Origin of the sequence: Pseudomonas sp. A0308 (genome assembly GCF_044218815.1) — a bacterium.
GTDB classification, from domain to species: Bacteria; Pseudomonadota; Gammaproteobacteria; order Pseudomonadales; family Pseudomonadaceae; genus Aquipseudomonas; species Aquipseudomonas iridis.
In genome coordinates, this window is sequence record NZ_CP162581.1 from 4915670 (window position 1) to 5141912 (window position 226243).

General features: G+C 58.6%; 204 protein-coding genes, 6 tRNA genes, 5 pseudogenes and 1 riboswitch (2 of these 216 cut by a window edge). Of the genes and pseudogenes, 124 read left to right on the forward strand and 91 right to left on the reverse strand.

Features of this window, described 5'->3' with window-relative positions:
* Positions 1–448 carry the 3' portion of a formyltetrahydrofolate deformylase gene (gene purU / locus AB4P92_RS22750; RefSeq protein ID WP_042560661.1) on the forward strand. It extends 401 nt beyond the left edge of the window, so only the last 448 of its 849 coding nucleotides appear in the window; its start codon lies beyond the left edge, outside the window; its stop codon occupies positions 446–448.
* A 102-nt stretch (positions 449–550) separates the two neighbouring features.
* Complete coding sequence (locus tag AB4P92_RS22755) at positions 551–727, forward strand: hypothetical protein (protein ID WP_395598200.1); 177 nt, start codon at positions 551–553, stop codon at positions 725–727.
* Here AB4P92_RS22755 and AB4P92_RS22760 read toward each other — a convergent pair.
* From AB4P92_RS22760 to AB4P92_RS22780, 5 genes and pseudogenes are all read right to left on the reverse strand, one after another.
* Positions 711–1709 carry a lysylphosphatidylglycerol synthase transmembrane domain-containing protein gene (locus AB4P92_RS22760; protein ID WP_042560660.1) on the reverse strand — a complete coding sequence of 333 codons (999 nt, stop codon included), beginning with the start codon at positions 1707–1709 and terminating at the stop codon, positions 711–713. The two genes, AB4P92_RS22755 and AB4P92_RS22760, sit on opposite strands and share 17 nt — an antisense overlap.
* Positions 1706–2482, reverse strand: coding sequence for a polysaccharide deacetylase family protein (locus AB4P92_RS22765; protein ID WP_261735899.1), 777 nt, complete (start codon positions 2480–2482; stop codon positions 1706–1708). The genes AB4P92_RS22760 and AB4P92_RS22765 overlap by 4 nt, the downstream gene beginning before the upstream one ends.
* A complete protein-coding gene (locus AB4P92_RS22770) occupies positions 2475–3596 on the reverse strand; it encodes a glycosyltransferase family 1 protein (RefSeq protein ID WP_261735898.1) in 1122 nt (373 codons plus the stop codon). Before AB4P92_RS22770 ends, AB4P92_RS22765 begins: the two co-directional genes overlap by 8 nt.
* 228 nt (positions 3597–3824) lie before the next feature.
* Entirely contained in the window at positions 3825–4589 is a 765-nt protein-coding gene (locus AB4P92_RS22775) for a methyl-accepting chemotaxis protein (RefSeq protein WP_390896373.1), read from the reverse strand.
* Between the two features lie 93 nt (positions 4590–4682).
* Positions 4683–5714, reverse strand: a pseudogene (locus tag AB4P92_RS22780) (cache domain-containing protein); the annotation flags it as partial.
* A 188-nt stretch (positions 5715–5902) separates the two neighbouring features.
* Between AB4P92_RS22780 and AB4P92_RS22785 the strand changes: the two are divergent.
* The gene (locus AB4P92_RS22785) at positions 5903–7390 is read left to right on the forward strand and encodes a helicase HerA-like domain-containing protein (RefSeq protein WP_395598201.1); all 1488 of its coding nucleotides are present in this window, start codon (positions 5903–5905) and stop codon (positions 7388–7390) included.
* Positions 7391–7496: 106 nt separating this feature from the next.
* On the opposite strand, the gene AB4P92_RS22790 is transcribed toward AB4P92_RS22785, so the two are convergent.
* Complete coding sequence (locus AB4P92_RS22790; protein ID WP_042560657.1) at positions 7497–7952, reverse strand: DUF721 domain-containing protein; 456 nt, start codon at positions 7950–7952, stop codon at positions 7497–7499.
* 307 nt (positions 7953–8259) lie between these two features.
* On the opposite strand from AB4P92_RS22790, the gene secA reads away from it, so the two are divergent.
* The 4 genes from secA to AB4P92_RS22810 all read left to right on the forward strand — a co-directional run bounded on the left by secA (position 8260) and on the right by AB4P92_RS22810 (position 14085).
* Positions 8260–10995, forward strand: coding sequence for a preprotein translocase subunit SecA (secA, locus tag AB4P92_RS22795; RefSeq protein WP_042560656.1), 2736 nt, complete (start codon positions 8260–8262; stop codon positions 10993–10995).
* Between the two features lie 122 nt (positions 10996–11117).
* Positions 11118–12335 carry a bifunctional glutamate N-acetyltransferase/amino-acid acetyltransferase ArgJ gene (argJ, locus tag AB4P92_RS22800; protein WP_395598202.1) on the forward strand — a complete coding sequence of 406 codons (1218 nt, stop codon included), beginning with the start codon at positions 11118–11120 and terminating at the stop codon, positions 12333–12335.
* A 176-nt stretch (positions 12336–12511) separates the two neighbouring features.
* Entirely contained in the window at positions 12512–13144 is a 633-nt protein-coding gene (locus tag AB4P92_RS22805) for a glutathione S-transferase family protein (RefSeq protein ID WP_261735895.1), read from the forward strand.
* A complete protein-coding gene (locus tag AB4P92_RS22810) occupies positions 13141–14085 on the forward strand; it encodes a Nudix family hydrolase (protein WP_261735894.1) in 945 nt (314 codons plus the stop codon). Before AB4P92_RS22805 ends, AB4P92_RS22810 begins: the two co-directional genes overlap by 4 nt.
* 131 nt (positions 14086–14216) lie before the next feature.
* Here AB4P92_RS22810 and AB4P92_RS22815 read toward each other — a convergent pair whose 3' ends face one another.
* Genes AB4P92_RS22815 through AB4P92_RS22825 form a run of 3 tightly spaced genes read right to left on the reverse strand, consistent with a single transcriptional unit; the run spans position 14217 to position 17803 of the window.
* A complete protein-coding gene (locus tag AB4P92_RS22815; RefSeq protein ID WP_042560652.1) occupies positions 14217–14801 on the reverse strand; it encodes a cob(I)yrinic acid a,c-diamide adenosyltransferase in 585 nt (194 codons plus the stop codon).
* Positions 14802–14812: 11 nt separating this feature from the next.
* Complete coding sequence (locus AB4P92_RS22820) at positions 14813–16840, reverse strand: HAMP domain-containing sensor histidine kinase (RefSeq protein WP_042560651.1); 2028 nt, start codon at positions 16838–16840, stop codon at positions 14813–14815.
* Between the two features lie 45 nt (positions 16841–16885).
* Complete coding sequence (locus AB4P92_RS22825; RefSeq protein WP_395598203.1) at positions 16886–17803, reverse strand: putative 2-dehydropantoate 2-reductase; 918 nt, start codon at positions 17801–17803, stop codon at positions 16886–16888.
* A 139-nt stretch (positions 17804–17942) separates the two neighbouring features.
* Between AB4P92_RS22825 and AB4P92_RS22830 the strand changes: the two genes are divergently transcribed.
* Entirely contained in the window at positions 17943–18428 is a 486-nt protein-coding gene (locus AB4P92_RS22830) for a YajQ family cyclic di-GMP-binding protein (RefSeq protein ID WP_042560649.1), read from the forward strand.
* A 184-nt stretch (positions 18429–18612) separates the two neighbouring features.
* Complete coding sequence (locus AB4P92_RS22835) at positions 18613–19455, forward strand: mechanosensitive ion channel family protein (protein ID WP_261735892.1); 843 nt, start codon at positions 18613–18615, stop codon at positions 19453–19455.
* Positions 19456–19623: 168 nt separating this feature from the next.
* On the opposite strand, the gene AB4P92_RS22840 is transcribed toward AB4P92_RS22835, so the two are convergent.
* Positions 19624–20898, reverse strand: a complete 1275-nt coding sequence (locus tag AB4P92_RS22840) for an OprD family porin (RefSeq protein WP_395598204.1) — start codon at positions 20896–20898, stop codon at positions 19624–19626.
* 896 nt (positions 20899–21794) lie between these two features.
* Here AB4P92_RS22840 and AB4P92_RS22845 point away from each other — a divergent pair.
* Both AB4P92_RS22845 and AB4P92_RS22850 read left to right on the forward strand, forming a co-directional pair.
* Positions 21795–22220: an HIT domain-containing protein gene (locus tag AB4P92_RS22845; RefSeq protein ID WP_042562185.1), complete on the forward strand. Its 426-nt coding sequence runs from the start codon at positions 21795–21797 to the stop codon at positions 22218–22220.
* A 3-nt stretch (positions 22221–22223) separates the two neighbouring features.
* On the forward strand, positions 22224–22430 hold the full coding sequence (locus tag AB4P92_RS22850; RefSeq protein ID WP_042560646.1) for a SlyX family protein: 207 nt from the start codon (positions 22224–22226) through the stop codon (positions 22428–22430).
* A gap of 71 nt (positions 22431–22501) precedes the next feature.
* Here the strand turns inward: AB4P92_RS22850 and AB4P92_RS22855 are convergent, their stop codons facing one another.
* Entirely contained in the window at positions 22502–23104 is a 603-nt protein-coding gene (locus tag AB4P92_RS22855; RefSeq protein WP_042560645.1) for a cold-shock protein, read from the reverse strand.
* 311 nt (positions 23105–23415) lie between these two features.
* On the opposite strand from AB4P92_RS22855, the gene AB4P92_RS22860 reads away from it, so the two are divergent.
* The 19 genes from AB4P92_RS22860 (at position 23416) to nadA (ending at position 38510) form a co-directional block, all read left to right on the forward strand.
* Positions 23416–23886 carry a Dps family protein gene (locus tag AB4P92_RS22860; protein WP_042560644.1) on the forward strand — a complete coding sequence of 157 codons (471 nt, stop codon included), beginning with the start codon at positions 23416–23418 and terminating at the stop codon, positions 23884–23886.
* Positions 23887–24067: 181 nt separating this feature from the next.
* Positions 24068–24406 (forward strand): ribbon-helix-helix domain-containing protein, encoded by a 339-nt coding sequence (locus tag AB4P92_RS22865; RefSeq protein ID WP_210622690.1) that lies wholly within the window; start codon positions 24068–24070, stop codon positions 24404–24406.
* Positions 24407–24537: 131 nt separating this feature from the next.
* The gene (locus AB4P92_RS22870) at positions 24538–24759 is read left to right on the forward strand and encodes an FmdB family zinc ribbon protein (RefSeq protein WP_042560642.1); all 222 of its coding nucleotides are present in this window, start codon (positions 24538–24540) and stop codon (positions 24757–24759) included.
* 108 nt (positions 24760–24867) lie between these two features.
* Positions 24868–26643, forward strand: a complete 1776-nt coding sequence (aspS, locus tag AB4P92_RS22875) for an aspartate--tRNA ligase (protein ID WP_042560641.1) — start codon at positions 24868–24870, stop codon at positions 26641–26643.
* Positions 26644–26776: 133 nt separating this feature from the next.
* A complete protein-coding gene (locus AB4P92_RS22880; RefSeq protein ID WP_115146136.1) occupies positions 26777–27523 on the forward strand; it encodes a YebC/PmpR family DNA-binding transcriptional regulator in 747 nt (248 codons plus the stop codon).
* A 158-nt stretch (positions 27524–27681) separates the two neighbouring features.
* Entirely contained in the window at positions 27682–28209 is a 528-nt protein-coding gene (gene ruvC, locus AB4P92_RS22885) for a crossover junction endodeoxyribonuclease RuvC (RefSeq protein WP_007912737.1), read from the forward strand.
* 115 nt (positions 28210–28324) lie between these two features.
* Complete coding sequence (ruvA, locus tag AB4P92_RS22890; protein ID WP_042560639.1) at positions 28325–28933, forward strand: Holliday junction branch migration protein RuvA; 609 nt, start codon at positions 28325–28327, stop codon at positions 28931–28933.
* Positions 28934–29995, forward strand: a complete 1062-nt coding sequence (gene ruvB, locus AB4P92_RS22895; RefSeq protein ID WP_115146137.1) for a Holliday junction branch migration DNA helicase RuvB — start codon at positions 28934–28936, stop codon at positions 29993–29995.
* A gap of 127 nt (positions 29996–30122) precedes the next feature.
* Positions 30123–30590, forward strand: coding sequence for a tol-pal system-associated acyl-CoA thioesterase (ybgC, locus tag AB4P92_RS22900; protein ID WP_064119107.1), 468 nt, complete (start codon positions 30123–30125; stop codon positions 30588–30590).
* The gene (gene tolQ / locus AB4P92_RS22905; RefSeq protein ID WP_008080223.1) at positions 30580–31275 is read left to right on the forward strand and encodes a protein TolQ; all 696 of its coding nucleotides are present in this window, start codon (positions 30580–30582) and stop codon (positions 31273–31275) included. Before ybgC ends, tolQ begins: the two co-directional genes overlap by 11 nt.
* Before the next feature lie 23 nt (positions 31276–31298).
* Positions 31299–31751, forward strand: coding sequence for a protein TolR (gene tolR / locus AB4P92_RS22910; RefSeq protein WP_161806672.1), 453 nt, complete (start codon positions 31299–31301; stop codon positions 31749–31751).
* The gene (gene tolA / locus AB4P92_RS22915) at positions 31751–32830 is read left to right on the forward strand and encodes a cell envelope integrity protein TolA (protein ID WP_395598205.1); all 1080 of its coding nucleotides are present in this window, start codon (positions 31751–31753) and stop codon (positions 32828–32830) included. Before tolR ends, tolA begins: the two co-directional genes overlap by 1 nt.
* 17 nt (positions 32831–32847) lie before the next feature.
* Positions 32848–34128 (forward strand): Tol-Pal system beta propeller repeat protein TolB, encoded by a 1281-nt coding sequence (tolB, locus tag AB4P92_RS22920; protein ID WP_080896057.1) that lies wholly within the window; start codon positions 32848–32850, stop codon positions 34126–34128.
* A 52-nt stretch (positions 34129–34180) separates the two neighbouring features.
* Positions 34181–34678 carry a peptidoglycan-associated lipoprotein Pal gene (pal, locus tag AB4P92_RS22925; RefSeq protein ID WP_003178634.1) on the forward strand — a complete coding sequence of 166 codons (498 nt, stop codon included), beginning with the start codon at positions 34181–34183 and terminating at the stop codon, positions 34676–34678.
* Between the two features lie 6 nt (positions 34679–34684).
* A complete protein-coding gene (gene ybgF / locus AB4P92_RS22930; protein WP_047302758.1) occupies positions 34685–35521 on the forward strand; it encodes a tol-pal system protein YbgF in 837 nt (278 codons plus the stop codon).
* Positions 35522–35700: 179 nt separating this feature from the next.
* A complete protein-coding gene (gene queE, locus AB4P92_RS22935) occupies positions 35701–36348 on the forward strand; it encodes a 7-carboxy-7-deazaguanine synthase QueE (RefSeq protein WP_047302757.1) in 648 nt (215 codons plus the stop codon).
* 1 nt (position 36349) lies between these two features.
* A complete protein-coding gene (gene queC, locus AB4P92_RS22940; RefSeq protein WP_042560633.1) occupies positions 36350–37042 on the forward strand; it encodes a 7-cyano-7-deazaguanine synthase QueC in 693 nt (230 codons plus the stop codon).
* A gap of 62 nt (positions 37043–37104) precedes the next feature.
* Positions 37105–37180 (forward strand) — tRNA-Lys (locus AB4P92_RS22945).
* 271 nt (positions 37181–37451) lie between these two features.
* Positions 37452–38510: a quinolinate synthase NadA gene (gene nadA / locus AB4P92_RS22950; protein ID WP_261735889.1), complete on the forward strand. Its 1059-nt coding sequence runs from the start codon at positions 37452–37454 to the stop codon at positions 38508–38510.
* A 134-nt stretch (positions 38511–38644) separates the two neighbouring features.
* On the opposite strand, the gene AB4P92_RS22955 is transcribed toward nadA, so the two are convergent.
* The 12 genes from AB4P92_RS22955 to arcD (AB4P92_RS23010) all read right to left on the reverse strand — a co-directional run bounded on the left by AB4P92_RS22955 (position 38645) and on the right by arcD (AB4P92_RS23010) (position 53404).
* Positions 38645–39133, reverse strand: coding sequence for an RDD family protein (locus AB4P92_RS22955; protein WP_042560631.1), 489 nt, complete (start codon positions 39131–39133; stop codon positions 38645–38647).
* Between the two features lie 97 nt (positions 39134–39230).
* Positions 39231–39443, reverse strand: coding sequence for a cold-shock protein (locus AB4P92_RS22960; RefSeq protein WP_003227496.1), 213 nt, complete (start codon positions 39441–39443; stop codon positions 39231–39233).
* Positions 39444–39847: 404 nt separating this feature from the next.
* On the reverse strand, positions 39848–40972 hold the full coding sequence (gene gcvT, locus AB4P92_RS22965) for a glycine cleavage system aminomethyltransferase GcvT (protein WP_395598206.1): 1125 nt from the start codon (positions 40970–40972) through the stop codon (positions 39848–39850).
* 139 nt (positions 40973–41111) lie between these two features.
* Entirely contained in the window at positions 41112–42488 is a 1377-nt protein-coding gene (locus AB4P92_RS22970) for an L-serine ammonia-lyase (protein WP_047302751.1), read from the reverse strand.
* Between the two features lie 177 nt (positions 42489–42665).
* The gene (gene gcvP, locus AB4P92_RS22975) at positions 42666–45518 is read right to left on the reverse strand and encodes an aminomethyl-transferring glycine dehydrogenase (protein ID WP_395598207.1); all 2853 of its coding nucleotides are present in this window, start codon (positions 45516–45518) and stop codon (positions 42666–42668) included.
* An 11-nt stretch (positions 45519–45529) separates the two neighbouring features.
* On the reverse strand, positions 45530–45913 hold the full coding sequence (gene gcvH, locus AB4P92_RS22980) for a glycine cleavage system protein GcvH (RefSeq protein WP_042560627.1): 384 nt from the start codon (positions 45911–45913) through the stop codon (positions 45530–45532).
* Positions 45914–46342: 429 nt separating this feature from the next.
* Positions 46343–47851 (reverse strand): sigma-54-dependent transcriptional regulator, encoded by a 1509-nt coding sequence (locus tag AB4P92_RS22985; RefSeq protein ID WP_115146142.1) that lies wholly within the window; start codon positions 47849–47851, stop codon positions 46343–46345.
* A 211-nt stretch (positions 47852–48062) separates the two neighbouring features.
* Positions 48063–48425, reverse strand: coding sequence for a DUF5064 family protein (locus tag AB4P92_RS22990; RefSeq protein WP_042560624.1), 363 nt, complete (start codon positions 48423–48425; stop codon positions 48063–48065).
* A gap of 62 nt (positions 48426–48487) precedes the next feature.
* Positions 48488–49417, reverse strand: a complete 930-nt coding sequence (gene arcC, locus AB4P92_RS22995; RefSeq protein WP_395598208.1) for a carbamate kinase — start codon at positions 49415–49417, stop codon at positions 48488–48490.
* Positions 49418–49605: 188 nt separating this feature from the next.
* Positions 49606–50616 (reverse strand): ornithine carbamoyltransferase, encoded by a 1011-nt coding sequence (locus tag AB4P92_RS23000; protein WP_042560622.1) that lies wholly within the window; start codon positions 50614–50616, stop codon positions 49606–49608.
* Between the two features lie 69 nt (positions 50617–50685).
* Positions 50686–51942, reverse strand: coding sequence for an arginine deiminase (arcA, locus tag AB4P92_RS23005; RefSeq protein ID WP_200612292.1), 1257 nt, complete (start codon positions 51940–51942; stop codon positions 50686–50688).
* A gap of 34 nt (positions 51943–51976) precedes the next feature.
* Positions 51977–53404: an arginine-ornithine antiporter gene (gene arcD / locus AB4P92_RS23010; protein WP_042560620.1), complete on the reverse strand. Its 1428-nt coding sequence runs from the start codon at positions 53402–53404 to the stop codon at positions 51977–51979.
* Between the two features lie 421 nt (positions 53405–53825).
* Between arcD (AB4P92_RS23010) and arcD (AB4P92_RS23015) the strand changes: the two genes are divergently transcribed.
* The gene (gene arcD / locus AB4P92_RS23015) at positions 53826–55253 is read left to right on the forward strand and encodes an arginine-ornithine antiporter (RefSeq protein WP_042560619.1); all 1428 of its coding nucleotides are present in this window, start codon (positions 53826–53828) and stop codon (positions 55251–55253) included.
* Between the two features lie 161 nt (positions 55254–55414).
* On the opposite strand, the gene AB4P92_RS23020 is transcribed toward arcD (AB4P92_RS23015), so the two are convergent.
* From AB4P92_RS23020 to gap, 8 genes and pseudogenes are all read right to left on the reverse strand, one after another.
* The gene (locus AB4P92_RS23020) at positions 55415–56170 is read right to left on the reverse strand and encodes a methyl-accepting chemotaxis protein (RefSeq protein WP_395599692.1); all 756 of its coding nucleotides are present in this window, start codon (positions 56168–56170) and stop codon (positions 55415–55417) included.
* Between the two features lie 150 nt (positions 56171–56320).
* Positions 56321–57619, reverse strand: a pseudogene (locus AB4P92_RS23025) (cache domain-containing protein); the annotation flags it as partial.
* A gap of 149 nt (positions 57620–57768) precedes the next feature.
* Entirely contained in the window at positions 57769–58164 is a 396-nt protein-coding gene (locus tag AB4P92_RS23030) for a YbaN family protein (RefSeq protein ID WP_042560617.1), read from the reverse strand.
* 167 nt (positions 58165–58331) lie between these two features.
* Positions 58332–58928, reverse strand: coding sequence for a biliverdin-producing heme oxygenase (locus tag AB4P92_RS23035; RefSeq protein WP_042560616.1), 597 nt, complete (start codon positions 58926–58928; stop codon positions 58332–58334).
* A 112-nt stretch (positions 58929–59040) separates the two neighbouring features.
* Positions 59041–61626 (reverse strand): TonB-dependent receptor, encoded by a 2586-nt coding sequence (locus AB4P92_RS23040; protein WP_395598209.1) that lies wholly within the window; start codon positions 61624–61626, stop codon positions 59041–59043.
* 122 nt (positions 61627–61748) lie between these two features.
* Positions 61749–62714 carry a FecR family protein gene (locus tag AB4P92_RS23045; protein WP_395598210.1) on the reverse strand — a complete coding sequence of 322 codons (966 nt, stop codon included), beginning with the start codon at positions 62712–62714 and terminating at the stop codon, positions 61749–61751.
* Between the two features lie 101 nt (positions 62715–62815).
* Positions 62816–63343, reverse strand: a complete 528-nt coding sequence (locus tag AB4P92_RS23050) for an RNA polymerase sigma factor (protein WP_042560613.1) — start codon at positions 63341–63343, stop codon at positions 62816–62818.
* Positions 63344–63545: 202 nt separating this feature from the next.
* Positions 63546–64547: a type I glyceraldehyde-3-phosphate dehydrogenase gene (gene gap, locus AB4P92_RS23055; RefSeq protein ID WP_047300149.1), complete on the reverse strand. Its 1002-nt coding sequence runs from the start codon at positions 64545–64547 to the stop codon at positions 63546–63548.
* A gap of 220 nt (positions 64548–64767) precedes the next feature.
* Between gap and edd the strand changes: the two genes are divergently transcribed.
* The 11 genes from edd (at position 64768) to AB4P92_RS23110 (ending at position 78346) form a co-directional block, all read left to right on the forward strand.
* On the forward strand, positions 64768–66594 hold the full coding sequence (gene edd, locus AB4P92_RS23060; protein WP_042560612.1) for a phosphogluconate dehydratase: 1827 nt from the start codon (positions 64768–64770) through the stop codon (positions 66592–66594).
* The gene (locus AB4P92_RS23065) at positions 66591–67541 is read left to right on the forward strand and encodes a glucokinase (RefSeq protein ID WP_395598211.1); all 951 of its coding nucleotides are present in this window, start codon (positions 66591–66593) and stop codon (positions 67539–67541) included. Before edd ends, AB4P92_RS23065 begins: the two co-directional genes overlap by 4 nt.
* Positions 67542–67707: 166 nt before the next feature.
* Positions 67708–68439, forward strand: a complete 732-nt coding sequence (locus tag AB4P92_RS23070; protein WP_042560610.1) for a response regulator — start codon at positions 67708–67710, stop codon at positions 68437–68439.
* Positions 68429–69898 (forward strand): ATP-binding protein, encoded by a 1470-nt coding sequence (locus AB4P92_RS23075; RefSeq protein WP_395598212.1) that lies wholly within the window; start codon positions 68429–68431, stop codon positions 69896–69898. The genes AB4P92_RS23070 and AB4P92_RS23075 overlap by 11 nt, the downstream gene beginning before the upstream one ends.
* Positions 69899–70071: 173 nt before the next feature.
* Positions 70072–71331, forward strand: a complete 1260-nt coding sequence (locus AB4P92_RS23080; RefSeq protein WP_395598213.1) for an AGE family epimerase/isomerase — start codon at positions 70072–70074, stop codon at positions 71329–71331.
* A gap of 119 nt (positions 71332–71450) precedes the next feature.
* Entirely contained in the window at positions 71451–72752 is a 1302-nt protein-coding gene (locus AB4P92_RS23085) for an ABC transporter substrate-binding protein (RefSeq protein ID WP_042560607.1), read from the forward strand.
* Positions 72753–72865: 113 nt separating this feature from the next.
* Positions 72866–73774: a carbohydrate ABC transporter permease gene (locus tag AB4P92_RS23090; protein ID WP_042560606.1), complete on the forward strand. Its 909-nt coding sequence runs from the start codon at positions 72866–72868 to the stop codon at positions 73772–73774.
* Positions 73767–74612 (forward strand): carbohydrate ABC transporter permease, encoded by an 846-nt coding sequence (locus AB4P92_RS23095; RefSeq protein ID WP_042560605.1) that lies wholly within the window; start codon positions 73767–73769, stop codon positions 74610–74612. Before AB4P92_RS23090 ends, AB4P92_RS23095 begins: the two co-directional genes overlap by 8 nt.
* A gap of 2 nt (positions 74613–74614) precedes the next feature.
* The gene (locus AB4P92_RS23100; RefSeq protein WP_042560604.1) at positions 74615–75775 is read left to right on the forward strand and encodes an ABC transporter ATP-binding protein; all 1161 of its coding nucleotides are present in this window, start codon (positions 74615–74617) and stop codon (positions 75773–75775) included.
* A 193-nt stretch (positions 75776–75968) separates the two neighbouring features.
* Complete coding sequence (locus AB4P92_RS23105; RefSeq protein WP_395598214.1) at positions 75969–77318, forward strand: carbohydrate porin; 1350 nt, start codon at positions 75969–75971, stop codon at positions 77316–77318.
* Between the two features lie 173 nt (positions 77319–77491).
* The gene (locus AB4P92_RS23110; RefSeq protein WP_395598215.1) at positions 77492–78346 is read left to right on the forward strand and encodes a D-hexose-6-phosphate mutarotase; all 855 of its coding nucleotides are present in this window, start codon (positions 77492–77494) and stop codon (positions 78344–78346) included.
* Between the two features lie 126 nt (positions 78347–78472).
* Here AB4P92_RS23110 and AB4P92_RS23115 read toward each other — a convergent pair whose 3' ends face one another.
* Entirely contained in the window at positions 78473–79333 is an 861-nt protein-coding gene (locus AB4P92_RS23115) for a MurR/RpiR family transcriptional regulator (protein WP_171057240.1), read from the reverse strand.
* Positions 79334–79559: 226 nt separating this feature from the next.
* Here AB4P92_RS23115 and zwf point away from each other — a divergent pair, with 226 nt between their 5' ends.
* From zwf to AB4P92_RS23135, 4 genes are all read left to right on the forward strand, one after another.
* Entirely contained in the window at positions 79560–81026 is a 1467-nt protein-coding gene (gene zwf / locus AB4P92_RS23120) for a glucose-6-phosphate dehydrogenase (protein WP_042560601.1), read from the forward strand.
* Positions 81013–81726: a 6-phosphogluconolactonase gene (pgl, locus tag AB4P92_RS23125; protein ID WP_115146149.1), complete on the forward strand. Its 714-nt coding sequence runs from the start codon at positions 81013–81015 to the stop codon at positions 81724–81726. Before zwf ends, pgl begins: the two co-directional genes overlap by 14 nt.
* A 17-nt stretch (positions 81727–81743) precedes the next feature.
* On the forward strand, positions 81744–82409 hold the full coding sequence (locus tag AB4P92_RS23130) for a bifunctional 4-hydroxy-2-oxoglutarate aldolase/2-dehydro-3-deoxy-phosphogluconate aldolase (protein ID WP_042560599.1): 666 nt from the start codon (positions 81744–81746) through the stop codon (positions 82407–82409).
* Between the two features lie 312 nt (positions 82410–82721).
* Positions 82722–83447: an intradiol ring-cleavage dioxygenase gene (locus tag AB4P92_RS23135; protein ID WP_395598216.1), complete on the forward strand. Its 726-nt coding sequence runs from the start codon at positions 82722–82724 to the stop codon at positions 83445–83447.
* A gap of 5 nt (positions 83448–83452) precedes the next feature.
* Here AB4P92_RS23135 and AB4P92_RS23140 read toward each other — a convergent pair whose 3' ends face one another.
* Both AB4P92_RS23140 and AB4P92_RS23145 read right to left on the reverse strand, forming a co-directional pair.
* Positions 83453–84634 carry an aminotransferase class V-fold PLP-dependent enzyme gene (locus tag AB4P92_RS23140; RefSeq protein ID WP_395598217.1) on the reverse strand — a complete coding sequence of 394 codons (1182 nt, stop codon included), beginning with the start codon at positions 84632–84634 and terminating at the stop codon, positions 83453–83455.
* A 31-nt stretch (positions 84635–84665) separates the two neighbouring features.
* A complete protein-coding gene (locus AB4P92_RS23145; RefSeq protein ID WP_003227425.1) occupies positions 84666–84902 on the reverse strand; it encodes a DUF3820 family protein in 237 nt (78 codons plus the stop codon).
* 204 nt (positions 84903–85106) lie between these two features.
* On the opposite strand from AB4P92_RS23145, the gene AB4P92_RS23150 reads away from it, so the two are divergent.
* Positions 85107–85574 carry a PA2169 family four-helix-bundle protein gene (locus tag AB4P92_RS23150; RefSeq protein WP_047300134.1) on the forward strand — a complete coding sequence of 156 codons (468 nt, stop codon included), beginning with the start codon at positions 85107–85109 and terminating at the stop codon, positions 85572–85574.
* Between the two features lie 87 nt (positions 85575–85661).
* On the opposite strand, the gene AB4P92_RS23155 is transcribed toward AB4P92_RS23150, so the two are convergent.
* Together AB4P92_RS23155 and AB4P92_RS23160 are read right to left on the reverse strand one after the other, a co-directional pair.
* Complete coding sequence (locus tag AB4P92_RS23155; protein WP_003227420.1) at positions 85662–86132, reverse strand: MaoC family dehydratase; 471 nt, start codon at positions 86130–86132, stop codon at positions 85662–85664.
* Positions 86133–86174: 42 nt separating this feature from the next.
* Positions 86175–87119, reverse strand: coding sequence for a lysophospholipase (locus AB4P92_RS23160; RefSeq protein ID WP_395598218.1), 945 nt, complete (start codon positions 87117–87119; stop codon positions 86175–86177).
* A gap of 199 nt (positions 87120–87318) precedes the next feature.
* On the opposite strand from AB4P92_RS23160, the gene fadD2 reads away from it, so the two are divergent.
* Positions 87319–89007 (forward strand): long-chain-fatty-acid--CoA ligase FadD2, encoded by a 1689-nt coding sequence (fadD2, locus tag AB4P92_RS23165; RefSeq protein WP_395598219.1) that lies wholly within the window; start codon positions 87319–87321, stop codon positions 89005–89007.
* A gap of 348 nt (positions 89008–89355) precedes the next feature.
* Complete coding sequence (fadD1, locus tag AB4P92_RS23170; protein ID WP_042560593.1) at positions 89356–91053, forward strand: long-chain-fatty-acid--CoA ligase FadD1; 1698 nt, start codon at positions 89356–89358, stop codon at positions 91051–91053.
* A gap of 170 nt (positions 91054–91223) precedes the next feature.
* Here the strand turns inward: fadD1 and AB4P92_RS23175 are convergent, their stop codons facing one another.
* Entirely contained in the window at positions 91224–91601 is a 378-nt protein-coding gene (locus AB4P92_RS23175; RefSeq protein ID WP_042560592.1) for a hypothetical protein, read from the reverse strand.
* 195 nt (positions 91602–91796) lie between these two features.
* Here AB4P92_RS23175 and AB4P92_RS23180 point away from each other — a divergent pair, with 195 nt between their 5' ends.
* The 3 genes from AB4P92_RS23180 to def all read left to right on the forward strand — a co-directional run bounded on the left by AB4P92_RS23180 (position 91797) and on the right by def (position 93645).
* Complete coding sequence (locus AB4P92_RS23180; protein WP_042560591.1) at positions 91797–91988, forward strand: CsbD family protein; 192 nt, start codon at positions 91797–91799, stop codon at positions 91986–91988.
* A gap of 164 nt (positions 91989–92152) precedes the next feature.
* Entirely contained in the window at positions 92153–93109 is a 957-nt protein-coding gene (locus AB4P92_RS23185; RefSeq protein WP_047300128.1) for a YihY/virulence factor BrkB family protein, read from the forward strand.
* The gene (gene def, locus AB4P92_RS23190) at positions 93106–93645 is read left to right on the forward strand and encodes a peptide deformylase (protein WP_395598220.1); all 540 of its coding nucleotides are present in this window, start codon (positions 93106–93108) and stop codon (positions 93643–93645) included. The genes AB4P92_RS23185 and def overlap by 4 nt, the downstream gene beginning before the upstream one ends.
* 126 nt (positions 93646–93771) lie before the next feature.
* On the opposite strand, the gene AB4P92_RS23195 is transcribed toward def, so the two are convergent.
* Positions 93772–94182: a GNAT family N-acetyltransferase gene (locus AB4P92_RS23195; protein ID WP_042560588.1), complete on the reverse strand. Its 411-nt coding sequence runs from the start codon at positions 94180–94182 to the stop codon at positions 93772–93774.
* A 754-nt stretch (positions 94183–94936) separates the two neighbouring features.
* On the opposite strand from AB4P92_RS23195, the pseudogene AB4P92_RS23200 reads away from it, so the two are divergent.
* Both AB4P92_RS23200 and AB4P92_RS23205 read left to right on the forward strand, forming a co-directional pair.
* Positions 94937–95713 (forward strand): annotated as a pseudogene (locus tag AB4P92_RS23200) (PAS domain-containing protein); the annotation flags it as partial.
* Between the two features lie 114 nt (positions 95714–95827).
* Positions 95828–96256 (forward strand): annotated as a pseudogene (locus AB4P92_RS23205) (methyl-accepting chemotaxis protein); the annotation flags it as partial.
* Between the two features lie 174 nt (positions 96257–96430).
* Here AB4P92_RS23205 and AB4P92_RS23210 read toward each other — a convergent pair.
* Positions 96431–96871: a PACE efflux transporter gene (locus AB4P92_RS23210; RefSeq protein ID WP_042560586.1), complete on the reverse strand. Its 441-nt coding sequence runs from the start codon at positions 96869–96871 to the stop codon at positions 96431–96433.
* A 121-nt stretch (positions 96872–96992) separates the two neighbouring features.
* Here AB4P92_RS23210 and AB4P92_RS23215 point away from each other — a divergent pair, with 121 nt between their 5' ends.
* Entirely contained in the window at positions 96993–97865 is an 873-nt protein-coding gene (locus AB4P92_RS23215) for a LysR family transcriptional regulator (protein WP_273876186.1), read from the forward strand.
* Positions 97866–98116: 251 nt separating this feature from the next.
* Here the strand turns inward: AB4P92_RS23215 and AB4P92_RS23220 are convergent, their stop codons facing one another.
* Positions 98117–99148: a LacI family DNA-binding transcriptional regulator gene (locus tag AB4P92_RS23220; RefSeq protein WP_042560584.1), complete on the reverse strand. Its 1032-nt coding sequence runs from the start codon at positions 99146–99148 to the stop codon at positions 98117–98119.
* Between the two features lie 216 nt (positions 99149–99364).
* Here AB4P92_RS23220 and AB4P92_RS23225 point away from each other — a divergent pair, with 216 nt between their 5' ends.
* Both AB4P92_RS23225 and AB4P92_RS23230 read left to right on the forward strand, forming a co-directional pair.
* Positions 99365–99898 (forward strand): gluconokinase, encoded by a 534-nt coding sequence (locus AB4P92_RS23225; RefSeq protein ID WP_042560583.1) that lies wholly within the window; start codon positions 99365–99367, stop codon positions 99896–99898.
* An 82-nt stretch (positions 99899–99980) separates the two neighbouring features.
* A complete protein-coding gene (locus AB4P92_RS23230) occupies positions 99981–101333 on the forward strand; it encodes a gluconate:H+ symporter (RefSeq protein ID WP_042560582.1) in 1353 nt (450 codons plus the stop codon).
* A 176-nt stretch (positions 101334–101509) separates the two neighbouring features.
* Here the strand turns inward: AB4P92_RS23230 and alaC are convergent, their stop codons facing one another.
* Positions 101510–102727 (reverse strand): alanine transaminase, encoded by a 1218-nt coding sequence (gene alaC, locus AB4P92_RS23235; RefSeq protein WP_042560581.1) that lies wholly within the window; start codon positions 102725–102727, stop codon positions 101510–101512.
* Between the two features lie 138 nt (positions 102728–102865).
* On the opposite strand from alaC, the gene AB4P92_RS23240 reads away from it, so the two are divergent.
* The 3 genes from AB4P92_RS23240 to AB4P92_RS23250 all read left to right on the forward strand — a co-directional run bounded on the left by AB4P92_RS23240 (position 102866) and on the right by AB4P92_RS23250 (position 104896).
* Positions 102866–103528, forward strand: a complete 663-nt coding sequence (locus AB4P92_RS23240; RefSeq protein ID WP_395598221.1) for a LysE family translocator — start codon at positions 102866–102868, stop codon at positions 103526–103528.
* Between the two features lie 68 nt (positions 103529–103596).
* Positions 103597–104082 (forward strand): GyrI-like domain-containing protein, encoded by a 486-nt coding sequence (locus AB4P92_RS23245; RefSeq protein WP_047299591.1) that lies wholly within the window; start codon positions 103597–103599, stop codon positions 104080–104082.
* Positions 104083–104407: 325 nt separating this feature from the next.
* The gene (locus tag AB4P92_RS23250; RefSeq protein WP_047299589.1) at positions 104408–104896 is read left to right on the forward strand and encodes a GNAT family N-acetyltransferase; all 489 of its coding nucleotides are present in this window, start codon (positions 104408–104410) and stop codon (positions 104894–104896) included.
* A gap of 112 nt (positions 104897–105008) precedes the next feature.
* On the opposite strand, the gene AB4P92_RS23255 is transcribed toward AB4P92_RS23250, so the two are convergent.
* Both AB4P92_RS23255 and AB4P92_RS23260 read right to left on the reverse strand, forming a co-directional pair.
* The gene (locus AB4P92_RS23255; RefSeq protein WP_115146158.1) at positions 105009–105614 is read right to left on the reverse strand and encodes a pyridoxamine 5'-phosphate oxidase family protein; all 606 of its coding nucleotides are present in this window, start codon (positions 105612–105614) and stop codon (positions 105009–105011) included.
* A gap of 19 nt (positions 105615–105633) precedes the next feature.
* Positions 105634–106119 (reverse strand): N-acetyltransferase, encoded by a 486-nt coding sequence (locus AB4P92_RS23260; protein ID WP_042560576.1) that lies wholly within the window; start codon positions 106117–106119, stop codon positions 105634–105636.
* A 141-nt stretch (positions 106120–106260) separates the two neighbouring features.
* On the opposite strand from AB4P92_RS23260, the gene AB4P92_RS23265 reads away from it, so the two are divergent.
* From AB4P92_RS23265 to AB4P92_RS23275, 3 genes are read left to right on the forward strand one after another with little or no spacing between them, the layout of a single operon-like run.
* Positions 106261–106686, forward strand: coding sequence for a YybH family protein (locus AB4P92_RS23265; protein ID WP_395598222.1), 426 nt, complete (start codon positions 106261–106263; stop codon positions 106684–106686).
* 40 nt (positions 106687–106726) lie between these two features.
* Entirely contained in the window at positions 106727–107071 is a 345-nt protein-coding gene (locus AB4P92_RS23270) for a YciI family protein (protein ID WP_008081988.1), read from the forward strand.
* Complete coding sequence (locus AB4P92_RS23275; protein WP_395598223.1) at positions 107064–108308, forward strand: RNA polymerase sigma factor; 1245 nt, start codon at positions 107064–107066, stop codon at positions 108306–108308. Before AB4P92_RS23270 ends, AB4P92_RS23275 begins: the two co-directional genes overlap by 8 nt.
* Before the next feature lie 131 nt (positions 108309–108439).
* On the opposite strand, the gene AB4P92_RS23280 is transcribed toward AB4P92_RS23275, so the two are convergent.
* The gene (locus tag AB4P92_RS23280; RefSeq protein WP_042560573.1) at positions 108440–109294 is read right to left on the reverse strand and encodes a LysR family transcriptional regulator; all 855 of its coding nucleotides are present in this window, start codon (positions 109292–109294) and stop codon (positions 108440–108442) included.
* Positions 109295–109383: 89 nt separating this feature from the next.
* Here AB4P92_RS23280 and AB4P92_RS23285 point away from each other — a divergent pair, with 89 nt between their 5' ends.
* The gene (locus AB4P92_RS23285; RefSeq protein ID WP_395598224.1) at positions 109384–109821 is read left to right on the forward strand and encodes a multidrug/biocide efflux PACE transporter; all 438 of its coding nucleotides are present in this window, start codon (positions 109384–109386) and stop codon (positions 109819–109821) included.
* Positions 109822–109929: 108 nt separating this feature from the next.
* Here AB4P92_RS23285 and AB4P92_RS23290 read toward each other — a convergent pair whose 3' ends face one another.
* Both AB4P92_RS23290 and AB4P92_RS23295 read right to left on the reverse strand, forming a co-directional pair.
* Entirely contained in the window at positions 109930–111432 is a 1503-nt protein-coding gene (locus tag AB4P92_RS23290) for an inorganic phosphate transporter (RefSeq protein WP_390896397.1), read from the reverse strand.
* 290 nt (positions 111433–111722) lie between these two features.
* A complete protein-coding gene (locus AB4P92_RS23295) occupies positions 111723–112745 on the reverse strand; it encodes a transporter (protein ID WP_042560570.1) in 1023 nt (340 codons plus the stop codon).
* A 274-nt stretch (positions 112746–113019) separates the two neighbouring features.
* Here AB4P92_RS23295 and AB4P92_RS23300 point away from each other — a divergent pair, with 274 nt between their 5' ends.
* Positions 113020–114642 carry a methyl-accepting chemotaxis protein gene (locus AB4P92_RS23300; RefSeq protein WP_047299576.1) on the forward strand — a complete coding sequence of 541 codons (1623 nt, stop codon included), beginning with the start codon at positions 113020–113022 and terminating at the stop codon, positions 114640–114642.
* Positions 114643–114779: 137 nt separating this feature from the next.
* Here AB4P92_RS23300 and AB4P92_RS23305 read toward each other — a convergent pair whose 3' ends face one another.
* Positions 114780–115085, reverse strand: a complete 306-nt coding sequence (locus AB4P92_RS23305) for a PepSY domain-containing protein (RefSeq protein WP_042560568.1) — start codon at positions 115083–115085, stop codon at positions 114780–114782.
* 139 nt (positions 115086–115224) lie between these two features.
* A complete protein-coding gene (locus AB4P92_RS23310; protein ID WP_047299575.1) occupies positions 115225–116352 on the reverse strand; it encodes a glycerophosphodiester phosphodiesterase in 1128 nt (375 codons plus the stop codon).
* 222 nt (positions 116353–116574) lie between these two features.
* Here AB4P92_RS23310 and AB4P92_RS23315 point away from each other — a divergent pair, with 222 nt between their 5' ends.
* Positions 116575–116901: a DUF2025 family protein gene (locus AB4P92_RS23315; protein ID WP_115146165.1), complete on the forward strand. Its 327-nt coding sequence runs from the start codon at positions 116575–116577 to the stop codon at positions 116899–116901.
* Between the two features lie 192 nt (positions 116902–117093).
* Here the strand turns inward: AB4P92_RS23315 and AB4P92_RS23320 are convergent, their stop codons facing one another.
* From AB4P92_RS23320 to AB4P92_RS23340, 5 genes are all read right to left on the reverse strand, one after another.
* A complete protein-coding gene (locus AB4P92_RS23320; RefSeq protein WP_261736706.1) occupies positions 117094–117792 on the reverse strand; it encodes a CTP synthase in 699 nt (232 codons plus the stop codon).
* Positions 117793–117904: 112 nt separating this feature from the next.
* Positions 117905–118435 (reverse strand): DUF1003 domain-containing protein, encoded by a 531-nt coding sequence (locus AB4P92_RS23325; protein WP_042560565.1) that lies wholly within the window; start codon positions 118433–118435, stop codon positions 117905–117907.
* A gap of 183 nt (positions 118436–118618) precedes the next feature.
* Positions 118619–119938, reverse strand: a complete 1320-nt coding sequence (locus AB4P92_RS23330) for a PAS domain-containing methyl-accepting chemotaxis protein (RefSeq protein WP_047299573.1) — start codon at positions 119936–119938, stop codon at positions 118619–118621.
* A 177-nt stretch (positions 119939–120115) separates the two neighbouring features.
* Complete coding sequence (locus AB4P92_RS23335; RefSeq protein WP_395598225.1) at positions 120116–121192, reverse strand: diguanylate cyclase; 1077 nt, start codon at positions 121190–121192, stop codon at positions 120116–120118.
* A 155-nt stretch (positions 121193–121347) separates the two neighbouring features.
* Complete coding sequence (locus AB4P92_RS23340; protein WP_395598226.1) at positions 121348–121956, reverse strand: TetR/AcrR family transcriptional regulator; 609 nt, start codon at positions 121954–121956, stop codon at positions 121348–121350.
* A gap of 215 nt (positions 121957–122171) precedes the next feature.
* On the opposite strand from AB4P92_RS23340, the gene AB4P92_RS23345 reads away from it, so the two are divergent.
* A complete protein-coding gene (locus AB4P92_RS23345) occupies positions 122172–123227 on the forward strand; it encodes an MBL fold metallo-hydrolase (protein ID WP_395598227.1) in 1056 nt (351 codons plus the stop codon).
* Positions 123228–123294: 67 nt separating this feature from the next.
* Here AB4P92_RS23345 and AB4P92_RS23350 read toward each other — a convergent pair whose 3' ends face one another.
* Both AB4P92_RS23350 and AB4P92_RS23355 read right to left on the reverse strand, forming a co-directional pair.
* Positions 123295–123612, reverse strand: a complete 318-nt coding sequence (locus AB4P92_RS23350) for an XRE family transcriptional regulator (RefSeq protein ID WP_395598228.1) — start codon at positions 123610–123612, stop codon at positions 123295–123297.
* 93 nt (positions 123613–123705) lie between these two features.
* Positions 123706–124473, reverse strand: a complete 768-nt coding sequence (locus tag AB4P92_RS23355; protein WP_395598229.1) for an AraC family transcriptional regulator — start codon at positions 124471–124473, stop codon at positions 123706–123708.
* 113 nt (positions 124474–124586) lie between these two features.
* Here AB4P92_RS23355 and AB4P92_RS23360 point away from each other — a divergent pair.
* The 3 genes and pseudogenes from AB4P92_RS23360 to AB4P92_RS23370 all read left to right on the forward strand — a co-directional run bounded on the left by AB4P92_RS23360 (position 124587) and on the right by AB4P92_RS23370 (position 127572).
* A pseudogene (locus AB4P92_RS23360) lies at positions 124587–125391 on the forward strand (sulfite exporter TauE/SafE family protein).
* Positions 125392–125569: 178 nt separating this feature from the next.
* Positions 125570–126244 carry a DUF6933 domain-containing protein gene (locus AB4P92_RS23365; protein ID WP_115146171.1) on the forward strand — a complete coding sequence of 225 codons (675 nt, stop codon included), beginning with the start codon at positions 125570–125572 and terminating at the stop codon, positions 126242–126244.
* A 131-nt stretch (positions 126245–126375) separates the two neighbouring features.
* Positions 126376–127572 carry a hypothetical protein gene (locus AB4P92_RS23370; protein ID WP_395598230.1) on the forward strand — a complete coding sequence of 399 codons (1197 nt, stop codon included), beginning with the start codon at positions 126376–126378 and terminating at the stop codon, positions 127570–127572.
* A 3-nt stretch (positions 127573–127575) separates the two neighbouring features.
* Here AB4P92_RS23370 and AB4P92_RS23375 read toward each other — a convergent pair whose 3' ends face one another.
* From AB4P92_RS23375 to AB4P92_RS23400, 6 genes are all read right to left on the reverse strand, one after another.
* A complete protein-coding gene (locus AB4P92_RS23375; RefSeq protein WP_395598231.1) occupies positions 127576–128565 on the reverse strand; it encodes a hypothetical protein in 990 nt (329 codons plus the stop codon).
* Between the two features lie 250 nt (positions 128566–128815).
* Positions 128816–129529, reverse strand: a complete 714-nt coding sequence (locus AB4P92_RS23380) for an HNH endonuclease (protein WP_042560554.1) — start codon at positions 129527–129529, stop codon at positions 128816–128818.
* Positions 129530–129645: 116 nt separating this feature from the next.
* Positions 129646–130179: a Bro-N domain-containing protein gene (locus AB4P92_RS23385; RefSeq protein ID WP_395599693.1), complete on the reverse strand. Its 534-nt coding sequence runs from the start codon at positions 130177–130179 to the stop codon at positions 129646–129648.
* Positions 130180–130527: 348 nt separating this feature from the next.
* On the reverse strand, positions 130528–132135 hold the full coding sequence (locus tag AB4P92_RS23390) for a hypothetical protein (RefSeq protein ID WP_395598232.1): 1608 nt from the start codon (positions 132133–132135) through the stop codon (positions 130528–130530).
* Positions 132136–132220: 85 nt separating this feature from the next.
* Complete coding sequence (locus AB4P92_RS23395) at positions 132221–133471, reverse strand: ribonucleotide-diphosphate reductase subunit beta (protein ID WP_395598233.1); 1251 nt, start codon at positions 133469–133471, stop codon at positions 132221–132223.
* A 550-nt stretch (positions 133472–134021) separates the two neighbouring features.
* Entirely contained in the window at positions 134022–134282 is a 261-nt protein-coding gene (locus AB4P92_RS23400; RefSeq protein WP_042560551.1) for a DUF2790 domain-containing protein, read from the reverse strand.
* A gap of 487 nt (positions 134283–134769) precedes the next feature.
* Here AB4P92_RS23400 and acs point away from each other — a divergent pair, with 487 nt between their 5' ends.
* The 7 genes from acs (at position 134770) to argR (ending at position 142836) form a co-directional block, all read left to right on the forward strand.
* Positions 134770–136725, forward strand: a complete 1956-nt coding sequence (acs, locus tag AB4P92_RS23405; RefSeq protein WP_115146176.1) for an acetate--CoA ligase — start codon at positions 134770–134772, stop codon at positions 136723–136725.
* 728 nt (positions 136726–137453) lie between these two features.
* Positions 137454–138227, forward strand: coding sequence for an ABC transporter substrate-binding protein (locus AB4P92_RS23410; RefSeq protein ID WP_042560549.1), 774 nt, complete (start codon positions 137454–137456; stop codon positions 138225–138227).
* 91 nt (positions 138228–138318) lie between these two features.
* Positions 138319–139008 carry an ABC transporter permease gene (locus AB4P92_RS23415; RefSeq protein WP_007912702.1) on the forward strand — a complete coding sequence of 230 codons (690 nt, stop codon included), beginning with the start codon at positions 138319–138321 and terminating at the stop codon, positions 139006–139008.
* A complete protein-coding gene (locus tag AB4P92_RS23420) occupies positions 139005–139703 on the forward strand; it encodes an ABC transporter permease (protein WP_042560548.1) in 699 nt (232 codons plus the stop codon). The genes AB4P92_RS23415 and AB4P92_RS23420 overlap by 4 nt, the downstream gene beginning before the upstream one ends.
* A 1-nt stretch (position 139704) precedes the next feature.
* A complete protein-coding gene (locus tag AB4P92_RS23425) occupies positions 139705–140817 on the forward strand; it encodes a M14 family metallopeptidase (RefSeq protein ID WP_115146177.1) in 1113 nt (370 codons plus the stop codon).
* Positions 140818–140844: 27 nt separating this feature from the next.
* Entirely contained in the window at positions 140845–141609 is a 765-nt protein-coding gene (locus AB4P92_RS23430) for an ABC transporter ATP-binding protein (protein ID WP_003227281.1), read from the forward strand.
* Between the two features lie 246 nt (positions 141610–141855).
* Positions 141856–142836, forward strand: a complete 981-nt coding sequence (gene argR / locus AB4P92_RS23435) for a transcriptional regulator ArgR (RefSeq protein WP_042560546.1) — start codon at positions 141856–141858, stop codon at positions 142834–142836.
* A gap of 10 nt (positions 142837–142846) precedes the next feature.
* Here argR and AB4P92_RS23440 read toward each other — a convergent pair whose 3' ends face one another.
* Positions 142847–150634 (reverse strand): dermonecrotic toxin domain-containing protein, encoded by a 7788-nt coding sequence (locus AB4P92_RS23440; protein WP_395598234.1) that lies wholly within the window; start codon positions 150632–150634, stop codon positions 142847–142849.
* Between the two features lie 304 nt (positions 150635–150938).
* Here AB4P92_RS23440 and AB4P92_RS23445 point away from each other — a divergent pair, with 304 nt between their 5' ends.
* The 7 genes from AB4P92_RS23445 (at position 150939) to astE (ending at position 158809) form a co-directional block, all read left to right on the forward strand.
* Complete coding sequence (locus AB4P92_RS23445) at positions 150939–152159, forward strand: aspartate aminotransferase family protein (protein WP_115146181.1); 1221 nt, start codon at positions 150939–150941, stop codon at positions 152157–152159.
* A 202-nt stretch (positions 152160–152361) separates the two neighbouring features.
* Positions 152362–153381, forward strand: coding sequence for an arginine/ornithine succinyltransferase subunit alpha (aruF, locus tag AB4P92_RS23450; RefSeq protein ID WP_042560545.1), 1020 nt, complete (start codon positions 152362–152364; stop codon positions 153379–153381).
* A 52-nt stretch (positions 153382–153433) separates the two neighbouring features.
* Positions 153434–154459, forward strand: a complete 1026-nt coding sequence (gene astA, locus AB4P92_RS23455; RefSeq protein ID WP_042560544.1) for an arginine N-succinyltransferase — start codon at positions 153434–153436, stop codon at positions 154457–154459.
* Complete coding sequence (astD, locus tag AB4P92_RS23460; protein ID WP_261736727.1) at positions 154456–155925, forward strand: succinylglutamate-semialdehyde dehydrogenase; 1470 nt, start codon at positions 154456–154458, stop codon at positions 155923–155925. Before astA ends, astD begins: the two co-directional genes overlap by 4 nt.
* A gap of 166 nt (positions 155926–156091) precedes the next feature.
* Positions 156092–157438 carry an N-succinylarginine dihydrolase gene (astB, locus tag AB4P92_RS23465; protein ID WP_395598235.1) on the forward strand — a complete coding sequence of 449 codons (1347 nt, stop codon included), beginning with the start codon at positions 156092–156094 and terminating at the stop codon, positions 157436–157438.
* 57 nt (positions 157439–157495) lie between these two features.
* Complete coding sequence (locus tag AB4P92_RS23470; RefSeq protein ID WP_200612112.1) at positions 157496–157786, forward strand: topoisomerase II; 291 nt, start codon at positions 157496–157498, stop codon at positions 157784–157786.
* 12 nt (positions 157787–157798) lie between these two features.
* Complete coding sequence (gene astE, locus AB4P92_RS23475) at positions 157799–158809, forward strand: succinylglutamate desuccinylase (protein ID WP_395598236.1); 1011 nt, start codon at positions 157799–157801, stop codon at positions 158807–158809.
* A 153-nt stretch (positions 158810–158962) separates the two neighbouring features.
* On the opposite strand, the gene AB4P92_RS23480 is transcribed toward astE, so the two are convergent.
* Positions 158963–159472, reverse strand: coding sequence for a 6,7-dimethyl-8-ribityllumazine synthase (locus tag AB4P92_RS23480; protein WP_115146184.1), 510 nt, complete (start codon positions 159470–159472; stop codon positions 158963–158965).
* Between the two features lie 103 nt (positions 159473–159575).
* A riboswitch (FMN riboswitch) is annotated at positions 159576–159748 on the reverse strand.
* A gap of 198 nt (positions 159749–159946) precedes the next feature.
* Here AB4P92_RS23480 and ltaE point away from each other — a divergent pair.
* The 8 genes from ltaE to AB4P92_RS23520 all read left to right on the forward strand — a co-directional run bounded on the left by ltaE (position 159947) and on the right by AB4P92_RS23520 (position 166058).
* Positions 159947–160951: a low-specificity L-threonine aldolase gene (gene ltaE / locus AB4P92_RS23485; protein ID WP_042560538.1), complete on the forward strand. Its 1005-nt coding sequence runs from the start codon at positions 159947–159949 to the stop codon at positions 160949–160951.
* A gap of 146 nt (positions 160952–161097) precedes the next feature.
* Entirely contained in the window at positions 161098–163716 is a 2619-nt protein-coding gene (gene alaS / locus AB4P92_RS23490; protein WP_273878589.1) for an alanine--tRNA ligase, read from the forward strand.
* Positions 163717–163806: 90 nt separating this feature from the next.
* A complete protein-coding gene (locus AB4P92_RS23495; protein WP_042560536.1) occupies positions 163807–165048 on the forward strand; it encodes an aspartate kinase in 1242 nt (413 codons plus the stop codon).
* 187 nt (positions 165049–165235) lie between these two features.
* On the forward strand, positions 165236–165424 hold the full coding sequence (csrA, locus tag AB4P92_RS23500) for a carbon storage regulator CsrA (protein WP_002554426.1): 189 nt from the start codon (positions 165236–165238) through the stop codon (positions 165422–165424).
* A gap of 62 nt (positions 165425–165486) precedes the next feature.
* Positions 165487–165577: transfer RNA gene (locus AB4P92_RS23505), tRNA-Ser, on the forward strand.
* Positions 165578–165684: 107 nt separating this feature from the next.
* Positions 165685–165761: transfer RNA gene (locus AB4P92_RS23510), tRNA-Arg, on the forward strand.
* Between the two features lie 71 nt (positions 165762–165832).
* A tRNA-Arg gene (locus AB4P92_RS23515) sits at positions 165833–165909 on the forward strand.
* A gap of 72 nt (positions 165910–165981) precedes the next feature.
* Positions 165982–166058, forward strand: a tRNA-Arg gene (locus AB4P92_RS23520).
* A 19-nt stretch (positions 166059–166077) separates the two neighbouring features.
* Here the strand turns inward: AB4P92_RS23520 and AB4P92_RS23525 are convergent.
* A complete protein-coding gene (locus AB4P92_RS23525; protein ID WP_261736690.1) occupies positions 166078–166596 on the reverse strand; it encodes a UPF0183 family protein in 519 nt (172 codons plus the stop codon).
* Between the two features lie 321 nt (positions 166597–166917).
* Between AB4P92_RS23525 and mgtE the strand changes: the two genes are divergently transcribed.
* Positions 166918–168360, forward strand: a complete 1443-nt coding sequence (gene mgtE / locus AB4P92_RS23530) for a magnesium transporter (protein ID WP_042560534.1) — start codon at positions 166918–166920, stop codon at positions 168358–168360.
* A gap of 121 nt (positions 168361–168481) precedes the next feature.
* On the opposite strand, the gene AB4P92_RS23535 is transcribed toward mgtE, so the two are convergent.
* Positions 168482–168808, reverse strand: a complete 327-nt coding sequence (locus AB4P92_RS23535) for an Arc family DNA-binding protein (RefSeq protein WP_003178899.1) — start codon at positions 168806–168808, stop codon at positions 168482–168484.
* A 388-nt stretch (positions 168809–169196) separates the two neighbouring features.
* On the opposite strand from AB4P92_RS23535, the gene phnN reads away from it, so the two are divergent.
* Entirely contained in the window at positions 169197–169766 is a 570-nt protein-coding gene (gene phnN / locus AB4P92_RS23540) for a phosphonate metabolism protein/1,5-bisphosphokinase (PRPP-forming) PhnN (protein WP_395599694.1), read from the forward strand.
* On the opposite strand, the gene AB4P92_RS23545 is transcribed toward phnN, so the two are convergent.
* Positions 169741–169920 carry a PA3371 family protein gene (locus AB4P92_RS23545; RefSeq protein WP_395598237.1) on the reverse strand — a complete coding sequence of 60 codons (180 nt, stop codon included), beginning with the start codon at positions 169918–169920 and terminating at the stop codon, positions 169741–169743. The genes phnN and AB4P92_RS23545 overlap by 26 nt on opposite strands.
* Positions 169921–169940: 20 nt before the next feature.
* On the reverse strand, positions 169941–170177 hold the full coding sequence (locus AB4P92_RS23550; RefSeq protein ID WP_395598238.1) for a hypothetical protein: 237 nt from the start codon (positions 170175–170177) through the stop codon (positions 169941–169943).
* 293 nt (positions 170178–170470) lie between these two features.
* Between AB4P92_RS23550 and AB4P92_RS23555 the strand changes: the two genes are divergently transcribed.
* The 6 genes from AB4P92_RS23555 to AB4P92_RS23580 all read left to right on the forward strand — a co-directional run bounded on the left by AB4P92_RS23555 (position 170471) and on the right by AB4P92_RS23580 (position 177264).
* Positions 170471–170547, forward strand: a tRNA-Arg gene (locus AB4P92_RS23555).
* A gap of 227 nt (positions 170548–170774) precedes the next feature.
* Positions 170775–171779: a glycosyltransferase gene (locus AB4P92_RS23560; RefSeq protein ID WP_261736689.1), complete on the forward strand. Its 1005-nt coding sequence runs from the start codon at positions 170775–170777 to the stop codon at positions 171777–171779.
* Positions 171780–172064: 285 nt separating this feature from the next.
* The gene (locus AB4P92_RS23565; RefSeq protein ID WP_042560529.1) at positions 172065–173669 is read left to right on the forward strand and encodes a tetratricopeptide repeat-containing response regulator; all 1605 of its coding nucleotides are present in this window, start codon (positions 172065–172067) and stop codon (positions 173667–173669) included.
* The gene (locus AB4P92_RS23570; protein ID WP_042560528.1) at positions 173666–174358 is read left to right on the forward strand and encodes a sensor histidine kinase KdpD; all 693 of its coding nucleotides are present in this window, start codon (positions 173666–173668) and stop codon (positions 174356–174358) included. Before AB4P92_RS23565 ends, AB4P92_RS23570 begins: the two co-directional genes overlap by 4 nt.
* Before the next feature lie 200 nt (positions 174359–174558).
* Positions 174559–175800, forward strand: a complete 1242-nt coding sequence (locus tag AB4P92_RS23575) for a glutamine synthetase family protein (RefSeq protein ID WP_210622962.1) — start codon at positions 174559–174561, stop codon at positions 175798–175800.
* A 69-nt stretch (positions 175801–175869) separates the two neighbouring features.
* The gene (locus AB4P92_RS23580) at positions 175870–177264 is read left to right on the forward strand and encodes an MFS transporter (RefSeq protein WP_042560526.1); all 1395 of its coding nucleotides are present in this window, start codon (positions 175870–175872) and stop codon (positions 177262–177264) included.
* Positions 177265–177329: 65 nt separating this feature from the next.
* On the opposite strand, the gene AB4P92_RS23585 is transcribed toward AB4P92_RS23580, so the two are convergent.
* From AB4P92_RS23585 to flgA, 4 genes are all read right to left on the reverse strand, one after another.
* Entirely contained in the window at positions 177330–178076 is a 747-nt protein-coding gene (locus tag AB4P92_RS23585) for a flagellar brake protein (RefSeq protein ID WP_115146191.1), read from the reverse strand.
* Between the two features lie 92 nt (positions 178077–178168).
* A complete protein-coding gene (locus tag AB4P92_RS23590; protein WP_042560524.1) occupies positions 178169–178636 on the reverse strand; it encodes a flagella synthesis protein FlgN in 468 nt (155 codons plus the stop codon).
* A 48-nt stretch (positions 178637–178684) separates the two neighbouring features.
* Positions 178685–179011 (reverse strand): flagellar biosynthesis anti-sigma factor FlgM, encoded by a 327-nt coding sequence (gene flgM / locus AB4P92_RS23595; protein ID WP_042560523.1) that lies wholly within the window; start codon positions 179009–179011, stop codon positions 178685–178687.
* Positions 179012–179172: 161 nt separating this feature from the next.
* Positions 179173–179934: a flagellar basal body P-ring formation chaperone FlgA gene (gene flgA, locus AB4P92_RS23600; protein ID WP_395598239.1), complete on the reverse strand. Its 762-nt coding sequence runs from the start codon at positions 179932–179934 to the stop codon at positions 179173–179175.
* An 81-nt stretch (positions 179935–180015) separates the two neighbouring features.
* On the opposite strand from flgA, the gene AB4P92_RS23605 reads away from it, so the two are divergent.
* The 6 genes from AB4P92_RS23605 (at position 180016) to flgE (ending at position 185158) form a co-directional block, all read left to right on the forward strand.
* Positions 180016–180948 (forward strand): chemotaxis protein CheV, encoded by a 933-nt coding sequence (locus AB4P92_RS23605; RefSeq protein ID WP_042560522.1) that lies wholly within the window; start codon positions 180016–180018, stop codon positions 180946–180948.
* 46 nt (positions 180949–180994) lie between these two features.
* On the forward strand, positions 180995–181822 hold the full coding sequence (gene cheR / locus AB4P92_RS23610; protein ID WP_042560521.1) for a protein-glutamate O-methyltransferase CheR: 828 nt from the start codon (positions 180995–180997) through the stop codon (positions 181820–181822).
* Between the two features lie 369 nt (positions 181823–182191).
* Positions 182192–182602 (forward strand): flagellar basal body rod protein FlgB, encoded by a 411-nt coding sequence (flgB, locus tag AB4P92_RS23615; RefSeq protein WP_042560520.1) that lies wholly within the window; start codon positions 182192–182194, stop codon positions 182600–182602.
* Between the two features lie 3 nt (positions 182603–182605).
* The gene (flgC, locus tag AB4P92_RS23620) at positions 182606–183049 is read left to right on the forward strand and encodes a flagellar basal body rod protein FlgC (protein ID WP_042560519.1); all 444 of its coding nucleotides are present in this window, start codon (positions 182606–182608) and stop codon (positions 183047–183049) included.
* Positions 183050–183064: 15 nt separating this feature from the next.
* A complete protein-coding gene (gene flgD / locus AB4P92_RS23625; protein WP_042560518.1) occupies positions 183065–183793 on the forward strand; it encodes a flagellar hook assembly protein FlgD in 729 nt (242 codons plus the stop codon).
* A 30-nt stretch (positions 183794–183823) separates the two neighbouring features.
* A complete protein-coding gene (gene flgE / locus AB4P92_RS23630) occupies positions 183824–185158 on the forward strand; it encodes a flagellar hook protein FlgE (RefSeq protein ID WP_042560517.1) in 1335 nt (444 codons plus the stop codon).
* A gap of 477 nt (positions 185159–185635) precedes the next feature.
* On the opposite strand, the gene AB4P92_RS23635 is transcribed toward flgE, so the two are convergent.
* Positions 185636–188530 (reverse strand): ribonucleoside-diphosphate reductase subunit alpha, encoded by a 2895-nt coding sequence (locus tag AB4P92_RS23635; protein ID WP_047302681.1) that lies wholly within the window; start codon positions 188528–188530, stop codon positions 185636–185638.
* Positions 188531–189301: 771 nt separating this feature from the next.
* Between AB4P92_RS23635 and AB4P92_RS23640 the strand changes: the two genes are divergently transcribed.
* Together AB4P92_RS23640 and AB4P92_RS23645 are read left to right on the forward strand one after the other, a co-directional pair.
* Positions 189302–190024 (forward strand): response regulator, encoded by a 723-nt coding sequence (locus AB4P92_RS23640; RefSeq protein ID WP_042560515.1) that lies wholly within the window; start codon positions 189302–189304, stop codon positions 190022–190024.
* Complete coding sequence (locus AB4P92_RS23645) at positions 190021–191631, forward strand: ATP-binding protein (RefSeq protein ID WP_042560514.1); 1611 nt, start codon at positions 190021–190023, stop codon at positions 191629–191631. The genes AB4P92_RS23640 and AB4P92_RS23645 overlap by 4 nt, the downstream gene beginning before the upstream one ends.
* Positions 191632–191957: 326 nt before the next feature.
* Here the strand turns inward: AB4P92_RS23645 and AB4P92_RS23650 are convergent, their stop codons facing one another.
* Positions 191958–192683, reverse strand: coding sequence for a 4'-phosphopantetheinyl transferase (locus AB4P92_RS23650; protein WP_395598240.1), 726 nt, complete (start codon positions 192681–192683; stop codon positions 191958–191960).
* A gap of 149 nt (positions 192684–192832) precedes the next feature.
* Positions 192833–193624 (reverse strand): dienelactone hydrolase family protein, encoded by a 792-nt coding sequence (locus tag AB4P92_RS23655; RefSeq protein WP_395598241.1) that lies wholly within the window; start codon positions 193622–193624, stop codon positions 192833–192835.
* Positions 193625–193766: 142 nt separating this feature from the next.
* On the opposite strand from AB4P92_RS23655, the gene AB4P92_RS23660 reads away from it, so the two are divergent.
* The 3 genes from AB4P92_RS23660 to AB4P92_RS23670 all read left to right on the forward strand — a co-directional run bounded on the left by AB4P92_RS23660 (position 193767) and on the right by AB4P92_RS23670 (position 196544).
* Entirely contained in the window at positions 193767–194372 is a 606-nt protein-coding gene (locus tag AB4P92_RS23660; RefSeq protein WP_042560511.1) for a membrane protein, read from the forward strand.
* Positions 194373–194523: 151 nt separating this feature from the next.
* Entirely contained in the window at positions 194524–195201 is a 678-nt protein-coding gene (locus tag AB4P92_RS23665; protein ID WP_042560510.1) for a response regulator transcription factor, read from the forward strand.
* Positions 195198–196544 carry an ATP-binding protein gene (locus AB4P92_RS23670; protein WP_395598242.1) on the forward strand — a complete coding sequence of 449 codons (1347 nt, stop codon included), beginning with the start codon at positions 195198–195200 and terminating at the stop codon, positions 196542–196544. The genes AB4P92_RS23665 and AB4P92_RS23670 overlap by 4 nt, the downstream gene beginning before the upstream one ends.
* A gap of 582 nt (positions 196545–197126) precedes the next feature.
* On the opposite strand, the gene AB4P92_RS23675 is transcribed toward AB4P92_RS23670, so the two are convergent.
* Together AB4P92_RS23675 and AB4P92_RS23680 are read right to left on the reverse strand one after the other, a co-directional pair.
* The gene (locus tag AB4P92_RS23675; RefSeq protein WP_395598243.1) at positions 197127–198191 is read right to left on the reverse strand and encodes a S8 family peptidase; all 1065 of its coding nucleotides are present in this window, start codon (positions 198189–198191) and stop codon (positions 197127–197129) included.
* Positions 198192–198490: 299 nt separating this feature from the next.
* Positions 198491–199489, reverse strand: coding sequence for an AraC family transcriptional regulator (locus AB4P92_RS23680; protein WP_395598244.1), 999 nt, complete (start codon positions 199487–199489; stop codon positions 198491–198493).
* A gap of 349 nt (positions 199490–199838) precedes the next feature.
* On the opposite strand from AB4P92_RS23680, the gene AB4P92_RS23685 reads away from it, so the two are divergent.
* Both AB4P92_RS23685 and AB4P92_RS23690 read left to right on the forward strand, forming a co-directional pair.
* On the forward strand, positions 199839–201173 hold the full coding sequence (locus AB4P92_RS23685; RefSeq protein WP_042560505.1) for a dicarboxylate/amino acid:cation symporter: 1335 nt from the start codon (positions 199839–199841) through the stop codon (positions 201171–201173).
* 144 nt (positions 201174–201317) lie between these two features.
* Entirely contained in the window at positions 201318–202499 is a 1182-nt protein-coding gene (locus AB4P92_RS23690) for a CaiB/BaiF CoA transferase family protein (protein WP_395598245.1), read from the forward strand.
* Positions 202500–202633: 134 nt separating this feature from the next.
* On the opposite strand, the gene AB4P92_RS23695 is transcribed toward AB4P92_RS23690, so the two are convergent.
* Both AB4P92_RS23695 and AB4P92_RS23700 read right to left on the reverse strand, forming a co-directional pair.
* Entirely contained in the window at positions 202634–203128 is a 495-nt protein-coding gene (locus tag AB4P92_RS23695; RefSeq protein WP_047302662.1) for a SprT family zinc-dependent metalloprotease, read from the reverse strand.
* Between the two features lie 148 nt (positions 203129–203276).
* Positions 203277–203879, reverse strand: a complete 603-nt coding sequence (locus tag AB4P92_RS23700) for a Yip1 family protein (protein WP_042560502.1) — start codon at positions 203877–203879, stop codon at positions 203277–203279.
* Positions 203880–204151: 272 nt separating this feature from the next.
* Between AB4P92_RS23700 and ttcA the strand changes: the two genes are divergently transcribed.
* A complete protein-coding gene (gene ttcA, locus AB4P92_RS23705; RefSeq protein ID WP_042560501.1) occupies positions 204152–204976 on the forward strand; it encodes a tRNA 2-thiocytidine(32) synthetase TtcA in 825 nt (274 codons plus the stop codon).
* Positions 204977–205110: 134 nt separating this feature from the next.
* Positions 205111–205785 (forward strand): DNA-3-methyladenine glycosylase I, encoded by a 675-nt coding sequence (locus AB4P92_RS23710; RefSeq protein WP_042560500.1) that lies wholly within the window; start codon positions 205111–205113, stop codon positions 205783–205785.
* 113 nt (positions 205786–205898) lie between these two features.
* Here AB4P92_RS23710 and AB4P92_RS23715 read toward each other — a convergent pair whose 3' ends face one another.
* The 3 genes from AB4P92_RS23715 to arsC are packed head-to-tail and all read right to left on the reverse strand — an operon-like array spanning position 205899 to position 207272.
* A complete protein-coding gene (locus AB4P92_RS23715; protein WP_042560499.1) occupies positions 205899–206324 on the reverse strand; it encodes a DUF2069 domain-containing protein in 426 nt (141 codons plus the stop codon).
* A gap of 1 nt (position 206325) precedes the next feature.
* A complete protein-coding gene (wrbA, locus tag AB4P92_RS23720) occupies positions 206326–206922 on the reverse strand; it encodes an NAD(P)H:quinone oxidoreductase (protein ID WP_115146200.1) in 597 nt (198 codons plus the stop codon).
* Positions 206919–207272 carry an arsenate reductase (glutaredoxin) gene (arsC, locus tag AB4P92_RS23725; RefSeq protein WP_042560497.1) on the reverse strand — a complete coding sequence of 118 codons (354 nt, stop codon included), beginning with the start codon at positions 207270–207272 and terminating at the stop codon, positions 206919–206921. The genes wrbA and arsC overlap by 4 nt, the downstream gene beginning before the upstream one ends.
* Before the next feature lie 113 nt (positions 207273–207385).
* Between arsC and AB4P92_RS23730 the strand changes: the two genes are divergently transcribed.
* A complete protein-coding gene (locus tag AB4P92_RS23730) occupies positions 207386–207853 on the forward strand; it encodes a TlpA disulfide reductase family protein (RefSeq protein WP_261736523.1) in 468 nt (155 codons plus the stop codon).
* Positions 207854–207924: 71 nt separating this feature from the next.
* Here the strand turns inward: AB4P92_RS23730 and AB4P92_RS23735 are convergent, their stop codons facing one another.
* From AB4P92_RS23735 to AB4P92_RS23745, 3 genes are all read right to left on the reverse strand, one after another.
* Complete coding sequence (locus tag AB4P92_RS23735) at positions 207925–209070, reverse strand: integrase core domain-containing protein (protein ID WP_261736165.1); 1146 nt, start codon at positions 209068–209070, stop codon at positions 207925–207927.
* A gap of 140 nt (positions 209071–209210) precedes the next feature.
* Positions 209211–209615, reverse strand: coding sequence for an META domain-containing protein (locus AB4P92_RS23740; RefSeq protein ID WP_047302660.1), 405 nt, complete (start codon positions 209613–209615; stop codon positions 209211–209213).
* Positions 209615–210049, reverse strand: a complete 435-nt coding sequence (locus tag AB4P92_RS23745) for a hypothetical protein (protein WP_042560494.1) — start codon at positions 210047–210049, stop codon at positions 209615–209617. The genes AB4P92_RS23740 and AB4P92_RS23745 overlap by 1 nt, the downstream gene beginning before the upstream one ends.
* Before the next feature lie 133 nt (positions 210050–210182).
* On the opposite strand from AB4P92_RS23745, the gene AB4P92_RS23750 reads away from it, so the two are divergent.
* Entirely contained in the window at positions 210183–210629 is a 447-nt protein-coding gene (locus AB4P92_RS23750; protein ID WP_395598246.1) for a hypothetical protein, read from the forward strand.
* Between the two features lie 12 nt (positions 210630–210641).
* Here AB4P92_RS23750 and AB4P92_RS23755 read toward each other — a convergent pair whose 3' ends face one another.
* Together AB4P92_RS23755 and AB4P92_RS23760 are read right to left on the reverse strand one after the other, a co-directional pair.
* On the reverse strand, positions 210642–211631 hold the full coding sequence (locus AB4P92_RS23755) for a 2-hydroxyacid dehydrogenase (RefSeq protein WP_042562177.1): 990 nt from the start codon (positions 211629–211631) through the stop codon (positions 210642–210644).
* A gap of 81 nt (positions 211632–211712) precedes the next feature.
* On the reverse strand, positions 211713–214466 hold the full coding sequence (locus tag AB4P92_RS23760; protein WP_042562176.1) for a response regulator: 2754 nt from the start codon (positions 214464–214466) through the stop codon (positions 211713–211715).
* A gap of 219 nt (positions 214467–214685) precedes the next feature.
* On the opposite strand from AB4P92_RS23760, the gene AB4P92_RS23765 reads away from it, so the two are divergent.
* The 7 genes from AB4P92_RS23765 to AB4P92_RS23795 all read left to right on the forward strand — a co-directional run bounded on the left by AB4P92_RS23765 (position 214686) and on the right by AB4P92_RS23795 (position 223274).
* The gene (locus tag AB4P92_RS23765; protein ID WP_261736520.1) at positions 214686–215408 is read left to right on the forward strand and encodes a response regulator transcription factor; all 723 of its coding nucleotides are present in this window, start codon (positions 214686–214688) and stop codon (positions 215406–215408) included.
* Positions 215395–216837: a histidine kinase sensor domain-containing protein gene (locus AB4P92_RS23770; protein WP_395599695.1), complete on the forward strand. Its 1443-nt coding sequence runs from the start codon at positions 215395–215397 to the stop codon at positions 216835–216837. The genes AB4P92_RS23765 and AB4P92_RS23770 overlap by 14 nt, the downstream gene beginning before the upstream one ends.
* Positions 216838–217115: 278 nt before the next feature.
* The gene (gene cysM / locus AB4P92_RS23775; protein WP_042560490.1) at positions 217116–218018 is read left to right on the forward strand and encodes a cysteine synthase CysM; all 903 of its coding nucleotides are present in this window, start codon (positions 217116–217118) and stop codon (positions 218016–218018) included.
* A complete protein-coding gene (gene rlmD / locus AB4P92_RS23780; RefSeq protein ID WP_042560489.1) occupies positions 218018–219418 on the forward strand; it encodes a 23S rRNA (uracil(1939)-C(5))-methyltransferase RlmD in 1401 nt (466 codons plus the stop codon). Before cysM ends, rlmD begins: the two co-directional genes overlap by 1 nt.
* Before the next feature lie 76 nt (positions 219419–219494).
* Complete coding sequence (gene relA, locus AB4P92_RS23785) at positions 219495–221738, forward strand: GTP diphosphokinase (protein ID WP_042560488.1); 2244 nt, start codon at positions 219495–219497, stop codon at positions 221736–221738.
* A 134-nt stretch (positions 221739–221872) separates the two neighbouring features.
* Positions 221873–222706 carry a nucleoside triphosphate pyrophosphohydrolase gene (gene mazG, locus AB4P92_RS23790; RefSeq protein ID WP_261736536.1) on the forward strand — a complete coding sequence of 278 codons (834 nt, stop codon included), beginning with the start codon at positions 221873–221875 and terminating at the stop codon, positions 222704–222706.
* Between the two features lie 25 nt (positions 222707–222731).
* Entirely contained in the window at positions 222732–223274 is a 543-nt protein-coding gene (locus tag AB4P92_RS23795) for a DUF2058 domain-containing protein (RefSeq protein WP_042560486.1), read from the forward strand.
* Positions 223275–223343: 69 nt separating this feature from the next.
* Here AB4P92_RS23795 and AB4P92_RS23800 read toward each other — a convergent pair whose 3' ends face one another.
* The 5 genes from AB4P92_RS23800 to AB4P92_RS23820 all read right to left on the reverse strand — a co-directional run.
* Positions 223344–223532, reverse strand: coding sequence for a hypothetical protein (locus AB4P92_RS23800; RefSeq protein WP_008079144.1), 189 nt, complete (start codon positions 223530–223532; stop codon positions 223344–223346).
* A 72-nt stretch (positions 223533–223604) separates the two neighbouring features.
* Positions 223605–223904: a hypothetical protein gene (locus AB4P92_RS23805; protein ID WP_261736519.1), complete on the reverse strand. Its 300-nt coding sequence runs from the start codon at positions 223902–223904 to the stop codon at positions 223605–223607.
* A gap of 21 nt (positions 223905–223925) precedes the next feature.
* Positions 223926–225146: a beta-ketoacyl-ACP synthase I gene (fabB, locus tag AB4P92_RS23810; protein ID WP_042560485.1), complete on the reverse strand. Its 1221-nt coding sequence runs from the start codon at positions 225144–225146 to the stop codon at positions 223926–223928.
* A gap of 11 nt (positions 225147–225157) precedes the next feature.
* Positions 225158–225673 (reverse strand): 3-hydroxyacyl-[acyl-carrier-protein] dehydratase FabA, encoded by a 516-nt coding sequence (gene fabA / locus AB4P92_RS23815; protein WP_042560484.1) that lies wholly within the window; start codon positions 225671–225673, stop codon positions 225158–225160.
* A gap of 247 nt (positions 225674–225920) precedes the next feature.
* Positions 225921–226243, reverse strand: partial view of a response regulator gene (locus AB4P92_RS23820; protein WP_395598247.1) — the 3' portion only. Its footprint extends 1579 nt past the window's final position; the window shows 323 of its 1902 coding nt (coding positions 1580–1902); the start codon falls outside the window, past its right edge; the stop codon is at positions 225921–225923.

Here is a 226243-nt window from a genome sequence, read left to right on the forward strand (position 1 = left end):
CATTCCTTATTACCATGTTCCGGTCAATCCGCAGGACAAGGAACCGGCCTTCGCCGAAGTGTCGCGTCTGGTCAAACAGCACGACGCCGAAGTTGTAGTGCTGGCGCGCTACATGCAAATCCTGCCGCCGGCGCTGTGCCGCGAATATGCGCACCAGGTCATCAACATTCACCACAGCTTCCTGCCGTCGTTCGTCGGCGCCAAGCCTTATCATCAGGCGTCCCTGCGGGGCGTGAAGCTGATCGGCGCGACCTGCCATTACGTGACCGAAGAGCTGGACGCGGGGCCGATCATCGAGCAGGACGTTGTGCGCGTCAGCCACAGCGACAGCATCGAAGACATGGTGCGTTTCGGTCGTGACGTCGAGAAGATGGTTCTGGCCCGCGGTCTGCGTTATCACCTCGAAGATCGAGTGCTGGTGCACGGCAACAAGACTGTGGTGTTCTGATCGAACTCACGCATGCTTGAAAAAGGAAGGGCCTGGGCGTTCAATCGTCCAGGCCCTTTTTTGTATAAATCCCTTTGCCGTTTTTTGATCCGAGGAAAAGCCATGAGCGATCCACTGGACAAAGCCACTTCCAAAGCACCCGCCACTGTGGGCGAGGGTTGTTTGAGTCGCTATGACCCGGATGACATGAGCCCGGAGGATGGCACCGAGTTTCCCGGTGCGGCCGAGTTGTGGGAACAACTCATGGATGAACAGGATGAGGCTAAGAAGCCTGCCTGACTTTCATCAGTTTCCTCAGCAACGGTCGCCCAAGCATCAGCAGAAACACCGGCCCACCCACCACCAGATAGAAATAAAACGTCACCACCCGCCAGATAAGAATCGCCGCCGCTGCTGTCGATTTGCCGACCATGGGTGCCAGCAGCGCCGCCGAGGTCAACTCCGCAGCGCCCGCGCCACCGGGCAACAGACTGAACTGCCCGGCGCCCAGCGAAAGCATCTGCACCAGAAAACTCCAGGCCCACTGCAAATCCGCTCCCAGGCCGCGCAATGCCAGATACAGCACGCTGTAGCGCAGCAGCCAATGCACACAGGTCAGGGCGAAGACTTTGCTCAAGGTTTGCCATGGCAATTTCAGCGTATCGATAAATGCCGCGAGAAAATGCAGCAGCTTGCGTGCCCAGCGGCGCCGGGTGTTGGGTTGCACGTTCATGCGTGCCAGCACCCGGCCGCTCAGGCGGATCAGTCGGCGATGGTAGCGCGCCAGTAGTACGCAACTGCACAACCCGCCGAACAGCGACACGGCGCTGATGATCAGCAGCCACTCCATACGGTCGCTGAGATGTTGAAACAGGGCGTAAATCAGAATTCCGCTCAGGGCGCAGAGAAAAAACAGCAGATCACTGAGTTGATCCATGGCAAACACCGCACTGCCACGGGCCGGCCGTACGCCGCAGCGGGCCAACAGCGCCATGATTGTCAGCGGTCCGCCGCTGCCGCCGGGTGTCGCGCAATAGGCGAACTCTGCCGCCATGACCACGCCCAGACTTTTCAGCGGCGTGACGCGGTCGCGTTGATCGCCCAGCAACAACCGCAGGCGCAAGGTGTTGATGCCCCAGCACAGCAGAATCATGCCGAACATGATCAGCAGCCACTTCAGGGGAAAACTTTGCAGGCGCGCCCAGATTTCACTGCCGCCGAGCAGCAGCGGAATCAGCACCGCAGCGAGCAGTCCGATCAGCAACACAATGCCGCGGTTCATGCGGCGTGCTCCAGTTGATCGCGCTGTTGGGCCAGCCAGTTGATTTTGGTCATCGGTACTCGTCCATCCGTCAGCAACCGTTCGAGGGTATTGCGCCAATATTCGCGGGAGAACCCGTGGCGCATGTCCACCGGGTGCAATCCTAGCCGAATCACCGGCGCTTGGCGCCAGCGCTGTTCACGTTGCTCGCTGAGAATTTTTGACAGGCCACGACGCCAGGCGCTGCGGGCACTCCAGACCAGGCCCGGTGCGTCGATCGGGGTGAAATCCGGCAGACGATACAGATGCTGCGGATCACTGGTGTAGCGCAACGGCAACTCGCGCAGCGCCAGGCGTGTGCCTTCGCTCATCAACCAGGCCGGGGCGACGAAACCGTGCAGTGGCCAGTCGTAGCGCTGGAACATCTCTATGCCGGCGCGAAGACGGGCGAGGGCGGCCTCGTGGGACAATCGATAGAACTCGCCCTCATGGGTATAGACGCGGCGCATGAACCAGTCTATTGGTGTGCGCGGTCGAGGCTCCTGGTCATCATGGAAAAAACCGTGAAGGGCCAATTCATCGCCACGGGCAACGCGCTCGCTCAGAAGTCGACGAAAGTCCGGGTGCGCATCAAGATTGTCGTGGCGATGAAAGTCCGGCACCACCAGCCAGGTCATCGGCACGTTGCCCAGTGCGTCGACCGCCTCGACAAACGGTTGGTAATCCGCCCAGGTCGATGGCGCCACATCGTGCAACACCAGCAGCACAGCGGGTCGGTTCATGAGATCAGCCATTCGCCACCCGAGGCATCGCGTGGCCGAGGACTGCGTGGTAGTGACTCAGCAGGCTATCGACGACCGTGTCCCAGGCGTAATGGTGTTCGACATGTTGGCGCGCCTGAGCACCGAGTTTGCTAACGCCGCGACTGAACAATTCGCGCACGGCATTGGCCATCGCCTGCGGGTTATTCGGTGCGCAGAGCAGGCCGCAGGAATCGGGGACGATTTCTTCAAACGCCCCGGCCGCCACCGCCACGACCGGAATGCCGCAAGCCATGGCCTCAAGGATCACCAGACCGAAAGTTTCCTGATCACCGGCGTGCAGCAGCGCATCGGCACTGGCCATCAGTCGTGCAATGGTTGGTGCCGTGCAGAATTCATTGATGACACTGACGTTATCCGGCACCACAGCAGGCATCGACGAACCGACCAATAACAAGTGATAGCGCGGGCCGAGGCGTTGCATGCATTTGAGCAGCACTGGCAGGTTTTTCTCTTTCGAACCACGCCCGGCGAAGATCAGCAGGCGTGTGTCTTCGTCGATCCCCAGTTCGGCGCGCAGGCCTGAATCACGGGCGGCAGGGTTGAAGGTTTGCAGATCGACACCCAGCGGTTGCACAAAGACGTTGCGCACGCCGAGGCCGATGAGTTTGTCTGCCATGACCTGACTGGGCGCGAGAACCCGGTCAAAGTTGCCGTAAAGCTTGGTGACGTAAGCCTCGATGTTCGGCGTGACCCAATGGCCCATGCGGTTACTGACCAATAGCGGCAGGTCGGAATGATAAAAGCCGATCACCGGCACATCCAGTTGTCGCCGGGCATCCAGAGCGGCCCACGCCGTGAGGTACGGATCGCCGACTTCGATCAGATCCGGCTGCAAATCCTGAAGGACATTTCGCCACGGGGCCAGGCGTACCGGAAAGCGATAACCCTTGCCGAAGGGCAGGGCGGGGGCGGGAACCGTGTACACACCATCGTGTTCGCCGAATTTTGCGCCGGGAATCAGCAAGCTGTGGCGAATCCCGGATTTGATGCCCAGCCGACGGTGCTTGGCATCCAGATAAGTGCGTACGCCGCCGCTGGCCGGGGCGTAGAACATGGTGATGTCGGCAATGTGCACGGTGATCATCCCTCCGCTGTTGTTCTCCCTTGGTTGACCTTTATGAAGAATAGATGTTCTGTCGGGATTTTTGCGTTGGAACGAAGAGTCCCCTCTCCCGGGGGGAGAGGGGACTGATCGGGGTGTTTGGGCTTGCTGTGTCGACCTGATCTTCTGAGCCGAACTCAGATTTGAAAAGCTTGAAGATCGGCTCCCTTTCCCCTCGCCCCCTTTGGGGGAGGGGGTAAGCTCTTGATCTTAAATGCGGAAACTCCCCACCAATTGCGTCAACCGCGAAGCCTGCTGCTCCAGATCCGAACACGCGCGCAGCGTTGCGTGCAGGTTCTCCACGCCTTCCTGGTTCAGCGTGTTGATCTCGGTGATGTCGACATTGATCGACTCGACCACCGCCGTCTGCTCCTCGGTCGCGGTCGCCACCGACTGGTTCATCCCGTCGATCTCGCCAATCCGCTGAGTCACGCTGTTCAGACGCTCACCGGCAAGGTTGGCGATCTCGACGCTGTCCTGGCTGTGACGCTGGCTCTCACTCATGGTGCTCACCGATTCCCGCGCGCCGACTTGCAGCTCTTCGATCATGGTCTGCACTTGCTGCGCCGATTCCTGCGTGCGGTGCGCCAGATTACGCACTTCGTCCGCCACCACGGCAAAACCACGACCGGCCTCACCGGCACGCGCCGCTTCAATGGCCGCGTTGAGCGCCAGCAGGTTGGTTTGCTGGGAAATGCTGGTGATCACTTCGAGAATTTGCCCGATGTTCACGGTTTTGCTGTTGAGCGACTCGATGTTGCTGCTCGACGCACTAAGCATGCTCGACAGTTGATTCATCGCCTTGATGCTGCGATCCACCACTTGCTGGCCGTCTTCGGCGAGGCCGCGGGCGTCGCTGGCCTGATTCGAGGCCTGGGCGGCATTGCGGGCGATCTCCTGCGCGGCGGCGCCAAGCTGATTGATCGCGGCGGCGACACTGCTGGTGCGCGAAGCCTGCTGGTCGGAATTGTACATCGACGAATTAGACGCAGCGACCACGCGCAGGGCGACTTCGTTGACTTGGCCGGTGGCCGACGACACTTCGCGAATCGAGCCGTGGATCCGCTCGACGAAGCGGTTGAACGCCGTACCCAGTACGCCAAATTCATCGTTATTGACGATGGTCAGGCGCTTGGTCAGGTCACCTTCGCCATCGGCGATGTCTTCCATGGCGCGGGTCATGACGTGCAAAGGCTGAATCAGGATGCGGATCAACATGCCGAGCAGGGCGAGGATGATGCCGACGGCGATGATGGTCGCAATGACGGCAGAGGCGCGGAATTCGCTGAGCATCGCGAAGGCCTGGTCCTTGTCCACCGACAGGCCGATGTACCAGTTCACCGACGGCAAGCCTTTGATCGGCGCGAAGGTAACGATGCGGGTTTTACCATCGACGGTGACTTCACTGAAATCGCTGCTGATGCGCGGGGTGTCCTGTGGATACGCTTCCTTGAGTGATTTCATCACCAGGGCTTTGTCCGGGTGCACCAAAATCTTGCCGTCGGCGCTGACCAGGAACACATAACCCATGCCGTCAAAATCCCGGGCGGCGAGGGTGTCGACCAGTGATTGCAGGCTCAGGTCGCCGCCGACCACGCCGACGCTCTGGCCGGATTTTTTCGAGGCGGTGGCGACGGAGATGATCAACTGACCGGTGGCTGCGTCGATGTACGGTTCGGTCAAGGTCGAGGTGCTGCTGCTCTCGGCACCTTTATACCAAGGGCGAACCCGCGGATCGAAACCGTCGGGCATCTTCACGTCCGGGCGGATGGTGAAGTGGCCAGTGGCATCGCCCAGGTAGGTGGCCATAAACGTCGACGTCAGGGTTTTCTGTTCCAGCAGACTGGCGACGTTGGCGGGTTCGGGGTTGATGGCGATGTTCTGGGCGGCGTTCTCGACCAGCATAATGCGGCCGCTGAGCCAGGTCTGGATGCTGCCGGCAGTGACTTCGCCCATCTCGTTTAGATAGTTGTCCAGATCTTCACGAATCGCGTTGCGCTGTAGCCAGTCGTTGTAAAGCGTAAACGAGGCAAAAGCGGCAATGACGATGAGGGCGGCGGCAAGCAAAATTTTATGGCTGAAGCGCAGATTTTTGTTCATGGCTTGGGGTTCCGCTAAGGTCTTAATGTCCTGGGCGTGCTTTTATAAAGACGCGCAATATGGGCAAAGGTGAATAAAAGCTGATATTTCCGTCTCTCCTTAGGGAAATGTCCTACCGACTTTTCAGTCAGGTCTACGCCTTTATCTATCGGCCATCGCGAATTAAAGATTAACCATTGGGTGACAAAATGCCTGACTCATCGCAACTCGTAATCGGCGCCGATCTCGCGGGGCAACCGATCGCACAGGCCATGCGCCTGGCAAACCGTCACGGTCTCATCGCCGGCGCCACCGGTACCGGTAAAACCGTGACCTTGCAGCGCCTGGCCGAAGCCTTCAGCGACGCCGGCGTCGCTGTATTTGCTGCCGACATCAAGGGCGACCTGTGCGGCCTCGGTGCTGCCGACAACCCTCAGGGCAAGGTCGCCGAACGCATCGCCGGCATGCCTTGGCTCAATCACCAGCCGCAGGCTTATCCGGTGACGTTGTGGGATATTCACGGCGAGTCCGGTCATCCATTGCGCACCACGTTGAGCGAAATGGGCCCGCTGTTGATCGGCAGTCTCTTGGAACTCACCGACAGTCAGCAGTCGGCGTTGTATGCCGCATTCAAGGTCGCGGATCGCGAAGGGCTGTTGCTGCTGGATCTGAAGGATCTGAAAGCGCTGCTCAACCACCTCAAGGACAACCCGCAGTTGTTGGGCGAAGACGCGGCGCTGATGACCACCGGTTCCAGTCAGGCGCTGTTGCGCCGCCTGGCAACCCTGGAACAGCAGGGCGCCGAAGCCTTGTTCGGCGAGCCGGCGCTGCAGCTCGAAGACATCCTGCAACCGGCCGCCGATGGCCGTGGGCGCATTCATCTGCTGGATGCAAGTCGTCTGGTGCACGAGGCGCCGAAGGTGTACGCCACGTTCCTGTTGTGGCTGCTGGCCGAATTGTTCGAGCAGTTGCCGGAGCGCGGCGATGCCGACAAACCGCTGCTGGCGCTGTTTTTCGATGAGGCGCATTTGCTGTTCGGCGACACTCCCAAGGCGTTGCAGGAACGGCTGGAGCAAGTGGTACGGTTGATCCGTTCCAAAGGCGTGGGTGTGTATTTCGTCACTCAATCGCCAGCCGACTTGCCGGACGACGTGCTGGCGCAGTTGGGCCTGCGCGTTCAGCACGGCTTGCGCGCGTTCACCGCCAAAGAGCAGAAATCCCTGCGCGCGGTGGCGGACGGCTTCCGGCCCAATCCGGCATTCGACAGTCTGTCGGTGCTGACTGAGCTGGGGATCGGCGAGGCGCTGGTCGGCACACTGACGGAAAAAGGCACGCCGGAAATGGTTCAGCGCGTGCTGGTGGCGCCACCGCAGTCGCGGATCGGGCCGCTGACGGAAACCGAGCGCACGGTGCTGATTGCCGGGTCACCGTTCAAAGGGCGCTATGACAAACCGATCGATCGCGAGTCGGCGTATGAAATCCTGATGGGGCGTAAAGGCCTGGCGCCGGAAGCAGAGGCGCCGGTGGGCAAACCTGCCGCCGAGGAACCCAGCCTGGCTGATCGTGCCGGGGAATTTCTCGGCACGGCGGCGGGCCAGGCCTTGAAGTCAGCCATGCGCCAGGCAGCCAACAACCTGGGCAAACAACTGGTGCGCGGCCTGATGGGCTCCCTGCTCGGCGGCAGCAAGCGCCGCTAAAAAGCAAAGATCGTCCGATCGCGGCCCGAGCCTGCGGCAGCTCCTAGAGAGGAATGCATTTCCAACTGTAGGAGCTGCCGCAGGCTGCGATCTTTTGATCTTGCTTTCAGGTTTTGTCTTTGGCGTGTGCCGCCAACCGCTCCAGTGCCGCGCGCAACCCCGGGTCACTGATCCCGTCTGCCGTGGCCTGAATGGTTGCCGCCGCGTTCGTCGACAGATCCATCGTGTGCCCGGTCGCCCCGCGCTGAACCGTCGGCGGCTGCACCTTGAACAGAATCCGCGTCAGGCTGGCGAACTCATCGAACATCTGCAATTGCCGTTGCAGGCGTTTTTGCTGATAACGCAGGCGCGTGGCCCAGTGGCCATCTGTCACGATCAACAGCAGATTGCCTTCACGCCACGACGCTACATGGCAATGTTCGCGGGCAGCGGGTTGCAGTTGGCTTTCGAGCAGGCGTTGCAGATGACCCAGTCGATGGGCATGGCCGAGGATGGCTTTGAGCGGCTTGGCTTCGCGTAGCAAAACGGCGGGTGCTTTGGCCGTAAGAGGGCGAAATGCCATGATCGAACACCTGAAGTAACAGAAGCGCCATGGTAGCAGAAAGCATCGAAATCACTCGCCCATTGCTTTTTACCCTGCTTTACTCATTAAATCAACGACTAACTTCTTTCCCGTGTGGGTTGAAGTTGAGCAAAACGCCCCTATTTTAAGTGAGCCCCGTCAAAGCGCAGTGCCAGCATCGTGGAACATCGCCACTTTCCTCACCACCGTTTCCGGGTAGAATGCTCGTTCGCATGCGGCCATGAGGGCTGCTCGGGCGACTCACGGGGCCGCCCTCCATCCCTTTAGTGTGGAAGATCCTGCCGATATGTTTGCGCCTTTGTTAAAGAAACTTTTTGGAAGCAAGAACGAGCGTGAAGTCAAACGCATGCTCAAGACGGTACAGAACGTCAATGCCTTCGAAGAGCAAATGGTAGCCCTTTCGGACGATCAATTGCGCGCCAAGACTGAAGAGTTCAAGGCCCGCATCGCCAAAGGGGAAACCCTCGACAAGCTGTTGCCAGAAGCCTTTGCGGTTGCCCGTGAAGCCGGCAAGCGCGTCATGGGTATGCGCCACTTCGACGTGCAACTCGTCGGTGGCATGACCTTGCACGAAGGCAAGATTGCCGAAATGCGTACCGGTGAGGGTAAAACCCTCGTGGCGACCCTGGGTGTTTACCTCAACGCACTGTCCGGCAAGGGCGTGCACGTTGTGACGGTGAACGACTACCTGGCGCGTCGTGACGCCAACTGGATGCGCCCGCTGTATGAATTCCTCGGCCTGACTGTCGGCGTCGTGACGCCGTTCCAGCCGCCGGAAGAGAAGCGACAGGCTTACGCTGCGGACATCACCTACGGCACCAACAACGAATTCGGTTTCGACTACCTGCGCGACAACATGGCGTTCAGCATGGAAGAAAAATTCCAGCGCGAACTCAATTTTGCCGTGATCGACGAAGTCGACTCCATCCTCATCGACGAAGCACGTACTCCGCTGATCATTTCCGGTCAGGCCGAGGACAGCTCCAAGCTGTACACCGAGATCAACAAACTGATCCCGCAGCTGGAACTGCACGTTGAAGAAGTCGAAGGGGAAGTCACCAAGGCTGGCCACTACACCGTTGACGAGAAGACCCGTCAGGTCGAACTCAACGAAGCCGGTCACCAGTTCATCGAAGACATGCTCACCCGCGTCGGCCTGCTGGCTGAAGGCGAGAGCCTGTACTCGGCACATAACCTGGGCCTGTTGACCCACGTTTATGCCGGTCTGCGTGCGCACAAGCTGTTCAATCGCAACATTGAATACATCGTGCAGGACGGTCAGGTCGTACTGGTCGACGAACACACTGGTCGTACCATGCCGGGCCGTCGTTTGTCCGAAGGTCTGCACCAGGCCATCGAAGCCAAAGAAGGCTTGAACATTCAGGCCGAGAGCCAGACCCTGGCATCGACCACGTTCCAGAACTACTTCCGTCTTTACACCAAGCTGTCCGGCATGACCGGTACCGCTGACACCGAAGCGTTCGAATTCCACCAGATCTATGGTCTGGAAGTGATGGTGATTCCGCCGAACAAGCCGTTGGCGCGTAAGGACTTCAACGACCTGGTGTTCCTGACTGCCGAAGAGAAGTACGCGGCAATCGTTACCGACATCAAGGAAAGCATGGCTGCCGGTCGTCCGGTGCTGGTGGGTACTGCCACCATCGAAACTTCGGAGCACATGTCCGCATTGCTCGTGAAGGAAGGCATCGAACACAAGGTTCTGAACGCCAAGTTCCACGAAAAAGAAGCCGAGATCATCGCGCAGGCCGGTCGTCCGGGCGCACTGACCATCGCGACCAACATGGCCGGTCGTGGTACCGACATCCTGTTGGGCGGCAACTGGGAAGTTGAAGTGGCGTCGCTGGAAGATCCGACGCCTGAGCAGATCGCCCAGATCAAGGCCGACTGGCAGAAGCGTCACCAACAAGTGCTGGAATCCGGCGGCTTGCAGGTGATCGCGTCCGAGCGTCACGAATCCCGTCGTATCGACAACCAGCTGCGTGGCCGTGCCGGTCGTCAGGGTGATGCCGGTTCCAGCCGCTTCTACCTGTCGCTGGAAGACAGCCTGATGCGCATCTTCGCCTCTGATCGGGTGAAGAACTTCATGAAAGCCCTGGGCATGCAGCCGGGCGAAGCGATCGAGCACCGCATGGTGACCAACGCGATCGAGAAGGCGCAGCGCAAGGTTGAAGGCCGTAACTTCGACATTCGCAAGCAACTGCTCGAGTTCGATGACGTCAACAACGAACAGCGTAAAGTGATCTATCACATGCGTAACACGTTGCTGGCCGCTGACAACATTGGCGAGACCATCGCTGACTTCCGTCAGGACGTACTCAACGCCACCGTCAGCGCGCACATTCCGCCGCAATCGCTGCCAGAGCAGTGGGACGTCGCCGGTCTGGAAGCTTCGCTGCAGAGCGATTTCGGTGTGGCGCTGCCGATCCAGCAGTGGCTCGACGAAGACGATCACCTGTACGAAGAAACCCTGCGCGAGAAGCTCATGACCGAGCTGATGGCCGCGTACAACGAGAAAGAAGATCAGGCCGGTGCCGAGGCACTGCGCTCCTTCGAGAAGCAAATCGTTCTGCGCGTGCTGGATGATCTGTGGAAAGACCACCTGTCGACCATGGATCACCTGCGTCACGGCATTCACCTGCGTGGCTACGCCCAGAAAAACCCGAAGCAGGAATACAAGCGCGAGTCGTTCACGCTGTTCTCCGAGCTGCTCGATTCGATCAAGCGCGACTCGATCCGTGTGCTGTCGCACGTTCAGGTCCGCCGCGAAGATCCGGAAGCCGAAGAGCAACGTCTGCGTCAGGAAGCCGAAGCACTGGCCGCCCGCATGCAGTTCGAACACGCCGAAGCGCCAGGTCTGGAGCAACCGGAATTGCTCGGTGAAGAGGTCGATGTGGCCCTCGCCACCGCCCCGGTTCGCAACGAGCAGAAGCTGGGCCGCAACGAACTGTGCTACTGCGGTTCGGGCAAGAAATTCAAGCATTGCCACGGGCAGATCCAGTAAAACCCGTTTCAACCGCTGAAATACCCCGCGCCGCGACCGGCTCCTGCCGTCGCGGCGTTTTGCCATTCAAACCACTGCCTGCAAATGGGCGGTGCAGACATCATTGAGTAAGGAGCGCATTCATGGCTGTTGGTCTTGGTCCTTTGCCAACGTTGCACCCGGTTGCCGGTTTTGAACTCGGTATTGCCTCGGCCGGCATCAAGCGCCCCGGGCGCAAAGATGTCGTGGTGATGCGCTGTGCCGAAGGTTCGACGGTGGCGGGCGTGTTCACGTTGAACGCCTTTTGTGCAGCGCCGGTGATCCTGGCGAAGAAGCGCGTTCAAAACGATGTGCGCTACTTGCTGACCAACACCGGTAACGCCAACGCCGGTACCGGTGAACCGGCCCTGGCCGCCGCCGAGCGCACCTGCGCGAAGCTCGCTGAGCTGACCGGCGTCGATGCAAACCAGATTCTGCCGTACTCCACCGGTGTCATCGGCGAGCCACTGCCGGTCGAGAAGATCGAAGGTGCACTGCAAGCCGCACTGGACGATCTGTCGGAAAACAACTGGGAAGCTGCTGCCACCGGGATCATGACCACCGATACGTTGCCCAAGGGCGCCAGCCGCCAGTTCCAGCATGACGGCGTGACCATCACCGTCACTGGCATCAGCAAAGGCGCGGGCATGATCCGCCCGAACATGGCAACCATGCTGGGCTACATCGCTACCGACGCCAAAGTCTCCCGTGATGTCTTGCAGAACCTGATGCTCGACGGTGCCAACAAGTCGTTCAACCGCATCACCATCGACGGCGATACCTCGACCAACGACTGCTGCATGCTGATTGCCACCGGCAAGGCTGCACTGCCGCAAATCACCCGTGCCGAAGGCGAACTGTTCGCCAAGTTGAAGCAGGCAGTCTTTGAAGTGTGCATGGACGTGGCCCAGGCCATCGTGCGTGATGGCGAAGGCGCGACCAAGTTCGTGACCGTTGAAGTGAACGGCGGCGGCAATCACCAGGAATGCCTGGACGTTGGCTACACTGTGGCGCACTCGCCGCTGATCAAGACCGCGCTGTTCGCCTCCGACCCGAACTGGGGCCGTATTCTGGCGGCTGTCGGTCGTGCCGGCGTCCCGGATCTGGACGTGAGCAAGATCGACGTGTTCCTCGGCGAAGTGTGCATCGCCAGCCGTGGCGCCCGCGCCGCGACCTACACTGAAGCGCAGGGTTCGGCAGTGATGCAGCAGGAAGAGATCACCATCCGCATCGAACTGGGTCGCGGCGATTGCAGTGAAACCATCTGGACCACCGACCTGTCGCACGAATATGTGAAGATCAACGCCGAGTACCGGACCTGATCCAGGCTGAGACCGAGTCGCTCCATTCTCGAGCAGGCGTGCTCCGACACTGATCTCGGGTGCTCACAAAAGTTGTGTGCACCGGTGAACTCTGTGGGAGCGCGCCGGCTCGCGAAGGTGGCGGTCCAGACGCAACAGATCCCAAGGTTTTTCCACTGACGAAAAGGCGCCACACCATGTCCCTGCACCTGATCATCGGCGACAAACTGCTTTCCTCGTGGTCGTTACGCGCCGCGCTGGCGCTTGAGCTGACCGGCGCCCCATACACCGAAGAGTTGATCAAACTCGGCAAGCCTGACACCCGCGCGCTTTTGCTCAAGCATTCGCCGACCGCCAAGGTACCGCTGCTGAAAACCGCCCTCGGCACTGTTGCCGATTCGCTGGCGATTGCCGAATACCTGGCCGAGCAGTTTTCTTCCGAGCAACTCTGGCCAACCGATATCGCCGCCCGGGCCCAAGCCCGATCAGCCTGTGCGCAGATGCACAGCGGCTTTTTCGCCATGCGCAACCACATGCCGTTCAACCTGAGCCACGACGCGCCGCTGAATCCGGTGCCGCCCGAGGTTAAGGTCGATATCGAGCGCATGCTCGCGCTGTGGGCAGAATGCCGTGCCGTCGCCACCGAGTCCGGGCCGTACCTGTTTGGCCGGGTGAGCCTGGCCGATGCGTTTTTTGCGCCGATCGCCGTGCGCCTGCGTACCTATCAGGTGAAACTGCCGGACGCCGACGAAGCCTATGTTGAAACCGTCTACCAATGGCCCGCCTTCAAGGCGTGGCAAAAGGCTGGACTGGAGGAATTGAATCCGTGAAACGCGTACACGTCGCCGCCGCCGTCATTCGTGACAGCAGTGGCAAAATCCTTATCGCCCGCCGTGCCGACACCCAGCATCAGGGTGGTTTGTGGGAGTTTCCCGGCGGCAAGGTCGAGGCCGACGAATCGGTCGAAACCGCGCTGGCTCGAGAGCTGCAAGAAGAATTGGGCATCACCGTGGGTGCCGCTCGGCCGTTGATCAAGGTGCGTCACGATTACCCGGACAAGCAGGTGTTGCTGGATGTCTGGGAAGTGTCGAGTTTCAGCGGCGAGCCGCACGGCGCCGAAGGCCAGCCATTGGCCTGGGTGACGGCGAAGGAGCTGGTGAACTACGAGTTCCCTGCCGCCAACCAGCCGATCGTCGCAGCGGCACGCTTGCCTGCCGAATACCTGATCACACCGGAAGATCTGGAACCCCCGGCTTTGCTGCGCGGGATTCAGAAAGCGATTGCCGGCGGGATCAAATTGATCCAGCTGCGCGCCCCCAATGGCTATGACCCGAAGTACCGCGATCTGGCGGTGGACGCCGCGGGGCTGTGTGCAGGCAAGGCGCAGTTGATGATCAAGGGGCCCTTCGAATGGCTCGGTGATTTTCCGTCTGCCGGGTGGCACATCACGTCCGCGCAGTTGCGTAAATACGCGGCAGCGGGGCGTCCATTACCGGCGCAGCGCTGGCTCGCGGCGTCTTGCCATAACGCCGAAGAACTGGCGCTGGCCGAGCAGATGGGTGTGGATTTTGTGACCTTGTCGCCGGTACAGCCGACCCTGACGCATCCTGATGCTCAGCCCTTGGGCTGGGAGCAGGCTTCGACGTTGATCGAGGGCTTCAGCAAACCCGTGTTTTTGTTGGGGGGAGTTGGCCCGGCGGAGCGCGAAAAGGCCTGGGGTGTTGGCGCGCAGGGTGTAGCAGGGATTCGGGCGTTCTGGCCTGAGGCTTGATTATGTAGAGCGGCCACCGGCCTCATCGCTGGCAAGCCAGCTCCCTCAGAGATTTGTGTCGTTCACTGATGATGTGCACACCAATGGAACTTGTGGGAGATGGCTTGCCAGCGATGGCGTACCGACAGGCTCTAATCCTTTGTCGGTTTAGCTGCCGGCTGCCACAAAATCTCCGCAATCCCCTGTCGCCGCGCAATCACCCGTGCCGCGACAAACAACAAATCCGACAATCGATTGATATAAGCCAACCCAACCCCGGCCAAGGGTTCTTCGGCATTCAAATGCTGACACCGCCGCTCGGCACTCCTTGCCAGACTCCGGCACACATGCGCCTGAGCGATCAGCATCGAACCGCCCGGCAAGATGAAGTTCTCCAGCGGCCCCAACTCTTCATTCCAGACATCAATCGCCGCTTCCAGCCGTTCGATTTCCGCCTCGTTCAGTGCCTGATACTGCGGCATCGCCAACTCGCCCCCGAGGTCGAATAGCCGATGCTGACAAGGTGCCAACACCTCGACCAGCTCGTTCAAGCCTGGATACGTCTCACGCTCGGCAATCAAACCGGCCAGTAACACGCCGACCTGACTGTTCAGCGTATCGACCTCGCCAATGGCCTCGATGCGTGGGTGATCCTTGGGCACGCGGCGGCCATCGCCCAGGCCGGTTTCGCCTTTGTCGCCGGTGCGGGTGTAGATTTTCGACAGGCGAAAGCCCATGGGTTACCTCGTTAATTGATTGGTTGAGCCGCGATAGGCAGCGGTTGGGCCAGCGGCAGACGCAAAGTGAAACACGTTCCTTGCCCCGGCGCCGACTGCACCTCCATCTGCCCTTTGTGGTTATTGGTGATGATGAAATACGACACCGACAAGCCGAGCCCTGTGCCCTGGCCGATTTCCTTGGTGGTGAAAAACGGCTCGAAGGTGCGTTTGCGCACGTTCTCGCTCATGCCGATGCCGTTGTCCTCGACCTGAATCTCGGCCCACGGCGGATTGAGCCGCGTGCGCAGGATGATCCGTCCTGGCTCGCTGTCCTCTTCGCGCTGGTGAATGGCTTGCGCGGCGTTTTTCAACAGGTTGAGCAGCACTTGCTCCAGCTCGTTGGCGGTGCCCGGCACCGGGCCTAGCGCCGGATCGAACTGGCGGATGATCGCCTGACCCTTGAAGTCAAAACCGATCGCCAGGTCGAAGTCGTTACCGGCGATTTCCACCGCTTGATCAATCAGCGCTGGCAGATCGCACGGTGCCATCTGACGAGTGCTGCGGCGACTGAAGCTGAGCATGTGGGTGACGATTTTCGCTGCCCGCGCCCCCGCCTGTTGAATACCATCGAGCAGTTTCGGGACTTCCCGGCCTTGCAGGTAGCGGTTGACTGTGTCCAGCTCAATGCCCAGTTGCTCGGCGGTTTCGAGGTTCTTTGGCAGGTCTGTCGACAGGCGTCGACGGATGTTTTGCACGTTGTGCAGGATCGCACCGAGCGGGTTGTTGATTTCATGGGCCATGCCCGCCGCGAGGCCGCCGACCGAGAGCATTTTTTCTGACTGCACCATCATTTCTTCCAGCGACAGGCGCTGGGTGATGTCGTCGATACGGATCACCACGCCACGCCCGGTACCGCCCATCAGCGGGTAGAAGGTCAGCGCGTAATGTTTGGGCTCATCGTCCTTGAACCATGTCACCCGTTCGATCTTCGCCACGGTGTGCTGCTCGACCGTCTGCTTGAGCTGCGGCAAAAACGGTTTCAGCGGTTCGAACGCGAGGAAGATCGGCTGGTTCAGCGCTTCGTCCAGGCGTGTGCCGGAGAGGGCGCTGGCTTCCTGGTTCCATTGGGTGACGTAGAGCTGCTCATCGAGCGCGATCAGCGCCGAAGGCATCGAGTCGATGATGCTGTTGAGGTAATTCTGGAAACCGGTGAGTTTCTTTTCGATTTTGCTGCGCACCTGAACTTCCAGCTCAAGCTTGCGGTTGGTGTGGCGGGTTTCCTCGGCCAGCCCCTGCGCCTGATCGTAAGCGGCTTGCGAGTCATCGCGGGCGCGTTTGAGCTGCTGTTCGCGGGCTTCGATACGCGACAGCATGGTGTTGAACGCCTCGGCGAGACTGCCGATTTCGTCATGGTTGCCGCGTGAGGCGCGCAACGCGTAGTTCTCTTCGCGGGTGACCTGACGCGACAGCTCTTCGAGCTGATGGATAGGGCGGGTGATCAGCCGTTTGATCTGCCGGGCAATCACTAGCCACAACAGCACGCTGAAAATCAGGATGCCGAGGCTGGCCGTGAGCGTGCCGGTGTAGAACGCCATCGGCAGTTCGCTGCTGGCTACCAGCAGCAGATGACCCGGCTCGGTGCCGGGGCGGGGCAGGGTGATCACCTGGTTGGTGCGAAATTCGGTGAGTTGCCAGGCTTCGATGTGTCGGTAACGTTCCGGCAGGTGGAGTTTGTCGCCGTGTTGCAATTGCGCCAGCCGTTCGCCTTTGCCGTCATACAGGGCGGCGGCGCGCAGTGGTGAATAACTGTCGAGTTCCTTGAGCAGGCGTTCGGCGCTTTGCGGTGATTGCAGGGCTTCACTCACCAGGCTCGGGTTGGCGATCAGACGGCCGATGGTCTGCAAGGCCTGCGGGGCCATGCTCTCTTGGGAAATGTAATAGGCGGCGCTGATAAAAGTCAGGTTGGCGACCAGCAACACAGTGGTCAACAGCACCAGCAGGGCGGCCAGGAGTTTCTGGCCGACCGGCAGGTTTTCGAGGCGCTGGCGCAATGGCATCGGGTTTTTCGCAGCAAAGGAACAAGTCGCCAGCGTAGCCGCTGCTCAGTCGCTGGGCAATCCGAGGCTGCGCAGATGAGCGATCAGGCGTTGCTGCAGTTGATTGAGGTGCGGCAGGGTCAACTGGTGGCGTGCGGCGACTTTGCAGGCGTGGCCCAATAGATAGCTGATCTCCGTGCGGCGCTGATTGGCGACATCTTGATACATCGATGAGTAATTGGCCGCGGTGGCCTGGATCACCCGTTCGACTTCCTGTTGCAGGTTTTCCGCCGCCGCAGGTTGGCCACAGCGCTGCAGCAGTTCGGCGAGCTCGGCGCAGAGCGTAGCGACTTCGCAATGATGCGCCTGTAAGCCACCGTTGCGGCAGTTGTGCAACACCGTCAGCGGATTGATCGCACAGTTGAGCGCCAGTTTGCGCCACAGCCGTGTGAGGATGTCGGTGCTCCATTCGTGGGGGATTTTCGCCGCCTCAAGATCATCCAGCCAGATCGGCGCCACCGGATGAGCGGCATCACCGAGCCAAGTATAACCGTGGCCGGCGAACACCACACGCCAGTCGCCATCGCGGAACGCGCCTTCGGTACTTGAAGCGCTGATGCAGCGTGCATGCGGTACTCGCGCGGCGACAGCGTCCTGACTGCCGAGGCCGTTTTGCAGCAGAATAATTTCCGCATCGGGCGTCAAGCGTGGGGCGAGGCGGGCCACTGCGTTTTCGGCGTCGTAGGCCTTGCAGGCCACCAGCAGGCGACGGATCGGTTCGGGATTGTCCGGAGTTTCGCCGGGAACTGCATAAGTGTTGGCTTGTCCGTTTTCTACGAGGGTCAACCCGTCGGCTGCGTTATAGCTGCGCAAACGCGTCACGTCGCGCACGATCAGCCTCACCGGCAGGCCGGCCCGAGCCAGCCGCGTAGCCCAGAGTGTGCCGAGACTGCCGGCGCCAAGAATGTGCCAAGGGGTAGACATCAGTTTTTTGCTCGATTGGGGACAGGCATGCGCGGCTCGCGTGTCGACAGGAAAAGACCCGTTATAATGAGCCCGATTTTAACCGCAAGCCAAGCGCGCTCCATCCACATAGAGCGCGCCTTTTTATTGGAGAAATTACATGCCGTCGTTCGACGTGGTATCCGAACTGGACAAACACGAACTCACCAACGCGGTCGAGAACGCCGTGAAGGAACTCGATCGTCGTTATGACCTGAAAGGTAAAGGCAGTTTCGAGTTCAAGGAAAAGGACCTGACTGTCAGTCTGACCGCTGAAGCCGGATTCCAGCTGGAAGCGATGATCGAAATCCTCAAGTTGGCCCTGGTCAAGCGCAAGATCGACGTGCAGTGCCTTGAAGTCAAGGATGAGTACGCCTCGGGCAAGCTGATGAAGCAGGACGCCGTGCTCAAGGAAGGCATCGACAAGGAACTGGCGAAGAAGATCGTCGGCCACATCAAGGACGCCAAACTCAAGGTGCAGGCTGCCATTCAGGGCGAGCAGGTGCGTGTGACCGGCAAGAAGCGCGACGACCTGCAAGAAGCCATCGCGGCCTTGCGTGCCAAGGAATTCGGCATGCCGCTGCAGTTCAACAACTTCCGCGATTAAGCTTTATCGGCGGACCTGTGGGAGCGAGCCTGCTCGCGAAGGCGGCGTGTCAGTCAACCTCATTGCTGAATGACACACCGCCTTCGCGAGCAGGCTCGCTCCCACATTTGATTTATGTACACCCCGGCGGTTTTCTGCCGCTTATCTTTCGCGTGCCGAATGGCCGGAAATCAGGAGATAGAACATGGATTTGAATGCTGAAGTAGACCACCTGGTCAAGGCATCCCAGGCGTGGATCCCGATGATCATGGAATACGGCAGCCGCGTGCTGCTGGCAGTGATTACTCTGGGGATCGGCTGGTGGCTGATCAACAAGGTCACGCAAAAACTCGGTGGTTTGCTGGCCCTGCGTAACGCTGACCTGGCACTGCAAGGCTTTATCAGCAGCCTGGCCAACATCATTCTCAAGGTGCTGCTGATCGTCAGCGTGGCTTCGATGATCGGTGTCGAAACCACCTCGTTCGTTGCCGCGATCGGTGCTGCGGGTCTGGCCATCGGTCTGGCGTTGCAGGGCAGCCTGGCGAACTTCGCCGGCGGCGTGCTGATCCTGCTGTTCCGTCCGTTCCGCATTGGCGACTGGATCGAAGCGCAAGGCGTGGCGGGTACCGTCGACAGCATCCAGATTTTCCATACCGTCCTGCGTACCGGCGACAACAAGACCGTCATCATGCCAAACGGCAACCTGTCGAACGGCATCATCACCAATACCAACCGTCAGCCAACCCGCAAGGTTGTGTTCGATGTGGGCGTGGATTACGAAGCCGATCTGCAAACGGCCCGTCAGGTACTGCTGGATCTGGCCAAGGATGAACGTGTTATGCAGGACCCGGCGCCGCAGGCAGTGGTCTCGACACTGGGCGACAGTTCGATCACGGTGTCCCTGCGTGTTTGGGTTAAAACTGCAGACTATTGGGATGTGATGTTCATGTTAAATGAACTGTCCCGCGATCGTTTAAAAGCTGCAGGCATTGATATTCCGTTTCCGCAGCGCGTTATTCGTGTGGTTCAGGAGACTGTGCCGCAGTAAACATCTGAGTTATGGCCTGAAGGTTTCATCAGTTCCGCTTTGTTAGGTTGCTATCTAACTAGCAACAATCAAAGACTGTATGAAACCAGACACAAAAAAAACGCTCATCTGGATCAGATGAGCGTTTTTTTGTTGCCTTGTTATGTGGCTAGACGAACTAGCGCTGAATTACAAGATGTTCAGCGGGTATTCGACGATCAGGCGGGTATCAACTTTGTCGCTATCGTACGCGGAGTTTGCACGATAGACCGCGTTACGTACGCGGAAAGACAGGTCCTTGGCTGGACCGCTTTGCAGAACATATTTGGTCTCGAAGTCCCATTCGTGTTCTTTGGACCCGCTGTCATCGGCGGTTTTGATGTTGTCGCCACGGACGTAACGAGTCATGAAGCTCAGGCCAGGAACGCCGTAGGTCTTCATGTTCAGGTCGTAGCGAGCCTGCCAGGAGCGTTCGTCTTCGCCGTTGAAGTCGGAGTATTGCACGGAGTTGGCGAGGAAAATGGTGCCGCCGCCGTCCACTGCGCCATACGAGTAACCGCTGTCACCGCTGGAGCGCTGGTGAGCCACGGTAAACTTGTGCGCGCCGATGCTATAAGCGGCTGCGAGGGACCAAATGCGGTTATCGATGTCACCGGACAGCTCGTCGCCTTGGCTCTTGCTCTTGTACCCGTTGAAGTCGAAATTCAGCGATTGTTCGTCGTTGATCGGCAGGGTGTAGTTGGCGTTGATGTACTGCTTCTTGAAGTGGTCTTCAACGTCGGAAGCAGCCACACCGGCTACGAAGTTATCGGTGAACTGATAGGTCGCACCGCCAATGTTGGCGGACTTCAGACCTAGGCTGTCGCGGCCTGTTTGGTCCTGATCTCTCAGCGCAGTGAAACGGCCAGCGCTCAACTCAAGACCTTTGATTTCCTTGCTGGTAATCAAAGTACCTGTGGCGACTTCTGGCAGCAAACGGCTGTCGTCTGTAGAGAAGACAGGGCTGGCAACGTATTGGTTACCGTACTTCAGAACAGTGTCGGAAAAACGGAATTTGACCGCACCACCAGCGCTCGATTGGGTGTCTTCTGGTGTGCCGTCGCTGTCCTTGCCGAACAGGCCGTTACCGGTACGACCAGGGCCGCTGTCCAGTTTGATCATGCCATTGGCCAAGGCGTCCAGACCGAACCCTATTGTGCCTTGGGTAAAGCCCGACTCATAAACTGCCTGCATGCCCAGGCCGGCGTCTTCGCGGTAGCCTTTCTTACGCGTTTTGTTAGGGGTGCTCTGGTCGTTGAAGGCACCGTTCTTGAAGTCGCGGTTCATGTACAGCATGCGACTTTTGACACTCAGGCTCTGATCTTCAAAAAAGCCCTTGGATTCTTCTTGAGAAGACGCAACTGCGAACTGCGAGGTGCCTGCTGCAACAGCCAGGGCGATCATGCTCCACTTCATCACGCGCATCGTGATTTGCTCCTTTGGTTTTTAGAAGAGTACTGCCGTCCCACCTGTTTTATTATCTGGGCGGCTCTTTCTTTTTGTGTCGGCGCAAACTTATATCACGCCGACATTGTTGGCGATACTTGCTAATCGAACCTTTCGCCTTCTTTACGACGCTGTCGCAGACGGCTTGGTAGATGTCGCAAATTCACAGTACCGATGCAAGCGGACCGACAACTTTCTCGCTGTTTTTCTAGCCTTTTGCATCGCTAAAAAAGAGTCCCTGGCAAAACACTTGAATCTCCATCGGGCAACCCTGCCACTGTTTTTATCGGGCTTAAGGCTCCCACATCCCGTGGTGCGCTTATAGTCCATATGAGTACGCTTGCAACAAGCGTGCACAAACTGCAATTTCGGTGCGGTTATTTTTCAACACGCTTGTCTTTACCTGTAAAAGCCTCATAAATACGGGGCGCCAAGCCGCTTTTTGTAAGGGCTTGACGCGATTGTTCGTATGGTGTTGCCACGCCGTAATTGGCGCGCGACAACCAAAAACGTTACCGGTTCACCCCGCCAGTGAGTATTCGGCGGATGCCCGACGCACTGAGCGTAGACCCACTGTGCGGTTTTGGTGCAAAAAATTTACGCGCTGTACCGTATTCATACAGACCTGTCTGCGAGCGATCGTGAGCACCTCACGGTTTTTCGGCCATTTCAGCGCACTGGTCATCTGGTCGGGTTCCGTGCTGGTGCATCAAATCAAAAAATGTCACATGTCGGGGCGTCCGGAGAAATGGCCAGGGCACAGTCCTCGTGAAGGCGAGCGCATTCGCAGGTATGCTGCAGTTCTGTCGCTTGGTGCGCTGCCTGTCGGGTGGCCCGCCAAGCTGAATTATGTAGATCAGCCGGGAGTGCGCGCAGTGTTTGCTTTAGATTCACGACTACAACAGGACACACTGGCCATCGGCGACTTTCCGCTCTGCCGTCTGTTGCTGTCCAACGACGCCAACTACCCGTGGTTCATCCTGGTGCCACGCCGCAACGATATCAGCGAGTTGTTTCAGTTGGATGTCGCCGATCAGCAACAGCTCTGGCTGGAAACCACCGCGCTGGCCGAGTTGCTCAAAGACTTGTTCGATGCCGACAAAATGAACGTCGCTACGCTGGGTAACGTGGTCAGCCAGATGCACATGCATGTGATCGTGCGCAAACGCGACGACGCGGCGTGGCCTGCGCCGGTCTGGGGCAAGCATCCGGCAAAGCCTTATGAAAGCGAGCAGGTGGCCGCCATTCGCGCGCAGTTGCGTGTGGTGCTGACCGAAGATTTCACCTTTTTGGAGGGCTGAGTCATGACCCTGGAAGAACGCGTTAACGATCTGGAAAGCCGTCTGGCGTTTCAGGACGACACTATCCAGACGTTGAACGACATCCTGGTGGCGCAGCAGCGGGTGGTCGAGCGCCTGCAATTGCAAATGGCTGCGTTGCTCAAGCGTCAGGAAGAAATGGTCGGGCAGTTCGAATCCTTCGAGGAAGAAGCACCTCCGCCACACTACTAAGGCGCGGTCTTTTCATCAGGCGTAAAAAAACCGCGAACAGCACGCTGCTCGCGGTTTTTTTATACCTTGGATCAGCGGCGCGGCAGCGCGGCGATCACGTCCTCGGCTTGCAGGCCTTTGTCCCGGTTCATCACCGAGAACTCCACGCGCTGGCCTTCGACCAGAACGCGGTGGCCTTCGCCACGGATCGCGCGAAAGTGCACGAAAATGTCATCACCGGAATCCCGGGAGATAAAGCCGAAGCCTTTGGAAGTGTTGAACCACTTGACGGTGCCGGTATCGCGGTTGGTCATGTCGTAGGTGGTTGGCGTGGCTGCCGGTGAAGATCGATAAAAGCTGACGGCCAGGTGCAGGACCACGGCAACCAGGGCAATCACCAGGCTGAACAACACGGCTGGCTGGCCGGCGATGACAGGCATCGGCGCGATCAGGGTCAAGGTTTGGAGGACGACAGTCAGCACCAGAAGAGCGCTGACCAGATTTTGCAGATGCTGGCGCGGGCCTTTGTTCCAGTAAGGAATCACCGGGGCAATGACCAGGTTCAGCAGGCCGAAAAAGGCCAGGTAAAGTGCATCGGGTTGTTGCAGGTAGGGAACGGCTTCGGATTTCAAGCTAGGTATGAACGACAGCAGCAGTGCCGCTGCGCCCATTAGCAGGTGGACGATTTTCAACATTTTGATTGGCTCACGTTATTAACGGCTCACAAGGAAGAGCTGGAGGCGCACGGTTCGCTTCGGGACAAAATAAGAGGCGGTGGACACGGACGCAGCATCAGCCTATGCGCAAATCCCCGGAAAATGGGGCATAGCGACACACTGCCTATTTAACAGCAAAGCCTGCAGCTACTCAAATCAGGCCGGCCAGCGGCAGCAAAGTGGTCGATTTGTCGCAGTGCGAGTGTCGATTCGGGGCTGCGAGGGATCGACAGCCTTGCTAGAGTGGGGCGGTACCTTGGATGAATTCAAATCGCCGTTAGGGGGTAAACATGGCAATCGATATCGGTATCAGTGAAGAAGACCGCAAGTCCATCGTCGAGGGGCTGTCGCGTCTGCTGTCGGACACCTACGTGCTGTATCTGAAAACCCATAACTTCCACTGGAACGTCACAGGCCCGATGTTCCGTACGCTGCACTTGATGTTTGAAGAGCAATACAACGAGCTGGCACTGGCCGTCGATTCAATCGCCGAGCGCATTCGCGCCCTTGGTTTCCCGGCCCCAGGCGCTTATGCCACGTATGCGCGGCTTTCTTCTATCAAGGAGGAGGAGGGGGTGCCCAGCGCCGAGGACATGATCAAACAACTGGTCGCCGGTCAGGAAGCCGTGACCCGCACCGCGCGCGGCATTTTCCCGCTGCTCGACAAAGTCAGTGACGAGCCGACGGCCGACCTGCTGACCCAGCGCATGCAGGTTCATGAAAAAACCGCGTGGATGTTGCGCGCATTGCTCGAAGCCTGACCCAAGTGCGCGGGCAGGCCTTGGGGATGCCCGCGCTGTCCACAGTCTTACTTCTATCGTTGGCTTATCCTACGGGGATGGTCAATTAGTCATCTGGATATAACTTTGCGTCTGCGCTTTTATGAAGTCACAGGATGTGACTTTGAAAAACCCGCAGAGATGGCAAAGGAGTGTCACCGATATGATAGAGGGAGACAGGCGAGGCGACAGGAATGTCGGCTTGCAACATGAATTGAAGTTCGATCCGTTCGTCAACGAATTCGACATGTCATTGGTACAGCCGCTGTCCCGATCCGTGCGTTTGAACGGATACGCGACGTGCCTGCGGCTGGAGCAGGTGTACTGGAACATCCTCGGCGCCATGGCCAAAGACAACTGCTGTTCGATCAGCTCACTGTTATCCCACGTTGACCGTGAGGTACATCTGCGTCACGGCGGGGTGAAAAATTTCAGTGCGCTGGTACGAGTGGTGTGTGTCATGAGCGGGATCAAAGTCGCTGAGTCAGCGAAATCGCTCTGAAACAGCGGTTGCAAAGGAGGTTGCGGCCTGTGCAGTCTTACGGCTGCACAGGCCGCATTTAATGGATATAATCCCGCTCTTTCGCCGCAAAGCCCTGCGCGCGGTGGCAATCTGATCGCCGAGACACCTCCATGCCGATGTACGATTATCAATGTGCTTCCTGTGGTCATCAGTTGGAAGCCATTCAAAAGATTAGCGATGCACCGCTGGTCGACTGCCCTGCCTGCCAGGCGCCAGAGCTCAAGAAACAGCTGTCGATGCCCGGCTTTCGCCTCAGCGGCAGCGGTTGGTACGAAACCGATTTCAAGACCGGAACCAAGAAGAACCTGGCCGGTAGCGACAAATCTGACTAGGGTTCAGGCCCAGGTCGAACGACACGCGTGAGTTTCCCCACGTCGCACAATGCTTGAGTGCGACGGGATCTCCACCGAATTTCGAATTACGAGAAGCGAACCACTACCATGATGCGCAGCCACTATTGCGGCCAACTGAACGAAAGCCTGGAAGGTCAGGAAATTACCCTTTGCGGATGGGTTCACCGTCGCCGCGACCACGGCGGGGTGATTTTCCTCGATATCCGTGATCGTGACGGTCTGGCCCAGGTGGTGTTCGATCCGGATCGTGCCGAGAGCTTCGCCGCCGCCGATCGCGTGCGCAGCGAGTACGTCGTGAAGATCACCGGTAAGGTGCGTCTGCGTCCGGCCGGTGCAACCAACGCCAACATGGCGTCGGGCATGATCGAAGTGCTGGGTTACGAACTGGAAGTGCTGAACGAGTCGGAAACCCCGCCGTTCCCGCTCAACGAATACTCCGACGTTGGCGAAGAAACCCGCCTGCGCTATCGCTTCCTCGACCTGCGTCGTCCGGAAATGGCCGAGAAGCTGCGTCTGCGTTCGCGCATGACCACCAGCATCCGTCGCTTCCTTGACGAAAACGGCTTCCTCGACGTTGAAACGCCGATCCTGACCCGTGCAACTCCGGAAGGCGCACGCGACTACCTCGTGCCAAGCCGTACTCACGCCGGTTCGTTCTTCGCGCTGCCGCAATCGCCGCAGCTGTTCAAGCAACTGTTGATGGTGGCCGGCTTCGACCGTTACTACCAGATCGCCAAGTGCTTCCGCGACGAAGACCTGCGTGCCGACCGTCAGCCGGAATTCACCCAGATCGACATCGAGACCAGTTTCCTCGATGAAAAAGAGATCATGGGCCTCACCGAGCAAATGATCCGCAACCTGTTCAAGGAAGTGCTGGGTCTGGAATTCGGCGAATTCCCGCACATGACTTTCGAAGAAGCCATGCGCCGCTACGGTTCCGACAAGCCAGACCTGCGTAACCCGCTGGAGCTGGTCGACGTTGCCGATCAACTCAAAGAAGTCGATTTCAAGGTCTTCAGCGGCCCGGCCAACGATCCGAAATGCCGTATTGCCGCACTGCGCGTTCCAGGCGGGGCGAGCATGCCGCGCAAGCAGATCGACGACTACACCAAGTTCGTCGGCATCTACGGTGCCAAGGGCCTGGCGTACATCAAGGTCAACGAGCGCGCTGCCGGTGTTGAAGGTCTGCAATCGCCGATCGTGAAAAACATCCCGGAAGACAAGCTGAACGTGATCCTTGATCGCGTTGGCGCAGTCGATGGCGACATCGTGTTCTTCGGCGCCGACAAGGCCAAGATCGTCAGCGAAGCACTGGGTGCACTGCGCATCAAGCTCGGTCACGACTTGAAGCTGCTGACCTGCGAGTGGGCGCCAATGTGGGTCGTCGACTTCCCGATGTTCGAAGAAAACGACGACGGCAGCTTCTCTGCGCTGCACCACCCGTTCACCGCGCCGAAATGCACGCCGCAAGAGCTCGAAGCCAACCCGGCCGGCGCTCTGTCCCGCGCGTACGACATGGTGCTGAACGGTACTGAGCTGGGTGGCGGTTCGATCCGTATCCACCGCAAGGAAATGCAGCAGTCGGTGTTCCGTCTGTTGGGCATCAACGAAGCGGAACAGGAAGAGAAATTCGGCTTCCTGCTCGACGCCCTGAAGTACGGTGCGCCGCCGCACGGTGGCCTGGCCTTCGGTCTGGACCGTCTGGTGATGCTGATGACCGGCGCCCAGTCGATCCGTGAAGTGATCGCCTTCCCGAAAACCCAGAGCGCTGCCGACGTCATGACGCAAGCACCGGGTGTGGTGGATGCCAAGGCATTGCGCGAATTGCACATTCGTTTGCGCGAAACGCCAAAGGCTGAGTAAGACGGGCCTGAAGGCGCATCTTCGGATGCGCCTTTTTTCTTTCTTATAGATTGAAAGCTGTTCAAGATTTTTTGTTTGCCGGCCGCTGCAAGAGCAGGGCGGGCAACGTTTCAAAGAGAATTCGGAGCGAGTTATGGCGGGTCATTCCAAGTGGGCGAACATCAAGCACCGCAAAGAACGTCAGGATGCCAAGAAAGGCAAAATCTTTACCAAGTGGATTCGTGAGCTGACCGTTGCTGCCCGTCAGGGTGGCGGTGATCCAGGTTCCAACCCGCGTTTGCGCCTGGCTCTGGACAAGGCCCTAGGTGCGAACATGAGCCGCGATATCATTGATCGCGCGGTTGCTCGTGGTGCCGGTGCCGCCGACACCGACGACATGGTCGAGCTGAGTTACGAAGGTTACGGTCCGGGCGGAGTGGCGGTGATGGTCGAGTGCATGACCGACAACCGCAATCGCACCGCAGCGGCTGTGCGCCATGCGTTCAGCAAGTGCGGCGGTAACCTGGGCACCGACGGTTCGGTAGCGTACCTGTTCGAGCGCAAGGGCCAGATCTCCTTCGCTCCGGGCGTTGATGAGGACGCACTGATCGAAGCGGCGATGGAAGCAGACGCCGATGATGTGGTTACGAACGAAGATGGTTCGATTGACGTGTTCACTTCGTTCGCCGGTTTCTATTCCGTGCGTAACGCGTTGGAAGCCGCCGGTTTCAAAGGTGATGACGCAGAAATCGTCATGCTGCCGACTACCAGCGCCGAACTGGACCTGGACGGCGCGGAGAAGGTGCTCAAGCTGATCGACATGCTTGAAGACCTGGACGATGTGCAGAACGTTTATTCCAACGCGGATATTCCAGAAGACGTCGCTGCTCAGCTCGCTTAAGAGCGACTAGGCTTTCATGTGGGAGCTGGCTTGCCAGCGATGGCGTCGGCACATCAGAAAATGATGTGGTCTGACACTCCGTCATCGCTGGCAAGCCAGCTCCCACATTTGTTATTTGTTGTACCGAATTTCGTGCTTTTTCCGAACCCGCAGGCGTTATGACTTTAATTCTTGGTATCGACCCCGGTTCGCGCATCACCGGTTACGGCATTGTTCGCGATACCGGACGTGGCGGCTGCATCTACGTCGCCTCTGGTTGCATCCGCACCGGCGCTGGCGAGCTGCATGAACGACTGCAAATCGTCTATCGCGGAGTGCGTGAAATCATTCAGACCTACGGCCCGGTTACCATGGGCATCGAAAAAGTGTTCATGGCGAAAAACGCCGACTCCGCGCTCAAGCTCGGGCAGGCCCGTGGCGCGGCGATTGTTGCCGGTGCCGAAGAAAGTCTGGAAATCGCCGAGTACACGGCCACCCAGGTCAAACAAGCAGTGGTCGGCACGGGCGCGGCGAATAAAGAGCAGGTGCAAATGATGGTCATGCACATGCTGAAGTTGACCAGCAAACCGCAAATCGATGCTTCGGACGCCCTGGCCATTGCCATTTGCCACGCTCACACTCGTTCCAGTCTGCTGCCGCATGGCCTGGGAGCGGCACGCAGTCGTGGCGGGCGCCTGCGTCTCTGATAGCATCAGCAATCAAATTTTCCGGAATGCGGGTTTCGCGCCTGGGTCGTCGGCCTGAAGCACGCTTTCCGTCAGTCGCCAGCCCACGGCTGGCCAACGCTCAAGGATCTGAAACGTGATTGGACGCTTGCGCGGCACCCTGGCTGAGAAACAGCCGCCGCACCTGATTCTCGATGTAAATGGCCTCGGGTATGAGCTGGAAGTGCCCATGACCACCCTCTATCGCCTGCCGCCGGTCGGTGAACCGCTGACCCTGCACACGCACTTGGTCGTACGCGAAGACGCGCAGTTACTCTATGGTTTCGCCGGCAAGCGTGAGCGAGACTTTTTTCGCGAGTTGATCCGTCTCAATGGTGTCGGGCCGAAATTGGCCCTGGCATTGATGTCGAGTCTGGAAGTCGATGAGCTGGTCCGCTGTGTGCAGTCCCAGGACACGTCGGCGCTGACCAAGGTGCCGGGCGTCGGCAAGAAAACCGCCGAGCGTTTGCTCGTCGAGCTGAAGGATCGCTTCAAGGCCTGGGAAACCTCGCCGGCCATGTTCGCCCTGGTGCCAAACCAGCCGGACGGCCCGGCGCCGGTCAATACCGCCGAGAACGATGCGGTCAGCGCGTTGATTTCCCTGGGTTACAAGCCGCAGGAAGCGAGCAAGGCAATTTCGGCCATCAAGGACAAGAATTTGAGCAGTGAAGACATGATCCGCCGCGCCCTGAAGGGAATGATTTAAGTGATTGAAGCTGATCGTCTGATCGCCGCTGCGCACATTCCGCGCGAGCGCGAAGAAGTCCAGGACCGCGCCATTCGCCCGGTCAGTCTGGCTGACTACATTGGCCAGCCGACCGTGCGCGAGCAGATGGAACTGTTCATCCAGGCTGCTCGTGGCCGTAGCGAATCGCTTGATCACACGTTGATCTTCGGCCCGCCGGGGCTGGGTAAAACCACGCTGGCCAACATCATCGCCCAGGAAATGGGCGTGTCGATCAAGAGCACCTCGGGGCCGGTTCTGGAGCGTCCGGGTGATCTGGCGGCATTGCTGACCAATCTTGAGCCGCATGACGTGCTGTTCATCGATGAAATCCATCGTCTGTCGCCGATCGTCGAAGAAGTCTTGTACCCGGCGATGGAAGATTTCCAGCTCGACATCATGATCGGTGAAGGGCCGGCAGCACGCTCGATCAAACTCGACCTGCCGCCGTTCACCCTGGTCGGTGCGACGACTCGTGCAGGCATGCTGACCAACCCGTTGCGTGACCGCTTCGGTATCGTCCAGCGTCTTGAGTTCTACAGCACCGCGGATCTGTCGACGATTGTCAGTCGTTCGGCGAATATTCTTGGTTTGCCCCTGGACCCGGAGGGCGCCTTCGAAATCGCTCGACGTGCCCGTGGCACACCGCGAATTGCCAATCGATTGCTGCGCCGTGTGCGCGATTTCGCTGAAGTGCGCGCCAAGGGCCACATCACCAAAGCGGTGGCGGATCTGGCGTTGAACCTGCTGGATGTCGACGAGCATGGTTTCGATCATCAGGATCGGCGCCTGCTGTTGACCATGATCGAGAAGTTCGATGGTGGGCCCGTCGGTATCGACAGCCTTGCAGCGGCCATCAGTGAAGAACGCCACACGATTGAAGACGTGCTGGAACCGTATCTGATCCAGCAGGGCTACATCATGCGCACGCCACGGGGCAGGGTGGTGACGCGGCATGCGTATCTGCATTTCGGTTTAAACATTCCGTCACGAATGGGTGAGACGCCCGTGGTAGACGAGTTTCTCGATGCCGTGGACGATTAATACACATTTGTTGTCGATTTATTCAGGGTTTGTACTGTCAGAGGACGGTACTTTTGCGATAAAGCCCTGAAACAACGAAAAACAGTTGTCTGGCCGGATTGGCAACATGAGGAGTAAGCACTAGAGTATGCGCGCGCAAAACGGGCTTGAGCCGTTCGCACATCGTTGTCGCGTTTATTACGAGGACACCGATGCGGGCGGCATCGTGTATTACGTTAATTACCTCAAGTTTATGGAACGGGCTCGAACCGAGCGGCTCCGCGAACTGGGCTTTGCCCAATCGCAGCTTGCCGGGGAGGACCTGTTGTTTGTCGTGCACTCCAGCGAAGCGCGTTACCACGCGCCGGCGCGACTGGACGACGAGCTTCTGGTAAGTGCTGAAGTAATCGAATTGAACCGTGCCAGCCTGCGTTTCAAACAGCAGGTCAGGCGGGCAACGGATAATGTGCTGCTCTGTGAAGGGCAGTTTTTGGTGGCCTGTGTGCGCACTAACAGTTTGAAACCCCGGGCCCTTCCCGAAGACTTGCGTGCGGCTTTCGCCGACGCGGTCGGCCCGGGTACACACTCAAAGCAGGAGATAAAGCGTGGAAGCTAACGTCGTCGACCATTCCTCCATGTGGAGCCTGGTCAGCAATGCCAGCATCGTGGTGCAGTTGGTAATGTTGACTCTGGTGGCCGCATCGGTGACCTCATGGATCATGATCTTTCAGCGCAGCAACCTGCTGCGTGCCGGTCGACGCGCCCTGGAGAGCTTCGAAGAGCGCTTCTGGTCGGGTATCGATTTGTCCAAACTGTACCGTCAGGCCGGCAGCAACCCTGATCCGGATTCGGGCGTCGAGCAAATCTTCCGCGCCGGTTTCAAAGAGTTCTCCCGTCTGCGCCAGCAGCCAGGTGTCGATCCTGAAGCGGTAATGGAAGGCGTGGCCCGAGCCATGCGTGTGGCCATCTCTCGCGAAGAAGAGAAACTGGAGCAAAGCTTGCCGTTCCTCGCCACTGTGGGTTCGGTCAGCCCGTACATTGGTTTGTTCGGTACCGTATGGGGCATCATGAACTCCTTCCGCGGTCTGGCCAGCGCCCAGCAAGCGACCCTGGCCACCGTGGCTCCGGGTATCGCCGAAGCACTGATCGCCACGGCGATCGGCCTGTTTGCGGCAATCCCTGCAGTAATCGCTTACAACCGTTTTGCTGCTCGCAGCGAAACCCTGCTGGGCCGTTACTACACCTTCGCCGATGAATTCCAGGCGATCCTGCACCGCAAAGTGCACACCAGCGAAGAATAAGCAGGTAATTTCCAATGGCTTTAATCGCTCGAGCTCGCAAAAAGCGCAAGCCGGTCGCCGAGATGAACGTGGTGCCTTACATCGACGTGATGCTGGTACTGCTGGTCATTTTCATGGTGACCGCGCCGATGCTCAATCAGGGCGTGAAAGTTGATCTGCCCAAGGTTTCCAGCGAAGCCTTGCCGCAGGACAACAACACCCAGGTCCTGACCATTTCGATCAAGGCTGACAAGACCTATTACTGGAACCTTGGCAGCGAAGTCGACACCGAGAAGCAACAGGACAGGGCCATGACCCTGCCGCAGATGACCGACGCGGTGACCAAGATCATTCGCGCCGGTACCGAAGGCGGCAAGCGTACCCAGGTCTTCATCCGCGGCGACAAAACCGTCGACTATGGTTCCGTCATGGGCGCCATGGGCGGATTGCAGAAAGCCGGGGTCGGTAACGTTGGTTTGATTACCGAGGCCCCCTGATGCAGCCACTGCGAGAGCCGTCTGCCTCGGAAAGCTACTTCTGGCCTAGTGTTCTGGCGATTGTCCTGCACGTGCTGGTGTTCGGCATGCTGTTCGTCAGTTTCGCCTTTACACCAGAACTGCCGCCGGCCAAGCCGATTGTCCAGGCGACCCTGTACCAGCTGAAATCGAAAAGTCAGGCAACCACCCAGACCAATCAGAAGATTGCGGGTGAGGCGAAGAAATCCGCCGCGCGCCAGACTGAAGTCGAGCAGATGGAACAGAAAAAGGTCGAGCAGGAAGCGGTGAAAGCTGCGGAACAAAAGAAAGAAGAAGCGGCTCAAAAGGCCGAGGAAGCCAAGAAGGCCGACGAGTCGAAAAAAGCGGACGAGGCGAAAAAGGCTGATGAAGCCAAAAAAGCCGATGACGCGAAGAAGACCGCCGAAGCCAAGAAGGCAGAAGAGAAACAATTGGCTGATATAGCCAAGAAGAAATCTGAAGAAGAAGCCAAAAAGGCTGCTGAAGAAGAGGCCAAGAAAGCGGCCGCTGAAGAAGCGAAGAAAAAGATCGTCGAAGACGCGAAGAAGAAAGCCGCCGAAGACGCCAAGAAGAAGTCTGAAACTGAAGAGGCGAAGAAGAAAATCGCCGACGAAGCGAAGAAGAAAGCTGCTGCCGATGCTGCGAAGAAGAAAGCGCAGGAAGCGGCACGTAAATCTGCCGAAGACAAAAAGGCTCAGGCCTTGGCAGATTTGCTTTCCGACACGCCGCAGCGTCAGCAGGCCTTGGCCGATGAACAGGGTGACGAAGTCGCGGGCAGTTTCGATGACCTGATTCGTGCGCGGGCAGCGGAAGGCTGGGCTCGTCCACCTTCGGCACGCAAAGGCATGACGGTCGTGTTGCAAATCGGCATGTTGCCGGACGGTACGGTGACTTCGGTCAGCGTGTCCAAATCCAGTGGCGATGGTCCGTTCGATGCTTCGGCAGTAGCGGCGGTCAAGAATATTGGACGTTTGACAGAAATGCAGGGAATGAAGCCGAGCGATTTCGCTCCGTATCGTTCATTCAAGATGACATTCACACCTGAGGATCTAGCCTTGTGAGAAACCTTCTTCGAGGAATGCTGGTCGTGATCTGCTGCATGGCAGGGATCGCGATGGCTGATGAAAAGAACATTCTGGTCACCAGCGGCAGCGATCGGGCTACTCCGATCGCCGTTGTACCGTTCGGTTTGCAGGGCGGCGCCGTCCTGCCGGACGACATGGCTGAAATCATTGGTAACGATTTGCGTAACTCGGGCTACTACTCGCCGATTCCAAAGCAAAACATGATCAGCCAGCCAAGCCAGGCGAGCGAAATCATCTTCCGTGACTGGAAGGCGGTAGGTGCTCAATACATGATGGTCGGCAGCATCGCACCAGCGGGCGGTCGTCTGCAGGTGCAATGGGCACTGTTCAACGTAGCCACCGAGCAGAAAGTGGCTGACGGCAGTGTTTCCGGTACCACGGAGCAGTTGCGCGATATGGCGCACTACATCTCTGACCAGTCGTTCGAGAAACTCACCGGTATCCAGGGCGCGTTTTCGACCCGCCTGCTTTACGTGACGGCTGAACGCTTCTCCGAGAAGAACACCCGTTACACCTTGCAGCGTTCGGACTATGACGGTGCTCGCGCCGTGACTCTGTTGCAATCGCGCGAGCCGATCCTGTCGCCGCGTTTCGCACCGGATGGCAAGCGCATCGCTTACGTGTCGTTCGAGCAGAAGCGTCCACGTATCTTCATGCAGAACATCGACACGGGTCGTCGTGAGCAGATCACCAACTTCGAAGGCCTGAACGGCGCACCGGCCTGGTCGCCGAATGGTGATCGTCTGGCGTTCGTGTTGTCTAAAGACGGTAACCCGGATATCTACGTGATGAACCTGGCTACGCGTCAGATCAATCGTGTAACAGCGGGCCCAGGCATCAACACCGAACCGTACTGGGGCAAGGATGGTTCGACCATCTACTTCACCTCGGACCGCGGCGGTAAGCCACAAATCTACAAAACCAGCGCCAGTGGCGGTGGTGCCGAGCGTGTGACGTTCGTAGGTAACTACAACGCCAACCCGAAACTTTCGGCAGATGAAAAGACGCTGGTGATGATCCATCGCCAGGATGGTTTCACCAATTTCAAGGTGGCAGCCCAGGATTTGCAGCGAGGTAGTGTAAAGATCCTCACTGATAGCACTCTGGACGAGTCACCCACTGTTGCACCCAACGGCACCATGGTAATCTACGCCACCCGCCAGCAGGGCCGGGGAGTCTTGATGCTCGTGTCCATTAATGGACGCGTTAGGCTCCCGCTTCCTACCGCTCAAGGCGAAGTCAGAGAACCGTCCTGGTCCCCTTACCTGAAGTGAGCGGGCGCTACACGTTTTACTTAACACACTGGGGTTCATTAGGAGTTTCACGATGGAAATGCTGAAGTTTGGTAAATTTGCTGCGCTGGCTCTGGCCATGGCTGTAGCTGTAGGTTGCTCGTCCAAAGGCGGCGACAACGCCGGTGAAGGCGCTGTTGATCCAAACGCTGGTTACGGCGCAAACACTGGTGCCGTTGACGGTTCCCTGAGCGAAGAAGCTGCTCTGCGCGCAATCACCACCTTCTACTTCGAATACGACAGCTCGGACCTGAAGCCAGAAGCCATGCGCGCTCTGGACGTTCACGCCAAAGACCTGAAAGCAAACGGCGCTCGCGTTGTTCTGGAAGGCAACACCGACGAACGTGGTACTCGTGAGTACAACATGGCGCTGGGCGAGCGTCGTGCGAAAGCCGTTCAACGCTACCTGGTACTGCAAGGTGTTTCCCCAGCTCAGCTGGAACTGGTTTCCTACGGCGAAGAGCGTCCAGTTGCTACCGGCAACGACGAGCAGTCCTGGGCTCAAAACCGTCGCGTCGAACTGCGTAAGTAATTCGATATGCGAACGTGCCGTCGTGCTGTAACTGTTCTGGCTCTCAGTCTCGCACCGCTTGCGGTGTGGGCTGCGGTTCCTGTGGTCGATGACAACTCCGGTTATAACAATAGCGGGAGCAGTTATCCGCCTGCGGGTTACGGTACGAACGGCGCCTATGCCGGGGGAGCGGCTTCGGCCCCTGCCTCGGCACAAGGCATGCTGTTTAACCAACTGCAACAGATGCAGGATCAGATATCCCGCCAGCAAGGTGTGATTGAAGAACTGCAGAACCAGGTTGCGCGTATGAAGCAAGAATCCCTGGAGCGATACCAGGATCTTGATCGACGCATAGGATCCGGTGTTGCACCTGCCGCGACTCCTGAGAATTCTTCTGCCGGTGGCGATGCAAGTGCTGCTGCCGGTGCTGCCGCTGGCGCCGGGGCTGCTGCCGCCCAGGCACCTGCTGCGGGTAGCGAACCGGCTGATCCGGCCAAGGAAAAGCTGTATTACGATGCCGCTTTCGACCTGATCAAAGCCAAGGATTTCGACAAGGCCAGCCAGGCTTTCTCGGCATTCCTGCGCAAATACCCGAACAGCCAGTACGCGGGCAACGCCCAGTACTGGTTGGGCGAAGTGAACCTGGCCAAGGGTGATCTGCAAGGTGCAGGTCAGGCTTTCGCCAAGGTTTCGCAGCTGTATCCAAAGCACAACAAGGTGCCGGATTCGCTGTACAAGCTGGCTGATGTAGAGCGCCGCCTCGGTCACACCGACAAGGTGAAAGGCATTCTGCAACAGGTGGTGGCCCAATATCCGGGTACATCCGCCGCTCAGTTGGCGCAACGCGATTTGCAGCGCATGTAAGCCTGAGCTTTTCAGGTGCTGCACCCGTTTAGAAGAAACCCGCGCCTGTCGCGGGTTTTTTCGTTAGAATTCACGCCCTTTTTCTGAAACACGCTTCTTGTGGTCCGCGCGTTGGCGCGATTGCCTGAAGTGCCTGACGGAGGCGGACAGCCTGTTTAGCTGTTACGCCCGTGGCGACTATGCAAGACACATTGAGAATTACCGAAGTTTTCTACTCTTTGCAGGGGGAAACGCGGACTGCCGGGCTGCCCACTGTTTTTGTGCGCCTGACCGGTTGCCCATTGCGTTGCCAATACTGCGACAGTGCCTACGCGTTCAGTGGCGGCACCGTCCGCACGCTCGACGATATACTCGAGCAAGTGGCCGGGTTTCGTCCGCGTTACGTCTGTGTCACCGGCGGTGAGCCGTTGGCGCAGCCGAACGCCATTCCCTTGCTCAAACAGCTGTGTGATGCCGGTTATGAGGTCTCGCTGGAAACCAGCGGTGCTCTCGATATTTCGGCGGTCGATCCGCGCGTCAGTCGCGTGCTTGATCTGAAGACACCGGGCTCGAAAGAAGCCCATCGCAACCTTTACGAAAATATCGAACTGCTGACGCCCAACGATCAGGTGAAGTTTGTCATCTGCTCGCGGGAAGACTACGACTGGGCGGTGTCCAAACTGATCCAGTACGGGCTCGACCGGCGTGCCGGCGAAGTTCTGTTTTCTCCAAGTCACCATGACCTCAACGCAAGGGATCTGGCGGATTGGGTGGTGGCGGACAACCTGCCAGTGCGGTTGCAACTGCAGCTGCATAAATATCTATGGAATGATGAGCCGGGGCGCTGAAATGACTGAACAACTGAACACAACCGAAAAACGTGCGGTGATCCTGCTGTCCGGTGGTCTGGACTCGGCAACGGTCGTGGCCATGGCCCGCGCTGAAGGCTACGCCTGCTACACCATGAGTTTCGATTACGGCCAGCGCTCCCATGCTGAATTGCATGCTGCTGCGCGCGTCGCTCGCGACCTGGGTGTGGTCGAGCACAAGGTGATCGGCATCAACCTCAATGGCATGGGCGGCTCGGCACTGACCGACACCAGCATTGATATCCCTGAAGAGCTGGGTGAAGGCATCCCGGTCACTTACGTGCCGGCACGCAACACGGTGTTCCTGTCTCTGGCGTTGGGTTGGGCAGAGGTGCTTGGCGCTCGCGACATCTTCATCGGTGTGAACGCGGTGGACTACTCCGGCTATCCGGATTGCCGTCCCGAGTTCATCGAGTCGTTCGAGCGCATGGCCAATCTGGCGACCAAGGCCGGCGTCGAGGGTGATGGTTTCCGCATTCAGGCGCCGCTGCAGAACCTGAGCAAGGCGCAGATCGTCCAGGCGGGCGTGAAGCTGGGCGTTGATTACGGGCTGACTGTTTCCTGCTATCAGGCCGATGATGAAGGCCGTGCCTGCGGTAAATGCGATAGCTGCCGCCTGCGCGCAGAAGGCTTCGCAGCGGCCGGCGTGAGCGATCCAACACCTTATTTTTGATTATTTTCAAAAAGGTGTTGAATAGTCCTTAAAAATCAGTATTATACGCGCCACCACACAGCGGGTCGTTAGCTCAGTTGGTAGAGCAGTTGGCTTTTAACCAATTGGTCGTAGGTTCGAATCCCACACGACCCACCATTTTTGGCGGTTTAGAAAATCCGGAAGGCCCACGCAAGTGAGGATTTCCGGGTTTTTTTTTGCCTGCGATTTGGACGTGCGTTGTTCCAGTGCAAGTTGCGCTGACGCAGGTCAGAATCATCTTTTGTATCCCCGGGATATTCTGTAGCCTTGCGCAGCTTCAACGCTGTCCGTGCCTGATAAAACTCACTCTCCCGGCGGTACCCTCAAGCGGTCCGGAGCCGGGTGTATACTCGACTTTCGCGCGAAAGCGCCTGCAGGTCTTGCGAACATGACGCTGATTTCCGAACGCCTTCTGGTTCAAGCCCACCTCGACGCCAAACAGCCCAAACCGCTGACTGCCGAGGAAGAGGCTTATTACCGTTCTGCCATCGCCGCCGAGCTCAAGGCTCAGGACGCGGTGCTGGTTGCCCACTTCTATTGCGATCCGGTGATTCAGGCCTTGGCCGAAGAAACCGGTGGCTGTGTATCCGACTCTCTGGAAATGGCCCGCTTCGGCAATGCCCATCCGGCCAAGACCGTGGTAGTCGCCGGCGTAAAGTTCATGGGTGAGACCGCCAAAATTCTCAACCCGGAAAAACGCGTGCTGATGCCAACCCTGGAAGCGACGTGCTCGCTGGACCTGGGTTGCCCGGTTGACGAATTCTCGGCGTTCTGCGATCAGCACCCGGAGCGCACGGTGGTGGTCTACGCCAACACCTCCGCTGCCGTCAAAGCCCGGGCCGACTGGGTGGTGACGTCGAGTTGTGCACTGGAAATCGTCGAAAGCCTGATGGACAACGGCGAGACCATCATCTGGGGGCCTGACAAGCATCTGGGCACCTACATTCAGCGCAAGACCGGCGCGGATATGTTGCTGTGGGACGGAGCCTGCATCGTCCACGAGGAGTTCAAGTCCAAGCAGCTTGAAGACATGAAGGCCTTGTACCCTGACGCCGCCATTCTGGTGCACCCCGAATCGCCGACTGCCGTGATCGAACTGGCAGATGCCGTGGGCTCCACCAGTCAATTGATCGCCGCGGCGCAGTCCCTGCCGAACAAGACCCTGATCGTTGCCACCGACCGCGGCATCTTCTACAAGATGCAGCAGCTGTGCCCGGACAAGGTCTTCATCGAGGCGCCAACCGCCGGTAACGGCGCCGCGTGCCGCAGTTGCGCACATTGTCCGTGGATGGCCATGAATACCCTTGAGCGTACGCTCAAGAGCTTGAAGGAAGGGACGAACGAGATCTTTGTTGATCCGGCGTTGATTCCGCAGGCGATTCGACCTTTGAAGCGGATGCTGGATTTCACCCAGGCGGCGCGGATGAAGCTGGCCGGTAACGCCTGAGATCTACAAGCAAAACACAAAACTTGTGGGAGCGAGCCTGCTCGCGAAAGCGGTGTATCAGTCGACTTGAACATTGACTGATACACCGCTTTCGCGAGCAGGCTCGCTCCCACATTGGTTTCTGGTGTGAAGAGTTACTTGGTCTTCTTCGGAACCCGCACCACGCAGGTGTCCGAGTAGATGTCATGCCACGTGCGTTTCTGCTTGTCGTACAGCGACCAGAAGAAACCCAGCCCCACGCACAACCACGACGCAATCGACACCATAAACCGCAGCAACGCCTGCCACAGGCTGATTGCGGTGCCATTGGCGTTCTGCACGCGAATGCCCCACACCTGCATGCCCAGCGTCTGCCCACCATGGGTCCAGAACTTGGCGAAGAATCCAAACAACACCAACAGCAGCACGGTCGAGTACAACGGATCACCGTCGAGCTGTCCGGCGTCGGTCATCACCCGCAGGCGTTCTTCACCGATGATCAAACCCTGGATGAGCTTGTAAACGAAGCCGGTCACGATCAGCAGGGCGGTGCACAACAGAAAGTCGTAGAACATCGCGGCCAGACGACGGCCGAGGCCAACGGCAGGAAAATCGCCCTGGGGAGTGAGCAGGTTTTTCGACATGGCAGCCTCTGGACGCTTTAAGGAATTGCCATTTTACGGATTCGCGCGCACAAAAAAGCCCCTGATATCAATATCAGGGGCTTTTTCGTTACACAGATCAGGCTTCTGCTTGTACTTCGTCAGCCTGCATGCCTTTTTGGCCTTGCACCGCAACGAAGGTCACTTTCTGGCCTTCTTTCAGGCTCTTGAAGCCGTTGCCCTGAATGGCGCGGAAATGCACGAACAGATCCGGACCGCTTTCTGGAGTGATAAAACCAAAACCTTTCTCGTCGTTAAACCACTTGACGGTACCGCTCTGACGTGTGGACATTTCTTATTTCCTTTGACGCAATAAATTAATGACAGCCTCTTTCTCATGAAAGAGTACTGGGGCTGGTTGCAGGAGAGTAAGAAGACGTCGAACGGGATGTAGCTAACTTGTAGGCTACTGCCCAGGTCACGATTCCAAGCTGACCCATGCAAACACAGTGGGGAAACTCTACGCCAACTACCGGAGAAAAAACAAGCCCCTTGCAGGCCCGGTTTTGCTGCGCTTGATGGCACTTAGTCAATCCACTAGTGCGGGCTTAGACGATTAGCTTGTTCAAATGTTTTCGAAGGTTATAAGTAAAGTTCATATTCGAATCGGTTGTTAGGAACTGCACTGTTTTATGGCGATTGCGTTACACATTAGTGCACGCATAACGCAATCGCGTTACTTATAGAAACAGTCAATCAACCACGGTAGTAGCGTTGTGGAACAAATGGCATTTTGCTTACAAGCATTTGCACCTTTTTCCCACGAACGATTGCCCACACTGGCGTATCTAGCGAGACATAAGCACTGTCGAGGTAACCCATTGCCAATGGCCCGCCCAGCGTCGGACCGAAGCCGCCACTGCACACGCTACCGATGATGTCGCCGGCTTCGTTGACGATTTCCGCGCCTTCGCGCACTGGCGTGCGTTCCTGCGGCAGCAGGCCGACGCGTTTGTGTGCGACGCCATTTTGTTGTTGGGCGAAGATAGGTTCTGCCCCCGGGAAACCGCCGGCCCGTGCGCCATCGGCGCGGCGTGGCTTGGACATCGCCCACAGCAGGCTGGCTTCGATGGGCGTGGTTTCGGTGTTCATGTCGTGGCCGTACAGGCACAGACCGGCCTCCAGGCGCAACGAATCGCGAGCGCCGAGGCCGATGGCCGCTACTTCAGGTTCGGCGAGCAGGGCACGGGCGAGTTTTTCTGCGTCGGCGGCCGGCACCGAGATTTCGAAACCGTCTTCACCGGTGTAACCGGAACGGCTGACGAAGCAATCCACGCCGAGTAGCTGCACGCGGTTGAATTGCATGAAGGTCATCTTCGCCACTTCCGGAGCAAGACGCGCCAGTGCTGTTACCGCCGCAGGACCTTGCAGTGCGAGCAGTGCGCGCTCCTCGAACAGCGCCGTAATGGTGCACTGATCGCCAATGTGTTTTTGCAGATGCGCCAGGTCCTGATCCTTGCACGCGGCGTTAACCACCAGGAACAGTTCATCATTGCCAAGGTTGGCAACCATCAGGTCATCAAGAATGCCGCCGTGCTCATTGGTGAACATCGCGTAACGCTGCATGCCCACCGGCAAGTCGATGATGTCTACCGGCACCAGGGTTTCCAGGGCTTTGGCGGCATTCGCGCCGGTCAGGTGGATCTGGCCCATGTGCGAGACATCGAACAGCCCGGCCTGCTCGCGGGTGTGCTGGTGCTCTTTCATCACGCCGAGAGGGTATTGCACCGGCATGTCGTAGCCGGCGAACGGCACCATACGGGCGCCGAGTTCGATGTGCAGGGCGTGCAGCGGGGTTTTCGACAGTTGTTCGGTGGACATGCGTGGCTCCTTGAATAACGGGTCAGGATCAAAAGCCCCTCACCCCAGCCCTCTCCCGGAGGGAGAGGGGGCTAAGTACGATCCTCTCCCAAAGGAAGAGGACATCAAATTCACTTTCTCCTGACGGAGACGACGTCAATCAGCATTCGATAATGTTGACCGCCAGACCGCCGCGGGCGGTCTCTTTGTATTTGCTTTTCATGTCAGCGCCGGTCTGGCGCATGGTGCGGATGACCTTGTCGAGAGAGACGAAGTGTTGCCCGTCACCCCGCAGTGCCATGCGCACCGCATTGATCGCTTTCACCGAGCCCATGGCGTTGCGCTCGATGCACGGCACTTGAACCAGCCCGCCAATCGGGTCACAGGTCAGGCCGAGGTTGTGTTCCATGCCGATTTCCGCCGCGTTTTCGACTTGCTGCACGCTGCCGCCGAGGACTTCACACAACGCACCCGCCGCCATCGAACAAGCCACGCCGACCTCGCCCTGACAACCGACTTCGGCGCCGGAGATCGAGGCGTTTTCCTTGTACAGAATGCCGATCGCTGCCGCCGTGAGCAGAAAACGTACAACACCGTCGTCATTTGCACCGGGAATAAAGCGAATGTAGTAATGCAGCACCGCTGGGATGATCCCCGCTGCGCCGTTGGTAGGTGCGGTTACGACGCGCCCGCCATTGGCGTTTTCTTCGTTGACGGCCAGCGCGTAGAGGTTGACCCAGTCGAGTACCGACAGCGGATCACGCAGCGCGGATTCCGGGTTTTTGCACAGTTGCCGATGCAGCGCCGCCGCACGGCGTTTGACCTTCAACCCTCCCGGCAAAATGCCCTCGTTACGGCAGCCGGCGTCCACGCAATCCTGCATTACTTGCCAGATTTTCAGCAGACCGGCGCGGGTTTCCGCCTCCGGACGCCAGGCGCTTTCGTTGGTCAGCATCACCTGGCTGATCGACAGGCCATACGTGCTGCAATGAGCGAGCAAGTCCTTGGCGCTTTTGAAGGGGAACGTCAGTGGGGTGACATCTTCGACAATGCGGTCAGCGCCGGCCGCGTCCTCGTCGACAACAAAACCTCCGCCGACCGAGTAGTACTCGCGGCTGCGGATCTGAATCCCCGCCGCGTCGAACGCACGGAAGATCATGCCGTTGGGGTGATAAGCCAGCGGCTTGCGGATCATCGCCAGATGTTCTTTCTCGTTGAACGCAATGCTGTGTTCGCCGAGCAGATTCAGGCGTGCGTTGCTGCGAATTTCCTGTAAACGCGCGGCGACGGTTTCGGTATCAACGGTGTCGGGGTGTTCACCTTCGAGGCCTAGCAACACGGCTTTGTCGCTGCCGTGCCCTTTACCGGTGGCGCCGAGAGAACCGTACAACTCGACACGAACGCTGGCGGTAGCAGTCAGCAGGTTTTCACGACGCAAACCCTCGGCGAAACGCGCAGCTGCGCGCATCGGGCCGACGGTGTGGGAGCTGGAGGGGCCGATGCCAATCTTGAACAGGTCGAATACGCTTAATGACATAGGGGCTCCTGCGGAGCAGTTGCTAGCTGCGAGCTGCAAGCTGCAAGTAACAGCGGATCGGATTTTCCTTGCAGCTCATGTTCAAGGCGCGGTGCAAGCAACTAGACACAAGCCGCAAGTAAAAAGCAGATCAGCCCTTACTTGCAGCTTGTAGCCCAAAGCTCGCAGCTGCTTTCCTTAAGCGTAGCTTTCGATCGACGGGCAGGCGCAGACCAGGTTGCGGTCGCCGAACACGTTGTCGACGCGACCGACCGGTGGCCAGTATTTGCCTTCGATCAACGAGGCCACCGGGTAAACGGCTTGCTCGCGGCTGTACGGGTGAGTCCACTCGCCGACCAGTTCCGCTGCGGTGTGCGGAGCGTTTTTCAGCGGGTTGTCTTCCTTGTCCAGCGTGCCGTTTTCCACTGCGCGGATTTCTTCGCGGATGCGGATCATGGCGTCGCAGAAGCGGTCGAGTTCTTCTCTGGATTCGCTTTCGGTCGGTTCGATCATCAGCGTGCCGGCCACCGGGAACGACATGGTCGGGGCGTGGAAGCCGAAGTCGATCAGACGCTTGGCGACGTCATCAACGCTGATGCCGCTGCTGTCTTTCAGCGGACGCAGGTCGAGGATGCATTCGTGCGCCACCAGACCGTTGCTGCCGGTGTACAGCACTGGGTAGTGCTCTTCGAGGCGACGGGAGATGTAGTTGGCATTGAGGATCGCCAGTTGCGAAGCGCGCTTCAGACCGGCGCCGCCCATCATGCGGATGTACATCCAGGTGATCGGCAAAATGCTTGCGCTGCCGAACGGTGCCGCGCAGACCGCGCCTTCCTTGCGTTCCATCTGGCCGTGGCCTGGCAGGAATGGCGTCAGGTGCGATTTGACGCCGATCGGGCCGACGCCCGGGCCGCCACCGCCGTGGGGAATGCAGAAGGTTTTGTGCAGGTTCAGGTGCGACACGTCGCCGCCGAATTTGCCTGGCGCGCAGAGGCCGACCATCGCGTTCATGTTGGCGCCGTCGATGTACACCTGGCCGCCGTTGTCATGAATGATCCCGCAGATTTCGCGGATGCCTTCTTCGAACACGCCGTGGGTCGACGGGTAAGTGATCATCAACGCGGCGAGGTGATCGCGGTGCTCGATGGCTTTGGCGCGCAGGTCTTCGATGTCGACGTTGCCACGAGCATCGCACGCGGTCACGACCACGCGCATGCCGGCCATGTTGGCAGTAGCCGGGTTGGTGCCGTGGGCGGATGACGGGATCAGGCAGATGTCGCGACGGTCATCGCCACGGCTCTGGTGATAGGCGCGGATCGCCAGCAGACCTGCGTATTCACCTTGCGAACCGGCGTTCGGTTGCAGCGAGATCGAGTCATAACCGGTGGCGGCGCAAAGCATTGCTTCCAGTTCATCGGTCAGTTGCTGATAACCGGCACTTTGTGCGGCTGGTGCGAACGGGTGCAGGGCGCCGAACTCGGCCCAGGTCACCGGGATCATTTCGCTGGCGGCGTTGAGTTTCATGGTGCACGAGCCCAGCGGGATCATGGTGCGATCCAGTGCCAGGTCCTTGTCCGCCAGTTTGCGCAGGTAGCGCATCAGCTCGGTTTCGGAGTGATAACGGTTGAACACCGGGTGGCTGAGGATCGGCGACTGGCGCACCAGCGCAGCAGGAATGGTGCTCTGCACGGTGGCGGCGAGGGCGGCGAAGTCCGGCAGGGTTTTGCCGTCGGCGAAGACGCTCCACAGGGTTTCGATATCAGCCTGAGCGGTGGTTTCGTCAACCGACAGACCCAGACGCTGGGCGTCAATGACGCGCAGGTTGATCTGCTGGGCGTGAGCCTTGTCGTGCAGCGCAGCGGTTTGCGCGCCGGTAGCCACTGTCAGGGTGTCGAAGAAGCTTTCCTGCTCGACATTCAGACCCAGCGCAGTCAGGCCCTTGGCCAGAATCGCGGTCAGGTGATGGATGCGGTTGGCGATCTGCGTCAGGCCTTTCGGGCCGTTATACACGGCGTACATGCTGGCGATGTTGGCCAGCAGCACTTGCGCGGTGCAGATGTTCGACGTGGCTTTCTCGCGGCGGATGTGTTGCTCGCGGGTCTGCATCGCCAGGCGCAGGGCAGGCTTGCCGAAACGGTCAACCGAGACACCGACCAGACGGCCCGGCATGTCGCGCTTGAACGCATCTTTAGTCGAGAAGTAAGCCGCGTGCGGGCCACCGAAGCCCAGCGGCACGCCGAAGCGTTGTGCCGAACCGATAGCGACGTCCGCGCCGAATTCGCCCGGGGCGGTCAGCAGGGTCAGGGCCAGCAGGTCTGCGGCCACTGCAACCAACGCGTTGGCGGCGTGGAAGCGCTCGGTCAGTTCGCGGTAGTCGAACACATCACCGTTGCTGGCCGGGTATTGCAGCAATGCGCCGAAGAATGGCGTTACATCGGTCAATGCGTGCTCATCGCCCACGACCACTTCAATGCCCAGCGGCTCTGCACGGGTGCGCAGCACGTCGAGGGTTTGCGGGTGGCTATGGATTGAGGCGAAGAATTGGTGGCTGCCCTTGTTCTTGCTCAGGCGTTTGCAGAAGGTCATCGCTTCGGCAGCGGCCGTCGCTTCGTCGAGCAGGGAGGCGTTGGCGATCGGCAGGCCGGTGAGGTCGCTGATCAGGGTCTGGAAGTTCAGCAGCGCTTCGAGACGGCCCTGGGAAATTTCTGGCTGGTACGGGGTGTAAGCGGTGTACCAGGCCGGGTTTTCCAGAAGGTTGCGCAGGATCGGCGACGGCGTGTGGCAGTTGTAATAGCCCTGGCCGATGTAGGTCTTGAACAGCTGGTTCTTGCCGGCGATGCCCTTGATCATGGCCAGTGCATCGGCCTCGCTCAGGCCATCGTCCATGCCGAGCACGCTGGTGCCCTTGATGCTTTCCGGGATGACGCTGGCGCTCAGGGCTTCGAGCGAGTCGAAGCCGAGGCTGTTGAGCATGGCTTGCTCGTCACCGGCGCGCGGGCCGATGTGACGGGCGATGAATTCGTTGGCGGTGCCCAGGTTTACTTGTGTCATGTCGGCTCTCCTCAGGCTTCGGCTTGGGCTTTGATCAGACGGTCGTAAGCGTCTTGATCAAGCAGTTTGCCGACAGCGGCGGCGTCGCTTGGTTTGAAGCGGAAGAACCAGCCTTGGCCCAGTGGATCTTCGTTGACCAGTTCAGGGCTGTCTTCCAGCGCCGGGTTCACTTCCAGCACGTCGCCGTCGAGGGGCATGTACACGCCGCTGGCAGCTTTCACCGATTCGACGGTGGCGGCTTCGGCGCCTTTTTCGTAAGCCTGCAGTTCAGGCAGTTGCACGAATACCACGTCGCCCAAGGCGTTCTGCGCGAAAGCGGTGATGCCGACAGTAACGCTACCGTCAGCTTCGGCGCGCAGCCATTCGTGATCTTCAGTAAAACGCAACTCGCTCATGGAAACTCCTCAGGGACCAGACTCGTCTGGTGGACGCGGTGGAAGGCTTGGGCCGGGAAGCCCTTATTTATGAGGAATTAATTAGCAAGATCGCGGCCAATGTAAATTTATCTATATAAAACAATGGCTTATTGATTTTTGGCGGCAGAGCTGAAGATGCGCGTGTAGCGAAATCGCTACAGCATGAGGCGAGGAAAAAAGCTGAACGGGATCAAAGCCTTGCACAGCGGTGACGGGAGGAGGGTGTAGCGATATCGTTCCGCTGTAGCGCTTTCAGTACAGATGGAGGTCGTTTTTGAACGGATTTCGAATCCGTCACATTCCCTGTGGGAGCTGGCTTGCCAGCGATTGCGGTGGATCAGTCACCCTCAATCGTGGCCATGCCGACGTCATCGCTGGCAAGCCAGCTCCCACAGGTATGCGGTGTTTTCAGGGTTTGTTGGGGATGCCGTACTTGCGCAAACGATGGGCGATGGCCGTATGCGACGTTTGCAGGCGGCTGGCCAGTTGGCGGGTCGAGGGGTAGCTGGCGTAGAGTTTTTCCAACAGCGATTTCTCGAAGCCTTCGACCGCTTGTTCAAGGCTGTCGACGTCACTGTCGGCCTGGCGCGCAACGGACGTGCCGGCGATGTCGAGGTCGCCGATGTCGACCAGGCTGCTCTCGCAGATCGCGGCAGCGCGGAAGATCACGTTCTGCAGCTGCCGCACGTTGCCCGGCCAGCGATTGCCGAGCAGTGCCGGGTAAGTGCCGGGTGCGAGGCGGCAGACCGGGCGCTGAATCTGCGCACACGCCTGCTGCATGAAATAACGCGCCAGCAACAGAATGTCCTGACCGCGTTCGCGCAGCGGCGGCACCTCAACATTGAGCACGTTGAGTCGGTAGAACAGGTCTTCGCGAAACGAACCTTCGCTGACCATTTTTTCCAGGTCGCGGTGGGTCGCGCTGAGAATTCGCACGTTGACCTTCACCTCACGATCACCGCCGACCCGACGGAAGCTGCCATCGTTGAGAAAACGCAGCAATTTGGCCTGCAAGTACGGTGACATCTCGCCGATCTCGTCGAGAAATACCGTGCCTTGGTTGGCCAGTTCCATCAGCCCCGGTTTGCCGCCACGCGCCGCGCCAGTGAAGGCGCCGGGGGCGTAGCCGAACAGCTCGCTCTCGGCGAGGTTCTCTGGCAGCGCTGCGCAGTTCAGTGCCAGGAATGGCGCACTGTGCCGCGCACTGATCGCGTGGCAGGCACGGGCGACCAGTTCTTTACCGGTACCGGTTTCGCCTTGAATCAGCAACGGCGCATCAAGGGCGGCAACGCGCTGCGCACGAGCCTTGAGGGTGCGGATTGCCGGGGATTCGCCGAGCAGCGCGTCGAAACCTTCAGCGTGGTCGTGGTGCAACGCCGAGAGCTGCTCGCCGATGCGGTTCGGTTGATACAGCGTGAGCAGGGCGCCAGCGTCGGTGATCGGCGTAGCGTCGAGCAACAGCGTCTGGCCGTTGACGGTGATCTCGCGCAGCGGCAGGCGAAAACCTTGTTCGAGCAGGGTCTCCAGCAGACCGGGATCGTTGAACAGCTCAGAGACGCCTTCGCCCGCCGGCTCACGCCCGTACAACGCGATCAATGCCGGGTTGGCCAGCAGCACTTTGCCCGCACTGTCGAGGGCCAGCACCGGGTCGGTCATCGCCGCGAGCAAAGCATCGAGTTGCAAGTGCCGACGCTGGCCGGGGAGGATGTCGACCACCGTTACCGCTTCCACGCCGAGCACGCGAAACAGCGCATCTTTGAGTTCTTCGAGCACTTGCGGGCTCAGGGTCGGGGCGTCGATGTAGACGTTCGGCGGGATCATCTCCACGGCATCCAGATTAAGGTTGCGCCCACCGAGAATGGCCAGTACTTCCTGGGTGATGCCGACGCGGTCGATGAAACTGACGTGGATACGCATGGGGGCGGTTCAGTGTTCTGCAGTGCGGAGGGTGGCAAGTATGCCTTGAGGCGGGCTAATGGTGAAATTTACGGCGATTTTCAGAGCTACGTAGTTCCCTTGTGGGAGCGAGCCTGCTCGCGAATGCGGTGTGTCAGAAATGAAGAAGTTGACTGACAGATGGCGTTCGCGAGCAGGCTCGCTCCCACAGGGGGAATGTGGCGGGTGCGGGTTATTCGAAGTGCTCGAGATTCACCGGATCGCCGGATTTCATATCCAGCTGCTTGCGGATGTCTTCAAACATCATGTCGTAATGCTTGTGAACCGAGCCGATCTGGCTGTGAGTCTTGGGAATGCCGTACTTCTCGGCGATTTTCGTCACATTGTTGGCAAAGTTGTAGGCCTCCTCTTTGGGCAGGAAGAAGGTCTCTTTCATGTCCTTGCCCTGAAGGTTGCCATGCATCGTGAACTGGATGCCTCTGCCTTTTTGAGGATCGGTGAACACCTCGTAGTCGAGGTGCACGTTGTAACTGACGTCGTCCGGGGTCAACGCGTGCCGCTCAATGTGCAAGTGACCAGGTTCAAACTGGGCCATGGATTTCTCCTTTCAAGGCATGGGAGAAGGGCAGACCCTGGGCCTGCCCCCGGCGTTTCTGATTATCGATAGGTGATACCGGGTTTCGCCGTGGTGATCCGCGTACCGGCGGTGCCCTGGACAATCGCTTCGATGTCCGCCAGCGAACCGATCACCGCGACCTTGCCAGTATGGCGCGCGAATTCGCAGGCTGCCTGAACCTTTGGTCCCATGGAGCCCGCGGCGAAGCCCAGGCGTTCGAGTTCATCCGGGTGGGCCTCGGCGATGGCTTTCTGCGTTGGCTTGCCGTAATCGATGAACGCGGCGTTGACGTCAGTGGCAATCACCAGCAAATCCGCCTCAAGCTGTTCTGCCAGCAGCGACGAGCACAAGTCCTTGTCGATCACCGCTTCGATGCCCTTGAGGTTGCGGTTTTCGTCGTACATGGTCGGAATCCCGCCGCCACCGGCGCAGATGACGATGCTGCCCTTGTCCAGCAGCCACTTGATCGGACGGATTTCGAAGATGCGTTTTGGTCGTGGACTGGCGACCACACGGCGGAACTTTTCGCCGTCCGCAGCGATGGCCCAGCCTTTTTCGGCGGCAAGTTTTTCTGCCTCGGCTTTCTCGTAGACCGGGCCGATCGGTTTGGTCGGGTTCTTGAAGGCCGGGTCATTGGCGTCGACTTCGACCTGGGTGAGCAGGGTGGCGAACGGTACTTCGAAGTCCAGCAGGTTGCCCAGTTCCTGTTCGATGATGTAGCCGATCATGCCTTCGGTTTCGGCACCGAGCACGTCCAGCGGGTAAGGGGTGACGGAGGTATAGGCCGCTGCTTGCAGCGATAGCAGGCCGACTTGCGGGCCATTGCCGTGGGCGATGACCAGTTGGTTGCCGGGATGGATCTTGGCGATTTGCTCGGTGGCGATGCGGATGTTGGCGCGCTGGTTGTCAGCGGTCATCGGCTCACCACGGCGGAGCAGGGCGTTACCGCCCAACGCTACGACGATACGCATGGTGCATGTCCTTTTGAGCAGAGAAGTTTCGAGCGACGCAATCTTTCTATGTGTACTCGATTCATGTGGGAGCTGGCTTGCCAGCGATGGCGTCACCACGGGTTGTCTGAAAGCCCGGGTTGATCCCATCGCTGGCAAGCCAGCTCCCACAGGATCGGTGATCCTGCAGGAAAGATTGCGTCAGGCTTTTAGATATCCGCCAACGCCGACACGATAATCGCCTTGATCGTGTGCATGCGGTTTTCCGCTTGCTCGAAGGCGATGTTGGCCGGGGATTCGAAGACTTCTTCCGTTACTTCGACGCCATTGGCCAGGTGCGGATAGCGCGCGGCGATGTCTTTGCCCACCTTGGTTTCGCTGTTGTGGAACGCCGGCAGGCAGTGCATGAATTTCACCCGTGGATTACCGGAGGCTTTCATCATCTGCGTGTTGACCTGGTACGGCAGCAGTTGCTCGATGCGCTCGTCCCACGCTTCTACCGGTTCACCCATCGACACCCAGATGTCGGTGTGGATGAAGTCGACACCCTTGACCGCTTCTTTCGGGTCTTCGGTGATGGTGATGCGCGCGCCGCTTTCTTCGGCGAACTCTTTGCATTGAGCGATGAAGTCAGCGTGTGGCCACAGGGCTTTCGGCGCAGCGATACGCACGTCCATGCCCAGTTTGGCGCCGATCATCAACAGCGAGTTGCCCATGTTGTAGCGGGCGTCGCCGAGGTAGGCGTAGCTGATGTCATGCATCGGCTTGTCGCTGTGTTCGCGCATGGTCAGCACGTCAGCGATCATTTGCGTCGGGTGGAATTCAGCGGTCAGGCCGTTGAACACCGGGACGCCGGCGTACTTGGCCAGCTCTTCGACGATTTCCTGTTCAAAGCCACGGTACTCGATGGCGTCGAACATCCGGCCGAGGACGCGGGCGGTGTCTTTCATGCTTTCTTTGTGGCCGATCTGGGACGACACCGGGTCGATGTAGGTGACGTGAGCACCCTGATCGTGGGCCGCGACTTCGAACGCGCAACGGGTGCGGGTCGAGGTTTTTTCGAAGATCAGCGCGATGTTCTTGCCTTGCAGGTGTGGACGCTCGGTGCCGGTGTACTTGGCGCGTTTGAGGTCGCGGGACAGGTCGATCAGGTAATTCAGTTCGCGAGTGGTGTGGTGCATCAAGCTCAGCAAACTGCGGTTACGCATATTAAAAGCCATGATGGATCTCCTTCGGTATCGGTTATCCCCCTGGCCGCACGTTGTAAGTGCCGGCCAGGGCTCAGAGGTTTAGTAATCGATTGGATCGCGGATGATCGGGCAGGTCATGCAGTGGCCGCCGCCACGGCCACGGCCCAATTCACCGGCGCTGATGGTGATGACCTCCACGCCTGCCTTGCGCAGCAGGGTGTTGGTGTAGGTGTTGCGGTCGTAGCCGATGACCACGCCCGGTTCCACGGCCACCACGTTGTTGCCGTCGTCCCATTGCTCGCGTTCGGCGGCGAAGCTGTTGCCGCCGGTTTCCACCACGCGCAGCGCTTTGAGATTGAGCGCGGCCGCGACGGTGTCGAGGAAGCTGGTTTCTTCGCGACGAATGTCGATGCCGCCCTGTTTGCTTTCATCAGGTCGCAGGGTGAACGCGACGATCTGGTTGACCACTTCCGGGAAAATCGTCACGAGGTCGCGGTCGCAGAAGCTGAACACGGTGTCCAGGTGCATCGCGGCGCGAGACTTCGGCAGGCCGGCAACGATGACTTTCTCCACGGCTTTGTTCTTGAACAGATTCAGCGCCAATTGACCGATGGCCTGACGGGATGAGCGCTCGCCCATGCCGATCAACACCACGCCGTTGCCGATCGGCATGACGTCGCCGCCCTCAAGGGTGGAGTTGCCGTGGTCCTTGTCCGGGTCGCCGTACCAGATCTCGAATTCGGCGCTGGTGAACTGCGGATGGAATTTGTAGATGGCGGTGGTCAGCAGGGTTTCCTGGCGACGCGCCGGCCAGTACATCGGGTTCAGCGTCACGCCGCCGTAGATCCAGCACGTGGTGTCGCGGGTGAACTGAGTGTTCGGCAGCGGCGGCAAAATGAAGCTGGAGTGGCCGAGGAAATCGCGATACATCTGAATGATCTTGCCGCCGAAGCTGTCCGGCAGATCATCGGCGGACACGCCGCCAATCAGGAATTCGGCGATGTGCCGTGGCTCAAGGCTTTTCAGCCAGGACTTCACTTCGCTGATCAGGCCCAGGCCGACCGAATCGGCGGTGACCTTGCGATCGAGAATCCAGTCCAGCGCTTCGGGAATGGCGACGATGTCGGTCAGCAGGTTGTGCATTTCCAGCACGTCGATCCCGCGCTCACGCATCTTGGTGACGAAGTCGAAGTGGTCGCGCTTGGCCTGGGCAACCCACAGCACATCGTCGAACAGTAATTCATCGCAGTTGTTCGGGGTCAGCCGCTGATGGGCCAGACCTGGGGAGCAAACCATGACTTTGCGCAGTTTGCCGGCTTCGGAATGGACGCCGTACTTAACTTTTTCCGTGGTCATTGCAGTGATCCTCCAGAGATAAAACGTTTGGCAATTACAGAGTCAGGAAGCCGTCATACAGTCCGTAGGCAGCCACCAGGGCGCCTACGACCACTGCGGCGAAAATCAGCTTCTCGACGTTGGTGAAAACCGGTTGTTTGAGTTCGAGCTTGGCCTTGGCGAACAGGATCGCGCCGGGCGCATAGAGCAGGGCCGAGAGCAGCAGGTACTTCACGCCACCGGCGTACAGCAGCCACACCGCATAGATCAGGGCAATGCCGCCGATGATCAGATCCTTGCGCCGCTCGGCCGCGAAACCTTCATAGCTTTCGCCGCGCACTGCCAGCAGCAGGGCGTAGGCGGCCGACCACAGATAGGGCACCAGAATCATCGACGTGGCGAGGTAGATCAGCGACAGGTAAGTGCTGGCCGAGAACAGGGTGATGATCAGGAAAATCTGCACCATCGCGTTGGTCAGCCACAGGGCGTTGACCGGTACGTGGTTGGCGTTTTCCTTGCGCAGAAACTCCGGCATGGTGTGGTCTTTGGCGGCGGCGAACATGATCTCTGCACACAGCAGCACCCACGACAGCAGCGCCCCCAGCAGCGAGATGATCAGACCGACGCTGATCAGCGCTGCGCCCCACGGACCGACCACGTGCTCAAGCACGGCAGCCATCGACGGGTTCTGCAATTTGGCCAGTTCTGGCTGAGTCATGATGCCCAGCGACAGCACGTTCACCAGCATCAAAAACAGCAGCACGGTGATGAAGCCGATCACGGTGGCTTTACCCACGTCGGAGCGTTTTTCAGCGCGGGCCGAGAAAATGCTCGCGCCCTCGATGCCGATGAACACCCACACAGTGACCAGCATCATGTTGCGTACCTGGTTCATCACGCTGCCCAGATCCGGGTTTTTCAGGCCCCAGATGTCGGCGGTGAAGATGTCCAGTTTGAAGGCGAAGACGGCGATCAATACAAACAGCACCAGCGGCACGACTTTGGCGACGGTGGTCACGAGGTTGATGAACGCCGCTTCCTTGATCCCGCGAAGTACCAGGAAATGCACCGCCCACAACAGAATCGAAGCACCAATGACCGCAGCAACCGTGTTGCCTTCACCGAAAATCGGGAAGAAATACCCCAGGGTGCTGAACAGCAGAACGAAGTAACCGACGTTGCCCAGCCATGCACTGATCCAGTAGCCCCAGGCGGAAGAGAAACCCATGTAATCGCCGAATCCGGCCTTGGCGTAGGCGTAGACACCGCCGTCCAGGTCAGGCTTGCGATTGGCGAGGGTTTGGAAGACAAAAGCGAGGGTGAGCATGCCGACAGCGGTGATCGCCCAACCGATCAATACCGCGCCGACGTCGGCACTGGCGGCCATGTTTTGTGGCAAGGAGAATATCCCGCCACCGATCATTGAGCCGACGACTAATGCAACCAGTGCGCCGAGTCTTAGTTTTCCGGGAGCTTCAGACATTGCATGACTCCATTGCAGGAAGAGATCACAGCGTAGTTCTGTTGTCTGTTCAAATAGCTGACATAGATCAGTTCATGGTCACATTCCATTGTTAATGAATGACTTAGGGAATCGCTTCAGGCATAAAGCGACCGTCTGCAAGGCCCGTTCTAGAGGGGTTTTCGCAATGTGGTTGGGAATGGCTATTATTACTTTGGAGTTATGACGCTAGTTCTTTTTCCGGGTTTGGCAAATTTTCCCCTTCTGTTTTCAGTACAGAATTGATTTATCAGGATCAGCGCACAAAACTGTCTTAACGTGGTAGGCATTAGCTTTATCCGCTATATATTTATTGGCTTTAACTGATAGGCGTCATCCTGTTTTATTCATCTAATTAATTGTTCTTATAAATAATCGCTCACCACATCAGAGGGAGACTGGAATGTCGCAACCGACGCAAAAGCTGCGCCTTGGTGCGTTGATCGCCCTGGTGGTGGGGTCGATGATTGGCGGCGGAATTTTCTCGCTGCCGCAGAACATGGCGGCACGCGCCGATGCGGGGGCGATCCTGATCGGTTGGGGGATTACTGCCATCGGTATGCTGACCCTGGCCTTCGTGTTTCAAACCCTGGCCAATCGCAAGCCCGAGCTGGATTCCGGCGTCTATGCCTACGCCAAGGCAGGGTTTGGCGACTACATGGGCTTCTCGTCGGCCTGGGGTTACTGGATCAGCGCATGGCTGGGCAACGTCGGTTACTTCGTTCTGCTGTTCAGCACCCTCGGTTATTTCTTTCCGGTATTCGGCCAAGGCAATACGCCGATCGCCATTGGCTGCGCGTCGGTGCTGCTGTGGGCTGTGCACTTTCTGGTGATGCGCGGGATCAAGGAGGCGGCGTTCATCAACCAGGTGACCACCGTGGCCAAGATCGTGCCGCTGATCATGTTTATCGTCATCGCCGCGCTGGCGTTCAAGGCTGACATCTTTACCCGCGACATCTGGGGCCGCAGCAACCCGAGTTTCGGCGGGGTGATGGATCAGGTGCGCAACATGATGCTGGTGACGGTGTTCGTCTTTATCGGCATCGAGGGCGCCAGCGTGTACTCGGCACGAGCGGAAAAACGCAGCGATGTCGGGCGTGCCACGGTGATTGGATTCATCGGCGTACTGGCGCTACTGGTGCTGGTCAACGTGTTGTCACTGGGGATCATGAGCCAGCCGGAACTGGCCAACCTGCAGAACCCGTCGCTGGCGGCGGTGCTTGAGCACATCGTCGGGCCGTGGGGGGCGCTGGCGATCAGCATCGGTTTGGCGATCTCGCTGCTCGGGGCGTTGCTGTCGTGGGCGTTGCTCTGTGCCGAAATCCTTTTCGCCACGGCCCGTGACAAAACCATGCCGGCGTTCCTGAAAAAGGAAAACGCCAACCATGTGCCGGTCAACGCGTTGTGGCTGACCAACGTGATGATCCAGATATTCCTGCTGATCACGCTGTATTCCGCCGGCACTTACACCAGCCTGATTTATCTGGCGTCATCAATGATTCTGGTGCCGTACCTGTGGTCGGCGGCCTACGCGGTGTTATTGAGCGGACGCGGCGAAACCTATGAACATGCCTCGGCCGAGCGCACCAAAGATCTGCTGATCGGCGGCATCGCCCTGAGTTATGCGGTGTGGTTGTTGTATGCCGGCGGGATGAAATATCTGCTGCTGTCGGCGTTGCTGTATGCGCCGGGAGTGATCCTGTTTGCCAAAGCCAAACATGAGCAGGGCGAGCCGCTGTTCACCACGGTCGAGAAAGGTATTTTTACCTGCGTGATCATTGGCGCGGGGTTGGCGGCTTATGGGTTGTACAGCGGTGTGTTGTCGCTGTGAGAACGCTCCCCTCACCCCAGCTCTCTCCCGGAGGGAGAGGGAGCCTTTGACCCTTTGGGAGCTGGCTTGCCAGCGATAGCGGTGCGTCAGTCGCCCCCTGTATCAACTGACCCGCCGTCATCGCTGGCAAGCCAGCTCTCACAGGGACTTGAGGTGATCCACTAGACGCGGAACTGATCCATCAACTTCATCTGCTGACTGGCCAGCGCATTGAGCTGGCTGCTGATCGCCGCCGACTCCGTCGCTTGCCCGGTCAAGGTTTCAGTCACCGTACGAATCGCCGAGACGTTGCGGTTAACCTCTTCAGCCACTGCGCTCTGCTGTTCGGCGGCGCTGGCGATTTGCAGGTTCATGTCACTGATCACGGTTACCGCATCACTGATCTTGCCCAGCGCATCCACGGCCTGGCGGATCTGCCCGGCGTTGTTGTGCGCCTGGGTCTGGCTCGAATGCATGGTCGCAACCACGCCGCGAGTGCCGGTCTGAATCTTCTCGATGACGATGCGAATTTCTTCCACCGAATCCTGCGTACGCTTGGCCAGGTTGCGCACTTCATCTGCGACCACAGCAAAACCGCGACCGCTTTCACCGGCGCGAGCGGCTTCGATGGCGGCGTTGAGCGCCAGCAGATTGGTCTGTTCGGCGATGCTGCGGATCACTTCCAGTACCGAGCCAATCTGCTCGCTATTGACCGCCAGTGCTTCGACTTCGGTCACCGCTTTGCTGACTTCATCGGCCAGTTGATTGATGTCGCGGGTGCTGCGTTCGATGATCGACATGCCGTCCTTGGCCGACTGGTCGGCACCTTTCGCGGCGTTGGCCGCGTTCGATGCGCTGTTGGCGACATCGTGGGCGGTGGCGCTCATTTCGTTGGACGCGGTGGCGACCTGGTCGATTTCGCGGAACTGCACCTGCATGCCTTCGCTGGTCTGACGGGCGATTTCCGAAGACTGGTCGGCAGTGCCGCGAGCCTCGGTGATGCTCTGTTTGATCTGGGCGATGGTCGGTTGCAGCTTGTCGAGGAAGCGGTTGAACCAGTTCACCAGTTCGCCCAGTTCATCCTTCTTGCTGTAGTTCAGGCGTTGGGTCAGATCACCTTCACCGCTGGCGATGTTTTTCAGCATCTCGGCGACGCTGTTGATGGGACGAGTGACGCCGGAAGCGGTGAGCCATATCAGCAGCAGGCCAATCAGACCCGCGACCACAGCCACTGCCAGCGCAGTGATTACACCGGTTTGCTGTGCTTCGTGGAGCACCGCTTGCAGCTTGACCGAGTCGGCCAGCAGCACTTGTTTGGGCAGGTCGATGACCACGCCCCAAGCGCGCGAGTTGCCAATCGGATCGACCGGATACACCGCCCGGATCAGGTCGCTCTGTTCAAGGATTTTCGGCGTTGCGCTGCCGAGCAGTTGCAGCACTTCATTGCCATCGGCACCGAGGGTGTCGCTGATCTTTTTGCCGACCTTGGCCGCGTCGGAACTGTCGGCAGCCAACACGCCGCTGCCTGAAACAATCAGCATGTGTCCGGCGTGGTTGAACAGGTAGCGCTGCGACTCGACGGCCGCTCCTTGCAAGGCATCGAGGGCGATATCGATGCCAGCGACACCGATGGTTTTACCGTCGACGATCAATGGCACGGAAATGGTCGTCATGAGCATTTCCTTGGTGCCCACGGTGTCGGAATAGGGGTCGAGCAAACAGGTGCGCTTGTTGTCGCGAGGGCAGGTATACCAGCTGTTATAGGGCGTACCGCTGAGGCTTAGGGTAGTTTTGGTCAGGTCCTCTTCGACCATGATCGTGTTGAGTGATGCGCCACCGGAGCGGCTCCAGTAGGTGGCGAAACGCCCGGCTTCGTTGGACTGACGCGCGGCGTCGTTGACGAACTCGCTGTCCTTGCCATCGAGGCCATCGGGTTCGAAAGCGAGCCAGATGCCGAGCACTTTGTCGTTGCGCTCGAAGGCGGTTTTCAGGCTCTGGTTCAACTCTTCACGCAGGGCCCCGGCGTCCAGCGAACGCTTGGCAGCCATCACGCGCATGTCCTTGATCTGGTCAGCGAGAGCGGTGATCACCAACAGGCTTTCGCCGAAGGTTTTCTGCACCCGCACTGCCTGTTCGGCGGCTTTGGCCTGCAGCAAGTCTTGCACACTGGCCGTGAGCATCTTGCTGCTGGAATGGCTGACCAGTTCGTCGTTCTGGTTGGTCTGGTAAATGTTCATGCCGACGATCAGCGCAACCACGCCGATCAGGCACAGGCCGGAGAGCAGAACGATTTTCAGGCGAATGGAAAGAGAGTCGAACATAGGGCGATCTCGCGAATGAATAAACGGGGGGCTGTGGGTACGAGGTACCCGAATCGCCAAATCCATTCAGCGCCATTCAATGCTCATCGGCGTGGAACGAGAGCGCATGAGGTGTTTGCCGACGGACGGTCAGCGCTAAACGTTTGCGCAGGGGAATGTGCTGAAAAGGGGATTAATTACAGGGATGTTTCAGCTGTGAGACGCAGTGCGTTGTATCAGGAAGGATTTGTGCGGGACTCGGGCCGCGACCAGATCCACAGATTGCCCAACCCCATCCCGGCCATTGCCAGATAGATCGGCCAGCCGTGATCGAGCATCACCAGCATCAACGTCGCACACAGCAACATGCTCACCGTGGCGCTGACTTTGGCCTTGCGCGCGATGATCTTGCCGTTGCGCCAGTTACTCAGGATTGGCCCGAACAGCCGATGATTTTCCAGCCAGGCACTCAGGCGCGGCGAACTGCGGGTGGCCGCCCAGGCGGCGAGGAGGATGAACTCGGTGGTCGGCAATCCGGGTACGACAATAGCGATCAGGCCGATGCCGAGGCTGACATAGGCCAACAGACCGAACAGCAGGCGGGCGAGTTTGGAGGAGGCTGGTTGCGGCATGGGCTCGGGATTGCTGTGAGGCGAGATGGGGATCTTACAGACTTGCGTTGTTCCCTGTGGTAGCTGGCTTGCCAGCGATAGCAGTGGGTCAGGCAACATAAATGGAGACTGACCAGCCCTCATCGCTGGCAAGCCAGCTCCCACAGGGTTTTGTGGCGTGTCGGGTATCAGGCCATTTCGGCTTCTGTGGCGTAAGCCTGTTCCAGCAGCACCGTGAAGCGGTTGAACGCATCGAGCGCGCCTTGCTCGACTTCAGCCTCTTCTTCAGCGCTGAACTGCAGCGAGTCGAGAGTACGCACAAAGCGCTTCCAGCCTTCTGCACGGCCACCTTCAGGCTCGCCCAGATGACGGGCGCCAAAGGTTTCACTCAGCTCCAGCGCCACGGCGCGTTTGATCAGGAACGCAGCACCGAGCTTCGAACCTTCAGAAACAAAGATCCAACCCAGTGCACGCGCCTTGCTCGGATTCTTCACCGCACCGGCGACCGGGCCCGGCACTTCGGTGTCGAGATCTGCCAGGTCGGCCTTCGCCGCGTCGGCGCGGCAACGGGCGGGCAGGTCGGGGACGATCCTGATCAGTTCGGCATCGTTGTAGAGCTCAACCAGTTCCGACTGGAACAGGTATTGCGCGACCACGAAACGGGCAAAGTTGGCGCGGGTTTCAAACGGCGCATGGGCTTTGACCAAGGTGTCGAGTTTGCTGTGCGGCTCGTGGGTGATCTGGTTCAGGCGTTGTGAACGCAGGGCTTTTTCCGAAGAGGTCATGACGTGTCCTTGATAAATGAGGCGCTTGATAACAAGACGAACGGGCAAGCGCCGGACAGTAAAAAAAGCCTCACGGCGCGGTGCTTGAACACGCGCAGTGAGGTGGGTGGGGTCAGATGTCCCAGATCAGATTGATCGCGAAGTTGCGACCCGGTTGGGTCAGGCGATCAAGGTTGGCCGGTTGCGTCACCGAAGCTTCGCCGACGCTGTCGTAACCGCGCACGTCATCCCACAGCCAGTATTTCTTGTCGGTCAGGTTGTAAATGCCGCCGCTGACGGTGACGTCGTTGGTGACTTTGTAGAACCCGGTCATATCAAGAATGCCGAAACCCGGCGACTTGAACTGGCTGCTGACGCCGTCCGGCGACTTGAAGTTGCTGTCGTCGACGCGATCTTTCTTCTTCACCACGGTCCAGCTCAGCAGGCCGCCGTAGTTGTCCTGGTCGTAGCCCAAACCGAACACACCGGTCAGCGGGTTAACGCTGTTGAGCGGCTCGCCGCTGTCGTTGTTGCGACCGTAGGCATAGGCAATCGAGCCTTGGGTGTAGAGGCCCTGCGGTGCGCCGAACGTGTCAAGGTTCAGACGACCTTTGACTTCTGCACCCTTGATGGTCGCGTGCTTGATGTTGCTCGACTGGAAAGTCAGCTCGTTGTAACCCGGTGACACCGCGTCTTCGTTGATGAAGTCGCGGTACTTGTTATAGAACACCGCCACATCGAATGAGCCATGCTCGAAGTTACCGCGCAGGCCGGTTTCGTAGCTTTTGCTTTTTTCCGGTTCCAGGTCCGGGTTCGGCGCCACGTGGTAACCGGTGGTGCCGTTCTCGAAGCGGCCGTACAGGGCTTTCGCGGTGGGCGTGCGGAAACCTTCGGCGTATTGACCGTACCAGGTGTAGTTTTCGCTCAGGGCGTAGGTCAGGCCGAATTTTGGCGAGACTTTATGCCAGGTCTTGTTCTTGTCGCTGACCGTGCCTTGGCCATCGGCCGCCACGGTATTGAGGAACTCCTGAGTGATCTTCGGCTTGAGCTGGGTGTAGTCGTAGCGCAGGCCTGGCAGGAAGGTCCAGTCATTCCAGCTGATCTGATCCTGGGCGAACAGGCTGTAGGTGTTGATGGTCGGATCCGGGAAATCGGTGGCCTTCACCAACACGTCAGCGGTACTGGTCGCGCCGATCGCGGTGCAGCCACGGCCAACCGCCAGGCACTTGCCGTCGCCGCTGCGCGAACCGGTGACTTTCTGTTGCTTGATGGTGGTGCCGTAGGTCAAGACGTGATCGGTGTCACCGATGGCAAAAGCCTTGTCCAGTTGCGCGTCGAATACCCACTGTTTTTCTTCGTAAACGGTATCGCGGGTGCGCAGTACTTTTCGGGTGATGGGGTAGTAATACTCTTCGGTGCTCTGGTCTGTCTTGGCGATCTGGTGGTTGAGGCTCCACTTGACGTTATCCACCAGCAAGCTGTCGAGCGCGAAGCGGTGTTCAAGGCCGAAACGCTCACGGGTAATGGTGTCGTTGCCGGTGCGCCACTGGTACATGCCGCCGGGCAATACGCTGTTGGGGATGGTTGGCGCGCCATTGAAGTACGGGCCGCCGTATGCGCTTTTCTGATCGGTGTCGCGATCATCCTTGTACTTTTCGTAAGTCAGGCCCAGGCGCGAATCTTCGTTGTAGTTCCAGCCGATCTTGGCCAGCACGTTGCTCGCCTTGACGTCTTCCGGGTTAGCGGCGGTGCGCTCAAGGCCGGTGCCGTTGTGGCTGCCGTAGGAGTCGGTTTCGTGACCGTCGCGCTGGCTGTAGTGCAGCAAACCGTCGAATTGATCGGCACGGCCGGCGACGGTGGCGGATTTCAGCCAGCTCTCATCGGCGGAGCTGTAACCGGTTTTCAGGCGCGCGCCAACATCGTTGCCAGGCTTGATGATGTCGTCCGGATCGAGCGTGTAATAGCTGACGGCGCCGCCAATGGCGTTGCTGCCGTACAGCACCGACGCCGGGCCACGGAGAATCTCGACGCGTTTGACGATTTCCGGGTCGACGTAATTGCGCTGAGTCTTGGCGTACGGACCGTTGAAGAAACCGTCCGGGACTTCGACGCCGTCAACCTGAGTCAGGATTCGGTCGCCATCGATGCCGCGGATGTTGTAGCCGCTGATGCCGCCACGCTGACCGGCGCCGCCGACAGACACGCCCGGCTCATAGCGCACAAGATCCTTGATGGAGTTGACGTTGTTGCGATCGAGTTCTTCACGGGTGTGCACGGTGACAGTGCTTGGCACGCTGTTCACCGACTGTTCCTGGCGGGTGGCGCTGATGGTCACCTGATCCAGATTCAGTGCGCCGCTGCTGCTGCGCTTCTCCAGCACGACGTTGTTGTTGCTCAGCTTGCGGAAGCTCAGGTTGGTCCCCACCAACAGACGCTCCAGAGCTTTTTCCGGTGGCAGTGACCCGCGCACACCCGGCGACGATATGCCCTGACCCAGTTCTGCCGGCAAGCCGATCTGCCAACCCGTCACGGTGGTGAAAGCGTTGAGCGCCGACACCAACGGCTGCTGACTGATGGAGAAAGAGTAATCACCCATGTTGCGCGCCGGTTGCTCGGTCGCAGCCATCAGTGGCGCGGTGCCGGCCATGAGGATGGCCGCGGTCAGCAGCGACAATACGCGGGAAGGGGAAGAAGTCTGGCGGGTAAGGCGAAGGGACATCGATAGCGCTCCGTGTCGCACGAATCTTTATAGTTGCTGATTCTCATCCGAGGATGCGAATCAATTGCATTGGCTATAACTAGACGAACGCGCTCACGCTATCGAGTAAAAATAATTCTCATTTAGTTCAAGATGACCAGCGCCGGGAATTCCTGCAAACGCGCCGAGGTGATGTGCGCGAGAGAACGCACCACGTCGAGCGGCTGATCGAGGCGGTAATTGCCGGTCACGGCAACGTCGGCCAACTGCTCGTTGTTGTTGATGATCCAGCCTGGATAGTAACGGCGCAATTCGGCCAGCACCTGATTCAGCGGGCAGTTCTCGAACACCAGTCGACCTTGCACCCACGCCAGTTCGGTGGCCGCGTCGAGTTTGGCCGGGCGATCGAAACCGTTGGGGCCGATGCGGATACTTTCTCCGGCAGACAGGCGCATCCGCGCATCGTTGTGGGTGGCGCGCAAATCGACATCGCCACGCTGCACATTGACCTGCGCGATCCCGTCCAGATAGCGCACGGCGAACGCGGTGTCGCGCACGCTGGCCTTGACCGGGCCGGCATCAATTTCCAGCGGTTGAGTGCGATTGGCTGCGACCTCGAAAAACGCTTCGCCCTGATACAACCGCGCGACGCGCTGCTGATCATCGATGGTGCTGGAGAACGCCGAGTTGGTGTTGAGCAGGACCTGCGAACCGTCCTCCAGTTGCAAGCGCTGACGTTCGCCGACCACGGTCAGGTGATCGGCCTGCAACCGCATCGGCAGGTTGCTGAAACTGAACAGACCAAGCACCAGAACGGCGGCGGTGGCCAGCGGTTTCCAGTGTGGACGCAGGCGCCGGAGGAAGGTGACTTTCGCGGGTTTCAACGCCAGGTTTTGCGCGCACTGGGCGATTTGCGGACCGTCCCAGATCGCCTGAGCCTTGGCGAACGCCTCGGCATTCAACGGATCCGCCGCCAGCCAGGCATGGAACTGCCGGGTCTGCTCCTCATCCGGGCTGCCGAGCACGATGAGCCAGTCCAGAGCCTGGTCCATTGCCAGTGCGGCATCCTGCGCCGATGAGGGCGAAGGCGAGCGATGGGTGTCCGTCACGGTGTTTCCTCGGGCTTCTGGCGAAGCAGTTTCAAGTTTCAAGCTGCAAGCTGCAAGCCAGACGCGTGAACTGCTTTTCGTTTTTACTTGGGGCGTGAAGCTTACAGCTTGCCGCTGCTGTCGTGTCGTTCGGCGACGCCGATGCAAATGCTCATGATCAGTTTGAGTTCTTTCTGCACGGTGCTGAGGGACACGCTCAGTTCTTGCGCGATTTCCTGATAACTGTGCCCGTGCAGGCGGCTGAGGATGAAGATCTGCTGCTGGCGCGGGCTGAGTTGACTGAGACTCACGTTCAAGCGCTCCAGCATTTGTTCGGCGTGGGCGGCGTCTTCGGCGCTACTGGCCGGGGCGGCGATGCTGTGCACAATTTCTTGCGGCACGTCATCGACCATGGTTCGCGAATGGATCTTGCGCGCACGCAGATGATCGAGCGCAAGATTGCGCGCGGTCTGGAAGACAAAGGGTTCGAGGTGATCGATGGCCCGCTCGTTCAGCGCCCGTGCCACGCGCAGATAGGTCTCCTGCAACAGGTCTTCAGCGGTGCTGTGATTGTTGACCATCCGTTCCAGCGTACGCAGCAAAGAAATGCGCTGGGTGAGGAAGACGTGGTTGAAGCGCGATTGACTCACGGGAGGACCTGATCCATTTCAAGCGAATGATAATGCTTATCATCTAGCTGAATGGTCAAGTATTGATTTTGAATTGGAATAACCGACCTTGTGGGAGCTGGCTTGCCAGCGATGGCGATGGGCCAGGCAATATCCATGTTGGATGTGCCTGCCTCATCGCTGGCAAGCCAGCTCCCACAGGGATCAGGGGCGGGGCGGGTAATTACTCGGCGTTACACAGCGCCAGGCAGTTATCCAGCATGCGGTTGGAGAAGCCCCACTCGTTGTCGTACCAGGCCAGCACTTTCAGCAGTTTGCCGCTGGATTTTGTGTGGTTGGCGTCGAAGATCGACGACAGCGGGTTGTGGTTGAAGTCGCTGGAAACCAGCGGCAACGTGTTGTAACCAAGAATTTTCGAGTGCTGACTCGCCGCTTTCAGCAAAGCGTTGACTTCTTCGGCAGTGGCCTCTTTCTTCAGCTGCACGGTTAAATCCACCAGCGACACATTGATCACCGGCACCCGCACGGCCATGCCGGTCAGTTTGCCCGCCAGTTCCGGCAGCACCAGGCCCACTGCTTCAGCGGCGCCGGTCTTGCTCGGGATCATGTTCTGCGTGGCCGAACGCGCGCGGTACGGGTCGGTGTGGTAGACGTCGGTCAGGTTCTGATCGTTGGTGTAAGCGTGGATCGTGGTCATCAGACCGCTTTCGATACCCAGTTCGCGGTGCAGCACTTGCGCCACCGGTGCCAGGCAGTTGGTGGTGCACGAGGCGTTGGAGATGATCTGGTGCGACTGGCGCAGAATATCGTGGTTCACACCGTAAACGACGGTGGCATCGGCACCTTTGGCCGGGGCCGAGATGATCACTTTGCGCGCGCCGGCAGTAATATGCGCAGCGGCTTTGGCACGGTCGGTAAACAGACCGGTGCATTCGAACACTACATCGATTTTTTCCGCAGCCCATGGCAGCTCGGCCGGGTTGCGAATGGCGCTCACCGCAATGCGGTCGCCGTTGACGGTCAGGCTTTCGTTGTCATGCGCCACTTCGGCGTCGAACGTGCCATGAACGGTGTCGTATTTGAGCAGATGCGCATTGATCGAGCTGTCGCCCAGATCGTTGATGGCGACAATCTGCAGATCCTGTCGATAGCCTTGGGTATACAGTGCGCGCAGGACATTACGGCCGATGCGGCCAAAACCATTGATTGCAATTCGAAGAGTCATGGAACAGCGCCGCCGTCGTTTTGTTGTTGGAATTACAAGATTATTCGCATAAAAATAGAAAACAAGCCTTTTTAGTGGCAATATTTTGTTTTATCTACAACGAGTGACCTGAATCAACTGGTCCGAATGATCAAGAAAACCGTCCGTCATCCCGAATGTGCGGGCCCTTGATCAGCATAGACAATCAGGTCGCCATTTCCGTTAGCCTGGAGTTCTACACATGCATCCCCGCGTCCTTGAGGTCACCGAACGGCTTATCGCCCGCAGCCGCGCCACGCGTCAGGCTTACCTTGCGCTGATTCGCGGCGCTGCAACTGACGGCCCGATGCGCGGCAAGCTGCAATGCGCCAACTTCGCCCATGGTGTGGCCGGGTGTGGCACTGAAGACAAGCACAGCTTGCGGATGATGAACTCGGCGAACATCGCCATTGTTTCTTCGTATAACGACATGCTTTCGGCGCACCAGCCGTACGAGGTCTTCCCTGAGCAGATCAAAAACGCCTTGCGTGAGATCGGTTCGGTCGGCCAGTTCGCTGGCGGCACTCCGGCGATGTGTGATGGCGTGACCCAGGGCGAGCCCGGCATGGAGCTGAGTCTGCCGAGCCGTGAAGTGATCGCAATGTCCACGGCGGTGGCGTTGTCCCACAACATGTTCGACGGCGCGCTGATGCTCGGCATCTGCGACAAGATCGTGCCGGGGCTGATGATGGGCTCGCTGCGTTTCGGCCATCTGCCGACAATCTTTGTGCCGGGCGGGCCGATGGTTTCTGGCATATCCAACAAGGAAAAAGCCGACGTTCGGCAGAAGTACGCCGAAGGCAAGGCGACCCGCGAAGAGCTGCTGGAATCGGAGATGAAGTCCTACCACAGCCCGGGCACCTGCACGTTCTACGGCACCGCCAACACCAACCAGTTGCTGATGGAAGTCATGGGCCTGCACTTGCCGGGCGCCTCTTTCGTCAACCCGAACACGCCATTGCGTGATGCGCTGACCCGCGAAGCGGCGCATCAAGTCACGCGTCTGACCAAGCAGAACGGCAACTTCATGCCGATCGGCGAAATCGTCGACGAGAAGTCGCTGGTCAACTCGATCGTCGCGCTGCACGCCACTGGCGGCTCGACCAACCACACCCTGCACATGCCGGCCATCGCCATGGCAGCGGGCATTCAACTGACCTGGCAAGACATGGCCGACCTCTCCGAAGTCGTGCCGACCCTGAGCCACGTTTATCCGAACGGCAAAGCCGACATCAACCACTTCCAGGCAGCGGGCGGCATGTCGTTCCTGATCCGTGAACTGCTGGGTGCCGGCCTGCTCCACGAAGACGTCAACACCGTGCTTGGCCACGGCTTGAGCAAGTACACCAAAGAGCCGTTCCTCGATAACGGCGAACTGGTATGGCGTGAAGGCCCGGTCGACAGTCTCGACGAAAACATTTTGCGCCCTGTGGCACGCGCGTTCTCGCCGGAGGGGGGGCTGCGGGTAATGGAGGGCAACCTCGGTCGCGGTGTGATGAAGGTATCTGCCGTGGCCCTGGAAAACCAGATTGTCGAAGCGCCGGCCATGGTGTTCCAGGATCAACAGGATCTGGCCGATGCGTTCAAGGCCGGTTTGCTGGAGAAAGATTTCGTCGCCGTGATGCGCTTCCAGGGCCCGCGTTCCAACGGCATGCCCGAGTTGCACAAGATGACGCCGTTCCTTGGCGTGCTGCAGGATCGCGGCTTCAAAGTGGCACTGGTGACTGACGGGCGCATGTCGGGCGCCTCGGGGAAAATCCCGGCGGCGATCCACGTCAGTCCGGAAGCTTATGTCGGTGGTGCTTTGGCTCGCGTGCAAGAGGGCGATATCATCCGCGTCGATGGCGTCAAAGGCACTTTGGAAATTAAAGTGGACGCCGACGAATTTGCAGCGCGCGAACCCGCCAAAGGCCTGTTGGGCAACAACATCGGCAGCGGTCGCGAACTGTTCGGTTTCATGCGCGTGGCCTTCAGCTCGGCGGAGCAGGGCGCCAGCGCCTTCACTTCTGCCCTGGAGACGCTTAATTGAAACTGGCTTTGGTCGGTGACATCGGAGGCACCAACGCACGGTTCGCGTTGTGGAAAAACCAGCAACTGGAATCGATTCAGGTGCTGGCCACGGCCGACCATGCCAGCCCGGAAGAGGCCATCAGCCTCTACCTGAGCGGGCTCGGTCTGGCGCCGGGCGCTATCGGTTCGGTATGCCTGTCGGTGGCCGGCCCGGTCAGTGGCGATGAATTCAAGTTCACCAACAACCACTGGCGGCTGAGCCGTGAAGCGTTCTGCAAAATTTTGCAGGTCGAGCAGTTGTTGCTGGTCAACGACTTCTCGGCGATGGCGCTGGGCATGACTCGTTTGCAGCCGGGTGAATTCCGTGTGGTTTGCGAAGGCACCCCAGAACCGTTGCGTCCTTCGGTAGTGATTGGTCCGGGCACTGGCCTTGGCGTGGGTACTTTGCTCGATCTGGGCGAGGGTCGATTTGCGGCGCTGCCGGGCGAGGGTGGTCACGTTGATCTGCCGTTGAGCAGCCCGCGTGAAACACAGCTCTGGCAGCACATCCACAACGAGATCGGCCATGTCAGCGCGGAGACTGCGTTGAGTGGTGCTGGTTTGCCGCGTGTCTATCGGGCGATTTGTGCGGTGGATGGCCATGAACCGACGCTCGAAACGCCAGAAGCCATTACGGCCGCAGGCCTTGCAGGCGATCCGATTGCCCTGGAAGTGCTGGAGCAGTTCTGCTGCTGGCTCGGCCGCGTGGCCGGTAACAACGTGCTGACCACGGGCGCACGGGGTGGGGTGTTTATCGTCGGTGGGGTGATTCCGCGCTTTGCCGACTTCTTCCTCGAAAGTGGTTTTGCCCGCAGTTTTGCCGATAAGGGCTGCATGAGCGATTACTTCAAAGGCATTCCGGTGTGGCTGGTGACGGCACCGTATTCCGGGCTGGTTGGCGCCGGCGTGGCCCTCGAACAGGCTTGATACCGAGTTGCTCTCATCGCTGGCAAGCCAGCTCCCACAGGTTGTGTGAACGACAAAGATCTTTGTGGGAGCTGGCTTGCCAGCGATGGGGCCAGAACAGACAACAAATTTCCAAGGTTCATCAGGCATAATCCGCCCCAATTCCAACAACAAGGATGCCTTCGAAGTGAGCTCAGTCAACAAGTCGATATTGTTGGTCGATGACGACCAGGAAATACGCGAGTTGCTGGAAACCTATCTGACCCGCGCCGGGTTTCAGGTACGGGCCACAGCCGATGGCGCCAGTTTCCGTCAGGCCCTCAACGAGGCGCCGAGCGATCTGGTGATCCTCGATGTCATGCTGCCCGACGAGGACGGTTTCAGTCTGTGCCGCTGGGTGCGTCAGCATCCGCGTCAGGCGCAGGTGCCGATCATCATGCTCACCGCCAGTTCCGACGAGGCCGACCGGGTCATCGGTCTGGAGCTTGGCGCCGACGATTACCTCGGCAAACCCTTCAGCCCCCGCGAACTGCAGGCGCGCATCAAAGCGCTGCTGCGCCGTGCACAATTCGGGCAGGAACGCAGCGGCAGTGAAGTGCTGGCGTTTGACGATTGGCGGCTGGACATGGTCAGTCATCGGCTGTTTCACACCGACGGCGAGGAAGTGATTCTGTCCGGTGCCGATTTCGCTCTGCTGAAACTGTTCCTCGATCACCCACAGGAAATTCTTGACCGCGACACCATCGGCAATGCCACTCGCGGCCGCGACCTGATGCCGCTCGATCGCATTGTCGACATGGCCGTCAGCCGCTTGCGCCAACGTCTGCGTGACACGGAAAAGCCGCCACGGCTGATTCGCACGGTACGCGGCAGCGGCTATCAACTGGCAGCCAACGTGGTTGCCGGCAATGGTCACTGAGTCGCTGCGCCGGCTCGCCAGCAAAGTGCCGGTGCCGCGTTCGCTGCTGGGGCGGATGTTGCTGCTGACCTTGCTCGCGGTGCTGTTTGCGCAGACCTTGTCGAGTGTGATCTGGGTTTCGCAATTGCGCGCCACCCAGCTCGAAGGCCTGGTCACCAGCGCCCGCAGCCTTGCTCATTCGATGACCGCCAGCGTCAGTTATTTTCGTTCGTTGCCGGTGGCCTATCGGCCGCTTGTGCTCGATCAGTTGCGCAGCATGGGCGGCACGCGATTTGTCGTAACGCTCAACGACAAGCCGCTAGGCATGGACGCGCTGCCGGTCACTGCGCGTAAAGCCGCGGTGATGAAAGCGGTCGACGAAGTGCTGCGTCAGTCTCTCGGGCAAGACACCGACATCTCGGTGTCTTTCGTCAGTCCCGAGGATCTGCGCATCTTCAACGCCGGGCTGAAACTCGATGAATTGCCGCGCTCCTGGGCGCACTACGCCCTGACCCTTGAGCCGGTGAATCCGCCAGTGCTGGTCACGCAGATTCAGATGGCACCGGGCGAATGGCTGTACATCGCCTCGCTGTTGCCCGAGCCCTACACCAGCCTTGAAGAGCAAGGCCTGCCGTCGCAGCAAGTGTGGTTCATCGTCCTCACCAGCGGCTTTCTGCTGCTGTTCATCGGTGTGCTGGTGCACTGGCAGAGCCGGCCGCTCAAGCGCCTGGCCCGCGCCGCGCGGGATCTGTCGCTGGGCGCCGACGTCGAACCGGTTGCCGAGGGCGGCGGCAGTGAAGTGGTCGAGGTCGGCCGTGCGTTCAACACCATGCGCGAGCGCATCAGCCGTTACCTGACCGAACGCAGCCAATTGTTCAGCGCGATTTCCCATGACTTGCGCACGCCGATCACCCGTCTGCGTCTGCGCGTCGAACTGCTCGAAGACGAACAGCTGCAAATCAAGTTTGGTCGTGATCTGGACGAGTTGGAGTTGCTGGTCAAAGGCGCGTTGCAATGCGTGAAAGACACTGACATCCACGAAAACATCGAACCGGTCGATCTCAACCATGTGCTCGATTGTCTGGTGGAGCCGTATCTGGCGCCTAACGGCAATGGTCGCGTGACCCAGCATGGGCGGGCGCTGGCGGCGTATTCGGGCAAACCTTTGGCGTTGAAGCGCTGCATCGGCAACCTGATCGACAATGCGTTGAAGTACGGACAGAACGCGCATCTGCACATTGATGACGATGAAAGTGCATTCGTCCTGCACGTCGATGATGAAGGGCCGGGCGTGCCGGAGCAGCGGCTGGAGCAGGTGTTTGAGCCGCACTTCAGGTTGGCGGGGCAGCAGCAGGGGTATGGCCTCGGCCTCGGGATTGCGCGCAATATCGCTCATAGCCATGGCGGTGAGGTGACGTTGCAGAACCTGCGTGAGGGCGGGTTGCGGGTGACGTTGCAGTTGCCGCGGTCGATGGATTGAAGATCAAAAGATCGCAGTCTTCGGCAGCTCCTACACCGATCCCTTTAGGAGCTGCCGAAGGCTGCGATCTTTTCATGTCACGAATCAGTGACAAAACCCGTCCCCTTCGTTACAAGCCCACCCCGGCCCGTTGTTTAGACTCCCCGCAGTCATAACAACAAAAAAGGCCCCCCATGGACCACTTCGAACCCGGCTTCAGCAGCTGGCTCAATGCCCCCGCGCACCAGCAATGGCTTGCCGCCGAAGGCCTGCGCCTGCTGGATTTCGCCAGGGCGTCACGCCTGCCCGAAGGCTTCGGTAACCTCGACGAACGCGGCCGTTTGCCTGCGAACGCACGAGCCGAAACCATGAACACCGCGCGCATGACCCACAGCTTCGCCATGGCCCACATTCAGGGTTTGCCGGGATTTGCCGAACTGGTCGATCACGGCATTGCCGCCCTGCGCGGGCCGCTGCGTGATGCGCTGCACGGTGGCTGGTTTGCGGTGGCCGAGCATCGCGATGACAACACGGGCAAGAACGCCTACCTGCACGCCTTCGTGGCACTGGCGGCGAGCTCGGCGGTGGTCGCACGACGTCCCGGTGCGCAGGCGCTGCTGGATGATGCGATCGACATCATCGACACCTATTTCTGGAGCGAAGAAGAGGGCGCCATGCGCGAATTCTTCAATCGCGACTGGAGCGAAGAGGAAGCCTATCGCGGCGCCAACAGCAACATGCACGCGACCGAAGCGTTCCTCGCCCTGGCCGATGTCACTGAAGACCCACGCTGGCTGGTGCGCGCCCAACGCATCGTCGAGCGAGTGATCCATGGTCACGCTGCTGCCAACGATTACATGGTCATTGAGCACTTCGACCGCGACTGGCAACCGCTGCGCGAATACAACCATGACAATCCCGCCGACGGTTTCCGCCCTTACGGCACCACGCCGGGACACGGTTTCGAGTGGGCGCGACTGTTGCTGCACCTCGAAGCGGCGCGAGTGCAGGCCGGCATGCTTACCCCCGGCTGGCTCGCCACCGACGCGCGGAAACTCTTCGAGCAAAACTGCCGTTACGGTTGGGATGTCGATGGCGCGCCGGGCATCGTCTACACCCTCGACTGGAACAACAAAGCTGTGGTCCGCCATCGCTTGCACTGGACGCATGCCGAGGCCAGTGCTGCGGCCAGCGCTTTGCTCAAGCGCACCGGCGATGAGCAATATGAAACCTGGTACCGCCTGTTCTGGGATTTTTGCGATGTGAATTTCATCGACCGCTGCGACGGCAGTTGGCACCACGAACTCAATCCGCAAAACATTCCAAGTGCCGATATCTGGCCGGGCAAACCCGATCTGTACCACGCCTGGCAGGCGGTGCTGATCCCGCGTCTGCCCTTGGCGCCGAGCATGGCCACTGCGCTGGCGCGCTTGTCCCAGAGCATTCCTGTGTAACCATGTGGTGACATTCGCGCGTCCCTTCGTTACCTGCGAGGGGAATCGCCCTGTTTAAACTCCTGTGCAGCGCAAGCACCAGACTTGCAACGCATAACAACAAGAAAGGTACATCTCAGATGAATGCGATTTCTCGCCTCGCTACTGTCATTTCTGTCGCCTCCCTGTTCCCGCTCGCAATTCTGCCTCTCAGTGTTTCCGCTGCCGAATCCAAAGGTTCGGTGGAAGTCGTGCACTGGTGGACCTCAGGTGGCGAAAAAGCTGCCGTTGATGTGCTCAAGGCCCAAGTCGAAAAAGACGGTTTCACCTGGAAAGACGGCGCTGTCGCCGGTGGTGGCGGTGCGACTGCCATGACTGTGCTGAAGAGCCGTGCAGTGGCCGGCAACCCGCCAGGCGTTGCCCAGATCAAAGGCCCGGACATCCAGGAATGGGCGTCGACCGGCCTGCTCGACACCGACGTTCTGAAGGACGTTGCCAAGTCGGAAAAGTGGGACAGCCTGCTCGACAAGAAAGTCTCCGATACCGTGAAGTACGACGGTGATTACGTGGCCGTGCCGGTGAACATTCACCGTGTGAACTGGCTGTGGATCAATCCGGAAGTCTTCAAGAAAGCCGGCATCGAAAAAGCCCCGACCACCCTCGAAGAATTCTACGCCGCTGGCGACAAGCTCAAGGCTGCGGGCTTCATCCCGCTGGCGCACGGCGGTCAGCCTTGGCAGGACAGCACCGTGTTCGAAGCCGTCGTGCTTTCGGTCATGGGCGTTGATGGCTACAAGAAAGCCCTGGTCGACCTCGACAACGCTGCGCTGACTGGCCCGGAAATGGTCAAGGCGCTGACCGAGCTGAAGAAAGTCGCGACTTACATGGACGCCGACGGCAAAGGTCAGGACTGGAACCTGGAAGCGGCCAAGGTCATCAACGGCAAGGCCGGCATGCAGATCATGGGTGACTGGGCCAAGTCCGAATGGACCGCCGCGAAGAAAATTGCCGGCAAGGACTACCAGTGCGTAGCGTTCCCGGGCACCGATAAGGCGTTCACCTACAACATCGACTCGCTGGCCGTGTTCAAGCAGAAAGACGCGGGCACCGCGGCTGGTCAGCAGGACATCGCCAAAGTCGTGCTGGGTGAAAACTTCCAGAAAGTCTTCAGCATCAACAAAGGCTCGATCCCGGTACGAATCGACATGTTGAACGACATGGAGAAACTCGGTTTCGACTCCTGCGCACAAACTGCTGCCAAGGACTTCCTGGCGGACTCCAAGTCCGGCGGCCTGCAGCCGAGCATGGCGCACAACATGGCGACCACGCTGGCCGTACAAGGCGCGTTTTTTGACGTAGTCACCAACTACATCAACGACCCGAAAGCCGATCCGGCCGACACCGCCAAGAAACTCGGCGCGGCGATCAAGTCGGCCAAATAAGCCTTAGTGGCAAGCGGCAAGTTGAAAGCTGCAAGTAAGAGCACTGCCCTGCTTATCTTGCAGCTTGAAACTTGCAGCTTGTAGCTGCTCTTCTCTTTTTTATGGATTTCCCCATGAGTTCTGTTGCTGTGTTCAGCAAAGCCTCGCCGTTCGATGCATTGCAGCGCTGGCTACCTAAACTGGTGCTGGCGCCGAGCATGTTCATCGTGCTGGTGGGCTTCTATGGCTACATCCTGTGGACGTTCGTGCTGTCGTTCACCACCTCGACATTCCTGCCCAACTACAAGTGGGCCGGTCTGGCGCAATACGCGCGGTTGTTCGACAACGATCGCTGGTGGGTCGCGAGCAAGAATCTCGCGATGTTCGGCGGCATGTTCATCGGCATCACCTTGGTGATCGGCGTATTGCTGGCGGTGTTCCTCGACCAGCGTATCCGTCGTGAAGGCTTTATCCGCACCATTTACCTGTACCCGATGGCGCTCTCGATGATCGTCACTGGTACCGCGTGGAAGTGGCTGCTCAACCCGGGCATGGGCCTGGACAAATTGTTGCGTGACTGGGGCTGGGAAGGCTTCCGTCTCGACTGGCTGATCGACCCGGATCGCGTGGTGTACTGCCTGGTGATCGCGGCTGTATGGCAAGCCTCGGGCTTCATCATGGCGATGTTCCTCGCCGGCCTGCGCGGGGTTGACCAATCGATCATCCGTGCCGCGCAGATCGATGGCGCGAGCATGCCGCGCATCTACTGGAAAGTCGTGCTGCCAAGCCTGCGTCCGGTGTTCTTCAGTGCCGTGATGATTCTGGCGCACATCGCGATCAAGAGCTTTGACCTGGTCGCGGCGATGACCGCCGGTGGTCCGGGTTACTCCTCCGACCTGCCAGCGATGTTCATGTACTCCTTCACCTTCAGTCGCGGCCAGATGGGCATGGGCTCGGCCAGTGCGATTCTGATGCTCGGTGCGATTCTCGCGATCATCGTGCCTTACCTGTACTCCGAGCTGAGGACCAAGCGTAATGACTAGTCTCGCTGCCAAATCCCCCATCAGCCTGAGTCGCATCGCGATCTACGCGGTGCTGATCCTCGCGGTGCTCCTGTATCTGGTGCCGCTGGTGGTCATGCTGCTGACCAGCTTCAAGACCCCGGAAGACATCGGCACCGGCAACCTGCTGAGCTGGCCGACCGTGGTCACCGGCATCGGCTGGGTGAAAGCCTGGGCGACCGTCGACGGCTACTTCTGGAACTCGATCAAGATCACCGTCCCGGCCGTGATCATCTCCACCGCCATCGGTGCGTTGAACGGCTATGTGCTGTCGTTCTGGCGCTTCCGTGGTTCGCAACTGTTCTTCGGCCTGCTGCTGTTCGGCTGCTTCCTGCCGTTCCAGACCGTGCTGCTGCCGGCCTCGTTCACCCTCGGCAAGATGGGCCTGGCGAGCACCACCACCGGACTGGTGTTCATCCACGTGGTTTACGGCCTGGCGTTTACCACGCTGTTTTTCCGTAACTACTACGTGAGCATTCCCGATGCATTGGTGAAAGCCGCACGCCTTGATGGCGCAGGGTTCTTCACCATTTTTCGGCGGATCATTCTGCCGATGTCGACGCCGATCATCATGGTTTGCCTGATCTGGCAGTTCACCCAGATCTGGAACGACTTCCTGTTCGGTGTGGTGTTCTCCAGCGGTGATTCGCAACCGATCACGGTGGCGCTGAACAACCTGGTCAATACCAGCACCGGCGCCAAGGAATACAACGTTGATATGGCAGCGGCGATGATCGCCGGCCTGCCGACCCTGCTGGTCTATGTGGTCGCAGGCAAGTATTTCGTGCGCGGGCTGACGGCCGGCGCGGTCAAGGGGTAATCATGGCAACGCTCGAACTTCGCAACGTAAACAAGACTTATGGCCCCGGCCTGCCGGACACCCTGAAAAACATCGAACTGTCGATCAAGGAAGGTGAGTTCCTGATCCTCGTCGGCCCGTCGGGCTGCGGCAAGTCGACCCTGATGAACTGCATCGCCGGGCTGGAAACCATCACCGGCGGCGCGATCATGATTGGCGATCAAGACGTCAGCGGCATGAGCCCCAAGGATCGCGACATCGCCATGGTGTTCCAGTCCTACGCCTTGTACCCGACCATGAGCGTGCGCGAGAACATCGAGTTCGGTCTCAAGATTCGCAAGATGCCGCAGTCGGCGATCGACGAAGAAGTCGCTCGCGTGGCCAAGCTGTTGCAGATCGAACACTTGCTCAACCGCAAGCCGGGCCAGCTCTCCGGTGGTCAGCAACAGCGTGTGGCGATGGGCCGTGCGTTGGCGCGTCGGCCGAAGATTTATCTGTTCGACGAACCGCTGTCCAACCTCGACGCCAAGCTGCGCGTCGAGATGCGCACCGAAATGAAACTGATGCACCAGCGCCTGAAAACCACCACGGTGTACGTGACCCACGACCAGATCGAAGCGATGACCCTGGGCGATAAAGTGGCGGTGATGAAGGACGGCATCATTCAGCAGTTCGGCACGCCAAAAGAGATCTACAACGACCCTGCCAACCTGTTCGTGGCGAGCTTCATCGGTTCGCCGCCGATGAACTTCATCCCGCTGCGTCTGCAACGCAAGGACGGTCGTCTGTTGGCGCTGCTCGACAGCGGCCAGGCCCGTTGCGAACTGCCGATGGGCATGCAGGACGCCGGTCTTGAAGACCGCGAAGTGATCCTCGGCCTGCGTCCGGAACAGATCGTTCTGGCGAACGGCGAGGGCAACGGCCTGCCGAGCATTCGCGCTGAAGTGCAGGTTACCGAGCCGACCGGTCCGGACACGCTGGTGTTCGTCAATCTGAACGACACCAAGGTCTGCTGCCGTCTGGCGCCAGACGTGGCGCCGCAAGTGGGCGAGAGCCTGACGCTGCAATTCGATCCGTCGAAAGTGTTGTTGTTTGATGCCAAGACTGGCGAGCGGTTGGGCGTTGCCGGTCAAGCCCAGACCGATGCGCGGTCTGCGAACGTGGCCCAATTCAAAGGCCGGTGAAGAACAAATGTGGGAGCGAGCCTGCTCGCGAAAGCGGTCTGACATCCAGCACTGATGTCGCCTGATACACCGCATTCGCGAGCAGGCTCGCTCCCACAAAGGAGCACGCGGTGGATTGCCTGTAATCCGTCGCACTTTATGTAAACCGCGTTAGATAAAAACAGTTAATAACAATAAAGACGAGGATGTAGGGATGAAAATGAAACACGTCAATGCCCGGTTGATCTGCCAAGTGTCAGCTGCGGCAGCACTGGTGCTGGCCGGCAATGCGATGGCGGCGGATGCTTTCAGCTCCGACTCCAAATGGATGACCGGTGACTGGGGTGGCGAGCGGACCAAGCTGATCGAGCAGGGTATCGACATCAAGGCCGACTACGTTGGGGAAGTCGGTGGCAACCTGAACGGTGGCTTCAACGACGACAAGACTGCGCGTTACGCTGACCAGTTCGGTCTGGGCGTGGCACTCGATCTGCAAAAGCTGTGGGGCTGGGACAACACTCAGGCCAAGATCCAGCTGACCAACCGTAACGGCTACAACATCTCCAACGACCGTGTTGGTGATCCGCGTGCCGGCACCTTGAGTTCGTCGCAGGAAGTCTACGGCCGTGGCCACATGGTGCGTCTGACCCAGTTGTGGATTCAGCACCAGTTCTTCGACAACAAACTCGACGTCAAGGCCGGTTACTTCGGTGAAGGCGAAGACTTCAACACCTTCCCGTGCGACTTCCAGAACCTGGCGTTCTGCGGTTCGCAAGTGGGTAACTGGGCGACCAACATCTGGTACAACTGGCCCGTCAGCCAGGCCGCGATCCGTGTGAAGTACAACATCAATGATGAGCTCTACGCTCAGATCGGTGCGTACAACCAGAACCCGTCGCAACTTGAGCACGGCAACGGCTTCAAACTCAGCGGCAGCGGCACCAAAGGCACCGTTTTGCCGGTCGAACTGGTCTGGTCGCCGAAGGTTAACAGCCTGCCGGGCGAATACCGCGTCGGTTACTACAAGAGCACGGCGGACGCTGATGATGTTCGTGAAGACATCAATGGTTTCGACGCTGCCACTACTGGCGACGCCTACAAGACCCACAGCAGCAAAAGCGGTTACTGGTTCGTGGCGCAACAGCAACTCACCAGCCATAACGGTGATGCGACCCGCGGCCTGACCATCGCGGCCAACGCCACGTTCCACGACAAGGACACCAACTTCATCGACAACTATCAGTCGGTGATGTTTGTCTACAAAGGCCCGTTCGACGCACGTCCCAAGGATGACGTCGGTATCGGCGCGGCGCGTATCCACGTCAACAAGGACGTGAAGCGCAACGCTGAACTGCTGAACGCTTCCAACGGTGTGTCCGACTACGACAATGCCGCGTTCTCGCCAATTCGTGAAACCGAATACAACTACGAGATCAACTACGGCTTCCACGTCACCAACTGGCTGACTGTGCGTCCTAACCTGCAATACATCACACACCCGGGCGGTGTTGATGAAGTGGATAACGCTCTGGTCGCCGGCCTGAAAATTCAGTCGGTGTTCTAACGCGTCTGCGATAAGCTCCTCTCTATGTGCGCATATTTGCGGACAGCGAGGGGCGTTCTCAATTGTTTGTACCCGCCGCGGTGGGAAAAACAATTGAGAACGCCCCTTAGGCTGTCCGCTTTTTTTTGGGGCAGGCGCCGCCCTGTGAAAGACGATTTCAGGACTGTGGTCCCATGCATGAGCATCCGCTGCAACGCTTCTTCAAATCCCTGCGCGAGCAACCTGTTTTCGCTTGGGAGCGCTATCAGATGCGCGACGTATTGGTGATCGATCATCCGCTGTGTCAGGCGGTGTTCAGTCGTCAGGGCGCGCAGTTGCTGCACTTTCAGCCGCGCGGGCAAAAGCCGTGGTTGTGGTGTGCGGCGAAGTGGCCGCATGTGGGGGCGATTCGTGGTGGCGTGCCGGTGTGCTGGCCGTGGTATGGCCGCCATCCAAGCGAAAACGCGTGGCCGTCCCATGGTTGGGCGCGCCTGCTCGACTGGAAGTTGCTAGACAGCAGCAGCGCTGAAGATGGCGTGCGCCTGCACTGGCAATTGCAATTGTGCGACTGGCAGGTTGACCTCCACGCTCACCTTGGCGAACGCATGGAGTTGCGCTTGAGCACCGAGCACCAGGACGACATGCCATGCCAGTTGAGCCAGGCTTTGCACGCTTACTGGCGTATTGGCGATGTCGGTGAGATAGCGCTGTCTGGACTCGAAGGCGCGCAAGGTTATGACCAGTTGAACCGCCAGGCTTGTCAGCAGGAAGGCGAGTTGCGGGTCGATGGCGGCTGTCAGCGGGTGTTCCAGCACGACGGCGAACTACAGCTCAAGGATCACGCCTGGCAGCGCGAGTTGTGCATCGATACCGGTGACAGTGCAGACACGGTGGTGTGGCATCCGGGCTCGCGGCCGTTGCTGGGCGTTAGCTGGGATGAGGTGTTGGAGTTTGTGTGTGTTGAAGCCGCGACGGGGGGCACCGACAGTCTGCATCTGGCGCCGGGGGAGAAGGCGCATTTGAGTTTGCAGGCGTGGGCGGCTGCCTGATTCAAAGCCATGCAGTGAATCGGCTGGCCTCTTCGCGAGCAGGCTCGCTCCCACAGGGAAATCCATTTCAAATGTGGGAGCGAGCCTGCTCGCGAAGAGGGCGTATCTGTTAGCCGAGATTTCGGATCAATTGAACTCGTCGCCAACCGGATACCGGCTCGCATTCAAGCTCTCTTTGATCTTGCGCAGATGCGGCTGGAAATCCACCCCGCGACGCAGCGTCATCCCGGTCGCCAACACATCCAGTACGGTCAACTGAATGATCCGCGAAGTCATCGGCATATAGATGTCGGTGTCTTCAGGCAATGGGATGTTCAGGCTCAAGGTACTGGCCTTGGCCAGCGGCGAATTCTCGGCGGTCAAACCCAGCACCGAAGCACCGTTCTCGCGAGCAATGCGCGCCACTTCCACCAGTTCACGGGTGCGGCCGGTGTAGGAGATGATCACGAACAACTCGCCGGTGTGCGCCACCGAAGCAATCATCCGCTGCATCAACACATCGGCATGCGCTGTCACCGCCAGGTTGAAACGGAAAAACTTGTGCTGCGCATCCAGGGCCACCGGCGCCGAAGCCCCCAGGCCGAAGAAGTGAATCTGCCGCGCCTGAATCAACAGGTCGACGGCACGGCTGATCAGGTTCGGATCAAGCGCCTGACAAGCGCTGTCCAGTGAGGCAATGGCGCTGCCGAAAATCTTCTGCGTGTACGCTTCGGGATTGTCATCGGCCTCGACCGCCCGGCTGACATACGCCGCGCCGCTGGCCAGGCTCTGCGCCAGTTGCAGCTTGAGCTCGGGGTAGCCGCTGACGCCGAACGAGCGGCAAAAACGGTTGACCGTCGGCTCACTCACCGACGCAGCCTGGGCGAGGGCGGCGATGCTGAAGCGGGTGGCCTGCTGCGGGTTGAGCAGGATCACTTCGGCGACTTTGCGTTCGGCCTTGTTCAGGTCTTCAAGGCGACTCTGGATCTGTTCCAGTAAATTTCGCACGCGATCCATATGGAATTCCTAATTCACCTGCGCAAAGGTGCGCCGGGCTATGCAAATTGGGCCTTTGATATCGCCCGTAACGGTGGCCTATCCTACTGATGGCTCCGACCGACCACCACTCGGAATCTATATTTTGCGAAAATGTTGTGTTTATTACTACATTTTCCCTTGAGTGATGCCTTGAAAAAAGGTATTTGTAGCTTAACTTGATAAAAGAACAAACATCATGCCTTCGATTACGGTTGAACCGTGCACCTTTGCCTTGTTCGGCGCTCTTGGCGATCTGGCCCTGCGCAAGTTGTTTCCTGCCCTTTATCACCTCGATGGCGCTGACTTGTTGCACGAGGACACGCGCATCATCGCGCTGGCCCGTGAAGACGGCACCGAGCAGCAGCACCTGGCATTCATCTCCGCCGAATTGCGCCGCTACGTCGGCAACGAGTTGAACGAGGCCGTCGCCGAACGTTTTCTGGCGCGCCTGACCTACCTGCACGTCGACTTCCTCAAGGCTGAAGATTACGTCGCGCTGGCCGAAATGGCCGGCAGCACGCAACGCATGATTGCCTACTTCGCCACTCCGGCGGCGGTGTATGGCGCGATCTGCGAGAACCTGGCGAATGTCGGGCTCGCAGAAAACACCCGCGTGGTCCTGGAAAAACCGATCGGCTCCGATCTGGAATCCTCGCGCAAGGTCAACGACGCCGTGGCGCAGTTCTTCCCGGAGAACCGCACCTACCGCATCGACCACTATCTGGGTAAAGAAACCGTTCAAAACCTGATCGCCCTGCGTTTCGCCAACAGCCTGTTCGAAACCCAGTGGAACCAGAATTACATCTCCCACGTGGAAATCACCGTGGCCGAGAAGGTCGGTATCGAAGGCCGCTGGGGCTATTTCGACAAGGCCGGCCAGCTGCGCGACATGATCCAGAATCACCTGTTGCAGCTGCTCTGCCTGATCGCCATGGACCCGCCGGCCGACCTGTCCGCCGACAGCATCCGTGACGAGAAAGTCAAAGTGCTCAAGGCGCTGGCGCCGATCAGCCCGGAAGGCCTGACCACTCAGGTCGTGCGCGGCCAGTACATCGCCGGACACAGCGAAGGCAAATCCGTACCGGGCTACCTCGAAGAACCGAATTCCAACACCCAGAGCGACACCGAAACCTTCGTCGCCCTGCGTGCCGACATCCGCAACTGGCGCTGGGCCGGCGTGCCGTTTTACCTGCGTACCGGTAAACGCATGCCGCAGAAACTCTCGCAGATCGTCATCCACTTCAAGGAACCGTCGCACTACATCTTCGCCCCCGAGCAGCGCCTGCAGATCAGCAACAAACTGATCATCCGCCTGCAACCGGACGAAGGTATTTCCTTGCGCGTGATGACCAAAGAGCAGGGCCTGGACAAAGGCATGCAATTGCGCAGCGGTCCGCTGCAACTGAATTTCTCCGACACCTGGCGTAGCGCGCGGATCCCCGATGCCTACGAGCGGTTGTTGCTGGAAGTGATGAACGGCAATCAGAACCTGTTTGTCCGTAAAGATGAAATCGAAGCCGCGTGGAAGTGGTGTGACCAGTTGATCGCCGGGTGGAAAAAATCCGGTGACGCGCCCAAGCCGTACGCGGCCGGGTCGTGGGGGCCGATGAGCTCCATTGCATTGATCACGCGGGACGGGAGGTCGTGGTATGGCGATATCTGATGTGAAACTGCCTGCGGGCGTGAATGCCCACGCATTCAAGAGCCCGGTGCTGTTGGCCGAAGGTCTGGCGCTGAATGTGGCCAAGCAACTGAGCGATGCCATCGCCGCACGCGGCAACGCGGTGCTGGTGGTGTCCGGCGGGCGCAGCCCGGTGGCGTTTTTCCAGCATCTGGCCAAGCAGGAGCTGGACTGGTCGAAGGTCGTCGTGACCCTCGCCGACGAGCGCTGGGTGCCGGTTGAACACGCCGACAGCAACGCCGGTCTGCTCAAGCAATATTTGCTCAAGGGTCCGGCCGCCAAGGCGCAATTCCTCAGCCTCTACAGCGCTGCGGCGAATGTCGAGCAGGCTGCCGAACAGGCTGACCGTTTGCTCGCCGAATTGCCGCCGATTGATGTGCTGGTGCTGGGCATGGGCGATGACGGCCACACCGCGTCGCTGTTCCCCGACAGCCCGAACCTGGCCCAGGCGCTGCAAACCGACGGCACGCGTCGTTGCTGGCCGATGCTGGCGCCAAGTGTGCCGCGTCAGCGCCTGACCATGAGCCGTGCGCTGCTGGCTTCGGCCAAACACAAGATTCTGTCGATTTCCGGTCAGTCGAAACTGACCACCCTGAATGCCGCGCTGGCATCCGATGACGTCGCGGCCATGCCGGTGCGCGCGTTTCTGCAACCTACGTTAGAGATTTACTGGTGCCCATGAGCCAAGGAACAGCCGCTATGACAACCCCATCCCCGACCGTTTCCATGGCGGACAAAGTTGCCCTGATCGACAGCATCTGCGCCAAGGCACGGATCCTGCCGGTGATCACCATCGCCCGTGAACAGGACGTGCTGCCGCTGGCCGACGCCCTCGCTGCCGGTGGTCTGACCGCGCTGGAAGTCACCCTGCGCTCACAGTTCGGGCTCAAGGCCATCCAGATCCTGCGTGACCAGCGCCCGGAGCTCATGACCGGCGCCGGCACTGTGCTGGATCGCAACATGCTCGCGGCAGCTGAAGCGGCCGGCTCGCAATTCATCGTCACCCCAGGCATTACCCGTGACCTGCTCGAAGCCAGTGTCGACAGCCCGATTCCGCTGTTGCCAGGCATCAGCAATGCCTCCGGGATCATGGAAGGCTACGGTCTGGGTTATCGCCGCTTCAAGCTGTTCCCGGCGGAAGTCAGCGGCGGCGTGGCCGCGATCAAAGCCCTCGGCGGTCCGTTCGGCGAAGTGAAATTCTGCCCGACTGGCGGCGTCGGCCCGGCCAATATCAAGAGCTACATGGCGCTGAAAAACGTCATGTGCGTGGGCGGTAGCTGGATGCTTGATCCTGAGTGGATCAAGAACGGCGACTGGGCCCGCATTCAAGAATGCACCGCCGAAGCGTTGGCGCTGCTGGACTGATCAATACCTGACACTTCGTTGTGTGTTCTACGGCTTTACGGTGCGCTTGGTCGGTGCACCGTTTTTTTTTGCCTGTAGAAAACGGGCGCTCCCTTGTTTAAAAACCACATCAAAAGATCGCAGCCTGCGGCAGCTCCTACAGGAGGCGTGACAGTTTTTCTGTAGGAGCTGTCGAGTGAAACGAGGCTGCGATCTTTTGATCTTGCTTCTAATGAACCAGGTCATCGGTTACTCAGCGATACATAGTTACCGCACCGCAAATTTTTCGTGGCGCTAACCTTGCGTTCATCTTATGGAAGAGAGGACGTACTCATGGAGCGAGATCTCGCATCAACCGCGCAGCATTCGCTGTATCAACTGGCCCCCGAGCAAATCGCCGGGCCATTCTTTCGCAACCCCAAACTCTTGCGGCGCAACATCAGCGAGGGTGCTGAAGGGTTGCCGCTGATCCTGCGTCTGACCATCGTTGATGCCATGACCGGCGAGCCCGTCAACGGTGCGCTGGTGGATATCTGGCATTGCAACGCAAGGGGCGCGTACTCGGGCTGGAGCCGCCTCAATCCGGACGCGGAAGTCGATGTCGCGGCCATCGGCTCTATCCCGCGTACGGACGATGACACTTACCTGCGCGGCAGCCAGTTCTGTGATCACATGGGCCGCGCCCGATTTACCACCGTCTATCCCGGGTTCTATGCCGGGCGCGCGCTGCACATCCATGTGGCGGTGCGCATCGTTGCCGTTAACGAGTACCTGGAGGAGCGCAATGTCGCCTGGGTCGGCCAGCTGTATTTTCCCGAGGTGGTTTCCCGGTCAGTGCTCAATGCCCAGGCCTACCGCGGGCGAGCGTCGTTACCACTGAACAACGCCGAGGACGTGCTCTATGCCAGCCAGAACGGTGAAGCTTCGACGCTGGCGGTCTGGCCGATCGGTCGAGAGTCGCACGAGGACGGCTTCTTCGGCCACCTGACCATCGGCATCGACACCTTTGCGGTGTCGTCGCAGATCAAACCCGAGGACTTCGACAAGTACACGGTTTGAGCCAGTCAACGCAGCTCGTTGAGCGCGCGGGTCAGTAACTGCATGTCGATGGCGGTGGTGGTCACCCCCGGCGTAATACGGATGCATGGCCCGCACGCGGCGCCGGTGCGCACCACGGTGAACAGCTTGTATTCATTGAGCAGTCGCTCGGCCATCAACTGTTGATCGTTATGGCGGGTGAAGCGCATCGCCGTGATCCCGCAATACAGTCGCGGATCATCCGGGGTCATGACTTCGATACCGGGCAAGTGGCGCACGGCGCTGACCCAAAGATTGCGCAGGTAGTTGAGCCGCGCACCTTTGGCCGCAGCGCCTCCCAGTGAACGGTGTTCCTCGAACACCAGCGGCAAAGTCATCAGCGCCGGGATGTTCGGCGTGCTGTACGACGTGCGTGCGCGGATATCGTTGCGTGGGTAATGCATCTCGCCCATGTCCGGATCGATATCAGCCAGGCGTTGCGGGGCAATATAGAGAAAGCCGAGGGTCAGCGGCGCGCCGATCCATTTGTGCAGGTTATAGCCGGCGAACGCGATACCCATGGCTTCGAGATCGAATTCGATCTGACCCAGCGCGTGGGCGCCGTCGAGGATGATATCGACGCCATGTTCCTTGGCCAGCGCGGCAATCGCCTGTACCGGCATTACCAGGCCGGTGCGGTGGGTAACATGGGTCAGCGCCATCAACTTGAGTTTCGGGTGGCGAATGAACGTCTCGCGATACGTCTCCAGCAGGCTGTCGAAACTGGCCGGATACGCGTGCGCTATCTCGATCACCTCGACGCCGCGATGCCTTGCCAGCCAGCGCATGGCCCCCTTGACCGTGTCGTACTCCAGATCACAGATCAACACCTCATCGCCCGGTTGCAGGCGGTTGTAGTTGCGGATCAGCGATTGCAGGCCTTCGGTGGCGTTGCGGGTGAACGCGATACTCTGCGCACGCACGCCCATCAGCTCGGCCAATTGTGCGCGGATCTCGAGGTTGTCGTGCTGTTCGAAGCGTTGGCGTACATACACCGAGTTGCTGTTGTTGATCATCTCGATGTTGCGCTGATACTCCTCGATCACCGTGCGCGACATGCGCCCGAAGTAACCGTTCTCCAGGTTTATCGGCGCGGATTGAGCGTCGTAGCGATTGCCGAACGTTTGCCAGAAGTCTTCATCACGGGCGCGGCGGGTGTTATCAGGCATGGTCGGCTTAACTCTGATAGAGAAGGGCGCTTCAGTGGCGCGGGGCAGGTTTGCCGTGTTTGGCGCGCAGTGGTTCGAGCAAGTCCGAGAGGCCGTTGTGGTCGATCTCCTGCATCAATGCCAGCAAGCCACCGAGTTCGCCGTGGGGAAACCCCTCTCGGGCAAACCAGTTAAGGTAAGGCCCAGGCAGGTCGGCAATGATCCGGCCCTTGTATTTGCCGAAGGGCATTTCGCGGGTGATCAGCAGTTCGAGTTTTTCTGGATTCATCGGTTTTCGTCTGGATTCAAATCAGATTGAAAAATACAGGCATTCTGCATGCAGGCCAAATGACAGATCATGCAAATTACCGAGATACAGATAGTTCATTTATCTTTAACTTATTGATTTATAACGGTTTTTAAAAAACAAAAAAGCTGGCACGCACTCTGCAATATCCCTTGCATCTTTCATCAACCCGCAAGGAATTGAAAAATGACCGACGTTAATAAAGAAGCCATCTCTGTACTGAACGACCTGATCGAAACCAGCAAAGACGGTCAGGAAGGGTTCAAGACTTGCGCTGAAGACATCAAGCATCCTGAACTGAAAACCCTGTTCGCGACTCGCTCCGCCGATTGCGCCACTGCCGCTGCCGAGCTGCAAGCTGAAGTTCGCAAGCTGGGTGGCGATCCGGAAACCTCCACCAGTGTCAGCGGTGACCTGCACCGTCGCTGGGTCGACGTCAAAGCCATGTTTACCGGCAAAGACGAAGAGGCCGTGCTGAATGAAGCCGAGCGCGGTGAAGACCACGCCCTGAAGGCTTATCGTGAAGCCATCGAAAAAATCAACAAACACAACCTGGTCGGTATTCGTGATCTGGTTGAACGTCAGTACCACGGCGTACAACGTAACCACGACCAGGTGAAAGCCCTGCGTAACCAGGCCCGCGCACGCTCGTAAGCGTTCGTAGGCTGTATAAAAAACGCCAGCTAGCCTGGCGTTTTTTTATGTCTGGGTGGAAAGATTTTCCTGCCGCAGCGCAATCAATCAGCCAATGCTGATCGCCGGCAACGTCGGCAGCGTCACCGTCTGCTGCTTGCGCGGCGCCAGAATCTCGGCCTCGCCATCCACGACCAACTCATCACGCTGGTTGAACACGCGAGTGGCAATGCGCACGCGAAACTTTGGCAGCTTCTCGAGAATTTCCAGACGTACAGTCAAGGTATCGCCAATCTTCACCGGCTTTTGAAAGCTCATCTGCTGACCGATATAAATGGTGCCCGGCCCAGGCAGTTCGCAGGCCACCGCCGCACTGATCAGCGCGCCGCTGAACATGCCGTGGGCGATGCGCTCCTTGAACATGCTGGCGGCGGCGAACTCGGCGTCCAGGTGCACCGGGTTATGGTCGCCCGACATCGCGGCGAACAACTGAATGTCACGCTCTTCGACAGTCTTGCTGTAGCTGGCGGTCTGGCCGACTTCGAGGGCTTCGTAAGGGATGTTGGTAACCTGGGTCATCGGTCTCGATTCCTGTGATGGATTGGATCAATCCACAAAAATTTATTCGCTGCGCTGAGGGCGTGGATGGCTCAGGGTCTGGTCGATCCAGGCCAGCACATCGGCGATCACTTCGTCGCGATTGGTTTCGTTAAACAATTCGTGCCGCGCCTGCGGGTAGATCTTCAGTTGCAGGTTCTGGCTGCCGGCCGAGCGCAATGCATCAGCCAGATCTTTCAGACGTTTGCCATCGCTCACCGGATCACATTCACCACCGATTACCAGCAGCGGCAGGCCCGGAGCGATCTGGGCGAGATTGGACGCTTTGCTGATTTGCTGCAAGCCGCCGAGCAAGTCGATCCACAGCTGATTGGTGCAGCAAAAACCACACAGTGGGTCGCTGGCGTACTTGTCGACTTCAGCCGGATCGCGGCTCAGCCAGTCGAAAGGTGTGCGCACCGGTTTGAATTTTTTGTTGAACGAGCCGAACGACAGCCACTCGATCAGCGCGCTGCGTCCCTTGCCGCCCTGGCGCAGCTTCTCCAGACGGGCGATCTGCCGCGCCGCGCCATAGAGCGCCACTGGTTGAAAATTCGAGCCACTGAGAATTGCACCGTGCAGACTGGCGCTGTGATGCAGCAGATAACCCTGGGCGAGGTAACTGCCCATGCTGTGGCCGAGCAGGATGATCGGCACGCCGGGATGCTGCTGGCCGATGTGCTGGTTGAGACTGGCCAGATCACCGACGACTTTGCACCAGCCGTCGTCATCGGCGAAATGTCCGAGGGTGCCGTTATCGGCGGTTTTGCCATGTCCGCGAAGATCCGGGGCATACACGCCGTAACCTTTGTCGCAAAACGTGTCGGCTAATCGGGCATATCGAGCGCTGTGTTCCGCCATGCCGTGGGCCAGCAGGATCACCGCTTTGAGTGGCCCGGGCGGCAGCCAGCGATTGACGTACAGGCGGCTGCGGTCACTCGCGTCCAGCCATAAGGTGTCGTGGGTCATGGCGATTCCTTTGCTCAGAGTCGGCACATTGTATAGCGCGTCTGATCAGCCCACGCCACGGCACGAAGATTCACACGATCAATGAGGACCTCGCCCATATTTGCCTGAATGGCCATAACTGCTAGTGTCCGTGAAGCTCCGCTTTTTCAGAAATGACAGAAAGCGGCCCGGATCGGCTCAGGTAAAGAGGACAAGAACAATGCAACCTGATTTCTGGAATGACAAACGCCCCGCCGGCGTACCGCTGGACATCGACATGGGGGAGTTCAAGTCGGTGATCGAGGTGTTCGAGCGTTCCTGCAAGAAGTTCGCGGATCGCCCGGCGTTCAGCAACATGGGCGTGACCTTGACCTACGCCGAGCTTGAGCGCCAGAGCGCAGCCTTCGCCGGTTACCTGCAGGCGCATACCGATCTGGTGCCGGGGGATCGCATCGCGGTGCAGATGCCCAACGTCCTGCATTACCCGATTGCCGTGTTCGGTGCGTTGCGTGCCGGGCTGATCGTGGTCAACACCAACCCGCTGTATACCGCGCGGGAGATGCGCCACCAATTCAAGGATTCCGGCGCGCGGGCGTTGGTCTACCTGAACATGTTCGGCCAGAAAGTCCAGGAAGTGCTCCCCGACACCGACATTCAATACCTGATCGAAGCGAAGATGGGCGACCTGATGCCCACCGCCAAAGGCTGGCTGGTCAACACCGTGGTCAGCAAGGTGAAGAAGATGGTCCCGGCGTATTCACTGCCGCAGGCGATCTCCTTCAAAAGCGCGCTGCGCATTGGTCGCGGTCTGGGCATCAGGCCGCTGAAGGCCGGCCTCGATGATATCGCCGTGTTGCAATACACCGGCGGCACCACAGGCCTTGCCAAGGGGGCAATGCTCACCCACGGCAATCTGGTGGCGAACATGCAGCAAGTGCGCGCCTGCCTTGCGCAACTCGGCCCAGATGGTCAGCCGCTGCTGCGCGAAGGCCAGGAAGTGATGATCGCGCCGCTGCCGCTGTACCACATCTATGCCTTCACCGCGAACTGCATGTGCATGATGGTTTCCGGCAACCACAACGTACTGATCACCAATCCACGGGACATTGGCGGGTTCATCAAGGAGTTGAAGAACTGGAAGTTTTCGGCGCTGCTGGGCCTCAACACCCTGTTTGTCGCATTGATGGAGCATCCGGATTTCAAGACCCTGGATTTCTCCACACTGAAACTGACCAACTCCGGCGGCACGGCGCTGGTGAAGGCGACGGCCGAACGCTGGGAGCAGATCACCGGTTGCCGCATCACCGAAGGTTACGGCTTGACCGAAACCTCGCCGGTGGCGTGCACCAACCCGTACGGCGACCAGTCGCGTCTGGGTACAGTCGGTTTGCCAGTGCCGGGCACGCTGTTGAAAGTGATCAACGATGACGGCGTCGAGCAGCCCATGGGCGAGCGTGGCGAGTTGTGCATCAAAGGCCCGCAGATCATGAAAGGCTATTGGAACAAGCCCGAAGCTACCGCCGAAGTGCTGGATGCTGAGGGCTGGTTCAAATCCGGCGACATCGCGGTCATCGATACGGACGGGTTCGTGCGCATTGTGGATCGCAAGAAAGACATGATCATCGTTTCCGGTTTCAACGTGTATCCGAATGAGATCGAGGACGTGGTCATGGCTCACCCGAAAGTCGCCAACTGCGCGGTGATCGGTGTGCCGGACGAGCGTTCGGGCGAGGCGGTGAAATTGTTCGTGGTGGCGCGGGAAAGCGGGGTCAGCCTTGAAGAGCTGAAGGCTTATTGCAAGGAGAATTTCACAGCGTACAAAGTGCCCAAGCATATTGTGTTGCGTGAGTCGTTGCCGATGACGCCGGTCGGGAAGATTCTGCGGCGTGAGTTGCGCGATATCGCATAAAGGGCAAAAGCGCAAAGATCGCAGCCTTCGGCAGCTCCTACATGGGAATGCGTTTCCTGTAGGAGCTGCCGAAGGCTGCGATCTTTTGCTTTCAAGGCCCAAAATTCAGGGGCCTTAGGGGTGTTCTAGGATTTTTGCTCTAAAATGACTGCTAGAAAGTCTTGAGTCATCAATGTGACTGTAGGGGCCGCTTTTGGCTCTAGTCGACCCTCGGCAAAGCTGCTACTCTCGGCGCGCTTTGTGACTTCTCGGCCTATATACAAGCCAGATTCACCAATACAAAACACACACCAATAATAATCGCATCAAATGCGGTGAAGAATTCGCGTTGCTGAGGAGTGGGCTTCCATGATCGAAGACTTTTGGAAGGATAAATACCCGGCTGGAATTGCTGCCGACATCAATCCAGACGAGTATCCGAACATTCAGGCAGTGTTGAAGCAATCCTGCCAACGCTTCGCCGACAAACCGGCTTTCAGCAACCTGGGCAAGACAATCACCTACGGTGAATTGTATGAATTGTCCGGCGCGTTTGCCGCGTATCTGCAACAGCATACCGATTTGCAGCCCGGTGATCGAATCGCCGTGCAACTGCCCAACGTTCTGCAATACCCGGTGGCCGTTTTCGGTGCCATCCGCGCCGGGCTGATCGTGGTCAACACCAACCCGCTGTACACCACGCGGGAAATGGAACACCAATTCAACGACTCCGGTGCCAAAGCGCTGGTGTGCCTGGCGAACATGGCGCACCTGGCCGAAGCCGTGGTGCCGAAAACCGGCGTCAAACACGTCATCGTCACCGAAGTCGCCGACCTGCTGCCGCCAATCAAGCGCTTGCTGATCAACAGCGTCATCAAGTACGTGAAGAAAATGGTCCCGGCTTATCACTTGCCAAAAGCCGTCAAGTTCAACGACGTGCTGAGCAAGGGCCAGGGTCAGCCTGTGGCAGAAGCCAACCCGCACAGCGGTGATGTGGCGGTGCTGCAATACACCGGCGGCACCACCGGCGTGGCCAAAGGCGCGATGCTGACCCACCGCAACCTCGTCGCCAACATGCTGCAATGCAAGGCGCTGATGGGTTCCAACCTTAACGAAGGTTGCGAGATCCTGATCACGCCGCTGCCGCTGTACCACATCTATGCGTTCACCTTTCATTGCATGGCGATGATGCTGATCGGCAACCACAACATCCTGATCAGCAACCCGCGCGACCTGCCGGCGATGGTCAAGGAACTGTCGAAGTGGAAGTTCAGCGGTTTCGTCGGCCTGAACACGCTGTTCGTGGCGCTGTGCAACAACGAAGGTTTCCGCAAGCTGGATTTCTCGGCGCTGAAAGTCACCCTGTCCGGCGGCATGGCCCTGCAACTGGCCGCTGCAGAACGCTGGAAAGCGGTCACCGGCTGTGCGATCTGCGAAGGTTACGGCATGACCGAAACCAGCCCGGTGGCCACGGTCAACCCGATCCAGCACATCCAGATCGGCACCATCGGCATTCCGGTGCCATCGACTCTGTGCAAAGTCATCGACGATGCCGGTGTCGAGCAGCCGCTGGGTGAAATCGGCGAGCTGTGCGTCAAGGGCCCGCAGGTGATGAAGGGTTACTGGCAGCGTCAGGACGCCACCGATGAAATGCTCGACAGTGACGGCTGGCTGAAGACCGGTGACATCGCGCTGATCCAGCCGGATGGCTACATGCGTATTGTCGATCGCAAGAAAGACATGATTCTGGTCTCCGGTTTCAACGTGTACCCGAACGAGCTGGAAGACGTGCTGGCAACTCTGCCGGGCGTGTTGCAGTGTGCAGCCATCGGCGTGCCGGACGAGAAGTCGGGCGAGGCGATCAAGATTTTCATCGTCGCCAAACCAGGCGTGACGCTGACCAAAGAACAGGTGATGGAGCACATGCGCGCCAACGTCACCGGTTACAAGGTGCCGCGCTCGGTGGAGTTCCGCGATGCGCTGCCGACCACCAACGTCGGCAAGATCCTGCGCCGCGAACTGCGCGACGAAGAGCTGAAGAAGATCAAGGCGAAAAACGCCGCGTAAACAAGAAGCCCCGCAGATGCGGGGCTTTTTGTTGGTGCAGACTGTAGATGTGCGTTGCCTGTGATGCCGTCTTCGCGAGCAGGCTCGCTCCCACTTTTGACCGTATTTCAACTGACGGAGCGCGGTTGAATGTGGGAGCGAGCCTGCTCGCGAAGCTTTGGCTTTTTCTGTTACTGACGAAACGGCGCGAAATTCACGTTAGTCCCCGTCGGACGCATGTCCTGCAGATACGAATCCTTGTCCGCACTCAATTCCAGGCTCAACGCAGCCTTGCGCTTGCCTTCATTGCGAATCACCAGTCCTTCGAGCTTCTCACGCAGAAACACGGTCGGCACTTTCAGGTGCAGCAGTTCGTCGGTAGCCGGTGTGTGCATCAGCAGGTGAATCCACTCGTACTGACCGACGGCCAGACGCGCCACCGGCAGGTCGAACCACCAGATGTTGCGGTTACGGTTCAGTTCGGCGAAGTGGCAGTTGTTGACGCCGAGCACGGCACCGCCCAGTTCCTGGTTTCTACGGGCAATGGCCAGCTTTTTATCGAGTTTCATAACATTCCTGCGGGATCGGTTCTCTGGCGCACGGCGCCCATAGGTGCGCATTCTCGGGGCTGGGCGAGTAAACATAAAGCCCAACCTGCTCGCTGCGACGAAATGAGCCGCTAAAAATAAATGAAACTTGGCGCAAAAGCGGCCTGTCAATGATTACGTAATGACTTTCCCCTAACTGCACCAAGGAGAAACACCATGAGTAGCACAGGCGATAAAGTAAAAGGCATGGCCAACGAAGCAGTCGGCAACGTCAAGCAAGGCATCGGTAAAGCTACCGACAATGACAAAATGCAGGTCGAAGGCAAAATCCAAGAGAAGAAAGGCGAAGCCCAGCAAGCTGTTGGCAAAGCCAAAGACGCAGTGAAGAACACTGTCGACAAGGCGTAATCCGGCCTTGAACGAAAGACACGAGCGGCCATCCAAGGATGGCCGTTTTTGTGTCAAAAGCCTGCGGTTATCCTGCAAGGGTCGCCAAACAGGCTACCGTGATGTAAAAAACGGCCCCTGAGTCGCCACGACTTCAACCTGTATTGCGGCGAAAGGAGACGCGAATGATTTTTCCGAACATGAAAGGTCTGCCCCTGCACCGGGTGATGGTGCGCACGGTCACTGAATTCATCGACGACGAGATGTCGACCTACGCCTCGGCACTGGCCTACCAGATGCTGTTCTCGCTGTTCCCGTTCATCCTGTTTCTGATTGCCCTGATCGGTTTCCTGCACCTGCCGGACTTCTTCTCCTGGCTGCGCCTACAGTCGGAGCTGGTGCTGCCGCCGCAGGCGCTGGAGCAGGTCAACCCGGTGATTGATCAGCTGCAGCAGTCCAAGGGCGGCTTGCTCTCGGTGGGTATCGTCATTGCCCTCTACACCGCGTCTGCCGGCGTGCGCCTGATGATGAGCGCAATGAACGCCGCTTATGACGTTGTCGAAGGCAGACCTGTCTGGAAGCGCTTCCCGTTGTCGATCGTCTACACCGTCGGCATTGCCGGCATGTTGCTGGTGGCGGCGGCGCTGATGGTGCTCGGGCCGCAGGTGATGGGCTGGATCGCCGCGCAGGTGGGGCTTGAGGAATTCATCGTCACCCTGTGGACCATCGCGCGCTGGCCGGTCATCGTGATTCTGATGATGGTCGCCGTGGCACTGATCTACTACGTGATGCCGGACGTCAAACAGGAATTTCGCTTCATCACGCCGGGTTCGGTATTGGCCGTGGTGGTGTGGATCATTGCCTCGTTGGGCTTTGCGTTTTACGTAAAAACCTTCGCCAACTACAACGCGATGTATGGCAGCATCGGGGCGATCATTGTGCTCTTGCTGTACTTCTACATTTCCGCTGCCGTGTTGCTGCTCGGCGCTGAGATGAATGCGGTGATCGAGCACATGTCGAGCGAAGGCAAGGACGCGGGCGAGAAAGTCCCCGGCGAACTCGATGAAACTCCCAAACAACACGTCTCGGGCCTGGGTCGCGATCACTCGATCAAGCCGGACACTGACGAAGCCAGATCATGATTCGTGAAATTCTTAAAATGGGCGACGAGCGCCTGCTGCGTATCGCCCCGCCGGTTCCGCCCGAAATGTTCGACAGCCCTGAGCTGTGGCAACTGATCGACGACATGTTCCAGACCATGGAAAGCGTCGGCGGTGTCGGCCTGGCCGCGCCGCAGGTCGGTATCGATCTGCAACTGGTGATCTTCGGTTTCGAGCACAGCGAACGTTACCCGGACGCCGAAGCAGTACCGCAGACCATCCTGATAAATCCGCTGATCACGCCGCTCAATACGTTGACGGAAGAAGGTTTTGAAGGCTGCCTGTCAGTGCCCGGTTTGCGGGGGGCGGTGGATCGCTTTCAGCTGATTCGCTACGAAGGCTTTGATCCGAAGGGCGAGCCGATTGTGCGGGTCGCTTCAGGTTTCCATGCGCGGGTGGTGCAGCATGAATGCGACCATTTGATCGGCCGGTTGTACCCGTCGCGGATTACTGACTTCAGCAAGTTCGGTTTTACCGAAGTGATGTTCCCCGACCTTGATCCCGCAGCGGACGAATAAACCGAGTCCACAAATAATCCCCTGTGGGAGCGAGCCTGCTCGCGAATGCGGTGCATCAGTGACAGAAACTGGTCTGACACACCGCTTTCGCCAGCAGGCTCGCTCCCACATTGGTTTTTATCAGTTTCAAGGGTTCAACCCCATCGCAATCATCGGTTTGCTCCGCGCATACCGGCTCAACCGTTCCGCCATCGCCTGGGGCAGGGCGGGGTCGACACTGAACCCGCGTCGCTCATAAAACCCGCGCAAATCCGGATGGCAGAACAGCCACACCGGCTCTGTCACATCCTTCACTGCAATGCTGATCAACTGCGCAGCAACTCCCTGCTCACGGCATTGCGGATCAACAAACAACCCCGTCAACCAACGCCCACCCGCCACCGGCCGCAGGCATAGCGCCGCAACAATGTCGCCACGTCGCGCCACCCACAGCTGCGCCTCGCGCACGGCTTTCATCGAAGATTGGTGGCGGCGGTAAAACTTGTTCATCAAGGGCCATAACGATTCGTCGAGCAGGCTGTACTGGGTGTCGGGCATGGGATCGGACTGGCGGTGGAGGAGGCGGCGATTATAAAAGAACGTGCGTCACTGGATAGGTGTATACCTGAGCCTACAGTCATGTGAGTGGAGTCATCATCATGTCCAAAGGTATGGATTCAAAGAAAGCCGCGAAGAAGAAACCGGCCAAGACCGCGATTGAGAAGCGGGCGGAGAAAAAAGCCAAGAAAGTAGACGTATTCGGTCACTGATCACGCCCTTCGGGAGTCCGGTTCTCGGGCTCCCGCCTGCATCAGAAATAATTTGCCTATATCTCGCTCGCCATTGCACAAAAGCCTCCTGGAGGCTTTTTTTGTTTCTGGCTGAACCGATTTTTGTGCAAAAAATGCCAGATACTGGCCGACTAGTGGCCTTGCATCAGGCTTTGCGCTGGCTATGCTGACCCATAACTAACTATGTCGACCGTCGTGCCAGGCATGCCGAGTGCATAAGGTTAGTTCGTGATTCATGCTGCCAGAGTGCGCAACCCGAGGCACCGACACTGAACCAACAAGGAGCGTTATCTAAATGGACTTTCTTCAAAACGTTAGGGCTGGCCCTCAACCGGGCTATCAAGAGAAGGATGTCTTGATTAGAGCGTTGCTGCATGGACGCTCCGATTAATCATCATTTATCACCTGACAACTTCCTCCCGTGGAGGAATGCGTGTGCCTGTTCTGTGGAACGTAGTGGTGGATTCTGAAAGACCTGAACTTTCATCAAATCAAAAGAACGCGCGGAAGGTGATACAACCATGTTCAACCTACATCACAAGGCTGACCTGAAGGAAATCGAGCGCTTCAGCTGTGCCTTGACTGAAGCCAATGCCAAGTTGGCAGCGATCAGCCGTTCGATGGCGATGATCGAATTCAGCCCCGATGGCATAGTTCTGGATGCCAATGAAAACTTCTGCAAGACCATGGGTTATGGCGCCGAAGAAGTGCGCGGCAAACATCACCGGATCTTTTGCGAAGAAGCGTTTTATCGCAGCGAGGAGTACGCGAAGTTATGGCGCGACCTAGCCCGGGGCGAGCCGATCAGCGGGACGTTCCTGCGTTTGAACAAGAGCGGCAAGGAGGTCTGGCTCGAAGCCAGTTACATGCCGGTCTATGGCCAGGACAAACAAGTAAAAAGTGTGATCAAAGTGGCGTCGGACATTACCGCGCGGATCAATAAGGAACATGAAGAGGAAAGCATGCTGGCGGCGATTGGTCGCTCGATGGCGGTGATCGAGTTTACGCCGGAGGGCAATGTGATCACCGCCAACGAAAACTTTCTGAAGACCACGCAGTACACGCTCAGCGAAGTCGTCGGCCACCATCACAGCATGTTCTGCCATCGGGCCGAAGCCGAGTCGGTGCAATACAAGGCATTCTGGGCTTCGCTCAATCGCGGCGAATATCACTCCCATCGCTTCGAGCGCAAGAACAAGTCCGGGCAGATGGTTTACCTCGAGGCTTCGTATAACCCGTTGTTCGACGCCAAGGGCCGCTTGTACAAAGTGGTCAAGTTCGCCAGCGACATCACCCATCAGATGACCACGTTGCAGAACGCCGCGGAATCGGCCCACAGCACTTCGGTACAAAACGACGCCTGCGCGCAAAAAGGCTCACAGGTCGTGCAGCAAACGGTACAGATCATTCAGGACATTTCCCGCGATCTCAACGAAGCGGCGGTCAGCATCGATGCGGTCAGCAAGCAATCGGACATCATCGGCACCATCGTCCAGACCATTCGCGGAATTGCCGATCAGACCAATTTGCTGGCGCTCAACGCGGCCATCGAAGCGGCGCGGGCCGGCGAACACGGGCGGGGTTTTGCGGTGGTCGCGGATGAGGTGCGCAGTCTTGCTGCTCGCACCAGTCAGGCGACGCTGGAGATTGTCGAGGTGGTGCGCAAGAACCATGATCTGTCGCTAAGCGCGGTATCGAGCATGCAATCGAGTTTGAGCCGCACCGGGCTTGGGGTTGAATTGGCGAACGAGGCGGGCGAGGTGATTCTGGAAATCCAGCAAGGCTCGCGGCATGTGGTAGATGCGATCAGCCAGTTCAATGAGACCCTGCAACTGAACTAGCACCGCATAAATACTGTAGGAGCTGCGGCACGCTGCGATCTTCTGATCTTTAAATTCAAGATCAAAAGATCGCAGCGTGCCGCAGCTCCTACATCATGTTTCATGCTGCCTTGAGGTCAAAGTGCAGCAAGAAACTTGTCGCCTGTCCTTGACGTCACTGCAGTGGCTGACGATTTATGTCGCCGCCGCAGAATCCGGCAACGCCGAAGCAGGCAGACCAAACACCCGATCAAACAGCCAGTTGAAGGCAAACGTGTAGCAAGGGATGAAGATGATCAGCGCCAGATCCAGCAGGAAAGCCTGCACCAGGCTGATATTCATCCACCACGCGATCAGCGGAATCAGGAACACGATCAACGTCAGTTGAAAACCGATTGCGTGGGCGATGCGTCGTTTTACGGTGCGGGTGCGTGATTGCTGACGACTTTCCCAGTGCTCGAACATCGAGGTATAGATGAAGTTCCAGGTGACGGCGATGGTCGTGATGATCACAGCCAGCGGCCCGGTACTGCCCGGCGAGGTGCCCGACAACAGCGCCAGACCAAGGGCGGAAAAGGTCATGCCGATCACTTCGTAGAGCGACACATAGACCAGTTTGCGTTTGACGCCTTGCATGCAGATTTGCCTCTTTCTTGCCATTTGTTGCCAGTGGGACTGGCGGAGGCGGCGAAAGATAGCTTCAATAGGGTTGACAGAAAAAGTCAGAAGCTTTCAGTTCTATTGATAGGTTGATCCATTGAATTTCAACAGCGACAGCATCGAACTGTTCCTTGCGGTGATTGAGCGCGGGTCGTTTTCCGCCGCCGCCCGCGCATTGGGCAAAGTCCCATCGGCGGTGAGCATGGGCATCGGCAACCTTGAGGCCGAACTGGGTTATTCGCTGTTTGATCGCAGCCATCGCGAACCGCAACCGACGGCAATGGCGCTTTCACTGGTCCCTCATGCCCGGCTGATCGCCGGGCAGCTCAAGCAACTGCAAGTACACGCGGTGGAGTTGTCATTGGGGCTGGAGAGCAAGTTGTCGATCGGCGTGACTGCGGACATCGACCGTCGGCGTTTGTTGGCGGCGATCAAGGCTATTGCCGAGCGTCATCCGCTGCTCGATATCGAAGTACTGACGGCGCCGCAGGATGATGTGCTGGCGATGCTGCACAGCGGCCGCGTCAGTGTGTGTCTGGCGTTCGCCGGGTTGAGCATGAACGTGCTGGAGCGCTTTCAGTTTGTCGGCAGCGAACGGATGATCGCTACGCTGGCGGCGGACAGTCCGCTACTGCAGGGCCAGGATCTGTTTCTGGAAGACCTGGTGCACGTACGGCAAATCTTCGTCGCCAGTCGTGACTTGCCGATCAGTGAGACGCGGCCATTGGTGGCTGAATCTCACTGGCGCACCGATACGCTGGAAACAGCGATGGAGATGGTCGAGGCGGGATTGGGCTGGGGCAATTTCCCGCTGTCGGTGGTGCAGTCGCGACTGGATGCCGGGCGTTTGAAACGGCTGAATTTTCGCAACATTGAAAATGGCCTGGTGCTGCCGGTGCACGCGGTTTGGCTCAAGAGCCAGCCGCTACAGAAAGGCGCATTGGCCCTCGTTGACCTGCTCAGTCACTAGAGACGGTGGAGATCCAATGTGGGAGCGAGCCTGCTCGCGAAAGCGCCGTGTCAGTCGTCAATTGCTTATCTGACACGACGCTTTCGCGAGCAGGCTCGCTCCCACCGGGATTGTAATTCAACCTTGAATTTTGCGAACACCACAAAACCTGTGGGAGCTGGCTTGCCAGCGATAGCGGTGTATCAGCCAAAAATGTATCGACTGACCGGACGCCATCGCTGGCAAGCCAGCTCCCACAGGAATTTCAGGGGTTATGTGCTTTCGCGGATCTTCAGTTCGAAGCCCATGTCTTCCACCGGTCGTGCCACCTTGTTCCCGGCCATCAACGTCAGCATCTGCTCCGCCGCGCGCCGGCCAATCGCCTCACGCGGTGTGTTGATGCTGCTCAGGCGCGGCACCATGTGCTCGGACATCGGCAAGTCGTTGAAGCCCAGAATCGCCACTTGCTCAGGGATTTTGATGCCGTGGCGCAGCGCCTCCAGCAATGCGCCCTGTGCCAGGTCATCGTTACCGAAGAAGATCGCATCGACATCCGGGTGCGCCGCGAGCAATTGCAGAAACAACTCGCCACCCAATCCCACTGACGAAGCGCGAGGCGTCAGCACTTCCAGATCCGGGTCATAACGCCCGGCCTTCTGCAACGCTTTGCGAAAACCTTCGCCACGCAGCAACGTGCGCTGATCAAGTTGCGCACCGATGTAAGCCAGACGTTTGCGCCCTCGCGAGAGCAAATGCTCAGCCGCCGTTTCGCCGGCGCTGAGCTGGGAGAAGCCGACGCAATTCACTCCGGCGGCGCTGTCCAGTTCCATCATGTACACGCAGGGAATGTTGCTGGCCTCGATCATCCGCCGCGAACTTTCGGTGCGATCAAACCCGGTCAGCAGAAACCCGCGCGGCTGATAGGCCATGTAGTTGCGCAGCAGGTTTTCTTCTTCATCACGGGAGTAGTGGAAGTTACCGATCAGCACTTCAAAGCCCTTGGGCGTCAAAACCCGATGAATGGCTTCCAGCGTATCGATGAACAACAGGTTGGACAGTGACGGCACCAAAACCACCACCGAATGGCTCTGCGCCGAGGCCAGGGCGCGGGCGGCAGGGTTGACCACGTAGTTGAGTTCGAGGGCGGCCTTGCGGACTTTGTCCACCAGTTCGGTGGCCACGGTGCTGACCCCGCGCAAGGCACGGGAAGCGGTAATCGGGCTGACGCCGGCAAGGCGAGCAACTTCATTAAGGGTGGGACGGCCGGTGGTGCGGGTATTTTTATCGTTTTTAGGAGTGGTCATCGGGCGGCTTGCCAAACAAAAATCAAGGCACTAAGGTAGCGCTGTCCTGATGCAGCTGCAAATGCGTAAGCGAGGTCCTGCCTGATCTTCGCTTTTTGGTGTTGGGAACAAACCTGCTGCAACCCAAAAAAACGACAAGAAGGCGTCGGCAACTTCTATCTGTGCACTAGAGTCATAGCTTGCAAAGGTAGCGCTGTCTGCGCGCTGAGGTGTTTCATGAATCATCCCATCACCGCCCTGGTCATCATGGGCGTTGCCGGTTGCGGCAAGACGTGCGTCAGCGAGGCCCTGTGCCAATTGAGCGGCGCCACTGCCATTGAAGGCGATACTTTCCATCCGGCCGCGAACATCGAAAAGATGAGCGCGGGGATCCCCCTGAACGACGACGACCGTGCCGGCTGGCTCGACAGCCTGTGCGAGGAGCTGCGTCGCGTTGACGCCACGGGCCAGCGCCCGGTGCTGACTTGCTCGGCCCTCAAACACAGTTATCGTGAAGTCTTGCGCAGTGCTCTGCCGGGCCTGGGCTTCGTGTTCCTTGAATTGACCCCTGAAGTTGCCGCCGAGCGTGTGTCCCATCGTCCGGGCCACTTCATGCCGGCCACGCTGATCGAAAGCCAGTTCGCCACCCTCGAATCGCCCAAAGGCGAGCCGTTGACCCTGGCGTTGAACGCTTCGATCCACAGCGTCGAAGAACTGGCAGAGCAAGCTCACGTCTGGTGGCAGGCCAATGGCCTGAAACAGGCGGTATGAGTGTGTTCATGCAGACAGCGCTGTCCTTACGACTTCTGATTAACCCGCTTTAATAACAACAACAAACCAGGAGACACCCCCAATGTTTGGCATGTCCCACGACGCCTACCTGCTGCTTGATGCAGTGGTCACGGTGATCGGACTTATCATCCTGATCACCAAGTTCAAGATTCACCCTTTCATTGCCCTGACCATCGCCGCCGCATTCCTCGGCCTGACGTCCGGCATGCCGATCGGCACCATCATCAAAGCGTTCCAGGACGGCTTTGGTGGCGTGCTTGGTTTTGTCGGCATCATCCTCGCGCTGGGCACCATGCTCGGCAAAATGATGGCCGAGTCGGGCGGGGCAGATCAGATTGCCCAGACCCTGATTCGCGCGTTCGGCAAGGACAAAGTCCAGTGGGCAATGATGTTCGCCGCGTTCCTGGTGGGCATTCCGTTGTTCTTCGAAATCGGCTTCGTGCTGCTGATTCCGCTGGTGTTCATCGTTGCCCGCCGCACGGGGGTGTCGATCATCAAGATCGGTATCCCGTTGCTCGCCGGCCTGTCCGCCGTGCACGGTCTGGTGCCACCGCACCCGGGCCCGCTGCTGGCCATCGGCGTGTTCGGCGCTGACATCGGCAAGACCATTCTCTACGGTCTGATCGTTGCGCTGCCGACTGCAATCATTGCCGGGCCGATCTTCGGTACGTTCATCGCCAAGCACATTCCGGGTCACCCGAATCAGGAACTGGTCGATCAACTGGCCCGCGAAAACGATACCGCTGTCCTGCCGAGCTTCAGCATCACCCTGATCACCGTGCTGCTGCCGGTGTTCCTGATGTTGCTGAAAACCTTCGCTGACGTGGCGTTGCCGGACGGTAACTTCTTCCGCACCTGGATGGACATGATCGGTCACCCGATCTCGGCATTGCTGCTGGCATTGCTGCTGTCGCTGTACACCTTTGGCTACAAGCAGGGCATCGGTTCCAACCAGATCCTCAAGTGGCTGGATGCGAGCCTGGCGCCAACCGCCGCGATCATCCTGATCATCGGTGCCGGCGGTGGCTTCAAGCAGATGCTGGTCACCAGCGGCGTGGGCGATGTGATCGGCCACATGGCGGTCAGCGCACAGATCTCGCCGATCCTGCTGGCATGGCTGGTGGCGGCGGTGATCCGTATTGCCACCGGTTCGGCAACCGTCGCGACCATCACTGGCGCGGGCATCGTGGTGCCGGTGGTCGGGATGGTTCCGGGCGTCAACCGTGAACTGCTGGTGCTGGCCACCGGTGCCGGTTCGTTGATCCTGTCCCACGTCAACGACGCCGGTTTCTGGCTGGTGAAGCAGTATTTCAACATGACCGTGGCCGAGACGTTCAAGACCTGGACGGCGATGGAAACCATCCTCTCGGTGGTCGCGTTGGGCTTTATCCTGCTGTTGTCGATGTTCGTTTAACAGCAAACGCCACTCACAAAAAAACCGCAGCGATGCGGTTTTTTTGTGGGTGATGATTCGTGACACAGACAAACCAATGTGGGAGCGAGCCTGCTCGCGAATGCGATGTGTCAGTCGATATGGATTTCAGCTGACTCGACGCTTTTGCGAGCAGGCTCGCTCCCACAGGGAAGGTGTCAGGTGCTGGATTTCGGGGCTAACCCATCCGCCCGGAACATCCCGCGAATGCCGCGTACAGCCTGGCGAATGCGGTCCTGGTTTTCGATCAGCGCGAAGCGCACGTGATCATCGCCATACTCACCAAACCCCACCCCCGGCGAGACGCACACCTTGGCCTCGGACAGCAGCTTCTTGGCGAATTCCAGCGAACCCAGATGCGCATAAGCCTCAGGGATTTTCGCCCAGACGTACATCGAAGCCTTCGGGTTTTCGACCATCCAGCCCAGTTCATGCAGGCCTTTGACCAGCACATTACGGCGCTGGCGATACTGCTCGGCGATGTCTTTCACGCACTGCTGATCGCCTTCCAGCGCAGCAATCGCGGCGACTTGCAGTGGGGTGAAAGTGCCGTAGTCGTGGTAGCTCTTGATCCGCGCCAAGGCGTTGACCAGTTCCGGATTGCCGACCATGAAACCGATGCGCCAACCGGCCATGTTGTAGCTTTTGGACAGGGTGAAAAACTCCACCGCGATGTCTTTGGCGCCCGGCACTTGCATGATCGACGGGGCTTTCCAGCCGTCGTAGACGATGTCGGCGTAAGCCAGGTCGTGGATGACCAGCACGTCGTATTGCTTGGCGAGGGCGATCACCCGTTCGAAGAAATCCAGTTCCACGCACTGCGCAGTCGGGTTCGACGGGAAGCCGAGGATCATCATCTTCGGCTTCGGGATCGAGCCGCGAATCGCCCGTTCCAGTTCGTCGAAGAAGTCCACACCCGGCACCAGTGGTACAGAACGCACCTGAGCGCCGGCAATTACCGCGCCGTAGATGTGAATCGGGTAGCTGGGGTTTGGCACCAGTACGGTGTCGCCCTGATCCAGGGTCGCCAGCATCAGATGCGCCAGGCCTTCCTTGGAACCGATGGTGACAATGGCTTCGCTTTCCGGGTCGATATCGACCTCGTAGCGTTGCTTGTACCAATTGGAAATCGCCCGACGCAGACGCGGAATGCCCTTGGATGTGGAATAACCATGGGTGTCGTCACGCTGGGCGACTTGCACGAGTTTTTCGACAATGTGCGGCGGCGTGGCCCCGTCGGGGTTGCCCATGCTCAAGTCGATGATGTCTTCACCACGACGCCGCGCGGCCATCTTCAGCTCGGCGGTGATGTTGAAAACGTAAGGGGGGAGTCGATCTATGCGCGCAAAGCGGCGCGGCGAACCTTGTTCAGCCATTGTTGCCTCGGATAACGTAAGCGCCCGGAACCGTCCGAGCGACGCTGGTCACTGCGGTGACCTGTTGGCGAAGATAAGGGCTGTGATGGCAGACTGTCCAGCCTGCGCGTAAACAAATTTTTCCAAGGAAATCGGTTGATGGAATTCACCAGCGGCTTTTTGCTGAGCCTCTCGCTGTGCCTGGATATCGGCGTGGCCAACATCGCAATGATCACGCTGGCCATGCAGCGCGGTTATTTCCAGGGCTTCGCGCTGGGCCTCGGCACCTGTGTCGGCGATCTGTTTTACGCGGTGCTGGCGCTCGCCGGGATGACCGTGTTGCTGCAATACGAAACCGTGCGCTGGGTGCTGTGGATCGGCGGTTCGGCGCTGCTGATCTACTTTGCGGCGAAGATGATCTATTCGGCAATCCATCACGAGGCGCTGCTGGCCGAGACGGCTGAGGTAGGGCAGAACTCCCATCGCAAGGAATTCTTGCGGGGGATCTTCCTCGCCATGTCTTCGCCGAGCGCGATTCTCTGGTTCGCTGCGGTAGGCGGCACGTTGATCGCCCGTTCGGGCGGGGGCGGGCCTTTGAGCTCGGCGTTGTTTCTCGGTGGGTTTCTGTGCGCCGGGCTGTTGTGGTCGGCCGGTTTGTGCTTCGCCGCAAGCCATGGTGGCAAGCTCCTGGGCGATAAGCTGCTGCGCTACTCCTATATGGCATCTGCAGCGATCTTCTGCTATTTCGCGGCGTACGTGATCGTATCTGGCTACAACGAGTTTGTCGGGTCAGGTGCGGCCGAGGCCCTGCATACGCTCTGATGTTGCGAATCGGGTTTGGCTTCTATACTCCCAGCCGAACCCACTTTTTTCGTTCCAGGAGTCGAGTCATGGATGAGCAAACACGCGTCGAAGTGGCAGAACCTCGCTTCGAACATGGACAATTCCTGCTGATAGCAGGGCTTGGCGGACGATTTACTCAGGACACCACCGATGGCATCCCTGAACTGTGGGAAAAATTCATCCCGCATCTGGGCAAGATTCCTGGGCAAAAGAACGAAGTGACGTTCGGCGTCTGCTGCAATGCGGACGGCAAGGGCGGTTTCGAATACATCGCCGGGGTCGAGATCAGCAAACTCGATGACCTGCCGGAACAGTACCGTTGGATCGAAGTGCAACCGCAGGATTACGCGGTGTTCGAGCACAAAGGTTCACTGGATCAGTTGCCAGAGACCTTCCAGTACATCTGGAAAACCTGGCTGCCGCAGTCCGGACGCGAAGCCGCCGATGCGCCTGAGTTCGAACGCTACAGTGAGGATTTCAACCCCAAACTGCATACCGGCACGCTGGAAATCTGGCTGCCACTCAAGGCCTGACGCACGTTGACTGGACGGATCGGCGATCCGTCCAGTCAACGTTTTCAGCCGCGCTTGCCCTTGCCCACACGTCGCGCCCGCAACAGGTCGATGCCCAGGGTTATAAAGCCGAACGTACTGATGCCCAACACCATCAACAGGCCGATTTCTACGCTGCTCATAAACGGTTTCCCCCAAGGGTAATCAGAGACACGCCACAGAAATAGCCGCCCGCGAGGCGCAAGAAAAGCGCTTATACGCAGGCTTTACGCCGCCCGCGCGGATCGATATGCAGTCCTTATTCCTTTATGCTTTGCGCACTTTTCCCGCTGATTTCCGAGCTGCCATGAACACCGTTATCCGCAACGTCACCGCCACTGACCTGGATCGCTGCTACGCCATCGAAACCGTTGCCTACGAAGGCGATGAAGCCGCCACCCGCGAAAAGATCGCCACGCGCATTGCGACCTGGCCGGAAGGTTTCATCGTTGCCGAGGTCGATGGCGAGGTCGCCGGGTTCGTCAACGCGGGCGCGGCATTCGATGTGCAGATGTCGGACGAGGCGTTCAAGGAACTGATCGGGCATGATCCGGCGGGGCCGAACGTGGTGATCATGTCGGTGGTGGTACACCCGGATTATCAGGGGCAGGGCCTGGCCAAGCGCTTGCTGGCCGAGTTCATCGAGCGCATGCGCGGGATGGATAAAGCGACGATTCATTTGATGTGCAAGGAAAAGCATATCCCGCTGTATGCCGGGTTCGGCTTTGCCTACATCAAACCGTCGGAGTCGGATCACGGCGGGATGGCGTGGCACGAGATGATTCTGACTCTGTAAATACTTCCCCCTGTAGGAGCTGCCGAAGGCTGCGATCTTTTGATCTTGCTTGTAAAAAACACGATCAAAAGATCGCAGCCTTTGGCAGCTCCTACATGGGGGGCGTGGTGCGTCAGTAAAGGCTATCGCGGACCCTGATCGGCGCTTCGCGGTCGTACGTGTCGGCGTCGAATTGCCCATCGTTCAGGCGTTTATGAAAGGCGCCAGCCGTGGGCAGTGCCGAGCGCGGCAGATGCGTTTCCGGGTTCCACGCATCCGAACGCACAAACGCCTTCGAACAATGGAAAAACGCCGCTTCCACCGTCACCAGCAACACCGTTTTCGCCGGTTTGCCGTTCACCGCAAAACTCTCCAGCAACGTCGGATCAGCGCTGATGGTGGCCGTGCCGTTGACCCGCAGTGTCTCGCCTATCCCCGGAATGATGAACAGCAGCGACACCCGTGGATCGTGCAGCACATTGCGCAAGGTATCGATGCGGTTGTTGCCCGGGCGGTCCGGCAGGGCCAGCGTGCGTTCATCGACGATCCGCACAAACCCCGGGGCATCACCGCGCGGCGAATTGTCGAGACCATCGGCACCCACCGAGCTGACGATTACCAGCGGCGAGACCCGCACCATCGCCTGATAGTCTTCGTTGAGAAAAGTGATCTGCTTGCGCACCGCACGTTCGTGCGGCAATCCGTAAATAGCTTCCAGTGCTTCGATTGAATCGATCATCGTGCATCCCCTCGATGACTTAAAAAAACAGACCCATGCGCCGCTCGTAACCGATTCGGCCCTTGTACGCTTCGCCGCTGTCGACGTAGCCGTGTTTGGCGTACAGCGCGATGGCAGCCTCGTTGTCGGCGTCCACCGACAGTTCCAGTCCCTTGATCTCCGGCCAGGCCTGGCGCGCAACCTCGGGCAACGCATGCAGACACGCCTTGCCGTAACCCTTGCCCTGCGCCCGGCGATCGACCTGCAACGCATGCAGCGTGGCGCTGTGTTCATCGGCCCATGCCGGTAACACCGGCGGACGCTTGAGCAGCAGGAACGCCACCGGCACTTCATCGGCCAGCAGTGCAAAACCCTTCACGCCAGGGCCGGGTTTCGACAGCAAGGTGTGCAGGGCGCCGTGGATGTCGCCGGAGAACTTGATTTGCTCGGGGTGGATTTCAATCGCCTCGACTTGCTCACGCTGCTGGGCGTTCAGGCTGTCGTACGGCACGAGTTGGGCTGACACGGGAATTTCCTTTTTCCTACAAAGATGAGCCTCGGATTCTAGCGACTTTGCTTCCTTCGGAATTTTTTTGTTTCGCCTGTCGATCTGCCGACGTGCCGAACGACTAAGGGTGTCTTTCCAACAAAAATCACGGAGAACACCATGAGCGCACAAGCTGACATCCAAGCTCTGATCAATACCTACCGCGACGCCGTCATGACCAAGGACGTGGAGAAAGTCATGGCGTTGTATGCCGATGACATCGTCTCGTTCGACGCGATCAAGGCCCTGCAATTCAAGGGCAAACCGGCCTACCGCGCGCATTGGGTGGACTGCATGCAAATGTGCCCCGGCCCGCACATCTTCGATTTTCAGGAAGTCGTCATCGAAACCGCCGACAACATCGCCTTCGCCCACTGGGTCGCCAATTGCGGTGGTACCAACGAGAAGGGTGAAACCCAAAGCTGCTGGATGCGCGTCACCGCCTGCTATCGGCAGGTCGACGGCGCGTGGCGGATTGCCCATGAACACTGGTCGGCACCGTTCGATCCGATGAGCGGCGCCACGCTGTTCGATGTGCAACCGTGATCTTCAGCCATAGTTGATCCGTTCGAATCAGGAGAGCGCCATGAAATATCTATGCCTGGTCTACAGCGATGAACGCCTGCTGCACTCGTCCCCCGACAGCCCTGAAGACGCTGAATGCTGGGCCTATGCCGAGTCGATCCAGGGCAGCGGGCGGATGGTTGCCGCCGAGGCGCTGGAGTCAGTGCAGACCGCCACCACGGTGCGCATGCGCAACGGCAAATTGTCGATCACCGATGGGCCGTTCGCTGAAACCAAGGAGCAACTGGCCGGCTTCTACCTGATCGACGCCAAGGATCTCAACGAAGCGATTCAGGTCGCCGGGAACATCCCGGCGGCCCGAGTGGGCAGCGTTGAAGTGCGTCCCGTGCGGCAGTTGAATGTCTGAGGTCGCGGCGCGGGTCGAGCAGGTTTATCGCGAAGACTCGCGGCGGATTCTGGCGACATTGATCCGCCTGCTCGGCGATTTTGACCTTGCCGAAGAAGCCTTGCACGAGGCGTTCTTCGTCGCGGTCGAGCGTTGGCAGCGTGACGGCGTGCCGGACAATCCGCGCACCTGGCTGGTGTCGACCGGGCGCTTCAAGGCAATCGACGTGCTACGCCGCCGTGCACGCTTCAAAGCCTCGCAGCCATTGTTGCTGGCGCAACTCGAAGAGCTCGAAGATGCCGACTGGAGCGACGAAGACGTGGAAGACGATCGCCTGCGGCTGATCTTCACCTGCTGTCACCCGGCGCTGGCGGCGGATGCGCAAGTGCCGCTGACCTTGCGTGAAGTCTGCGACCTCACCACCGAGGAAATCGCCCGCGCCTTTCTCTCGGCGCCGGCGGCCATTGCCCAGCGCATCGTGCGCGCAAAAGCCAAGATCCGTGACGCGAAAATCCCTTATCAAGTCCCCAGCCTGAGCGAACTGCCCGAGCGTCTGGACAGTGTGTTGCGGGTGATTTATCTGGTGTTCAACGAGGGCTATTCGGCGTCGATGGGTGCTGAGCTGACTCGCGAGGACCTGACCCGTGAAGCGATCCGGCTCGGGCGACTGCTGATGGAATTGTTGCCGGAGCCCGAGGTGATGGGGTTGCTGGCATTGATGCTGCTGCACGAGTCCCGGCGTCCGGCGCGCACCTCGCCCGATGGCGAATTGGTGCTGTTGGACGATCAGGATCGCTTGCAGTGGGATGCTGAGTTGATCGCTGAAGGTTGTGCGTTGGTGGAACGGGCGCTGACCACACGACGATTCGGGCCGTACTGTCTACAAGCGGCGATTGCCGCCGTGCACGCCGAGGCGCCAACCGCCGAGGAAACCGATTGGCAGCAGATCGTCGGGCTGTATGACGTGCTGTTGCGGGCGATGCCTTCCCCGGTGATCGAGTTGAATCGCGCGGTGGCGGTGGCCAAACGAGATGGGGCGTTGGCGGGGTTGACGTTGATTGAAGAGATTCTGGATCGCGGCGAATTGCAGGACTACCACTTGGCGCATTCGGCGCGGGCGGAGTTTTGTCGGCAGTTGGGCCGGGTCGAGGAGGCGCGGGTGGCTTATTTGCGGGCGTTGGAGTTAACCCGGCAAGAGCCTGAACGGCGGTTCATCGAGGCGCGCTTAAACCAACTACCGACACCCAACCCCCTGTAGGAACTGCCGAAGGCTGCAATCTTTTGATGTTGATTTTCTTCAATCAACAACAAGATCAAAAGATCGCAGCCTTCGGCAGCTCCTACATGGGTTGCAACTGTAGGAGCTGCGGCACGCTGCGATCTTTTGATCTATTCCAGCATCTTGCTCAGCAACCAGCTCCCCGCCGGCCCTGGCGGATATAGCCGCGACCACAAGGCATCGACAAACACCGGTTTCGGCCAGCCGCGCACTGTCAGCTCCACCAGCGTGCCATTGCCGAAACGCCCCACCAGCCAGCGCGGCAACGGCGCCCAGCCGAAACCCATTTCGGCCATTTCCATCAGCATCAGATAACTCGGCGCCGACCACACCCGGCCCTTGGCGCGACTGTCGTAGGGATTGACGATCGTCGCCAGACGCAACTCGCGATGCTGCTCCAGGATCGGCTGGTCGACGTTTTCCAGTGTCGCCAGCGCATGTCCGCGACTGACGAACAGGGCGATATCGGTGCGCTCGGCCACAGTCGAGGTCACCAGGTCCGGCGGGTAATTGTCCTGCATCTCGGCAAACGCCAGATGCGCCCGACCGCGCTGCACCAGTTCGATCAAGTCATCGCATTCGGCAATCAGGCATTCGAGTTCCAGATCCGGATAGCGCTGTTCAAAACCGAACAGCGCCGCCTCGAAACGCGCGGATTGATAAGTGTCGGAAATCGCCACGGTCAACTTCGGCTCAACGCCTTGGGACAATTGCCGCGCGGTCATTTCCAGGCGACTGTTGGCCGTGAGAATCGCCTCGGCGCGTTGCAGCATGACGTGGCCGGCAGGCGTCAGCGTCGGTTTGCGGCTGCTGCGATCAAACAACACCAGGTCCAGATCAATCTCCAGACTCGCCACCGCCGCACTGATCGTCGACTGACTGCGCCCGAGTTTGCGCGCTGCCGCCGAAAACGATCCCTGGGTCGCCGCTTGGACGAATGCCAAAAGCACTTCTTGCGATGCCATGAACTATCGCCTCAATCGATGGTTATTGGTTTTGAAGTATCGATGCGAGGATGGATCATGGCAACCATCTTCACTCAAGGAGTCAGGCCATGACTGCCCAAAAATCCATCACTGAACGTATCTTCCAGGCTATCGGTTTCGAATTGCTGGCGATTCTGATCTGCACGCCACTGCTGGCGTGGATCATGAAAAAACCGCTGCTCGACATGGGCGCGGTGACGGTTTTGATCGCGATGCTGGCGCTGGGCTGGAACGTGGTGTTCAACCGGTTTTTCGACCGAATGCTCGAGCGCATGAATGTTGCCCACAACGCCTGGGTGCGGGTCGTTCACGCCTTGCTGTTCGAGGGTGGATTGATCGTGATGGGCGTGCCGCTGATTGCCTGGTGGCTGTCGGTCAGCTTGTGGCAGGCGTTCTTGCTCGACATCGGCGTGTTGCTGTTTTTTCTGCCGTACACCTATGTGTATCACTGGGGCTACGACGTACTGCGCGAGCGCTTCCTGATGCGCAACGCCTGCCAGGGCTAACCCTCATTTTCGTGTAGGAGCTGTCGAAGGCTGCGATCTTTTGATTTTGATCTAAAAAAGATCAAAAGATCGCAGCCTTCGGCAGCTCCTGCAGTGGGATTATTTCGGTTAGAAGATCTGGGTGAACAGCCAGTAGAGGCTACCGGACAGCAGGATCGCCGCCGGCAGCGTCAGCACCCACGCCATCAGCAGATTACGGATAGTCCTCATCTGCAATCCACCGCCATTGGCGACCATGGTCCCGGCCACGCCCGAGGACAGCACATGCGTCGTCGACACCGGCAAACCAAACATGTCCGCTGCACCAATGGTCAGCATCGCCACGGTTTCCGCCGAGGCGCCTTGCGCGTAGGTCAGGTGGGTGTTGCCGATCTTCTCGCCCACCGTCACCACGATGCGTTTCCAGCCGACCATGGTGCCGAGCCCCAATGCGATAGCAACGGCGATCTTCACCCACAGCGGGATAAACCGTGTGGCGTTGTCGATCTGTTGCTTGAACAGTTGCAGCTTGCCTGCGGTGTCGGCGTCGAAGTTGCCGACCTTGTTCTTGTCCATCAGGCGAATCGATTCGCTGGCCAGGTACATGTCATTACGCACGTTGCCCATCGCCTCGGCCGGGACTTTCGCCAGCGAACCGTAGCCTTTGACTTCCTCGCCAATGTGCCCGGTGAGTGCGGCGAGGGCGGGGATCAGTTGCGGCGTGGCCTCCTTGCTGCGCACGTAATCCGAGAGGATCGGGCGCGGATCGGCAGGTGCCGGCTGCGGCGCACTTTTCACCAGGGCTTGTTGGGTGACTTGCGCCACGGCGGCGAACTGCAGCGATTGTTCTTCGGGCATGGTGCGGTTCAATGCATAGGCCATCGGCAAGGTGCCGACCAGAATCAGCATGATCAGGCCCATGCCTTTCTGGCCGTCGTTGGAACCGTGGGCGAACGATACGCCGGTGCACGTCAGGATCAGCAGACCACGAATCCACCATGGCGGCGGAGTGTTGCCTTTCGGTGCCTTGTACAGCGCACGGTTCTTCACGAATGCGCGCAAGGCCAGCAGCAACAGCGCCGCACAACCGAAACCCACCAGCGGTGATAGCAGCAACGCATAACCAATCTTGGTGGCCTGCGCCCAATCGACACCGCTGGTGCCGTCGCGGCCATGCATCAAGGCATTGGCCACGCCGACGCCGATGATCGAACCGATCAAGGTGTGCGACGACGAGGCCGGTAAACCCAGCCACCACGTGCCGAGGTTCCACAGGATCGCTGCGATCAACAGGGCGAAGATCATCGCGAAACCAGCAGACGAACCGACCTGCAGGATCAGCTCCACCGGCAGCAGGGCGATGATGCCGAATGCCACCGCACCGCTCGATAGCAGCACGCCGAGGAAGTTGAAAAACCCCGACCAGACCACCGCAACATTCGGCGGCAGCGAGTGGGTGTAGATCACCGTAGCCACAGCGTTGGCGGTGTCGTGGAAACCATTGACGAACTCAAAACCCAGCGCAATCACCAACGCCACGCCGAGTAGCAGAAATGGCGTCCAGGTGGTGACCGTCGTGCCAAGTTCCTGCACGTCGTGCATCAGACTGTAGGCGGTGAACAGCATCCCCATGGCCAGCACTGCGAAAAACAATACGTAAGTGAACGGGCTGGTTTTCTTGTCGAGGGAGGGCCTGCCGCTGGCGGCGGACGCTGGGCTGGCGGTCAGGGAGGGAGTAGCCATGAGAGGACAATCCTGAGCGAGGGAAGGAATGTCGCCCATGATCGTTGCAGAATGTTACAGAGAGACTGCCTCAGGTCAGTGTTTGGATGAATCGCTGGAGGCAAAGTCAAAAGATCGCAGCCTTCGGCAGCTCCTGCAGTGGCAGTGTAGGAGTTGCCGAAGGCTGCGATCTTTTGATCTTAATAATCTCCACGCTTACGAAACGCCCACCGCCCCGCAATCACCGTAAACGTCGCCACCAACGCGACCAGTATCCAGAACCCATGCGCGTCCTGCGACAGCGGCACGCCGCCGACATTCATCCCGAAGAAACCGGCAATGATGTTGATCGGCAGCGCCAGCACCGTCACCACTGTCAGGGTAAAGAGCGTGCGGTTGCTCTGTTCGTTGAGGTTGGCGGCGATTTCTTCCTGCAACAGTTTGATGCGCTCGCCGAGGGCCGTGAGGTCATTGATGATCAGCGCAAACTCCTCGGTGGATTTGCGCAGTTCCTTGACGTCCTCCTTCTGCAACCACGGCGGCGGGCGGTTGAGCAGGCGCAGTAACGAACCTGGCTCCAGTGCCAGCAGCCGTTGCAATCTCACCAGCACTCGGCGGTTGGCACCGAGTTCGGCGCGGTTGGTCGACAGGCGCGAGGAGAGCAACTCGTCTTCGACCGTATCAACGCTCATGCTGGTCTTGCGCACGATCTGCGTCAGCACTTCGCCCTGATCGCGCAGCAGGTGCACGAGCAATTCCGAGGGCGAACGAAAACGCTCGCCGGCCTTCACCGACGAGCGCAGTTTATCCACCGAGTGCAGCGGTTGCAGGCGCGCACTGACGATCAGTTTGCTGCGCACGCACACCCACAGCGTCGACACGTCCGACGACACCATGCTGCTGAGGTTGAACACCACATCGTTGACCACTGCCAGCAACGCCGAGTCAACGTGCTCGATGCGCGTCGAGCGCGAACCTTCGTGCAGCGCCTCGAAAAATTCTTCGGGTAATTGCAGATGGCTTTTCATCCAGCGCTCGCATGCCGCGTGGGCCAGGTTCAGATGCAGCCAGAGGAATTCGCCGCTGTCGTTGTCGTCTTGCAGGCAACGCAATGCAGTTGTCGAATCGACTTCGCGACCCCGTTCGCCGGGCAGGAAACGAAAGCCGTAAAGCAAACCGAACAGGTCCGGATCGCGATGGCTGATATCGAGGCTGTGGTTCATGGAGGCTCGCTGCGAGGAGGGCGCTGGGCGGGATTTTCAGATTCACCTGTGCCGAATCATCGCAATGTCACATGACGTTTGTGTGACAGCTAAATGACGTCAAATCAAAGTGTTACCGGCGGTCGGGATTTGTTCAAGAAGCACTCTGGCGCGCCGATCTCAGGTGAGTTAGGTTGCGCGCCACTGGCCGTTGGCCAAGGTTCGCCGACAGGGACGTCCGGCAATATTTCACGCCTTTTGCTGGCGTGCCTCATCCCTGTCCTGAGTATCTGCGATGCTGCAAAAATCCCTGAGAGCGCAAATTCTCGCCCTGCTGAGCGGTAGCCTGCTGGCGGTCTTGTTGATCGCGCTGGCGTGTTTCCATTTCCTCTCGAATGGCGTGCAAAGCTACAGCCAATTGATTGCCGGCCCGTTGCACACTTCGCAATTGATCGATGAAGCCAACCTGCAATTCAAGGTGCAGGTACAGGAATGGAAAAACGTCCTGCTGCGTGGCAAGCAGCCGGCGGATCTGGCCAAGTATTGGAGCCAGTTTGAAGATCGCCAGCGCGATGTGCAGAGAATTCTTGGCGAACTGGCCAGCCAGAAAGGCATCGAGCCAAGCCTGAAAACCCGCATCGAACGCTTGCAGGAAGAGCATCGTCAGTTGGCAGGCGCCTACCAGAAGGGCCGTGATGCCTACGTCGCCGCGGGTGGCGATTCTGCTGTCGGCGACGCCGCTGTCAAAGGTGTCGATCGCGCTGCCAGCGATCAGATGAGCGAGCTGGTCGCCGAATTGCGCAAACAGGGCACCGAGCAGTCGGCGCTGATCAGTGCTGATGCCGATCGCACCGTATGGCTGGGGCTGTTGGTGATGCTCGCTTCAGGTCTGTTGATCGGGCTGTTGAGCCTGTGGCTGGTCAACCGTAACCTGGTCGAACCGATCCGCAAACTCATCGACTACGTCACCCAACTGAGCCGCGGCAAACTGGCCGAGCGTGTGGTCAGCGACCGTCAGGATGAGCTGGGTAACCTCGCCGCCGCAGCCAATACCCTGCGCGACTTCCTCGCTGATACGTTCACCCGTTTGCAGCGCAGCGCCAGTGATCTGGACAGCGCCAGCGGCGAATTGAACGCCATCGCCACGACCATGGCCGGCGGCACCAACGAGCAGTTCAACCGCACCGACCAGGTGGCCACGGCGATGAACGAAATGTCCGCCACCGCCCAGGAAGTCGCGCGTCACGCCGCCGATGCCGCGCGAGCCGCCGACGATGCCGACCAGTCCGCCCAGCAGGGTGAAAAGGTCATGCAAAGCACCATTCACTCCATCACGCTGATGCGCAGCGAAATCGCCAACACCGCCACGGTCATTCGTCGTCTCGAAACCGACAGTGGCCGCATCGGCAAAGTGCTGGAAGTGATTCGCGGCATCGCCGAACAGACCAACCTGCTGGCGCTCAACGCCGCGATTGAAGCGGCGCGTGCCGGTGAGGCCGGGCGAGGTTTTGCGGTGGTCGCTGACGAAGTGCGCAACCTGGCGCAGCGCACGGCTGAGTCGATCATCGAGATCAACCAGATCATTCAGAGTGTGCAGACTGGCGCGATAGACGCGGCGCAAGCCATCGATAGCGGCCAGACCCGCAGCGACGAAAGCGTTGAGCAAGTGACGCAGGCAGGCGCCATGCTGGAACGCATCACCCACGCGGTGGAAGCGATTCGCGACATGAACCGTCAGATCGCCACGGCCGCCGAAGAGCAGACTTCGGTCGCCGAGGACATCTCGCGCAACCTGACCGAAATCACCTCGATTGCCAGCACCAACCTGGACAACGTGCAGCGCACCGAAAGCGCCAGCCAGAATCTGCACGGCCTGTCCGGGCAACTGAACGAAGTCACCGCCCGCCTGAGCGCGTGACGCCATTTCCCCTCACCCTGGCCCTCTCCCGGGGTGAGGGGGGGACGATCTTTCTTGCGACACATCATCCAGGCCAGACCCCAGACGTAAAAAAGCCGCACGATCTTTCAATCGTGCGGCTTTGGTTAAACGGTGTATCAAGTGTCTTGCTTGTTGCTCAACACTTTGCCGGTGGTGGCGTCGAAGTCGACATCGAACTCTCTGCCATCAGCCATTTTCAATTCAACTTCATACACGTAACCGTTGAAGTGGTTGTCCAGGTCAGTGTCAGTGATGGTTGCACCCGGATGCAGTTTCAATGCCTCGGCGTTCATCGACTCCAGCGACTTGATCTTGCCAGACTTGACCAACTCAGGGATCTCATCAACGCGAACATCAGCCTGAGCGATACCAGCGGTGAGGGTCAGGGCAGCAGCGGTAAACAGGGCAGTCAAAGTTTTCATCGGTTCGTTCCTTGGGTAAATCGTTTAAGTGGGCTCAGGTTAACCACCGCAACTTAACTCACCCTTAAAACCCCGCATCGTTCGCAGATTGCTCTTGTGGGAGCGAGCCTGCTCGCGATGCGGATACCTCGTTAACTGATCAGAACCCGTTGTTCTTCAACACCTGATCAACACTACCGGCCGCCGGGCGTTTGTAGAACTTCAACAGTTCACTGGCGCGGTTGGTGAAGATGCCGTCGACGCCTGCGGCCATGACTTTGTCGAAGTCCACCGGTTCATCGACCGTGTAGACATGCACCAGCATCCCTTGGTCGTGGGTGTACTGGTTCATCCACGGTTGCACCAGATCCGAATAGCTCTGGTCGCCACCTTGGGTGAGCTTCGCCGAAGGGCCTGTGCCGATAGCGCCCTGAGCCTTGGCGTAATCAACCCATTTTTTAAATTCAGCTTCGGATTTCGGCTCCTGCTTGCCGTAGAAAGCGTTTTTGTCTTTCTCACCGGACTCGGCAAACGTCACCTTGGATTTCGGCTCGATGCTGCCTTCGCCGACCCACAGCAGCAGGATCTTCGGCACCTGCGGCATTTCCTTTTGCAGCAGCTCGAGGCTGTTCTTCTCGAAAGTCTGCAGGATCACCTTGCCTTTGCCCTGACCGACACCCAGCGCACTTTTCGCCAGTTTCGAGCCGGCCGGGCTGAGCCAGCCGCGATCCTGCAGTTTCTCCTTCAGGTCTTTTTCGAGGCCGGGGAACAACTGCGGCTCTTTGGTCTCGATGTACAGGCCCGGTTTGTGCTGCGGATTGGCTTGGGCGATGTCGATGACTTCATCGAGAGTGAGGATCTTCAGCCCGGCGTAGGACGGGCGCGCGCGGTCCGGGTATTTGGTGTTGTACCAGGTGCCGGCATCGAGGGTTTTCAGCTCGGCCATGGTGAAGGCGTTGGCCGGGCTGTCCTTGCGATCCGGGAATTTGCTGGCAACGTCGGTGGTGCGCTGCAGATTGTCGTCGTGCAGCACGAACAACACGCCGTCCTTACTGCGTTGCAGGTCCATTTCCAGATAGTCGGCACCGAGGTCACGGGCCAGTTTATAGGCCGCAGCGGTGGATTCCGGTGCATCGAAGGACGCGCCACGGTGAGCGATTACCGCCGGGTGCGGGATGCCGTGAGCTCCAGCCACGGCGTTCGGATCGCTGTGCGTGGCGGCATGCGCCTGACTGAGGCCGAGCAACAGGCTCAGCATGAGGGCGCTTTTGGTGAAAGTGGCGGGCATGGTCGAGGTCCTTTCGCAGGGCATTTTAAAAGACGTACCTTTTAACAACTGAATCGATTGCATGCTATCGCCAGACCGACATAAACCTATTAAAAGCGATATTTCCTGCACTTTTGTGGTGCTGTTTGCAGTACGCTTGCCCTCGGCAGACGTCCCGGCAGAGGGCGCGCCGTTCAGTTGTCCTGCGTGTAAACCATCGATCAACATTTCGTGAGGTTTACCATGCGCATCACCTCCCAACTCATCTGCCAGGCGGCCGACGACCTCAAAGGCTTCGTTGGCCTCAACCGCAAGACCGGCCAGTACATTGTGCGTTTCAGCGAAGACTCATTCGGCATGGACGTGGCGGATGACGGCATTATCCCGACCAGCGAATTCGTCTGGGCCCCGATTTCGCCCACGACCATGACGTTGAAGCGTGAGCTGATTCAGCTGCTGCTGGATCAGAATATCGATGACCGGATCAACATCACTGAGCCGTTGCGGGTGTATATGAGCAAACGTGAAGTGCCGGAGATTGAAGCGGTGCGGAGTTTGGTGCGGGGCTGAGGTTTTTGCTGTGGCTGTCAGGGCCTCATCGCTGGCAAGCCAGCTCCCACAGGTACGGCGTGATCTTCAGAGCAACACCTAACCTGTGGGAGCTGGCTTGCCAGCGATCAGGTCTGTGAGTCCGCCGCTGGCATAACCGTTGTCACCCTCGATGCGGGTCGAGGTAAAAAATCACCGCGAAGCAAGACGTCATCAACGTGGCTCCGCGCAGGCTTCAATAAATGCCCGAACCAGCGGCGGCATCTGTCCCTTGAGTGCCGCACGCTCCGGTTGAAATAAAGTCGCGACAAAAAAACGATGATCTTTGAGTTCGATCGCCCGCAAGTCCCCCGCTGAATCACGACCCACTGCCTGTAGCTGATGTTTTAAAAGCTCCGCTTCGAACTGCGGATTCACACCGAAGCGGCAGCGATAGCCTTCTTGAATCTCCGACGTTTCGTACGCCTTGGCGATCAACGACCCGGGCAGTAGATGAATGCTGTCGATGGCTTCCACCAGCGAACAGGTCAACGGGGAGAGGATTGCTCTTTCGGCGTTGGGGGACGTTTCGCCATGTTCGGCATCCATCCAGCCCAGCACATTGCGGGAAAACTCCAGTACCGCATGTTGAAAACCGCCGCAGGTGCCGAGGAAAGGGCGTTGTTGCTCGCGGGCAAAACGAATCGCCCTCAGCGCACCTTGTTCGCTTTTGTAAGGGCTGGCAGGCACGCACCAGAAACCGTCGAACCTGTTTAATGGTGTATCAGCGTGGATTTGATCCGTGGCCAGCCATTCGAATTGCACTTGGCGATCGAGCTGTTCGGCGACCAGAGCAAGGGCCACAGGGATAGCTTGGTGGGCAGTAACTTGCGGGTCGTAATCGCCGATCAGGGCGACGGAAATGGCGTCCATGGGATTTCCTTTTCAAGAGAGTGGCAAACGTGATTGTCCTGAGATCGTAGCCATTATGCGCTGGCCGGCCACATTGGACGATGAACCAGGGCAGGCCTTGCGGTTGCCCTGATCAACGCTGTGGGTTCTGGCACACGTGAGCGTGCAATTCGCTGGTCAGGCCTTCGATGCGCTCCGTGAGGTTTTTCGTCATTTCGGTAAGGCGGGTGTTTTGTTCAAGCAACGCCAGCAATTGCGCGGAGTTCTTCGCCGCCTCAGCCTGACGTTCGGTATTGGCCTGTGCCAGCGCTTCACGGTGCTGCGCGTCGGCGTCGGCCTGCGCTTTGTCGCGTGCGGCCTGACGGGTTTGTGCGAGCAGGATCAGTGGCGCGGCGTAGGCCGCCTGCAGGCTGAAGGCCAGGTTCAGCAGGATAAACGGGTAGACGTCGAATTGAGTCACGCCCCAAACGTTGAGGCCGATCCACACCGCAACAATCAAGGTTTGCGCGCCAAGGAACAGCGGCGTGCCGAAGAACCGCGCAAAGGCTTCGGCGCGCAGGGCGAAGGCGTCGTTGCCGAAAGTCGTGTTCAGGTGGGCGTGGGGGCGGTGGAAGCGCAGGTGATCGATGGGGGCGGGGGATGTTTCGGGTTTTTCGCTATTCATGATGTGCTCGGCAGGACTTCGGACGTGCCGTCACTATAGCTCTGCGTTGTGGCGGCCGGCCTCTTCGCGGGCAAGTCCGCACAGGTTCAGCAGTCGTACACAGCATGTGTGATTGACTCATTCCCTGTGGGAGCGGGCTTGCCCGCGAAGGTCGCGACTCGGTCTATCGCTCCTGCACAACCCTCAATTGGGCGCCCGCTCATTGGCAAACATGCTCACCGCCTGCACCGCTTCACTGGCGCCATCACGAATCTGCAAGATCACCGTACCCGCCTGATCCGCCAGTTCCACGCCCTGGGCCGCGCGATCGCGGGTGCCGTCCATGCTCTTGATCGCCTGGCGGGTTTCGCTCTGGATCAAACCGATCATGTTGGAAATTTCCGCTGTGGAGCCGCTGGTACGCGCCGCAAGTTGCCGCACTTCATCGGCCACCACCGCAAAACCACGGCCCTGTTCACCGGCGCGCGCCGCTTCGATGGCAGCGTTGAGCGCCAGCAAATTGGTCTGGTCGGCAATCCCGCGAATGGTGTTGACGATGGCCGTGATCTGCTCCGAGCGTTCACCCAGGTGGGCGATCAGCGTCGAAGACGCGGCAATATCTTCAGCAATTTCGCGCATTTCGCTGGCCGCTTGTTGAATGACCTGAGTGCCTTGTTCGGCGACTTTCCGCGTCTCGACCGAGATGTGATAGGCGGCGCTGGCACTGCGTGCGTCTTGCTCGTGCTGTTCGACCCTAGCGGTGACGTCCGAGGCGAATTTCACCACTTTGCACAAACGGCCGGAGGCGTCGTAAACCGGGTTGTAATTGGCCTCCAGCCAAACGGTCTGGCCGCGCTTGTCGACGCGTTCGAACTGGCCCTGAAAGAACTCCCCCTGATTCAACCGTCGCCAGAAATCCTGATACGCGCTGCTGTTGACCAATTCTGCGGTGCAGAACAAACGGTGATGTTTGCCTTTGAGCTCGGCGAGTGTGTAACCCATGCGCGTCAGAAAATTCTGGTTGGCCGTGATAATGCTGCCGTCGAGGTTGAATTCAATCACCGCCATCGCCCGGTCGATCGCCTCCAACTTGGCGTTGGCCTCGCTTTCCTGCTGCACCTTGGCCGTGACGTCCATCGCGTACTTGACCACTTTCACCACGTGTCCGGCGGCATCCTTGATCGGGTTGTAACTGGCTTCGAGCCAGACCGATTCGCCTTTGCTATTGATGCGTTCGAACGTGCCGGACTGAAATTCACCTCTTTTCAGGCGTGACCACAACTCGCTGTACTGAGCACTGCGGCCAAACTCAGGCGTGCAGAACAGACGATGGGGTTGGCCAATGGCTTGTTCGGCGCGGTAACCCATGGTTTTGAGGAAGTTGTCGTTGGCGCTCAACACCACTGCGTCGAGATCGAATTCGATCACCGCCATGGAGCGGTTGATTGCATCGAGCAGGCCGTTCTGTTGAGTGAGGGTCTGTTGAAGGTCGTCGAGGGCTGATTTGTGGCGATTGAAAAACATGGCGCATACCTGGAAGTAGGGGAAGACGGGGTTTTGTCCCTGTTTCCGCGGGGCAGACCAAGCTGAGGGTTATTGGCATTGGCTGCAAAGTGCCAGCATCCAGGCTGACCAATGAATCTTATACAGACTTATAGGTTCTGTACAAGAAACTGCTGCTTCGAAATTGTACGAACGTGCTCAGATGCCAAGCAGACTGGCGTCATTTGAGGCCGGATCGCTCATCGCCACGCCGATGGTGTTGCGGCCGGCATGCTTGGCTGTGTACAGCGCCTTGTCGGCGGCATCCAGCCAGACAATCGCATCGCAATAGGAGGGCTGGAACTGCGCCAGACCGATACTGAGGCTGACCCGCAGTTGTGGCACATCGGGATGGCGATACTGATCCAGCGCCTGGCGTAGTTGCTCCATCAGTGCTTCAGCCTTGTACAACGGCAGGTTCGGCAGAATCACGCAGAACTCATCGCCGCCGTAGCGTCCGGCCGGTTCATTTTCGACCAGCAGACGTTTCAACTCGCGACTCAACTGTTGCAGCACGGCATCGCCGACGATATGCCCGTAGCTGTCATTGATGACCTTGAAATGATCAATGTCGATCAGCGCCACAATGGCTTGGCTGTTGTGCTGGTGACATTGTTGAAACTTCAGGTGCAGCACATCTTTCCAGGCCCCGTGATTGAGCAATCCGGTCAGGCTGTCAGTGCGGCTCAGGCCGCTGAGCGCGCGTTTGTGTTGGGCCAGTTTGATCGCCAGTTGGTAACAGACCATGCCCAGTGCCAGCGGATATAGGGTCAGCATCGGCAAGCAGGCCCAGACCTGGATTTGCGTCATGATCGGGTTGAATTTTAAGCCCAGCAGCATTGCGCCGAGCAGCACGCCGGCCACTTGGGCGAGAGCGCCGAAGATGAACAGACGACGGCCACCGGCCGCGACATTGTTCATGGTCATCATCGACAAGACGGTCACGGTGGCCAGCGGATTGAACTGGAAACACGCGACCCAGAAGCCGCCACACAGCGAGTCGTACAACAGGTTGCGGCGTTCGGCCTGATAGGGAAATGCCGAGTGGGTCGACATTTGATAGGCCACGTGCGGCCAGAAAAATCCGTTGAACACCAACAGCGCCCATAGCCAGGTCGGCGTGCTCAGCGGATACAGCGCCGCGGCGACGCTGAAAAAACCGACACCCAGCCCAATGGCGCGTGGCAGGTAAATACGTCTGGAGAATGACAAGCCTTTGCCGCGTTGGTTTTCCATGATGTCCTGCGCCAGATCGCCCTGAAATACTTTGCAGTATTTTTATCGAATTGACCGTTCGTCGGTCATTGGCGGACATTGTCATTTATTCCAGCGGAAATAATCAGTGTCCTTTCGAGCCATTTGATTTGGGGGATGCGCAGGGGAGGGTTGTTCTAGAGCTGATAGTGCGCCAGAAACATCTCCAGAGCCGATTCGGCCACGGTGTTCTGCATGGCCTCATCAAGCGGTGGCCGCCCCATGGAAATCTGTGGCCAAAAGCCGAACGACTTCAGCAGACCCTGCAACTGTTGCGCAGCAAAATCCGCATCAACGGCTTTCAACCGGCCATCTGCCTGGGCGGCACGAATCCATACCGTCAGGCCTTCTTCCCGCTCTCCCATGCGGGCCACCATGTTCTGCGCGCGTTCCGGGGAGTGAATGGTCGCGGCAATTGCCACGCGAGCCAGGCTCAGAAAATTGTCATCAGCCAACAAATGCAGTTTGGCCAACAACATCTGCCGCAACTGATCGCGCAGCGGCTGATCGGCTCGGTAAATGACCGACTGCTCGGCGCTGATCCGCGCCCACAACTGGTTGAGAATTTCGGCGAAAAGCTCTTCTTTGCTGGGGAAATGGTTGTACACCGTGCGCTTCGACACACCGGCAGTCGCCGCGATTTTGTCCATGCTGGTGATCTCGAAACCGTTGGCACGGAATTCGGCAATCGCCGCCTGAATGATGGCTTCGCGTTTGCGGTCGGTGAGGCGCTGTGGAGCTGTCATAAGTACGCTTCGGCAGGAAAAGGGTGAAGTTACACTTGGCAGTTTACTTGTCATCTCGTTTGATGCAACCTAGAAACTACACCGTCGAGTGTAATGTTGCGTTAATCCTCGCAACCTAAAAACAGACCGTTCGGCTGATGCGTGCGTGCTTTGGCCATTTATCGTCCCACCGAGGAAAACCGTGAATCGCGCGGGTTTTCTGGAGTCAATCAGTCATGGCCAATCCAGTTTCCGTTCCGGATAAAACATCCACGCCTGAAGCCTCTCGACAGGATCAAGGGCTGTTCCGCAATCATGCGCCGGTGCAACGCGAAGGTGTGCGCAAAATGCTGCGGATCATGTGGAACATGATTTTCCACAAACCGAGCAACACCCGACCTGCTGCGGCAATCCCGGTGCAACCGCTGACCCGTGAAGATCTGCTGGCAGCGCCGAACCAAAGCGTTTTTCGTCTCGGCCACTCGACTCTGTTGCTGAAGATGCAGGACAAATTCTGGATCACCGACCCGGTCTTCGCCGAACGCGCCTCGCCCGTGCAATGGGCCGGCCCGAAGCGTTTCCATCAACCACCGATCAGCCTCGACCAGTTGCCACCGATCGAGGCCGTGATCCTTTCGCACAACCACTACGACCACCTTGATTACGAGGCGGTGCTCAGGCTGGCGGTCAAAACCAATCTGTTCCTGACCCCGCTGGGCGTCGGCGACACGCTCATCAAGTGGGGCATCGACGCGAACAAGGTGCGCCAGTTCGACTGGTGGCAAGGTACTGAAATCGCCGGTGTCCGCTTCATCGCCACTCCGTCGCAGCACTTTTCCGGTCGTGGTCTGTTCGACGGCAACAGCACCTTGTGGGCGTCATGGGTGATGATCGACGGTGATACACGAATCTTCTTCAGCGGCGACAGCGGCTACTTCGACGGCTTCAAACGCATCGGCGAACAGTTCGGCCCGTTCGACCTGACATTGATGGAAACCGGCGCCTACAACGTCGAATGGCCGCATGTGCATATGCAACCCGAGCAAACCCTGCAAGCCCACATCGACCTAAAGGGCCGCTGGCTGTTCCCGATCCACAACGGCACTTTCGATCTGGCGATGCATGCGTGGCATGAACCGTTCGACCGGATACTGGCGCTGGCCTGGGAGCGCAGCATTTCGATCACGACGCCGCAAATGGGAGAGGCGTTCAACATCAGTCAACCGCAGCGCGGCAATGCCTGGTGGTTGGGGATTGAAGGGGAGAGCGAGGGAGTTGTGCAAAACGCCTGATCCCCTTCAGTCAGTGCTGATGTTGATTTTCGTGGTGACGAGGAATCTATCCCGTCGCCACAAACCCTCACTCAGCCATCGCATATTCCCCATGCCCTGCTGATTCCGAAGCCATCGCGTTTAAACTCGCACTACGGCCCGGCGCAAACCCGGGAAAGAACACCAGCCCCCGCGACTCAAACCGGTAGGCCAACGCCAGGCGTGCCGCATCCGCCACTTCTTGCTGCGCTTCAAACCGTTGAATGTCGCCTACCGAAACTTCAGCCTCCCGCGATAGCTGTTCCACGCTCCAGCCCAGCATTACTCTGGCCTGCACGCAGTGCGTCGGGGTGAACTGGAAAAGGGCAATGCGTTCGAGGATGTGGTTCATCGCAAGAGAGGCCATGGTGTGCTCCGGGCTCAAGAGTGCTGATTGAAAATGTACTGTGTTTTTGTACAGTTGTTTTCAGTCGGGATCAAACGCATTTTTTGATTTTGCCTATTTTGCCACCTCCAACCAGACGGACGGTGGCTGACCGAGGATGCGCCGGAACATCGTCGAAAACGCTGCGGGGCTTTCGTAGCCGAAGTCCAGGGCGATCCGAGTCACCGTTTCACCCGCCGCCAACCGTGCCAGTGCGAGCACCACGCAGGCTCTTTGCCGCCATTCGCTGAAGCTCATTCCAGTCTGCTGGCGAAACACTCTGTTGAAGGTGCGTAAGCTTATGTGCAACTGCTCGGCCCAATGTTGTGGCGACTGATGGGCGTTGGGCTGATGCAGAAAGTTCTGACACAGCGCGAGTAGTTTTCCGTCGTTCGGCAACGGAATGTGCAGGGGCAAAGGAGCACTGCGTGTAACTTCGTGCAGCAACAAATCGATCAGCAAACCGTCGCGCCCACTCGGGTCGTAGGCCTGCGGAACCTCCACCGCTTCCATGAGCAGATGGCGCATTAACGGTGACACGTCGATAACCTGACAGCGTTCGCCCAAATCAACCGCTCCCGGTTCGATGTACAAACTTCGGGTACTCACCCCAAGCATCAACACCTCATGCGCCACCCCCGGCGGAATCCACACCGCCCGTTGCGGCGGCACCACCCAGTTGCCGTCATGGGTGCTGACCTGCATCACTCCCGTCGCGCCGTAGAGCAATTGCGCTCGACGATGCGTATGAAATGGCAGCAGATGGCCGTGGGAATAATCCGTACCGATCGCCACAACCGGGCGCGGTGTGTCATCCAGCAAATTGATTGAAACATTGCGCATCGAACGGCACCCCAGCGGTTGGCGTAAACGCAAACATTATTGGCTGATTTGCTGAAGCAGGCCAAACCATGTCGCTCTATCGTCGACCGCTCCTCATTACCGGAAGACGCGCCATGGTCTACCTCCTGCTAACCCTCTTTGGCTGTCTGACCGGCATCACCGCCGTGCTCTTCGGCTTTGGTGGCGGCTTCGTCGTTGTACCGCTGCTGTACCGCATGCTCACCGCCAGTCACGGGGCCGACGACCCCATCGGCCAATCAGCGATGCACATTGCCGTCGCCACTTCGACCTGTGTGATGATCGTCAACGCTCTGATAGCCACCGACAAACACCGCCGCGTCGGCAATCTCATTCGGGATTACCTTTGGCCGTTGGGCGGGTTCATCGGATTGGGCGCGATCCTCGGCGCGATCGCCGCCGTGTGGGTCAGCGGCGAAGTCATCCGCTATGCGTTCATCGCCTACCTTGGCGTGACCATCGTTGATTGCCTGCTGCGACGCGGATTTCTCACACACGCTAAAGACGTAGTCCCACGCCGATTGGGCAGGATGGAAACGTCCGGCGGCGGTGTAGGCATTGGCGCCATCGCGACGTTTCTTGGCGTAGGAGGAAGCGTCATGACCGTGCCGCAGCGGGTTGAGCATGTCCCAGGCGACGTCCATGGCCAATCCGTTGAGCGTACCGGTGGCAGTGGCCGGGACCCTGACGTACATGGCGCTGGCCGGTTTCAGCGAGACAGATCTAGGGCCATGGTTTATCGGGTATGTGGATTTGCTGGCGTTTTCAGTGCTGACGGTTGGGTCGTTACTGGGGATTCGATTGGCGACGCGATGGATCGGGCGGATACCGGATCGGGTGCATGCGTGGGTTTATGTTGGATTGTTGATAGTCGTGATGCTGGGGATGGTGATCAGATGAGTGATTATTCGGCTCAGCTCAGGCAAAGGTCACGGCGCGGTGAGGAAGCGATCGGTTCTGAGTGATGAGATGCGTGAGAAAATCTCGTACGCTGTACGCCAGCCTTTCGGAATTGAATGGGCAGAAGAAATCGAACGCGATGATTGAACATCGTTAACCGTCTTAGCAGAGAACCAGGATGTTGATCTTCAATTGCACCGAGGCTGCCAGCAAGTTCTTCAGCCGCATCCATAAGGGCAAAAAGATTTCGCCCGTGGATAACAAACCGCCGTCGCCGGCCATCGAAGACGACGAGGCCAGCAGATCTGTAGAGCAGTGGCTAGTCCATGCGATCACTGTGCAACGTAAGCACGTATTGTTTGTTATCCATGTGAAAACCCGTTACTGCATGGTCTTCGCCGATGCGAAAAAGGCTGACGCAGAAGGTTTTGTTGCCTGGTTTGCTGATCGCTGGCGTGAAGGCTTGATTCGCGATGCGATCAATCATGGTCTTATGGATTGGGTCGATGCCGGCATCATGCCGGAGCGTATGGATCAAAGCTGTCGCGAGTACAGGTTTTATCGGCGCAGCCATCGCAGCGCACAAAAACACATTGATGAAATCGCCTGGTATTTCCAGGGCAGTGCAGCTGAGTGGGGCTGTTTACCACAAGGTGAACGTGCAGCCATTGGTTTCGATGCCGCGATGAATGACACGCCCAGGAGCAGCAAAGGCCAGAAAGATACGTACTGGCCAAATGTCGAAATGGTCGCTCACTGGTTACGTGATTATTGCGCTGTTAATGAGGCGGGTATCAAACGTGCCTTGGAGCGACGACTGGCGGCGTGGCGAGAGATCGAAGCTTTTCATTAAGCGCCAGGGTGAGGCCGAAATGTGCGGTTGCACTCGATTCTCTGGTTTAGCCTCGCCATAATCCGCCCCGACTTTCTGCGCGCCGGTGTGCAAACACCGGCGGCGCCTTCGCCTCTTTCAAGGATCGATCCATGCTCAAGGGACTGCTGCGCCTGGCGCCATACGCCGCGGCGCTGTTCACACTGATTTCCACCGCCCATGCTGAAGATGGCCGACGCGTGTTCACCGGTACGTTGGGTAAAACACCGATTGTGGTGGAGCTCAACACTACGCAACCGGACGAAGTGAATGGCCGCTATTTCTACGAGAAATACCATCGCGATCTGGCACTCAGCGGTTCGTTGCACGAAAGCACTTTGACGCTGGTAGAAGGTGAAAACCGCTATGGCGAAGATGAGCCGTTAGCAACTTTGAAGCTGGAAAAAACCAGCAATGGCTGGCAGGGCGAATGGCAAAGTCCACAGGGTAAAAAACTGCCGGTGAAGCTGGCTGAGGCCAAACTCCCAGCGCCGACCTCAATGACTTTGCCATTTATTGCCACGCTGCCCCAAAGTGCACCGTATGAGTATTTGCGCTTACAGGGACTCAAGCTCAAACCCGCGAAGAAAGAAAACTTTATGGGCTACGACCTGCAATGGTGGACTGAGCCAGAGTCGAAGATATCCTTGTTCAGCGTGGAATCCGGTTTACCAAAAGATGACCTTCGGCGGGTCAATCAGCAGTTGCTCGGAAGGTTGTGGCGCGAGGTGATCAGTTATCACGGCTGCCTGCTGCAAGGCGGCGTGAACACCGACTTCATGCAACAAGCAGAACCGAAGATGATCTCGCCAGCGGTGGTCAGTCTTAACATCTCCACCAGCTATTACTGTGGCGGTGCACATCCGGACTTCGGCGATTCACCCCTTAATATTGATGTACAAACCGGCCATCCGCTGTCTTTGGCAGACGTGTTATGGGTCGGAGCGGGCAAGCCACTGTCACATGCCGACCGCGACAGCACAGGTGACCAGCCGTTGAGTGCTTCGGAAAGTGAAGCGTATTCAACTTATCAGCGCGAAGTGCTGGTGCCTTGGCTGATCAAGCAGTTCACCACGCTTTACCCCAATGAAATGAAGAAACCAGCGGAGGACGACGACAACGCTTGCGACTACAGCGACGAAAGCATTTGGGGATACTCACCCTGGTACTTCACCACGAAAGGTCTCTATCTCGGCCCTTACTTTGCTCGTGTGGCCCGCGCTTGCGATGCGCCAGACTGGTCGATCCTGCCGTACTCCGTCGTCAAACAACACCCCGGTGCCGTCAAACTGCAACTGCCCCAAGGCTAACCGTCACTCCAGACCCGGCGCTTCACGAATGATGAAGTGATCCAGGTTCTCGATATTGGCATTGAAGACCTCGAAAGGCTTTTCGGGGTTCTTCTTGCCCGGCACCTGCTTCAACTCCGGCGTCACACCATAGAAGAAACAGAACAACGCCTTGTCGCTATCAGCGGCGTGCTTGATCTCTTCCAGAAACGCCTTGCGCTTGCGGTAGTTGTCGATCAGCTTCTTGTTCAGATAAACACTGACCGCATACGGCTTCTTCTTACTGTCCTCCGGCTTCTTGAACCAGACCTTGTCTTCGAAATCGATCCGGAAACTGGCGCCGCTGTGAAAGTCTTCAATCTTCTTGATCCGCCCCCAGTAAATCAGTCCCTTGTTGTCCGTCAGATACTCGATCTTCTTGAAGAACGAACTGTACGGCGCCGAATGCTCACCGACCTTCAACGGCATCCGCTTGAGCAACTCCTTGTCCGCGAAGTTCGAGACAAAACACTCCACCGGATGCGCGAAAACGCTGGTCTTGTCCGGCGCCGACTCACGACTCGCTGATTCCTTACCACTGTCCGCCGCCACCCGCACCGGATCATCGCGCAATACATCCGCCGCCCCCTCTGGCGCGACAGGCTTGCGCACATACTCACGCCGCGTCAGCAACAACTCTGATGGGAAGTGTTCCTCACGACCCTCATCCGCCTCGCCATCTGCCGTCTCAACCCCCGACGCCGACGCCTTCAAACTCACATAAGGACAACCCACCACATGCTGCGTCGTGGGCAGGTTCTTGAAGTGCGGCGTGCGCACGTAATTCACATTCTTGGCGTTGAACGTGCCCAACTCGTTGGAGGCCTCGAACGCAGAGCGACAGGCATCGTTGGGGCACTGGAAGTGTTCTTTGGCGGAATCGAACGCCACCGTCTCATCGAAATTGAGATCGCGAACGTCATAGATCGACAACTTGTCGTCGAGGCTGAGGCAATAGGCGAGATCGAATTTCATGGTGGGGCTCGGATCCTTGAGTGGGGGAGGGGTATTAATAGCGGGAGGTGGCGCGGGTTGCACTGATTGTTTTCAGGATGATGCGGAATCTGTGGGAGCTAGCCTGCTGGCGATTCTTGGCATCAACTAGATTTCAATGCACACACCGCCATTGCAGGTCACGCATCACCCTGTGGCGAGGGAGCTTGCTCCCGCTGGGCTGCGAAGCAGTCCCAAGAACAGCAAATACGGTTAGTCAGATGAACCGCGACTATTCCTTTTCGAGTCTTCCAACGTTGTCATACAGCCAAGCAGTGAAAGCCTCTCTGTCGTCAGAATGGTGGCAGCGTCGATGACAGTTTGGGCATAGCGCTACGGTGTTGGTCTTGAAGTCCGTCCCGTTGTCCGACAAATGCTTAACGTGGTGAACCTCAAGGTAAGGTTCTCCATTCATTTCAAACGGACCTGGTTGTCCACATCCCTCACAGACACCCTTGGCGTTGAACAGAATCCAATCTTTGACTTTGGATATGCGGGCGTAGGTTTTGGTTGTCCTGACGATTTGCTGAGGTATCTGCACACCCTCTGGCTCACTCACAAAATCACGTTGTTTCGCTCGTTGTACATTTCGAAGTGATGATTCTTCTTGCGTGGAAGGTGTACCGGAATCCAGCGTAATGAGGCCTTTAGATTCTAGGATTTTGATCAGGCGCGCGGTAATCCCCGAACCGAGATTCACCTTTGGTTTGTAGCTAGAGATCGTTTTCAGCCCAAGATCTTCGAACAGAGCGGTAATGTTCTGCAGTCGATAGTCAATCGACTTGGTGTTTCGCCCGGCGAGTACGCCGTTCTGCAGACGCTTATGCTCCAAGGACTTATTAAATTTTTGTTCATTTGGGTAGCGAGTCTGAATATCGAGATAGCCATCAACCGAAGCTTCAAGCTCCTCATCCGTCCAGCCACTATTTTCTTTTTCCGTATCCATAAAATCGCCGAGGGTTGGAAACCCTCGGACGATACTGAGTGGCCATTACTGCTGTCTACGAAAATTCCTACAAAAAATAGCGACTGATCTCGCGTCCGATCCTACAAGAGCATCGCTCAACCCATCGAATGCTTCGACGCCTGAAACGCCTGAGCGACCCTCCGCCACCAAGGCTTCGTCGCCATCGCTTTTCGTGGTGTCTGATCGCTCAACAGATAAGGCATATCCCGCAGCCGAATCCAGCCTTCGTCCTGCCAATGCAGCAGGCTCAACGACATCTCCGGCCAATCCAACAAGCTCAACATCGGCCGTTCTGAATGTCCTAAGTGTTCTGCATCGCGTAGGGCCGGCACCACTTGTAGAGTCAACCACTCCCGCAACAACCGGTTTCCCGGAACGTAGTGATACACCAGCAGAGCATACACACCAGACTCGCTGAGCATCAGTTGCTTTTCGGGTTGCCGAAAATACTCAATCCACAAAACGCGACGTTGATCCTTGTCTAGCTTATTGACCATGCGTTCGCATAGATGGATACCCATCAAACGACCCACATCACGAGCGCAGAACCAGGGTTGGTTTTCGAGCAGAAGGGCATGTAGAGCGAGGTTGTGACGTGAGAAGACTGTTACAGAAAAAGGATCGGGCATATCCATTACCTCTACGTTTAGATTTTTGGAGGGCCTGACCCCAACGTAGAGTGGACTTAAGAAATCCCAACGAGCTTGGCAGCTCCACCGACGGCATGTGCGTCTGTGTAACTGACCAAGCTTTCTACGTTGGGTGTTTCTTAGGCACCTATTTTAAAGTTTAGATGATTTCTCAAGGGTGACAATGCGGCAATAGCTACAGGCGGTGTAGGAAATTTATTTCTAAGATGTAGGGGGGAGATATGTTGGTTTTGAAATAGCTCTTTATGGTAAAGAGCTATTTTTTTGGCTTTGAGGTCGTGTGCGCGTGTGTATTTTTTTGGGGGGATATATTTCCGAATCGGGATTTTAATTTTTATTTAATACAATTTTTGTTTTGCTAGTCTCTGTTGCTGAGAAAAAAACGAGGGAGGCGTTTTCTGTGGATATGTAGGCGAGGAAAGATGTACTTTCATTGCCTGATAATCCAAGTAAAGAAGATGGTTTTGCAGGGGTCATATTTTTTGTGTAAGTAAATTTTGCGCTGCGATTCTGTAACGTTCCAGAAAGTTTGCATAGAAAATTCTGGGTTTGGCTAAAGCGAAGCTCGGTAGTTGTCCATTCTGCTGAGATTTTTTCATTCTCAATAGTAAAAATTACTTGTTCGCCTTTTTCAGTTCTCCAGTTCCCGCTCCAGATGGCACTGGTGTGAGGCTCAAAGCAGGCCTCACCATAAAGTCTTATATTTCTTTGGAGTTCCTCTGCTTCTTTGATAGTGGTTGCCCATGTTTCGTTGTCATGGATTGTTTTGGTTTTGAGAGTAAATAGGGATGTTCCGATGTTTTCATGTGGATCGTCTGATTTTCTCGCCTCATCAAGAATTTGCTGTGCCTCATCGTACAGACCATTCTCAAGATAAATATTTGCGAGATTGGACATGGCTAGGGTAGAGCCACAGTCTCGTGAGCGCTTGAAAAACTCTATTTGTTTTCCTCGTATATTGAGAGCTCCGGCGCTGACTCCAATATTATTGAGTGCTACCGAATGCTGAGGGTCTAAATTCAGTAACGTTGAATAGTTTTTTATAGCGAGACCGTTGAGGTCGTTATTGCTTTGTACGTAGGCAGCATCGAACAAACGCTCTCTATTGCCGGGAGCATATTCGACTGACTTTTCTAATGCAATTGCTTGGGCGCTAAAGTTGCCCTGCTCTTTTAGTAAGCTGGCGATCGATTCATATATGGATGACTTTTGTTCGTCTGAGTGGACTACTAACAGTCTGTCTTCAAGGGTTTTTAGGCCTGTATTGATGTTGCCAAGATTTTTATGCGCAAGCGCGAGTTTTAGAGTGAGCTCTGTTATTGCGGATTCACTTTTAATGCGGCTGATGGCATTCTCAATGAGTTCTTTGTCTCTTTTTGGGTCGTTCGTTTCGTTGTATATCAATGAGAGCCATAATGAAATGTTCTTTATTGCAGTATCTGAAGTGCTGAGATTGTAGATCTTTTCAAGTTTTTCCAACGCTTGTTGATCTTTTCCTTTGATGAAACATACGTATAGGTAAAGAGCTTCGTTGTCATGTTGTTTTTCTTCATCAGCTTCGTTGTGCTGATTGTCTTCGAATATTTGCTTGGCTAGTTTTTGGTCGTTGGCCTCAAACGCGTCGAATAGCCTAGTCACCCAAAAATCTGCTTCTTCTTTAGGTTTATCTTGTGAAGGTTGTTCTTGAGGGCGCTCTATCGTTTCTTTAGTATCAGTATGAGGTTGGCGAGGCTCCTCAATTATAATTACAGGTGATGCAGCTTCCATTGCTCCTGTGGCACCGGCAAATGAGAAATTTAATTTAATCAGCCGTTCAAGAGCGCTTGCCACGCTTTTTCTTGTAATTATGACAATGACTAATATGATCAGTGGCCAGATATTCTTGTCTACGAAAGAGAGTGCTAATTCGAAGTATCCGGGTGTGTTGCTTTCCATATTGCATTTCTCCCTTTCATTCGAAAAAAGCCCCGCGATTGCGGGGCTTTCTAATGACTACTGTTCGAACATATCGAAAAAAAATTTAGTCCCAGCTCAACGCACCACCAGTCTGATACTCAATAACCCGAGTCTCAAAGAAATTCTTCTCTTTCTTCAAGTCCATAATCTCGCTCATCCAAGGGAACGGGTTAGTCGTCCCTGGGTACTCTTCTTTCAAACCAATCTGCGACAAACGACGGTTAGCGATGAACTTCAGGTAGTCCTCCATCATCGCCGCGTTCATGCCAAGTACGCCGCGTGGCATGGTGTCACGGGCGTATTCGATCTCCAGCTGCGTACCCTGCAGGATCATCTGGGTCGCTTCTTCCTTCATTTCGGCATCCCACAGGTGTGGGTTTTCGATTTTGATCTGGTTGATCACGTCGATGCCGAAGTTCAGGTGCATGGATTCGTCGCGCAGGATGTACTGGAACTGCTCGGCGACGCCGGTCATTTTGTTGCGGCGGCCCATGGAGAGGATCTGGGTGAAGCCGCAGTAGAAGAAGATGCCTTCCAGCACGCAGTAGTAGGCGATCAGGTTGCGCAGCAGCTCTTTGTCAGTTTCGACGGTGCCGGTTTCGAACTTCGGATCGGAGATCGAACGGGTGTATTTCAGGCCCCAGGTGGCTTTTTTCGCGACCGATGGGATCTCGTGGTACATGTTGAAGATCTCGCCTTCATCCATGGCCAGCGATTCGATGCAGTACTGGTAGGCGTGGGTGTGGATCGCCTCTTCGAACGCCTGGCGCAGGATGTACTGGCGGCATTCCGGGTTGGTGATCAGGCGGTACACGGCCAGCACCAGGTTGTTGGCAACCAGGGAGTCGGCGGTGGAGAAGAAGCCGAGGTTGCGCATCACGATGCGGCGCTCGTCGTCGGTCAGGCCTTCCGGGTTTTTCCAGAGGGCGATGTCGGCGGTCATGTTGACTTCTTGCGGCATCCAGTGGTTTGCGCAACCGTCCAGATACTTCTGCCAGGCCCAGTCGTACTTGAATGGCACGAGTTGGTTGAGGTCGGCGCGGCAGTTGATCATGCGCTTTTCGTCAACGGCGACGCGGGCGGAGGCGCCTTCGAGTTCGGCGAGGCCTTCGGCGACGTCGAGGGAGTTCAGTGCAGCCTTGGCGCGGGCCACGGCAGCCGAGTCACTGGCCGTTACGGCGCGTGCTTCGAGGGCGGCGGCACCGCCGGCGCTGTCGAGGCGGTCCATGTTGGCTTCGGTAGCGTGGCCGGCGTTGGCGCCTTTCACTGCTGCTACTTCACTGTCTTCTTTGTCGAATTCGTCCCAGCTCAGCATGACGTGTCGTCTCCTGCGTGAGGGCCTGTCGCCCGTGTGAAACCTGATGGTTGGTTTTTCACACGGCCATACAGACCGCGTTGGATCTAAAGGAATCGTTTTTTGCAGCAGCTAAGGCAGGCAATAAAACAGAATTTTGTTCGGGGTTCCGAGAGCCTCTGACGGGCGCAATCAGCGTTGGACGCTGCTGCGGGGCTTCAGACTGGCTTTTCATCCCTGTAAGGGAATATTGCTGTCCCGATTAGGGCGGCATTATAGGGAAAAAAACACGGCTGTGCTGAGGCGAATCCGCACATGGAGCGGTCGAGGAGGATGGTTTTTCGAGGAGAGTGAGGGTTTACAGGGCTTTGCCGGGGAAAGATTTTTTTTTGGAAAAATATCGCAGTTGTGGATTTGATCAAAAAACGTACAAAAAATCGCGGTTTTCACTACATCTAGTGTTTTGCAACCCTTTTGAACGACTTCAGACACAACTGAGCCCGACCGAAGTCGGGCTGGAATCGACCCTCAATGTTGCGCAGAGCGGTTCAATTCGGTGCAGTCTCAATCATCAATTGGTACAGCCGTTGCCCATCACGCTATAGCGCAGGATGTGGCGCTGGCCTTTGGAGTCGTCGTACTCCATTTTCGCCGGTACCACTTCGCAGACATTTGGAATCTCGCTCATGGATACAACATTGGCGATGTCCAGGTGGGTCGAGTAGGTGTATTCCTCGATGATCGGTTGTTGCTGTGCGACATCAGTCGGGACCTCGTCTGCCATGGCGGTTACGCACAGACTGCTGAGGGCCAGAACCAATAAAGCTTTCATTTCAAAGTTACCTTTTTGAGGTCGAGTGGGGTCACGCAACCTTTTTGGGGTTGCGTGTGGAACTTCATCGTTTGCAGTTATTGCTTGAGAGCTGGATTAACGGCCTTCGTGGGGGCTGTAACGTTGTTAATCGCGTTTGCCGTGTTGGCGAGGTGAATTTTAGGGAGGTAGGGCGGGGGTAAACAGAGCGGGTTTTGATAAACACTTTTGGCAGATTTGGTAACAATCGCTGAAAGCCACCGCGATTCCCCTGTAGGAGCTGCCGCAGGCTGCGATCTTTTGATGTTGTCTTCAGGAGCAAGATCAAAAGATCGCAGCCTGCGGCAGCTCCTACAGGAAGGGGGTGTGCGGATCGAGGGTGAGGGGTTTGGCTTGGTATCGCCATGTTTTGTAGGGGCTTGTTACTACCATCGTCGAATGGTTCTATGGGCCCGGCCCCGTTACAACAGGGTCATACAAAAACAACTATTACACCGAGGTAGGAAAGATGAGTGCGGCTTCTCTGTATCCCGTTCGTCCCGAGGTTCTGGCTAACACGCTGACTGACGAGGCGACCTACAAAGCCATGTACCAGCAGTCGGTCGTCAACCCTGACGGTTTCTGGCGCGAGCAGGCCAAGCGTCTCGACTGGATCAAACCTTTCACCACGGTGAAGCAGACGTCGTTCGACGATCACCATGTCGACATCAAGTGGTTTGCCGATGGCACCTTGAACGTTTCCTACAACTGCCTCGACCGTCATCTGGCCGAGCGCGGCGATCAAGTCGCGATCATTTGGGAAGGTGACGATCCTTCCGAAAGCCGCAACATCACTTACCGCGAACTGCACGAACAAGTGTGCAAGCTCGCCAACGCCCTGCGTGGCCAGGACGTACACCGCGGCGACGTGGTGACCATTTACATGCCGATGATTCCCGAAGCCGTGGTCGCCATGCTGGCCTGCACCCGGATCGGCGCGATTCACTCGGTCGTGTTCGGCGGTTTCTCGCCGGAAGCGCTGGCCGGTCGCATCATCGACTGCAAATCGAAAGTGGTGATCACCGCCGACGAAGGCATCCGTGCCGGCAAGAAAATCCCGCTTAAGGCCAACGTCGACGACGCACTGACCAATCCGGAAACCAGCAGCATCCAGAAAGTCATCGTGTGCAAGCGCACCGGCGGCGACATCAAGTGGAACCAGCATCGCGACATCTGGTACGAAGACCTGATGAAAGTGGCGGGCACCGTTTGCGCGCCGAAAGAGATGGGTGCTGAAGAAGCGCTGTTCATCCTTTATACCTCCGGCTCGACCGGCAAGCCGAAGGGCGTGCAACACACCACTGGCGGTTACTTGCTGTACGCGGCGATGACCCACGAGCGCGTGTTCGACTATCGCCCGGGCGAAGTTTACTGGTGCACCGCCGACGTCGGCTGGGTCACTGGCCACAGCTACATCGTCTACGGCCCGCTGGCCAATGGCGCGACCACGTTGCTGTTCGAAGGCGTGCCGAACTATCCGGACATCACCCGTGTGGCGAAGATCGTCGACAAGCACAAGGTCAACATCCTCTACACCGCACCGACCGCGATCCGCGCGATGATGGCGTCGGGTCAGGCAGCCGTTGAAGGCGCTGATGGCAGCAGCCTGCGTCTGCTGGGTTCGGTGGGCGAGCCGATCAACCCGGAAGCCTGGGACTGGTACTACAAGAATGTCGGCAAGTCGCGTTGCCCGATCGTTGATACCTGGTGGCAGACCGAAACGGGCGGCAACATGATGAGCCCGTTGCCGGGGGCGCATGCGCTGAAGCCGGGTTCGGCAGCGCGTCCGTTCTTTGGTGTGGTGCCGGCGCTGGTCGACAACCTTGGCAACATTATCGAGGGCGAGGCCGAAGGCAATCTGGTGATTCTCGATTCGTGGCCGGGTCAGGCGCGTACGCTGTATGGCGACCATGACCGCTTCGTCGACACCTACTTCAAGACCTTCCGTGGCATGTACTTCACCGGTGACGGCGCACGTCGTGATGCCGATGGTTACTACTGGATCACCGGGCGTGTCGACGACGTGCTCAACGTGTCTGGCCACCGCATGGGCACAGCCGAGATCGAAAGCGCCATGGTTGCCCACCCGAAAGTCGCTGAAGCAGCGGTGGTCGGTGTGCCGCACGACATCAAGGGGCAGGGCATTTATGTCTATGTCACGTTGATTGGCGGTGAAGAGCCAAGTGAGCAACTGCGTCTGGAATTGAAAAACTGGGTGCGCAAGGAGATCGGGCCGATCGCTTCGCCGGACGTGATCCAGTGGGCGCCGGGCTTGCCGAAGACGCGTTCGGGCAAGATCATGCGCCGGATTCTGCGCAAGATTGCTACGGCGGAATATGACGGGTTGGGCGATATTTCGACCCTGGCTGATCCGGGTGTGGTGCAGCATTTGATTGATACGCACAAGACCATGAATGTTGCATAAGTAGCAGGTCTGAAGAGAAGAAAGCCCTGTCCGGTGTATGCCGGGCGGGGCTTTTTTGTGTCTGGAGGTTTTGTGGTGGTTGGACTGGCCCCTTCGCGAGCAGGCTCGCTCCCACAGTTTGACCGAGTACCTTCAGACAAAATGCAGATCCCTGTGGGAGCGAGCCTGCTCGCGAAGGCAATTTGTCAGACGCCGGGGTAGTCAGCTGTCAGTCCGCAAACCCACCCAACCAATAATTATCGATCTGCGCCGTAAGACATTTCCCACTGTTACCGGGCCAGATCCACGTAACCGAATATGTAACCGCTGGCGCCAAACCGGGGCATTGGGAAACGCATCGCCCCGTTTTAGAGCCTCAAACCCTCCAGTGAAAAATAAGACATAACGCTGCGCTTGCCGGATTAGAAGGGTTTGCGAATAATAGGCCCGCAATTTGCAGTATAGATCGGTTCACAATCGTTCGCTCTTGCATGAAAATGCGGGGCTGTCAATGTGCTCAAGCGGGTTTCTCTGTGCATCTGTAATTAGTTGTCGCATTGAAGAAATATCGGCTTCGGGCCTGTCGTTAGAATGCCGATCACCCGCTCATCGTGGCTGACGTTGAAACCTGCGACGGTTTCAATGGGAAATTTCCCACCGATGCAGCAACCGATTTCTCGATTCACCCATTCGCATATTGGGCTGTCGCTCACTCTGCCGTTTTTGCCCTTTACCGATGGAGTCCCAAGATGAAGAAACTTGTGCTGCTTGGCGCCCTGGCACTGTCCGTGCTGTCGCTGAATTCCTTCGCAGATGAAAAACCTCTGAAAATCGGTATCGAAGCGGCTTACCCTCCGTTCGCGTCGAAGTCGCCGGACGGCAACATCGTCGGTTTCGACTACGACATCGGCAACGCCCTGTGCGAGCAGATGCAGGTCAAGTGCGTGTGGGTCGAGCAAGAATTCGACGGTCTGATCCCGGCACTGAAAGTGCGCAAGATCGACGCGATCCTGTCGTCCATGTCGATCACTGAAGATCGCAAGAAGTCTGTGGACTTCACCAACAAGTACTACAACACTCCGGCCCGCCTGGTCATGAAGGCCGGCACTCAGGTCAGCGAAGGTCTGGCTGAGCTCAAGGGCAAGAACATCGGCGTGCAACGTGGTTCGATCCACGAGCGTTTTGCCCGCGAAGTCCTGGCCCCACTGGGTGCCGAGATCAAGCCGTACGGTTCGCAGAACGAAATCTATCTGGACGTGGCCGCCGGTCGCCTCGACGGCACCGTGGCTGACGCGACCCTGCTGGATGACGGCTTCCTGAAAACCGATGCTGGCAAAGGTTTCGCCTTCGTTGGCCCGGCATTCACCGACGTCAAATACTTCGGCGACGGCGTAGGCATCGCAGTGCGCAAGGGCGACGCCCTGAAAGACAAGATCAACACCGCTATCACGGCTATCCGTGAAAACGGCAAATACAAAGCAATCCAGGACAAGTACTTCGCCTTCGATATCTACGGCAAGTAATACGTCTCTGCGACAAGTCCGAAATGGCGCAAGCAACAGGATCTCTGAGGTTTGCGCCATTTTTTCATCCCAACTTTCGAGGACCTGAATCATGTTGAAAGGCTACGGGGCTGTCATCCTCGATGGCGCATGGCTGACGCTTCAGCTCGCCTTGTCTTCCATGGCCCTGGCCATCGTTCTCGGGCTGATCGGTGTCGCGTTGCGCCTGTCGCCGGTGCGCTGGCTGGCCTGGCTGGGCGATCTGTATTCCACGGTGATCCGCGGCATTCCCGATCTGGTGCTGATCCTGCTGATCTTCTACGGTGGTCAGGACTTGCTCAACCGCGTCGCGCCGATGCTGGGCTATGACGATTACATCGATTTGAATCCGCTGGCCGCCGGTATCGGCACCCTCGGTTTCATCTTCGGTGCGTACCTGTCGGAAACTTTCCGTGGTGCGTTCATGGCCATTCCCAAAGGCCAGGCCGAGGCAGGCATGGCGTACGGCATGAGCAGTTTTCAGGTGTTCTTCCGGGTGATGGTGCCGCAGATGATTCGTCTGGCGATTCCGGGCTTCACCAACAACTGGCTGGTACTGACCAAGGCCACCGCGCTGATTTCCGTGGTCGGTCTGCAAGACATGATGTTCAAGGCCAAGCAGGCGGCTGATGCTACCCGCGAGCCTTTCACCTTCTTCCTTGCAGTGGCGGCGATGTACCTGGTCATCACCAGCGTTTCGTTGCTGATACTGCGTCAACTTGAGAAGCGCTACTCGGTAGGCGTAAGGGCGGCTGATCTATGATCTTCGACTACAACGTCATCTGGGAGGCTCTGCCGCTGTACTTCGGCGGCTTGGTGACCACCCTCAAATTGCTTGCGTTTTCGCTGTTTTTCGGTTTGCTGGCGGCGTTGCCACTGGGCCTGATGCGCGTCTCGAAGAACCCGGTCGTCAACGGCGCCGCGTGGCTGTACACCTACGTGATTCGCGGCACGCCGATGCTGGTTCAGCTGTTTTTGATCTACTACGGTCTGGCGCAGTTCGAGGCAGTACGTGAAAGCTTCCTCTGGCCATGGCTGTCCAGCGCGACGTTCTGCGCGTGCCTGGCGTTCGCGGTCAACACCAGCGCCTACACCGCTGAAATCATTGCCGGCAGCCTCAAGGCCACGCCGAACGGTGAGATCGAAGCGGCCAAGGCCATGGGCATGTCGCGCTTCAAGCTGTACAAACGCATCCTGTTGCCGTCGGCCCTGCGCCGGGCGCTGCCGCAGTACAGCAACGAAGTGATCATGATGCTGCAGACCACCAGTCTGGCGTCCATCGTGACCCTGATCGACATTACCGGTGCGGCCCGTACCGTCAACGCGCAGTTCTATCTGCCGTTCGAGGCGTACATCACCGCTGGCGTGTTCTACCTGTGCCTGACCTTCATTCTGGTGAAGCTGTTCAAGCTGGCCGAGCGCCGCTGGCTGAGCTACCTGGCCCCGCGGAAGCACTGATATGGAACGCATCGATCACGTATTACCGTGGAGCCATCTGGGCAGCGAGCGCAAGATTTCGGTGTTCCGTTTCGGCGGCGGCGAGCGCAAGGCCTACATTCAGGCCAGCCTGCACGCTGACGAATTGCCGGGCATGCGCACCGCCTGGGAGCTGAAAAAGCGCCTTGGCGAACTCGAAGCAAAAGGCTTGCTCAACGGCGTGATCGAGTTGGTCCCGGTGGCCAATCCGCTGGGCCTGGGGCAATTGCTGCAAGGCAATCACCAGGGCCGTTTCGAGGCGGGCAGTGGCAAGAACTTCAACCGTGATTTCGTTGAGCTGAGCGCGCCGGTTGCGGCTGCTTTGGCCGACAGCCTCGGTGATGATCCACACGCCAACGTTCGCCTGATCCGTCAGGCGATGGCTGATCATCTGGCGGCGTTGCCTGCGGCGAGCAGCCAGTTGCAAGGCATGCAACGCGTCTTGCTCAGCCACGCCTGCAACGCTGATGTGGTGCTCGACTTGCACTGCGACGCCGAAGCCGCGCTGCACATGTACGCGCTGCCGCAGCACTGGCCGCAGTGGCGTTCGCTGGCGGCGCATCTGAATGTGAAAGTCGGGTTGCTGGCGGAAGATTCTGGCGGCAGCTCCTTCGACGAAGCGTGTTCGCTGCCGTGGTTGCGTCTGTCGCGGCAGTTCCCCGATGCGCAGATTCCATTGGCGTGCCTGGCGACGACCATCGAGCTGGGCGGTCAGGCCGACACTGGCCGCGCTGAAGCCCAGGCGTATGCTGAAGGCATTCTGGCGTTCCTCGCCGAGCAAGGTTTGATTACCGGCGAGTGGCCGAATGCGGCGCACGAAGCGTGCGAAGGCATGCCGTTTGAAGGCACGCAATTGCTGTTCGCGCCCCACCCGGGCGTGGTGAGTTTTCTGCGTAAACCCGGCGAGTGGGTTGAAGCCGGTGACGAGATTTTTGAAGTGATCGACCCTGTGTCCGATCGGGTCAGCACGGTGTGTGCTGGTACGTCCGGGGTGCTGTTTGCCATTGAACGGCTGCGCTATGCCCAACCCGGTTTCTGGCTGGCCAAGGTGGCGGGGCGCGAAGCGCTGCGTCACGGGCGCTTGCTCAACGACTGACTGACTGTTTTTGTGAGAACCGACCGCATGTACAAACTTGAAGTCCAAGACCTGCATAAACGCTATGGCAGTCACGAAGTGCTCAAGGGGGTTTCCCTGAAAGCGGCAGCCGGCGATGTGATCAGCATCATCGGCTCCAGTGGCTCCGGCAAAAGTACTTTCCTGCGCTGCATCAACCTGCTCGAGCAGCCGCACGCGGGCAAAATTCTGCTCAACAACGAAGAGCTGAAACTGGTCGCCAACAAGGACGGCGCGCTCAAAGCCGCTGATCCGAAACAGCTGCAACGCATGCGTTCGCGCCTGTCGATGGTGTTCCAGCATTTCAACCTGTGGTCGCACATGACCGCGCTGGAAAACATCATGGAAGCGCCGGTGCACGTGCTCGGCGTCTCCAAGGCCGAAGCCCGCGAGAAAGCCGAGCACTACCTGAACAAGGTTGGCGTGGCGCATCGCAAGGACGCGTTCCCGGGGCACATGTCCGGTGGCGAGCAGCAGCGTGTGGCGATTGCCCGAGCGCTGGCGATGGAACCGGAAGTGATGCTGTTCGACGAACCGACGTCGGCACTCGATCCGGAACTGGTCGGCGACGTCTTGAAGGTGATGCAGGCGCTGGCTCAGGAAGGCCGCACCATGGTTGTCGTAACCCACGAAATGGGCTTTGCCCGTGAAGTGTCGAACCAGTTGGTGTTCCTGCACAAAGGTGTTGTTGAAGAGAGCGGTAACCCACGCGAAGTGCTGGTCAATCCGCAATCGGAACGTCTGCAGCAATTCCTGTCGGGTAGCCTCAAGTAAACGGGGCTGCCGATATGCACCGGAATAGTGCATGCTTCGCAGCCTGAAGGCTGGCTACAATTCCTGTGGGAGCTGGCTTGCCAGCGATAGCGGTGGGCCAGTTGGCATATCTGGTGCAGATACACCGCCATCGCTGGCAAGCCAGCTCCCACAATGGATCTGCGCCGGTTTTGCGATTTACGTTCATTTACGGGCTAGCATTGGCCCATGCCTTCATCACCGTTGTTCGTTTCGGATCGCTCACCCATGACTGCCCATCGAATTGGTTTCCTGATTTGGCCCAGCACTAAAGCGTTGACGCTGGCGCTGGCGGAGGAGGCCTTGCGTGTTGCTCAGCGTGTGCATCCGGACGTGGTCTACGAACTGTCGTTCTTGCAGGCAGAGCCGCCGAGCGACGGCGCCTGGCAATTACCCGGCGAACCGTGGGCCGGCAAGCTGGAAAACTTCCAGAAACTGTTTTTGGTCGCCGATGAGCCGCCGACTACCCTGGCCCCGGCACTCAGCAGTGCGCTCAAGCAACTGGTGCGTGCCGGTTGTGTGATCGGTGGTTTGTCCGCCGGTGTGTACCCGTTGGCGCAAATGGGTTTGCTCGACGGTTACCGCGCGGCGGTGCACTGGCGTTGGCAGGACGATTTCGCCGAGCGCTTTCCGAAGGTCATCGCTACCAGCCATCTGTTCGATTGGGATCGTGATCGCCTGACCGCGTGCGGCGGCATGTCCGTGCTTGATCTGCTGCTGGCATTGCTGGCCCGTGATCACGGTGCAGAGTTGGCCGGCGCCGTTTCGGAAGAACTGGTGGTCGAGCGCATCCGCGAGGGCGGCGAGCGTCAGCGCATTCCATTGCAGAATCGCCTCGGTTCCAGCCATCCAAAGCTCACGCAAGCCGTGTTGCTGATGGAAGCCAACATCGAAGAACCGCTGACCACCGACGAAATCGCCCAGCATGTGTGCGTGTCCCGTCGGCAGCTTGAGCGGATCTTCAAGCAATACCTCAACCGCGTGCCGAGCCAGTACTACCTGGAACTGCGCCTGAACAAGGCCCGGCAAATGTTGATGCAGACCAGCAAGTCGATCATCCAGATCGGCTTGTCGTGTGGCTTCTCCTCGGGGCCGCACTTCTCCAGCGCCTATCGCAATTTCTTCGGTGCCACGCCGCGGGAAGATCGCAACCAGCGGCGTAGCAGCAGTCCGTTTGAATTGTCGTCGGTGCCGTCAGAGCGCGGTTAACCGCCGCCGGTCATTCTGAAAGTTCGGATGAGTCGATCGACATGACTGATCCTTCCGTTTCTGTGGAAATGGATGTCGACTCGGACGGCGTCGGAACTCGCTCTGTTTGTCGCTCTGCCAGTGCGGCATTTCTTCTGAGTCGATAACGTTCCACGCGTTGCTCACTTTGCGCGGATAGAGGATTAGCGCTGAAATCGAACTCGGTAGTGCTGGCGTTCCAGAAATTTTCCGGTAACTCGACAATCGCATTGTTGGAGAAATTGACGTACTCCAGGCGCTGCACGGGGAGCGTGAGCGGTGGTTCGCTGATGCCGGTGTTGCTCAGATCCAGCCAGCACAACTGCTCCAGGCGGCCGAGTTCAGGGGTGAGGCCTAGCGGGTTGTCTCTTAGGATCAGCGTGTTGAGATTGCTCCTCGTGGCCAGCACCTCAACGCTGGCCGGGGTCAGCGTGATGTGGCAGCCCGACAGTCTCAATGCAGTGAGTTTTTCCATGGACGTCACGACTGTTGCAATGTCGTTGAGCTGATAACCCTGAATCGCCAGCTTCTCTGCGTTAGGAAACAGCTTCAGAAACTCACCGAGACGCGACGGCGCGCCAGACCCGTTCAACAGGAAGACAGTGCGCACATGCGCGAAGTCTGCTGTAGGTGTGGGCAGGTCCCCCCTCACAGGGACGTTGAAGTTGAATTCGAATTCGTTGTGCCCCTGTGCAACGATCCGGCGCCAGCAGTTTTCCAGGGTTTGCTTGAGCGACTGTCTGTTGGCCTGTTCCTCTCTCAGAGCGTTGCCCGTCAGTGGACTGCGGTTGGCCGGATCCAGCGGTGTCTCCTTGGCCCATAAATCGAGCTCGTGTGTCAGCGTGGCAAGCTCGGTGGTGCGGCGCACCAGTTCGGCATGACCATCAGCTAGCGTGCCGGGCAAACTGTAGACAAGTTCGTTGATTTGGCTGTCAGTCAAACTTGGGTAAAGCGTAAGGGCCAGTTCCCTGTCCGTGGCTTCGACCGGCACGCTGAATGTGTAGCCGCTGGTTTGGTAGCAGACTTTGATGCGTTCCCGCGCAGCTGCCGAGATCGGGTTGTCATGCAAGTCGATAATCTGGGCGACGTCGGCGGGGAGATTGAGCAGTTCATCAGACAGTTCGCTGATGTTGTTCTCAGAGAGCATTACGTCCTCCAGAAGCGGCAGGCTGGAGAGTCCGGGCGGTACACGGTCGATCGAGGTTTTGGAGAGATCCAGAAATATCATTTCGGTCAGCGCCGAGACGTCTGGCGCTTCGACCAATGGGTTGTTGTGAAGATCCAGTGCCCTGAGTCGCGACAGTGAAGAGAGCGCAGCTTGCCCCTCGGCATCGAAGATGACGCCGCAACTACTCAGCACCAGCGATCTGAGCGTAGGCATTCGATTGAGCACCGGGGGAATCCGCCCCAAAGCGAATGTGCGCAGCTCCAAAGCCTGTAGCCTGCTGAAGCCGCTCAGAAAGCCATCAGACACTGTCAGCGCATCGTTGCCCAGCAAAGAGAGTTGGGCGACGTGACTGAAATCAGCAGTCAGTGTCGGCATGTCGCCGATAAACCTGAGTTCGGCAGCGAAGATGTTGGAGCGTAGTTCTGTTTTTTCGACATGTCGGCTGCGCCAGAAAGTCTGCAACTCCCGACTGAAATTCGTCCGGGCAAAATGCTGGTTGGCTCTTTCGACCGCATCGATGAAACGACCCGTGCTCGGGGCGCGTGGGGGAATGCGTTCGGCCCACTCGGCGAGGTCGCTGATCATCGTCGCTATCTCGGCTTCCCAACGCAGCAGTTGAGCGCTGCCAGCCGCCAGCGTGCCGGGCAGGGAATAGATCATGTTGACGGCGCCTTTGGACTTCAGTGCTGGAAACAGTACCTTGGCTTTGGCGATATCGGCTGTATCGGGGAGCACTCCGAAATTGTTGAGGGCGTGGTAATGCCCCTTGATTCGATTGCGACTGGTCGCAGACAGCGGATTGCCCGCCAGGTTGATGCCATCGGCAAGGTCGGGAACGACCTCAAAAAAGGAGTCGGGCAGATCGACGATCCCGTTGCCATCAAGCCTGACATCGCGCAGGTTGGGATGGTCAGCGAGACCTTCCGGCAAGCTGTAAATACCGGTATTGGAAAGGCGAAGATCATTGAGCAGGGGCATTGTCTCAACGTTAGGCGCGACCCCCAGCGGGTTGTTGCGCAGATCAAGCAGCTCAAGTTCACTCAATGATTCCAGAACGCTCTGCCCGTCGGCGGTCAGCGTAATGCCGCAGTTAATCAGCGACAGCTCCCTGAGCTCTTTCAGGCGAGTGAGGTTGTCTGGCATTTGACCCAGTGCGAAATCGCGCATTTCCACCACTTGCGCGTAGGGGAAGAGCTCTAGAAAACCGCCGACTTCGGTGATGCCCGGATTGCCGGTGAAATCCACCGTCAAAACGTGACTGAAGTCGACCGTCAGCCTTGGCATATCTCCCGAAAAAGCCAGGTTCGCTTCAAAGAAGTCGTTGCGCGTGTCGGTGCCGTCCGAGCGGCTTTCCCAGAGTCGTAAAATCTGCTCGCGAAAGTCCTCTCGCGCCCGGAAGTCATTGAGAAAATCCATGGGCGGGCGAGCTTCGCCGGTCACCGGGTGATGCGTCGAGCCTTGGGTAGTCCACGCAGAGAGATCCGCCCTCAGGGTTTCGCGCTCCGCTTGCCAGTGTTGCAATTGAATCCTGCCCTCTGCCAGGGTGCCGGGCAGGGAGTAGATCATGTTGCTAGCATCCTGCGCGTCGAGTGACGGAAACAGCTCTCTGGCCAGTTCGACATCGGCGGTGTCTGCTGACACTTCGAAGTCATGACTGGTCTTGCGGAAGTAGGTTTTTATCCGGTTACGCGATTCGGTTGAAAGCGGGTTCTGAGCAAAGTCGAATCCTCGTGTATGGTCCAGCGGTAGCTTGAACAGCGCTTCTGGCAACTGCGTGATGAAGTTGTCGCGCAGAACCGCGATGTGCAGTTCGGGAAGATCGAGCAGCCTGGGCGGGAGTTCGTTGATACCGGTCAGGGACAGATCGATGCTCCTGAGCATGGGCAAAAGATTCAAATCAAACAGGGAGCCTAATGGGTTGTCGCTCAGCTCCAGGATCTCGATCTGATTCATCTTCACCAAGGCTGCCTGGTTTTCAGGCGTGAGTACGAAGCCGCAGCTCTTGAGCTCCAGTGCGCAGAGCCGGGGCAGGTCGAGGGTTGGCAGAAGACCCGGCTCCAGATCAAAAAAACGCAGTTCCAGAATGGTCAGACTCTTGAACCGTTGCAGGAACGATGACAACGCCGTAATGCTCTTGTTGCCGTTAAACGTCAATCGGGTCACATGGTTGAAGTCTGCGCTGAGCACGGGCATGTCCCCCATGAACTCGAGGGTCGCCACCAGATGGCTGTCTCTGGCGCCGGGCTGGCGAGGCGACCTGTTGCGCCAGAAGTGCTCCATTTTTTCGGCGAAGTCCTCCCTCGCCAGATGCTCACTTACCTGTTCGTTGTGATTCAAGCGTTGGCCACTGGAAGCCGAGTGCTCCGGGATCCGGGTTTTCCATTGAGCAAGATCAGTGCGTAATTGCGTGACCTCTGCCTCCCAGTTGGCGAGTTGGCTTCGGCCTTCGGCCAGTGAGCCGGGCAACTTGTAGAGCAGGTCATTCGCTTGCTCAGCGCTCAGTGCTGGAAACAGTTCGGTGGTGCGATGAATATCCGCCTGCTCGATCGTCACCCCGAAATTTTTCTGCGTTCGGTTGAAGAGGGTCTTGACCGACTCCCGAGTGGCGGCGGATAGCGGGTTGTTGGTAAAGCTCAGTTGCCCGGTCAAATAGTGCGATGACGTCAGCAACTCTTCGGGGATTTCAGTGATCTGGTTGTCGTCGAACTTGCCGGTAAACAGGTTTGGATGGTCGAGCAATCCCGGGGGCGTGGTGGAGATGCCGGTATTGTCGAGGTTGAGGTAGTGCAACGCAGGCAGGGTGCTGATGTCGGGCGGCACGCCCAGCGGGTTGTCTTGCAAATCAAGGATCGAAAGCTGTTCCATGGGCGGGAAGCCAGCGGACTCCGCGGTCGAAAGCCTTATGCCGCAGTTGCGCAGCGCCAGATGCTGCAAGTTCAGCATATTGGCAAAGCTCTGCGGTAAATCGGGCACGTTCAGGTCATGCATGTCGAGGTAGCGCAGGGACGGGAAATACTGCAGAAAACGCTCAACACCGCGTGTACCGGCGCTGCCCTTGAAGGACAGCATGGTGACATGGCTGAAATCGGCATGCAGCGTCGGCAGTTCTCCCGCCACCGGCTCCAGAATCTGCAGCATGTAGGTGTCGGCCCCTCCTGGTTCTCTACGCCAGCAACCCTCTACGGCTTTCTTGAACAGCGCACGGTTCTGCGCGGCGGCCCGGCGCTGGATGTCCGTCAGTGCTACCCCGGTGTCCGGGTCATTCACAGGCGCCTCGTTCTTCCAGCGCCGCAGGTCATCCTTGAGTCGGCTGAATTCCGTCCGCAAGCGCGACAGTTCGTTGCTCAGCCCGGCTCGATCATGCTGAAACCGGGCTGCGAATGCCCGTGCATCTTCAGGGGTAAAGGTCGGAAAAATCGCCCGTACCCGTTCTACATCCGTTGCTGCGGCATCCGGCGCGCCGAAGGAATAAGCCGCATCAATCCCGGCGCCGCCACCACGGCCACCGCGCCCCACAAGCCGCAGCGTGTCCACGGTCGGTTCCGGGATCGGCGCAGGAGAAATCGCGAGGCGCAACTCGCTTCGCTCCATTGGCCGCTTGCGGATCGCTGCCTTGAGGTTGTCGCCCTGACCGATCTGGATACTCAGGTTTTGGCGTTCGCTATCGGGCAGTGCGTAGAGAATGCCGGAGTACAAATCGGTCGCTGAATGCAGTTCCTGACCTCGCTCGTCATAGGGTTGATAAGTGCCGTCGCTTTGCCGCACCAGGACTTTTTGAACGGGCGCCTCCACGCTTCCGGTGCTGTCGACTAATCGTCCTTCGTAATGCCCGTCACGAATCTCCAGTCGCACCTCACCGCTCCAGCCGGGCAGACGTTTAAGGCTGTGCAGTGCCAGGGTGTCGGTATCCGGACTGTTGACCGAGTCCAGCTCCAGCCCCTCGTAAGCGCGGGTGACACGCAGCTCCTGATTGGCCAGTTGCATGAGCGCCTGTTGGCGCGGGGGCAACTGACCTTCGCTGATTTGCACCAGCTCTTCTCCGGTCGCGGTGCCGAGCAGTTCGCGCGTGACGCTGGCGGGCAATCCTGAATCGTGTTGTGCGAGCAGGTTGGCCAGCGGATCGTCATTGCGCTGAAGGGCGTCGTAGCGGGATTCGAAGATTGAAGTTCGCTGCTGTGTGGCGATCTCTGCCAGTTGCTGTCTCAACTTCTGGCTTCGCACATCCAGCGCCAGCGTCGGACCGGCGAACGACTCGCCGAGCAGGGCCTTGGCTTGCTGCTCGTCGAGGGAGGAGAGCAGGGTCTTGAGCAGGTCGCCGTCCTTGAGGCTGCCTTGGCCAAGGGTTGTCAGCGGCAGGCGCTCATCGCTGGACGACTGCCAGACGAGTTCGCCCGCAAGGTCGAGCAGGCGCAAGCGCTGGCTCTTCGGCCAACGACCCTGTTCGGTCAACAGTTGTAACTGCAAAACAGGATCGGCGCGCAAATACGCCTTGGGCGATTCGCTGTGTAAATCATCGGCAAAGCGTTGCAGGTCCTGATCGATCCTGAAGCGCTGGATGCTGTCCGCCAGCAGCGGCGGAACCGTTTCCTGATCGACGTGCATGGTGCGCAGCACTTCTTCGTCGAGGCCGCTGACCTGCAGGATCGTTTCTCGCTGGGCGGCTGAAAACGACTCGACCGAATGGCCGATGCGGCGCAGCGCCGTCGGTCTGTCCCACGTCAGCGGTTGTTCGATTTCGCTGTGCCAGGCGCCTTCGCCGTTATGGCGAACCCAGGGTTGATAGGCGTCGGCCTGGGTCGGGTGGGCAATCCGGTATTCACCGGCATCGGGTGTTTCGCTCACGGCAAAATGCGCGTCATCAAGGGGCAGCAGTTGACGGCCCTCGTGTGTGTGCAGGCCCAGTTCATTCGGTGCGGAATTTGCCGCGGGAGACGCTGTGTGCTCGTACCGGGTCAGGTTCGGCTCCCAGTATTTGGTCTGGCCGCCGGGCATTTGCACAGGTTTGAAGCGGTCGATGAACTCGACGATTTCCGTGGGCAGGACTTTGCGGAACTCACCGGCGCCAATCGCCCCGCCGATGGCGAAAATGCCTAACTGCACCAGTGATTCGAGGGTGCCCATCAGGTAGGTGAACGCTTCGGTGGTTCGGCCTTGCGCCCAGGCAATGATCCCCTCGAACACTTCGTCGAGCAGTTGATAAGCCATGTAAGCCATCATCAGTTCGCCGAGGCCGGGCACGAATGGCGCGATGATGAACGCGACCGTCTGCAGGATCGTCGAGACAATGTTGACGACCGAGTCCCAGAACGCCCAGCGCACTTTCTGATCAACCGTTGCCGTGGGCACTGCGATGATCGCCGCATCATTGAGGATCTTGTTCAACTTGCTCTGGTAGAGGTGCTGCCACAGTGGAGCGCTGATCGGCGTGACGGTCAGTTGCAGTTTGGGCTGCTCAAGTGGGGTCTCGCGCCAGGGCGGCTCGCTGCTGCCGGCGACCGGTTCGTGCCATTTCATCCCGCTCAGGCGTGCGTTCAGCGTGGCGAAGAACACGCCGCGCTGTTCGAGATTGACGAACCGGCTGAAGAATTTCTGGTAATCACTGGAGCGCAGTTGTCGCGTCAGTTCGGTGTACATCTCGGCGGGCGAGGCATACTCCTTGACCGGATGCTCCGGGTCATCCGGTATGTAGGCCACAACGCGCGCCGACGTTCGCGGCTCGAGCAACTCGGGCGCAAAGACGACGATGCCGGTCAGGGGCGTTTCCAGCATCGACAGGTCCTGGCATTTCAATGCTGGCCGATCACCTGGCGCAGCCGGTGCTGCATCGAGCAGTGCTTCGATCCGCAGGAAATAGTCCTCGCTGATGTCACCGCTCATCCGTGCCCATTGCAGCGCGGCCTGCATCGCGGCCTTCTGGCTCGCGTCGATTTTGTGTCGCAGCACCGCCGCTGCAACGGGATGGGTGGAGCCAAGGGCTTCCCGCAGGTAGGTCTGGTATCGGGCGCCGATATCCAGCTCGCGGCACAGTTTGGTGAACGCCACGATGCTCAGCCTGGCCTTGAGCGAGGGCAGGGTTTCAAACTGTCCTCTGGCGTCGGGTTGGGTGATGAAGGTCGACTCGGGTTCGTAGGCGTCGTCTTCGGTCTCGGCGAGTTCGAAGTTGTGCAGTGCGGCATCCAGCAACGAGACCGTCCAGGCGCGCGCCCCGGTTTTGATTGGGAACCACGGCGTCTTCGCGGGAACATAAAGGCGCACGAACGTGGTCCTGACATCTACATCCAGATCGAATTTCTCCTTCAGCTCTGCCTTGAGCAGCGGTTCGGCGAAGGCGCTGGCGTCCTGCAGCTGTTCAAGGCGTTTCTCAACAGCGTTTTGCGCGCGCCAATGCGTGGCGTTCAGCGCCATGAGGGCTTGATGCCTGACGTCCGGTTGCGTCTTCAGTTTTGGCGGCAGGAAAGGAGCCTGGCGCCCAAAGGCTTGGCGCCTGGCGGCCGAAGCGGTGCCGAGCCAGTCAGGGATGCCGGCTATGAGCGGGTGGAAGTTGGCGTCATGTATGTCGTCATAGGGTGGTTTGGGGAGCTTGGCAGATTGCCGATCTGGGATTGGGTGCATCGGGACCGTTCCTTGGTCTGGAAAGGCCCCAGCAAATCAGAGTCATGCGATGGCGGTGCGGTACATATATATACCGCTGGCACCGGGTTGAATTGATATCCTCCGGGGCCTGCCGCAAATCGGCGGCGGCAGTTTAAACTGCGCCTTTGCGACGTTATTTGTCGCATTGCCGTAAACCCGGAAAAATCCGGGGTTGGCGCTATAAGAAGTTGTCGCCTGGCGGCAAGGCCGGGCCGATAACTGTCCTTACAATCCCCCCATCGCTCGCCAGTTTCCGGCGGGTGGCCCTCATCAGGAGACTCCGATGTCCGTTGAGCACGCTGCGGTACAACGCGCCGATTTCGACCAGGTTATGGTTCCCAACTACGCGCCTGCCGCTTTCATTCCGGTGCGTGGCGCCGGTTCCCGCGTCTGGGATCAGGCCGGCCGCGAGCTGATCGACTTCGCCGGCGGTATCGCCGTCAACGTATTGGGTCATGCGCATCCGGCGCTGGTCGGTGCCTTGACCGAGCAAGCGAACAAGCTGTGGCACGTTTCCAACGTGTTCACCAACGAGCCAGCCCTGCGCCTGGCGCACAAGCTGATCGACGCCACGTTCGCCGAGCGCGTGTTCTTCTGCAACTCCGGCGCTGAAGCCAACGAGGCCGCGTTCAAGCTGGCCCGTCGTGTTGCATTCGACCGTTTTGGCAGCGAGAAATACGAAATCATTGCCGCGCTGAACAGCTTCCACGGCCGTACCCTGTTCACCGTCAACGTCGGTGGCCAGTCGAAGTACTCCGACGGTTTCGGTCCGAAAATCACCGGTATTACCCACGTTCCGTACAACGATCTGGCTGCCCTCAAAGCCGCCGTTTCCGACAAGACCTGTGCGGTCGTGCTGGAACCGATTCAGGGCGAGGGCGGCGTGCTGCCGGCCGAGCTGGCTTACCTGCAAGGCGCCCGTGAACTATGCGACGCGAATAACGCGCTGCTGGTGTTCGACGAAGTGCAAACCGGCATGGGCCGTAGCGGCAAGCTGTTCGCCTACCAGCATTACGGCGTGACCCCGGACATCCTGACCAGCGCCAAGAGCCTGGGCGGCGGTTTCCCGATCGCAGCGATGTTGACCACCGAAGCGTTGGCCAAACATCTGGTCGTCGGCACCCACGGCACCACTTACGGCGGCAACCCGCTGGCGTGCGCGGTGGCAGAAGCGGTGATCGACGTGATCAACACCCCAGAGGTGCTGAACGGCGTCAATGCCAAGCACGACAAGTTCAAGACCCGTCTGCAGCAGATCGGCGAGAAGTACGGCCTGTTCACTCAGGTGCGTGGCCTCGGTCTGCTGATCGGTTGCGTGCTGAGCGATGCCTGGAAAGGCAAGGCCAAGGACATCTTCAACGCCGCTGAACAAGAAGGCCTGATGATTCTGCAAGCCGGCCCGGACGTGATCCGTTTCGCCCCGAGCCTGGTGGTGGAAGATGCCGATATCGATGCCGGTCTCGACCGCTTTGAACGTGCCGCAGCGAAGTTGACGCAAGCCTGATAGACCCTTCGGCGCCCGAACTTCTCGGGCGTCGATCAAAATTTTTGATACCGGGCGAATTCCATTGTGGGAGCGAGCCTGCTCGCGATGAGGGCGTGTCAGTCAACATTTTTGCTGACAGATAGACCGCTTTCGCGAGCAGCCTCGCTCCCACAATATCCGGTGTTTTTTTCAGTAAATTTTAAGAGAAAGGAGTGACACCATGCTGGTGATGCGCCCCGCGCAAATGGCTGATCTGGGCGAGGTACAGCGTCTGGCTGCGGACAGCCCGATTGGTGTCACTTCCTTGCCGGATGACGTGGAACGTCTGAGCGACAAGATCGCGGCGAGCGAAGCCTCGTTCTCTGCCGAAGTGAGCTTCAACGGTGAAGAGAGTTACTTCTTCGTTCTCGAAGACACCGCCACCGGCAAACTGGTCGGCTGCTCGGCCATCGTTGCTTCGGCCGGTTACTCGGAACCGTTCTACAGCTTTCGCAACGAAACCTTCGTCCACGCTTCCCGCGAACTGAAGATCCACAACAAGATCCACGTGCTTTCGCAGTGCCACGACCTGACCGGCAATAGCTTGCTGACCAGTTTTTACGTGCAGCGCGAGTTGGTCGGGTCGCCGTGGTCGGAGCTCAACTCCCGTGGTCGCTTGCTGTTCGTTGCCAGCCACCCGGAGCGTTTCGCCGATTCGGTGGTGACCGAGATCGTCGGTTACAGCGATGAGAATGGCGACTCGCCATTCTGGGATGCCATCGGTCGCAACTTCTTCGACCTCAACTACGCTGCGGCTGAACGCCTGTGTGGCCTGAAAAGCCGTACGTTCCTCGCCGAACTGATGCCGCATTACCCGATCTACGTGCCGCTGCTGCCGGATTCCGCCCAAGAGGCGATGGGCCAGGTGCACCCGCGTGCGCAGATCACCTTCGACATCCTGATGCGCGAAGGCTTCGAGACCGATCACTACATCGACATCTTCGACGGTGGCCCGACCCTGCATGCGCGCGTTTCGGGGATCCGTTCGATCGCCCAGAGCCGCGTTGTGCCGGTAAAGATCGGCGAGCCGGTCAAAGGTGCCGGGCGTCAGTATCTGGTGGCCAACGCGCAGCTGCAGGATTACCGCGCCGTGTTGCTCGAGCTGGATTACGCGCCGGGCAAACCGGTGACTCTGGATCTGGAAGCGGCCGAAGCCCTGGGCGTCGGTGAAGGTGCCAGCGTGCGCCTGGTGGCGGTTTAACGCCTTAGCGAGTTTTACGGGTGGCCGCAGGCGGCCCGTTTGAGGAGATAGCATGATTGTTCGTCCCGTACGCAGCAGCGATTTAGACGCGCTGATCGACCTGGCCCGCAGCACCGGTACCGGCCTGACCACGTTGCCGGCCAACGAAGAACGCCTGACCCACCGGGTTGGCTGGGCCGAGAAGACCTTTCGCGGCGAAGCCGGCCGTGGCGATGCGGACTACCTGTTCGTGCTCGAAGACGACGACGGTCGCGTGGTGGGGATTTCCGCCATTGCCGGCGCGGTCGGTCTGCGTGAGCCTTGGTACAACTTCCGTGTCGGCCTGACCGTCAGCGCTTCGCAAGAGCTGAACATCTATCGCGAGATTCCGACGCTGTTCCTGGCCAACGACCTGACCGGCAATTCCGAGCTGTGCTCGCTGTTCCTGCACGCCGATTACCGCAACGGCCTCAACGGTCGCATGCTGTCCAAGGCGCGGATGCTGTTCATCGCCGAGTTCCCGGAGCTGTTCGGTAACAAGATCATTGCCGAGATGCGCGGCGTGTCCGATGAAGCCGGCCGTTCGCCGTTTTGGGAAAGCCTGGGGCGTCACTTCTTCAAGATGGAATTCAGCCAGGCCGATTACCTCACCGGTGTCGGCAACAAGGCATTCATTGCTGAACTGATGCCGAAATTCCCTCTGTACACCTGCTTCCTGTCGGAAGACGCGCGCAGTGTGATCGGCCAGGTTCACCCGGACACCGAACCGGCGCTGGCGATGCTCAAGAGCGAAGGCTTCAGCTACCAGGGTTACGTCGACATCTTCGACGCCGGCCCGGGGATTGAATGCGAGACCAGCAAGATCCGCGCGGTGCGTGACAGCGAAGCGTTGGTGCTGGCCATTGGTACGCCGGGCGACGACGCTACGCCGTTCATCATCCATAACCGCAAACGCGAAGATTGCCGCATTACCGCCGCGCCGGCCCGTTTGGCTGCCGGCACGCTGGTGGTCGATTCGCAGACTGCCAAACGTCTTCAACTTAACGCAGGCGACCAGGTTCGCGCCGTGGCGTTGTCCGCTGCTCGGGAGTCGAAATAATGAATTCGCTATACATCGCAGGTGAGTGGCTGGCCGGTCAGGGCGAAGCCTTTCAATCGCTGAACCCGGTGACCCAGCAAGTGCTGTGGTCGGGGGAGGGCGCTACCGCCGCTCAGGTTGAGTCGGCGGTGCAGGCTGCGCGTCAGGCGTTTCCGGGTTGGGCGCGTCGTACGCTGGAGGAGCGCATCAGCGTTCTTGAAGCCTTTGCCACCGCGCTGAAAAACCACGCTGACGAACTGGCTCGCACCATCGGTGAAGAGACCGGCAAACCGTTGTGGGAAGCCGCGACCGAAGTCACCAGCATGGTCAACAAGATCGCGATTTCGGTGCAGAGCTACCGCGAACGCACAGGCGAGAAGAGCGGCCCATTGGGCGACGCCACCGCTGTATTGCGTCACAAGCCGCACGGCGTGGTGGCGGTGTTCGGCCCCTACAACTTCCCGGGACACTTGCCGAACGGTCACATCGTGCCAGCGCTGCTGGCCGGTAACAGCGTGCTGTTCAAGCCAAGCGAATTGACGCCGAAAGTCGCCGAGCTGACGGTCAAGTGCTGGATCGAAGCCGGCCTGCCCGCAGGCGTGTTGAACCTGCTGCAAGGCGCTCGCGAAACCGGCATCGCGCTGGCCGCGAATGCCGGTATCGACGGTCTGTTCTTCACCGGTTCGAGCCGTACCGGCAATCATCTGCACCAGCAATTTGCCGGACGTCCGGACAAGATTCTGGCTCTGGAAATGGGTGGCAATAATCCGCTGGTCGTCGATCAGGTTGCTGATCTGGATGCGGCGGTTTACACGATCATTCAGTCGGCGTTCATTTCTGCCGGCCAGCGCTGCACCTGCGCCCGCCGTCTGCTGGTGCCGCAAGGCGCGTGGGGCGACAGCCTGCTCAAGCGACTGGTTGAAGTGAGCGCGACCATTGAAGTCGGTGCATTCGATCAGCAACCAGCGCCTTTCATGGGTTCGGTGATTTCCTTGGGCGCTGCGAAAGCGCTGATGGATGCTCAAGAACATTTGCTGGCCAACGGTGCCGTATCGCTGCTGGAAATGACTCAGCCGCAAGCGCAAGCCGCACTGCTGACGCCGGGCATTGTTGATGTGACCGCGGTTGCCGAGCGTCCGGACGAAGAACTGTTCGGCCCGTTGCTGCAAGTGATTCGTTACGCCGATTTCGCAGCGGCAATCGGCGAAGCAAACGACACCGCTTATGGCTTGGCCGCCGGTTTGTTGTCGGATTCTGAAGATCGCTACCAGCAATTCTGGCTGGAAAGCCGCGCCGGTATCGTCAACTGGAACAAGCAATTGACGGGTGCTGCGAGCAGCGCACCGTTCGGCGGTGTGGGTGCCTCTGGCAACCATCGCGCCAGCGCCTACTACGCAGCGGATTATTGCGCGTACCCGGTGGCGTCGCTGGAAACGCCGAGCCTGGTGATGCCATCGGCCCTGACGCCCGGCGTGAAAATGGTGTGATGCCTATCGCTGGCAAGCCAGCTCCCACAGGGATTGAGTCGTCCACAAAATCTGTGAACACCGCCAATCCTGCGGGAGCTGGCTTGCCAGCGATGGCCGCGACGCGGTCGCACTGAACAGTTAGTTACTGAAGCCTATAACAACAGATTCTCGTGGAGCCTCGCTGATGAAATCCTATGAAGTCAATTTTGACGGTCTAGTGGGGCCGACTCATAACTACGGCGGTCTGTCCTACGGCAACGTCGCGTCCCAGAGCAACAGCCAGCAATCCTCGAACCCGAAGGAAGCCGCGCTGCAAGGTCTGGCAAAAATGAAAGCGCTGATGGAAATGGGCTTTCAGCAAGGCGTACTGGCACCGCAGGAACGTCCGGACGTGGCCGCACTGCGCCGTCTGGGTTTCAGTGGCACCGACGCTCAGGTGATCGAGCGTGCCGCCAAAGAAGCGATGCCGCTGCTGGTTGCCAGTTGCTCGGCATCGAGCATGTGGGTGGCCAACGCCGCCACCGTCAGCCCGAGCGCCGATACCGCTGACGGCCGTGTGCATTTCACGGCCGCCAACCTCAACTGCAAATATCACCGCAGCATCGAGCACCCGACCACCAGCCGCGTACTCGGCGCGATGTTCGCCAATCAGCAGCACTTCGCCCATCACGCGGCGCTGCCGGCAGTGGCGCAGTTCGGAGACGAAGGCGCGGCCAACCACACGCGTTTCTGCCGTGAATACGGTGAAACCGGTGTCGAGTTTTTCGTGTTCGGTCGCAGTGCCTTCGACAACCGCTACCCGGCGCCGCAGAAGTACCCGGCGCGCCAGACTCTGGAAGCGTCGCAAGCTGTTGCGCGTCTGCACGGTCTGCGTGACGAAGGCGTGGTTTACGCGCAGCAGAATCCTGGCGTGATCGATCAGGGCGTTTTCCATAACGACGTGATTGCGGTGGGTAACGGCGAAGCACTGTTCTATCACGAGGACGCGTTCCTCGACACCGAGCAGATGCTGGCCGAGTTGCAAGGCAAGCTCGCCAGGGTCGGCGGCAATTTCCAGTCGATCTGTGTGCCGCGTTCGGCGGTAACCGTGGATGACGCGGTGCGTTCGTACCTGTTCAACAGTCAGCTGCTGTCGCGTCCTGATGGCTCGATGCTGTTGATCGTGCCGCAAGAGTGCCAGGCCAATGAGCGCGTGTGGAATTACCTGCAAGGCCTGACCAGCTCCGGCGGCCTGATCCGCGAAGTGAAGGTGTTCGACCTCAAGCAGAGCATGCAGAACGGCGGTGGCCCGGCGTGCCTGCGACTGCGCGTCGCGCTCAACGAAACCGAACTGGCGGCGGTCAACCCAGGGGTTATCATGACGGCCCCGTTGTACGGTTCGTTGACCGCATGGGTTGAAAAGCACTACCGCGACCGCCTGAGCGAAACTGATCTGGCGGACCCGCAATTGCTGCTTGAATGCCGGACGGCACTGGATGAACTGACGCAAATCCTTAAACTGGGCGCGGTTTATCCATTCCAGATCAATTGATGGCCGGCGCGTCGCCTGAACGCGGCGCGCGGCTTGTCTTCACAAGAGAGTAAAAACATGAGCGATTCCCTGCGGCTGATCCTTGAAGACACCGACGGCAAGCAACTGGAAACTTCCTGCACCCGCGTCGCGGTCATGTGGCAAGGCAAAGAGCTGTGGATCCAGCAGGACGGCCGCGGCCAGCTGTTGATCGGCGTAGACGTCGAAGAAGGCGATGCCGAGTACGCCAACCTGCTGTTGCGCCCATTGGCGACTAATCTGGTAAGTCTGCAACTGGAAATGGAACCGGCCGAAGTCGGCGACGACGAAGATCACGTGCACGGCCCGGATTGCAACCACGACCACTAAGGAAACCGCTCTATGCTCGCTCTCGGCAAACTGCTTGAACTGACCCTCGCCGGCCGCGAACCGGCGGAGAAGACTCAACTGACTGTCGAAGGCGTGCGCATGCGCTGGTTGAGCGAGGGCGCGCTGGAAGTCCGGCCTCCCGAAGCTCGCGACAATGGCCTGGATCTGCTGCTCTCGGCAGGCATCCATGGCAACGAAACAGCGCCGATCGAGTTGCTTGATCGGCTGCTGCATGACATCGCTCGCGGCGATCTGAAGCCGCGCGCACGCATTCTGTTCCTGTTCGGCAACCCCGAGGCGATTCGCAAAGGCGAGCGCTTTATCGAACAGGACGTCAATCGGCTGTTCAACGGCCGTCACGAGCAAAGCAGCGGCAGCGAAGCGCTGCGTGCCTGTGAGCTGGAGCGGTTGGCGGCGGTTTTCTTCAGTCAGCCGGATCGCCAGCGTTTGCACTACGACCTGCACACAGCGATTCGTGGCTCGAAGATCGAGCAGTTCGCCTTGTATCCGTGGAAGGAAGGTCGCCAGCATTCACGTCTCGAACTGGCGCGTCTGCGCGCGGCCGGGATGGAGGCGGTGTTGCTGCAAAACAAGCCATCGATCGTGTTCAGCTCGTACACCTACGACAAGCTCGGTGCCGAGTCTTTCACGCTGGAACTGGGCAAGGCGCGGCCGTTCGGGCAGAACGACGGGGTGAACGTGTCGTTGCTGGAAACGCGTCTGAAGCAGATCATCGAAGGCAGCGAACCGGAGCAGACCACGCAAGAATTGGACGGTTTGCAGTTGTTTAGCGTGTCGCGGGAAGTCATCAAGCACAGCGATGCGTTCCGCCTGAACCTGCCGGCGGACATTGAAAACTTTTCGGAGCTGGAAGTGGGTTATGTACTGGCCGAGGATCTGGCCAATACCCGCTGGATCATCGAAGAGCCGGGCGCGCGGATTATCTTCCCCAACCCCAAGGTCAAGAACGGCTTGCGCGCTGGCATCCTGATCGTCCCGGCCACTGACGAAAACCTCGCCTGACCTGATCGCCATAAAACCCTGTGGGAGCGGGCTTGCCCGCGATGGCGTACGGTCAGTCGACATCTGTGGCGACTGATACACCGCTATCGCGGGCAAGCCCGCTCCCACAGTGCATTGAGTGAAGCTCTAGACCTCACTCAACGCGGGATAAGCTCAGACCGCCAGAGCGCGCGGCTCGCTACGGCGCAGCGCACGAACCTTTTGCAGCGTATCCGCACACGTCTTCGCCGCTTCCTGGCCCTTGTGCACAAAGTGCTCGAAGAAGAACTTCTGGTGTTCTTCGCCGGCATGGAAGTGGTGCGGGGTGAGTGACACCGAGAACACCGGCACTTCGGTTTCCAGCTGAACCTGCATCAGGCCGCTGACGACCGACTGGGCGACGAACTCATGACGATAGATCCCGCCGTCCACCACCAGGGCTGCCGCAACGATACCGGCATAGCGACCGGTTTTGGCCAGCAGCTTGGCGTGCAGGGGCATTTCAAAGGCACCGCCGACTTCAAAGAAGTCGATGTCCGATTCCTGATACCCCTGGGCAAGCATTTCGGTGACAAAGCCTTTACGGCTCTGGTCAACGATTTCCTTGTGCCAGCAGGCCTGGATGAACGCGACGCGCTCGCCGTGAGGGTGTTTGCTTTTGCTGTCGATAGCGGTGGGTTGCATGTTCTGACTCCTGTTTGTGTGAAAAACAGGGCGTTATGAATCGAAAGGGATTCAAGGGTGCGCACGCTGGCACGAATGCACGCGGACGGCCCTCTGGCGTTAATCCCGTTCTCTCTTCATCCGGACTATGACCGTCGGCCCCGGGATCAAACCGGGTCTGCTGACCTTGCCGTCGATCACCGGCCAAAACCGTGTTCGTCGCCAAGCGCTCGCGGGCTATGCGCATTGCGCGCAATTACCGCCGGTGGGGAATTGCACCCCGCCCTGAGAACGTTTTTGCCGCCCCTTTTTGGGCGACGCAGCGTTTTTAACACAGATTGTGAGTCCGTGCATTGCGCCTATCTGATGATTGTTATCGAGTTTTTTAAACGCTCTCGTGGTGTTTTCCTGCGCCAAGGGTTGATTAATCGAGGCGATGACTGCAGTAATTCACCTTCGTAAAGGGATTTCCCCTGCTGACTTGAGGCCAGGTTCATGAGCGTTATCGATCTTCGCAGCGACACCGTCACCCAACCGACCCCCGCCATGCTCGACGCGATGACTGCGGCGGACACCGGTGACGACGTTTATGGCGAAGATCCGACGGTCAATCGTCTGGAAGCGGAACTGGCAAAACGGCTGGGTTTCGCTGCTGCGTTGTTTGTGCCGACGGGCACCATGAGCAACCTGCTGGGGTTGATGGCGCATTGCGAGCGCGGTGACGAATACATCGTCGGCCAACAGGCGCACACCTATAAGTACGAGGGCGGCGGTGCGGCAGTGCTCGGTTCGATTCAGCCGCAGCCGCTGGAAGTTCAGGCTGACGGTTCGCTGGATCTTGCGCAGGTCGCGGCGGCGATCAAGCCTGATGACTTCCACTTCGCCCGGACCCGGCTGCTGGCCCTGGAAAACACCATGCAAGGTAAAGTGTTGCCGCTGGAGTATCTGGCCCGCGCGCGTAAATTCACCCAGGACAACGGTCTGCAACTGCACCTGGACGGCGCGCGCCTGTATAACGCGGCGGTCAAATTGGGCGTTGATGCCCGTGAAATCACTCAGCACTTCGACTCGGTGTCGGTGTGTCTGTCCAAAGGCCTTGGCGCGCCGGTTGGCTCGGTGTTATGTGGTTCGGTCGAGCTGATCGGCAAGGCTCGGCGCCTGCGCAAAATGGTCGGGGGCGGCATGCGTCAGGCCGGATTGCTGGCGGCGGCGGGGCTGTATGCGCTGGATCACAACGTCGAGCGTCTGGCCGAGGATCACGCCAACGCGCAATTTCTCGCCGAAGGCGTGCGTAGCGCCGGTTTCAGCGTCGAGCAGGTGCAGACCAATATGGTTTATGTGCAGATGGGCGACAAAGCTGAAGCGTTCAAGGCATTTGCCGCCGAGCGCGGGATCAAATTGAGCGCCGCGGCACGTCTGCGCATGGTCACGCACATGGACGTCAATCACTCGCAAATCGAACGAGTGATAGCGACATTCGTCGAGTTTTCACGCAAGTGACAGCGTTACCCGTCCAATTGACCGTTTCTATCGTATAAACACGCTGTACCCCGCGCGCAGGGCCGATATAATGCGGCCCTTTGCCGTCGCTTCGTCTGTTGACGTTTCGAACAGGCCTTTGGCCGCAGCCTCCGTGGAAGAACCTAATGAAAAGCGCAGAAATCCGTGAAGCCTTCCTTCGCTTCTTCGAAGAGCAAGGCCACACCCGTGTAGCCTCCAGCTCTTTGATTCCGGGCAACGACCCAACCCTGCTGTTCACTAACGCGGGGATGAACCAGTTCAAGGACTGCTTCCTGGGCCAGGAAAAACGTGCGTACACCCGTGCAACCAGCAGCCAGAAATGCGTGCGTGCCGGTGGCAAGAACAGCGACCTGGAAAACGTCGGTTATACCGCTCGTCACCACACGTTCTTCGAAATGCTCGGCAACTTCAGCTTCGGTGACTATTTCAAGAAAGACGCGATCACCTTCGCGTGGACTTTCCTGACCGGCGTGCTGCAATTGCCGAAGGAAAAACTCTGGGTCACCGTCTACGCCTCGGACGACGAAGCGTATGACATCTGGACCCAGGAAATCGGTGTGCCGGTCGAGCGCATGATCCGCATCGGCGACAACAAAGGCGCGCCTTACGCGTCCGACAACTTCTGGACCATGGGTGATACCGGCCCATGCGGCCCTTGCACCGAGATTTTCTACGATCACGGCGACCACATCTGGGGCGGCCCACCGGGTTCGCCGGAAGAAGACGGCGACCGTTACATCGAGATCTGGAACAACGTGTTCATGCAGTTCAACCGCACCGCCGATGGCGTGTTGCATCCTTTGCCAGCGCCGTCGGTCGATACCGGCATGGGCCTGGAGCGGATCAGTGCGGTGATGCAGCACGTCAATTCCAACTATGACATTGACCTGTTCAAGAACCTGCTGAAGGCTTCGGCTGAAGCGATCGGCTGCGAAAATGGCGATCAGTCTTCGCTGAAAGTTGTTTCCGACCACATCCGTTCGTGCGGTTTCCTGATTGCCGACGGCGTGCTGCCGTCCAACGAAGGTCGCGGCTACGTGCTGCGCCGGATCATCCGTCGCGCCTGCCGTCACGGCAACAAACTGGGCGCCACCGGCAGCTTCTTCTACAAGATCGTCGCGGCGCTGGTTGCCGAAATGGGCGAAGCGTTCCCGGAACTGAAGAAGCAGCAGAGCAACATCGAGCGCGTCCTCAAGGCCGAAGAAGAGCAGTTCTCCAAGACTCTGGAGCACGGCCTGAAGATTCTTGAACAGGATCTGCTGGAACTCAAAGGCACCGTAGTGCCGGGCGACGTGGTGTTCAAGCTCTACGACACCTACGGTTTCCCGATGGACCTGACCGCGGACATCGCCCGCGAGCGCAGCCTGACCGTCGACGAAGCCGGCTTCGAGCGTGAAATGGAAGCTCAGCGCGTCCGTGCACGTTCGGCCAGCTCGTTCGGTCTGGACTACAACACGTTGGTTAAAGTTGACGTGGCCACCGAGTTCACTGGCTACGCCGCCACCAGCGGTTCGGCCAAAATCGTGGCCATCTATAAAGAAGGCCAGTCGGTCGACGTACTGAGTGAAGGCGAAGAGGGCGTGATCGTTCTCAACCAGACGCCTTTCTACGCCGAATCCGGCGGCCAGATCGGCGACTGCGGTTTCCTTCAGGCCGGCAACGCACGTTTCGATGTGCGCGACACCACCAAGACTGGCGGCGCGTTCCTGCACCACGGCGTGTTGGCGTCGGGCAGCCTGACCATCGGCGCGCCGGTTGAAACCCATGTTGATGCCGAAGTGCGTCACGCCACTGCGCTCAACCACTCGGCGACGCACTTGCTGCACGCCGCATTGCGTCAGGTGCTGGGCGAACATGTTCAACAGAAAGGCTCATTGGTCGACAGTCAGCGCCTGCGCTTCGACTTCAGCCACTTTGAAGCGATCAAGCCTGAGCAGATAAAAGCACTGGAAGACATCGTCAACGCCGAGATTCGCAAGAACTCCGCGGTTGAAACCGAAGAAACCGACATCGAAACCGCCAAGAACAAAGGTGCGATGGCGCTGTTCGGCGAGAAATACGGCGACAACGTGCGCGTGCTGAGCATGGGCGGCAATTTCTCCGTCGAACTGTGTGGCGGCATCCACGCCAACCGTACCGGCGACATCGGCCTGCTGAAAATCATCAGCGAAGGCGGTGTGGCATCGGGCGTGCGTCGTATCGAGGCAGTCACCGGTGCAGCCGCACTGGCCTACTTGAACGCTGCGGAAGAACAACTCAAGGAAGCGGCCAGCCTGGTCAAGGGCAGCCGTGACAACCTGATCGACAAGCTGTCGGCTGTGCTGGAGCGCAACCGTCTGCTGGAGAAGCAACTCGAGCAGTTGCAAGCCAAGGCTGCCAGCGCTGCGGGCGACGATCTGTCGGCTTCGGCACTGGATGTCAAAGGCGTGAAGGTATTGGCCGTGCGTCTCGACGGTCAGGACGCCAAGGCGCTGCTGGCGCTGGTCGATCAGCTGAAAAACAAACTCGGCCGCGCAGTGATCCTGCTCGGCAGTGTCCATGAGGAAAAGGTCGTTCTGGTTGCAGGCGTAACCAAGGACCTGACTGGCCAACTCAAAGCCGGTGATTTGATGAAACAGGCTGCTGCGGCAGTGGGCGGGAAGGGCGGTGGTCGTCCGGACATGGCGCAGGGCGGCGGTGTCGACGCCGGCGCGCTGGATGGCGCACTGGCGCTGACCGTCCCATTCGTCGAGCAGGGTTTATAAGACGGCCCGCCGGGCCCGCAGTCTAGTGGCGGGTCCGGTGGCTGTTCGAGAAATTATTGGGCGCCCTTCATGGGCTGAGGCGGCTTTGAAATGGCTTTGATCGTACAGAAATTTGGAGGCACCTCGGTCGGTACTGTCGAGAGAATCGAGCAGGTCGCCGACAAGGTTAAGAAGTTCCGTGATGCCGGCGATGACCTGGTGGTTGTGCTGTCTGCAATGAGCGGCGAAACCAACCGTCTGATCGATCTGGCCAAGCAAATCAGTGGTGACGGTCAACCGGTTCCGCGTGAGCTGGACGTGATTGTCTCCACCGGTGAGCAGGTGACGATTGCCCTGTTGGCCATGGCGCTGATCAAGCGCGGTGTGCCGGCGGTGTCGTACACCGGTAATCAGGTGCGGATCCTGACCGACAGCGCACACAATAAAGCGCGTATCTTGCAGATTGATGACCAGAAGATTCGCGGTGATCTGAAGGCAGGCCGCGTTGTTGTTGTCGCCGGATTCCAGGGTGTCGACGAGCACGGCAATATCACCACGCTGGGGCGTGGCGGTTCGGACACCACCGGCGTGGCATTGGCTGCAGCGCTGAAAGCCGATGAATGCCAGATCTACACCGATGTCGATGGTGTCTACACCACCGACCCGCGTGTCGTGCCGGTCGCTCAGCGTCTGGACAAGATCACCTTCGAAGAGATGCTGGAAATGGCCAGCCTCGGTTCCAAGGTGTTGCAGATCCGTGCGGTGGAATTCGCCGGCAAGTACAACGTACCGCTGCGCGTACTGCACAGCTTCAAAGAGGGTCCGGGCACCCTCATTACTATTGATGAAGAGGAAACCATGGAACAGCCGATCATTTCCGGCATCGCTTTCAATCGCGATGAAGCCAAGCTGACCATCCGTGGCGTGCCAGACACCCCGGGTGTGGCGTTCAAGATTCTCGGCCCGATCAGTGCCGCGAACATCGAAGTCGACATGATCGTGCAGAACGTTGCGCACGATAACACCACCGACTTCACCTTCACCGTGCACCGCAATGACTTCCAGGCCGCACAGACCGTGCTGGAAAACACCGCTCGCGAGATCGGTGCCCGTGAAGTGGTTGGCGACATCAAGATTGCCAAGGTCTCGATCGTTGGCGTCGGCATGCGTTCCCACGCAGGTGTGGCCAGCCGCATGTTCGAATCGCTGGCGAAAGAAAGCATCAACATCCAGATGATCTCGACGTCGGAAATCAAGGTTTCCGTGGTAATTGAAGAGAAGTACCTGGAACTGGCCGTGCGCGCCCTGCACACGGCTTTCGAACTGGATGCTCCGGCCCGCCAGGGCGAGTAATTCCGCTTCTTGAAGGGCGCGGTCTGACCGCGCCCTTTATTTTTTGAATGGCGCGAGCCCTGATCTGTTCTTTTGCTCGCGCTGGTCAATACTCAGGCATGTAGGGCTACGATCGCTCTGGTTGTAGGTCGGGTGCCTTTTTTTTGCAGACTGTTGTCCCTGAACTGAATTGCGTAAGGAGAAAGGTATGTTGATTCTGACTCGTCGGTGCGCAGAAAGCCTGATTATCGGTGATGGCGAAATCACCGTGACCGTGCTCGGCGTTAAAGGAAATCAAGTGCGTATCGGCGTCAACGCCCCGAAAGAGGTTGCCGTGCACCGTGAAGAAATTTACCTGCGTATAAAGAAAGAGAAGGACGAAGAACCAAGCCATTAATTTTTATCGATTTTTATGTTTGCAAACGGGGAAGAAGCTGGTTAATATACGCCCCGTGTTGCGGAGAGCTGGCCGAGTGGCCGAAGGCGCTCCCCTGCTAAGGGAGTACACCTCAAAAGGGTGTCGGGGGTTCGAATCCCCCGTTCTCCGCCATTATTTGCTTAGTACGTCGTAATCTGGCTTTTTCGGTAAGTTGTTGAAATTACTAGAAAAAGTGGTTGGAATAGAGATTAGACGGGCTATAATGCGGCGCAACAAATGCACTCGTAGCTCAGCTGGATAGAGTACTCGGCTACGAACCGAGCGGTCACAGGTTCGAATCCTGTCGAGTGCACCATTTAAGAGTCAGTTACAGCAATGTAAGTGACTTGCTTCAACCAGGTGTGATCTGGTCTAAAAAACACAAATGCACTCGTAGCTCAGCTGGATAGAGTACTCGGCTACGAACCGAGCGGTCACAGGTTCGAATCCTGTCGAGTGCACCATTTAAGAGTTAGTTGCAGCAATGTAAGTAACTCGGTTTCAGCCAGTTGTGGTCTGGTCTAAAAACACAAAATGCACTCGTAGCTCAGCTGGATAGAGTACTCGGCTACGAACCGAGCGGTCACAGGTTCGAATCCTGTCGAGTGCACCATATACCGAAAAGCCCGCGTTTAACGCGGGCTTTTTGCTGTCCGGGATTTGGCTTTTGCCTTCACGCAGCCTCTCTCATCAAAATCGACTTGAGCACTTCGGCCTCGTTTGAGGTCGTATCGATAGCTTGTCGTCGACGTCCGAATATTCACCTTGTCCGGTTTGCCGAGCGCGCTTTCTACATCCTGTTGACTCATGCCGGCAATCACGCGTCGGTTGATGATTGCTTCGCGGCGTTGTCTGGCGTCGATCAGATTTCCGCATTTGTCTTGTGTGCGACCAACGATGCCCGGTTCGCGGCCCGTGTTTTTCATACCGGATATTTCTTCGTGGTTGTGCTCCGGCATGATTGCCACGACCGATCCGGGGAGGTAGGGGTGAACCTCCTGAACTGAAAGTTTTTCACCGTGCGCGCAACTCATCGACGTGAACGTGATGCTGCCGTCAGGGGCTTCGCAGCGATGGAGGCTGGTTGCAGCGCCGGCAGGCGGTAGGAAGAGCAGGCTGGTCAGTACAAAAAGGGATGTTTTCGATGGCATTCGACGTCCTCCATGACGATCTCCGTTCAAGGGTAGTCGCTACAATCTTCCCTGCCGGTGTGTTTTCTTTTCAGGATGAGTCGTCGCACTTACATGGATCAGGATGGCGCTCAGGTTTGTCTCGCAAGCGCTTGTTTCAGCCACGATTTTTTAGCGTGTTAAACCGTTAGGCGGTGTATCATTGCGCCCGTCAGCCCCGCCGGGGCTTATGGAAAACCTCCATGGACTTACCCAGTAGCTACTCAGTACCCCGTTTTTCCAATCATGAATTGACTGATTGATCCTTCCGGCGTGCCCCGCTGCTGGGAGTGGAGTTCGCCTATGTCTGAAATCGAAGTAAAGAAAACACAGGAAAGCCTGCAGGACCGCCTGGCTCAGGTCGTCGAGTTGCTGCAGCGCCAACGGGTCGTCGAAGACCTGACTCACCGCCAGGAAGGCGCGCATCACGACCGGGTGGAAAACCTGGTTCACCGGCAAAATCTGGTCGAGCTGCAACGCAAGCTCGATGATCTGCACTCCGCCGACGTCGCCTACATACTTGAAGCCTTGCCGCTGGACGATCGTCTGACGCTTTGGCAACTGGTCAAGGCCGATCGCGACGGCGACATTCTTCTCGAAGTATCCGATTCCGTCCGTGAAACGCTGATCGCCGACATGGACGATCACGAGCTCCTGGCCGCCGCCAAGGACATGGACGCCGACGAACTTGCTGACCTGGCCTCCGAGCTGCCGCGAGACGTCGTTCATGGGCTGATGGAGAGCCTGGATAACCAGCAGCGCGAGCGTGTGCGTTCGGCCCTGTCTTATGACGAGGATCAGGTCGGTGCGCTGATGGACTTCGAGATGGTGACTATCCGTGAGGATGTCAGCCTTGAAGTGGTTCTGCGGTACCTGCGTCGTCTAAAGGAGCTGCCGGGGCATACCGACAAGCTGTTCGTGGTCGATTACGACGGCGTGCTCAAAGGCGTGCTTCCGATCAAGCGTTTGCTGGTCAATGATCCGGAAAAGCAGGTTGCCGAGGTGATGGCTAGCGATCCGGTGAGTTTCCACCCGGACGAAGACGCCTACGACGCCGCACAGGCGTTCGAGCGTTACGATTTGATCTCCGCCCCTGTGGTCGACAAGACCGGCAAGCTGATCGGTCGTCTGACCATCGACGAGATGGTCGACCTGATTCGTGAAGAGAGCGAAAGCGAAGTTCTCAACATGGCTGGTCTGCGTGAAGAGGAAGACATCTTCGCCTCCGTGTGGAAATCACTGCGCAACCGTTGGGCATGGTTGGCGATCAACTTGATCACCGCGTTCGTCGCCTCTCGAGTGATTGGTTTGTTCGAAGGCTCGATCGAGAAGCTGGTAGCGCTCGCGGCGCTGATGCCGATTGTGGCGGGTATCGGCGGCAACTCGGGTAATCAGACGATCACCATGATTGTGCGAGCCATGGCGCTGGATCAGGTGAGCACCGGCAACACTTCACGGTTGATGCGTAAAGAGTTGGCAGTCGGGCTGATCAACGGCCTGGTCTGGGGTGGGGTGATTGGCGTAGTCGCTTACCTGCTTTATGGCAGTTGGTCGCTGGGTGTGGTGATGACGGCGGCGATGACGCTCAATCTGTTGCTCGCTGCACTCATGGGTGTATTAATTCCCATGACCTTGGCGAAGATGGGCCGCGACCCCGCAATGGGTGCGAGTGTGATGATCACCGCAGTAACGGACAGTGGCGGCTTCTTCATTTTCCTGGGGCTGGCAACAATCTTCCTGCTCTGATCTGCTGCAATTAAACAGCCCGCTAAATTGGCGGGCTTTTTTATGTCTGCGAAAACTGCCAAGCCAAATTCCGGGCAAAAAAAAGCCAGCAATAACGCTGGCTTGAGATGTTCGATAGGGCTCAGGACGCGTCTGCGGCCATTTCGGCGTCGTGTGCAATCAAGGACACCAGTGCGTTCTGTTGGCGGTGAGACAGCTGGCGGAAGCGTTGCAGCAGTTCGCGTTCGTGCAACGACAGCTCAGGGCTGTCCAGGCGCATGCTCAGTTCTTCGCCCAATGCACCTTCCTGAATAAGACTCTGCTCAAGGCGCGCAATGATTTCAGAGTTCATGCTGCGATGATGATTGCGAGCCACCTCGGCAATGCGTTCACGCATTCCGTCTGGCAGACGTACGACAAACTTGTCAGCCGTACGGCTGGAATAAATTGCCTGTTTCAATGGGCGCATATATTTAACCGGTTAGTTCAGGGGAGCGGTTCTCGGGATTGGCCGCAGGATGTGTGGTAGGACACGCATTTGCGCCAAATGGTTCAACCTGAATTGTTAAGAGGCCCGCATCATGCCTCAAAATTGCCGGATCATTGGCGTCAATTCTGTGACAAATATTGATCCGGATAAAGGCTTAATGCCAGCACCAATTATCAGAAATGCGGACTGGTTTGAAAACTTTGTCCTGAGTCGCATCGCTGCTCGCTTCCTGACGCACACCAGTTGATGTCCAAAGACGTCAGAAGGTGCATGCTAAGTGGCTTTCGATCCTTGTCCCTTATCTATACAGGATAGTGGCATTTTGCCGATTTACTAGCGCTGAAGCATGCCGGAGGGCGTTTTCGAGATGGATGGCAGGCTTATTTATCTGATGGGACCGTCCGGTTCCGGCAAAGACAGCTTGATTGAGGCTGCACGTGAGCCATTGCGCGCGCTCGGCTGCGAAGTGATACGCCGGGTGATAACGCGATCGGCCGAGTCGGTAGGCGAGGATGCGATCGGCGTGACGCCGCAAGAGTTCGAAAGACGTCAGCGCGCAGGAGACTTTTCCCTGGCGTGGCAGGCCAATGGCCTTGCCTATGGCATTCCTGCGCAAATGGATCAATGGCTCAAGGATGGGCGGCACGTGCTGGTAAACGGCTCTCGCGCCAACCTTCGGCAAGCCCTGGAGTGCTATCCGACGCTGTTACCGGTTTTGCTGACAGTCAAGGATGGGGTGTTGGGTGAGCGTCTGCTCAGACGTGGCCGTGAGACGTCTGAGCAAATTGATGCGAGGCTGGCCCGCAACGCTCTGTTCAAGGACAGGCGATCAACTGACGAGGTTGTTTACCTGATAGACAACTCGGGTGACCTGGCTGACGCGGTCAGCCATCTACTGGACTTGGTCCGACTCAGCGCAGAACCGGATCAAACTTGAATTTGCGCCCGGCCACCAGTGCCAATACGAACAACACCGCAAATACGCCACAGCCAACCAGAGGCAGGGTGATTTGGGTTTCCTCGAACAGCGAAAAATGCAAAACGCCACTGACTAAGGCGAGGATCAGAAATCCTGCAGCTGACTTGGACATGCTGTACTCCTGAAGATATTTCAAAAAACCAGACGTTCGGTAGCGTGAACTGGCAATGCCTGCTCAGGCTCGCTGACCGCCTGTGGGACGAAACTGTGCTGATCGCTCAACACCGCTAGCTGCGGCGCTTTTTGCACCTGCAAGTAATGTGGCATGCGTTGAGCCACCGACTCCGGCGCAGTTCGCTCCGGGATGAAGTGAAAACCCATCAAAACCGCGAATGCAATTGCGTTTGCAAGCAAGAGAGTGCTGTTCATGGGACGGTGCTCCGATTGTTCTTCTATGGAACAGACAAAGCAGCCGTCGTGCCAACAGTCTAACCGCTGTTAAGTCCTTTAAAAACAAGGATTTGAGAGGGCTTATCGGATGTTGTGGGTTGCAATCTGCAATGCTGGCATTTTGCAGTAGTGCAAAATGCACGGTAAAGCTTCCCGCAACATTGCGAGGCGCCTGCCTACACTTAAAAAGCCCTAGGGATGACATGACAAATCGGGGCCCGGTCGTTAAGATGCACGCCGTCCGTCGCGCAGCCTGCTGCCGACAACTCAGTGTCTCAGTAGCTCAATTGGATAGAGCATCCCCCTCCTAAGGGGAAGGTTGGCAGTTCGAACCTGCCCTGGGACACCACTTTTGAGATTTCCCCTGTCCTGCATCTCGTAAAGATAAAGCATCGCCGATGCTTATGACGCGTTTTTCCCTGCTAAAGGCTACTATTCCATCGTCAGTGAAGCCGCTGTTACTGACGAAGATTTCCCTCGTCTTGGCGGTCGCTGCTCCAGCGCCCCTTGGAGTATGCAAAGGTAGTTACCAGCGCCATCGAACTTTCATTGTACGAAACACTAAGAGCCGCTTATATGTCAGATCCGAAAATTTCCGTGATTGTTGCCACATACAATGTCGAAGATTACATCGAGGAGACGATGGATTCGCTTTTGGGGCAAACTTTTCCGCCATCGGAAATTGTGATTGTCAATGATGGATCAACGGATGGGACGCTGGCGTTAGTCAATTCAAAATATGCCGATGACAGCAGGGTAAAAGTCATCACGCAGGAAAACCAGGGGGTCGGCGCAGCCCGTGTAACAGGTTTTAACGCGGCCACAGGTGATTATCTGTTTTTTTGTGACCCCGATGATGTGGTAGATCTCAATCTTTTCGAAGGTTTAAAAACGGCAGTTAATGAGAATGCCGACCTGGAGCTTTACTACTTTTCTAAACGATCTTTCGTCGATTCTAATGGCGAACGTAATTACTTGCGACGCAATACCGCGCCGTCCCGCGAAGGCTGGTTTAGTAAGGGCGTGGAGTTGTTGGAAGATCTGATTGTCAGTAATAAATACAAGGCCACAACATGGCAGTATATTTTTAAAAAAACCATGACTGAGCGCTTTGAAGTTACATTCAAGGGGCGTGCGCACGAGGATCAGCTGTTCAGCATGAACGTCTACCTGCATAGCAAGCTCTGCTATGCAACACAGGCCGACCGATATTTCCAAAGGGTGCGTCAAGGGTCGCTTACCAATAGCGTCAAGGACGAGCACCATGTTTTGACTAGCTACGAAGCCTACCGAGATACTCTGACTGCGCTCAAGGCCCATCTCCACCACTTCGGCCGCAAGCGCCAGGTCGCGATGGCTTACATGCGACGAGGCGTTACCTGGACAATCAAGGGTTGCGTTCGAAATCGTGTGAGGCTGCCTCATCGGTTTTGTGCGTTAACCCGCAAAGATTCCCGCGAATGTGGCGTAGGGCGTGAGGGAGGCATGTTATTAGTCTTGCCGGAGTGGCACTTCCTCGCGAAAAAAATCGGCTTTGAATTGAAAGTTCTCTTGCGTCGGGGTCGATCCCGAGTTGCCTGAGGGCGGCTTTGCTCGCCCGGAGCACGCGTGGAGCCCACGACCACTCATGGTGCCCCCCCCCCAAGTTCTCATCGAACACTTCACTACGCGTCAACGTTTCGCGCCCGGTATCGCAGTGCGAGGAATCTTGAAGCACCCGCTTCAGGGAACGCGACGTCTGGCCGATAACCCAAACGGTGAGTTCAGACTTGCGTGAAAACGCTTGATAGCATTTTGCCGGCAGTTATCATCTGCGCGCCTGAAATCGCCTTTGGTTCATCTACTTCAATTGCCTGGAAATCCTCGATGCTGTCGTATCACCAAAAGCGTTTTCTGATCGTCGATGATTTCTCGGATTTTCGCAGTTCCGTGCGCTCGATGTTGCGCGAGCTGGGCGTCAAGGACGTGGATACGGCAGACAGCGGCGAGCAGGCGCTGAAGATGTGTGCGCAGAAGTCTTATGATTTCATCCTGCAGGATTTTCACCTCGGCGACGGTAAAAAGAACGGCCAGCAAGTCCTCGAAGACTTGATGGTGGAAAAGCTCATCAGCCATGAAGCGGTGTTCGTCATGGTGACCGCCGAGACCAGTCAGGCGATGGTGCTCAGTGCTCTTGAGCATGAGCCGGATGCCTACCTGACCAAACCGTTCAACCGCTCGGGTCTGGCTCAGCGCCTTGAGCGTCTGGAGCAGCGCAAGACGTTGCTCAAGCCGATTCTGCAAGCCCTCGATCGTGGCAAACCGGTCGAGGTGCTCAATGCCTGCATCGCCCTGTGCAAGCAGGACATCCGCTATTCGCCGCTGTGCCTGCGTTACCGCGCCGATGCGCTGCGCGACCTGAATCAGAACGAAGCGCTGGAGCGTTTGTACGACGGCATCATTGCTGATCGGCCGCTGCCTTGGGCATTCGCCGGGCTGGGCAAGTTGTTGTTCAAGCGTGGCCAGGTTGCACAAGCCAAAGGCGTGTACGAGAAAGCCCTGAAAGCGTTCCCGCTGATGCCGTCGCTGTATGACGGCATGGCCGATGTGCTGGTTGCCGAGGGCGATACCAAAGGCGCGCAGCGGGTGCTGGAAGAGGCGATCCGGTTGTCGCCACTGGCGGTGCGTCGACAGGCGTTGCTGGGCAAACTGGCGATGGCCAACGAAGATTTCGACACCGCCTCGCGCGCTTATCGTCAGGCCGTGGCGCAAGGCGCGCAGTCGCGATTCAAGGATGCGGAAAGCAACCTCGGCCTGGCCCACGCATTGATCAGCAAGGGCAGCGAGCGCGGTCTCGACACCCGCACGCGGCTTGAGATCAACACCACGCTCAGCGCGGTGGCCAAAGAGAACCCGAGCGATCCGGGCTTGCAGATTCGGGCGCGTCTGATGAAGGCCACCAGCCTGCTGCTCAACGATGCCGAAACCGCTGACAAGCTTACCGAGCAGGCGATGATGCGCCTCGACGGCATGGAGCAGTTCATGAGTCCGGAGGCAGCGTTGCTGGTCGCCAAGCAGTTGCAGATGCTCGGTCAGGCCGAGGCGGGTAACTCGATGCTCAAGAGCTGTGCGGAAATCTACGGCGACGATCCGGCGGTGATGAAAGACATCGCCAAGCTCACCGACGACCCGACGATCCTCAGTTCCAGTAACGCCGCCGCCGACCTCAACCGTCAGGGTGTGCGCGTGTACAAGACCGGCAATCTGGTGGAGGCCCGCGAGGTGTTCCGCAAGGCGCTGAAGATGCAACCGAAGAACATCAGTATTGCGCTGAACATGGCCCAGTCGCTGCTGCACGGCACCGACACCAGTGTGCCGTCGGCGGAGCTGGAAGAATGTCGGGCCTGCCTGAAAATGGTCGGCCTGATGCCCGACACCGACGCGCGTCATGCGCGTTATCAGAAGCTGAAAAGCAAGGCGTTTGGCGAATGAACCAAGACGAGCAGGCTCTCGATTTTTCCACGGTGATTGCCTCCACCGTCCACGACATGAAGAACTCGCTGGCCATGCTCATGCAGGCCCACAGCCAATGGCTGGCGCGTCTGCCGCAGGGACAACGCGAAGGCACGGAGCAGGGCGTGATCGACTTCGAGTTCGCCCACCTCAACGGCATGCTGGTGCAACTGCTCGGGCTGTATAAGCTCGGCGTCAACCAGATGCCGTTGCAGCCGGCGTACCACGAACTCGATGATTTCATCGAGGCGCAACTGGCGGCGCATCAAGAGGTGTTTGCCAGTCGCGGGATCATCGCTACCTATGAAGTTGATCCGCTGAGCCCGCTGGGCTTCTTCGACCGTGAATTGGTCGCTTCGGTGCTGGGCAACTGCATCAACAACGCCATTCGTTACGCCCGCGAGTCGTTGCTGATTACCGTCAGTGACGAGGCCGGGCAATTGGTAATCAGCATCAACGATGACGGCGACGGTTATCCGGCCCAGATGCTCGAGCGTCAGGCCGACTACGTGCAGGGCATCAATCACAGCAGTGGCAGCACCGGGTTGGGCCTGTATTTCGCCAATCGAATTGCGGCGTTGCATCAGCGCAATGGCGTTGAAGGGCGCACCGAAATCGGCAATGGCGGGCCGCTGGGTGGCGGGGTTTTCAGTCTTTATCTACCGTGACGCGGGATTTTGTTTGACGCTGCTTGATATTGCGAACAGCCGGAGCCTATTTTGTACGGGTCGCCGTTCGCGGCTCGCAAAATAACAAGGATTGCGTCATGACAACCGATGGCCAGCGTTCACTCGCACAGCGACTGACGGGCATTGATGAGATTGAATGTGTCACGCCGGATTTGAACGGCGTACCACGGGGCAAGGTAATGACTGCCGAGGGTTTCCTCGAAGGGCGGCGTTTGCAGTTGGCCCGGGGTGTGTTGCTGCAATGCATCATGGGCGGATATCCGCCGGCGCGGTTTTACGGCAGCGATGACGGCGATCTGGCGCTGATTGCCGAGCCAGGCCAGATTCATCGCTTGCCGTGGAGCGACGAACCGCGTGCCCTGGCGATTTGCGATGCTGATGAGCTGACCGGCGAAAGCTCCAACCTGTCGACCCGCGGCCAGCTCAAGGCAGTCATCGCCCGTTACGCGGCGCGCGGCCTGGCACCGGTGGTGGCGACAGAACTGGAGTTCTTCGTGTTCGCGCCTAACACCGATCCAACCCAACCGTTTCGCCCGCCAGTCGGCCTCGATGGTCGCCGCGAGGACGGTTTGTCGGCGTTCAGCGTCAGCTCCAATAACGGTCTGCGGCCGTTCTTCAGCGAAGTGTACAAATGCATGGCGGCCCTTGGTTTGCCGCGCGATACCTTCATGCATGAAATGGGCGTCAGCCAGTTCGAGATCAACCTGCTGCATGGTGATCCGCTGCTGTTGGCCGACCAGACGTTCCTGTTCAAGCATCTGCTCAAAGAAGTCGCGCTCAAGCACGGCTTGACCGTGGTGTGCATGGCCAAGCCGCTGGCGCACACGCCGGGCAGCTCGATGCATATTCACCAGAGCATCGTCGACATCGCTACGGGCAAAAACGTCTTCAGTGACAATCACGGCGAGCCGACCGCGATGTTCCGCCACTTCATCGGTGGGCAGCAGGCGGGGATGGCCGACTTCACAGCACTGTTTGCACCGAATGTGAACTCGTACCAGCGTCTGTGCCATCCGTACGCGTCGCCGAACAATGCTTGCTGGTCGCACGATAACCGTGCGGCCGGGTTGCGGATTCCGGCCAGTGCGCCGGTCGCTCGTCGGGTGGAAAACCGTTTGCCGGGCGCCGATGCCAACCCCTATCTGGCGATCGCCGCCAGTCTGGCCGCCGGTTTGCATGGCATCGAGCATGAGCTTGAACCGAGCGAAGCGATCCAGGGCGAGTTCGAGGTGCCGGACAATCTTTCGCTGCCGTGTACCTTGCACGCCGCGCTCGAGCGTCTGAAGCGTAGTCAATTGGCGAGGGAACTGTTTGGACAGGAGTTCATCGAAGGCTACATCGCTTCGAAGACCATGGAACTGACCAGCTTCTTTGATGAAATAACTCCCTGGGAACGGCGTGTTCTAGCAGCCCAGGCCTGACGTACCATCGTCACCGGGCTATCGTTCTGGTAGCCCGATCTTTACTGCAAGGAGCCGCTCGGAACGCCGATGCGCCAAATCTGGAAATCCTTTCGAGCGCTGTATTTCGCCTCGCTGATGATGTTGATCGGCTCGGGCCTTTTGTCTACGTATCTGGCGTTGCGCCTGGCGGCCGAGAATGTCGACGGACTGTGGGTCGGTGCGCTGATGGCGGCCAACTATTTCGGTCTCGTGCTGGGCGGCAAGATCGGCCACCGGTTGATCGCCCGCGTCGGCCATATCCGGGCGTATTCAGCGTGTGCCGGGATCGTCGGTGCGGCGGTCCTTGGCCACGGCATGGTCGATTGGTTGCCGGCGTGGCTGGTGCTGCGGACCATCGTCGGTCTGGGCATGATGTGCCAATACATGGTGATCGAGAGCTGGCTCAATGAGCAGGCCGATGCCAATCAACGTGGGCTGGTGTTCAGCGGCTACATGATTGCTTCGTACCTGGGGCTGGTGCTCGGTCAGCTGATTCTGGTCATGCACCCGGGGCTGGGTCTGGAACTGCTGATGCTGGTCGCGCTGTGCTTTGCCCTGTGTCTGGTGCCGGTGACGCTGACCCGGCGGATTCACCCGGCGCCACTTCATCCGGCACCGATGGAGCCGCGCTTCTTTATCAAGCGCGTGCCGCAGTCGTTGAGCACGGTGCTCGGTGCGGGATTGATCATCGGCGCGTTCTACGGTCTGGCACCGTTGTATGCGTCGCAGCAGGGGCTGTCAACCGAGCAGGTCGGTCTGTTCATGGGTAGCTGCATCTTTGCCGGACTGCTGGTGCAGTGGCCATTGGGCTGGCTGTCTGATCGTTATGACCGCGCGTTGCTGATCCGTTGCTTCGCCGGTTTCCTTGCGGTGGCGGCGTTGCCATTGGCGATCTTGCCGCAGGTGCCGCTGGAGGTGCTGTTCGTGGTCGGCTTCCTCTGTTCGCTGGTGCAGTTCTGTCTGTATCCGTTGGCGGTGGCGTTTTCCAACGACCACGTCGAGGGGGATCGGCGTGTGTCGCTGACGGCGATGCTGCTGGTCACTTACGGGGTTGGTGCGAGTATCGGGCCGTTGCTGGCGGGGGTGCTGATGAAGTTTCTCGGCAGCCAGAGCCTGTATGCGTTCTTCAGCTTCTTTGCGCTGGTGCTGGTGTGGCGAATCCGCCCGAAAGCCGTGACCAATCTGCATCAGGTCGACGACGCGCCGCTGCATCACGTGGCAATGCCGGACAGCATGTCGAGTTCGCCGCTGGTCGCTGCGCTTGATCCGCGAGTGGATGAGCAGGTGGTGCAGGAGCAGATGCAGAATCCGGTGCCGCCGGAACCAGAGCCCGATCCAGCGCCGGAACCAGAGCCTGAAAAAGAACCAGAGCCTGAGCCAGCAACAAGCCCGGATGAGGACAGCGACAGACCCACGCCGGATATCAGTGGCGCCAGACCTTGAAAATCGGTAGTGCATAAAAAAGGGCAGTCCCTTCAAGGACTGCCCTTTTTATTTGCGCGTACGACTCACATATCGTCTTTGTCGAAACGCCGTGCTTCACGTTGCAACTGATAGACGAAACGCTCGACGTTGCGCGCAGCCGGGCCACTGATGTTGTGGAAGCGCAAGCCGGCGAAGGTGATGTTGAGTTTTTCTTCGAAGTGCAGATAGCGCAGTTCGACGGAAATCGGCTGATTGCCGAACAGTGGCGGGGCGATCATGCGGTCGTAGACCTGGCCCAGTTGCAGCCGGTCAGTGATGTCGCCTTCGAAGCGCAGCTTGCAACCGGTGGCGGAAATATCCAGCAGTTTGCCTTGGATCGGCGCCTTGAGCTTTTCGCCACCCAGTTCAACGCTGACCAGATCGGTCAGTTTCAGTGCTGCGCGAAACGCGTTGCGGCGCTGGTGGTAAACCACTTCGCTCGGCAGCTCGCCGGTGTAAAAGCGGTCGCCGTCGGATTCTTCGATGTTCAGCGTACCGTTGCATTCCCAGGCGATGCGCACGCCATCATGGAAGCCTTCAACTCTGAACGGTTCGCCGGCGAGCAGAAAGCGTTCGCCGTCGCGCGGGATCATTTCATCGAGGGTAATCGAGGCGCTGTCGCGGTCGACTTTGATCAGGTAGCTCTGGAAGCGCTGGCTGCGTTCATGGAACGTGATGATCAGAGGGTCGTGACTGTCTTGCAGTTGACGCAGGTTGCTGGAGATTTCCAGTGGCGTGGTGAGCACCTTAGGGGGCTGCGGAGCATCATCCGCGCTTAGGGCGTTTGGCACGTTCTCTCAATCTCCAGACAAAATTTGACGATGAATGGCCAGCATTTTGCCAGCATGTTCCGCGTGTTGATAGTGCAGGCACATCGAATGGCTCACGCCTGGCTGAAGGTGCGCGGCTTGACGGGTCTGGCGAAAGTGCCGCTCGCGTCATACAGCGCTGGCGGTTCGCCCCCGGTGAGGATTTTCAATTGATTGGACGTCGCGGCCTGCTGGATCTGGATCGACTGGCCGTTCTTGGCGTTGGCTGCCTGACACTGGCTGATGAGGTCAGTGAGGGCGTCGCCCTGCGTCATCAACTGCTCGCCAATGCTCGACTGGCTGGCCAGTTGCTCGAGCCCTGTACGGTCAGTCGGCAGGTTCAGGCTGGCGAGGATTTCGCTGCGCTTGCGGCCATGCTGTTCAAGCAGAATGATCAATGCCTGTTTGCGCGCCAGAATTTCTTCCAGCAAGGGCATGTCGCGACCGTGCAAAGCGAGGGCCTCGGTTTGCAGTAACTCCAGCAATTGTTGAGCTGGAGCAAAGTCGTCGTTGATCAGTTGCAGTAAATTAGTGTCGTGCATGGCTGGCCTTGGGTTTTAAGCGTCCAAAAGCCTGGCGCAGGCGAAGGCCTAGCGCTGGGCTTCGAAGTTGAGCAGTTTGCTGGCTACACGGTTGCTGTCGACTTTATAGCTGCCATCGGCAATCGCGGCTTTCAACTCGGCCACACGGGCTTTGTCGACAGCAGGTTGATCGCGCAGCTTGTCAGTGACCTTCTGCAACTGTTGAGCCTCATTGCTGAGGTGTACCGATTCCCCGCTTTTAGCGGTACTGGCCGATTCGGCCGGGGTATTCAGCGGCGCGGAGGTGCCGTTTTCGGCGGTTTCCTTGGCGTTGCTGGTACGCGTACTGCCCGTAAGTGACGAGGAGCTGTTCAAACGGCTGAAATCGATGACCATGATAAAAACCTCTGGGAATTTGGACGCTTGCCATGTTTTCGGCTATCCCCTGGAAAACTTTAGGCCCATTTGCGAATGAGTCTGCATGCGCCGGCGCGTGTCCTGCTGCGGCACAGTTTAGGGAAGCGACGGGGTCCGCGCCAGTTTTCTCACGAGGGCTTCTACATGGCGACTTCCACTTGGCCCGGCGCGGTGACTTGCGCCTTGATGACCCGTTGCGAGTTGAGGTTTTTCACCCGGATCTGTTCTCTCAAGCCGCCATTGGCAAGGGCTTCACCGGGCATGCGCACGGCGAGCGTGCCGCTGCGGGCGATGATGACCACTTGATCGCCCTTGCGCACCACTTCCGCCTGTTCCAGATGCACCAGGGTAATGACCTGATCGGCTACCGTTGGTCGGGTTAATTTCTGCCCGATCGCTTCGTCTACCGACGTCAAAAAACCTTGGTTGATTGTGCTGACGTCGCGCTCGCGCAATGTCACGTCCTGAGGCTCGATAATTCCGGCGCGCTTGAGTGGCCGGGTAGTGGTCACAATCTCGCGAAACAGGCGGACTTGAGCGGGTACGAACACGGTCCAGGGGGACGCGCCCTCACAGCGAATCTTGACCGTTACCCGGCCCAAAGGACGTGCCGGACTCTCCAGTGAGGCTGTCAATTCCTTGTCGCACATGGGCATGCGCATGCGGGGATCCAGCTGGTTCACTTCGATTTCGTAGCGGCCTTCCGTTTGACTGGTTGCCAGATAGTCTTCTACGGTGAACTCAAGAAAGCCCTGAGTGACGCCGATAAGCATGTCAGGCATGGTAACCGCATCAGCAATGGCAGGGCTGCCAGCGAAACAGCAGCAAATGGCGGTAACCGCGCAAAGCCCTCTGCGGAGGGAAGATGTCAGGCGTCGGAAAAATGTCGTTTGAGCGTTCATACGAGTTAAAAAGCAAGCGCCGTGCCGTTTAGCAATGAATGTGCGTCGCAACAACACTTGGCGTTGGTTTAGGAGTCTGGCATGGCTGGTGTAATGGATTCGGTGAACCAGCGCACGCAACTGGTAGGGCAGAATCGCCTGGAGCTGTTGTTGTTCCGTCTCGACGGTCAGCAGCTCTACGGGATCAACGTGTTCAAGGTTCGGGAAGTGCTGCAATGCCCTTCGCTGACGTTGATGCCCAAGTCCAGTCCTGTCGTGTGCGGGGTGGCAAGTATTCGGGGGGCGACCATTCCGATCCTTGATCTGGCAATGGCGACCGGCTCCGGTGCGTTGAAAGACAAGAAAAACCCGTTCGTGATCATCACGGAGTACAACACCAAGACCCAGGGTTTCCTGGTCCGCTCGGTGGAGCGCATCGTCAACATGAACTGGGAAGAGATTCATCCGCCGCCCAAGGGCACGGGTCGCGATCATTACCTGACCGCTGTGACTCGGGTGGACAATCAGTTAGTCGAAATCATCGACGTCGAGAAAGTGCTGGCGGAAGTCGCACCGACGCCGGAAGCGATTTCGGTCGGCGTGGTCGATGTCGAGACCCAGACCAAAGCGTTGTCGCTGCGGGTGCTGACGGTCGATGACTCGTCGGTGGCACGCAAGCAGGTCTCGCGGTGTCTGCAGACGGTCGGCGTTGAAGTCGTGGCGTTGAACGACGGCAAGCAGGCGCTGGATTACCTGCGCAAGCTGGTCGACGAGGGCAAGAAGCCGGAAGAAGAGTTCCTGATGATGATCTCCGACATCGAGATGCCGGAGATGGACGGGTACACCCTGACGGCAGAAATCCGCAGCGACCCACGCATGCAAAAGCTTCATATCATCCTGCATACTTCGTTGTCGGGAGTGTTCAATCAGGCGATGGTCAAGAAAGTCGGTGCCGATGACTTTTTGGCCAAATTCCGTCCTGATGACCTGGCATCCCGGGTAGTCGACCGGATCAAAGCAGCAGATATCAGCTAGGGGCCTTCTGCCCCTGGCGGTCAACACGATTTAAGAGGCGGCATCATTGTCTACGGGTAATTTGGATTTCGAACAGTTCCGGGTATTTCTGGAAAAAGCCTGTGGCATTTTGCTCGGTGAAAACAAGCAGTACCTGGTCTCGAGCCGTCTCAACAAACTGATGGAAGTGCAAGGCATCAAGTCACTGGGTGAGCTGGTTCAGCGCATCCAGACCCAGCCGCGCAGCGGTTTGCGCGAACAGGTGGTCGATGCCATGACGACCAACGAAACCCTGTGGTTTCGTGACACCTATCCGTTTGAAGTCTTGAAGAACAAGGTGCTGCCCGAAGCCATCAAGGCCAGTCCCAACCAGCGTCTGCGGATCTGGTCGGCGGCATGCTCGTCGGGCCAGGAACCGTACTCGCTGTCGATGTCGATCGACGAGTTCGAGCGCAGCAATCTTGGTCAGTTGAAGATGGGCGTACAAATCGTTGCCACGGACTTGTCCGGTCTCATGCTGAACAACTGCAAGACCGGCGAGTACGACAGCCTGGCGATCGGTCGCGGTTTGTCCGCCGAGCGCTTGCAGCGTTATTTCGACCCGAAAGGGCCGGGTCGCTGGGTGATCAAGGCGCCGATCAAGAGCCGGGTGGAATTCCGCTCGTTCAACTTGCTCGACAGCTATGCAGCGCTGGGCAAGTTCGACATCGTGTTCTGCCGCAACGTGTTGATCTACTTCTCTGCCGAAGTGAAGAAAGACATCCTGTTGCGCATTCACAGCACGTTGAAGCCGGGCGGTTATCTGTTCCTCGGCGCTTCCGAAGCGCTGAACGGTTTGCCGGATCATTACCAGATGGTTCAGTGCAGCCCGGGGATCATTTACCAGGCGAAGTAACTGGCATCGGCAACACAAGAACGGGAGTCCTCAGGGGCTCCCGTTTTTTTGTGCCTGGCGTTTAATCCGAAATCACCGCAAAACCCTGTGGGAGCGAGCCTGCTCGCGAAAGCGGTTTCCCAATCAGCATCATTGGTGGCTGACCCACCGCCTTCGCAAGCAGGCTCGATCCCACATTTGCTCTCTAGTGTTCTTGAGGGCAGGGGCAAGCGGCAGAAAAGCGGCATCTGGCGGAAAACGGTTGCCGCTTTTCTGGCATTGCCGCTTTGCCGATAGCCCGCAAGGCCCCGGTTTACGGGTGTTTCTTGCATTGGCACGCAGCTTGCTAAAGCTCAGTTACGAAAAACCGGTCACCTGAAGGTTCCCGACATGAGCATCAGCTTCGATAAAGCGCTCGGCATTCACGAAAAGGCTTTGGGCTTCCGCGCCCAACGCGCCGAAGTGCTGGCCAACAACATCGCCAACGCCGATACCCCGAACTACAAGGCTCGGGATCTGGACTTCTCCAAAGTGCTGGAAGCACAGACCGAGAAAACCAAAAGCGGCGGCCACTTCGCCCTGAACATGACCAATAGCCGTCACATCGAGGCTGAAGGCTTGGGCAATGGCGACGAATCGCTGCTGTATCGCACGCCGATGCAACCGTCGATTGACCAGAACACCGTTGACGCTCAACTGGAACAGTCCAACTACGCGGAAAACGCCGTGGGCTTCCAGGCCAGCTTCACCCTGCTCAACAGCAAATTCAAAGGGCTGGTTTCAGCCCTGCGCGGAGAGTAATTCATGTCCCTGTCCAGCGTTTTCAACATTGCCGGCAGCGGCATGAGCGCACAAACCACGCGTCTGAACACCGTGGCATCGAACATCGCCAACGCCGAGACCGTCTCGTCGAGCATCGACCAGACCTACCGTGCCCGTCACCCGGTATTCGCCACCATGTTCCAGGGTGGCCAGAGTGGCGGCAGCAACTCGCTGTTCCAGAACCAGGACGCTGCGGGTCAAGGCGTGCAGGTGCTGGGAGTCGTCGAAGACCAGAGCAACCTCGAAGCGCGCTACGAGCCGAATCATCCGGCTGCCGATGGCAAGGGCTACGTCTACTACCCGAACGTCAACGTGGTGGAAGAAATGGCTGACATGATTTCCGCGAGCCGGTCCTTCCAGACCAACGCCGAAATGATGAACACCGCCAAAACCATGATGCAGAAAGTACTGACCCTCGGTCAGTAATAAGGTGCGACTGCCATGAGCGTTACCGATACCACCAATAACCTCAGCATGAAAGACATCCTGGCGAACTCCTCGAAGAAGACGAGCAGCACTACTTCGGGCGGCATCGCTTCGGCCACCAACAGCGCCACCGGTGGCCAGGCCTTGGGCAAGGATGCGTTTCTGCAACTGCTGGTTACCCAGCTGAAAAACCAGAACCCGCTTGATCCGCAGGACAACAGTGCGTTCGTTGCACAGTTGGCGCAGTTCAGCAGCCTGGAAGGCATTACCACGCTCAACAGCACCGTTAGCGGGCTGGCCGGCAACTACAACTCTTCGCAAGCGTTGCAGGCGTCGTCTCTGGTTGGGCGCAACGTAATTGTGCAGACCAACACCGCACAGCTCGACGATCCGACCAAAGGCCTGACCGGTTCGGTAACCGTGCCATCGTCCATCGCGGGCGGCACCGTGACCATCACCGACAAGGACGGCAAAACGGTGCGCACCATCGACCTGGGCAGCCGCGCCGCTGGCGCCGCCAGTTTCACGTGGGATGGCAAGGATACCAGCGGCACCGTGGTGCCCGTCGGTACCTACACCTTCAAGGCCAACGCACCGATCAACGGCGCCGCGACGGACCTGGCGACTTACCTGCCAGCCACGGTCAACAGCGTGACGATCAGCCAGACCGGTGGCGAGCTGATGCTCAACCTGGCCGGCAAGGGCTCCGTCGCCCTGTCCAAAGTACAAACCATTGGTATATAGAGCCGACTAACCGGCACAAAGGAGTGGAATATGTCTTTCAATATCGGCCTTAGCGGTCTCTATGCAGCCAACAAACAACTGGACGTGACCGGCAACAACATCGCCAACGTCGCGACTGCCGGTTTCAAATCTTCTCGTGCAGAGTTTGAAGACGTCTATTCGGCGACCAAACTGGGCACCGGCAGCAAGGTCATCGGTAACGGTGTGCGCCTGGCCAACGTTTCGCAGCAGTTCACCCAGGGTGACATCAGCAACACCGGCAACGTGTTGGACATGGGCATCAACGGCTCGGGTTTCTTCACCATGAGCAACAACGGTTCGATCTCCTATACCCGTGCCGGTACATTCAAGGTCGACGACGCCGGTTTCATCACCAACACCGATTACACCTCGCGTCTGCAAGGCTACGGCGTGGATGCCAACGGCAAGATCATCAACGGTGTGTTGACCGATCTGAAAATCGACACCTCGAACCTGGCGCCGAAGTCGACTTCGGCCGTTGGATCGAGCATCAACTTGAACTCTTCGTCCCCGGTGATCGTTGATACTGGCGCCACCGCCGTCAAGTTCGATCCGTCCAAGGTCGAGACCTACACCAAGTCGTTCAGCACCCCGATCTATGATACGCAGGGCAACAAGCACGACATGGATCAGTATGTGGTGAAGACGGGCCAGAATACCTGGAAGGTTTACACGTTGGTGGACGGTCGTAACCCGGATGCAGCAGGTAGCGATCCAACCAAGGTCGACCCGATTGCTTCGACACTGACGTTCGACTCTTCCGGCAAGTTGCTTCAGGTAAGTACGCCAAACCCGGCAGATCCAGCCAATCCGATCATCAGCAGCGACCTGAAGATGACAGGCTGGAGGCCGGGCAATGTTATCGGCGGTAACTTTGTTCCTAATGGCGCATCAGCAAACCCGGCTGGCGTGACCATTTCGATGGCCAAGACCACCCAGTACAACGCGGACAACTCGCGTACGATTCCGACTCAGGATGGTTACGCCACTGGCCAGATCACCAATCTGACCATCGACGGCACCGGTACTCTGTTCGCCAACTTCAGCAACAATCAGAACAAGGCCATCGGCCAGGTTGCGCTGGCCAGTTTCACCAACGAGCAGGGTTTGCAGGCTGTTGGTGGTACTAGCTGGAAAGAAACCTTTGCTTCGGGTATCCCGGGCTACGACGCTCCGGAAACCGGTACTCTGGGTTCCATCCAGTCCAACTCGCTGGAAGAGTCGAACGTTAACCTGACCAATGAGCTGGTTGATCTGATCAAGGGTCAATCGAACTATCAGGCGAACGCGAAAACGATTTCGACTCAGAGCACGATCATGCAGACCATTATTCAGATGGCTTGATTCTGGGTTTTTGGCTGTAAAGGGAGCCCCTCTTTTTGAGGGGCTTTTTTGTGGGTGGCGTTTTTGGGGGCGGTGGGATATCCGTTGCTGCGGTGATCGCTGCTTGAGGTTGCGCCCTGACGTCGGGGCCACTTTGGCAAGCGCCGGAATGTCGGCCCAGTCCAAAGCAACCAAAGGTCTGTGCCCTGCGTTCGGCCATCTCCCGAGGAGGAGGGAGCGGACTTGTGGGCTATTCAGAGCTTGAACTCGACTCGGTACTCACCTCGGTATATCTCTCCAAATCACCACGGTCAGTCCCCTCTCCCTCGGGGAGAGGGCTAGGGTGAGGGGCTTTTGATCTTTTGCCCCTTCAGCACACCGAGCGAAGGCGATGCCCCCAACCCCAAAAAAACAAAACCCCCGACAAACCAGAAGTCTGTCGGGGGTTTTCTTTGCCTGGAAGAATCAGGCGTTTCGCAACGCCTTATTCAGCTCAGCTTATTGGCAAGCTTCGCAATCCGGCTCGTCAATCGCGCAAGCCTTTGGCACTGGAGCAGGACCGGCCGGAGCTGCCAGGACCGAATCTTCACCGTGGTTGCCGCCGCTGGAAACAGCGTTCAGCTTGCCGGTGTTGATGGTCGACTTCTCGGTGCTGGTCGCGGCCAGGGCACGGAGGTAGTAGGTGGTTTTCAGACCACGGTACCAAGCCATGCGGTAGGTGACGTCAAGCTTCTTGCCCGATGCGCCGGCGATGTACAGGTTCAGCGATTGGGCCTGGTCGATCCACTTCTGACGACGGCTGGCCGCGTCAACGATCCACTTGGTGTCCACTTCGAACGCGGTTGCGTAGAGCTCTTTGAGTTCTTGCGGGATGCGCTCGATCTGCTGAACCGAACCGTCGTAGTACTTCAGGTCGTTGATCATGACCGAGTCCCACAGACCGCGAGCCTTGAGGTCGCGAACCAGGTACGGGTTGATCACGGTGAATTCGCCCGACAGGTTCGATTTCACATACAGGTTCTGGTAGGTCGGTTCGATCGACTGCGATACGCCGGTGATGTTGGCGATGGTTGCGGTCGGTGCGATGGCCATGATGTTGGAGTTACGAATGCCTTTCTGTACACGGGCGCGAACCGGTGCCCAGTCCAGGGTTTCGTTCAGGTCAACGTCGATGTACTTCTGGCCACGCTGTTCGATCAGGATCTGTTGCGAATCCAGCGGCAGGATGCCTTTGGACCACAGCGAACCCTGGAACGTCTCGTAAGCGCCGCGCTCGTCAGCCAGGTCGCAAGAAGCCTGGATGGCGTAGTAGCTGACCGCTTCCATCGACTTGTCGGCAAACTCGACAGCAGCGTCGGAGCCGTAGGCGATGTGCTGCAGGTACAAAGCGTCCTGGAAGCCCATGATGCCCAGACCTACCGGACGGTGGCGGAAGTTGGAGTTCTTCGCCTGCGGTACCGAGTAGTAGTTGATGTCGATCACGTTATCGAGCATGCGCACGGCGGTGTTCACGGTGCGTTGCAGTTTAACGGTGTCCAGCTTGCCGTCGACGATGTGGTTCGGCAGGTTGATCGAGCCCAGGTTGCAGACCGCGATCTCGTCCTTGTTGGTGTTCAAGGTGATCTCGGTGCACAGGTTCGAGCTGTGAACCACGCCGACGTGCTGCTGCGGGCTACGCAGGTTGCACGGGTCTTTGAAGGTCAGCCATGGGTGGCCGGTTTCGAAGAGCATGGACAGCATTTTGCGCCACAGGTCTTTGGCCTGGATGGTCTTGAACAGCTTGATCTTGCCCGGGTACTGGGACAGGGCTTCGTAGTATTCGTAACGCTCTTCGAACGCCTTGCCGGTCAGGTCATGCAGATCCGGTACTTCGGATGGCGAGAACAGGGTCCACGGGCCGTCATCGAAGACGCGCTTCATGAACAGGTCAGGGATCCAGTTGGCAGTGTTCATGTCGTGGGTACGACGACGATCATCACCGGTGTTCTTGCGCAGCTCGATGAACTCCTCGATGTCCATGTGCCAGGTTTCCAGGTAAGCACACACAGCGCCTTTGCGCTTGCCACCCTGGTTAACGGCTACAGCGGTGTCGTTCACGACTTTGAGGAACGGAACCACGCCTTGCGACTTGCCGTTGGTGCCTTTGATGTACGAACCCAGCGCACGGACCGGAGTCCAGTCGTTGCCCAGGCCACCAGCAAATTTCGACAACATGGCGTTGTCGTGAATCGCGTGGTAAATGCCCGACAGGTCATCCGGCACGGTGGTCAGGTAGCAGCTCGACAGCTGAGGACGCAGGGTACCGGCGTTGAACAGGGTCGGAGTCGAAGCCATGTAGTCGAACGAGGACAACAGGTTGTAGAACTCGATCGCACGGTCTTCTTTGTTCTTCTCTTCGATCGCCAGGCCCATGGCCACGCGCATGAAGAAGATCTGCGGCAGTTCGAAACGCACGCCATCCTTGTGGATGAAGTAGCGGTCGTACAGGGTCTGCAGGCCCAGGTAGGTGAATTGCTGATCGCGCTCGTGGTTGATCGCCTTGCCCAGTTTTTCCAGGTCGAAGGTGGCCAGCACAGGGTTCAGCAGTTCGAACTCGATACCTTTGGCGATGTAAGCCGGCAGGGCCTTGGCGTACAGGTCGGCCATTTCGTGGTGAGTGGCGCTCTCGGCCACTTCCAGGAAGTTCAGGCCTTCGGCACGCAGGGTGTCCATCAGCAGGCGGGCGGTCACGAACGAGTAGTTCGGCTCGCGCTCGACCAGCGTACGGGCGGTCATCACCAGGGCGGTGTTGACGTCGGTCAGGGCCACGCCGTCGTACAGGTTTTTCAGGGTTTCGCGCTGGATCAGGTCGCCGTCGACTTCAGCCAGGCCTTCGCAGGCTTCGGTGACGATGGTGTTCAAGCGACCCATGTCCAGCGGCGCCAGGCTGCCGTCGGCACGGGTGATGCGGATCGACGGATGCGCATTGACGGCTTCTTCGGCCGGGGCGTGTGCAGCGCGTTCTTTCGAACGACCGTCGCGGTAGATCACGTAGTCGCGAGCGACTTTCTGCTCACCGGCACGCATCAGGGCCAGTTCGACCTGGTCCTGGATTTCTTCGATGTGGATGGTGCCGCCCGAAGGCATGCGACGCTTGAAGGTCGCGGTGACCTGTTCGGTCAGGCGGGCAACGGTGTCGTGGATTCGCGACGAAGCGGCAGCGGTGCCGCCCTCAACTGCGAGAAACGCTTTGGTGATAGCGACGGTGATCTTGTCATCGGTGTAAGGAACGACAGTGCCATTACGCTTGATCACGCGCAGTTGACCAGGCGCGGTGGCTGCCAGATCCGAATTCGAATCAGCGGCCTGCGGCAAGGTGCCCTGCGGGTTCTCGCGAGTTGTGTCGGTTTGCATGAGGGATTGTCTCCACATTCTCTATGTTTGTTTGGGCACCATCATGGTGCTCACCGTTCTGTCCCGAAGCACTACAACCGACGAGAGTCGGCATTCACAACTTCGGAGCAGTAGGAAAAAGGCTACGACGCCGCATCCTTGCCGAAGTTTTTGGTTGCGAGCACAGGCTCGAACCGGATTCCTTTCGGATGACAGTAATGACTGCAACACCCATACCGTTTTGCCCGTTCGGGGCTATAAAAACGGTGCCATCCGCCAGTGCGGTTTGGTCTTCGAAAAACTTGCTGCGTTCAAGCTGAAACTCGCCATAAATCGCTTGAGTTTCAGCTCTGAAATGTGGTTGGCCCTTTAAGGCAAAAACCCTACATGTAGGGTCTCTGTTTTCGCTGTGCTACAAGATAATGCGTTTTAAGGGGTGTTGCAACGTACGGACTGTGGATAAACCTGTGCGTAAATTGTGTAAGAAACCTGGAATTCCCGTGTAGGCCGCGAACCTGCTGACCTAGACCGTTTGTCACTGTTTTTCCGCCGACAAAATCGCTTCAGCGGTTTTTTAAGGGCGCGAACCCTATCACAAAATCTGGCCTTGTCCGAACGCATTTACCGACTTGTGTTCTGGCTGTACGCCGTTTATACAATCGGCCCATGCACAGGCATTCTTATCCTCCCAGGACATGACAAATGAACGGGAGGATTCAGAAAAATGTAGGACCGTGCCTGGCAGGGCATCGCCTTCCTTCTATTAATAAAAACAGCAAGCAGAGGTCACCGGTGGAGCAACAAGCCTTTCAGATATTGATAGTCGAGGATGATCAACGTCTGGCCGAACTCACTCGGGACTACTTGCAAGCCAATGGATTGCGCGTGGAAATCGAAGGCAACGGCGCGCTGGCGGCGGCGCGGATCATCGCCGAGCAGCCGGATCTGGTAATCCTCGATCTGATGCTCCCCGGTGAAGATGGCCTGACGATCTGCCGCAAGGTGCGCGACCGTTATGACGGGCCCATCCTGATGCTGACTGCGCGCACCGACGATGCCGACCAGATCCAGGGGCTTGACCTGGGCGCCGACGATTACGTGTGCAAACCGGTACGTCCGCGACTGTTGCTGGCACGCATTCAGGCATTGCTGCGACGCAGTGACACACCCGAGCCGAGCGCGGAAAAAAGCCGTCGCCTGCAATTCGGTCCGCTGGTGGTCGACAACGCATTGCGCGAGGCCTGGCTGAGCGACAACGGCATCGAGCTGACCAGCGCCGAATTCGACCTGCTTTGGCTGCTGGTGTCCAACGCCGGGCGCATCCTGTCGCGGGAGGAAATCTTCACTGCGCTGCGTGGCATCGGTTACGACGGCCAGGACCGTTCGATCGATGTGCGTATCTCGCGCATCCGCCCGAAAATCGGTGATGACCCCGATCACCCACGCCTGATAAAGACCATCCGCAGCAAAGGCTATCTGTTTGTCCCTGAAGCCTGCGTAGACCTGACGCTGTGAACTCGATCTTTCTGCGCATCTACGGCGGCATGTGCGCAGCGCTGATTCTGGTGGCGGTGCTCGGGGTATTGGCGCTGAACCTGCTCAATCAGGTGCGCAGCGAGCAATATCGCGAGCGTCTGGCCCACGGCACGTTCTCGCTGATGGCTGACAACCTGCAGCCGATGAACGAAACCGAGCGCCATCGTGCGCTGCTGGTGTGGGAGCGACTGCTGGGGATTCCGCTGACCCTGAAGACATTTGCCGAAACCGATCTCGATTTGTCTCAGCGGGCCCGGGTGCAGCGCGGGCAGGCGCTGGTCGAACAGACCGGGCCGCACGCGGCGAAAGTTTATCGACTGGTCAGCGACAAGGAGCAAATCGTCCTCACCGGCGAAGTGCAACAGATCAGCGAGCAACTGGCCCGGGCGACGATTTATCTGCTGGCTGATGAGCTGGTGCGCGTGCCAGTGGCCGAACAACCGAAACGGCTGGCGCAGATAAAGAAAGACAAGGGTTTTGGTTTTGACCTGCGACTGGTCACGATCAGTGACGCCGACATGGACGAAGACCAGAGCCGGCGCGTGTCCGAGGGCGATACGGTGATGGCACTGGGCAAGGGCGGCGATTCGATCCGTGTCTTTGCCGGCATGGTCGGCACGCCATGGGTGCTGGAAATCGGCCCGTTGTATCAGATGAATCCGTACCCGCCGGAGTGGCTGGTGCTGATCGCCGCGCTCGGTCTGAGTTTGATCGGCCTCATCGTTTATCTATTGGTGCGTCAGTTGGAGCGGCGTTTGCGCGGTCTCGAAGCAGCGGCCACGCGCATCGCCAAGGGCAGCCTGGAAACCCGCGTGCCGGCGCGCGGTGCCGACTCGGTCGGGCGCCTGGCCTCGGCGTTCAATGGCATGGCCGAGCACTTGCAGCAGTTGCTGGCGATCCAGCGCGAACTGGTGCGCGCGGTGTCTCACGAATTGCGCACGCCGGTGGCGCGCCTGCGTTTCGGTCTGGAGATGATCGGCTCGGCGACCACCCCGCAAGCACTGGAAAAGTACCGTGAAGGCATGGATCACGACATTGAGGACCTCGATAAGCTGGTCGACGAAATGCTCACTTATGCACGGCTGGAGCAGGGTTCGCCGGCGCTGACGTTTCAGCGCATTGACCTCGACGCGTTGGTTGATCAGGTGATCGAAGAGCTGGCGCCGTTGCGCGCCGAGGTCACGGTGCAGCGTGGGTTGTGCCTTTCGGCTGCCGACAACGATGATGCCTGGGTCGAGGCTGAGCCTCGGTATCTGCACCGCGCCCTGCAGAATCTGGTGGGTAACGCGATGCGCCACGCGCACTCGAAGGTCACGGTGAGTTATCAGGTCGGGCAATTGCGTTGTCGGGTTGATATCGAAGATGACGGGCCGGGTGTGCCGGAGGTGGCGTGGGAACGGATTTTCACGCCGTTTCTACGACTGGACGACAGTCGCACGCGGGCGTCGGGCGGGCATGGGTTGGGGTTATCGATTGTGCGGCGGATCATCCACTGGCATGACGGCCGGGCGATCATTGGCAAAAGCAAAAGCCTGGGTGGAGCTTGCTTTAGCCTGAGTTGGCCGAGGAATCAGGAACGCCGCTGAGTCTTGAGCTGGCCGGGCTGGCCCCATCGCTGGCAAGCCAGCTCCCACAGGTATGAGGTGGGTCCATCAACTCAGCCACAGGTGTGAGGTGGGTCCATAAGCTCAGTCACAGGTATGAGGTTGGCCCATGAGCTCAGTCACAGGTATGAGGTTGGCCCATGAGTTCAGTCACAGGTATGAGGTGGGCCCATGAGTTCAGTCACAGGTATGAGGTGGGTCCATGAGCTCAATCAGAGGTTTGAGGTGAGTCCACAATATCTGTGTTCATCACCGACACTGTGGGAGCTGGCTTGCCAGCGATGAGGGCCCATCAGGCAATAATGATCTCAGGCCTTGATGCTGACCAGGCTCAACAACTGACCATCCTGCACCCCGAACTGGGCATCCAGCTCCGCGCCGTTGCGCCACTCAGCCGACAGATCGGTCAACAAGCGCAACCGGACGGATCCCGCCTCGGTCCACTCCAGCACCTCGGCGTGCTCAAAGTAAAAGCGTTTCTGCACGATCGGGTAGAGCGCCTTGAACAAACTCTCTTTCACCGAAAACGTCAGTGTCACCCACAGGGCCGTTTGATCCGGCGATGCCGCAGCCATGCGCTGCATTTCCGGCGCGGTCAGAATTTCTCCGGCCAGGCGCTCGGCGCGTTCGCGGTTGAGCAGGTTTTCCAGATCCATGCCCAAACCGCGCCAATGCTGCTTGTTGGCGACAATCGCCGCCGCGCGGCCGGTGCTGTGGGTGATCGAGCCGCAGATGTGCGCCGGCCAGACTGGCGCGCGATCTTCGCCAATTGGCGGAACCACGCCGCTGCCCTGAAGTTGCTGCAACGCCGCGCGGGCGCAGATGCGCCCCGCCAGAAACTCCGCCTGCCGCTTGGCCACCGAACGCTGAATACTCGGCGGCGGCTCGATGGCGCTGCGCTGGAAGTCATTGCCAAGCAGTTGTGACGGATCGAAATGCGTGCTGAGCAGCACCGTGTCGGGCAATACCGTCGGCAACGGCCAGTGAGCATCGAGCGGGGTGCAACAGGCGGGGAGGGCTGGAGTTGGATTCATGACGGGCATTTTGCCGGTTAGTCGGAACAAGGTCGAGATCAGTGGTGCGGCTTTCGCGAGCAGGCTCGCTCCCACATTGAATCTGCGTTGATCACAAATTCCCTGTGGGAGCGAGCCTGCTCGCGAAGGCCGCGCCGCGGTCTTTCAGGTCAGCCAAATATTTTTTGGAAGAACGCTTTCATGTCCGCCCAGGATTTTTCATCGGCGGCCTTGTTGTAGCCGATATCCGGGCCACCGTGCTCGCCATGACTCAAGCGATCAGCATCCGGATTGCTGAAGCCATGCTTGGCACCCTCAAGGCTGACAAATTTATAGTCAGCGCCAGCCTTGTCCATTTCTGCTTTGAAGGCGCTGACGTTTTCCGGAGTGACCATGCTGTCGAGCGCGCCATGTTCCACCAGGATTTTCGCTTTCACACTGCCAGGCGTGGCCGGGGTTTTGGTTGCCAGTGCGCCGTGGAAACTCACCACACCCGCCAACGGTACACCCTGACGTGCCGCGTTCAACACCACCGCACCGCCAAAGCAGTAACCGATGGCCGCCAGTTTGTTCACGTCGGTCTGTGGCTGTTTCTTCAGCAAATCCAGCCCGGCTTCGAAACGCTTGCTGGCGGCCGCCGCGTCCGCGGTCGCTGCCTGCATGAACGCCATCGCATCTTTCGGGTGCTCGGTGTTCTTGCCTTCGCCGTACATATCGATCGCCAGCGCGCTGTAACCGAGTTCGGCCAGATCCCGCGCGCGGCGCTTGGCGTAATCGTTCAGGCCCCACCACTCATGCACAACGACGATCCCCGGACGCTTGCCTTTGATGGCGTCGTCGTAGGCGTAGTAACCGAGCAGCTTGGTGCCGTCGGCGCTCTGGTAGGGGATCTCCTCAGTCTTGATCGCAGCCTGGGTGAGGCTGCTGACAGCGAGCAACGTGAGGGCGAGGAACAGGCGCATGGTCGGTCTCCTTATTGATAAGTGGTCAAAACAGCCTAGTCGATTTGGTTCAGGTCAGGTTCAGAGAGCGTTCAGGGCCGGTACAGGGGAGGGGCAGTAATCTTGCGCCATACCCAAACAGCACTGTGAAAGAGGAAATACCATGACTCGTTTAAACAAACTGCTGCTGGCATTTACCGTAATGAGCGCCAGCATCGCGGCCCATGCCGACACCACTTCCAACTTCGCTGGCCTGACTTTCGGCCAGACGAGCGACAAGATCAAAAAGTCCCACGCACTGAACGATAACCTTGATCACCCGAACGCCACTGGCGCGATCGACGGCAACAACACTTACGGCGTACGCCTCGGTCAGCAAAACTCGCAAGGTCGCTACTACGCCACCTACGACAATGTGTCCGGTTCGCACAATGGCATTAAACTGCGTCAGGAAAACCTGCTGGGCAGCTACGATCTGTTCTATCCGGTGGGCAGCAGCACCAAACTGTTCGGCGGCGCGACGGCGGGTCTGACCAAGCTGACTCAGGAATCCCCAGGCTTTAGCCGTGACAGCGACATCGGCTATGCAGTCGGCGGCCAGTTCGGTGTGATGCAGCAAGTTTCGCAAAACACGTCGGTGGAACTCGGTTACCGTTACCTGCGCAGCAATGCCAGCACCGAGATGAGCGAACGTGGTGGCAGCAAGCAAGGCTCGCTGGACCTGACCAGCAGCGCGCAGACGTACTTGTCGGCCAACTACTTTTTCTAAGAAGTTGCCGCCAGGCTAAATGTGGGAGCGAGCCTGCTGGCGAAGCGATGTGTCAGTCGACAATCTTCATTGACTGATCCACCGACTTCGCGAGCGGGCTCGCTCCCACAGGTGTGTTTTTGGAGATTTCTGATTTGCCCGGGAGAGCGTCATGAAGCTATTGGTCGTCGAAGATGAAGCGCTGTTGCGCCATCACCTGCAAACCCGCCTGACGGAGAGCGGTCACGTGGTTGAGTCCGTGGCCAATGCCGAAGAGGCGCTGTACCAGACCGGCCAGTTCAACTTTGACCTGGCGGTGATCGATCTGGGTCTGCCGGGTATGGGTGGTCTCGACCTGATTCGTCAGTTGCGTTCAGGCGGCAAGACCTTTCCGATCCTGATTCTCACCGCGCGCGGCAACTGGCAGGACAAGGTCGAAGGCCTCGCCGCCGGCGCCGATGATTACGTGGTCAAACCGTTCCAGTTCGAAGAACTCGACGCGCGCCTGAATGCCTTGCTGCGCCGTTCCAGCGGCTTCACCCAGTCGACCATCGTTGCCGGCCCGCTGTTGCTTGATCTCAATCGCAAACAGGCGAGCCTCGATGAGCAACCGCTGGCGCTGACCGCTTACGAATACCGCATCCTTGAATACCTCATGCGCCACCACCAGCAAGTGGTGCCCAAGGATCGCTTGATGGAGCAGCTCTATCCGGACGACGACGAGCGCGATCCAAATGTGATCGAAGTGCTGGTCGGCCGCTTGCGCCGCAAACTCGAAGGCCCGGCCGGGTTCAAGCCGATCGATACCGTGCGGGGCCTCGGCTACCTGTTCAATGAGCGCTGCACTTGATTCGTTCCCTTCGCGTTCGGCTGATGCTCGCCGCCACCACGTTGGCGGTGTTGTTCATGCTTGCCCTGCTGCCGGCGATGCAAGGCGCATTCAGCCTTGCCTTGCAGGATTCGATCGAGCAACGCCTGGCTTCGGACGTCACCACGCTGATCTCTGCCGCGCGGGTTGAAAACGGGCGATTGATGATGCCGTCGCAGTTGCCCGACGAGCGTTTCAACCTCACCGACTTCCGTTTGCTCGGTTACATCTATGACCGTGAAGGGCACTTGGTCTGGCGTTCCAGAGCGACTCAGGAAGAACAGATCAACTACAAGCCGCGTTACGACGGACTTGGCAATGAGTTCGCGCGGATACGCGAAGCCAATGGTCAGGAGTTCTTCGTTTACGACGTTGAAGTCAAACTGCTCGGCGGCAAAAGTGCGGCGTTCAGCATCGTCGCCCTGCAACCGGTGCGCGAGTACGAAACCACCCTCGAAGGCCTGCGCGAAAATCTTTATCTGGGCTTCGGCGCAGCCTTGCTGGTGCTGTTGGCTCTGTTGTGGATCGGCCTGACCTGGGGCCTGAAAGCCCTGCGCCAACTCAGTCAGGAGCTCGACGAAATCGAAACCGGCACTCGCGAAAGTCTCACCGAACAACACCCGCGCGAACTGCTGCGCCTGACAGGCTCGCTGAACCGTTTGCTGCTGAGCGAGCGTCAGCAGCGCAGCCGTTATCGTGACTCACTGGATGATTTGGCGCACAGCCTGAAAACGCCGTTGGCGGTGTTGCAAGGCGTCAGCGAGGACATGGCTCAGCGGCCTAAAGACGTCGATCAGGCCTGGGTTCTGCAGAGTCAGATTGAGCGCATGAGTCAGCAGATCAGTTATCAGCTGCAGCGGGCGAGTTTGCGTAAAAGTGGGCTGGTGCGGCATCAGGTGCGGTTGCGTCCGGTGCTGCAAAGTCTGTGCGATACGTTGGACAAGGTGTACCGCGACAAGCGTGTGCAGGTGGCGTTTGATCTGCCGGAGCATTGTTATGTGCCGATCGAGCAGGGCGCCTTGCTGGAGATGATGGGGAATTTGCTGGAGAACGCTTACCGGCTTTGTCTGGGTGAGGTGCGCATCAGTGTGCGTGAGAGCCTGACCGGGGTTGAGTTGTGTGTTGAGGATGATGGGCCGGGTGTGCCGCCGGATCAGCGGGCGCGGATTCTGGAACGTGGTGAGCGCCTGGATCGACAGCATCCGGGGCAGGGGATCGGGTTGGCGGTGGTGAAGGATATTATTGAGAGCTATAACGCCAAACTCGCGCTGGGCGATTCGCCGATGGGTGGGGCGGCGTTCAGGATTCACTTTCCTGCGGTTTGAGTTTTGACCGGGGGTTTGGTTTTGGTTTTGGTTTTGGTTTTGGGGTTGGGGTGTATATCCGTTGCTGCGGTTATGGCGGCTTAGGGTTTCGCCCTTACGGCGAGTCACTTTTTCCAGACGCCGAAAAAGTAACCCAAAAGGCTTTGCCCTGACGTTCGGCCCACTCGCTGGGGCTCGGGGTTCCTTCGCTCCGGGATCCATCCGGGGCATCGATTCCGGTTTGCTTCGCTGCACCTCCTTTCGATGTCTTCCCCGGATGAACCCCTACACTCAGCCTGCCGACGGGCCTTTTAGATCAAGATCAACAGCTGCACTCGAGCTAACGCTCATTGTGTTGAGTGGTGGAGAGGCCGGGCGGTGTGCGCTTTGCATTGAGTTCAAAATTGTGGGAGCTGGCTTGCCAGCGATGGCGGGCTGACAGTCGGCAGTTTCTTGCGTGTACTCGGCTCAAGTGTAGGAGCTGCCGGAGGCTGCGATCTTTTGATTCTGGTCTTTGCGGTGCTTTCCTGGATGCGAGCACGGCTCGATATACCGCGGGGGCGTACTTCCCCCTAACTCCTCCGTCAGTCCCTCAAAACTGCATCAATCAATGCTGGAGTCCGGCGCTTGGCGGGAGGCGGCTTCTAGGTCCAGCAGTCCTTGTCCGTAGGCTTCGCTGTTGCCGTAAATGCCCGTCCGGTTGGCGGTGGCCAGCAAGTGCGCGCGTACTTGTTGTGGCGTGAGTTCGGGATAACGACTTTGCAGCGCTGCCATGGCGCCACTGACCAGTGCGGCGGCTGGAGATGTGCCGGCAGTCTGCACGTATTGACCATCCTTGTTGGTGGTCAACAGACCTTGGTCAGCACCTGAGTCGCCACCCGGTACGGCGATGCACCAGGCTGCTGCCACGCCGCAGTAGTTGGATTTGGCATTGATGGCGCTGCCATCGTTTTTCAGTGCAACCACGGCGATCCAGCCTTTTTCAAGTTCTGGCAGGGCGAGCGGCAAGCCAGGTTCGGCCAAGGGTTCTCGTTTCAACTCGTTACCGGTCGGGAACACAAATACCGCGCCGTCCTGAACCAGTTTTCGGGCGGTTGCCAGCGACTCCGGCATGACCTGCTTGTAGCGTGCTTCATTGATCTCGGTCGCCGGGATGGCATTGGCCCACGAATTATTGAGGATCAGTGCGCCTTTGTCGAAACCGGCCTGCCAGGATTGGGCAATCTCGCTGTCGAAGAAAAACGGCTCATTGTCGTCACCGAAACGAAACGGAATCAGCTGTGCGTTGAACGCAACGCCGTGCATACCCTGGTCGTCCTTGTTGGCGGCGAGAATGCCCGCCATCTGGGTGCCGTGACCGATTCGGTCAAAGGTGCCGACCCGGTTTTCGACATGATCAAACCCCGGATCACGCAGCCGTCCCTGAAATTCCGGCACGTTGCTGTTCAATCCCGAGTCGATCAGTGCGACGGCCACGCCCTGACCGGTGCCGCCACGGGCATATAGAGATGACGCATGAATGATCGCCAGGCCTTTCTGGGCTTGATATTCAGGCGTCTCGAACGGCGTCGGATCGATAGCGGGCTGTACGGGGGTTGTCAGGCATCCGGTTAACAGCAGCGGCAGCGCAAGCGCGGGGATGATTGAGATATTGGCTATTTGAAGCATGATCGTTCCTTGATAAGGCTCCGTGCAGGGCAGGCTTTCTGGCCTGTGCAAATGTCGCGGAGGATGTTTTTTTGAAGCGAGAACCTTACCGGTGAGAAGCGGTGAAACGTCATGGAGGCAAAGTGCCCCGTCTGTTTCAAAGAATGGCGAATGGAAAGGTTTGAAGTATCGAAGTTTGAGGCGAGGGGGCGCAGCGCCCGGATTTACTTAACATGACCTGCCTGAATCACTTCCAACGAAGGGTTTAAATCGACATCTTCAGACATGCTTTCACTACACATCGAGACCTGTGAGCGTTTTCAATGCTCTTGAGCGCGATAGGCCCCCGGCGTCAGCCCCGTCCACTTCTTGAACGCCCGATGAAACGCCGACGGCTCGGAAAAACCCAGCTGTTCAGCGATCTGTTGCAACGACAGGTCCGCGCGGCCCAAATGGTAGATGGCGATATCCCGCCGCAGCTGATCCTTCAACTCTTGAAAACTGGTGCCTTCCTCGCGCAAATGCCGGCGCAGGGTTTGCGGGCTGATGTGCAGGTGCGCGGCCACGGCGTCGAGATCCGGCCAGCGTGTGCTGTCGCGGCTGAGCAAGCGGCGCAGGCGGCTGCTCAGGCTGTCGCCGTCGTCGGGGCGTGACAGCAAATCAGCGGGGGAGCGTTCGAGGAAGTGTTTGAGGGTGCGTTCATCCTGCAACAACGGCATGTGCAGGTAGCGGCTGTGGAACAGCAGGCTGCTTCGATCTGCTGAAAACACCAAGGGGCAGGGGAACAGCAGGTCGTATTCGGCGCCGTGCGCAGGTTTCGCATAGCTGAATGTCGCCTGCTCCAAGCGGATTCGCTGGCCGATCAGCCAACTGCCGAGACGATGCCAGATCACCAGCAGGCTTTCGCTGAGGAAGTGATCCGGGTCCCACAATTGCGAATCGTCGAGGCTCAGGCGCACCCATTCGTCCTCGCGGCTCAGGGTCAGGCGCGGTGCGTCGGGGAACAGGCTGTAAAACAGCAGGCCGCGTTGCAGAGCCTTCTCCAGGTTGCGGCAGTGAATCGAGGCGTGGCACATCATGGCGAAGCTGCCGGGTTTGCTCGCGGCCTTGCCGAAGCCCAGGTATTCGTCGTCCAGTGCCAGCCACAGGCTCTGGATCAGGCGGGTGAACTGTTCCGGGGCGATGCGCGCACGGGGCTCGTCAAGCAGTTCGGGGCTGATCCCCAGTTGCAACAGCAGGCCCGAGTAATCGAACCCCTGGCGGCGTGCGCCACCCAGGGCGGCACGGGCGAAATGACTGGCAACGGTGCGTTCGCGCATAAGCGGCAGATCCTTCCTCAGGCGTCGGATGGTAGCCGGGGGGTGGCAGGGGAACAAGGCGGATTTCCGCCAAATTGTAGGACGAGAACCGGCGAGTTGGCGGATATCCGCCACCCTTGAGTAACCGGGTTGTGACGAAAAAAACCTGTAACCCCTGATATCGAAAGGCTTGTAGCCATCTCCACCAAAGTGGCACGACGTTTGCGATATGAGCGATAGAAACGTGCGTTGAGCCTGTGCGCAAGGTGCCGTTCCAACAACAAATCCCTCCAGTGCAGGAGGGTTCGCAATTCAGGTGTCGCGGTCAACAGATGGATGCTGCCACGCGGGACTCTTGAGGAAACTTGCAATGACGACTCGTCAGCCAATTTACAAATCCCTGTATTTCCAGGTGATCGTTGCCATCGCTATCGGCATTCTGCTCGGTCACTTCTATCCGCAAACCGGTGTGGCCCTCAAACCGCTGGGTGACGGGTTCATTAAACTGATCAAAATGGTCATCGCCCCGATCATCTTCTGCACCGTTGTCAGCGGCATCGCCGGCATGCAGAACATGAAATCGGTGGGCAAGACCGGCGGCTACGCGCTGCTGTATTTTGAAGTCGTATCCACCATTGCCTTGCTGATCGGCCTGATCGTCGTCAACGTCGTGCAGCCGGGCGCCGGCATGCACATCGACGTGACCACTCTGGATGCTTCGAAAATCGCCACCTATGTGACGGCCAGCCAAGACCAGAGCATCGTCGGCTTCCTGCTCAACGTGATCCCGAACACCATCGTCGGCGCGTTTGCCACAGGCGATATCCTGCAAGTGCTGATGTTCTCGGTGATCTTCGGCTACGCCCTGCATCGTCTGGGTTCGTATGGTCGTCCGCTGCTGGACATGATTGATCGCTTCGCCCACGTGATGTTCAACATCATCAACATGATCATGAAACTGGCGCCGCTCGGTGCGTTCGGTGCCATGGCTTTCACCATCGGTGCTTACGGTGTCGGCTCGCTGGTGCAACTGGGCCAGTTGATGATCTGCTTCTATATCACCTGCGTGCTGTTTGTGTTGGTGGTGTTGGGTGGGATCTGCCGCGCGCACGGTTTCAGTGTGTTGAAACTGATTCGCTACATCCGCGAAGAGCTGCTGATCGTACTGGGCACTTCGTCCTCTGAATCGGCACTGCCACGCATGCTGATCAAGATGGAGCGTCTGGGTGCGAAGAAATCGGTAGTTGGTCTGGTGATCCCGACCGGTTACTCGTTCAACCTCGACGGTACTTCGATCTACCTGACCATGGCCGCGGTGTTCATCGCTCAGGCGACCGATACCCACATGGACATCACCCACCAGATCACCCTGTTGCTGGTGCTGCTGCTGTCCTCCAAAGGTGCGGCGGGTGTGACCGGTTCGGGCTTCATCGTGCTGGCGGCTACGCTGTCGGCGGTAGGTCACCTGCCGGTGGCCGGTCTGGCGCTGATCCTGGGTATCGACCGTTTCATGTCCGAAGCTCGCGCATTGACCAACCTTGTTGGTAACGCTGTTGCGACCATCGTTGTCGCCAAGTGGGTGAAAGAGCTGGACACCGACGTGCTGCAATCCGAGCTGGCCTCGGGCGGTCGCGGTATCTCCGACCAGCGTGAAGAAGACGACCTGGGTGTGGCTGAAGGCCCAACTCCGGTCAATGTGAAGTAAGCATCGCTTGTAGGAAAAACCCGCTTCGGCGGGTTTTTTCATGCCCGCAATTTGAGCGTAACGGTCACGGCTGGTGACACTTACGGTGATTGCTGTACCGGCCATCGCTGCCTAGGCTGAAGGCATCGTCCAAGGAGTTCGCCCATGTCCGCACCGCTGGCCTCATTGAAGATTCTCGATTTCTCGACGCTGCTGCCGGGGCCGTTTGCTTCGCTGTTGCTGGCGGACATGGGCGCCGAGGTGTTGCGCATCGAATCGCCGACGCGCATGGATCTGCTGCGAGTCTTGCCGCCGCATGATCAGGGGCTGTCGGCCAGTCACGCTTATCTGAACCGCAACAAGCGCAGTCTCGCACTCGACCTGAAACAGCCCGAAGCGCTGGAGCTGGTCAAGCAGTTGCTGGCCGATTACGACATCGTCCTCGAGCAGTTTCGCCCCGGTGTGATGGAGCGTCTGGGTCTTGGTTACGAGGCCCTGAAGGCGATCAACCCGAAGCTGATTTACGTGTCGATCACCGGTTACGGCCAGACCGGCCCGTACAAGGATCGCGCCGGGCATGACATCAACTACCTGGCGCTGGCCGGCCTTGCCAGTTATACCGGCCGGGCCGACAGCGGGCCGTTGCCGTTGGGCATGCAGGTTGCGGATATCGCGGGTGGTTCGCTGCACGGGGTGATTGGTCTGCTTGCTGCGGTGATCGCCCGTCAGCAAACCGGGCAGGGCACGCATCTGGACGTGAGCATGACCGATTGTGCATTCAGCCTGAATGCCATGGCCGGTGCCGGTTTTCTCGCCTGTGGTGCAGAGCCGGGTTGGGAAGACCAGATGCTCAATGGCGGCAGTTTTTATGATTATTACCGTTCACGGGATGGCCGCTGGATGTCGGTGGGCAGTCTGGAGCCGGCATTCATGCAGCCATTGTGCGCGGCACTGGGGCGGCCGGAATTGGCGGCGCAGGGCTTGTCGCCCAAGCCCGAGCATCAGCGAGCGCTCAAGGAAGCCTTGAAGGTCGAGTTTGAAAAACATGACTTTGCCGAACTGTGCGAGTTGTTTGCCGGGATCGATGCGTGTGTCGAGCCGGTGTTGAATCTGAGCGAAGCAACCGAGCATCCGCAATTACAGGCGCGGGAGTTGGTGACGCAAGTGCCGCGCGGGGATGGTTCGACGCAGGCGCAAATGGCATGCCCGCTGAAGTTTTCCCAAGGGTTGCCGGCGCCACGGCATGTCGGGGCGGTGTTGGGACAGCATACGGATGAGGTGTTGGGAGAGTTGGGGTTGAGTCCTCCGAAAATTGAAGAGCTGCGCCGGGCCAAAGTCATTCTTTAGTGCCTGTTCTGGCTTCATCGCTGGCAAGCCAGCTCCCACAGGTTTCGGTGTCGTACACAGAATCTGTGGACACCTCGAACACTGTGGGAGCTGGCTTGCCAGCGATGGGGCCAGTCAGGGCAACACAACACTGACTATTCCACCCGCATCTCACCGCTGAACACCAACGTGTTGCGGCAGCGGCGGCACAGATACCGCCGCCCTTGCCGCACCAGACTATGGCGCTGCGCCGAAAACGGAAAATCACTTTCCGCACACGGGCATTTGTAGATGTAGCGGGTCACGCTGCGGCGTTTGATTGCATAAGTGTGGCAGCGATCTGGCGGCAGTTCGTAAACGCCGCGCATGATCAGTTGCCACTCTTCGCCGTGGGGCTGGATGCGGTCGCCGAACAGCTGATGGGCGATCAGGTGCGCAACTTCGTGGGCCACGGTTTGCTTGAGGAAGTGTTCGGCGTTTTCCCGGTAGAGCTGAGGGTTGAAGCGCAGCAGGTTCTCGTGCAGATGCGCGACCCCGGCTTTTTGTCCGCGCAGCTTGAGACTCACCACGGGGCGTTGGAAATGACGTTTGAAAAAGGATTCAGCGAGTTGGTAACAGTCTTCGACGCGAGTATTGAGTTGCTCGGGCATGCTTGATGGATCTCCAGAGGCGTCAAGTATGCCGCAACCCTCGAGAGTTGCGAATCGCCGAACCGCCGAATGGTCATCCTCCACACGAGAAGGCCGCCTTGCGGCGGCCTGTATTGGCAGATCTTGTTTTTCTCGGGGAGTCATTGCGTCAGTTGGTATAGACGGGGCCTACGCCCAGTCCCCAGACAATCACGGTGAACGCCATGATGGCTACCAGCACCACCAGACCCACCGCCAGTACCGAGCTGGAAAACAGAAAACCTTCGTCCGACGGAATATTCATGAACGTCGGTAGCCCCACGTACAACAGGTACACCGTGTAGCAGATGGCCGCCGTGCCAACGATCATGCCCAGCCACATATGCGGATACAGCGCCGCCAGCCCGCCGACAAACAGCGGCGTCGCGGTGTATGTGGCAAACGCCACGCAACGCGCCAGACTGGGGTTGGCGTCATAAGTGCGGGCCATCCAGTGCACGAAGGCACCCATGACCGCGACCCCGCCGAGCATCGCCAGGTATGACATGACCGTCATCCACGCCGCACTTTCGACGGTGAGCATGACCGGCGCGCGATTACCAATCACCCAGCCAACCTGGGTGGTGCCGATAAACGCCGAGACAGCGGGGATCGCCGCCAGAATCAGCGTGTGCGTCAGGTACATGTGGCTGATGCTTTCCTCTTGGTCGCCACGGATTTCCTTCCATTCCTGATCGGGGTGGGTAAAAAGTCCCACTACGTGATGGATCATGCCATTCACTCCTCTTGTTATTGCCATCGCCCCCCAACGGAGCGCCTACGGGCCAAGGTGGCCGAGCAAATTCAGGTCTTCAGATGTGTGCGACCTTACGTCGCAGTATAGAAAGGTCTTAACCGCACAGGCACTAGGGGCTTAGAGCAAATTGCGCTGTAAACACGGGGCTTAATCGCGGTGGGGTCTTGCCGCAGCCCGACGGCCCTTCGCCCTCACGATTTTTTTGCGTAAAATGCCGGCCTTTCGTCACACCTCACGGATTTCGCGTCATGGGCACTCTTACGGTCAACCAGAACAAGCTGCAAAAGCGCCTGCGCCGTCTGGCGGGCGAAGCTGTCGCCGATTTCAACATGATTGAAGACGGCGACAAGGTCATGGTCTGCCTGTCCGGGGGCAAGGACAGCTACACCATGCTCGACGTGCTGATGCACTTTCAGAAGGTTGCGCCGATCAGGTTCGAGATCGTCGCCGTGAACATGGACCAGAAGCAGCCGGGCTTCCCCGAGCACGTGCTGCCTGCCTACCTCAAAGAGCTGGGCGTCGAGTATCACATCGTTGAAAAAGACACTTATTCGGTGGTCAAAGAGCTGATCCCGGAAGGCAAGACCACCTGCTCGCTGTGCTCGCGTCTGCGTCGCGGCACGCTGTACACCTTTGCTGACGAAATCGGCGCGACCAAAATGGCCCTCGGTCACCACCGTGACGACATCGTCGAGACGTTCTTCCTCAACATGTTCTTCAACGGCAGCCTCAAGGCGATGCCGCCCAAGCTGCGCGCCGACGACGGCCGTAATGTGGTCATCCGTCCGCTGGCCTACTGCAGCGAGAAAGACATCCAGGCCTACTCGGACCTCAAGCAATTCCCGATCATCCCGTGCAACCTTTGCGGCTCGCAGGAAAACCTGCAGCGCCAAGTGGTCAAGGAAATGCTTCAGGACTGGGACCGCAAGACCCCGGGCCGAACTGAAAGCATCTTCCGCAGTCTGCAGAATGTGATTCCGTCACAACTGGCCGACCGCAATCTGTTCGACTTCACCAGCCTCAAGATTGACGAGACCGCCGCTTCGCGCTTCGTCAACGTCGTTAACCTGTAAACACCTTCAAATGTGGGAGCGAGCCTGCTCGCGAAGAGGGAGTATCAGTCAACAAATCAGTTGAATGACACACCGCTTTCGCGAGCAGGCTCGCTCCCACATTGGTTTCTTCGCTTTATTCAATAGGAGAGGGCATGCGCGATTACAAGTGGCTGCACGAATACTGTCTGAACCGTTTCGGTTCGGCGGCTGAACTGGAAGCCCATCTGCCCGTCCCCAAGACTGCGGCACAACTGCGCAAGATCAGCGACGACCGCTACCTCTCGACAATGGCCCTGCGCGTGTTCCGCGCCGGCCTCAAGCACAGTCTGGTAGACGCCAAGTGGCCGGCCTTCGAAGAAGTGTTCTTCAAATTCGACCCGGAAAAAGTCGTGCTGATGAGCGCCGAACACCTTGAACGGTTGATGCAGGACGCGCGGATTATCCGTCACCTGGGCAAGCTCAAAAGCGTGCCGCGCAACGCGCAGTTCATTCTCGACGAGGAAAAAGAACGCGGCAGCTTTGGCGCGCTGATTGCCGACTGGCCGGTTACCGACATAGTCGGTCTGTGGACGTACCTGAAAAAGCGTGGCCATCAACTGGGTGGGCTGTCGGCGCCACGGTTTTTGCGCATGGTCGGCAAGGACACTTTTGTGCCGAGCTATGACGTGGTGGCGGCGCTGAATGCGCAGAAGATCGTCGACAAAGTGCCGACCAGTCTGCGTGATCTGGCGATTGTGCAGGATGCGTTCAACCAGTGGCATGAACAGAGTGGCGGGCGGGCGATGAGCCAGATTTCGATGATGCTCGCTTACACCGTCAATCATTAAGACCGCGTCGCCCCAATCGCTGGCAAGCCAGCTCCCGCAGGTTTTGCGTCGATCACAAATTAGTGTTCCAACACAGATCCTTTGGGAGCTGGCTTGCCAGCGTTGGCGTCAGCTCAGGCGACTGAGATTTCACCCTCGCCAGCCAATTTGCGATTCAACTGATACCGCCAGCGCACATACAGCAGCGCCGAGCAGAACACCGCCAGGCTTGCCGCCATTTCCAGCACGCCAAACCACTGTCGGTTCGGGTCATACGCGGCCAGTGCGCCTTTGATGAAATACAGATTCACCACAAAGCACATCCATGAATGCCCGCGGGCGCTGCCCATGATCATCGCCGGAGCGAGGATCAGCCACGGGACCAGTTCGACCAGCAGAATCACCCACGGCCGCGCACCATGCAGGTCGGCGAATATCAGGTAATAGACGGCGAGCAATCCGGCCAGGGCGAAAAAGCTCAGCAGACTGATGATCCGCATCGCCTTCACGCGCGGCTCCAGCCACTCGACAGAGGGCAGGACTTTCGGCTTCTTGGCCACCTCAGCCCTCCAGTTTCTGCGCGGTTTTGGCCAAGCGCAGACCGAGGGCGCGACACAGCGCCACTTCGTGCTGATCAAGACCTTTTTTGCCATCCGCGCCGGCGTGGTGGCTGGCACCATAAGGCGTGCCGCCGCCTTGGGTTTCCAGCAGCGCCGACTCGCTGTAGGGCAGGCCGGTGATCAGCATGCCGTGGTGGAGCAGCGGCAGCATCATCGACAGCAGGGTGGTTTCCTGACCGCCGTGCAGGCTGGCGGTGGAGGTGAACACGCCGGCCGGTTTGCCGACCAGCGCGCCGGTCAGCCAAAGGTTGCTGGTGCCATCGAGGAAGTACTTGAGCGGCGCGGCCATGTTGCCAAAACGCGTCGGGCTGCCCAGTGCCAGACCGGCGCAGTTTTTCAGGTCGTCGAGGGTGGCATAGAGCGCGCCTTCGTCCGGGATGCCTGGCGCTACGGCTTCGCACTCGGTGGAGATCGCCGGCACGGTACGCAGGCGCGCTTCGAGGCCGGCCTGTTCTACGCCGCGGGCAATCTGCCGCGCCATCTCGTTGGTCGAGCCGTTGCGGCTGTAATAGAGGACCAGAATGTACGGCGCGCTCACGGCAGCAACTCCAGAATGTTCTCCGGTGGACGACCGATGACGGCTTTGTCGTCGGCTTCGAGAATCGGCCGTTCCATCAGTTTTGGATGTTCGGCAATCGCGGCGATCAACTGCGCTTCACTGAGGCTGTCGTCAGCGAGCTGAAGCATTTTGTATTCATCTTCCCCGGTACGCAGCAATTGCCGCGCGCTGATTCCGAGCTTGCCGAGCAGGGCCTTGATTTGCGCGGCATTCAGCGGGGTTTCGAGGTAGCGCACGACGTTTGGCGTCAGGCCGCGGGCTTCAAGAAGCTCCAGCGCACCGCGGGATTTCGAGCAGCGCGGATTGTGATAAAGCGTCAGATCGGTCATGTCGGGTCGCTTCTGGCGTAGAGTGGCGGCTATTCTAACTGTGCAGCGCGCAATCCAGAACCTTCAGAGGCGATGGGTCGCAGGCGTTTTCAAATTTTCACAAGGAACAGGACATGACACGGCGATTGGCAGCGGCATTGACGATAATCGGGGCGTTGATGCTGGGGGGTTGCGGCAACGATTACGGGATTGACCAGAACGGTCAGAAGGTCGCATCCGAGCGCCTCGACAAGCAATGGATAATCGTCAATTACTGGGCTGAATGGTGTGGCCCGTGCCGAACCGAAATCCCGGAGCTCAACCACCTGGCTGAAGAGCTCAAGAGCAGGAAGGTCGGTGTGTTCGGGGTCAACTTCGACAACGTGCAGGGTGAAGAGCTGAAGAGCGCCAGCGAAAAACTGGGCATCAAGTTCACCGTGCTGGCGCAGGACCCGGCGGAGTTGTTCGAGCTGCCACGCAGCGAAGCGCTGCCAGTGACGTACATCATCGACGACAAGGGCAAGGTGCGGGAACAGCTGATGGGCGAGCAGACGGCGGCCGGGGTGATGGCGAAGCTTGAGGCGTTGCAGGCTACGAAGTAGCTTTCAAAAGCCCCTCACTGTAGAGACCGGTACATCCTTTACAAATTAAACCGGGGACATCGTTTACACCTTTACAGGCTTGAAACGCGTTTGGCGCCGCTTTCAAGCCTGCCTAAACAGTGGCTGCAAAGGTACAGTTCCCAAGCGTCATCAGCCACTTCCTTCAGCGCGATGTCCTCTCCAATCAGAGCCTCTCCTAGAAAAATCAGTTGTCCTTTCCATTTAATTTCCCCATTTGACCGAACCTTGCGTACTTCAACATCGGAACCGTATTCAAGCGCAGGCAAGTAACCGGGATAAGCGCGTGTCGACGGGCTATAGACAGATGCCGGCGGTTTCATGCCCAGCGCGGTGTGCGGTCGGTGGTGGTTGAAGTCTTGGATGAAATCCTGAAAAGCCAGCTGCTGGCGCACCAGGTTTTCCGCCGGTGACACTGCTGCCTTTAGCGTTCGATGCATCCGTTCATGTCGACCATTTTGGTCGGGACGGCCAGGCGTAATCGTTTCGACATGGATTCCAAGCCTGATGAACCAAACTGATAACTTCGAAAGTCGCGCCAGACCTGTCGACGCGAAAGGAGCGCCATTGTCAGTGCGGATCACATCCGGCAGTCCATATTCTCGAAAAGCCCACTCGAAGCCTTCCCGCGTCGGCGCTCCGTGCGTACTGGGCAAAGCGCGACAGACGAATAAAAAGCGGCTCATCTGATCGGTAATGGTCAGCGGATAGCACCAGTTACCGTCCTGCATTTTGAACTGCCCTTTGTAATCAGCACACCAGGTCTGATTGGGTTGGTCGACCGGACGTAAATGTGTCGGAGCGCGGGGGCGCACGGGATAGGGTCGCCGCGCGGTAACGAGGCCAGCCTTCTTCAACCATATCCCGGCGGTGCTCGCAGCCGGCCAGTGGATATCCGGATCGGAGACACGTAGACGATCAATGATCTGTTTAGGCCCTCGATCAGGATGTTCGTTTTTCTTGGTCAGCAGCGTGGCAATGATTTCATCGGGAGTTTGATGAGGGCAGTTCAACGGCTTGCGCGATTGCTCTTTCAAGCCATCCACGCCCAACGCTGCATACCGTTCCAGCCACTTGTCGATGGTTGGACGGCTGACGCCATAGCGCCGGCTCAATTGGCTCTTGGTAAAGCCGCCGCTAAGCCAGTCGCTGACTAATTTCACTCGTTGATCCATTGGGGACTCTTGATTCCAGGGCATGGTCAGCACCTCCTGACCATGATTGATACCTGTAAACCATGTCCCCGGTCTCAAATGTAAAGGATGTACCCGGTCTTTACCCACCTCAGCCCTCTCCCAGTGGGAGAGGGCTAGGGTGAGGGGCTTGGCGATTCAAGCGATCAACCCTCTTCCAGCCACCAGCGCAACGGTTTGCCTTGCGCCGGCCAGAAGCGCATCTGCTCGATTGGCGAAATGTCCCAGCGCTCGACATGCTCCAGCGCCTCCAGGAACCGTTGCTCCTGTTCCATCAGCGCCGGTGCACACAGTTTTCGGGTCTTGCCGATCTTGCCGAAGGTCAGCTTGTCACCATCCAGGGTGTACGGCGCGAACCAATGGTTGCAGCCGCCGTTACCGTAGGCGCGACCGTCATCGCCAAGGGTCACGGTCAGATGGCTGTAATCCATCAATGGCCGCTCGCCGATCCATTCCAGAATGTAGCTGCGGTTCTGTTGCAGTTGCACAGGCTCGGCGGCGCAGCCCGCGAGGCCAATACCGACCAGAGCGGCCAGGGCAAAGCGTTTCATCACGCAGGCTCCTGGCATTTCGGGCACAGGTGCTTGTCGCCAACGGCCTTCCAGCCCAGCTCGGCAATGCGCGCGGTGGCGGCCGGTTTTTCTGCCGTTTTGCCCAGCTTGGCGTCCACTGCAAACTCGAAGTTCAGCGCTTTGGCGCAGCTGTCGCAATTGACCTGCCAGGTGTGGATCGCCAGTTCGCCGAACACCGGGCCTGTGGTCATCGCGGTCCATTGGCCCGGCGGGTTGATCAGGTGGCGGACGGTTTCAACGGTCAGGCGCATGGACAAATCCTTGCTGCCTTTGAGGGTGACCAACAGCGCGTCACCGATGCGGATCGAGCCACCGTTGCCGGTGACCTGATAGCGGCCCGGCACGAGGGCGCGGCATTCGGTGAGGGTGTGTTGCGGGTTCATCAGGTTGTAGCGGAAATCGTGTTCGACCATGGGTCCTCCAAATATGCGCGACATGCTAGCACGGGCTGGATTGCAGAATGATGCACGCGTGCGACCTTCGATCAGGTTCAAATCGACCTGCGCACATGGCAAACTGCCGCCCTCGACTCTGAAGGAACGGAACATGGCGCTGATCGAATGTTATGAATGCAAGCGGAGCATCAGTTCCGAAGTCAAAGCGTGCATTCATTGCGGGGCTCCGATGGCAAAGCACCAGGCCCACGCACAAGCGCAGACCGCAGGCGCATCGGCTCAGGCTTCGACGATTTCTTTCGGCAGTCTGCCGCGTAACAACGAGGTTCCTGAGGCCGCGGTGTTGCCGCAAGCTTCGCAGGGTTTGCCGAAAGTCATGCCGGCTGCGGCGGGGCGTCGGCGTCGACAACAGGCTGCGCAAGCCGCGCAGATCAACGAGGACGGCAGCCGCCCGGTGGAAGGCTGGCTGAAGATCATGGTGTTCCTGATTCCGTGGATTTTCGTCTGGTTCCTGCTGCGCAGCGGCCATTCGGCGAAACAGCGGTTGTTCGGCTTCGGCTGGCTGGCGTTGCTGATTCTGGCGTCGTCGCTGAAGTAAGTGGTTAAGCGATCAACCTTCGACCTGATTCTGCGGTGATCCCGCCGCCCAGGTCGCGATGTTGCGCAGTGTCGTCGCAGCAATCGCGCCCAGCGCCTCTTGCGTCAGGAACGCCTGGTGCGCGGTGACGATCACGTTAGGAAAGGTCAGCAGACGCGCCAGCACATCGTCCTGCAACGGCAAGTCGGAACGATCCTCGAAAAACAGCTGCGCTTCTTCTTCATACACATCCAGCCCCAGATAGCCGAGTTGACCGTCCTTGAGGGCGTCAATAAGCGCCGGGGTGTCGACCAACCCGCCGCGACCGGTGTTGATCAGCATGGCGCCGGCTTGCATGTGCGCCAATGAATCGCGATTGATCAGGTGCTTGCTCTGCTCGTTCAGCGGGCAGTGCAGGCTGATGATGCGCGACTGCGCGAGCAAGTCCGGCAGGCTCAGATAACGTGCACCGAGTGCCAGAACATCGGGATTTGGATACGGATCGTACGCCAGCAATTCACAGCCGAAACCGTGCATGATTCTCGCGAAGGCGGCGCCGATCTGCCCGGTGCCGACGATGCCGACAGTCTTGCCGACCAGATCGAAACCGGTCAGGCCATGCAGACTGAAATCACCTTCGCGGGTGCGGTTGTAGGCGCGGTGCAGGCGACGGTTGAGGGCGAGGATCAGCGCCACGGCATGCTCGGCCACGGCATGCGGCGAGTAGGCCGGAACCCGCACGACGGCCAGCCCCAGACGTTTGGCCGCGAGCAGATCGACATGGTTGTAACCGGCCGAACGCAAGGCAATCAGCCGGGTACCGCCCGCCGCCAGACGTTCCAGCACTGCGGCGCTGAGATCGTCATTGATAAAGGCGCAGACCACCTCATGCTGGTCGGCCAATGCCGCTGTATCGAGACTGAGCCGGGCCGGTTGAAAATGCAGTTCAATCTCTGCCGGGCAATCGGCATCGAGGAAACTCTCGCGGTCGTAGGTCTGGCTGCTGAAAATGATCGTGCGCATGGAATCCTCCTGGAGCATCACCGGGGCTGCATCACCCAAGTCCACTTTAGCCGTGACGGCGTTGACCGGCATTGCGCTGGATCAGGCGCTGATCTTCGCTTGCGCGGCCAGTCGGTTGATTGCAAGTTCCAGCTCATCCAGCGCCATCGCTGCTTTCGGGTCTTCCTGTTTGAGCAGGGTTTCACTGCGCTGGCAGGCTGCGCGCAATTGCGGTACGCCGCAGTAACGCGTGGCGCCATGCAGGCGATGCACGCGTTCAATCAGTGCATTCTGGTCGTGGTTGTCGCGCGCGCTGCGGATGGCTTCGCGGTCGGCCTCCAGTGAAGCCAGCAGCATCGCCAGCATGTCCGCCGCCAGATCTTCTTTGCCGGCAGCCAGACGCAAACCTTCCTCGTGATCAAGCACTGGCAGTTCGTGATTGCCCGCAGCACCTTCGCTGACGCGCTCCGGTGCCTGATTGCGCAGTGCCAGACCGGTCCATTTCAGCACCACTTGCGCCAGTTGCCGCTCGCTGATCGGTTTCGTCAGGTAGTCATCCATGCCGCTTTGCAGCAACGCACGTTTTTCGTTGGCCATGGCATGGGCGGTGAGGGCGACGATCGGCAGCGGTGTGCAATGCCGCTCGCTTTCCCACTGGCGGATGGTTTCGGTGCTCTGGCGACCGTCCATGCCCGGCATCTGCACGTCCATCAGCACCAGATCGAACGATTCGGTCTGCACTGCTTTGACCGCGGCATAACCGCTTTCCACGGCCAATACCTTGGCGCCCATGTCTTCGAGCAAGGTCTGCACCAGCAACAGGTTGGCCGGGTTGTCGTCGACACAGAGCACTTTCGGCGCGCGACTCGACAGCGGTTCGCCGGGTTCGTTACGCGGTTGACGCGGGTTGGCCAGGTCCGAAAGGGCGCGGCGCAGTTTGCGCGTGCAGGCCGGTTTGGCCTGCAGCTGGCTGTGCGGGTTGGGCACCGACAGATGGAACAGCGTCTGCTCAGTGGTCGGGCACAGCACCAGCACTTTGCAGCCCAAGTGTTCGAGGTCCCAGATATGCTGGTTCAGGCGTTCGGGCAGCATGTCGTTACTGGTGATGCCGATCACCGCCAGATCAATCGCCTGATCGGTCTGGTGTGCGCCGGTAACGCCATTGGTCAGGCTTTCCAGGGTATTGAACGGGGTGACGATAAGCCCGCAGTCTTCCAGTTGATGCTGCAAGGCCTGACGCGCCAGTTCATGGTTTTCCAGCACGGCGACCCGGCGGCCGAGCAGCGGCGCCGAGGGCAGGTCTTCGGCATCGTCGCGGGCCTTGGGCAGGCTCAGGCTGATCCAGAATTCCGAACCTTCGCCCGGCGTGCTGTCGACGCCGATCTCGCCGCCCATCTGTTCGATCAGGCGCTTGGAGATCACCAGACCCAGTCCGGTGCCGCCGGGCTGGCGCGACAGCGAATTGTCTGCCTGGCTGAAGGCCTGGAACAACGCGCGCACGTCCTGATTCGACAGGCCGATGCCGGTGTCCTGAATGCTGATGCGCAGCTGCACGCTGTCATCGTGCTCTTCTTCCAGCATTGCACGGGCAACGATGGTGCCCTCGCGGGTGAACTTGATGGCGTTGCTGACCAGGTTGGTGAGGATCTGCTTCAGGCGCAGCGGATCACCGACCAGCGACAGCGGGGTGTCGCGGTACACCAGACTGACCAGTTCCAGCTGCTTGGCGTGAGCGGCGGGGGCGAGAATCGTCAGGGTGTCTTGCAACAAGTCGCGCAGATTGAACGGAATGTGGTCGAGCACCAGTTTGCCGGCCTCGATTTTCGAGAAGTCGAGAATCTCGTTGATGATCCCGAGCAGGCTGTCGGCGGACTTTTCGATGGTGCCTAAATAGTCGAGCTGGCGCGGGGTCAGTTCACTTTTCTGCAACAGGTGGGTGAAGCCGAGAATGCCGTTGAGTGGCGTGCGGATCTCGTGGCTCATGTTGGCGAGGAATTCGGACTTGATCCGGCTCGCCTCCAGAGCCTCTTTACGCGCCAGATCGAGTTCGATGTTCTGAATCTCGATGGTTTCGAGGTTCTGGCGCACGTCCTCGGTGGCTTGATCGACGCTGTGCTGCAATTCTTCCTGGGCGTTTTGCAGGGTGCCGGCCATGCGGTTGATGCCCGACGCCAGTTCGTCCAGTTCCTGACTGCCGAGGGGTGGCAGACGGGTTTCCAGGTGACCGTCCTTGAGTTGCGCGACGGCCTGTTTGATCTGGCTCAGCGGCCGATTGATGGTGCGGCCCATGCGTAATGCGAGCAGCGCCGCACCGGCGAGGCCTGCGGCGATCAACAACAGGCTGGCAAACAGGCTGCGATACCCGCGCAGCAACATGCCGTTGTGCGACAGCTCGAGTTCAACCCAGCCGAGCAGGCGCTCGGATTCTTCCGGGATCAGTTCGCCGGCGAGGTTGCGGTGCTTGCCGAAGACCGGCATCAGGTAACGGGTCGCGTCATTGCCGCTGCGTCGTTGCAAGTGCGCGCTGTCGCCGCTCGGCGCCTGATTGAGCATGGTCGGGCCGGCGTGGGCCAGTGGCGAGCGATCCGGCGCGAGAAAAGTCACCGCGCGCACGTCCGGTTGTTCGAGGGACTGAGTGGCAATGCGTTCGAGCAGTTCGCCGTTGCCGTGGCCCATCGCCGGCGCCACCAAGGGTGCCAGTTGCTCGGCGATCATTTCGCCACGCTGGAGCAATTGGGTTTGCAGGTCGGACTGCTGCGTCCAGGTGAAATAACCACCCAGCACCAGCGCCATCAGGCTGGTCGGCAACAAGGTCAGCAACAACACGCGACCTTTGATTCCCAGTTTCTTGAGCACGCCTATCTCCTGCATCCCGCTGATCTGTTGACTCATGCGTGCATCCGGCACGCGACATGGGCGCAGTGTAGCGATTTGCTCGCGGGCAATCTCCGGAAAAATACCGGCGTTGTCGTTCGGCCTGGCAAGGCGCGTTTGTCCCACAGTGCAACCTTGGGTTGCCCAGTGTCCGCCAATCTTGAATAATTGCGCCTAACTGAGAATTACTTGCAGATACTCATGACTCCTGTTTCCGTTGGCCAGCCACGCATTCTTTCCATCGAGGACGATCCGGTCCTGGGTGCCTATGTTCATGAACATCTGGGTCGCAGCGGGTTTCAGGTGACCTGGTGCCAGAACGGCCAGGAAGGCCTGAACATCGCCCAACGCCAGCCGTTCGACGTGGTGTTGATGGACATCCTTTTGCCGGGGCTGGACGGTCTGAACGTGCTCACTCAACTGCGCCAGAGCCATTCGACGCCAGTGCTGCTGATGTCGGCGCTTGGTGCCGAAGCCGATCGCATCAGTGGTTTTCGCCTGGGTGCCGACGATTACCTGCCCAAGCCGTTCAGCATGGCCGAACTGCATGTACGCATCGAAGCGATCCTGCGCCGGGTCGCCCTTGATCGGCGTCCTCCAGAGCGCTCGGCGCAGGTGGCGACCGGCACGCTGCGCTTCGACGATGAACAGTGCGACGTGTATTGGCGCGAGCAACCCGCCGGCCTGACGCGAAGCGAATTCCGGCTGCTGGAAACCCTCAATCGCAATGACGAGGAGGTCCTGAGCAAGGCCTTCCTTTATCAGCACGTTCTGCAACGCGGCTATGCCGCGCACGATCGCAGCCTCGACATGCACATCAGCCAGATCCGCCGCAAACTCAAAGCCATCGGCTACACCGAGCGCGAAGTGCGCACTGTGTGGGGCAAGGGCTACGTGCTCAGTGGTGCAGATCAAAGTGTCTGAGCTGCCGGGGCGTCATTCGCTGTTCTGGAAGCTGGCCTGTTTGCTGGTGGCGTTCTGTCTGCTAATGATCTGGCTGAGTTGGTCGTGGGGCCGATACATGGAGCAGCGCAACCAGTTCCTGTCTGACGTCGCCCGCGACACCCTTACGCGTTACGCCGCTGAAGCCGAGCGGGCGTGGCAGCAAGGTCGGCGTGACGGCGTCGATAGTTGGCTGCAGAGCATGGAATTGCGCGAGGCTGGCTGGGTCGGCGTGATTGACAGCAATTTGCAGTCGCTGGCCAATGATCCGTTGAACGAACAGGAAATCCAGCGCCTGACTTTTCTGCGCGGGCTCGATTGGCCGATTCATAAGAAGGGCCGGCCCGGGCTGCGCATACCGTTTCCCAAGGATCCTTCCGCCGGCAGTCTGGTGATCGAGTTGCCCGAGCGTTTCCTGCCGGGCAAATATCGACTGTTTTGGCGGGTGATCACCAACGGGGTGATTCCGGGGTTGTTCACCTTGCTGCTGTGCGTGGGGCTGTATCGCCTGCTGGTGGTGCCGCTGAACAATCTGCGTGAACAAGCCAATGCCTGGCGTGCCGATCAATTGAATGTGCGGCTGTCGAGCGGCATCACCCAGCGCCCGGACGAACTCGGTGAACTGGCCCGGGCGTTCGACTCGATGTCCGAACGTCTGCAGTCCACCGTCGCCCTGCAACAGCAACTGCTGCGAGACCTGTCCCATGAACTGCGCACGCCGCTGAGCCGATTGCGGGTAGCGAGTGAAAGCGAGCAGGGCCTGGTGCAATTGCGCGAACGTATCGGCCGTGAGGTCGACGGCATGCAGCGACTGGTCGAAGACACGCTGCAACTGGCGTGGCTCGACACCGAACGCTCACCATTGCCCGACGAGGCGATCCAGATTCAGGCGCTGTGGGAAATGCTCACCGATAACGCCTGTTATGAAAGCGGCTGGCCGAGCCTGCAGTTGCAGTGCTCGGTGCAGGCTTCTTGCTGGGTGCGCGGCAATCTCAACACCTTGGCCCAGGCGCTGGAGAACATTCTGCGCAACGCCATTCGTCATTCGCCCGAGGGCGGGATTGTGCGGCTGGAAGGACGGCGGGACGGGGATTACTGGCATCTGTGGCTGGAAGATCAGGGCGGCGGCGTGGCTGAAGCGGATCTGCAGCGGATTTTTGATCCGTTCACCCGACTCGACGGCTCGCGCCCGGGGGATGGCGGGTTTGGTCTGGGGTTGAGCATCGCCAGGAATGCGGTGCAGCGCCAGGGCGGAACGCTTTGGGCGGAGAATAGCGGGGCGGGGTTGCGGGTGAATTTGCGGTTGGTGGCGGATGATGCTGTTGTCAGCCCAGACGCCATCGCTGGCAAGCCAGCTCCGACAGGTGCCAGCGGCGCTCACCCAACCTTCACCCACCCCCAGGCCCTGTAGGAGCATTCGAGTGAAACGAGGCTGCGATTAAAGGCAGACCGAAAGATCGCAGCGTGCCGCAGCGCCTGCACGTATATAAGCAAGACCAAAATTCTGTGGGAGCTGGCTTGCCAGCGATGAAGCCTTTTGCACCCCTGCTGAATCTGAAATGTCTCACCACTGGCGAGACAATTGCTGCTTATTCCCATAAACCATAAGCACCGCACTTTGCGTGATATGGCCTTCGCGGGTTTGCCGGTATGATAGGCGCCCCCGCACGTCTGGATTGCGAATACGCCATGACCCTGCAGTACCCAACCATCGCCGATTGCGTCGGCAACACTCCGCTGGTGCGTTTGCAGCGCCTGCCCGGTGTCACCAGCAACACCTTATTGCTCAAGCTCGAAGGGAATAACCCGGCGGGTTCGGTCAAGGACCGTCCGGCGCTGTCGATGATCACCCGTGCCGAGTTGCGCGGGCAGATTCACGCCGGCGATACGCTGATCGAAGCGACCTCGGGCAACACCGGAATTGCGTTGGCGATGGCCGCCGCGATCAAGGGTTACAAGATGATCCTGATCATGCCGGACAACTCCAGCGCCGAGCGCAAAGCGGCGATGACCGCTTATGGCGCCGAGCTGATTCTGGTCAGTCAGGAAGAGGGCATGGAAGGCGCTCGCGATCTCGCCCAACGCATGGAGGCCGAAGGTCGTGGCAAGGTGCTGGATCAGTTCGCCAATGGCGACAATCCTGAAGCGCATTACACCAGCACCGGCCCGGAGATCTGGCGTCAGACCGAGGGCACCATCACTCACTTCGTCAGCTCGATGGGTACCACCGGGACCATCATGGGCGTCTCGCGCTACTTGAAAGAGCAGAGCGACAAGGTGCAGATCGTTGGTCTGCAACCGATGGAAGGCTCGGCCATTCCAGGTATTCGCCGCTGGCCGCAGGAATACCTGCCGAAGATCTATCAGGCTGATCGCGTTGATCGCATTGTCGACATGGCGCAAAGCGAAGCCGAGGACGTGACCCGTCGTCTGGCCCGCGAAGAAGGCATTTTCTGCGGCGTGTCCTCGGGCGGTGCGGTAGCCGCGATGCTGCGTCTGTCCCAGGAAGTTGAAAACGCGGTGATCGTCGCGATCATCTGTGACCGTGGCGACCGATACTTGTCGACCGGCATTTTCGACGCGCCCAACTGATGGCCAAGCAAGAGAGAGGCCTGCGCTTCCAGCCCACTGGCGGCAGCAAGGCCCCGCAAATCCCGACTGGCAAGAAGCAGCGCTTGAACATCGAGCGCCTGGCGAATGACGGGCGCGGTATCGCGTTTTTCGAAGGCCGGACCTGGTTCGTGCTCGGCGCCCTTGCCGGTGAAGAGGTCGAAGCTCGAGTGCTCGGCGCCCACGGCAAAGTGGTCGAGGCGCGCACCGAACGCGTGTTCAAGGCCAGCGAACTGCGCCGGCCGACGCCGTGTCAGCACGCCGGTCGCTGCGGTGGTTGCAGCGTTCAGCACTTGCCCCACAGTGAACAGCTCGCCCTGAAACAGCGCATGCTCGCCGAGCAATTATCCAAGGTTGCCGGTGTCGAACCGCAAGAGTGGGTAGCACCGTTGACCGGTCCCGAGTTCGGCTATCGCCGTCGCGCCCGCGTTGCTGTGCGCTGGGACATGAAAGCGAAGAAACTCGAAGTGGGTTTCCGCGCCGCCGGCAGTCAGGACATCGTCGGCATTAACGAATGCCCGGTGCTGGTACAGCCCTTGCAGCCGATCATGAGCCGTTTGCCGGAGATGCTCCGTCGTTTGAGCAAGCCGCAAGCGTTGGGCCATGTCGAATTGTTCGCTGGCTCGTCGCTGGCCGTGTTGCTGCGGCACATGGCGCCGTTGTCTGAGGCAGATCTGACGATCCTCAAGGACTTCTGCCAGTTTCATGAAGCGCAGTTGTGGTTGCACGGCGAAGGCCAGCCGCAGCCGGTCGATGCGACGCAGTCGCTCAGTTATCGCCTGGAGCAGTGGGATCTGGATCTGGCTTACCGGCCGGGGGATTTCATCCAGGTCAACGCGGGCGTCAACGAAGCAATGGTTGCGCAGGCACTGGACTGGTTGAAGCCGACCAGCGAAGAGCGCGTGCTGGACCTGTTCTGCGGGCTCGGCAACTTTGCTTTGCCACTGGCCAGAACGGTGCGCGAAGTGGTGGCGGTGGAGGGTGTGCAGACCATGGTCGAACGTGCCGCTGCGAATGCCGCCAGTAACAATTTGCATAACACAAAGTTTTTTCAAGCCGATTTATCCCAGCCTTTAACGGGTGTCGAGTGGATCGGAGATGGCTTTTCTGCGGTACTCTTGGACCCACCGCGTGACGGTGCTTTCGAGGTGGTGCGCAAGTTGGCGACCCTGGGTGCGAAGCGGTTGGTGTATGTGTCGTGCAACCCTGCAACGCTGGCGCGCGACACGGTCGAATTGATCAAGCAGGGCTACCGGTTAAAACGTGCCGGGATTCTCGATATGTTTCCTCAGACGGCACATGTCGAGGCCATGGCGTTATTTGAAGCGAGCCAGGATGGCTCGTCTGATCCGTCTGGTCCGTCCGTACAGCGCTCGCTTTAGCCCCACGAGTGCAAACGGGCAACGAAGGTCAGCGATTTGACGCATTGAATCTGCGTCGTAGGGAAGGTAAAGCAAGATGGTACAGGTGAGAGCACACCAGCCGATCAACACTGACGGCAGTATCAATCTCGAGGCTTGGCTCGATCACGCGGTCAGTGTCGATCTGGCACTGGATCGCGAAGCCTTGAAAGAAGCCTGCGAGTTTGCTCGCGAGGCCGAACAACAGTCCAATGCTGCGAAAAACCTGTGGGCCGAGGGCTCCGGGAGTTTCAGAACCGGCCTTGAGATCGCCGAGATTCTCGCCGACCTCAAGCTCGATCAGGATTCGCTGGTTGCCGCGGTCCTGTACCGCGGTGTGCGCGAAGGCCAGATCGAATTCGCGGCTGTCAGCCAGCGCTTTGGTCCGGTGGTGGCCAAGCTGATCGACGGCGTGCAGCGCATGGCCGCGATCAGTGCCAGCCTCAGTCCGCGCCAGTCCATGGTCATGGGCACGCAAGGGCAGGTGGAAAACCTGCGCAAAATGCTCGTCGCCATGGTCGACGACGTGCGTGTTGCCCTGATCAAACTGGCCGAACGCACCTGCGCCATTCGTGCGGTGAAAACCGCCGACGACGAGAAGCGTAACCGTGTCGCCCGGGAAGTCTTCGACATCTATGCGCCGCTCGCGCACCGGCTCGGCATCGGTCATATCAAATGGGAACTGGAGGACTTGTCCTTCCGTTATCTGGAGCCTGATCAATACAAGCAGATCGCCAAGTTGCTCCATGAGCGACGGCTTGATCGTGAGCGTTTCATTGCCGACGTGATGACCCAGCTCAAGGATGAACTGCAGGCCACCGGCGTCGACGCCGACATCAGCGGTCGGGCCAAACACATCTATTCGATCTGGCGCAAAATGCAGCGCAAGGGTCTGGAATTCAGCCAGATCTACGACGTGCGTGCGGTGCGCGTGCTGGTCCCGGAAATGCGCGATTGCTATACCGCGCTGGGTATCGTCCACACGCTGTGGCGGCACATCCCGAAAGAATTCGACGACTACATCGCCAACCCGAAAGAGAACGGCTACCGCTCGTTGCACACGGCCGTGATCGGTCCGGAAGGCAAAGTGCTGGAAGTGCAGATTCGTACGCATTCGATGCACGAAGAAGCCGAGCTCGGGGTTTGCGCGCACTGGCGTTACAAGGGCACTGACGTCAAATCCGGCTCCAATCACTACGAAGAGAAAATTTCCTGGCTGCGCCAGGTGCTCGAGTGGCATGAAGAGCTGGGTGATATTGGTGGTCTGGCCGAACAGCTGCGCGTTGATATCGAGCCGGATCGGGTCTACATCTTCACGCCCGACGGTCACGCCATCGACTTGCCGAAAGGCGCAACACCGCTGGACTTCGCCTACCGCGTACACACCGAAATCGGTCACAACTGCCGTGGCGCCAAGATCAACGGGCGCATCGTGCCGCTCAACTACAGCCTGCAGACCGGTGAGCAAGTCGAGATCATCACCAGCAAACACGGCACTCCCAGCCGAGACTGGCTGAACTCGAACCTCGGTTACGTCACCACTTCGCGAGCGCGGGCGAAGATTGTTCACTGGTTCAAGTTGCAGGCTCGTGACCAGAACGTCGCCGCCGGTAAAACCCTGATCGAACGCGAGCTCACACGCCTCGGCTTGCCGGCGGTGGATTTCGACAAGTTGGCCGAGAAGGCCAACATGAAAACCGCCGAAGACATGTTCGCCGCCCTCGGTGCCGGTGACCTGCGCCTGGCGCAACTGGTCAACCTGGCGCAGCAACTGGTCGAGCCGGAGCGCGGTAACGAACAGCTGGAACTGATCCCGCGCAAAGCGACCGGCTACAAGCCGGGCAAGCGCGGCGACATTCAGATTCAGGGCGTTGGTAACCTGATGACGCAAATGGCCGGCTGCTGCCAGCCATTGCCGGGCGATGCGATCGTCGGTTACATCACCCAGGGCCGTGGCGTGAGTATTCACCGCCAGGACTGCGCCTCGGTGCTGCAACTGGGCGGACGCGAGCCAGAGCGGATCATTCAGGTCAGCTGGGGGCCGGTACCGGTGCTCACTTATCCGGTGGACATCGTCATCCGCGCCTACGACCGTTCGGGTCTGCTGCGTGACGTCTCGCAGGTGCTGCTCAACGAGCGGATCAACGTGTTGGCGGTCAACACCCGCTCGAACAAGGAAGACAACACTGCGCTGATGTCCCTGACCATCGAGATCCCGGGTCTGGATGCACTGGGGCGGTTGCTGGGACGGATTTCGCAGTTGCCGAACATCATCGAGACACGGCGTAATCGCACCCCGTGACGCAATTGATTGTTCCCTGTGGGAGCGAGCCTGCTCGCGAAGAGGGCGTGTCAGTCGACATCTTTGTTGCAGACACACCGCTTTCGCGAGCAGGCTCGCTCCCACATGGGGTTTGTGGTGAGACAGAAAACATGATGTACAGCCTTGAAGACCTGCTCCATCTCATGAGCCGTCTGCGCGATCCGCAGTTCGGTTGCCCGTGGGACATCAAGCAAACCTACGCAACCATCGTCCCGCATACCCTCGAAGAAGCCTACGAAGTGGCCGACGCCATCGAGCGCGGCGATTTCGACCATTTGCAGGGCGAGCTTGGCGACCTGTTGTTCCAGGTTGTCTATTACAGCCAGTTGGCGCGCGAAGAAGGGCGCTTTGAGTTTGCCGGTGTGATCGACAGCATCACCCGCAAGCTGATCCGCCGTCATCCCCACGTTTTCCCCACCGGCGACCTGTACGCGCCGCTGGACGTGCCGCGTTTGAATGAAGAGCAGGTCAAGCAGCGCTGGGAGGAAATAAAGGCCGAAGAGCGTGCCGAGAAATCCGCCGCGCCACAGCAACTGTCACTGCTTGATGACGTACCGGCCACGTTGCCTGCATTGTCGCGCTCAGCCAAGCTGCAGAAGCGTGCGGGGCAGGTGGGGTTCGACTGGCCGGACGCCTTGCCGGTGTTCGACAAAGTGCGTGAAGAGCTCGATGAAGTGCTCGAGGCGATGTCTGAAAACGATCCCGCAGCGGTGGCTGACGAGATCGGTGATCTGCTGTTTTCCGTGGTCAATCTGGCCCGGCATCTGAAGGTTGACCCGGAAACTGCACTGCGTGGCGCCAACGGCAAGTTTGAAAGACGTTTCCGTTTTATCGAACAGGCATTGCGCGACACCCACCGTCCCATAGAAGATTGCACCCTCGAAGAGTTGGACGCCCTGTGGGGTGAAGCCAAACGTCAGGAAAAGAATTTGCCCAGCTGTGGCTGAGCAACTGCCCAAGTGAGTAAGCACCATGAGTATTTCCCTTCGCGATCAGTTGCTCAAAGCAGGCCTGGTCAACCAAAAGCAGGCCAAGCAGGTCAGCAAGGACAAACAGAAGCAGCAGCGTCTGGCCCACAAAGGTCAGATCGAGCTGGACGACTCGCAGCAGCGCGCCGCCCAGGAAGCCATGGCCGAGAAGGTCAAGCGCGACCAGGAGCTGAACCGTCAGCAGAAAGAGAAGGCCGAAGCCAAGGAGCGCGCCGCGCAGGTCAAGCAATTGATCGAGGTCTCGCGTCTGCCGAAGCTGACCACCGAGGACTACTACAACTTCGTTGACGACAAGAAGGTCAAGCGCCTCTCGGTCAACACGCTGATGCGCAACAAGCTCAGCAGCGGTTCGCTGGCGATCGTGCATCATGCCGGCGGCTATGAAGTGATCCCGCGTGAAGCGGCCCTGAAGATCCAGGAGCGCGACCCACAGCGCATCGTGCAACTCAACGTGAAGACCGAAGAGGTCAACGCCGAGGACGATCCGTACGCGGCCTATCAGATCCCCGACGATCTGATGTGGTAAATCGCCAAGCCGTAACAACGACAAACCCCGCTGATCGCGGGGTTTGTCGTTTTCAATGCTGTGGTTGATTCAGGCGGATCGTAAATCCCGTTGCTGCTCTTGCACTTCCAGTTCGGCCTTGTAGTTGTGGGCGTCAATCTCGTTGTGGAACATCCCGACCAGCAAGTCTTGTTGATGCACATCCCAGATCCGGATACCGGCGGCTACGCCTTCATGGGACATGTGTGAATCGTCGCGTTCAGTTACTTTTACAGTCATCTGCTAGCTCCAAATCTCAAGTTATCTGCAGCAAGGCGTGTGCAGGACTCTTTTATAGAATTTGTTAGGCAGCTAAGTAAACGGCTTATTCGAGCAAGGTGTTGTTGCGTTTTTTGCAACAGTGCTGCAGGCCGCTAAATCCGCGACATTCGGTCGCAGGGCGGTAAGTTTCATGACAGAAGTTTCATTTTCAGGGCATGCATAGAACCCTGTGGGAGCTGGCTTGCCAGCGATGACGTCGGCACAGCAAACATCTTCGTTACCTGACAATCCGCTATCGCTGGCAAGCCAGCTCCCACAGGGATCAGCGGTGTCCCGGTTATTTTCTTCAAACGAAAAAAAACGCCCCGAACCAGTCGGGGCGTTTTTCATGTGTGGCTCAAGCCTTGGGAATTACTTGCCTTCCCAGCGCTTCATCACCAGCGTGGCGTTGGTGCCGCCGAAGCCGAAGCTGTTGCTCATCACGGTGTTGATGGTGGCGTTTTCGCGAGTCTTGGTCAGAATCGGCATGTCAGCCACTTCCGGGTCCAGTTCGTCGATGTTGGCGGAACCGGCAATGAAGTTGCCTTCCATCATCAGCATGCAGTAGATCGCTTCGTGAACGCCGGCAGCGCCCAGGGAGTGACCGGACAGGCTCTTGGTCGAGCTGATCGCTGGAGCCTTGTCGCCGAACACTTCACGCACACCTTTCATTTCCGCGACGTCGCCGACCGGAGTCGAAGTGCCGTGGGTGTTCAGGTAGTCGATCGGGGTATCAACGGTGGACATCGCCATCTGCATGCAGCGGATCGCGCCTTCGCCACTTGGGGCAACCATGTCGTAGCCATCGGACGTCGCGCCGTAGCCAACGATTTCCGCGTAGATCTTCGCGCCACGGGCCAGAGCGTGTTCCAGCTCTTCAACCACGACCATACCGCCACCACCGGCGATGACGAAACCGTCACGGTCGGCGTCGTAGGCACGGGAGGCCTGCTCCGGGGTGTCGTTACGCTTGCTGGACAGGGCGCCCATCGCGTCGAACAGGAACGACTGGCTCCAATGCTCTTCTTCACCGCCACCGGCGAAGACGATGTCCTGCTTGCCCATCTGGATCTGTTCCATGGCGGTACCGATGCAGTGAGCACTGGTGGCGCAGGCAGAAGCGATGGAGTAGTTCAGGCCCTTGATCTTGAATGGCGTGGCCAGGCAAGCGGAAACGGTGCTGCTCATGGTCCGCGTTACACGGTATGGGCCGACGCGCTTCACGCCTTTCTCGCGCAGGATGTCCAGCGCTTCCATCTGGTTCAGCGTGGAAGCACCGCCGGAGCCGGCGATCAGGCCGGTACGCGGGTTGGACACTTGCTCTTCGGTCAGACCGGAGTCAGTGATCGCGTCTTTCATCGCCAGGTAGGCGTAAGCCGCGGCGTGGCCGACGAAGCGAAAGATCTTGCGATCGATCAGCTCTTCGAGGGGAAGGTCAATGGAGCCGGAAACCTGGCTACGCAGACCCATTTCGGCATATTCCGGGTTGAACCGGATGCCAGGGCGACTTGCACGCAGGTTAGCGGAGACGGTCTCTTTGTCATTGCCCAGGCAAGAAACGATACCCAGACCAGTGATAACGACGCGGCGCATGCGGATAACCCTTAGAAGTTTTCAGTGGAGGTAAACACGCCGACCCGAAGGCCTTCGGCGGTGTAGATTTCGCGACCGTCCACAGAGACCGAACCGTCAGCGATAGCCAGGTTCAGCTTGCCCTTGAGGACGCGCTTGATTTGAATGTTATAGGTGACTTTCTTGGCGGTCGGCAGAACCTGGCCGAAGAATTTCACTTCGCCCGAACCCAGCGCACGGCCGCGGCCCGGCAGACCTTGCCAGCCCAGGAAGAAGCCAACCAGTTGCCACATGGCGTCAAGGCCCAGGCAGCCCGGCATCACCGGATCGCCCTCGAAGTGGCAAGCGAAGAACCACAGGTCAGGGGTGATATCCAGCTCGGCGACCAATTCACCTTTGCCGTACTTGCCGCCTTCTTCGCTGATATGGGTGATGCGATCCACCATCAGCATGTTCGGGGCGGGCAGTTGCGCGTTACCTGGGCCGAACAGCTCACCGCGACTGCAGCGCAGCAGGTCTTCCCGAGTAAAGGCGTTTTGTTTGGTCATGCGAGCTCCTCAATAATCCCATGCGGCAGGTGGGGCAAATCTTCCCGACCGTTCGAAGCATTCATGCCTCGAACCGGCAGCCTACTCATAGACTATTGCGTTGTGGTGAAAGTCACAGCACCAAGGACATGAATGTACACTTGTGCACTGAAATTTTTAATCAAGCCTCTTTTGAGGCTCGTTCGGGTGCCTAAGACTGCCGCACTTTCGCTTTTCATGCCAGTCGCAGATGCTCGAAAAGCCGACACTAAGACACCCACCGCTGCAGAATCTGCTGCAGATCATTACGTTTGAACGGCTTGGCCAGATAATCGTTCATCCCCGCCGACAGACAGGTTTCCCGGTCGCCCTGCAAGGCATTGGCGGTCAGCGCGATGATCGGCACGTTGCCGCGTCCGGGCAGGTTGCGGATCTGTCGGGTTGCTTCATAGCCGTCGATGATCGGCAGGCGACAATCCATCAGAATCACTTCGAACTCACTGCCCTGGGCACTGCGCACTGCCTGAGCGCCATCGGTGGCGACACTGACAGTAAAGCCCAGACTGCGCAGCATCGCTTCAATAACCGTCT

What these genes read in the sequence shown, in the direction of transcription:
- AB4P92_RS22755 (WP_395598200.1), top strand. Translation starts at nt 551, where the DNA reads ATGAGCGATCCACTGGACAAAGCCACTTCCAAAGCACCCGCCACTGTG.
- AB4P92_RS22760 (WP_042560660.1), bottom strand. Translation starts at nt 1,709, where the DNA reads ATGAACCGCGGCATTGTGTTGCTGATCGGACTGCTCGCTGCGGTGCTG.
- AB4P92_RS22765 (WP_261735899.1), bottom strand. Translation starts at nt 2,482, where the DNA reads ATGGCTGATCTCATGAACCGACCCGCTGTGCTGCTGGTGTTGCACGAT.
- AB4P92_RS22770 (WP_261735898.1), bottom strand. Translation starts at nt 3,596, where the DNA reads ATGATCACCGTGCACATTGCCGACATCACCATGTTCTACGCCCCGGCC.
- AB4P92_RS22775 (WP_390896373.1), bottom strand. Translation starts at nt 4,589, where the DNA reads ATGTACAATTCCGACCAGCAGGCTTCGCGCACCAGCAGTGTCGCCGCC.
- AB4P92_RS22785 (WP_395598201.1), top strand. Translation starts at nt 5,903, where the DNA reads ATGCCTGACTCATCGCAACTCGTAATCGGCGCCGATCTCGCGGGGCAA.
- AB4P92_RS22790 (WP_042560657.1), bottom strand. Translation starts at nt 7,952, where the DNA reads ATGGCATTTCGCCCTCTTACGGCCAAAGCACCCGCCGTTTTGCTACGC.
- secA (WP_042560656.1), top strand. Translation starts at nt 8,260, where the DNA reads ATGTTTGCGCCTTTGTTAAAGAAACTTTTTGGAAGCAAGAACGAGCGT.
- argJ (WP_395598202.1), top strand. Translation starts at nt 11,118, where the DNA reads ATGGCTGTTGGTCTTGGTCCTTTGCCAACGTTGCACCCGGTTGCCGGT.
- AB4P92_RS22805 (WP_261735895.1), top strand. Translation starts at nt 12,512, where the DNA reads ATGTCCCTGCACCTGATCATCGGCGACAAACTGCTTTCCTCGTGGTCG.
- AB4P92_RS22815 (WP_042560652.1), bottom strand. Translation starts at nt 14,801, where the DNA reads ATGGGCTTTCGCCTGTCGAAAATCTACACCCGCACCGGCGACAAAGGC.
- AB4P92_RS22820 (WP_042560651.1), bottom strand. Translation starts at nt 16,840, where the DNA reads ATGCCATTGCGCCAGCGCCTCGAAAACCTGCCGGTCGGCCAGAAACTC.
- AB4P92_RS22825 (WP_395598203.1), bottom strand. Translation starts at nt 17,803, where the DNA reads ATGTCTACCCCTTGGCACATTCTTGGCGCCGGCAGTCTCGGCACACTC.
- AB4P92_RS22830 (WP_042560649.1), top strand. Translation starts at nt 17,943, where the DNA reads ATGCCGTCGTTCGACGTGGTATCCGAACTGGACAAACACGAACTCACC.
- AB4P92_RS22835 (WP_261735892.1), top strand. Translation starts at nt 18,613, where the DNA reads ATGGATTTGAATGCTGAAGTAGACCACCTGGTCAAGGCATCCCAGGCG.
- AB4P92_RS22840 (WP_395598204.1), bottom strand. Translation starts at nt 20,898, where the DNA reads ATGCGCGTGATGAAGTGGAGCATGATCGCCCTGGCTGTTGCAGCAGGC.
- AB4P92_RS22850 (WP_042560646.1), top strand. Translation starts at nt 22,224, where the DNA reads ATGACCCTGGAAGAACGCGTTAACGATCTGGAAAGCCGTCTGGCGTTT.
- AB4P92_RS22855 (WP_042560645.1), bottom strand. Translation starts at nt 23,104, where the DNA reads ATGTTGAAAATCGTCCACCTGCTAATGGGCGCAGCGGCACTGCTGCTG.
- AB4P92_RS22860 (WP_042560644.1), top strand. Translation starts at nt 23,416, where the DNA reads ATGGCAATCGATATCGGTATCAGTGAAGAAGACCGCAAGTCCATCGTC.
- AB4P92_RS22865 (WP_210622690.1), top strand. Translation starts at nt 24,068, where the DNA reads ATGATAGAGGGAGACAGGCGAGGCGACAGGAATGTCGGCTTGCAACAT.
- AB4P92_RS22870 (WP_042560642.1), top strand. Translation starts at nt 24,538, where the DNA reads ATGCCGATGTACGATTATCAATGTGCTTCCTGTGGTCATCAGTTGGAA.
- aspS (WP_042560641.1), top strand. Translation starts at nt 24,868, where the DNA reads ATGATGCGCAGCCACTATTGCGGCCAACTGAACGAAAGCCTGGAAGGT.
- AB4P92_RS22880 (WP_115146136.1), top strand. Translation starts at nt 26,777, where the DNA reads ATGGCGGGTCATTCCAAGTGGGCGAACATCAAGCACCGCAAAGAACGT.
- ruvC (WP_007912737.1), top strand. Translation starts at nt 27,682, where the DNA reads ATGACTTTAATTCTTGGTATCGACCCCGGTTCGCGCATCACCGGTTAC.
- ybgC (WP_064119107.1), top strand. Translation starts at nt 30,123, where the DNA reads ATGCGCGCGCAAAACGGGCTTGAGCCGTTCGCACATCGTTGTCGCGTT.
- tolA (WP_395598205.1), top strand. Translation starts at nt 31,751, where the DNA reads ATGCAGCCACTGCGAGAGCCGTCTGCCTCGGAAAGCTACTTCTGGCCT.
- tolB (WP_080896057.1), top strand. Translation starts at nt 32,848, where the DNA reads ATGCTGGTCGTGATCTGCTGCATGGCAGGGATCGCGATGGCTGATGAA.
- pal (WP_003178634.1), top strand. Translation starts at nt 34,181, where the DNA reads ATGGAAATGCTGAAGTTTGGTAAATTTGCTGCGCTGGCTCTGGCCATG.
- ybgF (WP_047302758.1), top strand. Translation starts at nt 34,685, where the DNA reads ATGCGAACGTGCCGTCGTGCTGTAACTGTTCTGGCTCTCAGTCTCGCA.
- queE (WP_047302757.1), top strand. Translation starts at nt 35,701, where the DNA reads ATGCAAGACACATTGAGAATTACCGAAGTTTTCTACTCTTTGCAGGGG.
- queC (WP_042560633.1), top strand. Translation starts at nt 36,350, where the DNA reads ATGACTGAACAACTGAACACAACCGAAAAACGTGCGGTGATCCTGCTG.
- nadA (WP_261735889.1), top strand. Translation starts at nt 37,452, where the DNA reads ATGACGCTGATTTCCGAACGCCTTCTGGTTCAAGCCCACCTCGACGCC.
- AB4P92_RS22955 (WP_042560631.1), bottom strand. Translation starts at nt 39,133, where the DNA reads ATGTCGAAAAACCTGCTCACTCCCCAGGGCGATTTTCCTGCCGTTGGC.
- AB4P92_RS22960 (WP_003227496.1), bottom strand. Translation starts at nt 39,443, where the DNA reads ATGTCCACACGTCAGAGCGGTACCGTCAAGTGGTTTAACGACGAGAAA.
- gcvT (WP_395598206.1), bottom strand. Translation starts at nt 40,972, where the DNA reads ATGTCCACCGAACAACTGTCGAAAACCCCGCTGCACGCCCTGCACATC.
- AB4P92_RS22970 (WP_047302751.1), bottom strand. Translation starts at nt 42,488, where the DNA reads ATGTCATTAAGCGTATTCGACCTGTTCAAGATTGGCATCGGCCCCTCC.
- gcvP (WP_395598207.1), bottom strand. Translation starts at nt 45,518, where the DNA reads ATGACACAAGTAAACCTGGGCACCGCCAACGAATTCATCGCCCGTCAC.
- gcvH (WP_042560627.1), bottom strand. Translation starts at nt 45,913, where the DNA reads ATGAGCGAGTTGCGTTTTACTGAAGATCACGAATGGCTGCGCGCCGAA.
- AB4P92_RS22985 (WP_115146142.1), bottom strand. Translation starts at nt 47,851, where the DNA reads ATGCGTATCCACGTCAGTTTCATCGACCGCGTCGGCATCACCCAGGAA.
- AB4P92_RS22990 (WP_042560624.1), bottom strand. Translation starts at nt 48,425, where the DNA reads ATGGCCCAGTTTGAACCTGGTCACTTGCACATTGAGCGGCACGCGTTG.
- arcC (WP_395598208.1), bottom strand. Translation starts at nt 49,417, where the DNA reads ATGCGTATCGTCGTAGCGTTGGGCGGTAACGCCCTGCTCCGCCGTGGT.
- AB4P92_RS23000 (WP_042560622.1), bottom strand. Translation starts at nt 50,616, where the DNA reads ATGGCTTTTAATATGCGTAACCGCAGTTTGCTGAGCTTGATGCACCAC.
- arcA (WP_200612292.1), bottom strand. Translation starts at nt 51,942, where the DNA reads ATGACCACGGAAAAAGTTAAGTACGGCGTCCATTCCGAAGCCGGCAAA.
- arcD (WP_042560620.1), bottom strand. Translation starts at nt 53,404, where the DNA reads ATGTCTGAAGCTCCCGGAAAACTAAGACTCGGCGCACTGGTTGCATTA.
- arcD (WP_042560619.1), top strand. Translation starts at nt 53,826, where the DNA reads ATGTCGCAACCGACGCAAAAGCTGCGCCTTGGTGCGTTGATCGCCCTG.
- AB4P92_RS23020 (WP_395599692.1), bottom strand. Translation starts at nt 56,170, where the DNA reads ATGCAGGTGCAGTTCCGCGAAATCGACCAGGTCGCCACCGCGTCCAAC.
- AB4P92_RS23030 (WP_042560617.1), bottom strand. Translation starts at nt 58,164, where the DNA reads ATGCCGCAACCAGCCTCCTCCAAACTCGCCCGCCTGCTGTTCGGTCTG.
- AB4P92_RS23035 (WP_042560616.1), bottom strand. Translation starts at nt 58,928, where the DNA reads ATGACCTCTTCGGAAAAAGCCCTGCGTTCACAACGCCTGAACCAGATC.
- AB4P92_RS23040 (WP_395598209.1), bottom strand. Translation starts at nt 61,626, where the DNA reads ATGTCCCTTCGCCTTACCCGCCAGACTTCTTCCCCTTCCCGCGTATTG.
- gap (WP_047300149.1), bottom strand. Translation starts at nt 64,547, where the DNA reads ATGACTCTTCGAATTGCAATCAATGGTTTTGGCCGCATCGGCCGTAAT.
- edd (WP_042560612.1), top strand. Translation starts at nt 64,768, where the DNA reads ATGCATCCCCGCGTCCTTGAGGTCACCGAACGGCTTATCGCCCGCAGC.
- AB4P92_RS23075 (WP_395598212.1), top strand. Translation starts at nt 68,429, where the DNA reads ATGGTCACTGAGTCGCTGCGCCGGCTCGCCAGCAAAGTGCCGGTGCCG.
- AB4P92_RS23080 (WP_395598213.1), top strand. Translation starts at nt 70,072, where the DNA reads ATGGACCACTTCGAACCCGGCTTCAGCAGCTGGCTCAATGCCCCCGCG.
- AB4P92_RS23085 (WP_042560607.1), top strand. Translation starts at nt 71,451, where the DNA reads ATGAATGCGATTTCTCGCCTCGCTACTGTCATTTCTGTCGCCTCCCTG.
- AB4P92_RS23090 (WP_042560606.1), top strand. Translation starts at nt 72,866, where the DNA reads ATGAGTTCTGTTGCTGTGTTCAGCAAAGCCTCGCCGTTCGATGCATTG.
- AB4P92_RS23095 (WP_042560605.1), top strand. Translation starts at nt 73,767, where the DNA reads ATGACTAGTCTCGCTGCCAAATCCCCCATCAGCCTGAGTCGCATCGCG.
- AB4P92_RS23100 (WP_042560604.1), top strand. Translation starts at nt 74,615, where the DNA reads ATGGCAACGCTCGAACTTCGCAACGTAAACAAGACTTATGGCCCCGGC.
- AB4P92_RS23105 (WP_395598214.1), top strand. Translation starts at nt 75,969, where the DNA reads ATGAAAATGAAACACGTCAATGCCCGGTTGATCTGCCAAGTGTCAGCT.
- AB4P92_RS23110 (WP_395598215.1), top strand. Translation starts at nt 77,492, where the DNA reads ATGCATGAGCATCCGCTGCAACGCTTCTTCAAATCCCTGCGCGAGCAA.
- zwf (WP_042560601.1), top strand. Translation starts at nt 79,560, where the DNA reads ATGCCTTCGATTACGGTTGAACCGTGCACCTTTGCCTTGTTCGGCGCT.
- pgl (WP_115146149.1), top strand. Translation starts at nt 81,013, where the DNA reads ATGGCGATATCTGATGTGAAACTGCCTGCGGGCGTGAATGCCCACGCA.
- AB4P92_RS23130 (WP_042560599.1), top strand. Translation starts at nt 81,744, where the DNA reads ATGACAACCCCATCCCCGACCGTTTCCATGGCGGACAAAGTTGCCCTG.
- AB4P92_RS23135 (WP_395598216.1), top strand. Translation starts at nt 82,722, where the DNA reads ATGGAGCGAGATCTCGCATCAACCGCGCAGCATTCGCTGTATCAACTG.
- AB4P92_RS23140 (WP_395598217.1), bottom strand. Translation starts at nt 84,634, where the DNA reads ATGCCTGATAACACCCGCCGCGCCCGTGATGAAGACTTCTGGCAAACG.
- AB4P92_RS23145 (WP_003227425.1), bottom strand. Translation starts at nt 84,902, where the DNA reads ATGAATCCAGAAAAACTCGAACTGCTGATCACCCGCGAAATGCCCTTC.
- AB4P92_RS23150 (WP_047300134.1), top strand. Translation starts at nt 85,107, where the DNA reads ATGACCGACGTTAATAAAGAAGCCATCTCTGTACTGAACGACCTGATC.
- AB4P92_RS23155 (WP_003227420.1), bottom strand. Translation starts at nt 86,132, where the DNA reads ATGACCCAGGTTACCAACATCCCTTACGAAGCCCTCGAAGTCGGCCAG.
- AB4P92_RS23160 (WP_395598218.1), bottom strand. Translation starts at nt 87,119, where the DNA reads ATGACCCACGACACCTTATGGCTGGACGCGAGTGACCGCAGCCGCCTG.
- fadD2 (WP_395598219.1), top strand. Translation starts at nt 87,319, where the DNA reads ATGCAACCTGATTTCTGGAATGACAAACGCCCCGCCGGCGTACCGCTG.
- fadD1 (WP_042560593.1), top strand. Translation starts at nt 89,356, where the DNA reads ATGATCGAAGACTTTTGGAAGGATAAATACCCGGCTGGAATTGCTGCC.
- AB4P92_RS23175 (WP_042560592.1), bottom strand. Translation starts at nt 91,601, where the DNA reads ATGAAACTCGATAAAAAGCTGGCCATTGCCCGTAGAAACCAGGAACTG.
- AB4P92_RS23180 (WP_042560591.1), top strand. Translation starts at nt 91,797, where the DNA reads ATGAGTAGCACAGGCGATAAAGTAAAAGGCATGGCCAACGAAGCAGTC.
- AB4P92_RS23185 (WP_047300128.1), top strand. Translation starts at nt 92,153, where the DNA reads ATGATTTTTCCGAACATGAAAGGTCTGCCCCTGCACCGGGTGATGGTG.
- def (WP_395598220.1), top strand. Translation starts at nt 93,106, where the DNA reads ATGATTCGTGAAATTCTTAAAATGGGCGACGAGCGCCTGCTGCGTATC.
- AB4P92_RS23195 (WP_042560588.1), bottom strand. Translation starts at nt 94,182, where the DNA reads ATGCCCGACACCCAGTACAGCCTGCTCGACGAATCGTTATGGCCCTTG.
- AB4P92_RS23210 (WP_042560586.1), bottom strand. Translation starts at nt 96,871, where the DNA reads ATGCAAGGCGTCAAACGCAAACTGGTCTATGTGTCGCTCTACGAAGTG.
- AB4P92_RS23220 (WP_042560584.1), bottom strand. Translation starts at nt 99,148, where the DNA reads ATGACCACTCCTAAAAACGATAAAAATACCCGCACCACCGGCCGTCCC.
- AB4P92_RS23225 (WP_042560583.1), top strand. Translation starts at nt 99,365, where the DNA reads ATGAATCATCCCATCACCGCCCTGGTCATCATGGGCGTTGCCGGTTGC.
- AB4P92_RS23230 (WP_042560582.1), top strand. Translation starts at nt 99,981, where the DNA reads ATGTTTGGCATGTCCCACGACGCCTACCTGCTGCTTGATGCAGTGGTC.
- alaC (WP_042560581.1), bottom strand. Translation starts at nt 102,727, where the DNA reads ATGGCTGAACAAGGTTCGCCGCGCCGCTTTGCGCGCATAGATCGACTC.
- AB4P92_RS23240 (WP_395598221.1), top strand. Translation starts at nt 102,866, where the DNA reads ATGGAATTCACCAGCGGCTTTTTGCTGAGCCTCTCGCTGTGCCTGGAT.
- AB4P92_RS23245 (WP_047299591.1), top strand. Translation starts at nt 103,597, where the DNA reads ATGGATGAGCAAACACGCGTCGAAGTGGCAGAACCTCGCTTCGAACAT.
- AB4P92_RS23250 (WP_047299589.1), top strand. Translation starts at nt 104,408, where the DNA reads ATGAACACCGTTATCCGCAACGTCACCGCCACTGACCTGGATCGCTGC.
- AB4P92_RS23255 (WP_115146158.1), bottom strand. Translation starts at nt 105,614, where the DNA reads ATGATCGATTCAATCGAAGCACTGGAAGCTATTTACGGATTGCCGCAC.
- AB4P92_RS23265 (WP_395598222.1), top strand. Translation starts at nt 106,261, where the DNA reads ATGAGCGCACAAGCTGACATCCAAGCTCTGATCAATACCTACCGCGAC.
- AB4P92_RS23270 (WP_008081988.1), top strand. Translation starts at nt 106,727, where the DNA reads ATGAAATATCTATGCCTGGTCTACAGCGATGAACGCCTGCTGCACTCG.
- AB4P92_RS23275 (WP_395598223.1), top strand. Translation starts at nt 107,064, where the DNA reads ATGTCTGAGGTCGCGGCGCGGGTCGAGCAGGTTTATCGCGAAGACTCG.
- AB4P92_RS23280 (WP_042560573.1), bottom strand. Translation starts at nt 109,294, where the DNA reads ATGGCATCGCAAGAAGTGCTTTTGGCATTCGTCCAAGCGGCGACCCAG.
- AB4P92_RS23285 (WP_395598224.1), top strand. Translation starts at nt 109,384, where the DNA reads ATGACTGCCCAAAAATCCATCACTGAACGTATCTTCCAGGCTATCGGT.
- AB4P92_RS23290 (WP_390896397.1), bottom strand. Translation starts at nt 111,432, where the DNA reads ATGGGGATGCTGTTCACCGCCTACAGTCTGATGCACGACGTGCAGGAA.
- AB4P92_RS23295 (WP_042560570.1), bottom strand. Translation starts at nt 112,745, where the DNA reads ATGAACCACAGCCTCGATATCAGCCATCGCGATCCGGACCTGTTCGGT.
- AB4P92_RS23300 (WP_047299576.1), top strand. Translation starts at nt 113,020, where the DNA reads ATGCTGCAAAAATCCCTGAGAGCGCAAATTCTCGCCCTGCTGAGCGGT.
- AB4P92_RS23305 (WP_042560568.1), bottom strand. Translation starts at nt 115,085, where the DNA reads ATGAAAACTTTGACTGCCCTGTTTACCGCTGCTGCCCTGACCCTCACC.
- AB4P92_RS23310 (WP_047299575.1), bottom strand. Translation starts at nt 116,352, where the DNA reads ATGCCCGCCACTTTCACCAAAAGCGCCCTCATGCTGAGCCTGTTGCTC.
- AB4P92_RS23315 (WP_115146165.1), top strand. Translation starts at nt 116,575, where the DNA reads ATGCGCATCACCTCCCAACTCATCTGCCAGGCGGCCGACGACCTCAAA.
- AB4P92_RS23320 (WP_261736706.1), bottom strand. Translation starts at nt 117,792, where the DNA reads ATGGACGCCATTTCCGTCGCCCTGATCGGCGATTACGACCCGCAAGTT.
- AB4P92_RS23325 (WP_042560565.1), bottom strand. Translation starts at nt 118,435, where the DNA reads ATGAATAGCGAAAAACCCGAAACATCCCCCGCCCCCATCGATCACCTG.
- AB4P92_RS23330 (WP_047299573.1), bottom strand. Translation starts at nt 119,938, where the DNA reads ATGTTTTTCAATCGCCACAAATCAGCCCTCGACGACCTTCAACAGACC.
- AB4P92_RS23335 (WP_395598225.1), bottom strand. Translation starts at nt 121,192, where the DNA reads ATGGAAAACCAACGCGGCAAAGGCTTGTCATTCTCCAGACGTATTTAC.
- AB4P92_RS23340 (WP_395598226.1), bottom strand. Translation starts at nt 121,956, where the DNA reads ATGACAGCTCCACAGCGCCTCACCGACCGCAAACGCGAAGCCATCATT.
- AB4P92_RS23345 (WP_395598227.1), top strand. Translation starts at nt 122,172, where the DNA reads ATGGCCAATCCAGTTTCCGTTCCGGATAAAACATCCACGCCTGAAGCC.
- AB4P92_RS23350 (WP_395598228.1), bottom strand. Translation starts at nt 123,612, where the DNA reads ATGGCCTCTCTTGCGATGAACCACATCCTCGAACGCATTGCCCTTTTC.
- AB4P92_RS23355 (WP_395598229.1), bottom strand. Translation starts at nt 124,473, where the DNA reads ATGCGCAATGTTTCAATCAATTTGCTGGATGACACACCGCGCCCGGTT.
- AB4P92_RS23365 (WP_115146171.1), top strand. Translation starts at nt 125,570, where the DNA reads ATGTTGATCTTCAATTGCACCGAGGCTGCCAGCAAGTTCTTCAGCCGC.
- AB4P92_RS23370 (WP_395598230.1), top strand. Translation starts at nt 126,376, where the DNA reads ATGCTCAAGGGACTGCTGCGCCTGGCGCCATACGCCGCGGCGCTGTTC.
- AB4P92_RS23375 (WP_395598231.1), bottom strand. Translation starts at nt 128,565, where the DNA reads ATGAAATTCGATCTCGCCTATTGCCTCAGCCTCGACGACAAGTTGTCG.
- AB4P92_RS23380 (WP_042560554.1), bottom strand. Translation starts at nt 129,529, where the DNA reads ATGGATACGGAAAAAGAAAATAGTGGCTGGACGGATGAGGAGCTTGAA.
- AB4P92_RS23385 (WP_395599693.1), bottom strand. Translation starts at nt 130,179, where the DNA reads ATGCCCGATCCTTTTTCTGTAACAGTCTTCTCACGTCACAACCTCGCT.
- AB4P92_RS23390 (WP_395598232.1), bottom strand. Translation starts at nt 132,135, where the DNA reads ATGGAAAGCAACACACCCGGATACTTCGAATTAGCACTCTCTTTCGTA.
- AB4P92_RS23395 (WP_395598233.1), bottom strand. Translation starts at nt 133,471, where the DNA reads ATGCTGAGCTGGGACGAATTCGACAAAGAAGACAGTGAAGTAGCAGCA.
- AB4P92_RS23400 (WP_042560551.1), bottom strand. Translation starts at nt 134,282, where the DNA reads ATGAAAGCTTTATTGGTTCTGGCCCTCAGCAGTCTGTGCGTAACCGCC.
- acs (WP_115146176.1), top strand. Translation starts at nt 134,770, where the DNA reads ATGAGTGCGGCTTCTCTGTATCCCGTTCGTCCCGAGGTTCTGGCTAAC.
- AB4P92_RS23410 (WP_042560549.1), top strand. Translation starts at nt 137,454, where the DNA reads ATGAAGAAACTTGTGCTGCTTGGCGCCCTGGCACTGTCCGTGCTGTCG.
- AB4P92_RS23415 (WP_007912702.1), top strand. Translation starts at nt 138,319, where the DNA reads ATGTTGAAAGGCTACGGGGCTGTCATCCTCGATGGCGCATGGCTGACG.
- AB4P92_RS23420 (WP_042560548.1), top strand. Translation starts at nt 139,005, where the DNA reads ATGATCTTCGACTACAACGTCATCTGGGAGGCTCTGCCGCTGTACTTC.
- AB4P92_RS23425 (WP_115146177.1), top strand. Translation starts at nt 139,705, where the DNA reads ATGGAACGCATCGATCACGTATTACCGTGGAGCCATCTGGGCAGCGAG.
- AB4P92_RS23430 (WP_003227281.1), top strand. Translation starts at nt 140,845, where the DNA reads ATGTACAAACTTGAAGTCCAAGACCTGCATAAACGCTATGGCAGTCAC.
- argR (WP_042560546.1), top strand. Translation starts at nt 141,856, where the DNA reads ATGACTGCCCATCGAATTGGTTTCCTGATTTGGCCCAGCACTAAAGCG.
- AB4P92_RS23440 (WP_395598234.1), bottom strand. Translation starts at nt 150,634, where the DNA reads ATGCACCCAATCCCAGATCGGCAATCTGCCAAGCTCCCCAAACCACCC.
- AB4P92_RS23445 (WP_115146181.1), top strand. Translation starts at nt 150,939, where the DNA reads ATGTCCGTTGAGCACGCTGCGGTACAACGCGCCGATTTCGACCAGGTT.
- aruF (WP_042560545.1), top strand. Translation starts at nt 152,362, where the DNA reads ATGCTGGTGATGCGCCCCGCGCAAATGGCTGATCTGGGCGAGGTACAG.
- astA (WP_042560544.1), top strand. Translation starts at nt 153,434, where the DNA reads ATGATTGTTCGTCCCGTACGCAGCAGCGATTTAGACGCGCTGATCGAC.
- astB (WP_395598235.1), top strand. Translation starts at nt 156,092, where the DNA reads ATGAAATCCTATGAAGTCAATTTTGACGGTCTAGTGGGGCCGACTCAT.
- AB4P92_RS23470 (WP_200612112.1), top strand. Translation starts at nt 157,496, where the DNA reads ATGAGCGATTCCCTGCGGCTGATCCTTGAAGACACCGACGGCAAGCAA.
- astE (WP_395598236.1), top strand. Translation starts at nt 157,799, where the DNA reads ATGCTCGCTCTCGGCAAACTGCTTGAACTGACCCTCGCCGGCCGCGAA.
- AB4P92_RS23480 (WP_115146184.1), bottom strand. Translation starts at nt 159,472, where the DNA reads ATGCAACCCACCGCTATCGACAGCAAAAGCAAACACCCTCACGGCGAG.
- ltaE (WP_042560538.1), top strand. Translation starts at nt 159,947, where the DNA reads ATGAGCGTTATCGATCTTCGCAGCGACACCGTCACCCAACCGACCCCC.
- alaS (WP_273878589.1), top strand. Translation starts at nt 161,098, where the DNA reads ATGAAAAGCGCAGAAATCCGTGAAGCCTTCCTTCGCTTCTTCGAAGAG.
- AB4P92_RS23495 (WP_042560536.1), top strand. Translation starts at nt 163,807, where the DNA reads ATGGCTTTGATCGTACAGAAATTTGGAGGCACCTCGGTCGGTACTGTC.
- csrA (WP_002554426.1), top strand. Translation starts at nt 165,236, where the DNA reads ATGTTGATTCTGACTCGTCGGTGCGCAGAAAGCCTGATTATCGGTGAT.
- AB4P92_RS23525 (WP_261736690.1), bottom strand. Translation starts at nt 166,596, where the DNA reads ATGCCATCGAAAACATCCCTTTTTGTACTGACCAGCCTGCTCTTCCTA.
- mgtE (WP_042560534.1), top strand. Translation starts at nt 166,918, where the DNA reads ATGTCTGAAATCGAAGTAAAGAAAACACAGGAAAGCCTGCAGGACCGC.
- AB4P92_RS23535 (WP_003178899.1), bottom strand. Translation starts at nt 168,808, where the DNA reads ATGCGCCCATTGAAACAGGCAATTTATTCCAGCCGTACGGCTGACAAG.
- phnN (WP_395599694.1), top strand. Translation starts at nt 169,197, where the DNA reads ATGGATGGCAGGCTTATTTATCTGATGGGACCGTCCGGTTCCGGCAAA.
- AB4P92_RS23545 (WP_395598237.1), bottom strand. Translation starts at nt 169,920, where the DNA reads ATGTCCAAGTCAGCTGCAGGATTTCTGATCCTCGCCTTAGTCAGTGGC.
- AB4P92_RS23550 (WP_395598238.1), bottom strand. Translation starts at nt 170,177, where the DNA reads ATGAACAGCACTCTCTTGCTTGCAAACGCAATTGCATTCGCGGTTTTG.
- AB4P92_RS23560 (WP_261736689.1), top strand. Translation starts at nt 170,775, where the DNA reads ATGTCAGATCCGAAAATTTCCGTGATTGTTGCCACATACAATGTCGAA.
- AB4P92_RS23565 (WP_042560529.1), top strand. Translation starts at nt 172,065, where the DNA reads ATGCTGTCGTATCACCAAAAGCGTTTTCTGATCGTCGATGATTTCTCG.
- AB4P92_RS23570 (WP_042560528.1), top strand. Translation starts at nt 173,666, where the DNA reads ATGAACCAAGACGAGCAGGCTCTCGATTTTTCCACGGTGATTGCCTCC.
- AB4P92_RS23575 (WP_210622962.1), top strand. Translation starts at nt 174,559, where the DNA reads ATGACTGCCGAGGGTTTCCTCGAAGGGCGGCGTTTGCAGTTGGCCCGG.
- AB4P92_RS23580 (WP_042560526.1), top strand. Translation starts at nt 175,870, where the DNA reads ATGCGCCAAATCTGGAAATCCTTTCGAGCGCTGTATTTCGCCTCGCTG.
- AB4P92_RS23590 (WP_042560524.1), bottom strand. Translation starts at nt 178,636, where the DNA reads ATGCACGACACTAATTTACTGCAACTGATCAACGACGACTTTGCTCCA.
- flgM (WP_042560523.1), bottom strand. Translation starts at nt 179,011, where the DNA reads ATGGTCATCGATTTCAGCCGTTTGAACAGCTCCTCGTCACTTACGGGC.
- flgA (WP_395598239.1), bottom strand. Translation starts at nt 179,934, where the DNA reads ATGAACGCTCAAACGACATTTTTCCGACGCCTGACATCTTCCCTCCGC.
- AB4P92_RS23605 (WP_042560522.1), top strand. Translation starts at nt 180,016, where the DNA reads ATGGCTGGTGTAATGGATTCGGTGAACCAGCGCACGCAACTGGTAGGG.
- flgB (WP_042560520.1), top strand. Translation starts at nt 182,192, where the DNA reads ATGAGCATCAGCTTCGATAAAGCGCTCGGCATTCACGAAAAGGCTTTG.
- flgC (WP_042560519.1), top strand. Translation starts at nt 182,606, where the DNA reads ATGTCCCTGTCCAGCGTTTTCAACATTGCCGGCAGCGGCATGAGCGCA.
- flgD (WP_042560518.1), top strand. Translation starts at nt 183,065, where the DNA reads ATGAGCGTTACCGATACCACCAATAACCTCAGCATGAAAGACATCCTG.
- flgE (WP_042560517.1), top strand. Translation starts at nt 183,824, where the DNA reads ATGTCTTTCAATATCGGCCTTAGCGGTCTCTATGCAGCCAACAAACAA.
- AB4P92_RS23635 (WP_047302681.1), bottom strand. Translation starts at nt 188,530, where the DNA reads ATGCAAACCGACACAACTCGCGAGAACCCGCAGGGCACCTTGCCGCAG.
- AB4P92_RS23650 (WP_395598240.1), bottom strand. Translation starts at nt 192,683, where the DNA reads ATGAATCCAACTCCAGCCCTCCCCGCCTGTTGCACCCCGCTCGATGCT.
- AB4P92_RS23655 (WP_395598241.1), bottom strand. Translation starts at nt 193,624, where the DNA reads ATGCGCCTGTTCCTCGCCCTCACGTTGCTCGCTGTCAGCAGCCTCACC.
- AB4P92_RS23660 (WP_042560511.1), top strand. Translation starts at nt 193,767, where the DNA reads ATGACTCGTTTAAACAAACTGCTGCTGGCATTTACCGTAATGAGCGCC.
- AB4P92_RS23665 (WP_042560510.1), top strand. Translation starts at nt 194,524, where the DNA reads ATGAAGCTATTGGTCGTCGAAGATGAAGCGCTGTTGCGCCATCACCTG.
- AB4P92_RS23675 (WP_395598243.1), bottom strand. Translation starts at nt 198,191, where the DNA reads ATGCTTCAAATAGCCAATATCTCAATCATCCCCGCGCTTGCGCTGCCG.
- AB4P92_RS23680 (WP_395598244.1), bottom strand. Translation starts at nt 199,489, where the DNA reads ATGCGCGAACGCACCGTTGCCAGTCATTTCGCCCGTGCCGCCCTGGGT.
- AB4P92_RS23685 (WP_042560505.1), top strand. Translation starts at nt 199,839, where the DNA reads ATGACGACTCGTCAGCCAATTTACAAATCCCTGTATTTCCAGGTGATC.
- AB4P92_RS23690 (WP_395598245.1), top strand. Translation starts at nt 201,318, where the DNA reads ATGTCCGCACCGCTGGCCTCATTGAAGATTCTCGATTTCTCGACGCTG.
- AB4P92_RS23695 (WP_047302662.1), bottom strand. Translation starts at nt 203,128, where the DNA reads ATGCCCGAGCAACTCAATACTCGCGTCGAAGACTGTTACCAACTCGCT.
- AB4P92_RS23700 (WP_042560502.1), bottom strand. Translation starts at nt 203,879, where the DNA reads ATGATCCATCACGTAGTGGGACTTTTTACCCACCCCGATCAGGAATGG.
- ttcA (WP_042560501.1), top strand. Translation starts at nt 204,152, where the DNA reads ATGGGCACTCTTACGGTCAACCAGAACAAGCTGCAAAAGCGCCTGCGC.
- AB4P92_RS23710 (WP_042560500.1), top strand. Translation starts at nt 205,111, where the DNA reads ATGCGCGATTACAAGTGGCTGCACGAATACTGTCTGAACCGTTTCGGT.
- arsC (WP_042560497.1), bottom strand. Translation starts at nt 207,272, where the DNA reads ATGACCGATCTGACGCTTTATCACAATCCGCGCTGCTCGAAATCCCGC.
- AB4P92_RS23730 (WP_261736523.1), top strand. Translation starts at nt 207,386, where the DNA reads ATGACACGGCGATTGGCAGCGGCATTGACGATAATCGGGGCGTTGATG.
- AB4P92_RS23735 (WP_261736165.1), bottom strand. Translation starts at nt 209,070, where the DNA reads ATGCCCTGGAATCAAGAGTCCCCAATGGATCAACGAGTGAAATTAGTC.
- AB4P92_RS23740 (WP_047302660.1), bottom strand. Translation starts at nt 209,615, where the DNA reads ATGAAACGCTTTGCCCTGGCCGCTCTGGTCGGTATTGGCCTCGCGGGC.
- AB4P92_RS23745 (WP_042560494.1), bottom strand. Translation starts at nt 210,049, where the DNA reads ATGGTCGAACACGATTTCCGCTACAACCTGATGAACCCGCAACACACC.
- AB4P92_RS23750 (WP_395598246.1), top strand. Translation starts at nt 210,183, where the DNA reads ATGGCGCTGATCGAATGTTATGAATGCAAGCGGAGCATCAGTTCCGAA.
- AB4P92_RS23755 (WP_042562177.1), bottom strand. Translation starts at nt 211,631, where the DNA reads ATGCGCACGATCATTTTCAGCAGCCAGACCTACGACCGCGAGAGTTTC.
- AB4P92_RS23765 (WP_261736520.1), top strand. Translation starts at nt 214,686, where the DNA reads ATGACTCCTGTTTCCGTTGGCCAGCCACGCATTCTTTCCATCGAGGAC.
- cysM (WP_042560490.1), top strand. Translation starts at nt 217,116, where the DNA reads ATGACCCTGCAGTACCCAACCATCGCCGATTGCGTCGGCAACACTCCG.
- rlmD (WP_042560489.1), top strand. Translation starts at nt 218,018, where the DNA reads ATGGCCAAGCAAGAGAGAGGCCTGCGCTTCCAGCCCACTGGCGGCAGC.
- relA (WP_042560488.1), top strand. Translation starts at nt 219,495, where the DNA reads ATGGTACAGGTGAGAGCACACCAGCCGATCAACACTGACGGCAGTATC.
- mazG (WP_261736536.1), top strand. Translation starts at nt 221,873, where the DNA reads ATGTACAGCCTTGAAGACCTGCTCCATCTCATGAGCCGTCTGCGCGAT.
- AB4P92_RS23795 (WP_042560486.1), top strand. Translation starts at nt 222,732, where the DNA reads ATGAGTATTTCCCTTCGCGATCAGTTGCTCAAAGCAGGCCTGGTCAAC.
- AB4P92_RS23800 (WP_008079144.1), bottom strand. Translation starts at nt 223,532, where the DNA reads ATGACTGTAAAAGTAACTGAACGCGACGATTCACACATGTCCCATGAA.
- AB4P92_RS23805 (WP_261736519.1), bottom strand. Translation starts at nt 223,904, where the DNA reads ATGAAAAACGCCCCGACTGGTTCGGGGCGTTTTTTTTCGTTTGAAGAA.
- fabB (WP_042560485.1), bottom strand. Translation starts at nt 225,146, where the DNA reads ATGCGCCGCGTCGTTATCACTGGTCTGGGTATCGTTTCTTGCCTGGGC.
- fabA (WP_042560484.1), bottom strand. Translation starts at nt 225,673, where the DNA reads ATGACCAAACAAAACGCCTTTACTCGGGAAGACCTGCTGCGCTGCAGT.